At 43.1% G+C, this 230686-nt stretch carries 189 protein-coding genes, 4 tRNA genes, 1 other RNA gene and 3 pseudogenes (2 of these 197 running past the window's edge); 80 read left to right on the top strand and 117 right to left on the bottom strand.

The annotated features are described in order from the left end of the window. On the top strand, positions 1-574 hold the 3' end of the coding sequence (locus tag NKI27_RS04295; protein WP_265048459.1) for a hypothetical protein. It extends 1229 nt beyond the left edge of the window; only the last 574 of its 1803 coding nucleotides appear in the window; its start codon lies off the left edge, out of view; its stop codon occupies positions 572-574. A gap of 106 nt (positions 575-680) precedes the next feature. After that, complete coding sequence (locus NKI27_RS04290; RefSeq protein WP_265048458.1) at positions 681-2765, top strand: EAL domain-containing response regulator; 2085 nt, start codon at positions 681-683, stop codon at positions 2763-2765. Positions 2766-2844: 79 nt separating this feature from the next. Here NKI27_RS04290 and serB read toward each other — a convergent pair whose 3' ends face one another. The 3 genes from serB to dinB all read right to left on the bottom strand — a co-directional run bounded on the left by serB (position 2845) and on the right by dinB (position 7643). Then, positions 2845-4056: a phosphoserine phosphatase SerB gene (gene serB / locus NKI27_RS04285; RefSeq protein WP_265048457.1), complete on the bottom strand. Its 1212-nt coding sequence runs from the start codon at positions 4054-4056 to the stop codon at positions 2845-2847. 47 nt (positions 4057-4103) lie between these two features. Then, on the bottom strand, positions 4104-6395 hold the full coding sequence (gene parC, locus NKI27_RS04280; RefSeq protein WP_265048456.1) for a DNA topoisomerase IV subunit A: 2292 nt from the start codon (positions 6393-6395) through the stop codon (positions 4104-4106). A 171-nt stretch (positions 6396-6566) separates the two neighbouring features. Beyond that, the gene (gene dinB, locus NKI27_RS04275) at positions 6567-7643 is read right to left on the bottom strand and encodes a DNA polymerase IV (protein ID WP_265048455.1); all 1077 of its coding nucleotides are present in this window, start codon (positions 7641-7643) and stop codon (positions 6567-6569) included. Positions 7644-7916: 273 nt separating this feature from the next. Between dinB and minC the strand changes: the two genes are divergently transcribed. From minC to minE, 3 genes are all read left to right on the top strand, one after another. Beyond that, positions 7917-8765, top strand: coding sequence for a septum site-determining protein MinC (gene minC, locus NKI27_RS04270; protein WP_265048454.1), 849 nt, complete (start codon positions 7917-7919; stop codon positions 8763-8765). Positions 8766-8930: 165 nt separating this feature from the next. Next, on the top strand, positions 8931-9740 hold the full coding sequence (minD, locus tag NKI27_RS04265; RefSeq protein WP_265048453.1) for a septum site-determining protein MinD: 810 nt from the start codon (positions 8931-8933) through the stop codon (positions 9738-9740). 2 nt (positions 9741-9742) lie between these two features. Beyond that, positions 9743-9991, top strand: a complete 249-nt coding sequence (gene minE, locus NKI27_RS04260; RefSeq protein WP_265048452.1) for a cell division topological specificity factor MinE — start codon at positions 9743-9745, stop codon at positions 9989-9991. A gap of 140 nt (positions 9992-10131) precedes the next feature. On the opposite strand, the gene NKI27_RS04255 is transcribed toward minE, so the two are convergent. Beyond that, positions 10132-11160 (bottom strand): DUF2804 domain-containing protein, encoded by a 1029-nt coding sequence (locus tag NKI27_RS04255; protein WP_265048451.1) that lies wholly within the window; start codon positions 11158-11160, stop codon positions 10132-10134. Between the two features lie 325 nt (positions 11161-11485). Between NKI27_RS04255 and NKI27_RS04250 the strand changes: the two genes are divergently transcribed. The 3 genes from NKI27_RS04250 to NKI27_RS04240 all read left to right on the top strand — a co-directional run bounded on the left by NKI27_RS04250 (position 11486) and on the right by NKI27_RS04240 (position 14247). Further along, on the top strand, positions 11486-12220 hold the full coding sequence (locus NKI27_RS04250; protein ID WP_265048450.1) for an START domain-containing protein: 735 nt from the start codon (positions 11486-11488) through the stop codon (positions 12218-12220). A gap of 72 nt (positions 12221-12292) precedes the next feature. Beyond that, positions 12293-12757 carry a CBS domain-containing protein gene (locus tag NKI27_RS04245; protein ID WP_265048449.1) on the top strand — a complete coding sequence of 155 codons (465 nt, stop codon included), beginning with the start codon at positions 12293-12295 and terminating at the stop codon, positions 12755-12757. 107 nt (positions 12758-12864) lie between these two features. Beyond that, positions 12865-14247, top strand: coding sequence for a PhoH family protein (locus NKI27_RS04240; protein ID WP_265048448.1), 1383 nt, complete (start codon positions 12865-12867; stop codon positions 14245-14247). A 54-nt stretch (positions 14248-14301) separates the two neighbouring features. On the opposite strand, the gene NKI27_RS04235 is transcribed toward NKI27_RS04240, so the two are convergent. Continuing rightward, entirely contained in the window at positions 14302-15147 is an 846-nt protein-coding gene (locus tag NKI27_RS04235) for a LysR family transcriptional regulator (RefSeq protein ID WP_265048447.1), read from the bottom strand. A gap of 233 nt (positions 15148-15380) precedes the next feature. Between NKI27_RS04235 and NKI27_RS04230 the strand changes: the two genes are divergently transcribed. Further along, the gene (locus NKI27_RS04230; protein WP_265048446.1) at positions 15381-16352 is read left to right on the top strand and encodes an HPP family protein; all 972 of its coding nucleotides are present in this window, start codon (positions 15381-15383) and stop codon (positions 16350-16352) included. Beyond that, complete coding sequence (locus tag NKI27_RS04225) at positions 16346-17143, top strand: Crp/Fnr family transcriptional regulator (protein ID WP_265048445.1); 798 nt, start codon at positions 16346-16348, stop codon at positions 17141-17143. The genes NKI27_RS04230 and NKI27_RS04225 overlap by 7 nt, the downstream gene beginning before the upstream one ends. 23 nt (positions 17144-17166) lie before the next feature. Here the strand turns inward: NKI27_RS04225 and NKI27_RS04220 are convergent, their stop codons facing one another. The 4 genes from NKI27_RS04220 to hemA all read right to left on the bottom strand — a co-directional run bounded on the left by NKI27_RS04220 (position 17167) and on the right by hemA (position 21275). Continuing rightward, positions 17167-17931, bottom strand: a complete 765-nt coding sequence (locus NKI27_RS04220) for a HesA/MoeB/ThiF family protein (RefSeq protein ID WP_265048444.1) — start codon at positions 17929-17931, stop codon at positions 17167-17169. A 13-nt stretch (positions 17932-17944) separates the two neighbouring features. Further along, positions 17945-18778 carry a peptide chain release factor N(5)-glutamine methyltransferase gene (prmC, locus tag NKI27_RS04215; RefSeq protein ID WP_265048443.1) on the bottom strand — a complete coding sequence of 278 codons (834 nt, stop codon included), beginning with the start codon at positions 18776-18778 and terminating at the stop codon, positions 17945-17947. Further along, entirely contained in the window at positions 18778-19863 is a 1086-nt protein-coding gene (gene prfA, locus NKI27_RS04210; RefSeq protein WP_265048442.1) for a peptide chain release factor 1, read from the bottom strand. Before prfA ends, prmC begins: the two co-directional genes overlap by 1 nt. 125 nt (positions 19864-19988) lie before the next feature. Then, positions 19989-21275: a glutamyl-tRNA reductase gene (gene hemA / locus NKI27_RS04205; RefSeq protein ID WP_265048441.1), complete on the bottom strand. Its 1287-nt coding sequence runs from the start codon at positions 21273-21275 to the stop codon at positions 19989-19991. Between the two features lie 360 nt (positions 21276-21635). On the opposite strand from hemA, the gene NKI27_RS04200 reads away from it, so the two are divergent. The 9 genes from NKI27_RS04200 to NKI27_RS04160 all read left to right on the top strand — a co-directional run bounded on the left by NKI27_RS04200 (position 21636) and on the right by NKI27_RS04160 (position 28878). Further along, the gene (locus tag NKI27_RS04200) at positions 21636-23417 is read left to right on the top strand and encodes a tetratricopeptide repeat protein (protein ID WP_265048440.1); all 1782 of its coding nucleotides are present in this window, start codon (positions 21636-21638) and stop codon (positions 23415-23417) included. Continuing rightward, positions 23392-24081 carry a lipoprotein insertase outer membrane protein LolB gene (lolB, locus tag NKI27_RS04195; RefSeq protein ID WP_265048439.1) on the top strand — a complete coding sequence of 230 codons (690 nt, stop codon included), beginning with the start codon at positions 23392-23394 and terminating at the stop codon, positions 24079-24081. Before NKI27_RS04200 ends, lolB begins: the two co-directional genes overlap by 26 nt. Positions 24082-24088: 7 nt before the next feature. Continuing rightward, positions 24089-24931 carry a 4-(cytidine 5'-diphospho)-2-C-methyl-D-erythritol kinase gene (gene ispE, locus NKI27_RS04190; protein ID WP_265048438.1) on the top strand — a complete coding sequence of 281 codons (843 nt, stop codon included), beginning with the start codon at positions 24089-24091 and terminating at the stop codon, positions 24929-24931. A gap of 48 nt (positions 24932-24979) precedes the next feature. Continuing rightward, positions 24980-25054: transfer RNA gene (locus tag NKI27_RS04185), tRNA-Gln, on the top strand. A gap of 66 nt (positions 25055-25120) precedes the next feature. Continuing rightward, positions 25121-26053 (top strand): ribose-phosphate pyrophosphokinase, encoded by a 933-nt coding sequence (locus tag NKI27_RS04180; RefSeq protein ID WP_455168459.1) that lies wholly within the window; start codon positions 25121-25123, stop codon positions 26051-26053. Positions 26054-26230: 177 nt separating this feature from the next. Then, positions 26231-26866 carry a 50S ribosomal protein L25/general stress protein Ctc gene (locus tag NKI27_RS04175; protein ID WP_265048436.1) on the top strand — a complete coding sequence of 212 codons (636 nt, stop codon included), beginning with the start codon at positions 26231-26233 and terminating at the stop codon, positions 26864-26866. Between the two features lie 35 nt (positions 26867-26901). Further along, positions 26902-27489 (top strand): aminoacyl-tRNA hydrolase, encoded by a 588-nt coding sequence (pth, locus tag NKI27_RS04170; RefSeq protein ID WP_265048435.1) that lies wholly within the window; start codon positions 26902-26904, stop codon positions 27487-27489. A gap of 125 nt (positions 27490-27614) precedes the next feature. After that, on the top strand, positions 27615-28706 hold the full coding sequence (gene ychF, locus NKI27_RS04165; RefSeq protein WP_265048434.1) for a redox-regulated ATPase YchF: 1092 nt from the start codon (positions 27615-27617) through the stop codon (positions 28704-28706). 95 nt (positions 28707-28801) lie between these two features. Continuing rightward, positions 28802-28878: transfer RNA gene (locus NKI27_RS04160), tRNA-Met, on the top strand. A gap of 41 nt (positions 28879-28919) precedes the next feature. On the opposite strand, the gene NKI27_RS04155 is transcribed toward NKI27_RS04160, so the two are convergent. From NKI27_RS04155 to NKI27_RS04125, 7 genes are all read right to left on the bottom strand, one after another. Continuing rightward, positions 28920-30041 carry a tyrosine-type recombinase/integrase gene (locus NKI27_RS04155; RefSeq protein WP_265048433.1) on the bottom strand — a complete coding sequence of 374 codons (1122 nt, stop codon included), beginning with the start codon at positions 30039-30041 and terminating at the stop codon, positions 28920-28922. Between the two features lie 594 nt (positions 30042-30635). Next, positions 30636-31487 carry a hypothetical protein gene (locus NKI27_RS04150; protein WP_265048432.1) on the bottom strand — a complete coding sequence of 284 codons (852 nt, stop codon included), beginning with the start codon at positions 31485-31487 and terminating at the stop codon, positions 30636-30638. Positions 31488-31687: 200 nt separating this feature from the next. Next, a complete protein-coding gene (locus NKI27_RS04145; RefSeq protein WP_265048431.1) occupies positions 31688-31987 on the bottom strand; it encodes a hypothetical protein in 300 nt (99 codons plus the stop codon). Positions 31988-32225: 238 nt separating this feature from the next. Beyond that, a complete protein-coding gene (locus NKI27_RS04140) occupies positions 32226-32612 on the bottom strand; it encodes a hypothetical protein (RefSeq protein WP_265048430.1) in 387 nt (128 codons plus the stop codon). Then, positions 32612-34492: a DUF927 domain-containing protein gene (locus tag NKI27_RS04135; RefSeq protein ID WP_265048429.1), complete on the bottom strand. Its 1881-nt coding sequence runs from the start codon at positions 34490-34492 to the stop codon at positions 32612-32614. Before NKI27_RS04135 ends, NKI27_RS04140 begins: the two co-directional genes overlap by 1 nt. Further along, positions 34489-35517: a toprim domain-containing protein gene (locus NKI27_RS04130; protein ID WP_265048428.1), complete on the bottom strand. Its 1029-nt coding sequence runs from the start codon at positions 35515-35517 to the stop codon at positions 34489-34491. Before NKI27_RS04130 ends, NKI27_RS04135 begins: the two co-directional genes overlap by 4 nt. Beyond that, the gene (locus tag NKI27_RS04125; protein WP_265048427.1) at positions 35517-36020 is read right to left on the bottom strand and encodes a helix-turn-helix domain-containing protein; all 504 of its coding nucleotides are present in this window, start codon (positions 36018-36020) and stop codon (positions 35517-35519) included. Before NKI27_RS04125 ends, NKI27_RS04130 begins: the two co-directional genes overlap by 1 nt. Positions 36021-36301: 281 nt before the next feature. On the opposite strand from NKI27_RS04125, the gene NKI27_RS04120 reads away from it, so the two are divergent. Further along, positions 36302-36607: a hypothetical protein gene (locus NKI27_RS04120; RefSeq protein ID WP_265048426.1), complete on the top strand. Its 306-nt coding sequence runs from the start codon at positions 36302-36304 to the stop codon at positions 36605-36607. A 408-nt stretch (positions 36608-37015) separates the two neighbouring features. Here the strand turns inward: NKI27_RS04120 and NKI27_RS04115 are convergent, their stop codons facing one another. From NKI27_RS04115 to NKI27_RS04080, 8 genes are all read right to left on the bottom strand, one after another. Continuing rightward, positions 37016-37333, bottom strand: coding sequence for a hypothetical protein (locus NKI27_RS04115; RefSeq protein WP_265048425.1), 318 nt, complete (start codon positions 37331-37333; stop codon positions 37016-37018). 168 nt (positions 37334-37501) lie between these two features. Continuing rightward, positions 37502-39604 carry a DEAD/DEAH box helicase gene (locus NKI27_RS04110; protein WP_265048424.1) on the bottom strand — a complete coding sequence of 701 codons (2103 nt, stop codon included), beginning with the start codon at positions 39602-39604 and terminating at the stop codon, positions 37502-37504. Beyond that, positions 39601-40920, bottom strand: a complete 1320-nt coding sequence (gene brxD / locus NKI27_RS04105; protein ID WP_265048423.1) for a BREX system ATP-binding protein BrxD — start codon at positions 40918-40920, stop codon at positions 39601-39603. The genes NKI27_RS04110 and brxD overlap by 4 nt, the downstream gene beginning before the upstream one ends. Before the next feature lie 17 nt (positions 40921-40937). Further along, the gene (gene pglZ, locus NKI27_RS04100) at positions 40938-43712 is read right to left on the bottom strand and encodes a BREX-2 system phosphatase PglZ (protein ID WP_265048422.1); all 2775 of its coding nucleotides are present in this window, start codon (positions 43710-43712) and stop codon (positions 40938-40940) included. 5 nt (positions 43713-43717) lie between these two features. Continuing rightward, positions 43718-47389 (bottom strand): hypothetical protein, encoded by a 3672-nt coding sequence (locus NKI27_RS04095; RefSeq protein WP_265048421.1) that lies wholly within the window; start codon positions 47387-47389, stop codon positions 43718-43720. Between the two features lie 24 nt (positions 47390-47413). Beyond that, a complete protein-coding gene (gene pglX / locus NKI27_RS04090) occupies positions 47414-51139 on the bottom strand; it encodes a BREX-2 system adenine-specific DNA-methyltransferase PglX (protein WP_265048420.1) in 3726 nt (1241 codons plus the stop codon). 134 nt (positions 51140-51273) lie between these two features. After that, positions 51274-55443 (bottom strand): BREX system serine/threonine kinase PglW, encoded by a 4170-nt coding sequence (gene pglW, locus NKI27_RS04085; protein ID WP_265048419.1) that lies wholly within the window; start codon positions 55441-55443, stop codon positions 51274-51276. Continuing rightward, the gene (locus NKI27_RS04080) at positions 55444-55656 is read right to left on the bottom strand and encodes a helix-turn-helix domain-containing protein (protein ID WP_265048418.1); all 213 of its coding nucleotides are present in this window, start codon (positions 55654-55656) and stop codon (positions 55444-55446) included. Positions 55657-56069: 413 nt separating this feature from the next. On the opposite strand from NKI27_RS04080, the gene NKI27_RS04075 reads away from it, so the two are divergent. The 3 genes from NKI27_RS04075 (at position 56070) to NKI27_RS04065 (ending at position 61606) form a co-directional block, all read left to right on the top strand. Beyond that, complete coding sequence (locus tag NKI27_RS04075) at positions 56070-56795, top strand: hypothetical protein (protein ID WP_265048417.1); 726 nt, start codon at positions 56070-56072, stop codon at positions 56793-56795. A gap of 630 nt (positions 56796-57425) precedes the next feature. Further along, positions 57426-59915, top strand: coding sequence for a DEAD/DEAH box helicase (locus NKI27_RS04070; RefSeq protein WP_265048416.1), 2490 nt, complete (start codon positions 57426-57428; stop codon positions 59913-59915). Positions 59916-60136: 221 nt separating this feature from the next. After that, a complete protein-coding gene (locus tag NKI27_RS04065) occupies positions 60137-61606 on the top strand; it encodes an SMP-30/gluconolactonase/LRE family protein (RefSeq protein ID WP_265048415.1) in 1470 nt (489 codons plus the stop codon). An 806-nt stretch (positions 61607-62412) separates the two neighbouring features. Here NKI27_RS04065 and NKI27_RS04060 read toward each other — a convergent pair. Together NKI27_RS04060 and NKI27_RS04055 are read right to left on the bottom strand one after the other, a co-directional pair. Beyond that, a complete protein-coding gene (locus tag NKI27_RS04060) occupies positions 62413-63348 on the bottom strand; it encodes a nucleotidyl transferase AbiEii/AbiGii toxin family protein (protein WP_265048414.1) in 936 nt (311 codons plus the stop codon). After that, positions 63314-63727 (bottom strand): DUF6088 family protein, encoded by a 414-nt coding sequence (locus tag NKI27_RS04055; protein WP_265048413.1) that lies wholly within the window; start codon positions 63725-63727, stop codon positions 63314-63316. The genes NKI27_RS04060 and NKI27_RS04055 overlap by 35 nt, the downstream gene beginning before the upstream one ends. A 356-nt stretch (positions 63728-64083) precedes the next feature. Between NKI27_RS04055 and NKI27_RS04050 the strand changes: the two genes are divergently transcribed. The 3 genes from NKI27_RS04050 to NKI27_RS04040 all read left to right on the top strand — a co-directional run bounded on the left by NKI27_RS04050 (position 64084) and on the right by NKI27_RS04040 (position 66577). Beyond that, on the top strand, positions 64084-64359 hold the full coding sequence (locus tag NKI27_RS04050) for a hypothetical protein (protein WP_265048412.1): 276 nt from the start codon (positions 64084-64086) through the stop codon (positions 64357-64359). A 653-nt stretch (positions 64360-65012) separates the two neighbouring features. Further along, positions 65013-65315 (top strand): hypothetical protein, encoded by a 303-nt coding sequence (locus NKI27_RS04045; protein WP_265048411.1) that lies wholly within the window; start codon positions 65013-65015, stop codon positions 65313-65315. A gap of 155 nt (positions 65316-65470) precedes the next feature. Next, entirely contained in the window at positions 65471-66577 is a 1107-nt protein-coding gene (locus NKI27_RS04040) for a hypothetical protein (protein WP_265048410.1), read from the top strand. Positions 66578-66792: 215 nt separating this feature from the next. Here NKI27_RS04040 and NKI27_RS04035 read toward each other — a convergent pair whose 3' ends face one another. From NKI27_RS04035 to NKI27_RS04020, 4 genes are all read right to left on the bottom strand, one after another. Continuing rightward, positions 66793-67311 (bottom strand): hypothetical protein, encoded by a 519-nt coding sequence (locus NKI27_RS04035; RefSeq protein WP_265048409.1) that lies wholly within the window; start codon positions 67309-67311, stop codon positions 66793-66795. 459 nt (positions 67312-67770) lie between these two features. Continuing rightward, positions 67771-68004, bottom strand: coding sequence for a hypothetical protein (locus NKI27_RS04030; protein ID WP_265048408.1), 234 nt, complete (start codon positions 68002-68004; stop codon positions 67771-67773). A 19-nt stretch (positions 68005-68023) separates the two neighbouring features. Next, complete coding sequence (locus NKI27_RS04025) at positions 68024-68539, bottom strand: helicase-related protein (protein ID WP_265048407.1); 516 nt, start codon at positions 68537-68539, stop codon at positions 68024-68026. A gap of 313 nt (positions 68540-68852) precedes the next feature. Next, on the bottom strand, positions 68853-69839 hold the full coding sequence (locus tag NKI27_RS04020; RefSeq protein ID WP_265048406.1) for a transposase: 987 nt from the start codon (positions 69837-69839) through the stop codon (positions 68853-68855). A 39-nt stretch (positions 69840-69878) separates the two neighbouring features. Here NKI27_RS04020 and NKI27_RS04015 point away from each other — a divergent pair, with 39 nt between their 5' ends. Then, positions 69879-70127, top strand: coding sequence for a cold-shock protein (locus tag NKI27_RS04015; RefSeq protein WP_265048405.1), 249 nt, complete (start codon positions 69879-69881; stop codon positions 70125-70127). Positions 70128-70211: 84 nt separating this feature from the next. Here the strand turns inward: NKI27_RS04015 and NKI27_RS04010 are convergent, their stop codons facing one another. Continuing rightward, a complete protein-coding gene (locus NKI27_RS04010) occupies positions 70212-71216 on the bottom strand; it encodes an AraC family transcriptional regulator (RefSeq protein ID WP_251813088.1) in 1005 nt (334 codons plus the stop codon). Between the two features lie 171 nt (positions 71217-71387). Here NKI27_RS04010 and NKI27_RS04005 point away from each other — a divergent pair, with 171 nt between their 5' ends. The 3 genes from NKI27_RS04005 (at position 71388) to NKI27_RS03995 (ending at position 74284) form a co-directional block, all read left to right on the top strand. Continuing rightward, the gene (locus NKI27_RS04005; RefSeq protein WP_265048404.1) at positions 71388-72428 is read left to right on the top strand and encodes an NADH:ubiquinone reductase (Na(+)-transporting) subunit F; all 1041 of its coding nucleotides are present in this window, start codon (positions 71388-71390) and stop codon (positions 72426-72428) included. A gap of 16 nt (positions 72429-72444) precedes the next feature. After that, positions 72445-73629 (top strand): alkane 1-monooxygenase, encoded by a 1185-nt coding sequence (locus NKI27_RS04000; protein WP_251813086.1) that lies wholly within the window; start codon positions 72445-72447, stop codon positions 73627-73629. Between the two features lie 94 nt (positions 73630-73723). Further along, positions 73724-74284: a hypothetical protein gene (locus NKI27_RS03995; RefSeq protein WP_251813085.1), complete on the top strand. Its 561-nt coding sequence runs from the start codon at positions 73724-73726 to the stop codon at positions 74282-74284. Here NKI27_RS03995 and NKI27_RS03990 read toward each other — a convergent pair. Both NKI27_RS03990 and NKI27_RS03985 read right to left on the bottom strand, forming a co-directional pair. Next, positions 74279-74806 (bottom strand): lysophospholipid acyltransferase family protein, encoded by a 528-nt coding sequence (locus tag NKI27_RS03990; RefSeq protein WP_265048403.1) that lies wholly within the window; start codon positions 74804-74806, stop codon positions 74279-74281. The two genes, NKI27_RS03995 and NKI27_RS03990, sit on opposite strands and share 6 nt — an antisense overlap. A gap of 317 nt (positions 74807-75123) precedes the next feature. Next, a complete protein-coding gene (locus tag NKI27_RS03985; RefSeq protein ID WP_265048402.1) occupies positions 75124-76110 on the bottom strand; it encodes a transposase in 987 nt (328 codons plus the stop codon). Positions 76111-76237: 127 nt separating this feature from the next. Between NKI27_RS03985 and NKI27_RS03980 the strand changes: the two are divergent. After that, a pseudogene (locus tag NKI27_RS03980) lies at positions 76238-76462 on the top strand (DEAD/DEAH box helicase); the annotation flags it as partial. 95 nt (positions 76463-76557) lie between these two features. Continuing rightward, positions 76558-76716, top strand: coding sequence for a hypothetical protein (locus NKI27_RS03975; protein WP_265048401.1), 159 nt, complete (start codon positions 76558-76560; stop codon positions 76714-76716). Between the two features lie 616 nt (positions 76717-77332). Here NKI27_RS03975 and NKI27_RS03970 read toward each other — a convergent pair. Continuing rightward, positions 77333-78142 (bottom strand): hypothetical protein, encoded by an 810-nt coding sequence (locus tag NKI27_RS03970; RefSeq protein WP_265048400.1) that lies wholly within the window; start codon positions 78140-78142, stop codon positions 77333-77335. A gap of 1012 nt (positions 78143-79154) precedes the next feature. Here NKI27_RS03970 and NKI27_RS03965 point away from each other — a divergent pair. From NKI27_RS03965 to NKI27_RS03935, 7 genes are all read left to right on the top strand, one after another. Next, a tRNA-Met gene (locus tag NKI27_RS03965) sits at positions 79155-79230 on the top strand. Positions 79231-79500: 270 nt separating this feature from the next. Then, positions 79501-80241, top strand: a complete 741-nt coding sequence (locus NKI27_RS03960; RefSeq protein WP_265048399.1) for a hypothetical protein — start codon at positions 79501-79503, stop codon at positions 80239-80241. A gap of 28 nt (positions 80242-80269) precedes the next feature. Then, on the top strand, positions 80270-81337 hold the full coding sequence (locus NKI27_RS03955; RefSeq protein WP_265048398.1) for a lysozyme family protein: 1068 nt from the start codon (positions 80270-80272) through the stop codon (positions 81335-81337). An 81-nt stretch (positions 81338-81418) separates the two neighbouring features. Next, positions 81419-83170 (top strand): gamma-glutamyltransferase, encoded by a 1752-nt coding sequence (gene ggt / locus NKI27_RS03950; protein WP_265048397.1) that lies wholly within the window; start codon positions 81419-81421, stop codon positions 83168-83170. A 372-nt stretch (positions 83171-83542) separates the two neighbouring features. Next, on the top strand, positions 83543-83878 hold the full coding sequence (locus tag NKI27_RS03945) for a hypothetical protein (protein WP_265048396.1): 336 nt from the start codon (positions 83543-83545) through the stop codon (positions 83876-83878). Positions 83879-84048: 170 nt separating this feature from the next. Then, on the top strand, positions 84049-84933 hold the full coding sequence (locus NKI27_RS03940) for a cytochrome c3 family protein (protein ID WP_265048395.1): 885 nt from the start codon (positions 84049-84051) through the stop codon (positions 84931-84933). A 47-nt stretch (positions 84934-84980) separates the two neighbouring features. Next, positions 84981-85151: a hypothetical protein gene (locus NKI27_RS03935; RefSeq protein ID WP_265048394.1), complete on the top strand. Its 171-nt coding sequence runs from the start codon at positions 84981-84983 to the stop codon at positions 85149-85151. 33 nt (positions 85152-85184) lie between these two features. Here the strand turns inward: NKI27_RS03935 and NKI27_RS03930 are convergent, their stop codons facing one another. The 4 genes from NKI27_RS03930 to NKI27_RS03915 are packed head-to-tail and all read right to left on the bottom strand — an operon-like array spanning position 85185 to position 90204. Further along, positions 85185-87368: a sensor domain-containing protein gene (locus tag NKI27_RS03930; protein WP_265048393.1), complete on the bottom strand. Its 2184-nt coding sequence runs from the start codon at positions 87366-87368 to the stop codon at positions 85185-85187. Further along, a complete protein-coding gene (locus NKI27_RS03925; RefSeq protein WP_265048392.1) occupies positions 87365-87892 on the bottom strand; it encodes a Rab family GTPase in 528 nt (175 codons plus the stop codon). The genes NKI27_RS03930 and NKI27_RS03925 overlap by 4 nt, the downstream gene beginning before the upstream one ends. Further along, positions 87885-89648, bottom strand: a complete 1764-nt coding sequence (locus tag NKI27_RS03920) for an OmpA family protein (protein WP_265048391.1) — start codon at positions 89646-89648, stop codon at positions 87885-87887. Before NKI27_RS03920 ends, NKI27_RS03925 begins: the two co-directional genes overlap by 8 nt. A gap of 1 nt (position 89649) precedes the next feature. Further along, positions 89650-90204, bottom strand: coding sequence for a hypothetical protein (locus NKI27_RS03915; RefSeq protein ID WP_265048390.1), 555 nt, complete (start codon positions 90202-90204; stop codon positions 89650-89652). A 279-nt stretch (positions 90205-90483) separates the two neighbouring features. Here NKI27_RS03915 and NKI27_RS03910 point away from each other — a divergent pair, with 279 nt between their 5' ends. From NKI27_RS03910 to fnr, 3 genes are all read left to right on the top strand, one after another. Then, the gene (locus NKI27_RS03910) at positions 90484-90963 is read left to right on the top strand and encodes a DUF302 domain-containing protein (RefSeq protein ID WP_265048389.1); all 480 of its coding nucleotides are present in this window, start codon (positions 90484-90486) and stop codon (positions 90961-90963) included. Positions 90964-91237: 274 nt separating this feature from the next. After that, positions 91238-92347: a hypothetical protein gene (locus tag NKI27_RS03905; protein WP_265048388.1), complete on the top strand. Its 1110-nt coding sequence runs from the start codon at positions 91238-91240 to the stop codon at positions 92345-92347. 133 nt (positions 92348-92480) lie between these two features. Beyond that, on the top strand, positions 92481-93242 hold the full coding sequence (fnr, locus tag NKI27_RS03900; RefSeq protein ID WP_265048387.1) for a fumarate/nitrate reduction transcriptional regulator Fnr: 762 nt from the start codon (positions 92481-92483) through the stop codon (positions 93240-93242). A 256-nt stretch (positions 93243-93498) separates the two neighbouring features. Here fnr and NKI27_RS03895 read toward each other — a convergent pair whose 3' ends face one another. The 14 genes from NKI27_RS03895 to NKI27_RS03830 form a co-directional block, all read right to left on the bottom strand. Continuing rightward, the gene (locus NKI27_RS03895; protein ID WP_265048386.1) at positions 93499-93912 is read right to left on the bottom strand and encodes a hypothetical protein; all 414 of its coding nucleotides are present in this window, start codon (positions 93910-93912) and stop codon (positions 93499-93501) included. 119 nt (positions 93913-94031) lie between these two features. Continuing rightward, positions 94032-95123: an alanine racemase gene (gene alr, locus NKI27_RS03890; protein WP_265048385.1), complete on the bottom strand. Its 1092-nt coding sequence runs from the start codon at positions 95121-95123 to the stop codon at positions 94032-94034. Further along, a complete protein-coding gene (gene dnaB, locus NKI27_RS03885; RefSeq protein ID WP_265048384.1) occupies positions 95123-96502 on the bottom strand; it encodes a replicative DNA helicase in 1380 nt (459 codons plus the stop codon). Before dnaB ends, alr begins: the two co-directional genes overlap by 1 nt. A 243-nt stretch (positions 96503-96745) precedes the next feature. After that, positions 96746-97192, bottom strand: coding sequence for a 50S ribosomal protein L9 (gene rplI / locus NKI27_RS03880; RefSeq protein WP_265048383.1), 447 nt, complete (start codon positions 97190-97192; stop codon positions 96746-96748). A gap of 42 nt (positions 97193-97234) precedes the next feature. Continuing rightward, entirely contained in the window at positions 97235-98098 is an 864-nt protein-coding gene (locus NKI27_RS03875; RefSeq protein ID WP_265048382.1) for a hypothetical protein, read from the bottom strand. Between the two features lie 24 nt (positions 98099-98122). Further along, positions 98123-98353 carry a 30S ribosomal protein S18 gene (gene rpsR, locus NKI27_RS03870; RefSeq protein WP_250655092.1) on the bottom strand — a complete coding sequence of 77 codons (231 nt, stop codon included), beginning with the start codon at positions 98351-98353 and terminating at the stop codon, positions 98123-98125. Between the two features lie 60 nt (positions 98354-98413). Beyond that, entirely contained in the window at positions 98414-98854 is a 441-nt protein-coding gene (gene rpsF, locus NKI27_RS03865) for a 30S ribosomal protein S6 (RefSeq protein ID WP_265048381.1), read from the bottom strand. 193 nt (positions 98855-99047) lie between these two features. Continuing rightward, positions 99048-99788, bottom strand: coding sequence for a 23S rRNA (guanosine(2251)-2'-O)-methyltransferase RlmB (gene rlmB, locus NKI27_RS03860; RefSeq protein WP_265048380.1), 741 nt, complete (start codon positions 99786-99788; stop codon positions 99048-99050). Positions 99789-99825: 37 nt separating this feature from the next. Continuing rightward, positions 99826-102309 carry a ribonuclease R gene (gene rnr, locus NKI27_RS03855; protein ID WP_265048379.1) on the bottom strand — a complete coding sequence of 828 codons (2484 nt, stop codon included), beginning with the start codon at positions 102307-102309 and terminating at the stop codon, positions 99826-99828. Between the two features lie 174 nt (positions 102310-102483). Further along, entirely contained in the window at positions 102484-103413 is a 930-nt protein-coding gene (locus NKI27_RS03850) for a 2-hydroxyacid dehydrogenase (RefSeq protein WP_265048378.1), read from the bottom strand. A gap of 37 nt (positions 103414-103450) precedes the next feature. Then, positions 103451-105550 (bottom strand): EAL domain-containing response regulator, encoded by a 2100-nt coding sequence (locus NKI27_RS03845; protein WP_265048377.1) that lies wholly within the window; start codon positions 105548-105550, stop codon positions 103451-103453. Between the two features lie 20 nt (positions 105551-105570). Next, the gene (locus NKI27_RS03840) at positions 105571-106011 is read right to left on the bottom strand and encodes a response regulator (RefSeq protein WP_265048376.1); all 441 of its coding nucleotides are present in this window, start codon (positions 106009-106011) and stop codon (positions 105571-105573) included. After that, positions 105996-108191, bottom strand: a complete 2196-nt coding sequence (locus tag NKI27_RS03835; protein ID WP_265048375.1) for a sensor histidine kinase — start codon at positions 108189-108191, stop codon at positions 105996-105998. The genes NKI27_RS03840 and NKI27_RS03835 overlap by 16 nt, the downstream gene beginning before the upstream one ends. A gap of 122 nt (positions 108192-108313) precedes the next feature. Beyond that, on the bottom strand, positions 108314-109354 hold the full coding sequence (locus tag NKI27_RS03830; protein ID WP_265048374.1) for an endonuclease/exonuclease/phosphatase family protein: 1041 nt from the start codon (positions 109352-109354) through the stop codon (positions 108314-108316). 164 nt (positions 109355-109518) lie between these two features. On the opposite strand from NKI27_RS03830, the gene NKI27_RS03825 reads away from it, so the two are divergent. After that, positions 109519-110094, top strand: coding sequence for a nucleotidyltransferase family protein (locus NKI27_RS03825; protein ID WP_265048373.1), 576 nt, complete (start codon positions 109519-109521; stop codon positions 110092-110094). A 290-nt stretch (positions 110095-110384) separates the two neighbouring features. On the opposite strand, the gene NKI27_RS03820 is transcribed toward NKI27_RS03825, so the two are convergent. From NKI27_RS03820 to NKI27_RS03805, 4 genes are all read right to left on the bottom strand, one after another. Beyond that, positions 110385-110558, bottom strand: coding sequence for a type II toxin-antitoxin system Phd/YefM family antitoxin (locus NKI27_RS03820; RefSeq protein ID WP_265048372.1), 174 nt, complete (start codon positions 110556-110558; stop codon positions 110385-110387). A 224-nt stretch (positions 110559-110782) separates the two neighbouring features. Further along, positions 110783-111775 (bottom strand): XdhC family protein, encoded by a 993-nt coding sequence (locus NKI27_RS03815; RefSeq protein WP_265048371.1) that lies wholly within the window; start codon positions 111773-111775, stop codon positions 110783-110785. 30 nt (positions 111776-111805) lie between these two features. Beyond that, positions 111806-114031, bottom strand: coding sequence for a xanthine dehydrogenase family protein molybdopterin-binding subunit (locus NKI27_RS03810; RefSeq protein WP_265048370.1), 2226 nt, complete (start codon positions 114029-114031; stop codon positions 111806-111808). A gap of 14 nt (positions 114032-114045) precedes the next feature. Further along, positions 114046-114510 carry a (2Fe-2S)-binding protein gene (locus NKI27_RS03805; protein WP_265049469.1) on the bottom strand — a complete coding sequence of 155 codons (465 nt, stop codon included), beginning with the start codon at positions 114508-114510 and terminating at the stop codon, positions 114046-114048. Between the two features lie 219 nt (positions 114511-114729). On the opposite strand from NKI27_RS03805, the gene NKI27_RS03800 reads away from it, so the two are divergent. Beyond that, positions 114730-115218 (top strand): hypothetical protein, encoded by a 489-nt coding sequence (locus NKI27_RS03800; protein ID WP_265048369.1) that lies wholly within the window; start codon positions 114730-114732, stop codon positions 115216-115218. Positions 115219-115236: 18 nt separating this feature from the next. Here NKI27_RS03800 and NKI27_RS03795 read toward each other — a convergent pair whose 3' ends face one another. From NKI27_RS03795 to NKI27_RS03785, 3 genes are all read right to left on the bottom strand, one after another. Continuing rightward, positions 115237-117870 carry an EAL domain-containing protein gene (locus NKI27_RS03795; protein WP_265048368.1) on the bottom strand — a complete coding sequence of 878 codons (2634 nt, stop codon included), beginning with the start codon at positions 117868-117870 and terminating at the stop codon, positions 115237-115239. A gap of 197 nt (positions 117871-118067) precedes the next feature. Next, positions 118068-119492, bottom strand: a complete 1425-nt coding sequence (locus tag NKI27_RS03790; RefSeq protein ID WP_265048367.1) for an exonuclease domain-containing protein — start codon at positions 119490-119492, stop codon at positions 118068-118070. 21 nt (positions 119493-119513) lie between these two features. Then, positions 119514-119969 carry a hypothetical protein gene (locus tag NKI27_RS03785; protein ID WP_265048366.1) on the bottom strand — a complete coding sequence of 152 codons (456 nt, stop codon included), beginning with the start codon at positions 119967-119969 and terminating at the stop codon, positions 119514-119516. Between the two features lie 240 nt (positions 119970-120209). On the opposite strand from NKI27_RS03785, the gene NKI27_RS03780 reads away from it, so the two are divergent. Both NKI27_RS03780 and NKI27_RS03775 read left to right on the top strand, forming a co-directional pair. Further along, entirely contained in the window at positions 120210-120980 is a 771-nt protein-coding gene (locus NKI27_RS03780; RefSeq protein WP_265048365.1) for an SGNH/GDSL hydrolase family protein, read from the top strand. Between the two features lie 152 nt (positions 120981-121132). After that, positions 121133-122185: a hypothetical protein gene (locus NKI27_RS03775; protein ID WP_265048364.1), complete on the top strand. Its 1053-nt coding sequence runs from the start codon at positions 121133-121135 to the stop codon at positions 122183-122185. A 150-nt stretch (positions 122186-122335) separates the two neighbouring features. Here NKI27_RS03775 and NKI27_RS03770 read toward each other — a convergent pair whose 3' ends face one another. Further along, positions 122336-123775: a WS/DGAT/MGAT family O-acyltransferase gene (locus NKI27_RS03770; protein ID WP_265048363.1), complete on the bottom strand. Its 1440-nt coding sequence runs from the start codon at positions 123773-123775 to the stop codon at positions 122336-122338. Positions 123776-124177: 402 nt separating this feature from the next. Between NKI27_RS03770 and NKI27_RS03765 the strand changes: the two genes are divergently transcribed. From NKI27_RS03765 to NKI27_RS03755, 3 genes are all read left to right on the top strand, one after another. Further along, complete coding sequence (locus NKI27_RS03765) at positions 124178-124387, top strand: cold-shock protein (RefSeq protein WP_265048362.1); 210 nt, start codon at positions 124178-124180, stop codon at positions 124385-124387. 263 nt (positions 124388-124650) lie between these two features. Beyond that, complete coding sequence (locus NKI27_RS03760; RefSeq protein WP_265048361.1) at positions 124651-125304, top strand: CDP-alcohol phosphatidyltransferase family protein; 654 nt, start codon at positions 124651-124653, stop codon at positions 125302-125304. Between the two features lie 62 nt (positions 125305-125366). Continuing rightward, the gene (locus tag NKI27_RS03755; protein ID WP_265048360.1) at positions 125367-125810 is read left to right on the top strand and encodes an adenylyltransferase/cytidyltransferase family protein; all 444 of its coding nucleotides are present in this window, start codon (positions 125367-125369) and stop codon (positions 125808-125810) included. An 18-nt stretch (positions 125811-125828) separates the two neighbouring features. On the opposite strand, the gene NKI27_RS03750 is transcribed toward NKI27_RS03755, so the two are convergent. Genes NKI27_RS03750 through aceE form a run of 3 tightly spaced genes read right to left on the bottom strand, consistent with a single transcriptional unit; the run spans position 125829 to position 130764 of the window. Further along, positions 125829-126407, bottom strand: a complete 579-nt coding sequence (locus NKI27_RS03750) for a dehydroquinate synthase/iron-containing alcohol dehydrogenase family protein (protein WP_265048359.1) — start codon at positions 126405-126407, stop codon at positions 125829-125831. A gap of 33 nt (positions 126408-126440) precedes the next feature. Continuing rightward, positions 126441-128072 (bottom strand): dihydrolipoyllysine-residue acetyltransferase, encoded by a 1632-nt coding sequence (aceF, locus tag NKI27_RS03745; protein ID WP_265048358.1) that lies wholly within the window; start codon positions 128070-128072, stop codon positions 126441-126443. A 31-nt stretch (positions 128073-128103) separates the two neighbouring features. Continuing rightward, complete coding sequence (gene aceE / locus NKI27_RS03740; RefSeq protein ID WP_265048357.1) at positions 128104-130764, bottom strand: pyruvate dehydrogenase (acetyl-transferring), homodimeric type; 2661 nt, start codon at positions 130762-130764, stop codon at positions 128104-128106. A gap of 501 nt (positions 130765-131265) precedes the next feature. Between aceE and NKI27_RS03735 the strand changes: the two genes are divergently transcribed. Continuing rightward, on the top strand, positions 131266-131826 hold the full coding sequence (locus NKI27_RS03735; protein ID WP_265048356.1) for a hypothetical protein: 561 nt from the start codon (positions 131266-131268) through the stop codon (positions 131824-131826). On the opposite strand, the gene NKI27_RS03730 is transcribed toward NKI27_RS03735, so the two are convergent. The 3 genes from NKI27_RS03730 to NKI27_RS03720 are packed head-to-tail and all read right to left on the bottom strand — an operon-like array spanning position 131813 to position 133885. After that, on the bottom strand, positions 131813-133150 hold the full coding sequence (locus NKI27_RS03730) for a hypothetical protein (protein WP_265048355.1): 1338 nt from the start codon (positions 133148-133150) through the stop codon (positions 131813-131815). The genes NKI27_RS03735 and NKI27_RS03730 overlap by 14 nt on opposite strands. A 6-nt stretch (positions 133151-133156) precedes the next feature. Then, positions 133157-133417: a DUF2249 domain-containing protein gene (locus NKI27_RS03725; protein ID WP_265048354.1), complete on the bottom strand. Its 261-nt coding sequence runs from the start codon at positions 133415-133417 to the stop codon at positions 133157-133159. A gap of 9 nt (positions 133418-133426) precedes the next feature. Next, a complete protein-coding gene (locus NKI27_RS03720) occupies positions 133427-133885 on the bottom strand; it encodes a hemerythrin domain-containing protein (RefSeq protein ID WP_265048353.1) in 459 nt (152 codons plus the stop codon). 384 nt (positions 133886-134269) lie between these two features. Here NKI27_RS03720 and NKI27_RS03715 point away from each other — a divergent pair, with 384 nt between their 5' ends. From NKI27_RS03715 to NKI27_RS03690, 6 genes are all read left to right on the top strand, one after another. Further along, positions 134270-134797 carry a hypothetical protein gene (locus tag NKI27_RS03715; RefSeq protein ID WP_265048352.1) on the top strand — a complete coding sequence of 176 codons (528 nt, stop codon included), beginning with the start codon at positions 134270-134272 and terminating at the stop codon, positions 134795-134797. A 373-nt stretch (positions 134798-135170) separates the two neighbouring features. After that, on the top strand, positions 135171-136289 hold the full coding sequence (locus NKI27_RS03710; protein ID WP_265048351.1) for a branched-chain amino acid ABC transporter substrate-binding protein: 1119 nt from the start codon (positions 135171-135173) through the stop codon (positions 136287-136289). Positions 136290-136435: 146 nt separating this feature from the next. Beyond that, positions 136436-137365 carry a high-affinity branched-chain amino acid ABC transporter permease LivH gene (gene livH, locus NKI27_RS03705; protein WP_265048350.1) on the top strand — a complete coding sequence of 310 codons (930 nt, stop codon included), beginning with the start codon at positions 136436-136438 and terminating at the stop codon, positions 137363-137365. Further along, the gene (locus tag NKI27_RS03700; protein ID WP_265048349.1) at positions 137365-138633 is read left to right on the top strand and encodes a high-affinity branched-chain amino acid ABC transporter permease LivM; all 1269 of its coding nucleotides are present in this window, start codon (positions 137365-137367) and stop codon (positions 138631-138633) included. The genes livH and NKI27_RS03700 overlap by 1 nt, the downstream gene beginning before the upstream one ends. Continuing rightward, entirely contained in the window at positions 138626-139393 is a 768-nt protein-coding gene (gene livG / locus NKI27_RS03695) for a high-affinity branched-chain amino acid ABC transporter ATP-binding protein LivG (protein WP_265048348.1), read from the top strand. Before NKI27_RS03700 ends, livG begins: the two co-directional genes overlap by 8 nt. Next, positions 139394-140095 (top strand): ABC transporter ATP-binding protein, encoded by a 702-nt coding sequence (locus NKI27_RS03690; RefSeq protein WP_265048347.1) that lies wholly within the window; start codon positions 139394-139396, stop codon positions 140093-140095. It abuts the gene before it with no gap. Positions 140096-140214: 119 nt separating this feature from the next. Here the strand turns inward: NKI27_RS03690 and NKI27_RS03685 are convergent, their stop codons facing one another. The 3 genes from NKI27_RS03685 to NKI27_RS03675 form a co-directional block, all read right to left on the bottom strand. Then, positions 140215-140526, bottom strand: a complete 312-nt coding sequence (locus NKI27_RS03685; protein WP_265048346.1) for a TRL-like family protein — start codon at positions 140524-140526, stop codon at positions 140215-140217. A 195-nt stretch (positions 140527-140721) separates the two neighbouring features. Then, positions 140722-142620, bottom strand: coding sequence for an Lnb N-terminal periplasmic domain-containing protein (locus tag NKI27_RS03680; protein ID WP_265048345.1), 1899 nt, complete (start codon positions 142618-142620; stop codon positions 140722-140724). A gap of 179 nt (positions 142621-142799) precedes the next feature. Next, on the bottom strand, positions 142800-143282 hold the full coding sequence (locus NKI27_RS03675; protein ID WP_265048344.1) for a DUF3015 domain-containing protein: 483 nt from the start codon (positions 143280-143282) through the stop codon (positions 142800-142802). A gap of 377 nt (positions 143283-143659) precedes the next feature. Here NKI27_RS03675 and NKI27_RS03670 point away from each other — a divergent pair, with 377 nt between their 5' ends. Beyond that, the gene (locus NKI27_RS03670) at positions 143660-144544 is read left to right on the top strand and encodes an alpha/beta hydrolase (protein WP_265048343.1); all 885 of its coding nucleotides are present in this window, start codon (positions 143660-143662) and stop codon (positions 144542-144544) included. Between the two features lie 40 nt (positions 144545-144584). Here the strand turns inward: NKI27_RS03670 and pnp are convergent, their stop codons facing one another. From pnp to rlmE, 14 genes are all read right to left on the bottom strand, one after another. After that, positions 144585-146684: a polyribonucleotide nucleotidyltransferase gene (pnp, locus tag NKI27_RS03665; RefSeq protein ID WP_265048342.1), complete on the bottom strand. Its 2100-nt coding sequence runs from the start codon at positions 146682-146684 to the stop codon at positions 144585-144587. 297 nt (positions 146685-146981) lie between these two features. Further along, entirely contained in the window at positions 146982-147251 is a 270-nt protein-coding gene (gene rpsO, locus NKI27_RS03660; RefSeq protein WP_265048341.1) for a 30S ribosomal protein S15, read from the bottom strand. 73 nt (positions 147252-147324) lie between these two features. Further along, on the bottom strand, positions 147325-148263 hold the full coding sequence (gene truB, locus NKI27_RS03655; RefSeq protein ID WP_265048340.1) for a tRNA pseudouridine(55) synthase TruB: 939 nt from the start codon (positions 148261-148263) through the stop codon (positions 147325-147327). 5 nt (positions 148264-148268) lie between these two features. After that, positions 148269-148691 carry a 30S ribosome-binding factor RbfA gene (rbfA, locus tag NKI27_RS03650; RefSeq protein WP_265048339.1) on the bottom strand — a complete coding sequence of 141 codons (423 nt, stop codon included), beginning with the start codon at positions 148689-148691 and terminating at the stop codon, positions 148269-148271. A gap of 95 nt (positions 148692-148786) precedes the next feature. Next, the gene (gene infB, locus NKI27_RS03645) at positions 148787-151294 is read right to left on the bottom strand and encodes a translation initiation factor IF-2 (RefSeq protein ID WP_265048338.1); all 2508 of its coding nucleotides are present in this window, start codon (positions 151292-151294) and stop codon (positions 148787-148789) included. A gap of 27 nt (positions 151295-151321) precedes the next feature. Beyond that, positions 151322-152815 (bottom strand): transcription termination factor NusA, encoded by a 1494-nt coding sequence (nusA, locus tag NKI27_RS03640; protein ID WP_265048337.1) that lies wholly within the window; start codon positions 152813-152815, stop codon positions 151322-151324. 20 nt (positions 152816-152835) lie between these two features. Beyond that, positions 152836-153294, bottom strand: a complete 459-nt coding sequence (gene rimP, locus NKI27_RS03635; protein WP_406802846.1) for a ribosome maturation factor RimP — start codon at positions 153292-153294, stop codon at positions 152836-152838. A gap of 322 nt (positions 153295-153616) precedes the next feature. Beyond that, positions 153617-153702: transfer RNA gene (locus tag NKI27_RS03630), tRNA-Leu, on the bottom strand. A gap of 100 nt (positions 153703-153802) precedes the next feature. Continuing rightward, positions 153803-154189, bottom strand: a complete 387-nt coding sequence (gene secG / locus NKI27_RS03625; protein ID WP_265048336.1) for a preprotein translocase subunit SecG — start codon at positions 154187-154189, stop codon at positions 153803-153805. Positions 154190-154193: 4 nt separating this feature from the next. Then, positions 154194-154946 (bottom strand): triose-phosphate isomerase, encoded by a 753-nt coding sequence (tpiA, locus tag NKI27_RS03620; RefSeq protein WP_265048335.1) that lies wholly within the window; start codon positions 154944-154946, stop codon positions 154194-154196. Positions 154947-155086: 140 nt separating this feature from the next. After that, entirely contained in the window at positions 155087-156430 is a 1344-nt protein-coding gene (gene glmM / locus NKI27_RS03615) for a phosphoglucosamine mutase (protein WP_265048334.1), read from the bottom strand. Between the two features lie 3 nt (positions 156431-156433). Then, positions 156434-157255 carry a dihydropteroate synthase gene (gene folP, locus NKI27_RS03610; RefSeq protein ID WP_265048333.1) on the bottom strand — a complete coding sequence of 274 codons (822 nt, stop codon included), beginning with the start codon at positions 157253-157255 and terminating at the stop codon, positions 156434-156436. A gap of 88 nt (positions 157256-157343) precedes the next feature. Next, positions 157344-159287 carry an ATP-dependent zinc metalloprotease FtsH gene (gene ftsH, locus NKI27_RS03605; RefSeq protein ID WP_406802844.1) on the bottom strand — a complete coding sequence of 648 codons (1944 nt, stop codon included), beginning with the start codon at positions 159285-159287 and terminating at the stop codon, positions 157344-157346. Positions 159288-159396: 109 nt separating this feature from the next. Beyond that, positions 159397-160017: a 23S rRNA (uridine(2552)-2'-O)-methyltransferase RlmE gene (gene rlmE, locus NKI27_RS03600; RefSeq protein ID WP_265048332.1), complete on the bottom strand. Its 621-nt coding sequence runs from the start codon at positions 160015-160017 to the stop codon at positions 159397-159399. 175 nt (positions 160018-160192) lie between these two features. On the opposite strand from rlmE, the gene yhbY reads away from it, so the two are divergent. Then, positions 160193-160495 carry a ribosome assembly RNA-binding protein YhbY gene (yhbY, locus tag NKI27_RS03595; protein ID WP_265048331.1) on the top strand — a complete coding sequence of 101 codons (303 nt, stop codon included), beginning with the start codon at positions 160193-160195 and terminating at the stop codon, positions 160493-160495. A 179-nt stretch (positions 160496-160674) separates the two neighbouring features. Here the strand turns inward: yhbY and greA are convergent, their stop codons facing one another. From greA to grpE, 7 genes are all read right to left on the bottom strand, one after another. Beyond that, positions 160675-161151, bottom strand: coding sequence for a transcription elongation factor GreA (gene greA, locus NKI27_RS03590; RefSeq protein ID WP_265048330.1), 477 nt, complete (start codon positions 161149-161151; stop codon positions 160675-160677). Between the two features lie 160 nt (positions 161152-161311). After that, positions 161312-164518, bottom strand: coding sequence for a carbamoyl-phosphate synthase large subunit (carB, locus tag NKI27_RS03585; RefSeq protein WP_265048329.1), 3207 nt, complete (start codon positions 164516-164518; stop codon positions 161312-161314). A 112-nt stretch (positions 164519-164630) separates the two neighbouring features. Beyond that, the gene (gene carA / locus NKI27_RS03580) at positions 164631-165761 is read right to left on the bottom strand and encodes a glutamine-hydrolyzing carbamoyl-phosphate synthase small subunit (RefSeq protein WP_265048328.1); all 1131 of its coding nucleotides are present in this window, start codon (positions 165759-165761) and stop codon (positions 164631-164633) included. Between the two features lie 285 nt (positions 165762-166046). Beyond that, positions 166047-166847 (bottom strand): 4-hydroxy-tetrahydrodipicolinate reductase, encoded by an 801-nt coding sequence (gene dapB / locus NKI27_RS03575; protein WP_265048327.1) that lies wholly within the window; start codon positions 166845-166847, stop codon positions 166047-166049. A gap of 122 nt (positions 166848-166969) precedes the next feature. Beyond that, positions 166970-168103, bottom strand: coding sequence for a molecular chaperone DnaJ (gene dnaJ, locus NKI27_RS03570; protein WP_265048326.1), 1134 nt, complete (start codon positions 168101-168103; stop codon positions 166970-166972). A gap of 200 nt (positions 168104-168303) precedes the next feature. Then, a complete protein-coding gene (dnaK, locus tag NKI27_RS03565; RefSeq protein WP_265048325.1) occupies positions 168304-170223 on the bottom strand; it encodes a molecular chaperone DnaK in 1920 nt (639 codons plus the stop codon). 120 nt (positions 170224-170343) lie between these two features. Continuing rightward, positions 170344-170967, bottom strand: coding sequence for a nucleotide exchange factor GrpE (gene grpE, locus NKI27_RS03560; protein WP_265048324.1), 624 nt, complete (start codon positions 170965-170967; stop codon positions 170344-170346). A gap of 222 nt (positions 170968-171189) precedes the next feature. On the opposite strand from grpE, the gene recN reads away from it, so the two are divergent. Then, positions 171190-172884 (top strand): DNA repair protein RecN, encoded by a 1695-nt coding sequence (recN, locus tag NKI27_RS03555; RefSeq protein ID WP_265048323.1) that lies wholly within the window; start codon positions 171190-171192, stop codon positions 172882-172884. 77 nt (positions 172885-172961) lie between these two features. Here recN and fur read toward each other — a convergent pair whose 3' ends face one another. Next, positions 172962-173369 carry a ferric iron uptake transcriptional regulator gene (gene fur / locus NKI27_RS03550; protein WP_265048322.1) on the bottom strand — a complete coding sequence of 136 codons (408 nt, stop codon included), beginning with the start codon at positions 173367-173369 and terminating at the stop codon, positions 172962-172964. A 132-nt stretch (positions 173370-173501) separates the two neighbouring features. Here fur and NKI27_RS03545 point away from each other — a divergent pair, with 132 nt between their 5' ends. Continuing rightward, positions 173502-173846 (top strand): outer membrane protein assembly factor BamE, encoded by a 345-nt coding sequence (locus NKI27_RS03545; RefSeq protein WP_265048321.1) that lies wholly within the window; start codon positions 173502-173504, stop codon positions 173844-173846. A gap of 42 nt (positions 173847-173888) precedes the next feature. Here NKI27_RS03545 and NKI27_RS03540 read toward each other — a convergent pair whose 3' ends face one another. The 3 genes from NKI27_RS03540 to NKI27_RS03530 form a co-directional block, all read right to left on the bottom strand. Then, entirely contained in the window at positions 173889-174179 is a 291-nt protein-coding gene (locus tag NKI27_RS03540; protein WP_265048320.1) for an RnfH family protein, read from the bottom strand. Then, positions 174169-174606, bottom strand: a complete 438-nt coding sequence (locus NKI27_RS03535; protein WP_265048319.1) for a type II toxin-antitoxin system RatA family toxin — start codon at positions 174604-174606, stop codon at positions 174169-174171. The genes NKI27_RS03540 and NKI27_RS03535 overlap by 11 nt, the downstream gene beginning before the upstream one ends. Positions 174607-174736: 130 nt before the next feature. After that, on the bottom strand, positions 174737-176200 hold the full coding sequence (locus tag NKI27_RS03530) for a sodium-dependent transporter (protein WP_265048318.1): 1464 nt from the start codon (positions 176198-176200) through the stop codon (positions 174737-174739). 243 nt (positions 176201-176443) lie between these two features. Here NKI27_RS03530 and smpB point away from each other — a divergent pair, with 243 nt between their 5' ends. The 8 genes and pseudogenes from smpB to NKI27_RS03490 all read left to right on the top strand — a co-directional run. Then, on the top strand, positions 176444-176923 hold the full coding sequence (smpB, locus tag NKI27_RS03525; RefSeq protein ID WP_265048317.1) for an SsrA-binding protein SmpB: 480 nt from the start codon (positions 176444-176446) through the stop codon (positions 176921-176923). Positions 176924-177051: 128 nt separating this feature from the next. Next, positions 177052-177438: a transfer-messenger RNA gene (gene ssrA / locus NKI27_RS03520) on the top strand. Positions 177439-177965: 527 nt separating this feature from the next. Further along, entirely contained in the window at positions 177966-180053 is a 2088-nt protein-coding gene (locus NKI27_RS03515) for a neutral/alkaline ceramidase (RefSeq protein ID WP_265048316.1), read from the top strand. A gap of 295 nt (positions 180054-180348) precedes the next feature. Continuing rightward, the gene (locus tag NKI27_RS03510) at positions 180349-181980 is read left to right on the top strand and encodes an FAD-dependent oxidoreductase (protein ID WP_265048315.1); all 1632 of its coding nucleotides are present in this window, start codon (positions 180349-180351) and stop codon (positions 181978-181980) included. A gap of 10 nt (positions 181981-181990) precedes the next feature. Beyond that, positions 181991-183649, top strand: a complete 1659-nt coding sequence (locus NKI27_RS03505) for an acetolactate synthase large subunit (RefSeq protein WP_265048314.1) — start codon at positions 181991-181993, stop codon at positions 183647-183649. Positions 183650-183868: 219 nt separating this feature from the next. Further along, a complete protein-coding gene (locus tag NKI27_RS03500; protein WP_265048313.1) occupies positions 183869-185152 on the top strand; it encodes a DUF6160 family protein in 1284 nt (427 codons plus the stop codon). A gap of 243 nt (positions 185153-185395) precedes the next feature. After that, positions 185396-185704: pseudogene (locus tag NKI27_RS19475) on the top strand (endonuclease/exonuclease/phosphatase family protein); the annotation flags it as partial. Positions 185705-185767: 63 nt separating this feature from the next. Next, a pseudogene (locus NKI27_RS03490) lies at positions 185768-186139 on the top strand (DUF4112 domain-containing protein); the annotation flags it as partial. Positions 186140-186259: 120 nt separating this feature from the next. Here NKI27_RS03490 and NKI27_RS03485 read toward each other — a convergent pair. From NKI27_RS03485 to NKI27_RS03470, 4 genes are all read right to left on the bottom strand, one after another. After that, positions 186260-186874 carry a hypothetical protein gene (locus tag NKI27_RS03485; protein WP_265048312.1) on the bottom strand — a complete coding sequence of 205 codons (615 nt, stop codon included), beginning with the start codon at positions 186872-186874 and terminating at the stop codon, positions 186260-186262. 90 nt (positions 186875-186964) lie between these two features. Next, on the bottom strand, positions 186965-187543 hold the full coding sequence (locus NKI27_RS03480) for a DUF2780 domain-containing protein (protein WP_265048311.1): 579 nt from the start codon (positions 187541-187543) through the stop codon (positions 186965-186967). A 201-nt stretch (positions 187544-187744) separates the two neighbouring features. Continuing rightward, positions 187745-188002 carry a hypothetical protein gene (locus NKI27_RS03475; RefSeq protein ID WP_265048310.1) on the bottom strand — a complete coding sequence of 86 codons (258 nt, stop codon included), beginning with the start codon at positions 188000-188002 and terminating at the stop codon, positions 187745-187747. Positions 188003-188450: 448 nt separating this feature from the next. Beyond that, a complete protein-coding gene (locus tag NKI27_RS03470; RefSeq protein WP_265048309.1) occupies positions 188451-190718 on the bottom strand; it encodes a DUF262 domain-containing protein in 2268 nt (755 codons plus the stop codon). A 545-nt stretch (positions 190719-191263) separates the two neighbouring features. Between NKI27_RS03470 and NKI27_RS03465 the strand changes: the two genes are divergently transcribed. Continuing rightward, positions 191264-193132 (top strand): DNA phosphorothioation-associated putative methyltransferase, encoded by a 1869-nt coding sequence (locus NKI27_RS03465; RefSeq protein ID WP_265048308.1) that lies wholly within the window; start codon positions 191264-191266, stop codon positions 193130-193132. Between the two features lie 200 nt (positions 193133-193332). Here NKI27_RS03465 and NKI27_RS03460 read toward each other — a convergent pair whose 3' ends face one another. From NKI27_RS03460 to NKI27_RS03445, 4 genes are read right to left on the bottom strand one after another with little or no spacing between them, the layout of a single operon-like run. Then, positions 193333-193833, bottom strand: coding sequence for a DNA phosphorothioation-associated protein 4 (locus NKI27_RS03460; protein WP_265048307.1), 501 nt, complete (start codon positions 193831-193833; stop codon positions 193333-193335). After that, on the bottom strand, positions 193826-195862 hold the full coding sequence (locus NKI27_RS03455; protein WP_265048306.1) for an AAA family ATPase: 2037 nt from the start codon (positions 195860-195862) through the stop codon (positions 193826-193828). Before NKI27_RS03455 ends, NKI27_RS03460 begins: the two co-directional genes overlap by 8 nt. Further along, a complete protein-coding gene (locus NKI27_RS03450; protein ID WP_265048305.1) occupies positions 195852-196058 on the bottom strand; it encodes a hypothetical protein in 207 nt (68 codons plus the stop codon). Before NKI27_RS03450 ends, NKI27_RS03455 begins: the two co-directional genes overlap by 11 nt. Positions 196059-196074: 16 nt before the next feature. After that, a complete protein-coding gene (locus NKI27_RS03445) occupies positions 196075-198243 on the bottom strand; it encodes a helicase-related protein (protein WP_265048304.1) in 2169 nt (722 codons plus the stop codon). A 180-nt stretch (positions 198244-198423) separates the two neighbouring features. On the opposite strand from NKI27_RS03445, the gene NKI27_RS03440 reads away from it, so the two are divergent. Genes NKI27_RS03440 through NKI27_RS03430 form a run of 3 tightly spaced genes read left to right on the top strand, consistent with a single transcriptional unit; the run spans position 198424 to position 203643 of the window. Next, complete coding sequence (locus NKI27_RS03440; RefSeq protein WP_265048303.1) at positions 198424-199362, top strand: DUF4007 family protein; 939 nt, start codon at positions 198424-198426, stop codon at positions 199360-199362. A gap of 2 nt (positions 199363-199364) precedes the next feature. Beyond that, entirely contained in the window at positions 199365-202760 is a 3396-nt protein-coding gene (locus NKI27_RS03435; protein ID WP_265048302.1) for a hypothetical protein, read from the top strand. Continuing rightward, complete coding sequence (locus NKI27_RS03430) at positions 202750-203643, top strand: phosphoadenosine phosphosulfate reductase family protein (RefSeq protein ID WP_265048301.1); 894 nt, start codon at positions 202750-202752, stop codon at positions 203641-203643. The genes NKI27_RS03435 and NKI27_RS03430 overlap by 11 nt, the downstream gene beginning before the upstream one ends. Before the next feature lie 15 nt (positions 203644-203658). Here NKI27_RS03430 and NKI27_RS03425 read toward each other — a convergent pair whose 3' ends face one another. Together NKI27_RS03425 and NKI27_RS03420 are read right to left on the bottom strand one after the other, a co-directional pair. After that, positions 203659-204777 carry a cysteine desulfurase family protein gene (locus NKI27_RS03425; protein ID WP_265048300.1) on the bottom strand — a complete coding sequence of 373 codons (1119 nt, stop codon included), beginning with the start codon at positions 204775-204777 and terminating at the stop codon, positions 203659-203661. 274 nt (positions 204778-205051) lie between these two features. Next, complete coding sequence (locus NKI27_RS03420; RefSeq protein WP_265048299.1) at positions 205052-206017, bottom strand: hypothetical protein; 966 nt, start codon at positions 206015-206017, stop codon at positions 205052-205054. An 80-nt stretch (positions 206018-206097) separates the two neighbouring features. On the opposite strand from NKI27_RS03420, the gene NKI27_RS03415 reads away from it, so the two are divergent. Then, the gene (locus NKI27_RS03415; RefSeq protein WP_265048298.1) at positions 206098-206817 is read left to right on the top strand and encodes a hypothetical protein; all 720 of its coding nucleotides are present in this window, start codon (positions 206098-206100) and stop codon (positions 206815-206817) included. A 40-nt stretch (positions 206818-206857) separates the two neighbouring features. Then, the gene (locus NKI27_RS03410) at positions 206858-207601 is read left to right on the top strand and encodes an N-formylglutamate amidohydrolase (RefSeq protein ID WP_265048297.1); all 744 of its coding nucleotides are present in this window, start codon (positions 206858-206860) and stop codon (positions 207599-207601) included. A gap of 62 nt (positions 207602-207663) precedes the next feature. Here the strand turns inward: NKI27_RS03410 and NKI27_RS03405 are convergent, their stop codons facing one another. Beyond that, complete coding sequence (locus tag NKI27_RS03405) at positions 207664-207861, bottom strand: hypothetical protein (protein WP_265048296.1); 198 nt, start codon at positions 207859-207861, stop codon at positions 207664-207666. A 751-nt stretch (positions 207862-208612) separates the two neighbouring features. Between NKI27_RS03405 and NKI27_RS03400 the strand changes: the two genes are divergently transcribed. Continuing rightward, positions 208613-209725, top strand: coding sequence for a hypothetical protein (locus NKI27_RS03400; protein ID WP_265048295.1), 1113 nt, complete (start codon positions 208613-208615; stop codon positions 209723-209725). Positions 209726-209924: 199 nt separating this feature from the next. Here the strand turns inward: NKI27_RS03400 and NKI27_RS03395 are convergent, their stop codons facing one another. From NKI27_RS03395 to NKI27_RS03380, 4 genes are all read right to left on the bottom strand, one after another. After that, a complete protein-coding gene (locus NKI27_RS03395) occupies positions 209925-211325 on the bottom strand; it encodes a sensor domain-containing diguanylate cyclase (RefSeq protein ID WP_265048294.1) in 1401 nt (466 codons plus the stop codon). A gap of 154 nt (positions 211326-211479) precedes the next feature. Then, positions 211480-211842, bottom strand: a complete 363-nt coding sequence (locus NKI27_RS03390) for a sirohydrochlorin chelatase (RefSeq protein ID WP_265048293.1) — start codon at positions 211840-211842, stop codon at positions 211480-211482. A gap of 59 nt (positions 211843-211901) precedes the next feature. Beyond that, complete coding sequence (locus NKI27_RS03385) at positions 211902-212807, bottom strand: TIGR01777 family oxidoreductase (RefSeq protein ID WP_265048292.1); 906 nt, start codon at positions 212805-212807, stop codon at positions 211902-211904. 26 nt (positions 212808-212833) lie between these two features. Further along, positions 212834-213706 carry a MerR family transcriptional regulator gene (locus NKI27_RS03380; RefSeq protein ID WP_265048291.1) on the bottom strand — a complete coding sequence of 291 codons (873 nt, stop codon included), beginning with the start codon at positions 213704-213706 and terminating at the stop codon, positions 212834-212836. A 149-nt stretch (positions 213707-213855) separates the two neighbouring features. Between NKI27_RS03380 and NKI27_RS03375 the strand changes: the two genes are divergently transcribed. The 3 genes from NKI27_RS03375 to NKI27_RS03365 all read left to right on the top strand — a co-directional run bounded on the left by NKI27_RS03375 (position 213856) and on the right by NKI27_RS03365 (position 216869). Further along, positions 213856-214947, top strand: a complete 1092-nt coding sequence (locus tag NKI27_RS03375; RefSeq protein WP_265048290.1) for an NAD(P)/FAD-dependent oxidoreductase — start codon at positions 213856-213858, stop codon at positions 214945-214947. Between the two features lie 3 nt (positions 214948-214950). Continuing rightward, positions 214951-215940 (top strand): YbgA family protein, encoded by a 990-nt coding sequence (locus NKI27_RS03370; protein WP_265048289.1) that lies wholly within the window; start codon positions 214951-214953, stop codon positions 215938-215940. Between the two features lie 161 nt (positions 215941-216101). Beyond that, the gene (locus NKI27_RS03365; RefSeq protein WP_265048288.1) at positions 216102-216869 is read left to right on the top strand and encodes an AsmA family protein; all 768 of its coding nucleotides are present in this window, start codon (positions 216102-216104) and stop codon (positions 216867-216869) included. Between the two features lie 74 nt (positions 216870-216943). Here the strand turns inward: NKI27_RS03365 and NKI27_RS03360 are convergent, their stop codons facing one another. From NKI27_RS03360 to NKI27_RS03350, 3 genes are read right to left on the bottom strand one after another with little or no spacing between them, the layout of a single operon-like run. Further along, on the bottom strand, positions 216944-218275 hold the full coding sequence (locus NKI27_RS03360) for a sigma 54-interacting transcriptional regulator (RefSeq protein WP_265048287.1): 1332 nt from the start codon (positions 218273-218275) through the stop codon (positions 216944-216946). Further along, the gene (locus NKI27_RS03355; RefSeq protein ID WP_265048286.1) at positions 218272-218838 is read right to left on the bottom strand and encodes a hypothetical protein; all 567 of its coding nucleotides are present in this window, start codon (positions 218836-218838) and stop codon (positions 218272-218274) included. Before NKI27_RS03355 ends, NKI27_RS03360 begins: the two co-directional genes overlap by 4 nt. A 7-nt stretch (positions 218839-218845) precedes the next feature. Continuing rightward, positions 218846-220426, bottom strand: a complete 1581-nt coding sequence (locus NKI27_RS03350; RefSeq protein ID WP_265048285.1) for a sensor histidine kinase — start codon at positions 220424-220426, stop codon at positions 218846-218848. Positions 220427-220873: 447 nt separating this feature from the next. Here NKI27_RS03350 and NKI27_RS03345 point away from each other — a divergent pair, with 447 nt between their 5' ends. Beyond that, a complete protein-coding gene (locus NKI27_RS03345; protein WP_265048284.1) occupies positions 220874-221191 on the top strand; it encodes an EF-hand domain-containing protein in 318 nt (105 codons plus the stop codon). Positions 221192-221389: 198 nt separating this feature from the next. On the opposite strand, the gene NKI27_RS03340 is transcribed toward NKI27_RS03345, so the two are convergent. After that, complete coding sequence (locus NKI27_RS03340; RefSeq protein WP_265048283.1) at positions 221390-222616, bottom strand: GAF domain-containing sensor histidine kinase; 1227 nt, start codon at positions 222614-222616, stop codon at positions 221390-221392. A gap of 235 nt (positions 222617-222851) precedes the next feature. On the opposite strand from NKI27_RS03340, the gene NKI27_RS03335 reads away from it, so the two are divergent. Then, positions 222852-224147, top strand: coding sequence for a sensor domain-containing diguanylate cyclase (locus NKI27_RS03335; protein WP_265048282.1), 1296 nt, complete (start codon positions 222852-222854; stop codon positions 224145-224147). Between the two features lie 33 nt (positions 224148-224180). Here the strand turns inward: NKI27_RS03335 and NKI27_RS03330 are convergent, their stop codons facing one another. The 4 genes from NKI27_RS03330 to NKI27_RS03315 all read right to left on the bottom strand — a co-directional run. Beyond that, positions 224181-226127 carry a RecQ family ATP-dependent DNA helicase gene (locus NKI27_RS03330; RefSeq protein WP_265048281.1) on the bottom strand — a complete coding sequence of 649 codons (1947 nt, stop codon included), beginning with the start codon at positions 226125-226127 and terminating at the stop codon, positions 224181-224183. 4 nt (positions 226128-226131) lie between these two features. Beyond that, entirely contained in the window at positions 226132-226470 is a 339-nt protein-coding gene (locus NKI27_RS03325; RefSeq protein WP_265048280.1) for a DUF2956 domain-containing protein, read from the bottom strand. A gap of 124 nt (positions 226471-226594) precedes the next feature. Beyond that, positions 226595-227503 carry a response regulator transcription factor gene (locus NKI27_RS03320; protein WP_265048279.1) on the bottom strand — a complete coding sequence of 303 codons (909 nt, stop codon included), beginning with the start codon at positions 227501-227503 and terminating at the stop codon, positions 226595-226597. Further along, positions 227503-230686 carry the 3' portion of a hybrid sensor histidine kinase/response regulator gene (locus tag NKI27_RS03315; RefSeq protein WP_265048278.1) on the bottom strand. It continues 212 nt past the right edge of the window, so only the last 3184 of its 3396 coding nucleotides appear in the window; its start codon lies off the right edge, out of view; the stop codon is at positions 227503-227505. Before NKI27_RS03315 ends, NKI27_RS03320 begins: the two co-directional genes overlap by 1 nt.

The following is a 230686-nucleotide window of genomic DNA, read 5'->3' as shown; positions in this document are numbered from 1 at the left end:
TCGCTCTATTTACGATGAAGAAAAAACGAAAAAGCCCAACTTCAAGCATTATGACACACCACTCATTAATACCAGCCCTGGTGGTTACTGCTTGCAGTGGCTAGGCGAAATCCCTGGAAATATTCAAGCGGGTGAAATCCTAGGCATTCGAGAAAATGAGTCACACCCTTGGAGTGTCGCCGTTATACGCTGGATTCGACAGGTTAAACAGCACGGTACTCAAATTGGTATTGAGTTATTAGCACCCTCAGCACAACCCTGCGGCGTGCAACTCATTCAAAAAACAGGTGACAATAGCGAATACCTACGAGGGTTGCTGTTACCAGAGCTTTCAGCCATCAGTCAAGCGGCAACACTTATTACACCCAGGTTGCCTTTTCAGACTGGTCAAAGGATACTACTCAACCAACAGGGTGAAGAAACCAAGTGCCAACTTAACAGGCGCGTTGCTGCCACAGGTAGCTTTAGTCAGTTCGAATTAAAGATATTTTCAGGCACAGCCATTACCGAACTACCCAAAGCGACCAAAACCGGTGGGGAGGATGATTTTGATTCCTTATGGCCATCGCTATAACCTCAATAAAGCAGAAATATAAAACCGAGGGGTCGCGCCCCTCTTTCAAGTTCACGAATCATATTTCTAATAAATAACACCCTATAATCTTATAGAAGTAGAGTTGATGCGAAAGAAAAACGAAACAGTCCACCTTCTAATCTTAGATCAATCACAAAATGATGCGGAAGAGATGGTCAGCCTACTAAGAAACTCAGGACGAGCAACCCGAGCACACCGTATTACCTCAGAAGAAGACCTATTAGAGTCACTCAAAGAACACTCATGGGACCTTTTCCTCGCTCGAGAAGAAGAAACGGAATTTACGGCTTTAGCTTCGCTTTCCCACATTAAACGCCTCGATAAAGATATTCCATTTATTGTATTAAACAAGCAATTAGACGACGATCAAATTGTCAACTACATGAAAGCCGGCGCTCAAGACGTTATCCCCTTCGAAGACCGTAAGCACCTGGTACTGGCAATCAATAGAGAGCTCAACAACCTCTATGAGCGTAGAAACCGCCGCTCCATTGAAGTACATCTTAGAGAAGCTGAAAAACGTTGCCAGTTACTACTAGACAGTTCAAAAGACGCCATAGCCTATATTAATGATGGCATGCACATATATGCCAACAGCTCATATATGGACTTCCTTGGGTACGACGATATAGACGAGCTCATCTGTATTCCCGTGTTAGATACCTTAACGCAAGAAAGCCAAGATGAATTTAAAGAAATAACCAAACTATATAACGAAGGCGAAGAAGAGCAAAAACAAATCACTTGCGTCTCGCGACGAAGCGATGACTCAGAAGTTAAAGTCAACATGTCTTTCTCGGTAGCCACCTATGACAGCGAGCCCTGTACACAAATTGTTGTTAGACCCGAACAAGATAGCGCTGAACTAGAAGAAAGATTAAAAGAGATTAGCAGCCAAGACCTGTTAACGGGCCTTTATAACCGTCAATACCTGATGGACAAGATTAATGACGCAATAGAGTTGGCCGTTGATAAAGAGCAAACAGGCGCCCTTTACTATATCGCACTCGACAGTTTTATTCAGATCAAGTCAAACGTCGGTATTGCTGGCGCAGACTTAGTACTCAGCGATATTGCCAATGTGCTACGTGAGCAGACTGAAGAAGGCTGGACATTAGCACGTATCAGCGATGACGCTTACGGTCTACTGGCTATGAATCAGGATGACCAAGAAGCTCAAGCAACAGCCGAAAAAGTGCGTGCTGCAGTAGAGAACCACATGTCCGACGTATCTGGGCGCACGATTCAGGTTACCACTAGCATCGGCGTAGCGTTAATCAATGACGCATCACCTAAAGCACAAGATCTACTCGGGCGTTCTCACAGCGCCTCCGATAGCGTAAGAGACGTAGAAGGGCACGAAAGTGGTAATGGCGTTGTTATTTTCACCCAAAAGATCATCGCCGGAGATGAAAATGAAACAACGGTTTCGAGCCTGCAAAAAGCACTAGACGACAACCGCTTCAAGCTATTATTTCAGCCAATTATCAGCTTAAGAGGTGAAAGTGATGAGCACTACGAAGCATACCTAAGAATGTACGATAACGGTGGCAACGAAGTATCGCCTTATGACTTTTTACCCCCCTCTGGTCCTTCAGAAATGGCCAACAAAATTGACCGTTGGGTTATCTTGCAGACGATCAAACACCTCAGCAGCCACCGTTCTAAAGGCCACCAAACAAAGTTGGTTCTGAATTTAACCGCAGAAACAATCCAAGATCAGACCTTTATGCCTTGGTTAAGTGTCGCACTCAAAGCCGCAAGGCTACCCGGTGATTCATTAATATTCCAAATCAGCGAATCTGATGCGGTTACCTATATGAAGCAAGCAAAAGATTTTTCAAAAGGGCTAAAAGAGCTGCATTGTAAGATGTCGATTAGTCGTTTTGGTTGCGCATTAAACCCGTTCAATACGCTAAAGCACGTCGACACTGACTACGTTAAACTTGATGGATCATTTACCGATGAAATTCAAAAAGATGAAGAAACCCGCGAGCAAATAAAAGAGATGATTAAGTCTCTGCAAGCTCAGGGCAAACTCACTATCGTACCGTTAGTAGAAAATGCATCTATTCTTTCTACCTTATGGCAAGCAGGTGTTAACTATATTCAAGGTTACTATCTGCAAGCCCCTACTACTGAAATGAACTATGACTTTAGTGAAGAGTAAATAACGAGTTAAAAAAATCGCGCCAACGTGGCGCGATTGTGTTTATAGTCTTATGCAACCTGAATGCTTTTCAATAACGTTATTCAGTCTCACTATCTCTGAAGCCAATCAAGTAAAGAATCCCATCCAACCCCAAGGTTGAAATTGAATGCTTTGCACTCTCTTTGACTAATGGCTTCGCTCTAAACGCAACCCCAAGACCGGCCTGACTCAGCATAGGTAAATCATTCGCGCCATCGCCAACGGCAATCACCTGCTGCTGCTGAATATTTTCTTTCTCCGCTATTTTTAACAACAACTCAGCCTTGCGTGCACCATCAACAACCTGCCCTGTCACCCTGCCTGTTACTTTGCCGTTTTCTATTTCAAGCTCATTAGCATAAACATAATCTATACCCAGTTTCTGCTTGAGATTGTTAGCAAAATAAGTAAATCCGCCTGATAGTATTGCAGTCTTATACCCCAAGCCCTTGAGCGTCCCAATAAGTCGTTCCGCGCCCTCTGTTAGCTTTAAGCGGGCAGCGACTTTAGCCAGTACCGTTTCATCTAGCCCTTTTAATAACGCCACTCTGCGTGCAAAACTCTCAGTAAACTCAATTTCACCTCGCATTGCCTGCTCAGTGATTTCAATAACCTGATCACCAACACCGGCCTCTTTTGCCAGCTCATCAATAACTTCAGCATCAATAAGGGTTGAGTCCATATCAAACACGACTAATCGACGATTACGACGAAAAACCGAGTCTTCTTGAAAGGCAATATCAACATTCATTTTGCTGGCAATTTGAAGGAACTCGGCACGGAGTCGATCAAGGTCTGGGGGCGTGCCCCGCACTGAAAACTCAATACATGCCTGGCTCTGGTTCTCATCTATCTCAACCGGCGGACGGCTAGATAAACGAGTAATATTATCAATATTCAAACCGTTATTAGCCGTGACTTTTGAAACCTGAGCAATCTGATCAGCAGTAATAGAGCGAGCAAGCAACGTCACAATATATCGCGCCTTACCTTTACCCTTTACCCAGTTTTCATATTCTTCTTTAGATACCGGTTCAAAACGAACAGGCAGTCCTAATTCATGCATTTTAAATAAAAGATCTTTAAGCAGCGGGGATGAAGACTGTTCTTTTGGCAGCTCAATCAAAATCCCCCACGTTAAGTGGTCATGTATGACCGCTTGCCCGATATCCAGGATTCTGATCTGATACTGAGCCATTATTTCAGTAATTTCAGAGGTCAGCCCTGGCTTATCTTGGCCCGATACATTAATTAATACTATTTCGTTCACACGTTGACCCTTATCAGTTAGTGCTTAGCTAAATACGGTTATTCAGCTCAGTCCGCATCATTTTCGTCTTCAGCATCGTCTGGTCGATTTGAAATCACTTCAATTCGATCAACTTTTTGCAAGCCTCTTGGCAGCTTATGACCTCGCCGTCCTCGCTCACCAAGGTAGTGCTCTAAATCACTAAAACGTAATTTTAAGTGGCGTTTGCCTGAGTGAATAACCAAGCGATCTTCCTCGCGGAAAACCGTCACTAATGTCATTAACTCCTCACGACTTTGTACTCGCGCAGAAGGGATGCTAATGATTTTATTACCTTTACCTTTTGACAGCTCTGGTAGATCTCGAACAGGAAATACCAACATCCGCCCTTCATTACTCACAGCAACCAAATATTGGCTGGCAGCATCGTCAATCGGTACCGGCATCATCACTTCTGCACCTTTAGGTAAGCTTATAGCGGCTTTACCGGCTTTGTTTTTGCTCTGAAGGTCTGCCACGCTGGTTACAAAACCGTAGCCACCATCACTCATCATCAACAGCTTACTATCTTGATTGCCCATCACAACCCCTTTAAAGGTTGCACCTGACGGGGGATTAATTCGCCCCGTCAGCGGCTCACCCTGACCTCTCGCTGACGGCAGGCTATGGGCAGGCAGTGTATAAGCTCGACCAGTAGAGTCAAGAAACACGACCCCTTCATTACTTCGCCCTTTAGCCGATAGCGCATAGCTGTCGCCCGCCTTGTAGCTTAAACCTGTAGGGTCTATATCGTGCCCTTTTGCTGATCGCACCCACCCTTTATCGGATAAAACAACCGTTACAGGTTCAGATGAAACTAAATCTGCCTCTGAAAATGCTTTTGCTTCAGCTCTTTCAACAATGGGTGAACGACGATCGTCACCAAACGTTTCAGCATCAGCAATCAATTCTTTTTTGACCAATGTTTTTAAGCGTTGCGCTGAGCCCAGTATCTTCTCTAGGTAAATTCTTTCTTTTTCGAGTTCGTCTTGCTCGCCTCTAATCTTCATCTCTTCCAAACGCGCTAACTGGCGCAATTTGGTATCAAGAATATAATCCGCCTGAACATCCGTAAGATCAAAATGCTGCATCAGCACAGATTTAGGTTCATCTTCGGTACGAATAATATGAATAACTTCATCAATATTAAGAAAGGCTGTCAACAAACCTTCTAATAAGTGCAACCGCTTAAGAACTTTATCAAGTCGATACTGTAGTCGCCTTCTGACAGTGTCAGTTCGATAGCGAAGCCATTCTGTTAAGAGGGTCAACAACCCTTTAACGGCTGGCCGACCATCAATACCAATAACGTTCATGTTCACACGGTAGGTTCTTTCAAGATCGGTGCTTGAGAATAAGTGCGCCATGAGTGCATCAATATCAATGCGGTTCGACTTGGGAACAATCACTAAGCGTGTAGGGTTCTCATGGTCAGATTCATCTCGTAAATCTGCCACCACTGGTAACTTTTTAGCCTGCATTTGTGCGGCTATTTGCTCAAGTACTTTGGCTCCCGACACCTGATGCGGAAGCTCTGTGACGACAACATCACCACTTTCTTGATTAAATACCGCCCGCATGCGTAATGAACCACGACCGGTTTCATATATCTTTTGCAGCTCTGCTTGAGGTGTAATAAGCTCTGCGCCCGTTGGAAAATCGGGGCCTTTTACGTGCTCTAATAGTTGCTCCGTAGTTGCAGAAGGCTCATCAAGTAGACGCACACAAGCAGATGCCATCTCTCTCAGGTTATGAGGTGGGATGTCAGTCGCCATCCCGACAGCAATACCTGTAGTACCATTTAATAACAAGTTGGGGAGTCGTGCAGGTAATGTTAACGGCTCTTCCATTGTGCCATCAAAGTTAGGCCCCCATTCAACAGTCCCCTGGCCTAATTCACTTAGCAAGGTATCGGCATAATGCGCCAATCTAGATTCGGTATAACGCATGGCAGCAAATGATTTCGGGTCATCTGGTGCGCCCCAGTTACCTTGACCGTCAACTAATGGATAACGATATGAAAACGGCTGCGCCATTAAAACCATGGCTTCATAGCAGGCACTATCACCATGAGGGTGAAACTTACCCAATACATCACCGACCGTTCTTGCTGATTTTTTATACTTAGCGGTTGATTTTAACCCGAGTTCTGACATCGCATACACAATACGACGCTGAACCGGTTTTAGCCCATCACCAATATGAGGCAAGGCACGATCGAGAATGACATACATCGAATAATCGAGATACGCTTTCTCGGTATATTCTTTAAGCGATACCCGCTCAACACCTTCATCCAGTTGATCAATAATCGTTGTCATGAATTACCCTTAGAAACCTGCTTTCATTATTATGGTTGGTCACTACTCTTATATATGGAAGATCAAAACATTACCGAGCGACATCAAAATGCCGTGAACTGCACTCATTATAGGCATCAGAACACATCAATAAAACAGCAACCAAAAGAATTTTATAATTATCGATATTCTTTACAGTAAAGATAGCTGCCGACCCGCCACATTTTCTCTAACACTCAACCTAACCCCCACACCTAAAAGCCTGACGGGCTTACCTTCCCTCGCCCAAGCGGCTTCTAACAGTGTGCGATAGATATCATTAGAGTCCCACTCTTCATGAGCGGTTTCTATTTTGTGTTCGAGTGTTGTTTGTGTGAAATCAAAAAATTTTACTTTCACAAACCGCTTTGCGATGACGCGATCTTGTCCTAGCTTACGCTCACACCTAGCCCTTAGCTCATCTATTAATACTGGCAACCGATCAATAATTGACACAATATCTTTCAAGTCTTCTGAGAAAGTATGCTCTACAGATATCGATTTTCTCACTCGAGACGTTTGTACCGGCCGATCATCTTTTCCTTGAGCAACAGAAAATAGGCGAGTTCCATACTGCCCAAACGACTGTATTAACTCCGCCTCACCTACGTTTTGCAAGTCGCCACACGTCTCTATTCCCATTTGGTTAAGCTTTGCTTTAGTCACTTTGCCAACACCATTAATTTTTGAAACATCTAACGCAACAACAAATGAAGCGACATCTTCAGGGCGAATCACGAAAAGACCGTCGGGTTTATTCCAGTCACTGGCAACCTTGGCGAGAAATTTATTGGGGGCCACACCAGCAGAAATAGTAATGCCTAATTGCTGACTCACTTTTGCACGTATGTCTTCAGCGATGAGTGTTGCACTGCCAGCGAAAAATGGAGAATCAGTTACATCAAGGTACGCTTCATCAAGGGACAACGGCTCGATAAGATCGGTATATTGTTTGAATACCTCATGAATACCTTTAGAGACCACCTGATATTTTGCAATATCAGGTTTTATAAATACTAAATCTGGGCATAGCTGGGCTGCCCTTGCAGACGACATTGCTGAATGAATACCAAACGCTCTTGCCTCATAACTGCACGTTGCGATAACCCCCCTAGAATTGGGAGAACCACCTACTGCTAATGGCCGACCACGCAACAAGGGATTGTCTCTGACCTCAACAGCGGCATAAAAACAGTCACAGTCGCAGTGAATTATCTTTCGTTTACCCATTAATCACGATCTCTAAGGTAATACTACATTAACCCACAATATATACTGTTTTTTTATACAGTCAACTAGGCCACTTTTAAGCATTAAGTGCCCCATCAATAAGCTTACAATCACAGCCAGAAGAAAAAATCATTGCCGTTAAAAGAAGCCTCATATTTTTTTATGTTCGTGTTAACATAAGCGTCATATTACACATAATAACGTTCAGCCAAACACTCTCGGAAATATCCGTTAAGGTATTGGCGTATCAGGGACGAATGCTAGGACTAATCCATGAATTCAACCGCACTATCATCTCAAGCAAGCTGCCTACAGTTAAAAGGCTCCCTGCTTCCGCTAACCGTATTAGAACTCAGCTATTTCGAGCCGTCTCAGTTTTCAGCTGAGCTAGCCGCAAAAACAGAGCAAGCCCCCGATTTCTTTAAAAACTTGCCTGTCGTTATTGGCTTGGCAAAATTTGACGGTTCCAAGGGACCCGCAGATTTTGAGAAGATAATTCGAATTTGTAGCACCTTCTCAGTTAAACCTATTGCAGTGCGAGGGGGGAGTGAAACTCAGCAGATAGCGGCTAAACTTGCAGGCTTAGCAACATTGCCAGCACAGAAAGAAAAAACCTCGCCCGTAGAGGCTGAGCAAGCCGCCGTACACGCAATTGAAGACATTGTTGCGGCAACCGAAACAGCGGAGATAAAAGATGCCACATCCGCTAACTCAGAAACGCAAGACACTCAACCAACTGAAAAGACGGCTCAGCCAGCAGAAGACGCTGAAGTCGTAGAAGTGAAATCACACGAAACGCGTATTATCTATCAACCTGTCCGTTCAGGCCAGCAAGTCTATGCCCAAAATGGCGATTTAATCGTACTTGCTCAAGTTAGCGCCGGAGCAGAAATACTGGCTGACGGTAATATTCACGTGTATGGCCCTCTGAGAGGTCGAGCATTGGCAGGCGTTAAAGGAAACACCAAAGCACGCATTTTTTGCCACAGTCTAGAAGCAGAGCTTGTTTCCATTGCAGGACAGTATAAAATCAGCGAAGATTTACAAAATGGGAGTTGGAAGAAACCAGCTCAAATTCATCTTTCCGATGAAACATTAACAGTAAAAGCATTAGTAGAATAAGATCGAGTCGGCACTCTGTTGTAAGTGCTGCACTCATAGGATGATAGCATTAAGCACAATAGGCTCGCCTTATAATCAGATCCAAGTATAAAACCTGATTAGTGTGCGAAAAAGAATGATAGGGACAATCAGCAACGATTAACCATGACAAACGGGAAATAAACATTGGCTAAGATAATAGTTATTACATCAGGCAAAGGAGGTGTTGGTAAAACAACATCTAGTGCATCCATTGCAACGGGGCTGGCAAAACGCGGGCACAAAACTGTCGTTATTGACTTTGATGTGGGCCTACGAAACCTTGACCTCATCATGAACTGTGAGCGTCGCGTTGTGTATGATTTCGTTAACGTAATTAACGGTGAAGCAACGCTCAACCAAGCGCTTATCAAAGATAAGCACATTGACGACCTATTTATTTTGCCTGCGTCTCAAACACGCGACAAAGATGCGCTAACACAACAAGGGGTTGAGCGCGTTCTCAATGAATTGGCTGAGCGTTTTGAGTTTATCATTTGTGACTCACCAGCGGGTATTGAGCATGGCGCACAAATGGCGCTTTATTATGCAGACGAAGCCATCATCGTGACGAACCCAGAAGTTTCTTCGGTTCGAGATTCAGACCGCATTTTGGGCATTTTACAAAGCAAGTCCAAACGAGCTGAAATGGGTTCAGAGCCAGTAAAAGAGCATTTACTGCTAACACGCTACAACCCCGCTCGTGCAGAAACGGGTGAAATGCTTTGCGTTGAAGATGTGAAAGACATCTTAGCCATCAAATTATTAGGTGTTATTCCTGAATCTCCAACTGTTTTGAGTGCCTCAAACCAAGGTGTTCCAGTTATATTGGATGAAACCAGTGATGCCGGCCAAGCATACTTAGATGCTGTAGACCGACTATTAGGGGAAGAGCGCGAACATCGTTTCCTTGAAGTCGAGAAAAAAGGGTTCTTTAAAAGGATGTTTAGGGGGTAATAATGAGTTTTTTCGACTACTTCAAAACAAAGAAAACAAACACTGCGTCGATCGCCAAAGAGCGGTTACAGATCATTGTCGCCCATGAACGTACAAAGCGTGACCAACCTGACTACCTGCCAGAGCTTCAGCAGGAAATCTTAGCCGTTATTCGCAAGTATGTAGCCATCGACCAAGATCAAGTCCAAGTTCAACTGGATAACAACGGTAACTGTTCAGTGCTAGAGCTCAATGTAACTTTGCCCGATTGATAGTCATTACTTTTTGATTGTCCTTTACATCGCTTGGTAGGAGCGTCACTTTGGCGCAATAGTGTTAACATCCACACTATCGCATCGCAGCTCTCTCCTACCAAAGATCGTACTTCAAAAGATCGTACTTCACAGCTGAATCACCACTTAGCATAATGATCTTCCATAAAGCCTGGAATGCGCTCAAGCGCTATTTTTTCGCCTGATGAATCAATCATCCATCCACTAAAATAGCCAAATACTTGCTTGAAGTTTGAAGCAATAACTAATGCATTAATCTTTTCTTCTCGCTTTCCCATCGGCTGAAACGTAAGCGCTAAAAGACCATCTGTTGTTCTCACCTGCCATGAATTTTCGGGTTGGTAGCGGTCAAACTCAAAAATCGCCATATTAAGTTTAGTTAAAGTGCCATCGACCCACAGACAGTTTTCAGTTACGCCCGTTTCATTAACACCTGCCGCCAAGTTAAGCCCAACGCGCCGCCCATCAGCCAACATCCCAGAAAAACTTGCCCAATTCCAGGCGGTTTCTCTGCGCATAAACCCACAGCTCCAGTCCGAACTCGCTGAAGACGTTTCGGGTGACAAAATGTACTCTTTTCCGCTACAGCGAATCACCCCTTTAACCGCCAACCCCGCGGTTTTTTGAGTGTAAACCCAACCGTTATAGCCCGCTTTTGAGCAAACTCTTAGTGGGGCATACTCTTGAGGCTGAAACATCGTCGCATTTATCGATATATTTCGTCCAAGACTAACCGCTATATAGCGCTCACTACCACTCTCGTTTGTTGTGATTTCAACCTTACTTCCTAGCTGTTTAAACACGCTTTTTCCCGTATCAGGCCTGGTTTCAATAATTGTTCCGATAGACAGCGGCTGCAATAAACTTTTCTCAACAAGAACGCCTGTTTTCAAATCATACACATAGACAAACACATTACTGACCAACTTCAAATCAACAATCGCAATACCCGCAATAATGTCTTCACTCATCACGCCAATAAACTGAAACTGATTAAACGCCATTCGCTTACGAACACCTTCAATAGGTTTGTCCATCGGGGTTCTTAGATCGTACTTTAGGTAGTTAACCTCAGAAACCGGCAGATGTATTTCACCGAATATAGGACTGCCATTATCTTGAATTAACGTTGTCGTAGGCTTTTTCACTAGACCCCCTTTATAGTCAGTGCTCAATATATCTGATCATTATTATTTAATTGGACACGTTCTCCAACTAACGGCCAAGGTAAACTCGAACATTTTTACCAAAATGTATATGAATTATCATTTATAACCTTCAGTCAGTGATAAAATCCACCTGCTATCTATATGTTAATTAGCTGATTTTGTCCGATTTAGACTCGACTGCCTTTATTTATCAGGTGCTAATAACTCATAGGTTGCAGTCGGTCGCTGATATAACTCGAGCTTTTGCACTTAAGCTAGTTATACAATGCTGAACCTAATTTTTAACCCTCAATAAAGTTTAATTATGACTCGTTCTTTTTTATCTGCTATTTCAATAATACTTGCACTAACAACGACCATTGCCTCTTCTTTCGCTATTTCTAGCGAGGTGCCTATGGATGCCCCAGACTGGGAAGAGCAAACAACAGAGGGTAGTATTACTATATACACTCGCCCACACCCCAACTCCAACTTCAAAGCGTTTAAAGCCGTTACCATTATTGATGCTCCAATAAACAACCTGATGGCGGTTATGGCTAACCCTAAATCGTGTATGGAATGGGTATTAGGCTGCACCGTTGCGAGCGCCTTCGATGAAAAAAGCTTTAACGATCGCTATGCTTATTCTGTCAACGATATGCCCTGGCCATTCAAAGATAGAGACTACGTACTTCATATCAAGACAAGCAATGACCCTAAAAGCGGCATAATTTATATGCATATGAATGCAACAGACCATAAAAAAGCGATTAGTGACGAATATGAAAGAGTACATGTTGCTCAAACCATTTATTCGTTTGAGCCACTCGAAGACAACAAGACTAAAATGACTTGGCTACAGCACACAGAACCAGGCGGCATGCTTCCTGGCTGGTTAGTAAATGCACTGATTGTAGATATTCCAGTTCAATCACTTCAGGCACTAGAGCGTGCTGCTCAGTCACCTAAATACCAAGATGCGAACATCTTATTTGATTCACAAGGGATGATTATCGGCGTAGATTCAACGTTATCTCGCCAACAAACAGCAACACCTTAAACTTGCTGCTTTTCAAAGTTTCACCCTAGGGTTAGAATGCAGATAATAGGCATAAATGAAAAGGAACTCGCAATGACCCCTGTCGCACGCGACATCATGACTCCGCATGTTAAATCGGTCCCTCAATCGTGGACCATGCAAAAATTTGCAAAATTCTTATCTGACAACGAAATCAGCGGAAGCCCTGTTATTGACGAAGCGGGTGATGTCATTGGCATTGCGACCCTAAAAGATATTGCCGACTTTCATTTGAATAATGTATCAAGTGAACATGAAAAGAGGATGACTGAAGAAGACCAAAAAGAGGCTCGCCGCCTCAAACAGTTTATCTTCGAAGAGATGATCAATGTCCCTGTTGAAGTAAGAGACATAATGACGCCCATTGTTTTTTCTGTAGAAGAAGACGCCCCCGTAAAAGAAATTGCTGAGCTAATGATGGATGAACATCTTCATCGGGTTTTCGTCATTCATGCAGGTGAAGTCACAGGCATTATAACAACCTACGACCTATTAAAAGTCATCGCGGATGCACAATAAAACCTTAACACTGCAGCAACCGCATACTCTCAATAATGGCATAACATACGTTGTTCACATAACCCACTAGCTTAATCCAACATTGTGCTCATAGAGGTATTTATTGTATGGCTGTAAGCAGAAATAAGAAAAAAGCATACGTACTCGACACCAACGTCCTCATTCACGACCCGAGCGCTCTTTTAAGCTTCGAAGAGCATCAGGTCATCATCCCTATGACCGTCCTAGAGGAGCTCGACAAGCTCAAATCTGTAAAGCAATCGATTGCCGCTGATTGCCGACAAGCAATACGCATGATTGACCAACTGCTGGGTAACGCCACCCCCAACCAAATTGAAAAAGGCGTACCGATTAAACGTACCGAAAAATCCGACCCACTGGGGACCATTTCAATATTAATGCACCCCATAGATGGCAAAGGCCCCCACCTACCAGATCACCTCAACGACAATAAAATTATTAATAGCCTTGCAGACCTTCAATCACTTCATAAGAATCTTGAAATAATTCTCGTCAGCAAAGACATCAACATGCGCTTGAAAGCGAGAGGGTTTGGCGTTGAAGCACAAGATTATCATAACGACCAATTAGTAGACGACGTAGAGCTTCTTCCCTCTGGCTACACTGAATTTAAAAACTCATTCTGGGATAACATCGACAAGGTTGAGACCATACAGCGTGAAGGTGTCACCGAGCATATTCTTAAACGCGACGGAGTACTTTCAAATTTACATATCAATGAGTTTGTTATTGACGAGCAAGGTTTTGTAGGCAAGGTTATTGAACTTGATGATGAAAAAATTGTATTAGAAGATATTCGCCAAGATGAGCTCATGCAACAAGAAGCATGGGGACTAACCCCAAGAGACATCTACCAAGCAGTGGCGCTTCATTTATTACTCTCCCCCGATATTCACTTAGTAAATCTCACCGGAGCAGCCGGCTCAGGAAAAACAATTCTAGCACTGGCCGCAGCCATAGAAATGACAGTGGCCAGCAAACTATACAAACGCATTATTGCTACACGAAGCGTTCAAGGTTTGGATGAAGATATTGGCTTCCTTCCCGGCACAGAGACCGAGAAAATGGAACCTTGGCTTGGTGCTATTACAGACAACCTCGAAGCACTTCACCAAGACGATGAAAACACTCATGGTAGCGTCGAGTACATACTCGACAAGGTTCCGCTTCAATTTAAGTCTTTAAACTATATACGAGGGCGAAGCTTTCAATACAGCTTAATACTGATTGACGAGTCTCAAAATTTAACCCCCCATCAAATTAAAACCATTATTACCCGTGCAGGCACTGGCAGCAAGGTCATCTGTCTAGGCAACCTTGCACAAATTGATACCCCCTACCTCAGCCCACTAAGCTCTGGCTTAACCTATATGACGGAACGTTTTAAACGGTTCAAACATGGCGGACACGTTCACCTAAAGGGTGTACCTCGTTCGATATTAGCGGAATTTGCGGAAGCTAACCTTTAATTACACCACTGCAAGCGAACAACCTCGCTTGCAGTGGTGTCCTTTAACCTAGCATTAAAGAAACCAGCGCGAATCTTCGCTTGCCAACAGCCTTAACCCCATTAGTGCTTTTTGTAAGCTCTCCGTCATTTCTCCTTGCCTATAGAGTAAGTATACAGGGTGAGTAAACTCAGGCGCGCCAGGCACCCGCTCTAGCATACCCCGCTCAATATACTGCTTAACTACCCGTGTACGAAAATAACCATTCCCCCCCTTCTGCAGCAATACTTGTAGCGCGAGAGGTCCAAAGTTAAACGAGTAAGTAGTCTGTCTTGGTTGGGGCAGTGCTGCATCAAATTGATCGCGGAACGCTGGGCCCCAATCGACAAAAAGGTCAGGCGTTGGATTTTTTACAGACCTCACATGTATTAATTTTTCTTCCATTAACTGTTCAACAACAAAACCAGAGTAATAATTAGGGCGATGAACAATAACGGCATCAAGACTATTCTTACCGAGCTTTTCAATCAAATTCTCAGGGTCGGCAACTTCAGTGTGCAAGGCGATATTTTCTATATTCTTTTGAGCCCATAACACCCAATTGACCATTAGTGGTGTCCACAGGCTCGTTTCCCCACCAATACAGAGCCGAGTATCTACACCAGAGGGTAGTTTCATTTCTATTTGGGCTCTATCCCACAACTGCACCAGCGACGTAGCATAATCAACAAAACGCTCACCATCGGGCGTGAGTTTGGCGCCCGACCGGTTTCTTACGAACAGCTTACAGTCTAGCTTTGCCTCCAAACTACTTATTCGTGCAGTAACAGCCGTTTGCGTAACGTGCAAACGGTCAGCAGCTTCAAGAAAACTACCAGCACTCATTATTTCAAGAAACGTTCGAGCTAATTCGACATCCATGATTTCTACCGTATTTTAATATCAATAATATTGAATTGTTTATTTAAATATATTCATTATACAACTATTAACATCAACTATAGACTGCTGCCTTTCTGTTAGACACGCTGTATTTTGGTGCGAGCGCTCCATAATAGTGCCGCTCAAAGCCAATCCTCACGAGCAACTGCTAAAGCTAACACCCCAATTTAACCTAACTTAATCAGAGACTTTAGATAAGGCACCTGTTTTACATGACAAATTATTGGTTACGAGAAATAGCCCTAGTGTTAGGGGTTGAGCAAAACACCACGTCCCATTTGGAAAAACTAATCTCATCTTTAGGCGGCTTAGTGGGTATTGCGATAGTCTATCTCTTATCGTTAAGAATTGAAGGCGCTACACCTTCCGCCCTTATTGTGGCATCAACCGGCGCGTCTGCAGTACTTGTATTTGCGGTACCTCACGGCGCGCTATCACAACCTTGGCCGGTACTGGGTGGGCATATTATCTCGGCCATTATAGGCGTCGCCTGCTTCCAGTCTTTTGACAATGTCATTGTAGCAAGTGCTACCGCTGTTGGGCTCTCTATTCTCGCTATGTATTATCTAAGATGCCTTCACCCACCAGGAGGGGCGACCGCACTATTGGCAGTTATCGGTGGCGAGCCTATCCATAACATGGGGTTTGGGTTTGTCATCGACCCAATTCTAACCAATGTATCTATACTGTTACTTACCGCTGTAGCGTTCAATTATCTATTTAAGAGAAGACGTTACCCTGCGCATGGACTCACAAAGTCTCAGCGCATTAGCGCCCATAAGCGCACCAAACCAGCTCATGGATTAACCCAGGAAGACTTTACTGCAGCACTTCAGCAACTCGATTCATTTATTGATGTTTCAGCTGAAGACCTCAGTGATATTTTTGAGCGCGCTCTACAACACACCCAGTCATATGACTTTACTATCTCACCAAAGTCTATTTCAGCGGGCGTTTGCTACAGTAATGGTAAGCTAGGGCTAAATTGGTCAATTCGACAAGTGACCAAAGTTTCGGGTCAACACGTCTATTATGAAGTGGTAAGCGGAATGGGAAAAGGCGAAATAGCAAGCTGCTCGCGAGGCCGCTTTGCTATTTGGGCCCGGTATACTGTGATCCTTCAAGACAAAAACTGGGTCAGAGAATTACATATGTTGTCAGCTGAGGAGACTCAATCATGCTAGATTTAATATGCCCTTATGATACAGGCATATCATTAAAAATTAATAGTGCCCGTACTCAATCAATTGACTCAATCGCCTGGCCCCACCCTCTTTCTAAAGAGCTTAAACAGAGCCTTCATCAGAACGGTTCGTTTAAGGTTTTTCAAAAGGGTGAATCTATTACTGAACTCATGGATCACCCTGGCGCCATCTGCATTGTTGTGAGTGGCGTGTTAAAAACACAGGTGTCAGATATTAATGGCAGAGTCATGATTCTTGGTTTCTATCTTCAGGGCGACCTACTAGGGTTTGATGGCCCCGCCATGCGCAAGTCAACATATGAAGCCGTTGCCTTGTGCACGACCTACCTTTTCATTTTACCAATGGACAAATATTGGCAACTGCCCGAATCACCGCTATCACTGGCAAAGTGCCATGCTTCACTCATGGGGCAAGCGCTGCTAGAAGCCAACCGCAGAACCGCGTTAATTGGCAATTTAGACTCAGACCAAAAACTCGCTTATTTTTTGCTCAATATTGCGGCAAGAATGCACCATCAAAACTATGCAAGAGATCATTTCAACCTCCCCATGTCTCGCATAGAAATTAGTCATTACCTATTTGTAACAGCCGAGACCATTAGCCGTACTCTCACTCGCTTCCAAGAGAGTGGCTTTTTAACAGTTAAAAGAAGTGATATTCAGATAATTGAAAGCCAGTCATTGCTAGCATTACTCCACAAGCGCAATACCGAAACAACCTTAGCAAGTGACTATTGTTATTATGAGGACTGTCATTACAACGCTGTTTAGCGCATAAATTCATCTTTGCCTGACTAGGAACAGGTCTTACATTGCGGGTCTTTTTTCAGCTTCATTGTACGCCATTCCATCGTCATAGCGTCCAGTATTAATAATTTACCGGCAAGAGGCTGCCCTATGCCTGAAATAACCTTAACAGCCTCCATCGCCTGAACAGAACCAATAATCCCAACAAGAGGCGCCATTACGCCAGCCTCAGAGCACGTGAGTTGCTCTTCTGAAATATCAGAATATAAGCATTGATAACAAGGCGCATCCTGCGTGCGGCTATCAAACACCGACACCTGCCCTTCCATTCGAATAGCAGCGCCTGACACCAAGGGTGTTTTATGTTTAACGCACGCCTGATTAATAGCAAACCGTGTTGAAAAGTTATCTGTCGCATCGATCACAACATCTGCCTCAGATACCGCATCTAACAATGCGACACCGTCTAACCGCTCAGCCTGCACAATCACGTTAACTTTGGGGTTTATTTGAGCGACAGCTCTTTGCGCTGACACCACTTTCTTACTGCCTAAGTCTTCCATGGTATGCGCAACTTGCCTTTGCAGGTTTGATAATTCAACCTCATCAAAGTCAGCTAAGTGCAGCGTACCCACACCCGCAGCCGCCAAATAAAGTGCAATAGGTGACCCCAGCCCACCCAATCCGATAATAAGCACTCGACTCGAAGCCAGCCGAGACTGACCAACAATATCAAAAGCTGGTAGCATTATTTGACGACTATAACGCAATAATTCCTCGTCGTTAAAATCGTAATCATCACGCAATGTCATTACTACCTTCCTATCATCCTAACCAGCACCCAACAGTGACGCGGTCATTACCCGATAAATCTTGGTAACTTGTTACATCCCTATAGTCGCAATCTTTAAATATCTGCCGCACATCACTCGCTTGCTCAAAGCCATGTTCCACAATCAACCAACCTTGCAACCTTAAACAAACACGGGATTGCTGCGCGATATCAACAATATCCGACAAGCCATTTTGCGCAGCAACCAATGCAGATAAGGGTTCAAAGCGAACATCTCCTTGGCTTAAATGTGGGTCAGTTTCAGCAATATATGGTGGATTACTCACCATCAAGTCAACGCTATCGGGGTTTAACCCTTCACACCACGAGCCCACCTTAAAGGCCACTCGGTCTAGATCGTTAATCCGTGCATTGTCTTTCGCTAACTCAACAGCTTCCTCAGACTGATCTATTCCCATAACCGACCACAACGGCCTTTCTGAAGCCAACGCTAACGCGATTGCCCCTGTACCGGTACCGAGATCAACAACATTTGTAGGTTTATTAGGCAATAATTCAAGCGCGACCTCTACTAAGCGCTCGGTATCAGGGCGAGGAATAAGTGTAGACGGGTGAACCTTAAGTGGCAGTGACCAGAACTCTCTAACGCCTGTTAAATAAGCAATAGGTTCGCCGTTATTCCGGCGTTCAAGCAAGATCGAAAAGGCATCATATTGAGATTGTTCTAAGATTCTTTCTGGCCAAGTAAAAAGATAAGCTCTGTCTTTGTTTAACACATGACAGAGCAATACTTCTTTATCTAGTTCAGGCGTGTCTGAGTCAGGTACTTCTGCCTGACGAATCGCATCCGCAATACTGAGAGACATTAATCTTCGCTTAATGAAGCAAGAAGATCAGCCTGATACTCCTGCAGCAACGGTTCGATGATAGGGTTTAAATCACCTTCCGTCACTTCTGCCAATTTATACAGCGTAAGGTTGATGCGGTGGTCAGTAATACGCCCCTGAGGGTAGTTATATGTGCGGATTCGCTCCGAACGATCACCACTACCGACCAAACTCTTACGGGCATCAGCCTGCTCTTTATCCGCGGCATCTTTCTGAGAAGAATTTAACTTAGCCTGCAGCAGAGACATCGCTCGAGCTTTGTTTTTATGCTGTGAACGCTCATCCTGACACTCCACCACAATACCACTCGGCAAGTGAGTAATTCGAATAGCTGAGTCAGTTTTGTTTACGTGCTGACCACCAGCTCCAGACGCCCTAAAGGTATCAATTCTGAGATCACCTTTATTAATATCGATCTCTTCTAATGAATCAGCCTCAGGCATTACCGCCACCGTGCAAGCTGAAGTGTGTATTCGCCCTTGTGATTCTGTTTCAGGCACTCGCTGTACACGATGCGCACCCGACTCAAATTTCAACTGACCATAAACACCATCACCTACCAACCGTGTAATGATTTCACGATAACCACCATGCTCGCCTAGGCTTTCGCTCACCACTTCTACTTTCCAACGTTGCGTTTCGGCATAGCGGGAGTACATTCGAAATAAATCACCAGCAAAAATAGCCGCCTCATCACCACCGGTACCCGCACGTATTTCAAGAAATACGTTGTGCGTATCATTCGGGTCTTTAGGTAATAGAAGCTTTTGTAGCTCAAGCGCTAAAACTTCTTTACGAGACTCTGCATCAGTCAGCTCTTCCTGAGCCATTTCACGCATATCTGCATCGCCATCTTGAAGCAGCATATTCGCTTCTTCAATATCATTATCTACTTGCTTATAATCAGCAAAACACTTAACAACGGGTTCTAGTTCAGCATATTCTTTAGACAGGTCCCGAAATTTATTCTGATCTGAGATAACACCTGGATCGCTAAGTAGAGCGGCTATTTCTTCGTAGCGCTCACTAATGTTATCCAGCTTTGCAACTATTGATGCTTTCATCTTAGTGTTTTTACCATTATTCTGTGAAATCAAGTTACCGTATTCTATATGATTAAAGCCGAAATAATCATATTTTAGTAAGAAAATCTAATACTCAGAAAAGAAAGAGGGTGGCACAGCCTGCTTTAATGCTTATCTTCAGCGGTAGAATCTTGCTTGGAGGTCGGCAATTCAAACAACTCTCTTAGCCAGTCAGTGACCTCTATTCGCCCTTCTGCAGAGGCTTTACGCACTTGAACAGTTGGGCTATGAATAATTTTATTTGTCAAACCTCGAGCCAACCCTTTAAGTACCGCCTCAGGGTCGCCGCCGTTTCGAATCACTCTTAGTGCTTTCTCTACTTCAAGATCTCTAATATCTTCTACCTGACCGCGAAACTGCTTAAGCGTGCTAGTGGCCGATAACGCTCGGGTTTGAAACATAAAGTCAGCAGCACCACTTTCAACCAAGTGCTCTGCTTCTCGTGCAGCACCTTCTCGAGATTTTACGTTCTCATCAATGACCTGTTTTAAATCATCAACGGTATAAAGATATACGTCTTGTAGTTCGCCAACCTGAGGTTCTATATCACGGGGAACAGCAATATCTACCATAAATATCGGCCGATGCTTTCTCATCTTCAAGGCACGCTCAACAGCGCCTTTGCCCAAAATAGGTAACTGACTAGCCGTTGAGGCAATAACAATATCGGCATACGGAAGACGATCAGGGATATCCGACAAAAGAATCGCATCACCCTGAATTTCATTAGCAAGCTCTTGCGCTCTAGATAAGGTTCTATTGGCAACGGTGATATCACGTACGCCGGCTTCTTTTAAATGTCGCGCCACCAGCTCAACGGTCTTACCCGCACCAATTAAAAGCGCCCTATTTTTGCTCATATCGGTGAATATATTACTCGCTAAGTGTACTGCAGCATACGCAACTGAAACGGGGTTTTCGCCAATGGCGGTATCGGTTCTAACACGCTTGGCAACTGAAAAGGTTTGTTCGAAAAGCCGCCCTAACTCTCCACCGATGGTTTGAGCATCACGCGCAGTGGCATAAGCAGACTTTAACTGCCCTAAAATTTGAGGTTCGCCTAAAACTAATGAATCGAGACCACTAGCAACTTTCATCATATGCCTAGCAGCGTCTTCATCCCAGTGCGCATAACTACATGACTCGAGCTCGCCCAATTGCAAATCATGATAATTCCCTAACCACTCAAGCAAGGCTCGGCTACCTTCAAGTTCAGTCGCGCAATAAAGCTCTGTGCGGTTACAGGTCGATAAGATAGCCACTTCGTTCACCACAGAAACCTGTTGAGCTTCCTGAAGCGCAGCGACTATTTTTTCTGGCGAAAAGGCAACCTTCTCGCGTACTGCAACCGAGGCAGTTTTATGATTAATACCTAACGCCAGCAACGCCATATAATCTGTAAAACCTTTACTGAATTTCGAATAATTCGCATTTTACAGGGCCCCTAGCAATAAGACCACAGAACCCTGCATTACAGTTGTTAATAATTGTCACGAGAGACAGATAATAGTCAGAATGGGGTTATTATTCCTTGATTAAAGCCAATAAATGCTACGAATAGAAATAACGACATGCTAATTTAAAAATATTAATGGCAAACTTAAAAGATTGCGCCCTAACCGCATAAGCAAATGATATTTAGTAAAATTACCGTCATTTAATTTTTACTTGTGATAGTAGGCTTATTTTTTTTCTTGTGTCATCATAAAGCATAATAATTGCTGCGACTAAATAACAATATGAAATTCAGTATGAATAACACCTCTAAAGCGCTATCCACTATCGTACTTTCTGCTTTGATTACAGGCTGTTCAATGCAGTCACTCAATAAGCAGCCAACCTCAGATAATTTAGTAGATAACACACCCAAGCAAACAGACGACCAATTCCCCCTCGCTGACCCAGAAATCGAGTATGCAGAGTTTGATGCAGAAACCATGTATGCGCTGTTAACCGCAGAAATTGCAGCTCAACGCGGACGCTACGACATCACCCTTCTAAACTATGTCCAGCAAGCCCGCGACACTAAAGACCTGGCCATTATTCAGCGTGCATTTCGAATTGCTCAATTTCTAAAAGCAAGCAACGCTCAACTCCAGCTTTCAAAAACCTGGGCAGAAGTAGAGCCTAACGACATAGAAGCCAACCAACTGGCAGCCTTCCATCATGCTCGCAACAAGAAGTATGAAGAAGCAATGGTTTATATGGAGAGAATCATCGAGTTAGGTGGCGACGCCGACTTAGATAGATTAGCCGCACACTCAAAAACACTTACACACGAAGAACAGCAAACATTACTCAACCTTTATACGGCTTTATACCAACGACACCCCGAAAATAAAGAAGTTATCTATAGCCTTGCCGTAATGCAAAAAAACACCGAGCATACCGGTGAGGCCATTACCACCTTAGCCCCGCTACTAAAAAAAGACCCTGAATTTCAACCCGCTGTGCTATTACAAGCAGGGCTACTTTATGACCAAGGAAAGTTAGACGAAGCCACCCAATACCTAAAAGAGCAGACCGTTATTTTTCCTGAAAACCGAAAAATGGGCACACTGTACGGCCGACTACTTATCGACAGCAAACAACTCGATGAGGCTCAGTCAGTATTCAAAGATCTAATGGAACGATTCCCAGAGGCTGCAGGCTTAAGGCTATCTTATGCTCTAGTCTCATTAGAAAATAAAGATGAAGATGAAGCCATTGAACAATTCAACCTACTTTTAGACGCTCAGCAGCACACCAATGAGTCTCATTTTTATCTCGGTAGAATCGCAGACAGCAAAAAAGACACAGGTAATGCAATCCACCATTATTTAAATGTAGAAAGCGGCACACATTTTTACTCCTCCATCTCTAGAGCTAGTTTTTTATTGGCTCAAGAAGGACGTCTTAATGATGCATTAATGGGCCTAGAAAAATTACGCCAAGCCGCACCCGACCAAGCAGAAAACTTTTGGCTAATAGAAGTTAACCTACTGCTCGACATTAACGAAGATGACCTCGCATTAGGCTCTATCAACATAGCACTAATGGACTTCCCAAAGAACTCCAAACTCCTCTATTCAAGGTCTATGCTACTAGACAAAGCAAACAGACTTGAAGAGATGGAAGCAGACCTACGCACTATTTTAGCGGCTGAACCCAATAATGCCGTTGCACTTAACGCGCTGGGCTATACCCTTGCAGATAAAACATCAAGACTAATGGAAGCCTTTGACCTTATCTCAAAAGCGCATGAACTAAACCCAAACAACCCTGCAATCCTTGATAGTATGGGTTGGGTTTACTACAAAATGGGCAACCTTGAAAAATCACTTGAGTACCTAACATTAGCCTACTCGCAATTCCCTGACCCTGAAGTAGCCGCCCATTTAGGTGAAGTTTTATGGCAAAAAGGGAATAAAGATGAAGCGCTTAAGCTTTGGCAAGAATCCCTTAAAGGAAAGAGCACCAACACCATTGTCCAAGACACCATGCAGAAACTAGGCGTAACATTTACTGATGAGCCAACCACCCAGCAACCATAACTCGACAACCAAGATGAGACACTCAGCACTCACATCAAAGCCACCTTTCTGGGCTTTTAGCTTCCTGCTGGTACTACTGATACAAGGGTGTGCAAGCACCCCAGAGACACCCTTAACCTTAACGCTCACCCAACCCCATAACTGGCAGACGACGATTGCTCAAATATCAGCAATTGACCACTGGGCATTCTCAGGAAAGATAGGCGTGAGGGTGCCTGAGCGAATCGATAGCGCCGTCATCAATCGCTGGCAACAAGACGACAACCAGTTTACTATCGACCTATCATCAGCCATCTTCGGTCTTGGCGCCACCCGCATAGAAGGCAACCCTGATTTTATTACCATGACAGAATCAGGAGAAGAACCTATAACGTCTTACAACCCCAGAGGACTCATCCAGCAGCATATCGGATGGCCACTTCCTATCGCACAACTAAGATACTGGGTTAAAGGTATTCCTGCACCCGAACGAACACAAACAGACCAAGTAACCGCACTCAAGTTTGACGACAAGGGTCAACTATCTCAGCTCAATCAAAATGGCTGGCAGATCAACCTCTCTAAATACGCCCTTTTCGGCCAAGTTAACCTGCCCCGAAAAGTCGTTTTGCGGCAACATCAAGCCAAAATAACCGTTATTATCAATGAATGGCAACTACATTAAGAGCAGTATGAAGCAAACAACACTCACCCTACCCGCACCTGCTAAGCTCAACCTATTTCTTCACATTAACGGTAGACGGAAAGATGGCTACCATGAGCTCCAAACGCTATTTCAGTTTATTGATCGCTGCGACACCCTGTGCTTCACAACAACATCTGACGATAACATACAGGTAAGCCCTCCCATAAAGGGCGTCCGTCTTGAGGACAACCTCATCTACAAGGCCGCAAAACTTCTGACCCCCTATAAAACGGCCACGTCTGGAGTATTGATTAATATCGACAAAAAATTACCCATGGGAGGAGGTCTTGGCGGCGGCAGCTCAGATGCCGCCACAACACTGGTTGCCCTTAACACGCTTTGGCAGTGTAACCGAAGCACCGAGCAACTCATGGCGCTAGGTCTATCCCTCGGCGCAGACGTCCCTATATTTGTTAGAGGTCAAGCATCTTGGGCTGAAGGTGTAGGCGAAATATTAACGCCCGCCAACCCCATTGAGTCTTGGTACGTAATCCTTACACCTGACTGTCACGTAGACACCGGTGAAATTTTTTCTCACCAACGCTTGACAAGAGACACGCCAAAGATGAAAATAGCGCCCGCTCTTGAGGGAGACGTCAAGAACTACCGCAATGACTGTGAGAACATTGTTAGCGAACTCTATCCAGAGGTAAAGCTTGCAATTGAAACACTTAACAAGCACGGTAGATCAAGACTAACAGGAACAGGCGCATGCGTATTCGCAGCATTTGATTCTAAAGAAAAAGCTGAATTAGCCTTTTCTAAACTTCCCAAAAGCATTAAAGGTTTCATAAGTAAAGGACTCAACTCCTCCCCCTTATTGCGTTGAGACCAAACCTAACTGAAGAAACTGAAAGAGTATCATAAATGATATTACTGGGGTGTCGCCAAGCGGTAAGGCAACGGGTTTTGATCCCGTCATGCGTTGGTTCGAATCCAGCCACCCCAGCCATTATTCTATCTCCTCCTCATACTAAATCCGATAACTATCCAGAAGGTATTCGTCGTGTCTAAGTTAATGGTATTTACTGGTAACGCTAATCCAAAACTGGCTGCTCAAGTCGTTGAGGCTCTCCACATTCCTATGGGAAACGCAGTCGTTGAAAAGTTTAGCGATGGGGAAATCTCAGTAGAAATCAATGAAAATGTACGAGGAAGAGACGTTTTCATCATTCAGCCGACCTGCCACCCCACCAACGACAACATCATGGAACTTATCGTAATGGCTGACGCCTTACGTAGAGCTTCAGCTACTCGAATCACGGCCGTTGTACCTTATTTTGGTTACGCACGACAAGATCGTCGTGTTCGCTCAAAGCGAGTCGCTATTAGCGCGAAAGTAGTTGCAGACATGATGACAGGTGTAGGCATAGACCGCCTTTTAACCGTAGACCTTCATGCCGATCAAATACAAGGGTTCTTTGATATCCCCGTTGATAACATTTACGCAACGCCGGTTCTAGTTGACGATATCGAACGCGCCAATTACGAAAACTTCATGGTTGTATCACCAGACGTAGGTGGTGTTGTTCGCGCAAGAGCCATGGCAAAACGCCTAAACGATGTCGATTTAGCAATCATTGATAAGCGTCGCCCAAAAGCAAACGTATCTCAAGTAATGCATATCATCGGCGATGTAAAAGGAAAGACCTGTATTCTTATCGATGACATCGTTGATACTGCAGGCACACTTTGTAAAGCTGCTGAAGCACTTAAAGAACACGGCGCTGAAAAAGTAATTGCATATATTACTCACCCAGTACTCTCAGGGCCTGCAATTGAAAATATTACAAATTCAACTCTCGACGAGTTGATCGTGGCTGACACCATACCACTTAGTGACAAAGCACAAAAATGTGGTAAAATCCGCCCCCTTTCGATGGCCAGCCTACTTGCAGAGTCCATTAGAAGGATTTGCAACGAAGAATCAATCAGCGCCATGTTTGACTAATAATTGATCACTCTGACAACTAAACACTGTCGAGAATACGTATTTTGATAGCGGGCTTCCACATGGAAGCTCGTTGTCGTATTAGCCGGCGGCCTTAGCCGTCATTTGAAATAGCCATACTGCTGATCTGGTCGCAAGATTACAGTAACGGTTTATATATTTATTGAGGAATAACAAATGACTGATGCATTTGTAGTTAACGCAGTAGTTCGTACAGACAAGGGGAAAGGTGCGAGCCGCCGCCTTCGTCGTTTAGAGAACTTGGTTCCAGCTATCATTTACGGTGGCGATAAAGAGCCTGTATCTTTAACACTTAAGCACAATGAGATCATCAAGTCTTTAGAAAGTGAAGCTTTTTACTCTCACATTCTGACCATCAGCATTGACGGCACAGAAGAAAGCGCAATCTTGAAAGACCTTCAGCGCCACCCTGCACGTGAAGAAATCATGCACGTTGACTTTTTGCGTGTAAGCAAAAACCAACCTATCACTGTAAACGTTCCTCTTCACTTCAACAACGAAGAGCAGTGTGTTGGTGTTCGATTAGAAGGCGGTGCAATCTCTCACCAAGCTTCAGATGTTGAAATCAGCTGCCTACCTGCTGATCTTCCTGAGTACATCGTAGTTGACATGACTGATGTTCACGTAGACACCATTATTCACCTGTCAGACCTTACTCTTCCTAAAGGCGTTACCATTACTGCACTACAGCACGGCGAAGACCACAACATGCCTGTTGCAGCAGTACAAAAGCCTAAAGGCGAAAAAGTAGAAGAAGGTGAAGAAGCTTCAGAGGAAGCAGGCGAAGAATAAGCCTCCCCCCTCACGTCAAAAGAGAGCCCCACATAATGTCGAACAGTATTCGCTTAATCGTTGGTTTGGGAAATCCAGGCAAAGAATATGAGAATACCCGCCATAATGCTGGGGCTCTTTTTGTTGAAGCGCTTGCAAAAAGTGCAGGCAGCAACCTCAGACCCGAAAGAAAATACCACGGACTTTATGCCAAAGTTAATGTTCACGGTAACGACCTACACCTTTTAAACCCTACCACCTTTATGAATCGTAGCGGACTTTCCGTTAACGCTCTCTGCCAATTCTTTAAAATCCAACCTGAAGAAGTTTTAGTCGCGCATGACGAACTCGATATACCCTGTGGCACCCTTAAGCTAAAGCAAGGCGGCGGCCATGGCGGTCATAACGGGCTACGAGATATCATTAGTCACTTTGGCGGCAACAAGCAATTTTATAGACTGCGCCTAGGAATCGATCACCCTGGCAGCAGCGAGCGCGTAACTGGCCATGTATTAGGCAAAATCGGAAAACAAGAAAGCGAGCAACTCACCGCTGTGTTTGACGAAATAGACAGAGTGCTCCCTGAGATTATTAATGGCGATTGGCAAAAAGCCATGAACCGCCTTCACGCCTTTAAAGCCTAACAGCACCGTTTCACACCTAAACCAATACAGAATCCCCTTTAAGCAACCCGACACCATTTATTTGCATCCTGTCTGCAGGTATAATGCTGCATCTTTTTTATACACTCTTGTTAGAGATTATGTCTATGGGTTTCAAATGTGGCATTGTCGGCCTACCAAACGTAGGTAAATCGACTCTATTTAACGCGCTTACCAAAGCAGGTATAGGTGCTGAGAACTTTCCGTTCTGCACCATCGAGCCAAATGCTGGTGTTGTCCCTATGCCCGACCCACGCCTAGATAAGCTTGCAGCCATCGTCAAGCCTGAGCGCGTACTTCCAACCACCATGGAGTTTGTCGATATTGCAGGCCTTGTTGCAGGCGCTTCAAAAGGTGAAGGTCTAGGCAACCAATTCTTAGCCAACATTCGAGAAACAGATGCAATCGCACATGTTGTTCGCTGTTTTGAAGATGACAACGTTATTCACGTTGCATCAAAAATAGATCCCGCTGCCGATATTGATGTAATCAATACCGAATTAGCGTTATCAGACCTTGATAGCGTTGAGAAAGGGGTCAAACGCTTAGGCCGAATCGCCAAAGGCGGCGATAAAACAGCCAAAGCACAAATAGATATTTTAGAAAGACTACTACCTCACCTAAATGAAGCCAAACCCGTTCGCACCGCCGGCCTCACAGATGAAGAGCTAGCCCTTCTACAAGAGCTTCACTTGCTGACCATTAAGCCAACAATGTATATCGCAAACGTTGACGAAGACGGATTCGAAAACAACCCGCACTTAGACACCGTTAGAGCGATTGCAGCAGAAGAAAACGCACTTGTAGTGCCTATCTGCAACAAACTTGAAGCAGAGATTGCCGAGCTAGATGATGAAGAAAAAGAAGAGTTCCTTGCAGACCTAGGCATGGAAGAAGCAGGCTTAGATCGTGTAATCCGTGCGGGGTACTCTCTTTTAGGCCTTCAAACCTACTTCACTGCCGGCGTAAAAGAAGTTCGCGCATGGACAGTTCGCATTGGAGCCACAGCCCCTCAAGCAGCTGCCGTTATTCATACCGACTTTGAAAAAGGCTTTATTCGTGCAGAAGTAACCGCCTATGATGACTTTATCGAGTTCAATGGCGAGCAAGGCGCTAAAGAAGCTGGGAAGTGGGGCTTAGAAGGAAAAGAGTACATCGTAAAAGATGGCGATATTATGCACTTCCGCTTCAACGTCTAATTAATTACGATTTTTAGCAACTTGTTATAGTTTCCTGAGATAAGGGGGTTGACAACCCCCTGCAAAAACAACAAAATACGCGCCTCAAATGTTGCGGCTACATAGCTCAGTTGGTTAGAGCACATCACTCATAATGATGGGGTCCCAAGTTCGAATCTCGGTGTAGCCACCATTTTTATTCTTATAAAAAAAGAGCTTACAGAGGTAACAACCTCATATTGTAAGCTCTTTTTTTATGTCTTCGTGATTTTTTCGTGATTGATCATTTCTAAGTGAGTTTAAAGTCGGTGTTGCTGAAGTACTTTCATCCGCAATTTTTTCAACTGCTTCTATCAATTCATCAATTTCAGCAATCGAATAATGACTAGTCATATCACCATTATCATGCCCCAAAATATCACTTCTTGTTTCCTTGGGAACTCCAGCAGCTCTTAAACGCCTGCCAGTGGTATGTCGTAAATCGTGAATTCTGACATCAGACAGTCCAACTTTTTTTCTATGGCGCTGCCAAGCCCCTTCATTTAACCCCGCCAATGGTTTACCCTGATAGGTGAACACCCTCTCTTCGTGCTTACCTCTTTGACGATTAATCACTGCCATAGCAGTAGAGTTTAAAACTACTACCCTTTCCTTCCCATTCTTCGTAACCCATTCTGGAAGAATAAACACGGAAGTCTTTAGCTCAGGTATTTGTACCTCCCAGTCCCATTGCAACTGACATACTTCCTGCTCTCTGCATCCTGTATTTACCTTATATAAACAAGCCTCTCTTAAATGCTCAGGCAATTTAGAAAATAACTTGTTCTGTTCACTCCATGAAATCGGTCGTGGCTTACGTTTATCCTTCCAGTCAACATTTGAGATCTTAGGAATCGTTTCTAGCCAGGTAAGCCCTTGTTGATCCCGCCATTCGTTCACACACAGATTTAGAATAATTTTCAGCACAGCAAGGCTTCTGTTAACCGTCCCAGACTTAACGCCATCCTTCTTACGAGCTTTGATAAACTTTTCTAGAGTACCGTTATGAATATCCTTTAAATACACGTCACCGATAAACTCATCAAGCTTTATGAGATCATTTGCATCACAACCTATGCTTTTCTTATGGCAATAGTCTTCGAGGTATTTAGTCGCAGCAACCCTAAAAATTCTATCAGGCCGCTCGCCAAAGAGCCTCGCTTTTCTCTGTTGATCTATCAACCTTGCTAGCATCTCTTCGGCTTCTTGTTTTTCGCTCGTGCCGCAGCTTTGGCAAAATCTTTGACCGTTGATGGTTTTGTCGATATGCCAAATGCCTTTGATTTGCCTGAGGCCTGTGGTTCTTCTTTTTTGCATTGGTTATACTCCCATTTCATTTCTGGAGCGCGTCCATACCGCGCTACATAATCATCCAGAACCTTGTCTAATTCAAACCGATCAAATGCTTTACCCTGAACGCCTACCGGGATTTCAGTTAGAAATGGGCGTATATCAGAATTAAAAACACGATCACTCATGCCGCAATATGCGGGTGCATGACCTACCCTAATAATTCGTGGTTGTAACGATAGATTGCTCACAACCCGACCCTCTTCCTAACCTTATAATTTGACATTTCATTGCCTTACTCTTGTTTAACTAACTCTATTTCAACAGATTCGGCAAATGTAAAAGCAGTAAAAGATTGCGTGTTTCGTTATGTTTCAATTAATCGACAAAGAAATATAAAAATATTGAGTGATGATATAGATCGGTGAGTTTATGCAAGAAAAGCGATTACGAATGGAGTGAAAAAAGTAACGATTGTTTACCTAACAGATAATCTGAATTGTTTATATAACTGCCAGCCCAGCTTTCTATCTGCTTGATGACACAGAAAAATACGTATAGCTGAGACCTCTTTATCGGGAGGGGTCTCCAGATAGATTGTTTAAATGGAATTTGACTTATCTAATCAACTGATAGCTTTGGTTTGTATGTAATGATATAGCCAATCAGTTTTATGCCAAACCACAAGAAAGCAATCGGCATTAGGAGCGTCAGCAGAACGAATGAAATTATTAGATCTGTCATGCTGTCAATTGTCTTGTTGGCTTTATTTTTAAGTTTTTCGAGATCAAGTGCATTACTCATACTCTCTTTAAGGTTTTCCAGTTTATTTTTTAATTCATCGTACAAAGAACCTTCCGAGTTGTTTGAATAGTCCTGCGGTGATGTGACTGTTTTTATCTCTCCTGCTGAGATTTTCAGCGATGCTAGAGATTCTGTTTGTTCGTTTTCAATAATGTTTACATATACAGCTTGGTTAAGTAGAAGACTTAACGAGATAAAGAATCTAAAAACTATCAGAAGTAAACAGGCTTTAAATGCAACTATTCGAAAACCCTGTGATGCTAATTTTGGCTTTATACAAATAGCTAAGCAGCTGATTGTAGAAATCACTACTAATAAATTGCTGAGTTTTGTTGATGCAATACTAATCAATATTTGTTGTATGCCCAGTGATGTTATCGCAGCGAGCACGACCAACGAGAAGCGCTCAACCATATCATTAACAGGGTCAAGTAACTCCCCAACGCTTAAAGATGTACCAACACCTGCGGGTGATAATGTTATTTCAGTCCCTTGAGCAACAGATATACCTGCATTTAACGACCTAGCTACACCGTAGGTTATAGCCGCGACTTTTATTTGTTCGGACGCATATTCACTGCCTTTATTATCAATCCAACCTGTCAATGACAACACCACAACTAAAAGAGCAGCAACGGATACTGAAACTTTAAATTTTATAGATCTCATATATTTACCTTAGTAAAACTATGTTTATCACCTATGTCTTAAAAATGCCGAAATAGAAAATTTCTTTCTAGTACCGCTCCGCATGAATATCGACATTAACCCCATTGTGATAAGTCATAAACTTTCCAGCATCATCAAAACGTTCTTAACCTCAAATATTGTTACCACCATAAAGGATAGCTGAGTGTCATCACAACCACCTAATCGGTAAACACTCTCTGCAATAGCCCCTCCTTCCTGGCCATTATCGTTGCCTCTAGTAACAACATTCCTGAGACCATATATGCATCATGTTCACAGCAGTGCAAATCTTTCATTCGCTCGAGAATCATAGTGCTGAGTAATTTACTATCTAGACACCCAGTATATTTGCATCGCGGGCTTCTCTCTTTCCAGATCGCATAAACTTGGCCCATCTCAAGAATATCTGCATCATGAGTAGGCCAGCCGGTATTGTCTATCCAGCTTTCAATTTCTACTTCCCAGCATTCTTTAGTCATTAGTTTTTCCTCCTAACTCTATCTATTAGACGAGCCAGGGTAACAACCTGTTTAATTATGCAACCGTCAATTTCACGAAAAACAAACGCTACAATATTTATTTGTAGGGAATGTAGGCTAAGGCCTAGTCCTTTTGATAGTCGGATTAGCTGGTTCTTGTGCAGGATTACACGCGAGCAGAAGCTTCGAAGAACTGAGGCATCAACCCCAATGTATTTGACAGCAGGTATTGTGAAGTCTACTTTTTGAATGCACACTTGCTGGCACCTCTTTTTAGTTCCAAGTACATTTCGTTTTTTTGGACAATCCAAAGCGCCAGATAATCTCTAACGTTATCCAAGGTAATAATTCCCTGCTTGATATCCTGCAGGTCTTCTTCATCAAATGGCTGTTTCCATAATGACAATCCGCGCATTATTGAGTCTTTAGTTAATCCATACCCGCCTAATATGTTTATCAAATCTTTCTCGTTACTATCGTTTTTAACGTTACCTTCGTTACCGCCCACGGTTGGCGCGGGTTTTAATGGTAACAATTGCGTTTTTGGTAACGTTACCGGTGTTACCTTTCGGTGGTTTCGGGGGGTAAAATCTTTTAAAAATTCTTTTAGAGCGACGACAGACATTATTTACCCCCTCTAATTTTCAATGGTTGGTAAAGGCGTTTATTGCCATCAGTGGTTTTTACTTGATCTGCAGTGTCCTTGCTCCACCAACCTGCAGACACAAGTGCCTGCTTAACTCGCCTCATATCATGGCTTTTTGTGGCTTCCTTCAAACCAGCTACTAAAAATCGGTATTGCCTTTCGCCTCCGGTTTCCTCCCAATATCCCGCCCTTTCTGCGCCGCTTAGCCGGTTATCAGGTGAAGTATCAAAGCTGTTTGCTTTCGGATTAAGGTTTGTAAAACGGGAATCACCATACTTATCGAGATAATCCAAAATCATTTCTTTTATCTGGGTGTCTTCTGCATTGCCAGTGCCCCGCAGCTCTCGCCAAGCATCGAACAAGCTTAAAGCAGCTTCTATTGCGTCACCCTCTTCCCAAGGCAATAGGCCATATTTAATAGCCAATTCACCAGCCAAAGCGACTACAGCAAATCGGTCAGCCCCTCGCCCTTCCTGATTGCTGGTTTCTGCTTCAAAGTATGGTTTAACGGCTTCCAGACCTTCGCCTAGGTCACTTTTTTCTCCCAGTAAGTCGCGAATGAATGCTTTACCAACATGCCCATAGTGGCGGTTACAGGAGGTTTTTAGATAATCAGAAAGTTCGCGCCCATCTTTTGCATCGTGCAGTTCATCAAAAGCGCCATGAGTACCAGTAACAGGGATGTCCAAAAGTCTCACTTGCTGTCCTGCAGTGGATCGTTTACCTGCTTCCCCCATAATGGCATTTAAAGTACGTTCGCCACTCGAGAGCAGAAACAAGCGCCACTTATTCACCTTTCTGGCGTTTCCCTTAACGTTGGCTCTTTGTTTTCCGGTACCATTACCAAGGGAATAAACAATGCCGCCAACTTCCTTGGGGTCTGCCTCTCCGATCTCATCCAACACAAGAATGGTGTCATTCCTAAGTGCGGCTATCCCTTCCAACCCATTACCGGTAGCGCGCCATGTTTTCATAAACTGGTCAGGCTGGCCCCAAACGGAACAAGCCACATTTAGCGCCGTGGTTTTGCCGCATGATGAATCACCAACAAAGTGAACCCCGCCGTTAGTTTTATGCAGTAGGTGGAGTAATGGCCCCGCCAGGGACGCACAAACGGCAAATTGTAAGATAGGATTTTCTCTGCATCGTTTGCCTATTTCATTTTGCCAACCGTCAAAGCTGCCATTGTTGGCATAGTCGCCTAGTGCGGCTTGTTCTGATTGAAACACCACATCAACATCACCAAACAAGCAATCAGGCATCACAAAAACGCGGCCCTTCTCGGTTTCCTTCCATCCTGTCTGGTTGACTGCTAATACCCGTCTTTTGGGGTGTTCGCTGAATAGGTAATCCATTAAGCGGTTTCTGTTTCGCTGGCAATACTCCACGCCCATATTAAGCAATTCCCCTCGGCCTTCTTCAAAGCTTCCGCTTAACATACGCATAGGCATTGCCCATTCCTTTAGTTGGCCGTAGGGGTCTTTAATCACCAGCAAGCGCCCAAACTCTGCGCCGGTGCCATCTGAGGTAATGGCCTCCACTGATAGGTAAGTACACAGCCAGGTATCAATTAATATTTGGTTGTCCCCTTCACCCTCAACACTGTGATACCAAACACCGCTCTTTCTAGCATCGCCGTTTAAGTCTTTTACCCACTCAGGATAACAACGCCAGCAAGGGCGATCCTCTAAAGTCGGCCATTCAGTAACATTGGTATCGTTACTGTTATGGCTTTCGTTACCACCGGAAAACCCGTCTTTGCTGGCTGGTAACGTAGGTAACGTTGGTAACGCCGTTTTAGAGCAATCTGACTCTGTTACTGCAGATGTTAGGGCTCTCAATACGCTTTCTTTGCTCATACCGCTACCCCCTGATTTAGCATGTCCAACCAATCAATACCTTTTGCCCCTTCTGGTATAGCGCCATCTGGAAGGCATACAACTGCTTTTCGTCCTTCCCTTTGTAATCGCTTTTGCAGCTCAATAGCGGCCTTCTCGCCGGTCTCGGTAGCGTCCAGATCAGCCATGATAAACACCTCTGCTACCATGCCCGGTAATTTAACGGTTTTCATGCCATAAGCGGTGACGGTCGCCCATACGGGTAGATCAGGTTTAGCCACTCTTACCGCCAAGGCTGTTTCTATTCCTTCGGCAATCGCTAACCGAGATCCTGCAGGATAGAGTTTTATTGCTGCGCCTTTCATAGCGCCGGGGTAGATGGAAGGCATTAGTTTTTTTGCATGTTCAACCGGTGCCTTTTGTCCATTGTTGGCAATGTAGGTACGGTGAACATTCACCAATTCACCACTAGAAACAACGGGAGCAACTAACGCCGGGTAAATCGCCTTCTTTGATTCCTCGTTATATTCGAGGCTTTCTACTGCTCCCCAAACCTCCGGCAAATCATCACTCGCTATCAATTCTCCAAGGCCGCGATTGCATAAATAGTCTAACGCTGCGTTTACCTCGGTTATCGGTCTGACCTTAGCAAGCAATGTATTAAGCTGGTGTTTCTTGTAAGGGATTAGCGCCTTTATTCTGGTTTGTTCTTTTGCCTCCTGCTTTTGCCGTTGTTTCTTTAGGTTAATGACCACATCATCAAAACTATTCTGATTGTCGCGGTTAATACCTAAAATACTTTCTATCTGCCTGCTGGCTTCCTTGAAATTACAACCAAGGGCGCGCATTACCCAAGTAATCCCGTTGCCCGCTCCACACTGGTTACAGATAGCCCCGCCGGTTTCTTGATAGTCAGAGAAGAATCTAAACCGGTCTTTACCCCCGCAAATAATGCAAGGCTGGTGCTTAGTGTTGTATTTCAAATCAGGAAACAAAGCCGCGTAAATTGCTTGATAGTTGCCTTTTGCCAGTTCTATGGTGTTCATTACTGGCCCCCTTTGTGTTGACCGGGTAACAACACATAACGCGCGTTTCTGTGTTTATGGCCTTGGGCGTTTTCGCTGGTGTGCCAATGGGTAACTACTCTGTAGTTGACGTCGTGCCGCAATTCCCAAACCCTAGCCGCTGGCAGCATAACGCTATAGTCTTCCCTTAACTGAATAGTGATTGAACCATCGTGGTTAGTAATCAGAGCGTTAATGGTGACTTTTTGTTGTGCTAAAATAACGGTGTTGTAAACACTTTCTTCTGGTGGTGGAGTGGTGCCGCTGCAGTTTCTTTTGGTTTTCATGTTAGGCCACTCCCACCGTTTCAGGAGTGGTAACCCAATTGATACAAAATACGAGAAGTCAGGCTGGCAACCTATACGCTCTGCACCGTCAAATACGATCCCAGAAATAGCATCCGGCAACATAGCGGGAACGAGGCTAGGGACTGGTCGAAGAGCGTCACGAATGGGCTGTGGTGAGTTAATATTAGAATTTGTCATATGTATGGCCTTTATTACGTTATTCGGAAACATACATTCTGAAGATTCGCAACAGCCAAAAAGCTCCATATTTTTGCGAAACTCGCAACCGTAACAACCTTTTGACCGAACAAGCCAGTAATGCCTCCTGTTACCCCTCCCTACAACCCCTACAATGCCTACATATTTAGATGAGCTGCCATGAAAAATTACTCACATTTTTGTTCAGTCAAATGAAATTTTTTCTTGCATTATCTCTCCCACGAATATCATGGACGGGAAATCCATGTGGAGAAAATGAGATGATAAAAATCAATGTTGATGTGGGAGAATGGCTAGAGGAAACTGGATGGCCAACATACGACAGTGATATGGAACAATTGCTGTTTCTATATCATGACTGGATTATGACATCACCCAGAAAGCACAACCCTTTTTATAGTCTTGATGCCGACATTTTAATAGATAAAACCATACGTAGAATGAAACATATTCACCCAAACCCACGAGACGCCGATGTAATATCCTCATTACTAATACTACGAATGGCACAATTGGCTAGATTCGAGGGTGTCATTGCGCCAGAGTTAACGAATTTGATTCATTAGAAATCAAGTTCCTAATCCCAGAAAACGTAATATGCAGCTATGACAAGTGAGACCAGAATCAACATCGGCACGGTATCAATGTCCTCCTCGTCAACCCGCGCTTTGCAGAATGGGCACCATGAACGATATGGCTCCCCGTATCGGAATGAAATTCTCGGAACTATGCGCCGCCCGCAATGACAGCAGATTATTTTATCGTCGGTTTTAGACATCTGAACTCTCCAAAAATTCAGATGATATAGAATTCTGAGGTAATGCAAGACCAGCAAAAGTGTCGCCCGGACAACAGCCTATTGATCAAATAGACTCCGGGCGGACTAGGAGTACCAACCATGAATAGTTAGTGGTGTGCATTCTAACACTCCCAATTCAAATGCAACCCCTATACCAAACTACGTATAACCAGATTCAGTTCGACAAATTTTCTAGCTCCTCAATAATTTCTGCCTGTGCGTTCTCTATTTGTATCATCATCCACAGTACCGCTGCCTCGCGTTCTGCATGACTATTGAGCGTCTCTACACGCTGAAGAAACCCAGCAAAATCGAATGATCCATCCAGAACTGACTCGACACTCCAATCCATTGTAATTTTGAGCAGTTTCGGTGATAGTCCATTTTTGTCAGACAAGGGGTGATTATGAACCTGGGTCATTTTATCTACAATTTTAACTGTAGATGGGAAAACCCGAACGGAAGACGATGATAGTTTTTTTGATTGAAACATTTTATTGATCCTTTTATCTATTTGATTGAATTTCAGGATCAGTTTGCAACAAAATACTAGGGGTTTTTGGTCCTAAAGATTGCGAAAAACGTCATGTTAAAACTTTTAGATAAAATAGATGAGAGATTTAGCCAAATTAATTACTGCTCAAACAATAAAAGCGGCCACCTATACGACTCTCAACACACTCAATCTGAGACACCGTAAACGTTCAAGATTCTTATCAACTGAATAACGAGCGAGAATTTCTCTATCAATTTCAGACTGTGGAAGGCATTCAGAAAATTTCAGCTCCTGGATAAAATCCTCTTCTAAAGAAAGGAGAACACGAATCTCGTCATCTTCCATAATCTCTTTGATTTTACTCACCAATGACTCAACATCATAAACATGAGAAAATGAGATGCATAGATTGTCTGACGAAACATTATCCGCTTCGCCTATTAAAGATTCCGATAACGCCGCATTAAGCAGTTTTCCTGAAAATGTCCACCAATGGACATTACGATCTGAATCAATGAGTAACGTGGAATTACTTGCGTCAACCCAATCAAACTCTTCCTTCAATTCTTCCAATAGCGTTTTTGAGCGTTGCGAAAGGCCTTCAGGGATGTTTTCAGAGGATAAAATCTCAGAAATCGCTTGGCACATTTCATAATGCATGGGTTGACCCGCACTAATCCATTGAGACCTTCCTCGCTGATCGGTAGGTTCAACATAGGCCTTTCTTCGTGGCCAATCAATGTACTTGGTCTGCCAACTACGACCGCCCAAAGTCAGTAATGCAGGCCCTTCTTCCTTCACAGCAAATGTTAACTGGTGAACCTCCCCTAGCTCTTGTTTACCATGAAAAACTTTAACCATTGGCGGACTGGTAAAAACAGAAAACAGCTCCATAAAGTTCTTCTGGCCAAACGATTTTTCCCCGGCACGCCCTATCCCAAGTATTCCTGAGTCAGAATGCAATATGCCCGTCGAAAGCATATAACTAACCAGATACTCCTTCTCTTCTTCTGGGATACCGGAAAACCCAGGCATATTGCCAATCCATTTGCCCACATCCTGTTGAATGATCCCATCTTCCTGCAGCGTCAACGCCAAGACCTGTTGAGCAAAAATATGCATGGGTCTCGGCGGTGGTACGATAGGTTCAACAAACTCTTTTTTCCACAAATGGAGAAGCGCTAAGGCTCTAAGAAATGCATCTTCTTTAGTGGCTAAAAATAAGCAGTTACGTGAACTGCCAGCTCTTCTTCCCGTCCTACCGATACGCTGCAAGAACGATGCGACCGTGAACGGTGAATCTATTTGAATCACCCTATCTAAATCGCCGACATCGATACCCAGCTCTAAAGTCGAGGTTGCTACGATGACACAGTCAGAGCCTTGGGAAAATGCTTCCTCTGCAGAGCGACGTTCTTCCAAGCTTAAACAGCTATGAGAAACATAGGTGGCAACTCCGAGCGCCCGCAACTCCATGGAAAGCTCTTCTACTCGTGAACGACTATCTACAAAAACCAGTCGTTTCTCACCTCGATGCAACCGTGATATGACAAGCGCAGCATTTCTAATTGATCCCACCCAATCGACTTGTATATCAGGGATAACGTTGTTTTCAGCGGGAGGGTTTATAACGCTTCTTCGAGCTTGGCAAGCGCTTGCGAGCCAGTCACATAAAAGATCAGGGTTACCCACGGTTGCAGATAAACCTAGCCGCTGTAACTCTCGACCCGCAATCACACTTATACGTTCTAACACTGAAAGTAAGTGCCACCCTCTATCATCGCCTGCGAAAGCATGCACCTCATCTATAATAACGCTGTTGACGTTGGCAAAAAGGCTTCGTTGATCAATTCTTCCGGAAACCAACATCACTTCAAGTGACTCAGGAGTAGTGAGCAATATGTCAGGAGGCTCTGAAGTGATTTTTGCTTTTCTTGAAGCGCTAATGTCCCCGTGCCACACTTCAACGCGCCGACCAAGCAAATGACCATAATAGCTTAAGCGCTCTTCCAGATTATTAAGTAGTGCTTTGATTGGGCAGATATACAGAACACTTAGACCATTCCAGTTTTCAGATAACATTCTAGAAAATACGGGAAAACTCGCTGCTTCAGTCTTACCGCCTGCTGTAGGTGCCAGCAAAATTGCATGTTCGCCATTTAATACCGGCTGAATGGTAGATTCTTGAAGAGGCCTCAGGCCTGGCCAACCTAGGCTATTAACGATATGGTGCTGTATCGCCGGATGGAGTTTATCAAACTCACTCATAGGTCTAGCTCAATATCATCGACACTACCAGCAGATTTAGAGGCACGTTCCACATCCGTTAATTCTGTATCAGAAATTGTCAGCGCATAATGTTCTCTTGGAAAAAAATCATCAAACTGATCGATACGATCTAACACCTCACCAACAAGCTTTTTCAGAAATATCCTTGGTGCAATACCGACTTTGCCGCCTAAATTACCCGTCACTGCATTTGCTAAATCAGCAATATAGTTGTTATCTGCCAATGTTTCGATTCGCTCTGTTGCTGCAGTATTTTTTGCGTACAAATCCCTAACCTTTGCTCCCACTTCTTCAAGCGATTCACGATTGAATCCTTTCAGTCGGATTTGTACAGCACGAGGATTATCAAACCTCACATCAGTCGCAAAGTCGACCGCCAGCCTCTGGGCCAGTGGCGCTAACCGTTGAACACCCATAGGCCCATCAAAAAACGCAGGTGTCCCGGTAATTACCAAATACAGCCCAGGAAATCGACCGCTATCTACCTCATCCATTAGCTGTCTTAATGCGTTTAAGCTTTTATCTCTAACATCCCCCCGCATACGTTGAAGAGTTTCTACCTCATCAAGTACAAGCAACAAACCGGGATGGCCAGAGTCTTTTAGTATGGTTAAGACGCCCTGTAAAAAACTTAGTGCGCCAAAATGGTCAATATCGCCTTTTATTTTTGCATAGCGTTTTATTGCGGCAGAAATATTGGGTTGTCCTGCCATCCAGGCAAGCAAGCCATCTGCAATTTCATCTTCACCCTCAACCAATGCTTTTCTATAGGCCCTAAGTGTAAGTGCAAATGCAGGGGCTGATCTCACCACTTCACCTAATCGTTTCTCCATTAGTGCATCTGTTGCAGCGACTAAAGAATCAACATCATCAGGATCTATCTCCTCTTGAGATAACACATCTTCTTCTAACGTATAAAACCAGGATTCAACGATATTGCGAAACGCACCGGATGGTGTATCTGGTGTGGTTAACCTCTCCATCAATCGTCTATAAACCGTTTCTAGTCGATGCAAAGGTGTTTCAGTTTCCGAGATTTGCACTTCAGCACAAGCAAAACCCAACTTATGAGCTCGCTCCCGTAGCCAACGTGACGCGAAGGTCTTACCGCTACCGTACTCTCCCCTAATTGCCTTAAATACTGCACCGCCGCGAGCGACTTTACTGAGCTCTTCATCAAAAGCATGTTCAAAAGACTGCAGACCAACCGCCAATGCATCTAGACCATATTGTGGTACCGTGCCACGTCGCAATGCATCGAGAATATCTTGTCGTCGTTGCTGGCTAATACCCATTGCTAGTTATCTCTCAATTATAATTCGAATTGTTTTTTCAGATCAGTCAGATTCAATTTGATGGTTTGTGAGTCTCGCTCTACAGACAGTATAGGGTAACCATCTACATTCAATAGTTTTTGTGCGCCTGCCAAAAATCCTCTCAAACGTATTTTCGGTAAGGATAAATGTCTGAGCACGGCCGCTTCCATTGCCTGTCCATTCTGCTGACTCAGCAATTCTATCAACGCCATTAGTTGCTCATCCTTGACCGCATTGCGTCCTACACGTTGTTTAGCTTGTTGGTAAACAGCTGAAGTAAAAATATCACTAATCCATGGGCTCGTATTAATTTCAGTCGAGACCTTGTCTTGTTCTGGCGGGATACCAAACATATCATCCATGACTTCTGCCGCTGCTTCTGCGTTCTTGATCTTCTTACTTTTTCGAGTATTCTCCGAAGGTTTACTCATTACTGTCGGAGGGTTTTCTTCAACAGCCAGCTCTTCGTACCACCACTCAGGCAGGTTTCTAGCCACAGGAGACCAACCCTCAATAACATCGCTATCAGTGGCACTCACATACACACCAAGCGGGATGACGACTTCTTGGAGACTTCCACCACCGTGATAACCCATATTTTTCGATTTGGTATAGCGAAGACGTTCTGACCAAGGCAGAACGACAGAGTTAGTCTCAGTAACCACTCGTTTGCCTGAAATAGCGACTTCATACTCACTGGGCTGACCGGTCGACAACTGATAACGTTCACCGTTTTCTGTTTGAGCTTGCTGATACACAGAGTCATGATCTAGAACATGACCATGATCACTAGTAAAAATCACGACTCGACCAGCCTCTCTCGCCGCTTCAAGAACCTGCCTTAATAATGGGATGGCGTCCAAGGTCCAAGCAACGGATACCTGAGAACCGCTGGATAAATGGTCATCTACAGCGTTAATCACGGCAGCTAATACCCTGTGCTCTGTACTCGCCAGTTTTGCTCTCACCTCGTTATTCAAAGCCACACTGCGCGTTTGTTGTAAATCTTGTTTATGGAAGAGTGTGGGAGGAAACTTTGTCGATGCGATTTTTTTCAAAGAAGGATGTTCTTTAAACGCGAGTTTTTCATCAACTGCGACGCCTGACGCTAATCGACCAGACAATAAAGAACAACGACTCACTTTGGTAATAGTAGGGAAAGCAGACACCAAGCAACACTCATCCTGGCGACTTTTTTCTCGTATTTCCAGCCAGTGATGCTTTAGAAGATCCTCCGTTAGCTCCCGATATACGGCCTCACTCATGCCATCTAATACCAGCAGTAATACCGGGCTTTGGTCAGCAACGGGGATAACTAATCGGTCAATAGCTTGTTCAACAGGTATAAACCGATCATCTATCGTGTCCCCTCGCGAAAGAGGTGTTAATTGCGAAGAAAACGTTTTATTTTGCTGCTCTCTTCGTTTACCTGCCTCTTCAGAAATCCTTTGATAGACTTGGTTCAGTTTTTCATGCACATCACCGGACCACAGCAGTGACCTACCCCAATCAGAATAGCAGCCCTCACGCATATAGTGATTTATTGAACTTGCCGCATCAATCAACGCATCCTCAGCCGAACTTAACCAACGAACCAATCGCAAAGCCATGCTCGCTCGCCGCAATAGTTCTTTCTTAGCATCTAACTTGGTAAAGCTGTGGTCTTTTATATAAGAAAAGCTGCAATCCGCCTTATGAGTTTCACCGTCATTAAGCGCATCCTCCAGTGATAAAGCAAAACGGTCTAGTCGTTTATTAAGACTCCCGGGTAATACAGGCGATAGCTCAATGGCGTCGATTATGTCTATGCTGGCTAATATCTGTTCCGCTTCACCTAAAGCAATATTTACCGGTTTATAACCTGTCGATGTAACCACTTTGTTAGCAAATAAGCTGGCTTCTAATCCAAGCGTTTGTAACAAACTTTCATTAAAATTACTTCCACCTAAAAATTGGGATTTAAACATTCCTCTGGCAGTATGAAGTGCGGTCAAATCTATTAAAGACGTTTTTTGAATATCTTCGTGATACAACACCGAACAAGCTAGCGCAATTGATAACAAACTTTCATTTTGCTTGCCTAAAAGAATGGTATGAACAAGTTCACTTAATTTGGGTAATCCGAAATTCAACCACACACCAAGATTAAGCTTGATATCCTCTGGCAACGCATTAACAAGAGCTCGCTCGTCATTTTGAATAGACCATTGAAAAAGTGACTGCAAATCCATAACCGGCTCACAGTAGTTTAGGTAGCCTAGCGCTAGTGCTTGCCAAGCACTTTCAGTATCGAGCACCTCACCGAAAGTCATTTGCTGATGGTATTTATCAAACCGATTTAGTAACGCTTCCGCCATCCACCGGCCGTTTTTCTTGGTTAGCCGGGGGTCAACATCTCTAACCTTAATTAACTGCTGCAGGGTTTTCCAGGGACTAATACGCTGAGGCTCATTTTTCCAAATACGGGCTAATACATCTTTAGCAAGATGCACTTCATCAAACTTTGATAACAGTACCAATCGTTCTTTGTTTTTATCTGATTCACGCTGTTTCGTATGCTCAACTAAAGCTTCTCTTATTGCCAGTTCAGATGGGCAGTAAACAAACCGAGTTGCTCTACCATCAATGGTGGCAACCATTTCACGATTGGTTAATTCTTCGGGCCACACAATAGCCACACAGTCGGCTTGTTGATCTTTCAGAAAAATTGCCTGTAGCTGCGTCGTGATTGGCATTGGCGCATGCACAGCAGATGCTTGAGCACTTTGCATTTATTTTAGCTCCCACTGCCGTCTGTTTTAGTAATGGTATAACTTACATCAAGCCTGCAATCTTCCCCTAGGTCCTGTTCTATTTTCGCAAACAAGCTTTTAGCTTGAGCAACATTGAGACCAGACTTTTGCTGTTGAGACACAACTCTACTCCGAGGAGTTCCCTGTATCGGGTTAGGTGCAGCGGGGGGTTCTGTTTTTGGTACTTGAGCTGTAATGATGTTAGTGGCGTCAGTTTGTGCTTGCCTCAGCGCCGGGGCTAACGAAGTGACGAGTTCATCAGCAGCCAAAGCATCGCAAACCTGTTTCTTGATAACTTTGCCATCGTTACCAGAAGATGACCAAACACTCTCTAACAATTGCCAGTTATTGTCTTGAATAGACTGAGTCACACTCGCTGAAGACGACAGACTTTTTGCCAGGGCTGACAAGCTAGTGACTGGCTTAATTTCTGCCAACGCTTTTACTAACTCTGCGCCTTCCTTATCCTTTAATTCCTTAACAAGAGAATGAGCATACTCTGCATTCTGCAAACGTTTACATTGCAAACCTTGACCCAGTCTATTCAGCGCTGTTTTTATTTCAGCGACCAGCTGCTCTGCGTCATGTATTTCACGATTAACTGTATCCAACACATCCTTTTGTAGCGCATTTTGGTGGTTAGCTGTTCTCAGGGCATTTACCGTAATACCAAATACAGCCGCTGCATTATCGATCCCCTGCTTCCAGACTGTGGGCTCTGCTAAATCCTGCTTGATTAATACCAGGTCATCTCGAATATCTTTGATAACGACATCACCGTAATCGCCACCATGATAAGTAAATGCGTATTGTCCATGCTCTGCAAACACCATTATTAGCAGGTTTTGCAGCATATCAGGTAGCCCCTTGGGTGTGGGTTGGTCAATCGCTGCACGAAGCCGCTTAACCGTAACTGGGTCACCAGCAAATTCATCCTTGGCTAATTCTCTAGTGAGGTGCTGAGGCCAGTCTGGCTTAAAGATAAAGTGACGCTCGTGCATCTCTCCCAAATTTAGTGGCTGTGCAATAGAGCGCATTAACGACCTAAGTGGCCCATCAACATCTATGCGGCCGTTGGTTGCATGCATAGCTCTGCGCAACTGCTCAAAGACCTTGCCCAAATCATTCAACCTTACTTCGCTATCAAATTCCGGGTGGTCTGGGTACTGAAAATTCAATGCCTGGCCAAGTAAATTATCAAATGCTTTTCCTAAATTACTGCCAATAGGCAAACGAGGACTAAACCCTGCCTCCAAAGAGTAAATTTGATTTTCCAGGGAACCACTGTCATCTAGCGAACCTGGAATTGGCTCGGCAGCACCATAGGCCCCTGCCAAATAATCTTTAATACGCTGGCGTAATTGACTGCGTTGATTTTCAAGGAGTGTTCTCGCTTGCGCACGATCCACAGGGCTTAGGTGTTTGCTGAAGGAATTAAACCGATCCTCATTTTTTAGCACATATTCCAGGGTGACCAGATTACCTAGATCTCGTTGCGCATTTTGACTCAAGAAATAGGGCAACCAGCATAGGGTTCTGGCAGAATTTCCTGCGGCCTCATAATCCTGGATTCGGGCCTTATCGTCCGCTGGCGAGTGGTTTTCCATATCAAATGGAAAATCAATGATGACCTTCCAATCGTCTCCTCGTGCCTCAAAAGTCGTATTGTCAGAAATCTCACGAATGTTTTGAAACAAAACTTCCACACGCCTGTGTGTGCCATTCCATTGAAATTTGTGCTCAAGGAATAACTGGTTATCATCTTGAATACCAAACGACTCAAACACCATGTCTTTGACGAGTTTTCGTCGTGCCCCTGTATTGTCGTTAATTCTAGCAGGCTCCAAAATACTCTCAGTGTCGACACCAGACAGCTGAATAGCAATGGTCGGGTTTGCATCGTCACTGATCTTAATTTCGCCGACCCTACCTGCCCACTTGCGACATTTTTGTAATACAGTTTGGGTTTCTCGCCCAGGAATGGGTGATTTAATGGTACCGTGATTAAGCGCCGCCAATTTATTTGCGGTAAGCTGTTTAAAACACTCAACCTCGGGTACCAACGCTGACAACAAAAGCGTTTTAATTAAACGCATATCATTACTAAACGCACGTTTAGACGTATCCGTGTCTGACAAATCATTTAAGTTGGCGAAGATGATGTGATGCTCTTCTTCGAGTAAGGGGATTAGCTTACGCTCAAAAAGGTTTTTGGCATTATCGAAATGGATGCGCATCGCTTCAGAGAACGGCTCAGCTTCGGACCCGATCACATCATACAAATCCCCCACGGGGATACAACTGCCTAGTTCCAGGGTTTCGCGCTGATCAACCAACAACATCAGCATCACTTTTAATGCAGTACGCTCACGTTGCAATGCCGATGAAAGCGCAACCAACGCTTGCACCAGTGCCGGACTAAAAGGATACAAAGACCGGAACATTTCACGGTCTCCTTGATTTGTAAGCAGGATGTTATGCACCTCCTCTCGCATCTTGGTATCCATCGAACTGAATGCCGCGTTTATTTGGTTCTTCGCAGACTCATCGATAGGCTTTAACAAACGTTTCTCTGCGATCACTGGCAGGTTACGATCTTCCAGGGTAATGGTATGGAAGCGTCCTTCCCAATACTTCAAGGAGTCACTTAGAATCTGCTGCTCGGTACCAGTGTATTGGTCCCCTACAAATTCTCTTAAATCACGCTGTCGGGCAATAAAGCTGGCAATGGGCAAGGCTCTTGGCTCACTGGCTTCAACCAGCTTCACCACCTTTTGTATATTACCGGCAATAAACTTTTGATCAGACAAGTGACTTGCCAGCCATAGGATTAATTCATCCAGGAACAACACCACGGCATCGTAACCCAGCGCTTTCGCGTGGTTAGTCATCACCCGCAGGCCTTCATCAAAATCGACATAACCACCGTATTCGGTGTTCGCCATATCCGCCATCGAGCTAAAGAGTGTACCCACTAAATCACTCACCAGGCGAGTTTTGTCTTCATCACCTGATTGGTCGTTTAATACGGCATCAAAACTTATGGCATCCCATCCACTGGCCAGGTCGCCCCACCCATCATCTTCAGCTACTGCGCCAGCGCCTTTATTCAAGGTATTAAAGAAAACCTCATCGCCCATACTTTCTCTGAGCTGCTTGGCATTCTCAAATAAGCGGTGACTCATGTAAAAACCAGGAATGGGCGCTTCAGGGTGCAGTTTTTTGATATGTTTGGCGTATCCACCCAAAATGCCTGACTCAATACTGGCCGCACCGATCATATGGTAAGGCACCAGTAAGATGTTGCTTTTCTGCAGCCAATGGTCGTGTTTGGCAACGGCTGGGGCTAGTTCATTTATTTCTCTGGCTTGGGTATTCCCCTGCAACAATAAATGCAGTACCGCCATAAAGTGCGATTTACCGCTACCAAAGCTGCCGTGTAAATAAGCGCCCTTTTGTCGATTCTGGTTTCCGACAACGGTACTCTTAATAAAGCTCAAGGCATCTTCAAATGACTTCTCAAGTTGGGGCGTCACTACATATTGAGCAAGGGTCTGGGCAATGGCCTCTTCCGCCAAACCGCTGGATAGGTTCAATACAAAATCCCCTCGCTGAACTTTCTCCGGGATATCAATCAGGTCTTTAATCAGTGTCATGTTTTCTTATCCTTATCCCTTGACTTAGTTTTCAGCTTTCGGTTTGGCTTTTCTTGCTTTCGTGGCACGTTTCTTTTTAGGGGCCGCTGGCGGTTCCCAGGTAAGCAACTCCTCCCGGCTAATATCGAGCATACGCAGTTCTTCTAATAAAAAACCTTCGTAATGGTCACCCATACGTTCGCCGAATTCCGGGTCAATGTCGTTGTGCCATTGTTTTAGCCAGGGTATTAATTCATCTAAGGCGACGAGCATGGGTTTTAGCCTTTCAACCTCCCAGCCATCCGTTTCTTTTCGATCGAGATACCAAGAGGCAATGGCCTGAGCTCGTTGCAGGTGATTCATACCTGCCCAACCAATTACCAGCGTGGAGTCGCCGTCTTTTTCGCAGCCCGGCAAACTAAAGAAACGCTCTTTTGGTACGTCTAATTTCCCGCGCAGTGGCCAGTAACTGGCTTTGCGAAAGTCGCCTGCGGCATATTTTGGTGGGAGTGGAATATCGCCAACGACTTCCGCCTTTTTCTGGTTGGCTTGTTTTCTGGCAGTTTCGTAGGCGGCTACTTTTTCTGGATATTCAGCGTCTTGCTCAGACAACGGATTATCAACGCCAAATTCTGCATCTATTGCATCTTCTTGGCGCTGTTTGTCCCAGGTTTCTTGCCAGGCCCTGAATTTTGGCATTGCCTTTGCTTTGTATCTGCCAGCAGAAAATTGAGGAATGCTATCCTCATGAACCAACTTATTAACTAGCAACTGACTATCAAAATCAGACTCACCCGAGTAATGACCTGCGATTTTTATAAAATCACTATCTTTGTTTAATCGGTCAGACAAGGACGCACATGTGCACAGCCGCTCTTCGTTATTTAGACTTTGGTGCTCGATTCGTTCTAGCAACCATTTTTTACAGGCCCTCTGGATATTATCTGGCTTCGCAGATTTATTGAATAGCCCCTGGCGACCTATCCAACGACGTTTATAATTAGGGTCTTCAACTATTCGAACGTCTCTATTACTTTTGATGCAGTCAATTCGCTGTTTCCACTTTTCCTGCATATCCTCAGGCCAGTGAGATGGGACGCCCATCGGCACATCAAAACCATCTTGATTTTGCTGCTCAACAATCTCAAACGGGCGCTGACCAACTTCAACATCTACTTTTTCCCATTTTTCTGGATCACCAATAAGTAACGTTTCACAAAGACCAAAAGCAGAGTAAGTTATCCAATCAATTTCTTCTTGAAGTAAAATCATCTTCGATAATAGAGCCTTCTTCTTTGTAAGAAATCGATTCAAATTCTCTTCAATATCACCATCATTCAGCAGAGCTTGCTCCAATGATTTAGCGGCAAAGTTCACGCTAATATATCTTGCACATGACTCCATCTCTTCTGCATACTTCACTACTAATTTCTCAAATTTCCCACTAAACAGTGCATTTGCAACAGGTAACTTTTTTAATGCAGTTCCAGCAAATTGATACGGGACCTTTGAAACGAACTCTATACGAACACCATCACCTCCCGTGAGCTGCTTTTGGTGGCTTACCTGTTTCATATAAAAACATGCAATTGAGCTATTCAAATATGCGAGCAACCGTAAGCATTTAACTAACTCGCTATCTTCGAGTCGAATAATGGGAGCTGTTTGACGAAAAACTTTGTCCCCTCCTTTTGCCAGCGTGAAATGATTGTGACTGGCAACCTCAGGAAACACAATCAAATATGACGCCCTATACCTGCGACTAAAAAACATTGAATACTCATACCAGGATTTGCCATGTTCCAGTTGGGTCTTCCCATATGCAACACGAGAAGAAAGCCTGGATTTTAGCGGCCACAATGACTTTTTCACATTGATATCATTAGTCACAGAGAGAGTTTCTTCATCATAAGGCCAAATACCATATTCAGGATCTACAACAGACCAATCCCTAACAGCCTCCCCTTCTACAATAGGCTTAATGAATTTTGGGTTGAGTCCATATCTACGACATACGGATTCAGATATACAAAACGCATCATCTTCTCTGGTAACAACTCCAAATCCGATTTCAGCGACTATGTCTCCAAGGTTTAGATTCTCGCAGAGATCAATTTTTTGCTTTAACTCACTTGCACCACCGCCCGTTAAACTCCATGGGTGCTTTTTATAGTCGCTGCGGTCTTTATCAACTACAGTTGTATATTCCTCCCCCCCACCATCTGATTGAAGATGGGTTATTATTGACTGCCAGACTTTTCCGTCTTCAGGTCTGGTTGGAGTTATGGGTTCTGCTTTGACTCCCATTACAACCCTCAACTTAACAATATCATCAACAGTTTGATTTCTTCCGAACAAAATTACCGTGGGAGTCCCGTGCCCTGGTATAAAGGCTCCGGATGTATCAATAATATGCGTAACTAATATTTTGGATAAAAATGATTCAATTAGTTTCTTTCCGAACTCCCTCTTCATAAAGCCATTTGCAGTGATCATACCTACATATCCAGCTCTATTATCAAACGATGAATCAATAGCTAAGTCAAAAAACCTTTCAGTAAAAGGTACGCCTAATGAGTACTGCCTATGGCATGTTGAATATCTATCCCGGTAGGCTTGATTAAGCGCTTTATCACGAACAACTATATAAGGTGGATTACCTACAACGACATGGTATTGCTGACCTAAAATTTTCTGCAGCTTGTCTTTGTCCTCGACCTCAAGGACATGCTTGATCGGGTCTTCATCAATCAAATCTGTTTGTGTTCCCCATGTCTGCCATCGACGACCATGCAGCAAAGAGTCACCACAAGCCAAGTTGAAATGAAAATTTGGCGCATCTATTACCTTGCTTGACCCTGCCGCTTTCATGGCTGCAATAAACAATCGAAATCGGCATATCGCAATAGCATAGGGGTTAATATCGACACCATGTACAACGTCTAATGCCCTTTGTGCGAGCTCTCGACTATTGGTGCCTGGCTCTCGCTTTAACCAGTCATCAAAAACTCTTTCAAAGCTGGTTAGCAAAAAATGCCCCGACCCACAAGTTGGATCGATGAGCCGCAAACCGGGTAGACCAAATGTGTCCTTGGCTTTTTCGAGGGTGTAATCAAGAATAAAACTCTCTACAAATTCCGGTGTTTGCAGCAATGCATAGCGCTTACGCACTGACTCTGATAAGTCCTGGTATAAGTCGCCCAGGAATCGGGTATCCCATTCTGGGTCAGTAAAGTCATGAATTGTATTACCAGAGTCTGCATCGATCTTTTGAAAAAAGTCGATCAACAATTTAGCACCATCAGCAGAGACAGGTATTTGCCATAAGGGGTTGTGACGATGATCTAACAGCTCAGCGATCACTGGGTACTTTTCTAATTGATCGAAGAGACTTAACAGATAATCACGCTCTTCATGGGTTGGGTTTTCATTGAAGTAGGCAACCATGCGTTCTTTTGCATGATCAAGTGGCTTAGCGCCATGGTCATTATTAGCTGGGCCAGATAAAACGGGCTCAGTCAGCAATTCATTGTCTTCCAAGAAACGAACGAATACGCAGGTAAGTACCCAGGCGACCGCCGCTTGTGTTATTTGTGCTTCACGCCAGGCAACAAAATGGTCTGCTGTTCTGCCAGCATTCTTGGCCTTCTCGTACTCCTCTTTGAGATGACTGGTAATCTCATCTCTGGATTCGCTATAAGCTAAGATATCTTTTTCAATTTTTGGCAGTTCTTTTTGTAAGTCTTTTAGCAGCTCGCTGCGGTTAATCATGCTTAAATTCCATTTTGCCGAATGCCTATCATTGCGTTTTTATTCTCAATAACAGCCAGGCGAAGTATTTAATTTTTGGGATACCTGCAGGGCAAATACCTGCGCTACCCTTCTTGTATTTACAATTCTCGTGTTTAGGCTTGTTCTACTTGGGCATTCTCTTTATCTCTTTCTTCTAACCACACGCTAGGGATTCTTGCAAATTCACTACTCCCAGCCCCTGCAGGCACGGTTACTCCATCAATCACCGCAGAAGCACTTTGTGCATCAGCAGCGATAAGCAAAATTAACCCGTGTACATTACCAGCGCTCATTAAGTGTCGGCGGATATCACTCAACCAAGTATTCACTAAATCATAACGGGCGATTAATCCTGGCTCCGTGAGCAATACAGGCTGACCGGCTCCTTTAATTTCCTCTGCCATCGCAGGTAGTACACGCTGAACGAGCCTCTGCAAGTTTTGCCAATCTCTGGAGTTAGACTTTGCAACGTCAGCTTTTAACACCACATTCCAATCTGGCGGTTTTGGCATACTTTTGCATTGTTGGTGTAGATGTCGTAGCAGCAACTCATCAAAACTCAGGTGTTTTAATCGGTACCGACTAATTAACTTGTCTTTCGCTTGCGCCCATTGACGCGGTCTTACGGTCAGTGCGAGAAACCTTGCTGTGTTAACCGCATTTGATATTTGATGATTAAGACTTTTTATTTCTTGTAAAGAAGATACGTCCGTTTCACCAATACTTGAAAAATGAAGTTGCGTTTGTGTCCGTGTTGCTAAGGTCGTTAACCCAGCGATGGGTAAGCAATAAGCCCCTTTCGTTCCATTCGAGAATTCATAGTTACCATCCCAGTGAAATCCAATATCTAAATCTTGGATCATCGCATCCAGTTGTGGCCTGCCAGGCAATGGTTCCGCTGCAGGGTACCTTCCCGCCACACGTGACATAACTTCGGCAACACCTAACGCTTTGCTACCCAATAACGCGCCTTGCGCTAACTCAAGTGCTAGCGCTGCCCTCATGCTACGAGGGTAAAATTCCGCTCGACTTGAGAGTGCCGCACTCTGTGAAGCGGCTGCTGCCAGGCGTAATAAACGGTGATTGCTCAAATCAATAAACGAGCTAGGTGCAGGAACCGCGCGAATTTTCTCTAGCGCTCTTACAGGTGAAAGCAACGGCTGATGCTCTGCACATTCATCGGCAAGTTCCCCTAGGTCATTGGCGTAATCGGCCAACTCCTCTCCTGTGTCGTTTCGATCATCCGCGATTAAAAACCTGTTACCAGAGCGACGAAGCATCCATCGAGGTTCTTGCTTGCTTAGTTCAGTTTCGACGGCCACTCTCACAACCGCATGCGCCCAGCGTTCACGCAAAGGCGAATCTTGCACTGATCCTCGGCGCAGCAAGATGGCATCGGCCAGCTCGATTGCTGTCATCACACCACCGTTTTCGTCGAGTAAACTAATTATTTCATCTCGAAGCTCAGTAATGACTTTTGACTTTCCCCAATGCGTGAGCACTTTTGTGGTGAGCTCTCGCACCTCAGAAGATTCCAGACTTATATGGGCGCTGATTTTGCCAGCGGTTGGCCAATGTACGTTATGAATACCCTTTGGTGCTGTCTCATCAAGACGGCCCAGGTATTCATTGAGAAAACATAACCGTGTTTGGTCGGTCGCTTTTGTGACTTTGGGCATGACCTGGGTAAAAATGCGATCCACACTAATCACTGTGGTGTCTTTGCTTTCTAGCGTTCTCGCTTGATGCTCTTCTAGCAAATTAGCTTGTAGCTGCCCTATCACGTCTGAAAGTTCAGTTCGTGTTTTTACACCCACCCCCATCCAGACACGCACACGACTTCTATTAAGTTTTACGAGGTCTGCGACTGTGTTTATATTCTTACGGCTCAGGGTATCAAGCGCTTGAGGGCTCAATTCTAGCAAGCCAATCTGAGTATCGAGTTTAGCCTCTGTTATTGGACAAGTTTTGTCATCGTCATGAATGGTTGGGTGCTGTGAGCCTTTTCTCGCTTCATTAAATATTTCTCGCCATGCCCGCAGCATGTCTTCAGCATTGGAAAATCTTTCCTTCACGTCGCGAACCAATGCTTTCTTAAAAAATGCCACCATACGATCACGTATAGTGGGATCAAACACAGTGCGGTCTACTTCCAGCTCACCTTCGAATTGCAACGGCATCCCTTCACTAGAGGCCCATCCAGGTAATGCTCCCGCAGACATTTCATACAACGTCAATGCGGCAGAAAAGCGCTCCGCAAAGTCATCCCAACGGCGTCTACCTACATCGCGAATAAAAGGATCCATATAGGCCAGCGTACCAGCGGTTATATTGTCAGGCCCTACATTAGAGAGTGAAAAATCAAACATCACTAAGTGAAGTTGGCTACCTTGTTTGGTTAAGCCAATATTCTCGGGTTTCAGGTCGCGATGAACGATAGCTTTATCTTCTAAATGCGCCAGAGCACTTAGAAGATCATCGCCGAATCGCTCCAATAACTCTAATTGCACCGCGCCGAAGCTTCTTATGCGCTGTGCTAATGTTCCTTCGCTGGTGTAATCAATCAATAACGCGATATGGCCAGCGATTTCGACAGTTTTGTGATAGGCAACAATAGACTGGTGCCGAAGTTTAGATAAAGCTTCCCCTTCTTGCATGATTCGTCGATTATGTTCTGGCGTAAGCGCCAATTTAAGAACCCGCTCATGCCCTTGGTAATCAACAAGAAACGCAACAGAGCACGCGCCCTTGCCTAGTCGTTTCTTGACAGTTATTCCGCCATCGAAGGTGTCCCCTTTGATAGCCTCTGTAGGGTTGGCCGTACGTTGCGTGTCTGGTCGGGTAATTTCTTCTTCAATATCATCCAAGCAATCGATTAACTCATCCACCGACTCTAAACGACTGCTAAGATCAGGGTGTGTTGCATATTGAACCAGGAATTGAACTGATTCACTTGCACCGTTAACTTCATCAGTCACTTGCAAGCCATTACCGCGGCTAAGCTTGTCTTGAAGCTCTAGGTCATTCTCAGCAGGTTTCTTGCCAGTAAATAGATGGTAAGCAATGGCACCCAACGAAAAAACATCCATATGGACACCGTCGGCACTGCCCCCCCCGTAGGCTTCCAAAGCCATATATGGCCCAGCCTCTTCTTGCACTATTTGGCTCAAATGACTGAGCGCACTGATTTGCCGTGTTTCTGTTTCGTAAACACGTTCCGCTGTCGACCAATTCGAAATCTTAATTTTATAGTCGTCACCATCCTGCTTAACCCAAATGCTTTGTGGGCTTAACGCACGGTGATATAGCTTTTGTCCATGAGCATATTGAACCGCTTCAGTAATTAGACGCATTAAGTGCACGGCCTGCATGGTTTCTAATCGCTTACCATTGGTCAGGTGTAGCAGTAAATGGTCTAGTCTGAATGCCTCTGAATCGTATTCATAAACTAACGCAGGGCCATGATCATGCTGCTGGTAGTCTTTGGCCTTGAGAATACCTGGGTGCTCGATACCTTCAAGCAATCGAAATTCAAGTTGGGCAGCTTTTTGCAGTCTTTTTGCTTCTTGTTCATTCTTGCCATAGGTGAGATAGATTCGTACTTTACGTTGAATTCCTAACTCAGAATGAATCGCTAACCACTCCTGAAAATGGTCAGACTCATCCAAGACTTCCTTCAATTCATAGTGACCAACTCGGCGCATTCGTACCGACTCTTTGATACCTGCCTCTTCAACAGCACGAGAAAGCATCTTGGCAATTGGCGTATTCATCCTCTTGTGCCGCCAACCTTCATCCATTCGTGTAATTTCATGTACGAAATTCTTTCTAGTGCAGACATTTAAGCGTGCGGGACCTTCAAGTTTATTGACTAAGTTCTCCGCTGATAGAAAGACATACGCATTTATAAATGGAACACGCTCCTTACTTCGTTTTGCTGATGGCTGAGCTTGCAACAATGAAGCAAGCTTCTTCGCTTTTCGATCCGTAAGAATGCGAGGGTTATCAAAAAGTTTCTGGCCACCCTGAGGTTTTTCCCATATCCAAGTACCCGCATCACCTTTAATAACACCAGGATGAGATTTAATTTCAACGAGGAATAATCCTTTGGGTGTGAGCACCATAAGGTCTATTTCGTTTATTGACCCGTCATGGGCGATAAACTCAAAATTTGCCCAGGCACGATATGGATCGTGATCAGGTAATGCCTGTTTGGCAAATTCCAGCGCTTCTCTTTCCCATGCGAAATCTGAGGGAGTTATTTGCTTCCAGAGTTTATCCATCTACCCTTCAACCTTATCGTTGATTTCCAGCATATCACCAACACTACATCCAAATACTTTGCAGATTTTCTCAATGGTTTCCAATTCTATTCGGGTAGCCTTTTCATGATATAGCGAAGAAATGGTACTCCGATTTAAACCACTTTCCCGAGCTACATCAGAGATGTTCATTTTGTGTTCGCCCATTAGTTTTGAGAGATGACACCTAATCATTTTTGTTATACCGAAGGTGATATGAAGAGCTGAAAAGTATGGCATGCAAGTACGCTTTTTGCTATGCAGAATAGCAAAAATAGATAAAATAATTCTTGTAGTTCATACCTGAGTTTTCTGGAAGCTTTCCCCAATTAACAGGGAAATTCTGTTCGCATGTCTTTTTCTAAAAAAATGCTTGAAACCAAAGCTAGAGAATAGAACTTGTTTCCCCTACTTCTTTGGGGAAAGCTGCCGAAAAATCACGGCACGCTCGAAAAACACGGAAACCGTTTTCCCCATAAGATAGGAATATGGGAAATTGATTTAATTATACAAACTTATAAAACGCCAAAAAACTGCATTATTTAACCCCTGCTCACTAACTGGATGCGTCACGATTAAAACAACCAGCTAATACAGGAAACCAAATAATGAGCTCATACAAATACGAACCAAAAATTCTGACAGATATTGTCAATAGTGACGAAATAAAACTGTTTGCAAAAGACCTGAAAAATAACAAAAATGATCTTCTAAACATAGCAAATAGCATTCACGAAAATATCATTGACATTGCTGATAAAGCAGCAAAATCCTATAAGCAACTATGTGAGAAATACAACGGCGAGGTTAGTCAACGGGACCGCATTTTTATATTTCCCTCAGTTAGACAAAAAATGGGTTCTGACCGGAAATATTCGACATTTAGGTGGCTACAGTATATCAACAGCTCATACGACAGTCGGGTTTCCAATAAAAGCTGGACTGTGCGGGAGGTAAAAAAAACCGGTAAAAACTATTCTGCAACGGATTTCAAACGAACATTCACCAACAAAAACAATCCGTTCATCCAGTCGGTTCTAGAAATGGAGCATATTTTTCGATTCTGTCGCCAGCAATACCAAACAGTGAATGCGATACATAAAATACTGAACTCAAATACCCTGTCTGAATACAACCTATCAGACCTATTATTGGATGGATTCGTGGCAACATTTTATCAGGACCCTCTGTGCGTTAGCAGAGGCCTCTCTCTATTTAACGATTTCTATGAGCGACCAACTACAGAAACTGAGGATGCCCCAGAAGGATTAAGCGAATCTCAGCAGGACACGCTTGATGAAATATTCTCTGATAGCGAGAAAGTTTACTTTTGACTGGGTTGAGTGACGTCAGCGTCCCTGCTCGTAAAATTTCAGTACCTGCATCCGGAAAAAGGGACGTCAGCGGCATAAAAGTGACGCTGACGTCCCTAATCTCGATAAATTGGGCAATTTCTATTAGTGAAAGTAAGTTTTATTGTCCATGTGGGACGTGGGCGTCACTTCAATACTGAAAAGTATTTTTGCTAAACACATTAATAACCGTCTATATTTCGATCATTTCTTGTTGCATTTAGCCATTTTCTGACGTAACGTACTGAGCGTTAAGTAGCGGTTATGGACACTGTCTATCTCCGAAATAGTTGACGGGCTATGTCTACGTTTTTCCACAATCGTGGAATTATCACCGTCAAGACTCATAATATTGAGTTATTTTCCCTGAATTATGAGGGATGACATGAGTATATATTCACACCATTTCTTTACTGGTTCTGGGATTTTGCTGTCCGTAAAAAAGTTTTAGGATTGGTCTTAACCGCCTATCACTTATGTAGATCCATTCATACAGGATGGAGCTAGCACGGCGGGTGTTTAGAGCCTAAACACGCATAAAACCCATGTTCGAATATATGCCCTTGGTAATCCTCGGGTCTTACGACCCTTATTATTCGACAAGGGAAAAATATGACTAATTCGAAACAACCCTCTATTCAAAGCGAAACCATCTATAAATCTGCTATCGACGCAGAACGAAGCTTTCCAGCTCCCAGAGGAAAGTTTGTCATTTACAACAAAACAGGAATCAAATGGGATCTCAGTGATCCTGAACACTCATATCTGTATCGCAGGGTGAAAAAATCATCAAAATGGAATGGCCGATATTGGGAGTCAAACTCTGAAGAAAAAATCAGAGAGTTTCTAGATTTTCCACCTTCAAAAAAGCTGCTTCGAGATTACGATGTACTAGACGAAAATAAAATTCACGATGGAATAAAACTCAGGATCATACGATTCTCAAATGAAATGGGCTGTGTTTACTCTAATGACTCTGAGTTCGCGAGAGCACGACTGGAAAGCATGTGGTCAACTGAAGACCAGTATAATAACGAAAGGTTTTGGGAAAATGCTCCAATCCTCTACCTCCATGATTTCAATCACAATATAGAAAGTTATCAAGCCCAAGGCGCATCAATTGAGGAAATCAATCACCCTCCCCACCCCGTCAAAATTCAACTTGATAAAAGAGTGACATCTATTGAATGTCAGCCGCATATAGACCCACGTCATTATCTACTCCGGCTCAAGCTGGGACAGAGTTGGCAATGGGCAAACTACGGAGGTGAATTCCCGAAAAGATCTATACCTTGGAACGGCGCTATAACATTGCGAACGAGCGAGTGGCCAAACTGGAAAAATTTTATAGAGGAGGCAGGTATTCCGGTTGTTATTCAACAACAGGAAACCCCTGACTCAAATAAAATCCTTCTCAACCATAAAAACATCCCTGGTTGGAGCTCTCCAGCAGTTAATGGGAAAGTCCTTTATAAATACCAACGAGACGGTATTCAGTTTGCGGCGGATAACGGTGGTAGAATCCTAAATGCTGACGAGATGGGTACAGGAAAAACCGCGCAGGCAATTGGTTTTGCATCAGGTATAGATGCTCAAAAAATCCTTATCCTAACTCCAGCTGTGGCCCAGTACGTTTGGTTGTCAGAAATCATAAGTTGGTTGGGCCAGGAAGAGAAAATCCAATGTATTTCATCTAGCGATACAGAAATTTGCCCCGATTCGAAATGGGTAATCATTTCGTATGACATGCTGTCAGAAAATCCATCGACAATCAAAGTCGATGACAAACCAGATCAGGTTATAATCAAAAGAGCAGCCAAAATTGACAGCTCAATTAAGATAACTATTAACCGTTTTGGCGCACTCAACGTTACTATTGCACGACCTCTGCATATCGATGGGCTATCTGATCAAACCTCGAGAAAAATCAACAAAATAAACCAGAGAATGGAAAATTCTCGAATTAATCGACTAAAACAATTTGATTTCGATCTCGCTATAGCGGATGAGGCTCACTACCTAAAAAATGGGAGAGCCAAACGCACTATCGCGGCCAATTCTCTACTACAGCACATTGATAAAATCGCCTTGCTTACAGGCACTCCAATTCGAAACAACGTTAAAGAGGCAGAGACATTATTATCTATTCTGTGCGAGAGGGCTCTCAGTGACGCTACATTGCTGGCATATAATGACAAACGAGCTTGCCGTAATACCGTAAAAGAGTTCCTCCAGGACTTTATGATTCGACGAATAAAAAAAGAGGTGCTGACTCAGTTACCACCGAAAATCAGGCAATGGATTAATGTCATACCGGATGTAACGCACGATGAGGACAACCTGATTGAGATATATAGACACTGGATTTCACTGGCAAAACAGAACTACATGGATTCATTCAGGCAAAAAACACAGGAAGAACGTAGTGCCTTAAAGGACATCGCATTTAACTGTATAGAGCTCGCGAGAACTTTGGTAGGAAAAATAAAATTACTAGATGGCCAACTAACCGATTATATTTGCAACGCAGTAGCAGAGAATGGTTGTTGTATTGTCTTCTGCGCGCACCGAGAGGTAAGTGACGAACTATCTCGTCAGCTAAACTCCCGAGACATTACCAACAAGGTTGTAGATGGCAGGACATCCCCAGTAAATAGAAAAAAAGCTGAAACCGATTTCCAAACCGGGGCAATAAACGTGTTTATCGGGGGAATTCGTTCCGCAGGAGAGTCATTGACGCTCACACGGGCAAGCCTGTGTATTTTCGTCGAATCCGACTGGGTACCGGCCGCTATGATTCAGGCAGAGGACAGAGGCCACAGAATAGGACAACAAGGCAACGGATACCAGATCGTTCACTGGGTAATTGATCCTCAATCTGGTATTTCTCTGGATTATCACATCACCAAAATTCTTGATAGGAAACTGTCGCTAATTAATGACATATTGGGTGAAGAATCTCAATTACAAGTCCCCAAAGAATTGAATGAAAATAATAGGGCCCAACTATTTTCGAGTCTATTTGGCCCATCTCCAATGCCCACGAACCAAAATGGCATAATACGCTCCGTACCCGCCAATGAAACCCTTCATCTCACCTAAAAACGTTCACATACATTTATAGACCGAACCGAAGGCGCCTAGACGCGCCTTCGCCATAAATTAATGCTGACACGGCAAATCGATACCAATTATAGAATTGGTGATTTACTATTTTTTCATTAAATTAGTGCTTCTTTGCCTTTATTTTGTCGACAAAATTTGTATTATTTTTCATAATGTTACGATACGGATGTCATTATAAAGAAAAAGGATCGCATCAAATGCAATATATAAAACCACTCACTCTATCGATAATTTCCTCTCTATTAATCGCCTGCGGTGGCGACTCGAACAAACCTGCTGAGGGAGGTGATGGCCCTAAGATTCCTCCCCCAACCAACAGCAACCAAGAATTTCTGCTTTTTACTGACCGCCCCACGTCTGGCAGCTCATTAAAAAACTTATACCAACTCAACCCTGTTGCGGCCAGCCCAGCACCAAAAAAGCTAAACTCATCCCCTGTGACGAATTATGTAAGCCACCCTGCTCTTCCACTGGGCAATAATGAGTGGATACATTCGATAGTTTGGGTTGAAGGTGAAAAGATTTGGGGAACAGACTCAGCTACTGAAAATAAATATGCTCTAGCGAGCTCTCCCATTGTGACCGATCTTTGCGAACTACAGCATAAAACTCCATCACAGGATGGGACCAAAAACTTGTTACTCATTCGAGACAATGGGGCTGACAGCACCTGCTCATCCGACGACCAATATTACACGCTAAATTACAACAATGCCTCACCCCAAGCACTAACCCCTATTTCAGGAGAAATAATAAAAGGCTTTGATGGTGGAATAATAGTGAATGATATTGCGGATAACACTTATAGCTATTTCACCGACACAGACGGCAAAACTGCTATTTTTGACCAATCCATCATGCAGGTCACCGCTAGGTATGACATTTCTAATAATATCCTGTGGGGGCCCACTCTAAACGAGAGTATTTTTATTGTTGTCAATGACGAACTATTTCTCGCTCCTTTCTCGTCTCTGGTGGACGGTAGTTTTACGTTTACGGGAGGAGTTGATCTAGAACAAAGTAACATAGACATGAAGACTGCTAACGGTATGCTTTATATTTCTTCACATGAAAAGTTACTGCAATACGATCCAACAACTGGATCACTGAGCACGGTCGCAACCCTCGGTTTGAACTCTACAGCCGTAATTGTAATCGACGAAAGTCATGCCTATTTAGTAGACAGGTCTGCTACAGGGGCGATAGTTTACGAAATATCTTTAGCCACCGGTACAATAACACCGTTGATTGAATCTTCAGACCAAACCTTTAGTGTTTTTCACATGCAAGACAAACTATGGACCTCAGACCAAGCTGAAGCCAAAATCTACGACACAACAACCGGCAACACAACAACAATCGATGATGCGACGTTCAACATTATTGGCTGGTCGGACTCAGTAGAAATCGTTCTAACCAAAGACCGCACTTTTGATGGGGTAGCAACTACTAACGGCTACATAGCTAAATATGAGCCAGAGAGTGGAAGTGAAGTACTGAATTACGGTGAGTATGAAGTGCCATACGTTTATTTGGGATGGCATGGTAGCCGTTATCGTTTGGGTGTAGATCACGACTATTACAAACTGTTTTTGATCGATTTTGAATCGTCGAATTCATTGAAAGAGGTATGGGAGTCTACTGGGGTTATTTCGTTGCCGTTTTGACAGGGTGAATTAGAAAATAAATACCTGCTAAACCTTCAAACACGATTCAAGATGTGAGGTGGTCAATTCTTTCAATCCACCTCACCTCAAATCCCAGCGTTTCGAGATAGTTTAGAACACATGGTGTATCTGTTGTTAGCGCCGCACCAAACTCGCAGTTATTTACCGCTATTTTTTTACCAAAAATAGGAAATAGGATTACATTTTGTTTGATGTCGTGGGCTTGTCGCTTTAGAAGAAAACAGGACATTTTTTCCACGCTCATTTTATCGACATACTGAAGAATTTTAGATTGGTAGGTTTGGACCGTAATCGGTGATTTTTCTGGTCAATTAATTTGATCGATTTAGATCGAAGAGCCGACAAGTTGATTTTTACATATTACATATAATGGCAGCTTTCAAAAAAGCAGACATTGCCAATAAATGCGAAATGTCTCAGTCTCACTGCAAATCCGCTATCCGAGAATCGTATTTCATAACGAGATTTTCAAGTGTTATTGTTTTAGATTGCATCTTATTCTAGCTGGATCAAAAACCAGGTTACTTCAACTTTGTCAATCTAGGTGACTGGATTCGACGCAGGGTGTTGCACTAGCGTCGAGAACCCTGAGCATAGCCTCTCAGTCCTCTCTAGACCGCATTGTTTCGTTCTATACGGGATTCAAAATGGACTATAAAGGTCTTGTTTGGACTGGGATATGTCCCAAATTTGTCCCAGGATCAGATCTTTTTCTACAGGAATCTTATGCTCCTTTAACACAAGAAATGCGCTAACTCATTAGAGAGAAATGTGAGAGCATATTCTCACTTAAACAGGGCAATTAGTTCTGCAAAGTTATCTTTCGCTTCTGAAAAGTCAATTCTTTCACCATCATCAGCGTAAGACATTGCATCCACAAACTGAGAATACTCTGTTTTATAAAGCGAATCACTACTCAGGGCATCTAAAGCCATTTCCATTGATTTATAAAAGCCTGCGTCTGTTTCTCGCCTTCCGCTTTGCTGATCTTGTTCAAATGACTCTAAAGCCGTTCCAGCGAACATATCCTGATTCCCAATCAGAAGCGGTTTAAGCGCGGCGAGATCATGTAAATGCCTAATCATAGTAGGATCATCACCTTCTAGTGCCCTATCGCGCCTTAATACTCGCCATGTCAATGCGCTTATTTTGTCGGCACCAGTTTCGATGGGTGACAAACATAGAATGCGGGCTTCAGGTTTACCATTGGTAAATGTAGAAACTAATGATTGAACCGGCTTCAACTCTGGAACAAGCCTCGGCTGGGTGAAACTAAACTCAACTTCTAGATGAGGTCGCAATGACGCATGGCTGGAATGGTTTTGTGGGTACGCTAGTGGAAATTTTATATAGTTACTTGCCGCTAGAACGTTATCATTTTCGAGTGTAATAGAATCAACGCCCTTTACCGACGTAAGGATACTGGCCCGATAATCTCTTCTAATAGACTTACGTTTATTTCCCGAGCTTTCATTTATGTAGAGACATCTAAAATCCAAGTCTTCGGAAAACCTCTGAATAAGCCCATGAGCTTTAGATAGACTCGTACCACCCGAAAATATCGTCGTAATTTCATCACTTTGATGTGTCGCTAAGCTTTTTAGAACTTGTACCGCATACCAGTCTTTTTCGACAAATGCCGGATCTACACCAAGCTCGATTGCAATGTCGTTAATAATTTCAGGGTCAAGAGACATATTGATATTTAATAGACTTCCCACCGAAAGCCATCTTCCTTGATACACGCCCTTTCACTGCAATCACTCGACCAGTAGGTACTTGAGTCGTTTTTCCACTGTTATAGTTCATCATTTCTGCAGAACTGACAACTTTAACATTAAGCTTCTGGGTTAGCGCTTCTTCTGCGATTTCTGGAAGAGGTTTAATAGGCACAATCTTACCTGTCAATTTAGAGCGTTTAGCTTTCGCATATAGCCCCTGACCAAACTTAACAACCAATCCTTCAGACACGAGCTGCCTAAAGACCCGGCTAACCTGGTCCCGATCAGAAAGATCAAAAAAGTCTTTAGGAGTAAAAACAGTATTTTTACTTCGACTAATTCGATATTTAATTTTGCTCTTTAACGACGTAAGCGCCATTGATATTTCCTACAAAAATAAGACATCTCGAGATACATAAATAAGACATATAGATTAGTAGAATATACGCCCAAAGTGGCTTTTTATCAAGATTCCTGCCATTTAGCGATGAATCACGAATCTTAATTAATGAAATCTCGAAATTAGACAATCGAATAATCGTTAAAGTTCTTATTCTCACGAACTTCACAAGTATTTCGAACTTTTCCGCATTCCCAGTTCGTTAACATCTATTTGAACCGTTAGATACGGTTCAATATTTCTAATGCGCACACCCTACTAATACAGCAGAACAAACATTTTGGTAGGAATAGTGGCGAATCAATCAGTAAATAAACGAAAAAGGAAACTAGAAAATGTTCTTTACTCAAGACGTGCTTGGTAACAAAATTATGGTGAACAATCTGATTTGTTGGGGGCTTATAGAAGTTTTTAAGGCTCAATACCCAAATGACCCGGCATATGTTAACGAAAAAATCGAGAAGATAAGAGACTTGCCAACATTTGAGAGTATCTTAGAATGGTTCAACCTGGACCATGGAAATAAAGCCGCACTGGCAAATAAAATCAATATGCCCTTCGACTTGTTAGATCGCACTGCGCAAGGCTGCAAGTGGATCTACAATCACTAGTATCTGCGAAGAACAAGGCCGCTGATTTTCAAAGCGGCCTTTCACCTGAAGGCCGGTTGATAATTTCATACAATCTGCATTTTCTCGAAACCAAACACCGATCAACACGTAATACTGTACAAAGAAATTATAACTTGCATTATTCCGCTACCTGATAAGTTAGCTAATCTATCAGTTAGGAGAATAGAAGTGGAAGATAAATTATATGATGTGCAAGATTATGAAGTGAATAGTAAACAAAACGAATCTATTGACTGCCTGCTGGTCTTAGGGGCCCAAACTGACACTTAAGACATTGCCCACCGGTGTATTCTCATAAAAAATACAATACCGCTAATATTGCGGATAGCACAATAAAAAATATCGCGGGATCAGAGTCATCATCAACTCGCTTTTTACAATATGGGCACCAGGAATGATGCGGTTCTCCATATCTAAATGAAAGGCGCGGAGTAATGCGTTTTCCGCAATGGTGGCAAATTATTCTCTCGTCGGTATTGGACATATCAAACCCTCAAAATTCTGATGCTACCTCATATCAGAATTATGCAAGCTTGATAAACGAATCCAATCAAACACATCTATTACGACTATCACCAAAACTTGCATATCTCGCGCCTTTGATACATTTAGGTTTTTATAGGAGAAGCACAATGCAAGAAGAAAATTATGAAGTGACTCAATGGCTAACCGAAACATCATGGCCAACCAGGCAGCAAGATGTCAATGAAATGGTGTATATCTATGATGAGTGGAAAAGGACTTCTCCTAGGTGCCCGGATACAGGAGAATTAGACGAGGAATTACTAATTCAAATGACGTTGTCGAGAATGCGTCATATTCACCCCTCACAGCGAGATGCCTGCGTCATTACCGCCCTGTTGGTTATGCAAACCGCATTTGTAGCTAAATTTGAAGGCGTCTTCGCGCCAAATCTAACTGGTCGTTTGCACTAACATGAGAAAAAGCTTTCGCCAAATAGACATATTATTCATTAATTACAACAAATTAGGTGAACTCGCACATTGAGTTCACTTCGAGAAACACAGTAATATCCGTCTTGCCTAACAAGCAATTATCAACGGACGAATCATATAAAAAGGAAGGAAAAATGTTATCAAAATTTTCAGTTATTTTCGTATTTATTATGCTATCTGCGTGCGCTTCCACGCCCGCTAAAACCCCTCCTAATATTTCTACGGTTACAAGCATTGACGACTATTTAATCAAGCTCATTGGTTACTATGAGACCGATAAAAAACGAGATGGTAACGTAGAAAGTTATAGATTTTCCGATGCAGCTTATGCATCAGACATCAAACGTTTAGCCTCTGATATACGTCATATTTGTACACTTCAACACAAAGGCGATTTATTTACTTATCCGTCAAATAAGCCCTATTATCTTACTGCTGATTATGCTGTGAAAAGCTTGGGGCTTGACTTTGTTGAGCATCAATTAATGGCAAGCCAGGGTAAGGTTGTTAGTACATCGCCTTTAAGCATTGGCTCAGGAAGAATACCAGGTTTAAACCTTCAAGGTTCGATGGCCTACAATAAAAAATCAGTCACCTTTCCTAGCGCAGCGGATCATGGCATCTGCGCTACGCACGATCAGAGCACAGGGCTCTTTCAATACCATTTTATTTATTCCTTCTTTGGTACAGTTAGCGAAACAAATAGCTCACACCCAAAACCACCTTTGTATCTGGCAATCGACAAATCTAACTACATGCAAACTCAGCAAGACATCGCGATTGACGAATATGCTAAAAAAGCACGAGAAAATGCTAAGGCGCTTAGTAATGTCGTGTCTAAATACATTTCAGACACTAAGCAACAACCTTCGTTTGATCTCAGATATATCGACAAGGCCATTGGAGGTGTAGTACTCAATATCTCAATTAACAACACTGATAAGAAGCCAGTCGAATATACAGCACTAAATAAATATGGAATTACAACAGGAAATGGAGCGAGCTATCAAATTGCAATTAATCCACTGGGACAGCCTGCGGTACTTGATGGTTGCGTATTCACATCACATGACAATTGGACTGTATTAGTAAACCCGAACACTCAATGCAAAATCAGCATCCCAGGAGTTGTCATGGGGTTTCCTTTTGAGTTCGAGAACATAACGTTAGGAATTAATGATGAGACACATAAACTAATTCCAGTAAGTGAGTTCGCCGTTTTTGCTGAAAGATATCGTTAGGCTAGGTATCAGAAATAAGGCTTGAGACCACTACCTGATGATCAGTCAGGCACTCAAGCCAGATTCCCCTATTGGAGGAGTACCAACCATGAATAATCATCGCTGATTTAGACATTTTACCATTGCTCATTTATATGCAAGAAAATTAGCGAGTGTCTAAATCCTTAAATAGCCATGAAAAGCTGAGTTGGTGAATATTCAATCGAAGCTCCTATTTAACAGCACATTTTAGCAGCTTCACTTTCATCGATAGTTTCATCAGAACAGGAATGCTCTTTAATTTGTCCGTTTACAGCTGGCCAAGTAATTGACTCCAAACCCTTAATAGCTTTGGCAAGTCTTTTATCCCACGTTTTAAACGCTCTAGATTCATCACAATACACACATTTTAATTCGCCCTCACGGACTTGATAGAGATTGAGATATATCGTCGACCTTGGTGCGCACGCTCTGCGATCGCGCATATAAAACCTAGCGTTAATGCAGAGATTATCGCACTGCGCTATTACTGCGCCTTCTTTTAAGTCGATTTCCTGATTCGATTTGATGGTTTGCCCAACAAACTTATCCTGGCCTGTTTTTTCATCATCAACACCCTCTATAATCATGCACCAACTAGTCAACTTTGCATACGATTTAGATTTTCTGTTGTAAGACAATTCAGATATCAGCTCTAAGGCCTCTTTGTAATCACTGAGCGCACTATAATCAGTATCTGGAACTTTAATAAGCATATCTATTACCTGTGTTAAAAATTTGAATAAAATTGAGCGCTCAGTAATAGAATACGGTGGAAGAGTTCGAGTGTATATTCCGTTTCCTTCCGATGTCGATTCGGTTTCCGTCCGAATTATATGTTTTCCCATTTATTTTCAATAGCATACCTCTCCACCTAGTCATCAAATAAACTTATATTTTGTAGATATTTCTATAGCAAGGTGTGTTTGCGGAAAAGGTATTGCTTGATAAAACAACTAGGGTAGTAGGTTTATGACTCTTTTTTGACCGAGGGAGAAAGATAAGCTTGGAGTAGCACGATCAATTCGACCACGAGAAGAAAGTCCACACAGGTTTAAAACTAAATATCTAAAAACTCGCTAGACGCAGTAGTTATATGATCGGTCAAACACTCTAGCGAGCCTCATACTCATTTAAGAAAAACGACGGATGATTAACAAATGCCTGTTAAACGTTCACCCTCGATATGCAAACGACTTCTGGCCGAGCAGTTGATAAAGATCTGCTAGACTTTCGACTGCCTTGTCGTAAAGCGCTTTGGTTTCCCTGTCATTTTGAATAACGGAGTTTTCGCCTAGAGCCCTCTCCAGTTGATCGAGTACCAGGTTCGACCTATCCAACGCTTCATGTATTAGAAAAGGGTCTAACTTTTGATCTTCGATACACTCCTCACTTGTACCATCAGACATACCAACCTCCTTTTAAAAACTAACTAAAACAGCTCATAAGATCATCCGCTTCTACTGTAGCATTTGAAACAACAGCATCGCTTAAGTCGATCTTATTACTCAACAGGCTGTTAAGCTGAAGATCAAAAGATTTAAGAGTAGGATGAAGAGCCATGGGTATGTAAACGTTAACGTCTTTCTTTTGGCCTATCCTATATACCCTATCAGTAGCCTGCGCTTCTTTGGCCGGATTCCAATGACGTTCTAAATGTATGACGTTATTGGCACCGGTAACCGTTAATCCAACACCTGCAGCGACCGGTGACATAACGATAACTGCGAAGCCGTCTTGTTCCTGGAATTTATCTATGATGGCTTTGCGTGTTGCCGTGTCCTTTTTCGTCGCAACAGCTTTCGTTTCACCGTTAATGATTTCTACCGGGATCTTGAACAATACCCCTACAATTGCGGCCACGTATGCTTGGACGCTTTTAGTCGACGCAAATATAAGAACCTTTTCATTCTTACGCTTAATTTCTTTTAGTAAGTCGAGCATTGCTGAGAATTTTGACGATAACTCAGCCTGCCTTAAGAATTCTTTCGCTTTATGAGGTATCGGCGCCCTCTTCTCTATATCCTGATGGGTGCTACTAACAAGACACCCACCGAAAAGAAATACAAAAACCTAAACGACGCTTCAAGAAAGAGGCAATAGACACTTAACGTTGACAATAAATATAGGATTTGAGCAGTTTGACTAATAATATTCGCTTCAGAGAGTGCCTCTGCCAGTATTTAGGTCGTTAAAACTAATTCGCAGGCAGGGGAGCTCCTTAGGTCTCCCTGATGTTTATATATGTGGTGTTAGACTAGGGTGAAAGTAGCGCCAAACAGCTACTTAGTCCTGGGCTCCGTGTATAACCTTGCCTTTGATAAACCACTTTAATTGAGTTAGCGCTGCCAACAAAATAAGAGAAGTGCTTTTCGAAGTCTCGGGTGAGCGCTTTCCATTGATCTTGAGTTAATGATAGACGTTCCAATAGTGGCGGAAGGTGTTGATTAATGCTGCCTCGTTTATCATTTCGGTATACCTTACCCGTCTGATCTAGCAGTGCTAGATAATCGTTAAGTTCAAAGGGTAGGCCATCAGGCATATTTTGTCGTGGGTTGCCCACAAACGCTAACAGATGCTTAGGTTGGTGAATCCGTTTGGCGTTCTGAGTACATCTAATCCGTTCTTTGACCGAGGTGTGGTCTGAGGTTTCTGGGGTATCAGCCATGCAAGCCCTTACAGGGTTTAGGTCAACATAGGCCATGCAGGCGGCTAATGCTTTATCATCGAGTAGTGCTTGAGATTTGAAGCGTCCTTCCCAAAATCGGCCAGTACAATTATCTTCACGGTTTGCTTGCCGAGCAATGTGCTCGTTTAAGTTTCGCATAAACCAACTGATGCTGAAGAGGCGCTCACGCCAAGCTTGAACGAAAGTGTCGAGTTGCTTTTTTTCAGCTACTCCTAGTGTTTGTCCAGCCATAAAGCGTTGAGATAGATAGTTACCCGCGTATAGTTGGTGCCAGTGTTCAATGACTTGGTGGTTTGTCCATGATTCAGCTCTAGATTTGTTTACCCTTAAGACAATATGAGTATGGTTAGACATTACCGCGTAAGCACAGAGATCAATGGCAAATACGCCAGATAGGCTAATAAGTCTTTTTTCTACCCATTGGCGGCGATGTTCATAATTGGCCCCTGTTAGCTTGTCTTCACCACATAGAAAGCTACGGCGAACACAGCGGGAAACGCAATGGTAATAGGGGGTATCCTCAAGAGATATGAGCGTTTTTCTGGCTTTAGGCATGAGGTAAAGTCCTTTTACTTCAAACTTATTTTAGTTTTAGTGTGCTGGTTAAATATCCAGTATTTTGGTTGGGCTGTCAACTGTTATGATGGGTGTCTAGGTAATTCACTCTATGCAGATAAAGGTTTCGGTTTCATTACGCCAGAAGAGGGCGGTAAAGACCTTTTTGTTCACCACTCAGAAATAAAAACATCGGGTTATGCAACACTAAATGATGGTCAGCAAGTAGAGTATGAAGAAGGGCAAGGGCAGAAAGGGCCTTGTGCGACTAATGTTATACCATTATAGGTTGCTAGTAGCGTAACGTTACGAGTAAACCGAACAAGAAGCCAAGGTCATGTTTAATGCCTTGGCTTCTTGTTGTCACCACGCCTATAAATTGAGTGAGCGGTATTTGGAAGGAGACAGGCCTTTCCAACGCTTAAATGCACGACTAAAGTTTCTATCATCTTCATAGCCAAGAAAGTAAGCTATTTCTTTAATGGTCATTTTGCTGTTGGCTAGATAAGTGATTGCCAGCGCTTGTTTTACTTCTTCGAGAATTTCTCGATAAGATGTCCCTTCTGCTATTAATCGTCTATGTAATGTTCTAGAAGTCATATTGAACCAAGATGCCATAACAGTTTGAGTGGGAAACTCCGTGTTTTCTAAAAGTTTCTGTTTGATCTTACTTTTATACGTTGTCTCGTGTTCTAGTGATTTAAGCTCTTTAGAGCAAAGCATTTCAGCCTCTAAATACCCCGCTAGATTGGCAAAAGGAATCGGCTCACTCAGGTAGTGTTGCGAGAATTGAATTGAGGCAGCCGGTTCGTTAAATTGCAGAGTACATTCACTTAAATTTCCGTACGGCACATTTTTATGGCGAGCGTAGGGAAAGCATAAGGTCAGGTCTTTCTTCAAACTGGGCATTAATTGGTCAAGCGCGGCTTTAATGGTGACTAATATGGCATCAAAAATAATAATCCGTAGATCATTAAGAGGAATGTTCTCTTCTAATAAAGCGATAAATAGACCATTTTGATAATTTACCGTTAGTTTTACCAATGGCATACGAATAGAAATATATTGCTCAACCAACTTGATCGCTGATAGCAAGTTATCGCAATTCATTAATGCAAAACCGAGAACACCGTGAGATTGTAGTGATAGACGGTGCCCCACCGATATACCTAATGCCTGATTTTTTGAGCATCTAACGGCCCTTAGAACGAGCGTTCTGAAAACAGGGAAGTCAATAGAAGATTCGATAAACGAAGAGTCAATTTTTGTGAATCCACTTCCCTTAAGCCATCGAAAAGGTTCTATACCGAAGTCGTCCATACATTCAGAAAGGGCAAAAAGATAGACGCCAGGGATTTTTATATCATTAAGATTCACTGCAGAACCCCCTTTTTGTGTTTGTGAGCAAGCGTTTGATGTTTTAAAAAGAGAGAAATATGTTATTTGTCAATTAATGACCCTATTTTGTCATAAAAAGACTGTTAAGTGTCAAAAAAAGCCACCTATGAGGCGAGGCGGTTCTATTAAACTGGTTGTCAGGTAACAATAATGGAGCCTATAACCATGCTTTCTTTTTTTTCAAGTGGCCCAAAGGCCATGCAAATCAATCAAATAGATGTGGCGGTTAAGTCAAAAGAAACAATACTTACGGCCGCATTGCGTAATGGAATTAACTTCCCCTATAGCTGCAAAGTGGGTGGCTGTGCGGTTTGTAAATGCAAGTTGACCAGCGGGAAGGTAAAAGCATTTTCAGATGCGAGCTATTTACTCTCTGCTGAAGAAGTGCAAGAGGGCTATATCTTAGCCTGTCAGAGCATACCTAAATCATCAGATGTCACCATTGAAGTTGATCTCAGTAAAGCCGCGAATAGACAAATCAGGGGCAAGGTCATTGATCAAAAGCGACTAACGCATGATATTACGATGCTAGAGATTCAGCTGGATCAGGTGGTGATCTATAAGGCGGGCCAGTATGCCATGTTATCACTGGACTGTTTGCCGGGCGTTTCACGCGCTTATTCTTTTGCCTCAAAACCAGACGTAGAAAATAATATTGTTCGCTTTTTTATCCGTCATGTACCCGGAGGGGTTCTTTCTACGTTTATTAACACCCATCGTGTTGTCGATGAATCCGTAGAGATCGATAGCCCCATGGGAGAGTTTTTTCTAAGGCCTGCTGACAAGCATATGCTGATGGTTGCCGGAGGGAGTGGCTTAGGCCCTATTTTGTCTATTTTACAAAAAGCTAAAGATGAGCAGTGCAACCGCCCCGTCACTGTTCTGTTGGGGGCTCGAACACAAGCCGATCTTTATTGTTTGGATGATATGGCCGAAATAGCAAGCTCATGGCCTAACACCTTTAACTTTGTACCCGTGTTGTCTTCAGAACCTGAAGAAAGTACATGGCAAGGCGCGAGAGGTTTTGTCGGCGAATATCTTGAAAGATATGGCACCGAAAGCACCCAAGCTTATCTATGTGGGCCTCCAGTGATGGTCGATGACTGCGTTGAAAAACTAGCGTCAATGGGGATCGATCACAGTGAAATTTATACAGACCGGTTTGTCTCCGTATATGCCGATGCTAATTAAGGGAAGGGTAACGTATATGATTTTTCAATATTTAAAATACTTCTTGTTTCATGCCATCGGTTTGGCTGCTCTTTGCGCTATTTTAATGGGGGGGCACTATGTGACCGCGGGGCTACTGATTATATTAATAGCCTATATGTTGGGAGATGCCGTATGTGGCGACGACACTTCAACACCTACCTTTAAGCACCCCGCAATCCTGACTGTTCAGTTATGGGCTGCATTGCCATTGCTTTCGTTAATCGTCTTCTCTGCCGTCTGGAGTGTTTGCTCGGGAGACCCCTTAGGGTTTGGTGCATTGATAAGCCATTTGACCGGTTATGATGTGATTGCCGCAAGAGAGGGCAGCCAATGGTATCACTCTATATTAACCTTTATCGTGACGGGATTGATGATTGGCATGGTTGGTACGATCACCGCCCATGAGTTAACACATAGAACTTGGGACCCTATTTCGATGCTGGTAGGGCGCTGGTTATTATCGTTTAGTTTTGACACGATTTTTTCTATTGAGCATGTTTACGGTCATCATCGTTATGTTTCAACCATTAATGACCCTGCGACAGCCCCTCGAGGTCGTAATGTCTATTTTCATATTATTGCATCAACGATTAAAGGCAATGTAAGCGCTTGGGCGCTAGAAAAAGAACGGCTCGGTAAGCACGGTAAAGGACCTTTTTCTCTGAGTAATGGCGTGATAAGAGGGCATTTAATGAGCTTGGTACTTGTTGTCGTGGCATTTTTAATGGGTGGCCTTGAGGCTTGTTTGTTTTTTATCGCTTGCGGGTTATGGGGTAAGTCTCTATTGGAAATTGTTAACTATATGGAGCATTACGGGATGGTGAGAAATCCCGATGTAGCGGTTCAACCAAGACATTCCTGGAATACTAACAAGCGTATTAGTTCTTGGGCGATGTTTAATCTTACTCGGCATTCTCACCACCATGCAGATGGAAATGTACCTTATCAAGACCTAAGGCCCTATTCAGATGCGCCTATGATGGTGAATGGCTACTTAACGACCATTATCGTGGCACTTATACCGCCGCTTTGGCATCACTTAATGACACCCAAGGTGCTCGCTTGGGATAGAAAATACGCATCAAAAGAAGAGCTGGAATTGGCAAAATCGGCGAATGAGAGAAGCGGCATTCCAGCCTTTATGAATGCGGTAAATGACCCGCTGTATCCAGTTAATTAGAGGTATCTCCCCCTTACGATAAACGTCTCAATTGGCACTGTAAGGGGTCACTAAAATAATAAAGTGTTAACGTATTTAAAGGAGTTTCATTGTCATGCAGCATCAACGCAATTTAGAGTATTTTGTTGAGATTTCACTTGGGGAGTCGCCAGAGTTTTTAGATGAACTGACTCCAGCCCAAGTGAATCACCTCCGTGAGTTTATGGAGCACGTGCTGAGGCGTGAAGAAGAAGCTCTTGTGAATATGTTTAAATCCCTCGCGATGTTAATGAAATATATTCCTAACATGATTTTATGTCCGATGATCCCCCGGTATTTTTCTCCTTCCATTGCGGCAATGATTACTCAGGAGCTCAGTATGAAGCAAATCATGGGGGTTATATCTGGTTTGCCTGTGTCATATGTGGGAGATATCTCGGTCTATCTAGATAAAGAGCTGGCCGCAGATATCCTTAAAAACTTAAAGAAGAAAATGGCCATTGATGTGCTGAGTTATTGTTTTGAAACGTACCCGCTAAAATTACTGGATGTTCTGGCGTTGGCGCCTGAAACACTCCAAAAAATGGTGGCTAAGGATTTTAAGCAGTTTGATGTTGATCGTCATGATTTATCACCAGATAGACAGAACACTTATGACCGTATAGTGAGGTTATAATCTTCTTTTTCGAGATTGTACGTCTTCATCAAAATGAACATTTTTGATATTGGGTAATGCCGCAATCGTTCGCATTACATTCAGGCCTTCAGTCTCGTAATTTTCGATCATTTGAGCGGTGACCTTATAAGGTTTTGCCACCGATACACCGAGCGTTGCAGGGCTTAGTTTCCAACCATTGGTGATATCTGAGCCACCGACAATATTGATAGGCAAAATGACATCGCCGGGGCGGAGGTAAGCCTGCATAAAGCGAGGGTTAACGTATTTCATGGTGATATCACCATTTTCCTCGTTATATGATCGAGAGCCTTCTGGAAAGATCAAAAAGGGCTCATGCATCAGACTTTTAAATAGGTAATAGTCTGCGGCATCAAGTTCATCAAGGGCTTTATTCTGCTTAATGGTATTCAGGTATTGATCCAGCTCTTTCCACTCGTTTTCATTAAGTCGATTGGTCACAGCTGTAAAGTTATCGGCTCGATTGTGAATGATGTTATTCATAAATTCAGAGTAATTCATTCTCTCAACCAGTTTTAGCACCGCATCGGGCATCTTGATTAACAAATTAACCAGACACCCATCGTATAAACAAATTAACCAAAACTAACCACAAATTAACCAGACACCCATCGTATAAAAATACAAATACCTAAACGACGCTTTAAGAAAGAGGCAATAAACAATTAATGCTGACTGAAAATAATAGAATTTGAGCCGTTTGACGAATAATGCTAGCGTCAAAGAGAGCCTCTGCCGATATTTAGGTGGTTACAGCTAATTAACGAGTAGGGGAACGCCTTAGGTCTCCCTAATGTTTATATATATGTGAGAGGTAACTAGGGTGAAAGTAGCGCTAAACAGCTACGTAGTCCTGGGCTCCGTGTATAACCTTGCCTTTGATAAGCCACTTTAATTGAGTTAGCGCTGCCTACAAAATAAGAGAAGTGCTTTTCGAAGTCTCGGGTGAGCGCTTCCCATTGATTTTGCGTTAATGACAAACGTTCCAATAGTGGCGGAAGGTGTTGATTAATACTGCCTCGTTTATCATTTCTGTATACCTTGCCTGTCAGATCGACCAGCGCTAAATAGTCGTTAAGTTCAAAGGGTAGGCCATCAGGCATATTTTGTCGTGGGTTGCCCACAAACGCTAACAGATGCTTAGGTTGGTGAATTCGTTCGGCGTTCTGAGTACATCTAATCCGTTCTTTGACTGAGGTGTGGTCTGAGGTTTCTGGGGTATCAGCCATGCAAGCTCTGACAGGGTTTAGGTCAACATAGGCCATGCAGGCGGCTAATGCTTTATCATCAAGTAGTGCTTGAGATTTGAAGCGACCTTCCCAAAACCGACCAGTACACTTATCTTCACGGTTTGCTTGCCGAGCAATGTGCTCGTTTAAATTCCGCATAAACCAGCTGATGCTGAAGAGGCGCTCACGCCAAGCTTGAACGAAAGTATCGAGTTGCTTTTTTTCAGCTACTCCTAGTGATTGTCGCGCCATAAAACGTTGAGAGAGATAGTTACCGGCGTATAGTTGGTGCCAACGTTCAATGACTTGGCGGTTTGTCCATGATTCCGCTTTAGATTTGTTTACCCTTAAGACAACATGGGTATGGTTAGACATTACCGCGTAAGCACAGAGATCAATCGCAAATACGCCAGATAGGATAATAAGTTTTTTTTCTACCCATTGGCGGCGATGTTCATAATTGGCCCCTGTTAGCTTGTCTTCACCACATAGAAAGCTACGGCGAACACAGCGGGAAACGCAATGGTAATAGGGGGTATCCTCAAGAGATATGAGCGTTTTTCTGGCTTTAGGCATGAGGTAAAGTCCTTTTACTTCAAACTTATTTTAGTTTTAGTGTGCTGGTTAAATATCCAGTATTTTGGTTGGGCTGTCAACTGTTATGATGGGTGTCTAGGTAATCTGGGAGATATTGACAGACATTAGAGAAATGAAAGCATTAGCTTTCTGCGTGAGCAAAGAGCATGCGCAATACATGGCAAAACAATTATTGCTGAAAGGGATCAATGCTGATGTACTGACCAGTGATAATAGTCACGAGCGTCAGCAAAAGCAGCAGGCTATTCGCTCAGGAAACATTAATGTTCTCTGCGTTGTCGATATTTTTAATGAAGGCGTCGATATCCCAGAAGTAGATACTTTGTTGTTTTAACTAATTAGGGTCAGAGTCGAATGGCACTTACTTAAGAGGTTATCCAACTCTTACGAAAAGACAAAAACGCGAGCACACAGGAAATTGCAGATGTGTATCTAGCACACTCTCGAACCAAGAGTGATATTGAAAAAGTCACTCCTCTTATCAAAGCAAAGCTCACTCAGGCTCACATTCGAAAAGAAGATCAACCGGATGTCATGCAACGTGTAAGACAAGCTAAGACGCTGACAACACGATTCAAGATGTGAGGTGGTCAATTCTTTCAATCCACCTCACCTCAAATCCCAGCGTTTCGAGATAGTTTAGAACACATGGTGTATCTGTTGTTAGCGCCGCACCAAACTCGCAGTTATTTGCCGCTATTTTTTTACCAAAAATAGGAAATAGGATTACATTTTGTTTGATGTCGTGGGCTTGTCGCTTTAGAAGAAAACAGGACATTTTTTCCACGCTCATTTTATCGACATACTGAAGAATTTTAAATTGGTAGGTTTGGACCGTAATCGGTGATTTTTCTGGTCAATTAATTTGATCGAAGAGCCGACAAGTTGATTTTTACATATTACATATAATGGCAGCTTTCAAAAAAGCAGACATTGCCAATAAATGCGAAATGTCTCAGTCTCACTGCAAATCCGCTATCCGAGAATCGTATTTCATAACGAGATTTTCAAGTGTTATTGTTTTAGATTGCATCTTATTCTAGCTGGATCAAAAACCAGGTTACTTCAACTTTGTCAATCTAGGTGACTGGATTCGACGCAGGGTGTTGCACTAGCGTCGAGAACCCAAGCCTCGTTTAACGCCGCGCTCTGCAGAAATTTAGGAGCGTTAGCGAGTAAATTTTCCACGGCAGCGTTTTTTTTAGTGCACAGCTTTTTTTGGAGAACCTAGCTCATTGTTTAAAATATACTTTTCCCCCAAGACATACTGAAAAAGCGCCAGTGGTGATGCGTTTGGTAAATCGATTAGCATAAGGCCCACCAAATTCCAAATAACCTTAACGTCAATTACATTTGGTAGGGTTATCTCACTTAAGTCGAATTTTTTGGAAAAAAGATAGTAGCTTCGATCCAGAGATTTTGGATAATCGTGGGAGTTGATGATTGTTTTTGCTTGTTCCCTTGATGCGTCACTAACTCGACCTGTTTCTAAGACTTCTGTTTGTGCCTGGATAACAACGTGAGTTAATTTCTGACCCAAAGCTGTGTAACTTTCTTTCGTTAATATGCCTGGCACCTTATAACCTGTTGCAGTATTTGGGTGATAAATGAGGTTATCTCTTTGGTCTTTGATGTATGGTGATGACAAAACGCCGTTCTGCCAAAATATATATAAATATACAGATGAGTCTTCACTCGGGACAATGGGGAAAAACGAGCCAATCTTCCTAGCAACCTCAAAAAGAGAGTTTTCTGGTAGTTTAATATTCTTGTCGTTTTCGAAATAATCCTGAAATTTTATGTACGCAACTTCTGTGTCTATAACAAATGCATATTGAGCTTCCATTTCAGAGACACTCCTGAATCCGGCAGCTTTAGCAAATCCTTCTTCAAACGTCTTTTTTGGAATTTCGCACGTCTGGTTAGAAAACTCATGCGCTATATCGATGAATGTTTTGCGTTCTTCAGTCGATTTAATTAAATGTAAATTGTTCATAATAGGTTGTGTCATAATTACCGCTCCAGTTGATGTTTTTGAGACCGGTTCTTATTTAATACATGATTTTTCTTTTTGGGAATACCGTTTCCATCCGTTGTTGATTCCGTTTTCATCCGTTTCGTATTTTTTGTTAATTACTATCCGAATTCCAAGTGCAAAATATTATCGAAGTAAGGCATATATCACGTTGATATTAATAGCTTATTTGCTCATCTTGATTGATATATAAAACAAAGCCTATGATGTTTCTAGTGGTGGACGTAGTGGGAAGTTGATTTTTTAATTGATGGTTATATGTGTGCGCTATGTCACATAATGTTTTTTAGGAATGTTGTTTTTATTAAAAGTGACTAGAGGCAACTGAGTATTAAGTCGCCTCTAGTTGTATGCTTAGTCATGTTAACGCCGAATAACAGTGACCTCCAATTCGTAATGATGGTAATCTGCCTCATGCCCTGTGCTTGATCTAGAGTATCAATGCAGTAACGAGCAATTTAGGCGGGAAAACCGGTATTGCATCAAGGTTACCTGTTTCCTCTTTAATTTAAAGAAACCTACAAGAGTAAAACGAGTGATCGGGTTAGTGGAACGAGGGTGATCGAGTGTGCTGGAATATGCATCGGTCGACTAGAGCAGCGCAAATACACCCATTTTGCACGTAAACGTGATATTAGATTCGTTAGTCATAGAAGCGGACTTATTACTTCAGTGAAGGTTTACTTTTGATCAAACCCTTGCTTCAGAATTGGAGTATTCAAGGTCAACGGAATTCACAAACGGATGTGAACTATAAAGGAATCACTGTACAGACATATGTCAAACTAAGACACAAGGAAGAACAAGCTCTAGCTATTTGTGACTTAGTGAGACTTGTTGTCAAATCGTAACCAATCAATCTGCATTAATCCCCCAGAGTTGTTAAGAATAAAACTCCATTTTAAGTTCGCAAAATCTTCGTAATACCGTTGCCGTTAGTTGCGTTTGGTTGCAGAAAATGGGTACGATCGACGCAACCAGAGCACTTATAAATCAAACAGTTACAAAGTCATCTATCACTCATAATGATGGGGTCCCAGGTTCGAATCCCGGTGTAGCCACCACTTTTTCTCTAGCAAGATCCTCTCTTAAAAATCCTTATTAGAATCCCCCCCTTAATACTTGCCAATCACTGCTAAGCTTGAGATAGTCTACTCACGATCAATAAACACATACCAAAATGCTCACATTGAGAGAAGCTCAAGTCGCTGATTAGTTCTATGAAAGCAAGATATACTTTTTTTACCTTACTAATATTATTTAATGGCTCACTGTTAGCAGAGACAAATTGCACACTCACTTTGGCATACAAGAATGTGGGAAAGTTTGGCTATATGGCCCCCTCCCCCGACAATAGCGGTCTATATCAAGCACTCTACACCGAGGCGGCCAAAAGGATTGACTGCACACTTATCATTAAACGATTCCCCAAAAAGAGAGCGCTTAGAGAGTTGGAGGCAGGCAAGGTCGATATTTATCCCAGCACAGGCTTTGATGAGTACCGCTCCCAATATATGTTTTACATACCAAACGGACTGCACCGAAAAGAGCATTACTACGGCCTCACACCCGCTAATATACAAGACATTAATAGTCTAAGTGATATAAAGTCAACAAACTTAAACTGGATTATTGAGGCAGGTAGAACCACGGCGAATGAAGCTAAAAACAAAGGGATCACATACCAAGAGCTAGTCGGGTTGACCGCATCCAAAGCCATTAAAATGATTAGTTGGAATCGCAAAGTTTTTTACCAAATAGACACCTTAGAGTACAATAACTACCTTAAAAAACATAGCATCAGCGACTTAACTCACCTCAATATTAAAACTCATACTCAATGCTGCCCTGGAAAATCCCAAAAGCTTTACGCGGGAATTTCTCGACAATCCCCTCTCTATAAAGAAGAACCAAACCCTTACTACAATCCTGCGGTAGAAATATCACCAGACAACTTTCCCACGCAACAATTAGCAGGCTCGATCGGCTATAAACTGTCTTTAGCGCTACAGGATATTTATAGCAGCGGAACATTAAACCTTCTATTAAATCAACATAACGTAACCCCACCCTAATTTAGTCATACTGTACGAGCATATATTCATGAAACACAGCGCCGGCATCAACAGACGCAACTTCCTTCTTGCTAGCACTGGTCTTGCCCTTTCAGCCCAAAGTGTAAGTACATTTAGCCAAGAATCAGCGCAGCATTCAAAACAAGACGCGTCATTAAATTTTCTTATCAATCGAGGCACCTCATTCGAACTTTCTGACAACGATAGAGTTAAGCTTGAACGTGCAGTTTTTGACTTCCTAAAAACCCATTACGCAGGCATGTCGCTCCAGTTTTGGGGTCAACCGTTTGAACAAATAGACTTTGAAAACCGTTTAACCAATATTATCTATTGGGTCAATAAAGCAACCAAGCACCATGCGTCACTTTACCCTGTAGACCCTATTTGGGTACTGTCTCAAATTAAGGCCGAGTCTCTATTCTGTGAGTTTGCATTGTCTCGCTCACTAGCAGCAGGCATTTGTCAATTTATGCCTTATACAGCTAGAGTTGGGCATCAAATGATTGTGGCAGGCGACCTTCCCAAACATCATCTAGCCCCATATAAAAAGCCTGAGCTTGCTGGCTCATTAGAGCAGTATAATGCACTGATTAAAGAACGAAGCGCATTTATCAATAGCAATAAAAGCGCAAAATCGTTTAACCTTGAAAAAGCCCTGAGCTATATGGCGCAAGGACAAAGTGCCTCCGAAGAAGCTCAAGCGCAGTTGAACTACATGGCTAAAATAAGTGAGATCAACATCGCGATTAGCCAAGCTAAAGAAAATTATATTGATTACCTAGAAACCAACATCACTGAACTAGGTCAACGGGATTTATTTGGCCAAACTGCATTTTTTAACCAGTTTGACGAACGATTCACTTACCAAAAACCTATTTTTGCCATGGTTAAAATGCTCGCAAACGCATTAAGGGTTAGAAGCGGAAATATTCTTTCAGCTTCTGCTGCCTACAATGCAGGACTTTCTAGGACTTGGACCAACCAACCCATATACACCCAGTATGGGTTACTGCCAGCATACGAAGAGACAAGTACCTATATCAGTAAAATTATTGCAAACTATGAAGAAATTGCTCAGCGCTATCATTCAGCTTAAAGCAATGTATTGTTATTAGCCTACACTAGAGGCGACCGTATAATAAAGTAACCTTAACACCTAACGGATATTGAGTTACACATGCCTAATCGACAGCAAATATGTATTGTTATATTGATGACGCTAGTATCTACGTTTGCCATGGCGAAAACGCCCCTTGGCGAAGCGCGTGACCCTGAAGCCGCCACAGGTACCCAGTTAAAGTCTTCTGTAAAGTCAGAAAAATTTATGGTCGCCGCAGCAAATCCTTATGCGGTCGAAGCCGGTTACCGAGTCCTTAGCGAAGGCGGAAGCGCAGTAGACGCAGCTATAGCCGTACAAATGGTACTAACCCTAGTAGAGCCACAATCATCAGGTATTGGAGGTGGCGCATTTCTTCTCCACTGGGATAACAACACCCATCAACTCACTAGCTGGGATGGCCGCGAAACGGCCCCTTCAGCGGCGACAAGTGCGCTATTTATCGATTCAAAAGGGCAACCTATGAACTGGTGGGATGCCCTGGCAGGTGGCCGTTCTGTGGGCGCCCCTGGTGTCCTCGCAGTACTCGCTAAAGCCCATCAGAAATACGGGAAACGCCCTTGGCAATCCCTTTTCAAAGAAGCCATTGCATTATCAGAAAACGGGTTTATAGTATCAGAACGCTTACACCTGCTTGTCGCCAAAAAAACCAACCCTGCTCTGGGCCGCTACGACACTGCCAGAGATTACTTTTACCCCGACGGAGAGCCGTTAAAGTCCGGCGCACTTCTTCGCAACCCTCAGCTGGCCGCCACGTTAAAAACAATTGCAGCACAAGGCTCAAAAGCATTTTATAGCGGCGCAATTGCCAAAGATATTATCGCTTCTGTGCAAGGCGCTAACGATAACCCAGGACTACTCACAGAAGCAGACCTTGCCTCATACCAAGCAAAAGAGCGCCCCCCAATATGCGCCCCCTACCACCATTACAAAGTCTGCGGCATGGGCCCGCCAACATCAGGAGGCATTGCAGTTTTACAAATATTAGCATTACTTGAGCCCTTTAACTTAAGCGCCTATGAACCCATGAGTCCCGATGCTATCCACTTATTCAGCCAAGCTTCACGCCTCGCTTATGCTGACAGAGATAACTACATTGCCGACAGCGACTTTGTTAACGTCCCTGTAGAAGGCCTACTAGACTCAGATTATTTAAAGCAACGATCAAGTCTGATTAATATAAAAAAGGATATGGGCATAGCACCAGCAGGCAACATCCCCAGCAGCACTCGTCATTCAAAAGGCCAAACACTCGCACAGCCTTCAACCTCTCATATTTCAATTGTCGACCCGTTTGGAAGTGCGGTTTCAATGACCTCCAGTATTGAAATGGCGTTTGGATCAACACTCATGACCCGAGGCTTTTTGCTCAACAACCAGCTCACGGATTTTTCTTTCCGCAGCAAAAAAGAAGCGCTCCCAATAGCCAATCGTGTCGAGGGTAACAAACGCCCACGCAGTTCGATGTCCCCAATTATGGTGTTTGATCAGAACAATCAGCTATTACTGGTAATTGGCTCTCCAGGTGGTAGCAGAATTATCAACTATGTTGCTAAATCCATCATAGGCATTTTAGACTGGAAACTAGATATTCAACGCGCTATTGACCTACCCAACATAACCAACCGTAACGGTACCACAGACATAGAGTTAGACACCTCAGCCACCAACCTAAAACAGGTATTAGAAAATAGAGGGCACACGGTAAAAATACGTGAACTTAATAGTGGACTGCATGGCATATTAGTGACACCCCAAAGCTTAATCGGTGGCGCTGATTCACGAAGAGAAGGTATTGCAAAAGGGCTATAACAACCCAGCCTGATTAATGGTACAAACGAACAATTATTGTAAAATAAATGCAATATCAACTATTTTTGAAAAAATTGACATTTACTGCCTGTAATTAATCACAAAGCATCTTACTGCACGCTAAATCTAACCATAATGAATTATCCGATCGTCGAACAATCCATTATTTCACTTATATTTCAACAAGATACAACTAAAAACAAGTTAAAACAAAGGGCTTAATGATACTATTTAGGCCTACCTCCTTAGTCGCGAGTTAACATTAAGTCAACAGAAAAACTTCTCAGATACAAATTCTAGGTTGAACATACTAGCATTCTTAACTATATTGCTCACTTTATAAACTTAATCAACCCCAGAGTCACAATATCTATGCCTGAAAACATCACAATTGACCTAATTGAAAAGCTCGAAGAGATCACTAAAGACGACGAAATTAAAAAGTTAAAAAAGTTGCTACAAGTGGCTGACCAAAAAGCCGGTGCTGCTGAGAAAAAAGCAGATAAAGCGACTCGCTCTACAGCAGAATCAAACAAACTTCTTGAGCGTGCAAAAAGCCAAGTTGCAGAGCAACGAAAGAAAAACAAAACGCTTCAGTCTGCTTACAATCAATTAAAACAGACAAGTGATCAAAACAAGCAAAAGCTCGATGCTGCACTAAAAACTATTGAAGAGTTTGAAGCTGCAGAAAAGAGTGACGACGAATAATTTGATGTAGGCCATCAAGTAAACTACGTTTAATTGTTTCGTATTAAGTTGCTATACCTTTCTTACTCTCTATGAATAAGAGGGGCTTGGGTTTATGGATATCTAAAGCAGCTAAATTGAAAAGATGTATTCTGATCTAACATAAATTTAACAAAAGACAGACCTCCTTCATGCGATGGCCCCACTTTCTTATCATTCAATGCCTTCTTATTTTAGCTGTTGGCGCTGTTGTCTATGCGCACAAAGATAACGTAATTGTCTTCAAAGCCCCGCCCGAGTCTCTCGCTCAATGGTACAAACCTGAAAACAAACGCCAAGTATGGCTGCACACTATGTTTAGTCTGCGCCGTGAAATGCAGGCAGTAAAGTACTATATAGAAACCGGCGATGTAGAACGCCTCGATAAGTGGGTTAACAAGCTAAGCGAACATTACTTTAAAATAGGTGACATGGTTCCTGAATGGTCTTCATCACTCGAGCCTGAAGCGATGCTTTCTCTCGTAGCCAATAGTAAAAACCGGCAGTTCGACGAAGCAACCTATATGCTGGAGAAAGTAAGCAACAGTTGCGATTCATGCCACCAAGATTTCAGAGTCACGACAGCCATGCGATTCCGCGCTCCGGACTTTTCGTCTATTGACATCACGCCGGCTAGCACAGCCCCCACCATAACGCCTGCTCCGGTTCTGTTTCGCGCTCACATGAACGAACTTACTGAGCAAGTTAACCAGATCAAGATATTTTCTGAAGACGGCCTCAACACACAGGCGCTCTCGGCTTACGCAGAGCTTAGCGATGGGTTAACCATGCTCGGCAACACTTGTTCAGATTGCCATAAAGAAGGCTCTCAGGTGTTTCCTAGCGATGCTATTAAGCAAACAATGGCAAAACTAGAAGAAAGCTTGCACGGCGGAACACTTAAAGATCAAGGAAGGTTTTTAGGAACATTAGCAGTACAGGCATGCGCAACCTGCCATGGAACTCATAGACTAGCCTTCGACATGAGAAATCAAATGGCTAGCGAGCAAAAATGGTTGGAGCTAATAAAGCATTAACGTTATTACGCCGGTGCACTATCGAATAGCGACGACAAGGAGACCACATGCCAAAAGTAACAGTAAAATTTGAATACGAAAAAGAGACCAAGAATAGTGTTCGCTACAAAGAAGCACCCGCTGAAGGCAGTGCGCCTATAGTCGGCTCGCTTTATGTGCAGAAGTGGTTTGCTGGAAGCACTAAGAATTTAGAAATCACTATTGATAAGAAAGATTAAGACACGATTATCTTTCTTATCAATAATCGCCTGCTAGTTTAGCTTATTTTGATCATTAAATACTTTAATCTGACCAAAAGAGTTAAGCAGTATGTTCATGGGAAGCGGGCGATAAAACAAAAAACCTTGTACATACTCAACCTTACGACAGCGCAAGAAATCAAACTGCGCGGTTGTTTCTACGCCTTCTGCAATAACATGAATATTCAGTTCACTCGCCAAACTAATGACTGACGATGTTATGGCTTGGCTTTCACGGTCTATTTCTAACCCCTGTATAAATGATCGATCTATCTTTAAGTAATCTACAGGTAGTTTTCTCAAATAGTTGAGAGACGAAAACCCCGTACCAAAATCATCCAACGCGATAGTAACGCCCAATTTACGAATTTTTTGGATCAGCAATATAACCGCATCTAAATCTTCTAAGAAACAGCTCTCTGTAATTTCTAATTCCAAAAGATGGGGAGGAAAGCTCTCTTCAGTAAGAATATCCGTTAATGTTTTGTAAAAATCTGGATGCCTTAACTGTTTGGTTGAAATATTAACTGCGATGTTTATTTTCTTGCCATCATTCAACAATTGAGCCGCAAATCGACAAGCACGCCTTAACACCCATGTACCAATAGGTATAATCAAGCCTGAATCTTCTGCGATAATGATAAAATCAGCTGGAGGTAACAACCCAAGCGTGGGATGCTTCCAGCGAATCAAGGCCTCCACCCTCAAACAATCATCACCTGAGATACTAATTTGAGGCTGAAGGTGTAGCACAAACTCTTCCCGCTCAATCGCATCAACCAACTCACGTTCACGCTGTAACTTATGCGGGATCTCACACTCCATTGCAGGGTCATAAAAACGCGCCTGCCCTTTGCCTAACTCTTTAGCCGCATACATAGCCAAGTCAGCTTGCCTGACCAACAATGTAGGGTCAAAGTTAGACTCAAAGCTTGTGGTTATACCTATACTGGCGGTCATAGAAATAGACTGCCCATTAACAAATAACAGTTCATGAATAGATACAAGCAAACGATCTGCGATAATGCTAAGTTGATCGAGCTCTTCAATATAACGAACCAGTACAACAAACTCATCTCCACCGAGATGAGCAACAAAATCATGGTGTTTAACACCGCGCGAAATTCTTGACGCGATAGCACTTAACAAAAAGTCCCCCGCTTGATGCCCTAGATCATCATTCACCCGTTTAAAATAGTCGAGATCAATATACATCAAGCCAATTCCGAGACCGTCTGTAAGCCCCATCTCAGCTACATTATAAATGTGCCGCCAGAAATGCCGACGATTAGGTAAGTGAGTAGTAAAGTCATATCCACCATCCCCATCTACTATAGCGCCTGTATTACGAAATTCAGTAATATCATTTGCCACACAAACATAGTGCGTAATCTGACCATCTGCTTCTTTTATAGGCCCTATGGTCAAGCGAACCCAGCGATCAGCACCGCTGCCGCTCTTACTTTCAAATTCACCTTCCCAATATGAGCCATTCTCGATGACTCGCTTTAATTCAGGGTATTGTTTCTCTGCCTCAGAAACCCACTGATCAAGTAGTGATATTCTTTTTAGATCGACTTCATTATCCACCTGATAGATATCAATAAGTGCTTTATTGATCATTTCTATCTGGCCGTCTGGCTGGCAGATCATCACCGCTGAAGTATGTTCTTTGACGCTATCAGCAACTCCCTTAATCGAGGCGTCCTGCAAAATATGCCGCTCGATGTCACTCTGCAGCTCACGTTGCCGCTGATTGAGTTCAGATACCAGTTTTTCATTCAATAACGCGATATCACGCGCCTTTTGATAAACATCATGATGCTCGGTAAATGAAGAGGTGTGATTTTCTATCAATAAAATAGGGGCGCCATTCACTGAGCACGCTTTAGCTTCTAGTCGATATTCAAAACCAGACGTGTCTGTTTCTGTCCATATGCCTGACCGTGCTGTTTTGGCCCCCAAATCTTCCCAAGCTAAAGCGGCATCAACCAAAAAATTTTCAATAAACGGGAAGGCATAACACAAGCTCTCAGACTCAATCAAAGCACTATCTTCTGAAAGCGGATACGACAGCGACCCTAACAGCGCTTTAAACCAAGTGCATTGAGTATTAACCAATTTAAAGGCAGCATCACTCTCTCTTAGAAGAACTACGACCCCCATCTCCTCAATAACCCCTTCGAGTATGCTCATGGTGCCTCAGGTACTCCTGAGCCTAGGCCCATTTTGTGAATCATCATCTCAAATGCTAGCTCAACGTTGTACCCTGTTTTGGCACTTGATTTTATGATGGTAATGCCTAGCTGCTCTAAGCCTTCAATATCTGATTCGCTGATTTTCCATTCGTATGTCATATCGCTTTTATTTAACAACCCAAGAATAGGCACACCAGGAAGCTGCTCCCACAACGTCTTTGTCAGTTCCGCTGCCATATCAACACTTTTTGGTCTTGTGCCATCAAGCACTAAAAAAATACCCGCCGCACCTCTAAGGTAACTAGGCTTAAGCTCAGTAAATACATCAACCCCTTCGATATCCCATATCATTAATTGGATTTGATCGTCATTTACCTGCATCTTCTTTTTAGATATTTTGACACCAATCGTTGTGAGGTAAGTATCGCTAAAGATACTCTCTACAAAACGGCGTACTAGACTTGTTTTACCTACAGCAAAAGGGCCTACCATACATACTTTTTTGGTGATTAGTTTACTCACCGGTGTCACCTGAATTGATATCCATATCACTCTCCTCTTCTGCTGCGGACTCTAAACGGGGTTCCTGAGCTTCTTCAAGCGCCTCGTCTAAGCCCTCTAAGTGATGCGCGCCCTGCTCCTTATGGGAGTATAGTACTTGAAGCGTCACTCTGCGCTGAGCCTTATCAGAAATGCGATCAAGATCAACATTCCCAGCGCCCCATGCCACAGTTATGTCGGCTGATACTGCATTTTCAGTGAGCATAGACCTAACACCATCTGCTCGTTGTTGACTCACAGTATTACTCCCAAAAGACGACCCGATACTATCCGCAAACCCCATCACTAGAATTTGTAAGTCCGGTACACCCATGTCAGCCGCTTTTGTCTCTAAACTGTTAATGGTTTTCACAACCTTGGGAATTTTTAGCAACTCATCGCCCGACAATATTGATTGATTGGGCTCAAAATAAAAAACAGTATTACGGACCTGCTCTACTAACAATTTAAACTCATCCAAATCACTTAGACTCTCTTGGACCACGTCCAATTTTACCGGCTCTATAACGGGCATAGGCCCCATATGCACAACAGTATCACTCACCTGAAGGTCGACCATTTTGCTACTTAACCAATCAGCCCGACTCTCTTTTTCGAGCTGATTTAATAGATCAACAGTAACAATACCGGCCTGCCGAGAATCTGGGCTGCGTATAACTTTAACATGAAGAACACTTTCTTTTGGTTCGGCTGATAGCACGATATAGCCGGGTTCATTGTTAATTAGATGCTCTAGCACTGAATATTGTCGTTCAATCTGCCAGAGTTTAACGCTAGAAATAACACCATAAACAATCGCACAACCTATCAAGATGATGGCCATCCAAGGTTTACGCTTTTCCCTTGCTTGAACCTTTTGTGACAGTAGGCATTCAGATAAAGCCGGGGTTGTTTCATCAAATGGTGCTCTATCACCCTCAAAATGACTCAATTGATGACTAAACTGAGCATGAATGGTTTCGATGGTCGTATTGGCTTTTAACGTTAGTTCATCGGATGCAGAACCCCTTACCGCCAGTGCTAAAATAGCATGCGGCCCTACATTAAGGTGTATCTCAAAATCGCCTAAACGAACCCGTTCCAGGGTCTCGTCGCCTGCAGAAAAGGAGTCAGAAACAAAGTCTCCAATAGCCGTCAACATACTAGAAACCAGTTCAGGATCTTGAATCTCTACTTCTGGAGCTGCCACTGAATTTAACAATAACCCCGTTTCTCGGTGAACTAATAACACCTGCTCAACACGATACTGCGTTGTCTGTAATAAAACATACTGAGCATATGGCATACCCGCACGCCATGCCCGCACACGCCAATTTAACGATCCAAGCGTTAAACTTTTTTCAAGCAAGTTATTGAGAGACTGAACCATTTCAGCTAACGCTGATGCTACCGCTTTCCTAATCGAAGGCCCCATAATGGGGAATAGAACATGTGTAATACGGGTCGGATTTTGCTCTATCGACTTTTCAATAGCCTGATCGACAACCGGCGACAAAGCATCACACAATTCAGCCTGCGTCGTGAGTTTAATCGCCTCAGGCAATACTTCAGATACACGCTGTAATTCTTCTTCTTTCGAAACATAGCGCTGCAGTGCTGATGAGTAATCATCACCTAATAACAATTTTCGAAGTCTTAGATAATCATTGTCGGACTCAATATGCCCATTACCTTTATCTATCTCTTCAATAGAGCTGTTTCCTTCACGTTGTGACATATTAGCTGGATTCACTTTCCAGACTATTTGCCATATTTACGAGCAGTTCAGCTAAAGTCTTTCTATCTGTTTTACGATCAGATAAATCGCCCGATGCATTACCTAACTTTTCAAGAACGTCTTTATATTTGCCTTCCATATCCGCAGCTAACTTTTCAGCTTCAGCAAACAGTTGTGACTCTAATGAATCTTGAGCCGCTAACGTTTGCTTTTGGAATGAATCAAGCTCTTGCTGTAGCGAAGTAACCTCACCCTCAAGCAATGCATCTCGGCTTTGAGCGTCTTCATTTAACTGAGTAACATGTGAAGACAAGTCGTCCAGTTTATTGCTCAAGTAAGTTTTAAGCTCTTTAATTGACTGGCTTATCTGCCGATCCATTTCTGTAAACCGCTGATCATTATGACGACTCAATGTCTCAATGGTTTGTCGAACTTCTGCCACTTGCTGCCCAAACAGCAACTGCTGAATCTCTCTTAATTGAGCTTGAGGATCCATCATATCTGGGTTTTTTTCGGTGTCTTTCTTATTGCTTTTTTTAGTGGTCGAGGCACTCATTTATTACCCTACTCCTTTATATTTAAGCAAAACGCTTAGGCGATTCATCCCCATCAACCCTTAGCTAAACACACTTAAGAATGAATAACCGCCTAGCAATAAACCGCTAACGTTTTTAATAAGTGCTAATGGATAAGAATAATGATCAAAGCCGCACGCTCTGAAACTATAAATAAGTATAGACAATACTCAGAAAAGTGAAGATTCTTTGACGAAACAGCTAAATAGAACTATAAAAACACTCTTATTCATCACCCAAACCACCTTCAAGGGCTCCCTATGCGATCTATTGTGCTTTGTTTAGCAACAACAGTAGTGATTTCATCATCAGTATTAGCAGATGTGTCACCAAGCACTACCGTCTCCCAGAACGGCCTTATAAGCATCAAAAGCAACCATGACGCTAAAACCACAACGGATAGGCTTATTAGCACGCTAGACAAAAAGGGCATGAACATCTTTGCTAGAATTAACCATGCAGAAGGCGCAGCAAAGGTAGGCGAGGCATTACGCCCTACTGAGTTAGTTATTTTTGGCAACCCAAAGGTTGGCACACCGCTGATGCAGTGCGGACAGAGTATCGCTATCGATATGCCACAGAAGGCATTGATATGGGAAGATGAACAAGGGGTAGTTTGGTTTTCTTATAACGATCCTATTTATATCGCTCAGCGCCACAGCATTAAAAATTGCGAAAAAGTCATCGATAAAATCAGTCAGGCGCTTTCGAACTTTTCATTGGCGGCCACTAAGCCTTAACGCCTGACTTTTTGAATACTATCAAAAAGGTTAAGCTGAACCTCTTGTGCGACGCAATATGCTGCTTAGCGCAGAAAGGCTCTTATATCCCCCCCTCCTCATTATTAAGCCCCCAACATATAGCTAAAAAAACTTTGTCATAAATTTTCATCAACACCTAGGTCTATTGATACAAATCAACACCCCCAATCACTCATTGAGTAGACTAATCACTCTATAATAACGGTTTGTGAGTCAGGCTTGTCTCAGACCATGATTTAATTTAGGAAACGTAATGGGCTCTCCGTTTGAGAAAATCACTCCCATAAAGGCAAATCATAGAACAATACAGGATGTTATTGGGGTTAACTCATACCCAACAAGTCGAACTATGGAACAAATTCTCTCTCACAAAGACTGGCTATTTTGCACTAACAGCTTCCGATATGACTCGCCGGATAAGCCTGGCTTGTTTGTAGAAGATAGAGAGTTTAGTTTAAAGAATTACACCGACATCATAACCAACAGCAACAAAACCAATTCTGAACTTGCGTTGTGCATATCAATGCCGCTACAAAACACCTTATGTAGCTATCCAACCCCAAAAGCAGGCCATTTAAGTAGTACAGCCGTCAGAAATTATATTGACTACCTTCTTAAAGAGATCCATCTCGTTAGTGCTCTGATCCCAAAAGATCGCAGCATTAACTATATTCATTGGCAGGGCGACATAGCACAATTATTAACGCCGGCTGAAATGACAGAGATTATGTACTCCCTCAACAAAGCCTTCAACCTACAAGACGAAAGCAGAGGGACCTTTGTTATAGAGCTCGATAAAGTCCCTGCTGATGATGCCATTATTGCCCTTATAAAAGGCCTTGGATTTAATCATATTTGCCTTGGCACACAAAATAGAGATCAAGACCCAATTGATTTTGAGTTTTTGGCAGAGCAGGTAAAGATATTCAAACAATATGACTTTAAAACTGTCAACGTTCGTTTCCTGACCAAAAAACACGAGTCATGCGCCAAGCTGAGCGAAAAGCTTGAAGGCCTAATCGCTATTAATCCTGACACTATTTATGTAATAGACGAAGATGAGCGCCTTTCTGTTCTATCTGGCGTAGAAGTAGATGAGTCTACTCAATGTAATTGTCATCAAAGATTTGAAGAAAGACTGATTCAAAGTAACTTCAACAAACTTAATCATGTTAAGTTTTCAAAGGACACGTCTGTCTCTAAAGGTATATCAGGCGACTTAATCGGTATTGGTTTAGGTGCTACTAGCTTGATAGAAAACGCATTTATACACAACGTAGACCAACTCGACCAATATTATCAACGCATAATAAATAATCAACTGCCCTTTAGTTACGGAGGCTACATTAGACCAAAGTATTGAATGATTATATTACTACCTACTTTTACCCCCTTCTCCCTACCCCTATTTTTTTATATGTTAGAATCATATAAACTAAGTAATAAATAACATAAATATTCTGCTGATATACAAGCTATTAACTGAGTAGAGCGAGATGAGCGAAAAAATCGCAGCAATAGACCCACAGCCCACTACAGGAATTAATCAATCCTGCTTACAGTGCAGTCTGAGCAATTTGTGCATCCCAATTGCTGTCAACAAAGATGAAATTGATCGCCTTGAAGACCTGATAAAGCAAGGAAAGACCATCAATCGTGGTGATCATATATTTAAAGAACACTCCCCCTTTAAGTCTTTATTCGCTGTCCGTAGCGGCGCAATTAAAACTTATTCAGTCACAGAAGACGGTGAAGAACAAGTCACAGGCTTTTATTTACCAGGGGAAATTATTGGCCTCGATAGCACCAACACAGATTCATACAGCTGCTCTGCTAAAGCGCTTGAAAGGGCCAGTGTGTGCGAGATTCCGTTTAGTCAACTTGAAACATTGGCCTCAAAAATACCAACCCTTCAACATCACTTTTTCTCATTAATGAGCAAAGAAATTCAAGGCAGCCGACAGCTTACAATGTTACTTAGTAAAAATACCGCAGAAGAGCGAATTGCATCATTACTGCTAAGCCTTTCTAGCCGATTTAAATTACGTAAACTTTCAGGCACAAGCTTTAGACTTCCCATGCCAAGAAACGACATTGGTAACTACTTAGGCCTTGCTGTTGAAACCGTTAGCCGTGTTTTTACTCGCTTTCAAAAAAGCGGCCTGATATCTGTTCAGGGTCGTGAAGTGGTGCTAGAAGATATTGACGCTTTAGTCGATATCGTAAAAAACCACAGTAAATGCATAAACCCAAAATAATACAATCATGCTAAAAAAAGAGGCTTTATGCCTCTTTTTTTATGTTTAGACGTTAATTAACTACAAGAATAATACCTACTTATTAGTATAAAATCAAATATTGATTTATATCACTTTATGGTAGTTTTTCACCCCTAAAATCACCCACTTTAAGCAATAAATTATGAAATATCATTTTACTGGCTTAATGAGTACTGATTTCATTTCAGATATACTCCATAATAATAAGTGAACCTAAGCCTAGCTAGTTATACCTTTAATTCTCTACATCTTCTTCATACTGCTCAGATACTCGACGGGCAAACACTCCGCCAAAACAGGCAAATAAGCACCCAAGAAAAACCATCACAACAGCCATGAAGGTAATATCACCCCGTTCTGCAGAAGACATGATGGAGGCTATTCCGGCAAGAAAACCAACAACGGAAGCATGCGTTACCTTATAATGAGAGGCCATCGTACCCGTCAATAGACCACCAAACGCCATCGTTAAGCAATAAACTAATACGGCAAATACAAACCAAATTTCTTGCTTATAGGTTGAAAAAAAGACGTAATCACTCGCGGCCATGCCAATATATGATGCGAGCAAGACATAAAGAGCCTGACCAAATAGACCGACCAAAATCGTCACTATCAGCCCGACAATAAGCGCTTTCCAACTAATCATTAGGTTATCCAAGTAATCGAAATAAATTAGAAGGTATCAGTGTATATGAAAATATAAGGAGGATAATTGACTTACTGCAACTGTCTTTCGTTGAAGCGCCACTTTACTTACAGCAGCGCTTAAGAAACGTATCTTCGAGGTACCCTAGCGGTTACCCCTGTTAACAGCTCATAACTAATCGTTCCAGCAGATTTGGCAACTTCATCGACTGAGATATTTTTTCCCCATAACTCAACTTCATCACCTACGTTTACTTCTGGATGGTAACTAAGATCAACACTCAACATATCCATCGAGACACGGCCAATTAATGGCACTACCCTGTCGCCTATCCAAACAGGTGTACCTGTCTCAGCGTGACGAGGATATCCATCGCCGTAGCCAGCTGCAATTGTACCGATTTTGGTTGTACGGCTTGCTCGCCACGTGCCGGCATAACCGACACAATCACCAGCCTCGATCTCATGTATCGCCATAATACGCGACTGCAGCGACATAACAGCCTTTAAGCCCATTGCCTCTGATGATAAGTGATCTAAAGGGGAAGACCCATACAACATCACACCAGGCCTCACGCAGTCGAGGCGGGTTGCTTTATGCTCTATCAACGCGGCTGAATTTGCAGCCGTTAACAGTAACCCATCTGCTGCAACCCCCATTTCATGAACGGCTGAGCGGAACAGCGCTAATTGCTGTTCCGTCACTGCCTTATCAATTTCGTCAGCAGATGAAAAATGAGTCATCACACCCACTACGTGAACCGAAGTAAGCGCTTTAAGTTTAGTTAATACATCAACTGAAATAGCCGGAGAAAACCCCAAGCGATTCATGCCAGTATTAAGTTTAAGCCAAACATCAATCACAGCATCTTTATGTTGGAATTGAGCTAATTGCTCAATTTGATAATCAGCATGAACAATTAACTGCAACTTATGTGCAGCAGCAAACGCTAGTTCTTCACCCGTGAAAGCCCCTTCAAGAACCACTACAGGGTTATCAATGCCTTCGTTGCGTAACAGCATAGCTTCATCGACACAGGCGACGGCGAGCGTCGAGTCAGGTAACGCTTTTGCAACTTCACAAATACCATGCCCATAGCCATTCGCCTTAATAACCGCTACGCACAAGGCATCACCTGCAAATTTTTTTGCTAACGCATAATTTGCCTTAAATGCTTGCAAATCTATAGTTGCAACGATCGGTCTGGTCATTAAAACTCATCACCGTAATCAACGTGAGCCAAATCTTCAAACTTGGTAAATTGTCCCTGAAAGCCTAGCTTAATCGTGCCAGTAGGCCCGTTTCGCTGCTTACCAATAATAATCTCTGCTATCCCCTTATCAGGGCTATCTTCGTTATAGTAATCATCTCGATAGATAAACATGATGATATCGGCATCCTGCTCGATCGCACCCGACTCACGCAAGTCTGAGTTGATCGGGCGCTTATTCGGCCGCTGCTCCAAACTTCGGTTAAGCTGAGATAGCGCAACAACAGGGCATTTAAGTTCTTTTGCTAAGGCTTTTAAAGACCGAGATATTTCAGATATTTCAGAGGTACGGCCTTCACTATTACCCGGCACCTGCATTAACTGCAGGTAATCGATCATAATTAAGCCAAACTCTTGTTTTGTTTCACGCGCAATTCTACGCGCTCTCGAACGAACCTCAGTTGGGCTTAACCCTGCTGTATCATCGATATACAACGGCTTATCTTTTAATAAACTCACTGCCGAGGTTAAACGAGGCCAATCATCTTCTTCCAGCTTACCACTTCTTACACGTCCTTGATGGATACGCCCCATAGACGACAACATACGCATAACGATGGCGTCGGACGGCATCTCCATGCTAAATACCAGTACAGGCTTACCGGCCCCTAATAGGGCATTTTCAACCAAGTTCATGGCAAATGCAGTTTTACCCATCGACGGCCTGGCGGCGACAATCACCAAGTCTGACGGCTGCAGCCCTCCAGTATTTGCGTCTAGATCCCTAAAGCCAGTCGTTGTGCCTGTTAGCGGGTCATCGGTGTTAAATAACTCATCAATCCGCTCAAGTGTCTGAGTAAGGATTGGGTTAACGTTCTGCGGCCCACCTTCTGATGCTCTAGACTCCGAAATCTGAAATACTTTACGCTCAGCTTCGTCCAGTAATTCCGCACTTGTTCGGCCTTGGGTGTTAAAGGCCGAATCGGTAATTTCACCTGAGGCAGTGATGAGTTTTCTAATAATAGAACGCTCACTGACAATTTCAGCATACGCTCTGATGTTAGACGCACTGGGCGTATTCTTGGCTAAGTCTCCTAAATATGATAGACCACCGGCATTCTGTAATTCGCCAAGTTTTTCTAACTCTTCAGACAGAGTAACCACGTCAAGTGGCTTTGCTTCTCCCGCCAGCCGAGCAATAACGCGATAAATTAGCTTATGCTCATGGCGATAGAAATCTTCTTCAACAACCTTGTCAGCTACCACATCCCATTTGCTGTTATCGAGCATTAAGCCACCCAATACAGACTGCTCAGCCTCTATCGAGTGCGGTGGAACCTTAAGCTGGCTCAATTCTTTATCAGTACTCATATTATTCATGATCTACCGTGACAACTTTTGTAGTAAGAGTGGGAAACATATAAGGATAACGCAATACATTAGGCTATATTAATGCGCGAGTACAAGAATTAAAAATAAAAACATACACTAGAAACAAATACGGCCCAAGGGTTAACTAAAGTAATTACTTTAGCCACCCTCGGGCCGCACTTACAACTCATTAAGCTCCAACTCGTATCAGCTATGAAACAGCTACGAGTGGCAGACTGTATCTAAGTAATATTACTCAGAAACAACGGTCAACTTAACGATTGCATCCACATCGCTGTGAAGGTGAACAGTAATTTCATACTCACCAATCGCGCGAAGTGGTCCTTCTGGAAGACGAACTTCACTTTTGTTCACTTCAACACCAGCAGCCGTGATTGCATCAGCAACATCACGAACACCAATTGAACCAAACAATTTGCCTTCATCACCCGCTTTAGAAGCGATTGTGACTTCAAGTGCATTTACTTGCTCAGCACGCGCTTGTGCTGCTGCAAGTTTTTCGGCTGCCGCTTTTTCAAGCTCAGCACGACGAACATCAAACTCAGCAACGTTAGTTGCAGTAGCAGGAACAGCCTTACCATAAGGGATAAGGTAGTTACGACCGTAACCTGATTTTACGCCAACCTTGTCACCAAGGCCGCCGAGTTTACCGACTTTCTCGAGCAGGATAACTTCCATCTCGCAAACCTCTTTAAACCGTCTGTGATAGCTGTATTTTTTCTAGTCGATTGGGGTCGTTTTAATTCGAGCTCTAAAGTCGAACCAACTATCCAATATCGCCATAAAAATAATCAGCAAAAACAAGCTAGGCCCTAATATTAATGTGCTCATATAAAACACAAACAACCAGTGCCCGCCCAAATTCCGTTTAGCCACACTACCATGTACCAATGCAATGCCGGCTAGTGCAAGCGGTACCAACATAATTAGTACCAAAGGAACAATATGTAAACTTATCGCAGGGCCAAATAGTGTTAAGCCTACTGCGCTCAGTGCGAACACTGGCGACAACTTAAAACTATGAAACTCCTCACGGAAGCCCCCAGGATTATAAAGCGTAGACTGCCAGCTTCTAGCTAACATCACCGCTCCGAGTGCTATTGCAAGATATGTCGTTGCCAAGCTGCCGACCATTAGAGAGGTGAACGCAGGTTCTAACTCTCCACTGAGCTGTTTAACCATCTCAGGGTCGATCTGACTATATACTTCTTTGGCCATATCAATTAATTGCTGTATTACATCTGGCAATAACACGGGCAATAAAAGCCCTGTTATAAACGCAGCCATAACACCTGCAATTAACGCTTTCTCCCAAGATATCGCCTGTCGCAATGCAACAGCCATAACCCAAGAGAATACTAACACTAACACTATTCCCGGATCGCCGAGCTTAACCCACCATGCTACAGCCGGTAGTAAAGCCCAAGCCAAAACGTTTATTCCTTGTCCAACTCCTTTACGTAACGTAACCAGAGTTAGAACAGCCGCACTTAACCAAAACATTAAAGGCAGTGCTGCGGCAATCACCGCCACGACTACGGCCTGCTTAGGGCCTCGCATCAAAAATTCCGCTAATGCACGCATACAGGGTAATCGCTACTTTTTAACTTACTCGTGGTGGTTATCTGTAAAAGGTAACAGAGCCACGTAACGTGCACGTTTAATCGCTGTTGCCAACTGACGCTGGTAACGAGCTTTAGTACCAGTAATACGGCTAGGAACGATTTTACCGGTTTCAGATACGTAACCTTTTAAAGTTTCGATATCTTTGTAATCTATTTCTTTAACCCCTTCAGCAGTGAAGCGGCAAAACTTACGACGACGAAAAAAACGAGCCATTGTAATTTCTCCAAATTTAATTTTTTAACTAATAATTAACCAATTAGTACAAGAGGAAGATTACTCTTCGCCTTCTGCCTGGTCGTCAGTATCAGCAGCATCAGTAGTTTCAGCTGTACTCTCTTCAGCAGCTTCAGGAGCAGGACGACGATCTTCACGATCATATCTACGCTCTTCACGGCCTTCAGATGCTTTAATTAGAGAAACTTCAGTGATCGCTTCTTTGCGACGAATGATCATGTCACGAATGATCGCGTCGTTGAAACGGAAGTTGTGAGATAGCTCATCCAACGCTTCACCAGTACATTCAATGTTCATAAGAACATAATGTGCTTTGTGAATTTTGTTGATAGGATAAGCCATGTGGCGGCGGCCCCAATCTTCTAAGCGATGAACTTCACCACCAGCATCAGCGATGATGCCTGTGTAACGCTCAACCATTGCTGGAACTTGCTCGCTTTGATCCGGGTGCACCAGAATTACGATTTCGTAATGACGCATTGTATCTCCCTACGGGTTATAAGCCTCCCACTAGCAGTAAATCGCTTTGAGAAGCAAGGAGTTGAATTGATGTGTTTTAAGAACCGCGCATTTTAGTGTTTAAGCTATGGGGTTGCAAGAAGAATCTGAACAAAAAACAAACGATGGCGTACAAAGGCGCTCAATGGGTAGCTAACCACTTGCCATTGATGTGTTATAGACGTCTCTGCCTGACAGCCTCAAACAAACAAATACCTGTCGCTACCGAGACGTTCAAACTACTCACCGAGCCTGCCATGGGTATTTTAACAAGGCCATCGCAGTGTTCTTTGGTCAAGCGGCGAAGCCCCTTACCCTCTGCACCCATAATCAATGCAATTGCACCGTTAAAGTCGTTTTCATAGATGGTTTGCTCGGTTTCTCCCGCTGCACCGACCAGCCAAATGCCATATTGCTTCAACCATTTAAGGGTTCTGGCTAGGTTAGTTACTTTGATATACGGCACATGCTCTGCCGCGCCACACGCCACTTTTCGGGCAACGCCATTCAGCGGGGCAGACTTATCTTTTGGTGCAATGACAGCATGTACACCTGCAGCATCAGCCGATCGTAAGCAGGCGCCAAGGTTATGGGGGTCCGTGACACCGTCCAGTACTAGCAAAAAAGGTTTTTCTGTAAGCGCTTGCAGTAACGTCTCTAAGTCGCCTTCATCCATCTCTGCAATCGAATCACACTCTGCAATTACGCCTTGGTGATTACCTGCCACGATTTTATCTAATTGATGACGTTCTATATTTTCGATACTCACGCCTGCCTTTCTGGCCGCAACAAGTAGACTTTCTAGTCGTTTATCTTTACGTCCTCGAAGCACTAATAGACGTTTTATTTTTTCAGGGTCTTTTTCTAGCAATGCAGATACTGCATGTAAGCCGAAAACAGTTTGAAGCTCAGTCATTATTAAGCATTACCATTTACAATTATATTGACGTTCATTACTTCTGAACCTTCCTCTTACGAGGTGTAGCACTTCCCGCTTTTGCAGTTCTAGGTGCCGATGACTTAGTGGCTGTTTTTTTCTTAGCTACTTTCTTCGCAGGTTTTTTCTTTTTACCTTTTTCAGGCATTTTATCTAACAATGCTTTTCGACTACCCTTTCCTTTAGGCTTGCTCGCCCCTTTAGGCCGCCCCTTTCCTTTGTCTGCTTTTCGCCTTGAAGCACCTTCGCCCTTTTCAGTTCTTCGACTTGGTTGGCCGAGTATTTCAAAGTCGATCTTGCGATCATCAAGGTCTATTCTGACCACTTGAACACTGACGGTGTCACCTAAGCGATAACTAGCACCCGTTCGCTCACCCACTAATCGGTGCTTAGCCTGATCATACTGATAATAGTCACTTTTCAGCGAGGTCACGTGCACTAAGCCATCAATATATAGATCTTTGAGCTCAACAAAGAATCCAAATGACGTGACCCCGGAAATAAGGCCTTCGAAGGTTTCACCCAAATGCTGCTGCAAGAACTCACACTTAAGCCAACTCACTACGTCGCGAGTCGCTTCATCTGCGCGGCGCTCTGTCATTGAACAATGCTCACCTAACTGCAACATTTGTGGCAAGTCATAGTGATACGGGTTCTCTTTTGGTTTGATGACATCAGTACGCTGCACTTCAGCACATTCTTTTTCGCTATGGATCACTGACTTAATAGCGCGATGCACAGTAAGGTCTGGGTAACGTCTAATGGGCGATGTAAAGTGTGCATAATGAGGGTATCCCAAGCCAAAGTGCCCTTCTTCTTCTGGGCTATATACCGCTTGACTGAGTGAACGCAGCATAACCGTCTGTATCACACTAAAATCTGGTCGATCTTTAATTTGAGACAGTAGCACCTGATAATCAGAAGGTTTTGGCTTCTCCCTATCACCTGGTAGCTGAAGCCCTAGCTCACCTAAAAACTCTCTTAGGTTTTCAAGCTTTTCTGGGCCAGGACCTTCATGCACACGATACAATGTATGCATTTTATTTTTCTTTAAGAAGAGCGCTGTGGCTACGTTGGCTGACAGCATGCACTCTTCGATAATTTTATGCGCTTCGTTTCGTTGAGTTGGCACAATCTGCTCGATTTTTCGTCCTTCGCCGAACAGTATTCGGGTCTCAACGGTTTCAAAATCAATCGCACCGCGCTGGTCGCGCGCATGCCTTAATGCATGATAAAGATCGAACAGATTATGCAAATGAGGCAAGGTGCTCGCATATCGTTCACACAACAACTGACCTTCTTCACTCTCAGGGTGCTCCAGCATCGAGCTGACTTTGGTGTACGTTAGTCGAGCATGAGAATACATGACCCCTTCATAAAACGTGTAGTCTTGTAGCACACCCTGTTTGTCAATGTTCATTTCACAGACCATACAGAGCCGATCTGTCTCAGGGTTTAATGAGCACAAACCGTTTGAAAGTACTTCGGGTAACATCGGTACAACATGGTCGGGAAAGTAAACAGAATTCCCTCTGTTAAACGCTTCAAGATCTAACGGCTGCCCCATTTTTACATAATGAGCAACATCAGCGATCGCAACAATTAGCCTCCAACCACCCTTTTTATTCGGTTCACAGTAAACCGCGTCATCAAAATCGCGTGCGTCTTCACCATCAATCGTGACCAAAGGTAGGTGACGAATATCAATTCGGTGCTGCTTATCACTCTCAACCACTTCACTTGAAAAACCTTTTACAGCCTCGTTAACTTCAGCCGGCCAAATAAACGGGATGCTGTGTGAACGAATAGCAACATCGATTTCCATGCCCGGCGCCATGTGGTCGCCCATTACTTCAAGTACTTTACCAATAGCGCTGGTTCGAACCGTCGGGTGCTGAGTAATTTCAACCACCACATACTGCCCATGCTCAGCACCCATACAGGCATCAAGCGGAATCATGACATCATTCGCTATTTTGGTGTTTTCTGGCGTCACAAACGCAATACCACCTTCAAGACAAAGGCGACCTACGACTTGTTCAGTATTTCGCTCTAATACTTCAACCACAATAGCCATTCTGCGCCCACGCGAATCGACATCATCGACTCGCACCAACGCACGATCGCCATGAATTACCGATCGCATCTGTCGCGCTGTCAGGAACAAATCAGGCGAGCCGTCTTCAGGGATAACAAACCCAAACCCGTCTTTGTGGCCCTGAACTCGCCCTTTAATTAAGCTGATACTACTGGTCGGCACATACTGGCCTCGGCGATTACAAATAAGCTGCCCATCTCGGCTCATTGCAATCAGTCTGCGTCTAATCGCTTCTATAGAATCTTCATCTTTTAAATTAAGCGTCTCACACAACTCAGGATGAGTGGCGGGCTCTTTAGTTTTTTCTAAATGCTCAAGTATAAACTCTCTACTAGGCACTGGATTATCGTACTTCTCCGCCTCTCTCTGGGCATAAGGATCACGTACTTTCTTCTTTGACATTCACTTTCCTGCAGCTCTGCTGCGTCGTTAATAACTTAAATTTGAATAATAATCTTAAGATTTCAAATAACAATTGCATTCATTATAGCGTCAAAGCCCTATACAAGCTCAACTATTGATATTGACGCGCTAGAATGTACGTTTGCAATATAATGATCAGTGTAAGTAGTATGGCTAATATCCACGCATCAAATTAACCTGATTCAATAAGGGCTTACCATCTTGCATAAGCCGATAATTGTTAAGGATTTGTGGCGCTACCGAGATAGGGTCTGTAATGCTGGCGCAATGAGGTGTTACAAATATTTTATCGTGCTGCCAAAATAGATGGTTTTTAATGAGTGGTTCTTCTCTAAACACATCAAGGCATGCACCTCGAAGTTGACCTTCATTCAATGCTGTTATCAAATCTTCTTCAACCAGATGCTCGCCTCTTGCCACATTAACTAAATAAGCACCTGTTGGTAACTTATTAAAGTTTTTTAGGTTAAGTATGTCACGCGTTTCGTTGGTCAGCGGCAGCAGGCATATCAATATATTGGCGTGCGAGAGAAACTCATCAAGCTGTACCTCCCCCGTGTAAGACCTTACGCCTTTAATATTTTTTTGAGTTCGCGACCAACCGATCACATTAAACCCGAATTCCGAAAACCGGTTAGCAGTATATTCACCAATATGACCTAACCCCATCATCCCGATGGTGGTTTGAGATATTGATTTAGGCGGCTGCGGAAACCAATTTGATTCACCTTGCTGAGCGTTATACAAATCAAACCCTCGATAGTGACACATCACTGCAGCACAAATATATTCAAACATAGACTGCGCTAATAACGGGTCTACGATTCTTAATATGGGCAGATCTTTTGGTAAATAGACATCATTCAATAAATGATCTATACCTGCGCCCATCGAACAAATACATCTCAAATTTGGGTAATTTGCAAGTACACCCTCTGGATGATTCCAGCACAACACAAACTCAACATCCGCCTTATTACGCTCGCTTGGCCAAACTTGAATATCGAGCGTAGGATCCAGCTCTTCTAAGGCCTCCACCCAAGGTTTGGGGTCTTTGTTGGTGCAAATTATAGATATAGTCATGTGCCTGCTATTTGTTTATCCACTAAGGTTCAACATTTCATTGTGTGGCATTCTTGACAAGGAAGTCAGTCATATCAGCCTCCGTTAATGGTCGGTTAATATAATACCCCTGAATTAAATCACACCCAATGGATCTCAGAAACTCATATTGTTCAACACGTTCAACACCCTCTGCAACCACTTGAAGACCAAGCTTGTGAGCCAGCGAAATACTGGCTTCTACAATCGTAGAGTCACCGCCTACTTCACCGATGTCATCGACAAATGACTTGTCTATTTTCAACACACTCAGTGGAAAGCGCTTTAGATATGCCAGGGATGAGTAGCCTGTACCAAAATCATCTATGGCGATTCGTACACCTTCTGAACGAAGTGCATTTAAGGTTTCAATAACCGCTACAGGGTCTTGCATCACCGTGTTCTCAGTGATTTCCAGCTCCAATAAATGCGGAATCATTTGTTCTTCTTTTATTGCTCGTTGGATTTTGTCCATCAAGTGTCGGTCGTTAAATTGGGTTGCAGAAACATTAACGGAAATTCGAAGGTCATTAAAGCCTGCCTCACGCCAAATACGGTGTTGCATACAAGCTTGCCGAAGCACCCATTCACCTACCGAAATAATTAACCCAGAGCCCTCTAATAAAGGAATAAAGTCAGCCGGTGAGACAATGCCTCGCTTAGGGTGTTGCCAACGAATTAGCCCTTCCATGCCCACTACTTTACCGCTTTGTGCATCAACTTGAGGTTGGTAGTACAAACGGAATTCATTCTGCTCTAGCGCTTGCTGCAAGTCGCCTTCTAATGACAGAAACTCATGGCCTCTGGCGTTCATAGATGGTGCATAAAACCGGTATTGACTGGGCCCTAATGCTTTAGCACGATACATGGCCGTATCGGCATTGCGCAATAAATCCTCGACATTTTGTCCGTCAGTCGGGTAAAGCGCTATACCCGTGCTAAAGGTGACATAAATATCTTGTGAGCCCACTTTAATGGGTTGCAAAAAGGCTTCCCGAAGCTTTCTGATCACCGAAATCGCTTTATCGGGATGCTTGAGGTTTTCTAGCAATATGGTGAATTCATCCCCTCCGTGTCGAGCGATCGTATCTCCTGGTCTAAGGCTGTTGCGCAGTCGCTGACTTACTTGCTTTAGCAGTGAGTCGCCGTGTCCATGGCCCATGCTGTCATTGACGCGTTTGAAGTTATCTAAATCAAGAAACATCACGGCGACACAATGATCATGCCTTCGGGCAAGCTCAAGCGCAGTTGCAAAACGATTTATAAGAAAGTAACGATTGGGCAAGCCAGTTAACGCATCATGCGTTGCCTGGTGATGCAGCACAGATTCAAAGTGCTTTCGCTCAGATATATCTCTAACCGTAACCGATAGATACTCAATTTCGCCATGCCTATCGTTATGGGCCAATAGCGACATAGATACAGGTATTATTTTACCCGCAATGGTCAATATTTCTGTTTCGCCATGCCAGGCTTTATTTTGTTGCAAGCCAGGCAAAATTTCTACCCACAGCTGTTGCGCAAAAGGCTCGGACACTAAATCAACTAAGTTTAGTTTTTCAACGTGCTCTTTTTCAACACCCTCTAGCCCAAGCAGCTTAAGCCCGGAACTGTTTAGATATTCCAGTCTAGCATCAGGCTGAAGGATGGCTACCATATCAGGAGAGGCTTCCAATATGGCTACTAAACGAGCACGAGAACGATCCGTTTTTTGTCGATCTTTTCGGGATTGTGTTTCTCGCAGTTCACGCTCTACCGCAGACCTCATGCGAACCAGGTTATCCTTCATGAGGTAATCCTGTGCACCTGACTTAAGGGCTTCGACCGCGATATCTTCTCCGATAGTCCCAGACACAAAAATAAAAGGGATCTCTGAGTTGTGCTCTCGAAGCACACCTAATGCTCGATGTCCGCTAAAGTGTGGCATCGAGAAGTCTGAGAAAACGATATCCCAAGGCTCTTTAAGCTTAGATATCATGCCCTCTTCAGTATCAACACGACACCATTTAACAGAGAAATCATTCGTTTCTAAATAGTCCACCAATAGCAAGGCGTCATCTTCCACATCCTCGATAATTAGCGCGTTTAATGGTTTCTTCGCCCTATCTGGTGCCTGCATAATTTCCCCCATATCGTCTTTCATCTTGCAGGAGGTGCCTCGTTCAACCCTAACCAATACGACCCAAGTTGGCCAGCCGTATTAACAAACTCTTCAAAATCAACTGGTTTACGCACATAACTGTTAGCACCAAAGCTATAACCTTTCAGCCGATCTTCATCTTCAATAGATGATGTTAATATGACCACTGGCATTAACTTGGTTCGCTCATGAGCGCGCAAACGGCGTAACACTTCTAATCCATTTATTTTGGGTAAATTTAAGTCTAGCAATACTAATGACGGTAGAAGTGAAGACTCCTTGCCTGAGTACCGTCCAGTACCCAAAAGGTATTCTAAAGCCTCTTCACCATCGCGCACCACGATGATCTCGCTACCAATAGCGTTCGCATTCATGGCTTCAATTGTTAACAGCTCGTCATCTGGATTGTCTTCAACGAGAAGAATCATTTTTCCGTCCATTCATCCACCTCTGTTTGCAACGTAAAATAGAATGCCGTCCCTTTCCCTACTTCACTGTCAGCCCAAATACGCCCACCATGTTTATGAACCGCGCGCTGCACTGTTGCCAGACCAATGCCCGTCCCTGGAAACTCAGAAGCTGTATGTAGCCGCTGAAAAGCGCCAAACAGTTTGTCTACAAATTCCATTTCAAAACCTACCCCATTATCTTTCACACAATAAACAATCTCGGTCGCCTCGGAAGAGCTACTTACGTCTATCACTGCATCACGTCGTTTGCTCGTGAACTTCCAAGCATTACCCAGCAGATTGTCGAGAATAACTCTCAATAACTGAGGGTCTCCATCTACCCTTAAATTTGGCTGTACTATCAATTTCACTTGTCGGTTAGGGTCACCTAAGCTGAGCTCTTCTATCACGGTCTCAGCAAGACGAGTCAAATCTACTGACTCATGCTTAAGTTCTAAACGGCTCACTCGTGACAAACTTAGAAGGCTATCTATCAATACCCCCATCCTTTGTGCTGCCGCACGTATTCTGTTTAGACGGTCTTGACCTCGTTCGTCCAGCTGGTCGGCATAATCGCTCAACAAGGTGCTACTAAAGCCATCCAAAGCACGTAGTGGGGCTCTAAGGTCATGGGAGACAGAGTAACTAAAGGCCTCGAGTTCTTTATTGATCACATCGAGCTCTCGGTTCTGCTTTTTGAGGTGCCTATTCAGCTCTTCAATTGCTTGCTCGGTTTGTTTGCGCGTGGTGATATCCCGAATGTTACTCAACACCAACATACCCTGTTCAGTGTTAACAGGGCTTAAACTAATTTCCACCGGGAACTCACTACCATCTTTGCGCACCGCAAATAACTCTAAGCCCTCTCCCATAGCACGTAGCACTGTTTTTTTTGAATACCCTGAGCGATCAATGACATGTTGGTGACGATATTTCTCTGGCACCAAGACCTCTACCTTTTTTCCTCGCAGTTCGTCACGCGTGTAACCAAATGACTTTTCAGCTTGGTTGTTTATCAGCGTGATCACCCCTTGATGGTCCACAATCACAATCGGGTCAGGCGCATGATCAAAAAGCCCCCTAAAGCGAGCTTCATTCTCTCTAATGCGCAGCTCGGCCTGCCAGCGTTGAACACCAAAAAAGGCAATAATTCCACTCACAACAGCCAACAACAAAACCAAGGCAACAAATGCAATAACAGTGTTATTTAAAGACTTGGCTGAATGAGCATTAAGTTGCTGAGGAGACACATAAGAAAGTATAGTCCAGCTGCCGACATTGCCACTAAATAAGAACGTTTTTGGCACTATTTTCTGATAAATAAACCAACCCTCGTCAAGCAACAATTTATCTTGCTCTGGGCCTTTTATAATAGTGTTCCATATACCGTTAAAATCACTCCCAAAACGTTCGCCCTGGCGATCTGGATACATAAAGCCCCATTCTTTATTTTCTGCCGGCCCTAACAACCAATACCCACTATCGTTTAATAGCCAAACGCCGCTTTCACTAAAGCTATGGAGCGCACTGATACGCTTAAGTAATTCCCCTCCCTTATAATTCACGACCATCAACCCTCTTTTTTGGCCTTTACGGTCAAACACTGGAGTACCTACTCTGATCATAGGTTTAAGGGGAGTTTCAATAACGCGGTTCTCGACATTCAAGTCAAACGGTGACATATAAACCTCACCCTCACCCAAAGCAAGAACCTCCGTCACATAATAGCGGCCAGATTTATCTTGCAACTGAGTCGATAAAACCGATTGATATTGCCCCGCAATTTCATGAACCCGAACAACCTCTTTACCCTGGTTATCCAAAAAACGAATCTGATCATAGGCCTTGTGATGGCGCGCAAAGGCCAACATGTCGTCGGTGAGATACTTCAAATCCTGAGGTGACTGGGTATCAAGCCATGCCTTTAAGAGTGATTTTTCGGCTAAATAGAGGGCATCTTTTCTCAATACTTCAATTTCATTAATGATCAATTGGCTGGCAAGCTGAATAACATGCTCTTCAGCAACCTGAGAGATGGTTTGTTGATGACTTAACTGGGTGTTATAGAACTTCCACATAACCGCTGACAGCACTGCAACCGCCAGTACAAAAACGCTGAAAAAAAACTTTAAATAGCGCAATCCCTGCATGACATTTATTGGAGAAAACACTAAATCCACCCTGATCTTATCAGCCCATTATCCCTACACTTGAGTCTAGTAGTAGGTTATAAATTAGCAATGTCTATACGTCAGGTAGAGCAGTAAGTATATGTACCTATACAGTGAATAGGCTAAACCCTTATTTCAATATCCACCTGCACAGGCGCATGATCCGAGCACTCGGCATCATTGTCTGGGTGAGGGTTAATTAAATGTGCGTTATTTACTTGGTAAGTATTAACGCTGGCAAGACTGTGATCATAATCTGACTTAAAATCTTTCGAGAGCAAAATGTAATCCAGTACATTGCCTCGATTGGCAAAGTAATGCGTGGGCTTTCGGTCGTTAGGTTTTATTTTTTCTTGTAGATCAAACGCATCATACAAAGAAAAGCGCTGTATCGCTCGTTGATGAGCTATCGCCATACCCGATACATTTTTACCATCTAGCCTGTCGATATTCTGACCTCCCACCAACGACTGCAAGACAGGCGATTCCATAGAGTCATTTAAATCGCCCAACACCATCACCGGCCGCTCTTTCACTCTCATTTGCTCAATGATATCTTGGTAAATTAATGTCGCCTCTGTACCACGTTGAATTGTTGAGGCCCAACTTCCGTGTACCTGAGCTGTCACGCTCTCACTCATACTATCGAACGCGCCCTCTTCGCCCGTTAACTGTGGTTCTATTTGCGATCGTTTGGATTTTAAGTGTGCTACATATACCAACACGCTTCCAAACCCTTCTATTTGAACCTCTGCTCGAATAGGAGGACGACTGAAATTAAAATCAGACTGTAACTTCAGTGCATCAATCAAGGAAGACGAAACCTCTACCGCCTCTGCAGTCAAAATTGGAAAGCGTGAAGCCAATGCTACTACAGGCTTTTCATAAACGTGATGTGTTCTGACTTGAGGCTCAGATACCGTGACAAAATAAGGCAGGTTATGCTGTGCTACGAGTGTTTTAAGCGCATCAGGACTAAACACCTCTTGAAAGCCAATAATATCGGGCGATAAACTCGATAACTGCTGAGCAATCCAACGCTGCTTTTTCTCCCATTTGGGCAGCGTATAAATATTTTCAGTTTCGTAATAAGCGTTAGGAGGGAGAACGTAATTAAAGAGGTTAAATGTGCAGACGTTAAAGTGTGTGTTATAAGTGTTCAAAATAATTCAAATGCTTCCGTTTTTATTAAGATAATCATTGAACCAAAAGCTGTTATGAAAGTCTATTCGATTCAATTTTGACTGACGCTAGCGTTCCCGCTACATCGTACGTATAACATAATAAGGACAGGGTAAAACATGAACATGCGCTGTATTATGACAAAATGAAACATCAATCAGGGTTATACATTCTCTTAGCCGCAGGCTTTTCACGCCGTTTTGGTAGCCCTAAACTGCTACACCCACTTCCATCAGGTAACAGTGTTATTAGAACCACTATTGATACGTTAAAGGCGTCAGACTATGAGTTTGTAGTGGTTATACGAGACGATGATATGGTTCTTTATAATCACCTTACTTCCCTCAATGTTGACGTCATTACAGTCAAAAACGCCGAACAAGGACTTTCAAGTGTTATAGCAGAAGCCGCAGAAACGTTAAGCACAAAAACCGTGGATTGGATTGGCATTTGTTTGGCTGACATGCCTTATATACAGCCGCAGACACTAACCAAGTTAACATCTTACGCTACACCCAATGCCATTATTCGCCCCTATTACCTAGGGAAACCCGGTCACCCAGTTCTATTTGGTCGGGACTTTTTTGATGAACTAACAAAACTAACGGGTGATGATGGAGCAAAATCGATTATTAAACGGTTCCCCGATGCGTTACGTGCAATTGATATAGATGACTCGATGGTTTTGTATGATATCGATAAGCCTAGAAATATTCGTTAAGGCGTAAAAGTGTTCGCTTTTCGGGTTGTGATAAACCGCTGGGAGTCGACCTAAAGCCGACATATAAGCTAGATCATAATATTTACGTCACCAAGTAGTTTTTCCTCAATACCTTTCTGTATAGCTTTTTTAGTTTTAGACGCTAAGTCTTGGGAGTACTTTCTGGTGAGGAAATTACAAACTCTTTTCAGTGTGATTTTAAATACGGGACTAAGTGTGAGTCTATATGGCATGACAACTTAATCTATATCGAAAGCGTCGGAGGTAGTTAGCTCTTTTTCAGAAACGCGCTAATCCGCTAAGTTCACTCGCTTTAGCAAGGCAATTGACTCTTGTTGATACTGACAATCTTCAAAACTTTGGATTATATATTTTGCTTTCCCGTTTTGAGTAACCATAAGCGGTTCATCTACGCTTAGCTTACTGGCACTTTCTTTTAAGAAGGTAACGGTTTCAGTATGCATAAAAAACGATCTTATTCAGTCCTAATATGGCCTGATTGTAGCGCAGCGGATCAAAACTGAAATAAGCGTACAGCTCAAATAAAAATACGGCGGTTACTCTGAATCCAAAATTATTAAGACATCCTCTAAGGTGCGCTTTCTGTAAAAGCGCTTTTGATTTTTCTTTTAACCAATAAGTATCGATTTAGGTCGTTAGCTAGCGGCTTTCTAGTTTCAACAAGGGGCTAACCAGTCAAAAACCTATGCCGCTCAGAGACGACTTCGGCCATAATTGAGATAGCAATTTCTGCCGGTTTTTTACTACCAATATCGAGCCCAATAGGCGCATGTAATTGACTAATTTCAGCTGGAGTACAATCTAATTGAACCAAACGTTTACAGCGCGCTTCGGTAGTTTTTAAAGACCCCATCGCGCCGATATAAAACGCCTCTGTTTTGAGTGCCTCCATCAACGCCATATCATCTACTCTGGGGTCGTGAGCCAACGCTAAAATGGCACAATATGGATCATGAAAACGAGCCCTTACTAAGTCATCGGGTAAGCATTGAATGACCTCGACCCCTTCTTGCTGCCACCCTTGCAAAAACGATTCTCGTGGGTCGCAGAGTGTGACGGCAAAGCCAACAGAATTAGCCATTTGAGCTACATAGTGGGAGACTTCCCCAGCACCCAATAGCAGCATTTTAAACACAGGCCCGAACAGCACGCTGACTGAGTTAGGTGAAACAGTAACCGTTTGACCTGCCACATCGCTCACCTCAGTTGATAAGCGAACGGGGGCATTCGTTAATGGCACGACTCGACGGATTCGCTGTCGATTATTAAGTGTATCAAGAATAATCTTAACATGTTGAAGGGTGTCAGGTGTTGCGACTAAGCGCTCAACTAACAGTGTTATTTGACCACCACAAGGTAGCGAATAACGCGCTTGATCTTCTTCAGAAATCGCATACTCATAAAGGTAAGGCGTAGGGTTGATATCAGTGTCTTCAGAGGCCACTGAAAGTTTACGTATTAGCGCTTCTTCTATGCAACCACCCGATAACGACCCCACAATGCCATGCTCTGGGTGAAAGGCCAACACCGAACCCGCTGGCCTTGGCGACGAGCCCCAAGTGCTTACAATCGTGCATAGCCATGCAGACTGACCGGCACTGAGCCATTGATATAACGATTCAATGACTCGATGCTCGGTACTGTGGGCACTAAACGACATAAAGCACTAATCCAGGCTCAACATTAAACACTAGGCCAAACGCAACGGTAATGACCGCAACCGCTGACCTGTTGCAGCAAAAACAGCATTAGCAACTGCAGGGGCTAATGGCGGCACACCTGGCTCACCAACACCGGTTGGGCTTTCATTGCTATCAACAATGTGCACGTCAATATCAGGTGTTTCATTCATCCTCAGCAACTGATAGTCATCGAAGTTAGACTGCTCTACACGACCATCTTTCAACGTTATTTCACCATACAGCGCTGCAGTCAATGCAAAAATAATCCCGCCTTCCATTTGGGCTTTTACTATATCGGGGTTAACCACAATGCCGCAATCAATCGCACAAACGACACGGTGTATATTGATGCGTCCATGTTCAACCGAAAGCTCCACCACTTGAGCGGCATAACTCTTGAAGCTTTTGTGGACCGAAATCCCTCTAAAGCGCCCTTTAGGGAGTGGTTTACCCCAGCCTGATTGCTTGGCAGCCAACTCAAGCACCTGTCGTTGGCGCGGTTGGTTTTTTAGCAAAGATTGTCTGAACAAGAATGGGTCAGTGGCTGTTTCATGAGCCAGTTCATCAATAAAGCTTTCAACATAAAATGCGTTTTGAGAATGCCCTACAGAGCGCCAGAACGACACAGGTACGCCAATATCGGCATGAGTATGACGCACTTGCAGGTTAGCTATTTCGTAAGGCACATCAATGGCCCCTTCAATAGCGGTTGTATCATTCGGTACTGCTATACCCTGCATGGCTAACCCGATCGACCCGAGCATGCCATACATAAACTTAGGTGCCCAAGGGTACTGTGCAGGCGCTGCATCTCGGATATACCAGTCCAGTAGCTTAGGGGCCACTATTTGATGATCCCACCCCGTTACTGCGCCAGCTCCGTCAAATGTTGCTTTTAGTTTGTGATAGGTGGCTGGGCGATACCAATCATGCTGTGTATCTTCTTCTCGTGACCACATAAGCTTTATAGGTCGCTTAGCTTGCACCGCAACAGCAGCCGCTTCTTCAATGAAATCTTGCGTCAATCGACGACCAAAACCACCCCCAATAGCGGTAACATTCACATCGACATCAGACGGAGAAAGTTCTGTCACTCGTGCAACAGCAATTCGCGCAAGATCAGGTGCTTGGGTCGGAGCCCAAACGGTTGCACGATTGTCAGTAACCTCAACCACACAGTTCATCGGTTCTAACGTCGCATGAGCTAACAAAGGCGTTTGATATTCTGCTTCAAAAACACGAGAGGCGCTTTCTACCGCATCACCAAAGTCACCTTCATCGCGAACGCACTTCCCTTCATCGTCTAATGCCCTTTGCTTAAACGTCTGAAACATATCATCCGACGACAGTTTAGCGAGCGAACCTTCATCCCATTCAATATCAAGCTTGCTTTGAGCTTTACGGGCTTGCCAGTATTGTTCAGCTACAACCGCGACGCCGTTATAGACTTCAAAAACTGAAATGACACCCTTGGATTCTAGCGCCTTTGTTGCATCAAACTGTTTTACCTTGCCACCGACGACAGGGCACCGGCTAATAACCGCATAGGCCATTCCCTCAACTTCAGTGTCTATGCCATAGGCCGTAGTCCCATTAACTTTGCCTGCAATGTCTAGGCGTTTATTCTGTTTACCAATAAAACGGAAGTCAGATGCGGGCTTTAAACGTGGGTTTGAAGGTATGGATTGTGATGCCGCCAACGCGGCTAACTCACCATAACTTAATCGCTTGTTAGTACCCAGCAATGTGACATAACCATCATGGGCCTGGCACGCCTCAACAGATACGCCATACACTTCGGCTGCGGCAGCCACTAGCATCTCTCTAGCAGTAGCGCCGGCCTCTCTAATTTGCCCCCAGCTAGTGGATAAGCTGTTACTACCGCCTGTCATCTGCAAACCGTATTCAGGGTTTCGGTATTCATTAGCGACAGACGCATATATAACGGTAATGGTGTCAGGCTCTATATCTAATTCTTCAGCTAACAGTGTGGTTAGCCCAGTCGTTGTGCCCTGCCCCATCTCGACTCGATCAAGGGTAAATATAAGCTTGGAGTCAGGTGTAATCTCAAGCCATGCATTCGCTACCCAGCTATTGTCATCAGATAGTCCTTTATTACTAACCGCGGCACAACCAGGCAAAAAAGCACTGAGTGATAAGCCACCAGTCGCCGTAACGGAGGCTTTTAAAAACTGACGACGAGAGATATTAACGTTGTTGGTTTGATTACTCATAATATGCCCCCCGGTTAGCTATTTTTAAGATTATCAGCAGCATGATGTATCGCCGCTTTTATTCTTGGGTAAGTGCCACAGCGACAAGCGTTTCCGGACATAGCTGCATCGATATCTGCATCGGTTGGGCTCGCATTATTCGCTAGCAGCGCGCTAGCTGACATCAGTTGACCCGATTGGCAGTAACCACACTGAGGCACATTAAACTCAACCCAGCTGGCTTGTAATGGATGAGGGGTTTCTTCAGAACCAATCCCCTCTATTGTGGTTATATTTTGATTTTCAACAGCACTAACAGGGGTAATACACGCGCGAATAGGGTTTCCATTTAAGTGTACGGTACAGGCACCACATAAGCCTTTGCCGCAGCCAAACTTAGTACCTTTAAGCTTTAGCTCATCTCTTATGACCCATAAAAGAGGCGTATCCGGTTCAAAATCAATCACCTGCTCTTTGCCGTTGATCGCAATCTTCATTATTCGCCTCTTATCTATTTATATTGTTGTTTTTATTTACTGTCATCCCGAACTGACAATCATAAATGACCATTCGCCACATACACAAGCCATAACAAGTGATAATTCATGCCAACCATTTAGCATTTTTTTGCATCACCGGGATTTTTTAAACGCCAAGTATTCTGGAATTCTAAACAGTACCTGAACTCTAACCATCATACACCTAATTGCGAGATTGTTATGTTAATAAAAGAGTTTATAGCCTTACCCCTGATGCTCACGACACTGCTATCAGCAAATAGTTTAGCCGACTTAACATTGCTTTCAGACAGCGAGCTCGCCCAATCTACCGCTCAAAATGGGCTAATATCAAGCAGCTTTGGCAGTACGCCTTTTTCTCAATCTGTTATAGAACGGGACAGTAGATATATTGAAAGTAAAAAGGTAGAAAGCTTGTATTTATCAAGCAAAGTTTTGGCAGAACGAGGACTATATTTTAGTGAACTGAATCACCCAACGATTGCAGATAACGCACAATTAGCAGAGCAGCTAGAAAGGTCGCTGCTAACACTCTCTACGCTAATTTCATCTAGCGTTACGATGTCTGGTCTACTGCCTGTGCTTGGGTTTCCGATCAGTGTTGGTGTTTCTGTTGCGCCCGAGGCATTTGATGTTCAGGTGAATGGGGTCAATATTGATATAAGTATGGATGTGACCATTAATAAATGAACAAAGGTCGGCGTTAGATCAGCCACTAACCAACCTATATCCTTCAGGATGTTGTTTGTGCAACCAGACTAAAAGTTCACTCATTGGCAGTGGTCGCGCGAGGTAATACCCCTGCAAATAATCACAGCCCATCGCTTTCAATGTATCGAGGCTGGTTAATGTTTCAACCCCTTCTGCTACGACTTCATAACCTAAGTCATGGCACATATTAACCGTTGTTTTAACAATGATAGCGTCATCTTTATCACTATCCATCTCCATCACAAAAGAGCGGTCAATTTTGATCTCATGCACAGGCAGCTGCTTAATGTAAGATAACGACGAGTGACCAGTGCCAAAATCGTCAATCGATAATTTAACACCAATCTGATTAAGCGCCGTTAATACCAATAAGGCATTTTCAGGGTCTTCCATCATTGCAGTCTCGGTTATCTCTAATATTAATAACTGAGGTGAAACCTGATATTTGTTCAGTAAGGTTTGTACTAATAATAAAAACTGTTTTTGCTTTAAGTTCACGGCCGATATGTTAACCGAGACAGTCATTTGATGGTGCGAGTTATTTAATGCCGCAATGCTTGATAACGCCTTATCTAGCACCCACTCAGTTACGACATTAATCGTACCCGTTTTTTCCGCAATAGGAATAAACTCATCAGGCGGAATAAAACCATACAACGGATGATTCCAACGCAATAACGCCTCAAAGCCAGCCACTTTGTTTTGTTTACAATTGACTTGGGGCTGAAAATACAATTCCAGTAGGTCATTATTTACCGCGTTTTGAAGATCCCCCATTAACGTCAAGCGACGTGAGTTATAAGGGTTAATATCATCAGAGTATTCAGTAACACGCTCACCACGATGAACCCCAACATCTACCGCGATCATACTATGACTGAGCAATGCATCAACATCTGCGCCATGCTGAGGGTAATGCGAAATGCCGATAGAGGCGCCCACATCAATCGCCATGCCTTCATATTCGATAGGTGTAGACAGCACGTCTAATAATGCTTCAGCCGTATCCGTAATATCTTTATTTTTCTGTTTATCGATCAGCACGGCGATAGAAACACCTTCAATAAAGGCCACACCTAAGCTCTGCTGTCCATTATTTTCAACGTCTACTATTCCAGTTAATTCCTGAGCTCTAGCGCTTATTTTTAAACAAACGGACTTTAATAATTGGTCTGCTCTCAAGTGGCCGAGTGTTTTGTTGACCTCATGAAATCGATCAAAATGCACTAAAATAAGCGCAAGACCTTCTTGCTCAAACCCCTCACCTGCCATTAATTCACTAAACCGATTTTCTATGAATACCCTGTTGGGCAAACCGGTTAACTGGTTATGGGTGGCGTCATAGAGAATACTCTCTTCAATATCATGCCGCTGACGAATCTCAGCAAGCATTTGTCGCTGAGCGTCCCAGCGTTCTTCACGCTCTCGATTTAAGCGATCGGCAAGCGCAAAAGATAGCAATACAGCCTCTAGTGAAGAGCCCAGCAACAAGCCATTCTCCGTCAGGTAGTTATAGGGAATAATGCCAAATTTGTTCAGCGCCAATAGCGTGGTCGTTACGACCATACACATCCAAGCGATGGTAAAGAACCGCGCGATTTTGTGGCCTTTAAACCACAGATAAGGGCCCACAAAAATACAGGCGATGCAGACCAATGCAACCAAAAACACCGCAGTGGTTGTCAGCAACCGGTATGGAAGGAAAAATGCAGACAGGATATTTAACAAACCTAGAAAGGCGGTGATTTTAAAGAATAAATCAAATCGTGGTGCATATTTAGCCAACGATAAAAAGCTACGGCTAAATAAAGATGTAAATAGCACACAACCTGGAACGGCCAACAGTATGGCCATTTCTTGCACCACGGGGTAAGAGGGCCAAAGGTATTGATACGTAACCCCGTGCATTGCCACCTGCGTTACCAAAAAAGAAAACACAAACATGACGTAATAAAAATACGGCGCCTCTCTGAGCGAAAAGAATATAAATAAGTTAAATAACACCATGACAGATAGCACGCCATAAAAAACACTTTTACGAACAAGTTCTGTTTGGTCATTAATAAAGTAATGCTGAGGTTCCCAGATGGTGAGCGGCACCTGCACCGCTCCACCGCTATTCACACGAAAATAAATATCAGATTGTTCATTCGCACTAAAGTTTAAAGGAAAAATAAAACTACGATGTTCAATCAGGCGTTGGTTAAAAGGGAGTTTATCGCCTGTTAGATATTGATCAATCACTTGCCCATTTTTAACTCGAAAATACTCTAGGCGGTCAAGCAGAGGGTAATCAACCACTAAAAAACGCGATAGTGTTTCATTTTGGGAGATATTATGAAGTGAAATACGAAACCAGTAGGTACTGCTTGAGTAGCCAAAATTGGGCGTACCTTGTTTATTTTCAGACCAAGTTTGAGGTGTTTGTTGTAAAATATCAGCTATCGTCAACTCACCTTGAGGGTCTTCAATATATTCAATGTAAGGCCCTAAGGCTTGCTCAAGCATGGCTTGATCAAAGCTTAATACCTTTTTATGCTCAGTCGAATTTTCAGCATAAGCATGTGAGACAAACACACTGAAAAATAACAACACTATCGCAAGCATTTTAAAACGAATAAACGCTACCACGCGCCTACACTTTTTTTCTAATTGACTCACGTCAGTGATACTCAGTCTAAAGAGTTTATGAGAGAACAAAAACCATACCATTTATTCATTAAAACGGGTTGCTCGTTGGATTACCATTTATTATTGTTACGTCAAGTATCCGTATAGTCACAAATCCCAGTAAGGTCATAAATTAATTCAATAAAATACCCTAGGTATTAATCAAGCATTATAACATTCAAACGGTTTTTAGGTGCCGTTAAGTAGTTACTGATCACTCTATAGTTGTCTGGATCAAATGAGGACTCGCCGTCTAAACATGCTTGTACATATTGCCCCACATCAAAATCTTCCAACGCCTCTTCGCTCTCAACGGTTCCGAGATGAATCCAACCATATATAATATGAATGTGTGTTTTATCGATAAATGATACGTGCTCTTTAATGGCAACAGCCCCGTTGTAGGGCCATCTTTTGAGTTGCAGCGAATGGAATGCAATCTTCATTCTTAGGTTATACCGAGCAACATCTTCCTCACCAAGACAAGCGCCTTTACAGTGCCCCAGCTTATACTGAAAACAAGGGCCTAGCCCTATGTCCACCCCCAACAACGTTGCACAGAGCTCGTTGGCCGCGTTAATACCTTGAAGTGCCTTTTCAGCAATTTTCTTGGATTTAAAAAGTCCAAAAGCGCTATCTAACCGAGTGATATCGACGTCTTGCACAAGCTTAAGTGATAAGTAGCCTTGTTTATTAGGTATCAACGTATAGGTGTAAAAGCTATCAACTGCCCTAGAGCGCTTATTATATATCGGCTTTAACCCCTTTATTTGTTCGAGTTCTAGCAACAGCGCGCCGAGCTCGCCTGCCGTTTCAGTCCACTCAATTCGTCTTATACTTTGTGTCATTACAACACCTTTAGCGGTGCTATGATCAGACGAGAAATGCGCCATTACCCGCTGATATATATTGTTTGCCTTCCCCACATAGAGCAGCACATCATTCTCACCATAAAACCGGTAAACACCGAATGTTTGAGGTAGTTCATCCAACACGTCAGCAGGAAGGTTTGAAGGTAGGCTCGGGCGCTTAAGTATTTTGCTTATGGCGCTTTCGACGGCGTCGTTTCCGCACTCAGATAAGGCATGAACGTAAAACGCTAGCATCGAATCGACATCGCCCATGGCACGATGTCTGGGTGCCGCAGGCAGATCATGTCTAGCGATCAGCGCATCCATACCGTGCTTAATATACTGCGGGTAAAGCTGCCGAGACAGCTTAACTGTACAAAGTACTTTGGCAGAAAAAGGCTCGTTAACTCTACGAAACTCGCTCTTTATAAAGCTGTAATCAAATCGAGCATTGTGAGCCACAAAAACAGCGCCCTCAAGCTTTCTTTTAAGGGTATCAGCAACAGCGGAAAACAACGGCGCATCTTGCACCATCTCATTAGTAATTCCAGTATAGTTTTCGATAAACGGAGGGATGGTTACTTCGGGATTAACAAGCGTCTGCCACTCATCAACCACCTGCCCATTAACCACCTTTTTAAGGCCTATTTCTGTAATTCTGTCCCCAGGAGGTCGCCCCCCTGTGGTTTCAAGGTCGATAAAAACAAACGCTTGATTTAATACATCACTCATCAGTTACCGTGGCCTCAAGCATTAATTGCTTTTAGGCTTATTATCTTCGTAGAATTTTTTCCAGCAGGCTTTTTTGTCACCACATTTTTCACGCGCTTCTTTCATTTTTAGGCTGTATTTTTCACGCAGTTGATCCCGACATGCTTCATCATCACCGCAGTGTTCAGCAATACGCTCTTCTCGCTTGGCCCTACGCTGCATGTATTTAGCCTTCATCTCTTGTCTGCAGGCTTTATCATCACCGCAGGCATCTTGAACATGCTGCTTATACTTTGCCATTCGATCAATATATTCCGCTCGTTTCTTTTCTGCACAGGCAACATCATCACCACAAGTCTTTTGTACAAACTGCTCTATGCGACTATCAAGTTGTTGGCCTTTTTTCCCTGCTGAGGCTTCAGAGGTCGAGCCAGAAAAAACACTGCTTGAAAAAAACATAGTCGCCAACAACACGAACCCAATATTTACTATTTTCATAGAATAACCCTTATTTATGATTAGAAATTTTTAATAGCTCATGCCTATAGGATATTACGTTCAACTTATTTTATCTATCAACAACGCCTGCTAAAACTGCAACTAACGTATAAGCTGACAGCCAACTATTTTTAGATCAAAAATAATACAAAATTATGTGACTAAGGTAGCACTATTCGTGCGACATCTTTGGTACTGTTGTACTGCATCTAACTATAAAAACAAAAAGAGGAATTATAAGTGAAAAAAATAATAAATCGCATGACAACTAATACCATCAAAACCCCCGCCAAAATTGCTTCTACGTTACTTATCGCTGCCAGCTTAACCGCTTGTGGTGGAGCAGGAAGCCTTCTTAGTAACGACCGAGTAGCGGATGCAGACAACGACCAAGTCGTCTTTTTAGGCGATTCAATCTTCGCGCTATCTGGCGATCTGCAAGACTACCTTGAAGCAAACGCAGGCGAGACCTTTCGACGATACACATTATCTGGCGCCGAGCTAACAGGCGGCTCTATTGCAACGGCAATTGACCAGCAATACCTTGAAGCAAGAAGCGATAACAGCAATATCAACACCATCGTTATGGATGGTGGCGGTAATGATATTCTAATACCCGCTATTTTCTTTGACCCACACAACTGTAAAACGGACTGGTGGCAGTGGGGCCGTCTAAGCTCTACTTGTAAGAACTTTATTGATGATCTCTATGTCGAAGGCGTTAATCTACTTAACGCGATGAGTGATGATGGCGTCGAGAATATCGTTTATTTGGGATACTACTACACTAAAAATGCAGCACTCCGTTTAGATAGTTTAGAAGAAGCAGTCGATTATGGTGACATGAGACTCTCTCAAGCTTGCAGTAACTCAACAGCCAACTGCACATTTGTAGACCCTCGCGCAGCTATTCGCGACAGTGATATATTGATCGATGGTATTCACCCAACGAGCAGCGGCTCACAAAAGCTTGCTAATTTGATATGGCCCGTTCTGCAGCCTTTGTTGTAGTAAAGTCGTCATATAAATCAAATTGAACAGGCTGACTCAAATCAACGAGCACACTAATATCCACTCATAAAAATAATAGTTAAGATGCCCACCCTGCCCGATAATCGGGCAGGTTTTGGATTACCCCATTACGAGTACAGATTAGACATACCATGATTAAACGACCCACCCTGACCATTGCTATAACCGTTATCTTTCTAATAGGCTTTGCTCCTTGGTATTTAAACAGCAACAAAGCACCGAGTGAAAGTATTCGTTTACCCTCTGGCCCGCAGACTGAATCAGCCGAAACACTGTCAGCTAAGCTAGTCGATACGATTGAGGCTAATGCTGAAAATTCATCAACCACCGACACATTTAACGCTAAACTAGCAAAAGAACTGATCGCTAAATATGGCGACAAGATAGACCACCTCGCGGTTCAGGCTAACCTATTTAAAGTCCGTGATTATGTTATAAACAAACACCCCGAAGACGGCCACATTCGTTTCAATGAGATAATTCATTTAGCCTTTCCCGATCAAGCCCAATCCATTATTAACATCATTGAATTAATGAGCCAATACACTCAATGGTTAGCCGAGAATTACAGACAACTAAATGATATGCCGCCACTTGAACGTGATGGTCAGCTCTGGAAAAAACGGAGAGATATTTTTGGTGATGCGGCTGATGTTATTTGGGCAGAAGAGCGCGAACTTCTAGTTCAAAAACAACGTAAAGTTCAGCAAGAGATTCACCGCCTAGGTCTCGCCAATGATTTAAGCACTGACGAAAAGTTATACCAACTTACCACTACATTATCAGACACCTATGGTGATACTGCACAGAGCATGGTGATAGCGCCTAACTTAATAGCAAAGGTGTTTTTTGGTTTTGACTCTGTACAGCAAACACTTGAAAGCCTTTCACCGCAAGAACGACAAGACGAAATTAACAGGGTCCGGCAAAAACTCGGTTATAGTGAAGAACAAATAGCGCAAGCGCAAAAGAAAGATGAATACCGTAACCAGCGCTGGGAAAAAGGCCTGCTATATATGGCAGAGCGACAAGCATTAGTTGACCAATTTGAAGGCAAGGCGCTAGATTCTGCACTTGCTAACTTAAGAGAGACTCACTTCAAAAAAGAAGCCTACACAATAGAAAAAGAAGAGGTATCGGGTTTCTATCGTTATGCGAGACCTAGAATATATGGGCGCAATTAACCAATAGAATGCTTTGCACAACGGCAACTAGCTGTAAGAAGATACCCTCCTAGTTTTGAATAGTATACATGAACTGAGGGCCTGCACCGTAAACGATCAAGTTACGTGTGCGGGAACGATCCCCGCACGCTAAAAGCCCTCGTATTGGCTTTATTTCTTAGCCTTTCTAGTTTTTGCCTTTCCGGTTTTTGCTTTTTTAGATATTAACGCATCCAATTCTTCTAGAGCTTCACCCGAATAAACAGCCAAATTCTGCATACTCGGCAATGTATCGCGACAGCCGGTATAACCGAAGTTCAAAGACTCACCGTAACTCAAACAAGTTATATTCAAAGCACCGCCATGCGCTATCAGTGAAATCGGATACATGGCTTCTAGTTTAGCGCCGTTATAATACAGCGTTTCTTTGGGCCCAGGAACATTCGAAATGGTGACGTTAAACGCGGGTCTCATCCGCCCCCCTAACCCCGTCAGCAATTGAAGAATATAAGGCGACATCATCAACATGGTGTATTGGTTTAAGGTGTTTCTTGGGAGGCTTTGCAAGTGCTCCTTAGCGATATGGGTCGACTCTTTAATTGTTTCCAATCGCTTTATCGGATCCGCTACATTTGTAGCCAAACTCGAGATCATAAAGCTGATAGCTGTACCCGTACCATCATCGTCAGCAGGTCTTATATTGACAGGAATACCCGCCGTCAACGCTTGCTGTGGCAGACAGTCTCGCTCCAACAAAAAGCGTCTTAACGCACTTCCACTAAGGTATAGCACTATATCGTTTAATGACGCATCGGCGTCTTTAGCCAACTTTTTTAGCCTATCTAACGAATATTGCTGTGTCGCGATTCGTCTTTGTGCTTTTACTCGCATATTTAGTACAGACTGAGGGCCCACAAAGGGAGCCGCAAGTTCATCACGCCCTTTAATTCCCGACAGCACTAAACGCGAAAGCGCTGAAACCAGCTGAGGGGTATTATTTGCTTGTTCCTTTATCGCATCAATCGCATGATAAAACACATCTTGTATGGTCGGGGTATGACCTGTCGCAACACCTTTTGGCTTCTTTTTTGGGCCAACAGACCAAGGCGCTAACATCTCTCTTTCATTAGGGTCTGTCGATAAAATTCGCTGTAAAAGCCTCACCCCGCTAATCCCATCAATCAGGGAGTGGTGCATCTTTGTGTAAATCGCATACCGGTTGTTTTCAAGCCCTTCAATGATATGAAACTCCCAGAGTGGTCGCTTAAAATCAACATGGTTCGAATGTAATCGAGAAACCAGAATACCTAGCTCTCGCTCTCCTCCCGGTTTTGGCAGTGCCGAGTGGCGCACATGGTAATCAAGATCGATATCTTTATCCTCGACCCAAGTAGGTGCCAACAGTTTACCCAGAAAACTCGGGTAAGCGAGTTTTTGATTCCAAGGTTTAACAACATCAAACGCTGTTTTTAACCGCTGTATTTCATCTCTTAAATACGTTTTGGAGGCATTTGGGGGTAAAGAAAGTATTTGTAAGTTCCCTACGTGCATGGACGTTTCTTCAGACTCCACTGCCAACCATGACGCATCAAGAATATTAATCCTTCCCATTTCTATCCCCTAAATAGATACATTTTGACATGTATTTTTATTTTAAAATTAGTCTTAATTATGTCAATCATACCATTACGAACGCTTCGCAACGTTGATGCAGTACTGCATTTTTCCATGAAAAGCATTTGACAAATGACACGTATGATTTCAGTAAATTATAGCGATACTCCATGGCTAACAAGTTTACTGTAAGAAGGATATAAGTTAAATAAAGATAGACAGCCAACAACAATCACTGTAGCCTAATCACCAGCTAGAAAAGAAGTCTGTTATTTACATCCTACATTTCGCTGTTTTATTCGTAATTCCTCGTCCTGCAGTTTTTAAGTTCAAGCCTACATTTTTATGCAATTCAAGCCTTTTAAAGGCGCTACTCTATATAAATTTCAGGATATTATTATGTCTAATACAACTAAAGGAACCGTTAAGTGGTTCAACGAATCTAAAGGTTTTGGTTTTATCGAGCAAGAGTCTGGTCCAGATGTATTTGCTCACTTTAGCGCTATTGCTAGCTCAGGATTCAAAACACTTGCAGAAGGCCAGCAAGTTGAGTTCACAGTCACTGACGGTCAAAAAGGCCCTCAGGCTGAAAACATTGTTGCTATCTAATTTTTAGATAGCATCTTAAAAGGGTGAACCTACAGGCTCACCCTTTTTTATTGCTCATTACATAGCATTAACACCAACAGTTAACGCTTCAAATATTACCTCAAAAAATAATAACAACGCTCAGTAGTGCTCCGCACTGCCTATGCGGACCGCTCGGTTTCCTCTATCCCCTCTGGACGTTTAGTCCCTACAACATTCTCGCATCACCACCATTTCGACACTGATTTCACACCACAGGATCTTTCACGCACCATAGGATCGCCATGACGATACACAACGCAGAACCTCTAGACGTTCAGCCGACTATTATTTCTTATGTAAAAGACCTTCCAAACCTGTGCTCACTGGCAGGTCTAGCCTGTACCACATTAGCCATTTATTTCAGTATCGTAGGTCACTTTCACGCCGCCATGATTGGCATGATTTGGGCTGTTGCATTTGACTGGGCAGACGGCCTTGTGGCACGCAGAATGGAAGGACGAACAGGTACAGACAGCGCCTTTGGCGGGCAGCTCGACGTGTTAATTGACATTGTAAGCTATGGCGTTACACCCGCCATACTTCTTTTAAGCTATGGGAAATTCGACCCTCTATTTATAATCGGCGCATTTATAGTATTAGCCGCTAGTGCGATACGGTTAAGTTATTTCAGCACATACGGACTTTCTGGCGGCACAAAATACACTGGGCTAGCGCTAGATAACAACAGTCTTATTTTGGTCTTTATTTTCTTATTTGAAGGTCTTTTTAGTCACACTGTTTTCTCTGTTATTCTTTATATTAGCGCTATAACACTTGCCATCTTAAATGTCTCTCAGATCAAAACACCCAAGCTTTCAGGCAACCCCATCAACGTTTATATCCTTTCTATTTATACACTTGGGCTCTCAGCCTTTTATGGCTGGAATCTTTTTTAGTCTGTCACAAAATAGGCATGAATCGATAACAACATCACTTTAATTCAGGAACTAATAACGAAATGATTGTATATACGGTAGGTACGTTTGATTTACTACATGTAGGCCACCTGGCTTTATTAGAGTACTGCAGTACACTCGGTGGCGTTGTTGCTGTGGGTGTTGCATCTGATGAAGTAGTAAACTCTTACAAGCCTAACGTTCCAGTCATTCCTCTTGATCAAAGAACAGAAATGCTTCAAGCGTTAAGTTGTGTCAATATCGTGCGCCCCTACCACGCGCTTGAATATGTTTCTGCTTGCAAAGAATTGAATGTCGATATTTTCGTCGTCGGCGAGGACTGGGGACGCAAGCCTCACAACCTCGCAGTAGAGGCTTATTTAAAAGCTGAAGGAAAACAGGTTATTCAAGTGCTTTATAACCCACGGACATCCTCTACTCGAATTAAGCAGAATGTCCTTGCCCAACCTAATAGAGCTAGGCTTATGGAACAGGCTATTGCTTAGCATTTTTGGGTTTAGCGCTTAGTTAGCTAACATTTGCGTTAATAATGCCTCACAACCTTTATGATCCAAATACCTCGGCACGGGGTAATTGTAATGCGCTTCTTTGAGGGCTCTCTTTGCGATTGAAGGGATATCCTCAACTCTACGCGCATCTAATTGCGACGGAATATCAAACGATCCCAGCATTGATTTAATTCGATATATAAACGCCTCAGCTAACGCTTCATCTGACTCATTCGCAAGTTTTAACCCGCTCACCTCTGCGAGTTCAGTCAATCGAAGCGTAGCAGCCCCTTTAGAATATTCCAGCACGTAAGGCAGCACAATAGCATTCCCTATCCCATGTAGTGTGCCGTAATATCCACCCAAATTATGCGATATAGCATGCACATACCCCAAACTAGCTTTGGTGATGGCCAAACCTGCATAATCAGAGGCTTGAGCCATGCTTTGTCTTGCCACAAGGTCAGCGCCATCTACCATAACTTTAGGCAGATTTTGCATGATCAAGCGAGTAGCCGCCAACGCATAGGCATCGGTTTCTTGGGATGCATTGATCGATATATAAGCCTCTATCGCGTGGGTTAATGCATCCACTCCTTTTTATTATTGCTATAGATATACCATTAATTACAGCAAAAGCTGCCTCAAGTCGCCTAGCAACACTCCCAGTAACGCAGTGAACCTTGCAGCATCGGCACCATTAACGGCTCGGTGATCATAAGATAAAGACAGCGGGAGCATTAACCGAGGCAAAAATTCGCTCCCATCCCAAACAGGCTTAATAGATGCTTTTGATAAACCAAGAATAGCCACTTCTGGCGTATTGACGATCGGGGTAAATGCCGTACCGCCAACACTCCCTAAACTCGATATCGTAAAACAACCTCCCTGCATTTCGGCCGGTTTAAGTTTCTTATCTTTGGCTTTTCCCGCTAAATCAATGCACTCTTCGGCTAACTGCCATAAACTTTTTTTATCAACATCTCTAATGACAGGCACCACTAAACCTGCCGGTGTATCAACGGCTACACCAATGTTGATGTAACGTTTTTGAATCAACTCATGAGAGTCCATATCAATAGAGACATTAAACTGAGGATAACGGTTCATTGCATAGGCGCAGGCTTTCAATATAAAAGGCAAAGGCGTTAACTTAGTACCTTTGGCTTCTGCTACTGCCTTTTGCGACTTCCTAAAGGCTTCCATATCGGTAATGTCAGCTTCATCAAACTGAGTAACATGCGGTACATTCAGCCAACTTTTATGCATATTTTCAGCGGTTAGCTTATGAATACGACTTAATGGCGTGTGCTCTACTACTCCAAACTGGCTAAAATCAGGCAGCGTGATAGAAGGTATGCCTTGCCCAACAGCGCCTGCAGAAACGGAGCCCTGCTTTAAGCCAGCCTTAACAAATGCCTGAACATCTTCTTTTAGAATTCGGTTCTTTGGGCCACTCCCCACGACATGAACCAAATCTACACCAAACTCTCGTGCGAGCTTACGAACAGCGGGCCCTGCATGCACTTTTTGGTCAATGCCATGCGTTGTAACGGAGGCTTCTGCAGTAGAGTGAGCAACGGTTGGCGCTCCTTTTTGAGCAATAGTTTCCGCTTTAGGTGCAGGTTCAGAATCAACTGTTTTTTCTTTAGTTGGCGCTCCTCTCTTACCCTTGACCATTAGTTCAACAATGGGATCATCGGTGCCTACAGTATCACCTTCTTTCACTAAGAGTTTTTCAACCGTCCCGCTATGAGGTGACGGTATCTCCATCGTCGCCTTATCAGACTCCACTACAATCAGCGTTTCGTCTTCTTCAACCGCATCTCCTACCTTTATTGTCACCTCAATCACGGTCACTTTATCTGAGCTTCCGGTATCTGGCACTGAGACAGTTTTTATGTCTGAGCCTGATACCGCTTCAGGTTCACGTTCTGCTTTGACAGGCGCTTGCTCAATAGCGTCCTCTTCATTCTCTGCTTTAGCAGCAGCGGAGACGGACTCCTGCTCACTTATGGCATCTGCAGGCTCTATCAACACAATAACATCACCTTCAGAGACTTTATCGCCCACGGCTAGCTTCATCTCTAGCACATCGCCCGCTGCTGATGCAGGAATTTCCATAGTCGCCTTATCTGATTCAAGTACCACTAAAACATCATCAACTGCAATCGTGTCACCAGCGGCAACACATAACTCAATTACCTCGACATCGGTACTACCACCAATGTCGGGAACTTTGATATCACTCGTACTCATCTCAAGCTCCTCAATATAGGGTCAGTACTCATTAGCGGGTGGCCGGGTTAGGTAAGTTTCGATCAATGTTGTATTTCCTAATCGCTTCGAGTACATGCTTTTGATCAATCTCACCACGCTTCGAGAGTGATTCTAGTGCTGCTACAACCACGAAGTACCGGTCAACTTCAAAAAAGTGACGTAGCTTTTCTCGCGTATCGCTTCGGCCAAACCCATCGGTACCCAATACCGTATAATCAGTCGGCACCATTGCCCTAATTTGTTCTCCATATAGCTTGATATAGTCGCTAGAAGCAATCACTGGTCCTTTTCTATCTTTAAGGCACGCTGCTACGTAACTCTCTTTATCTTTCTCTTCTGGGTGCAGCATATTCCACCGGCGCACATGCTCGCCATCTCTTGCAAGCTCATTAAAGCTCGTGACACTCCAAACATCAGATGACACACCAAAGTCTTCTGCCAATAATTGAGCGCCTGCTCGTACTTCATTTAAAATAGCCCCACTGCCTAGCAACTGAACATGTGGTTTTTTGCCTTTTCCTTTAGCTTTAATTTCTTCAAGCAAATACATGCCTTTAATAATGCCTTGCTCTGTTCCTTCTAGCATCTCCGGCTGTACATAGTTCTCATTCATGATGGTGATGTAGTAATAAACACACTCATTTTCAACATACATCCGCCTCATTCCATCCTGAATAATCACGGCTAACTCATGTGCATAAGCAGGGTCATAAGCGACACAGTTTGGCACCGTACCCGCCAAAATATGACTATGGCCATCTTGGTGTTGCAAGCCCTCACCATTAAGTGTCGTGCGTCCTGCAGTCCCCCCCATCAAGAACCCTCTGGCACGCATATCTCCTGCAGCCCAACAAAGATCCCCTACCCGCTGAAAACCAAACATAGAGTAGAATGTATAGAATGGAATAAGCGGATAATCGCTTGTACTATAAGCCGTTGCGCACGCCATCCATGCTGCCATTGAACCCGCTTCGTTAATCCCTTCTTCCAATATTTGACCGTCAGACGCTTCGCGGTAAAACATCATCTGATCACTATCATGGGGCACATACTTTTGCCCTTCTGACGTGTAAATACCTAATTGCCGGAACATACCCTCCATTCCAAATGTTCGCGCTTCATCTGGCACAATAGGGACAATACGTTTACCAATGCGTTTATCTTTTGTCAGGGTTGATAGCATCCTTACAAATGCCATAGTGGTAGAAATTTCTCGGCCATTAGAGCCTTTTAACTGGGCAGCAAACACATCTAAACCTGGAATCGTCAATGGCCGACTGTCTTTTCGCCTTTTTGGATAAAAGCCCCCTAATTTCTCACGCTGCTTTCGCATATAGAGCATTTCGGGGCTGTCGGCGGCAGGGCGATAATAAGGCGTGTCTTTTAGCTCTTCATCGCTCAACGGAATGCCAAAACGATCTCGGAAAGACTTCAACGTATCCAAATCTAGCTTTTTAAGCGAGTGCGTCGAGTTCTGAGCTTCTCCTGCTTTACCAAAGCCGTACCCTTTTATGGTATGCGTCAGGATGACAGTAGGCTGACCTTTTGTATTAACGGCTTCTTGATAGGCCGCATAGACCTTATAAGGATCATGCCCGCCTCTATTTAACTGATTAATATCTTCATCAGTTAAACCCTCTGCTAATTTAGCTAGCTCAGGGGATCGCCCAAAAAAGTGTTTGCGGGTATAAGCGGCACCATGACCTCTAAAGTTCTGCAAATCACCATCAACACATTCATCCATGGCTTTTTGCATCGCGCCATCAGTATCATTATCAAATAACGCATCCCAATGTCGCCCCCAAACCACTTTAATGACGTTCCAACCCGCACCTCGGAAGTTGCCTTCGAGTTCTTGTATGATTTTACCGTTCCCGCGTACCGGGCCATCTAAGCGTTGCAAATTACAGTTAACCACAAAAATAAGATTGTCGAGGTTTTCTCTACCCGCCAGTGATATTGCGCCCAGTGATTCCGGCTCGTCCGTCTCTCCATCCCCGATAAAGCACCATACTTTACGCTCTGAGTTATCCACTAACTCGCGATTATGCATGTATTTCATCGTATGTGCTTGATAAATAGCCTGCAGCGGACCAAGCCCCATAGACACCGTCGGGAACTGCCAGTATTCAGGCATTAACCAAGGGTGTGGATAGGAAGACAGACCATTACCATCGACTTCGTTTCGATAATTGTCCATCTGCTCAGTTGAAATTCGCCCCTCTAAAAAAGACCGAGCGTAAATACCGGGTGATGAGTGGCCCTGTATATAAATTAAATCAGAGTCACGTTTCTCATCACCGGCATGAAAGAAATAATTAAAGCCAACATCATACATAGTGGCAATCGATGAAAAGGTAGAAATATGTCCGCCTAAATCTCCTGGGCGTTGATTTGCTCTCAGTACCATGGCCAATGCGTTCCAGCGAATCAATGAGCGAATTCGTCGCTCCATAAACAGATCGCCAGGCATTCGCGCTTCTTTGTGAGCAGGAATAGTGTTCCGAAAAGGCGTATATATTGAATAAGGTAATTGAGTGCCGTCTCTTGTTGCTCTTTCTGCTAGTCGAGTTAATAAGTACTGGGCTCGATCAACCCCCTCGTTATCAATCACCGACTCTAGTGATTCCAACCATTCTCGGGTTTCAATCGGATCTAAATCCTCGTGCATCAGTTACTCCTACTGGATCTCATAACGTAAATACGTAAGTGCCGAGCCTGTATTTGTTCCACACAAATACCCATTAACACGCCTGACACGCTTAAATTTGATGAGTAGTCGAAACGACTTAAAATCCGGCCCACATTCGTGCATAGCCTTCACAACCAATAGAAGTGTTATCCGCCTACTATCACGCTTTAATCTTTAGCAACTGAAAACCAATCGCTCATAAGCTTTAGTTATTTATATTAAATTTTCACTATTTATATAGTGTAGGTCGATTCCAATATTTTGCTTAACGAAATAGAAAAGCGGTGTGAAGTTTGTTATTTATCAATTACCACACCTAAAAGTGCACATTTGTTCACATTTAACAAAAATGCTCATTTTGTACATACCTACAAACTGATAATATAGCCTCTCAACTAACACATTTCCTACGCTTATTATAGGCTTGGCCTTTTTACATGGTCATTCGCCTAGTCAGTAGGATAAAAACGCGTGAGCAGTATGAGTAAACTAAAAACCAACACAATAATGTTCTGTGCAACTTTACTAGGTGTACTGCAAACTAATGCCGTCTATAGCGTTGAGCCGATGTCCGAGTCAGATATGGGTAACGTGTTAGCAGTAAGTGGTGACGTGCTTAATATTATGGGAGCAACGGCTTCAGGCAACGCAGCAGGAACGTCAGTTAGCGAACGTCAACTTGAGGCAAGAAACAAACAGGCATCATCTGCTGCCAGTTACATCGAAACTGACTCGTCATTAGAGCCCCGTGCTAACGCATCTTTAACACCTTCTAACATCAACCCACAAGATAGCGTGTCGACATACAAGGTTAGTGAGCGCAGTAATGGAGCACTCGGTAACACGACACTTTTCTATGATGAAAAAGCCAACCTAAATAACTCGTCATATAAAGATAACACTCTCACCATCAACCAGAATGTTCAGGTTCAGCGGGTACAAATAGAACAGGCTAGACATTCAACAGGGGCAGCTGCACGCGGGGATTACACATTTGGTGGAATTCAAATTAACGGTGCGGTTTCTATCATGCAGCGCTAGCCGGTAAACAGTTACGCTCCGCCTTCCAAACCATGACCGCAACTCTTGCGGTCATAAAAAATAACAGTGAGAACTCAATAGAAACTGACAACCCTGCAAGCAGTGTAATCTCTGGTATTACAATCATCAATAACAATAGTGCCAAGCTGCTAAGGTGGAGTCGATAAAAGTATCGAGAGTGTTTAATCTTTAAAATAGCCCTCATATGCGGTAACGATTTAATCGCTTCAAAATCTCCCGCGCAAAACCGCTGCATATGCAGATAAGATAAAAATGGAATTATTTTCTGCAACATACCAACAATCACAGAAACAATCACACCGAAGACCAACAGTACACCGCTCAATAGCCATGTTTGATCACCCTTTCCCCACACATCAAATTTAAAAACAAAGTGCAGGATACTAAACACAGCTAACGATATGGCTGCGGTCTTCCAGAAGAGAACCGTTATATCCTCGATTTTCCGTTTTCGCTTGCTCAACAGCACCCAAACATAGGCAGCATAAATACCAAAACACCCTAATAAAACACCCATTATAATTGAAGTACCCCATGCGCCCGAGTAAAAGAACTCGACAACACTGGCAGTTATTAGGCTTAAGAACGTAACCACTGGCATCCAGCGCTGAAACGTCACATTAAATGAAGGCGTCACATGAAACATAGGGATAACTTGGAAACTTACGCCCATAATTAAAAGCCCAATCCAACCCGCCAGTGCCCAGAGCAAATGAAAATCAGTCCAGCGACGGTCAAACCCTACTGACTCAGGATAACCGTGCATCAACAGCAGCGCAGCACCTACGCTAATCATTATCAATAAAGATAAAAGTGACAACCTCATAGACATTAATGTTGGGGAGTATCGTTGTGCACGCGCTATTGCGATTAATCCACAGACAACTAGCACTAACAACCCTAACACAAGCAAGCAAGCTGCTGCAGCATACCACTCAGCCACACCGTTCAGCATTGCGATAAAAAATAACCCGCCACCCGATGCCAGACAACCATAAACGACTGCAGCTACAAGCCGCCCACCAGGCAAAAGACGCCCCCCGACAACCGACGTAATTTGAAATAACGCGCCGACCATCACCATCGTAATAGTCCCGATCGTTATCAGGTGGAGTGTGAATATGACATCTTTAATCCATCGGCTCTGCCATAATGCGATATCTTCACTTAAAAGTAGTTGAATGCCTAACAAACTTAGAACAATACCTGCAAGCACGGCAAACAAAGGGGCGGTTAAAAAAAATCGATAAGGGATTGTCCAGTAAGGAACAAAATCAAAGTTTAATGTTGCGTCTGCTTTCATCTGGCGTTAATCCGGCGTTGAGTCAGTCAAAAAACGCGCTGCCGCTTCTATGTTATCTTTGTGCCAAAACTGAATTTTCACGACATTTTCAGCAGGGTAAGTCGTATAATGGTCAAAGCCCATTTCAGCTGCTGTCTGATACAGAGGAAAAGGCTCTTGCCGGTGAGTCATTTTGAAAATCGCGTCACTTGGCAAAGCCATTAAAATATCTACAGCAAGACTATAAGGCTCTGGCGGCTCAAGATCGCTTACATCTAAATGAATCACACTCACTCTTTACCCACTTGTTACGTTTTGAACAGCCACTAGAGCGCTGCTAATTTTCTGTTCAGTCTCTTCTTTCGGTAATGCGTCATTCAGCATTGGGTAGAGAACCTGCTCTTCTTTCATATTATGCTGCTGCATAAATATCATTAAAGATTCACACTGCCCTAAAGCATCATCCGCGTCTTTACCTTCTATCGCAGCAGTAATCGATTTCAGCATCTCGCGCATTTGAAGGTGCTCACCACGCATAACCATTGTCGGCCCTGCACGCATTCCCGTCGCCTCTTCAAACCCGGGGAATAGCGTTTGTTCTTCAAGTGTAAAGTGTTGCTCAACTCTATTACTAAACTCCATCCAGAGTGCTAGCCCTGAATCGAACTTGCCTGCGGCGATCGCCTCTTCAGCATTAGCATAAATTTCATCACAGCTACGATGGTCATCGGTCATTAATTCTGATATTGAAGACATATACATTGAGTCTCATTTTTGTTTTTGACAGTTCTGATTGTTGAGCGTAAGTATCAAAAACTACAGGGAAAATCTAAATGATTTACATCAAATAGGTTCAGAAAGAACACATGCCCAGTGTAAGGGCTCGCTTTGATGATTGACGGGATATAGGGGTAATCACCTATTTCGCTCAGTCTATATTTTATTAAAATGGCCTCACGTTATTTAATTCATTTCTTCCCTGTCATCTGAGAAGAGCTTTGGGCACTAGGTTATCGCAACCTAAGTGCCCTTTTTTTTGTTCTTTATATTCATATAAGTTTCGCTTTTCATTTGTTACCTTATAGATTCTTGCTTATTCCAATGACCTAGACGCCAGATGACCAATAGAAGGATGTAACGATGAAGTTCATACTAGGAGCGCTGCTTAGCCTCATTACCCTATACGGATGTTCAACAGTCAAAATAATTGACGCTAATCCTGATAACCCTGCCAAAATTTTAAAATCAGAAATGTCGGGTTTGAGCCCATCACAAACCAACACTCAGGGCAGCTGGCAATCGACCTTGGATTACGTCAATAAGAAATTAAAGTACGGTGAGAAGGTGTTTTACAGCACAACCTTCAAAAAATTTGTGCATGCTAAATTTTCGAACGAATATACGCTTTTTGAAATGAGTGCTTTAGATATCGACAATGCATACCTTCGCCGACAAGGTATAGGCTCGAAAAAAGGAAATGCAAACAATAGCATTAGCATTCCTGCAAAAAACCAATCTAAAGGCTTTGAGCATATTCTCGCTTCAGGCGAACGTTCAACTTCGCACCAATTAGTCCTTAAAGTGGATTCAGCCAGTGACAGCATAAAAGTAAAACAGGCGTTCAAGTTGATGTCCCCCCCCGCCAAACAAGGCAATGAGCAGGAGTAACCGCTTACCACTCTCATACTTTCTAATAATTATGCAAACTTATTGAACTTTATTATTTTGCACTTTAGACCTAAAGTGCATAAATTTTTTTAAGTTAGACCGAAGATAACCCACTGAAAATTAAACTATCTTCAGCGTACAGAGGTAATCTTACTTGCATTATGCCGAGCCTGTCATAAGCTTGCTTAAATAACCGTTACAATTTTCGGGCTTTTCATCAATCTGCAATCTTTGTAGTATTGATGCCCAATGACCTCCTAGAGCATAAAACACGCTCATAGTTTGTCGGAGCCGGACATTTAATCAACGGGAATACCGATCAAGGTAGTCCATACCTGTAAATACAATCATTTGAAATATCAGGATCATAATAATGAAAAAAGTGAACAAGAAAATTCTGGGTTTTAGTGCATCTTTAGTGATGATGGGTGCAGCCGCACTATCACAGGCAGAAACATTAAAGATAGGTCTTGCTGGCCCAGTAACAGGTCCCGTAGCACAGTACGGTGATATGCAAATGATCGGTGCTCAAATGGCCATCGCCAAGATCAATGAGGCTGGTGGTGTTAATGGCATGCAGCTAGAAGGCGTAATCTACGATGACGCTTGCGACCCAAAGCAAGCGGTTCAAGTAGCAAACAAAATCGTCAATGATGGCGTTAGCTATGTAGTCGGTCACTTATGTTCAAGTTCGACTCAACCTGCGTCAGACATTTATGAAGACGAAGGCATCATGATGGTAACTGCGGCATCTACTAGCCCTGAAATCACTTCTCGCGGTTACAAAATGGTGTTCCGTACCATCGGCCTAGATAGCCACCAAGGCCCTACCGCTGGTAACTATATCGCAGATAAAGTGAAGCCAACCAAAATGGCTATCATCCACGACAAGCAGCAATATGGTGAAGGTATTGCCAGCGCAGTAAAAGAGACCGTAGAAAGCAAAGGCATTAATGTTGTCATGTTCGAAGGTGTTACCGCGGGTGATAAGGACTTTTCATCATTGATTGCTAAGCTACAAAAAGAAGGCGTTGATTTTGTTTACTACGGCGGCTACCACCCAGAGCTAGGCCTAATTCTTCGCCAGTCTGCTGAAAAGCAATTCAAAGCTAAGTTTATGGGGCCAGAAGGTGTTGGTAATAAAGATTTAAGTGCCATTGCAGGGCCAGCATCAGAGCAACTCCTTGTAACGCTACCACCAAGCTTTGACCAGCGTCCTGAGAATGCTGACCTCGTCGCTTCGTTTAAAGCAAAAGAGCAAGACGCGAGCGGCGCATTTGTTTTAACCGCCTACTCTGCCGTTCAAGTTATGGCAGACGCAATGAAGAAAACAAACTCTACTGACACTGATAAAGTTCAGAAAGCAATGCGCGAAATGACTTTTAAAACGCCAACTGGAGATATTCAGTTTGACGAAAAAGGTGATTTGAAGAGCTTTGATTTTGTCGTTTACCAATGGCATGCAGATGGCAGCAAAACACTCGCCAAATAAGCCACTTAAGCACTAAAAACAAAACACCCTCTTTTATAAAAAGAGGGTGTTTTTTTGTATCATTGGCATCTTAAAACAAGGTTGTTTTGGGTGACAATCATCCAGTGTACAGCACCAACTAGTTAAACAGAGCCTGGAGCCCATTGATGTTAGAAGCAACCCTCTATTTCATTCAGCAATTACTGAATGGCCTGACTATCGGTAGTACCTATGCGTTAATCGCCATAGGCTATACCATGGTATATGGCATTATCGGCATGATAAATTTTGCCCACGGTGAAATTTACATGATCGGCATGTATGTTTCGTTTATCGCCATTAGCGGATTAATCCCCTTACTGGGTATCGAATATTTACCCCTTATTCTTATTATTACCCTTGCGATTTCAATGTTCATCTCAAGTACTTATGGTTGGGCTATTGAACGCGTAGCCTACCGGCCAGTAAGAGGTGGAAATAGGCTCATTGCACTGATCTCAGCAATCGGCATGTCAATATTCTTGCAAAACTATGTACGTATCGCTCAAGGCTCAAGAGATATTGCTATGCCTTCGTTGATACAGGGGGGGTGGAGCTTTGGCCCACCTGAAGGTTTTCAGGCGTCACTATCTTATATGCAACTCTTTATATTTATAGCAACCTTCATCACCATGGGCGGACTCACATTCTTTATTGCCAAATCTCGTATGGGTCGCGCTTGCCGAGCCGTATCTGAAGATATGAAAATGGCTGGATTACTCGGTATCAATACCAACAGAATCATTTCGCTTACATTCGTTATTGGTGCAGCACTTGCCGCCGTTGCGGGTCTTCTTCTGGGTTTGTATTACGGTGTCACTAACCCCTATATTGGTTTTATAGCGGGTCTTAAAGCATTTACCGCCGCGGTATTGGGTGGCATAGGTAGTATTCCTGGGGCAATGCTCGGAGGTCTATTACTTGGCGTTACTGAAAGTATGACATCCGCTTACTTCAGCTCTGAATATAAAGACGTTGTTTCGTTCGGTTTATTAATACTTATTTTGTTATTCCGTCCGACTGGCTTGCTCGGAAAACCAGAGGTGGAGAAGATTTGATGAATGATAAATTTATTCCTGCATTAATCGCAGGTGTTGTTACGTTTGTTCTGGCCTTTCCGCTATTAGGGTTAAATATTGTCTCTGATGGCCTAACACCAAGACTTGAAGGTGCAGAATCAACCACTCTCATCTATATTGCACTGGCGTCCTTAGCGGTATTTTTCTTCCAACTATGGAAAGAAAGCATTATCAGCATCGCCAAAAACATTCCCCTTCCTAGAAAGGCGTATGCATCATCCGTAGCAACCTCTCAAGCTCAAAGAGACAAGCGTGAAAGAATATTCACATTTGTTGTCCTTGCACTGGCCTTAGCTTGGCCTTTCTTTGCGTCTAGAGGCAATGTAGACCTTGCAACACTAGTATTAATCTACGTTATGCTAGGTCTAGGGCTAAATATTGTTGTTGGGTTAGCAGGACTATTAGATCTTGGCTACGTTGCTTTCTATGCCGTAGGCGCCTATAGCTATGCACTGCTTTATCAATACTTTGGGCTATCCTTTTGGGTTTGCCTTCCTCTTGCAGGGTTATTCGCTGCAACATTTGGATTTATCCTTGGCTTCCCTGTACTCAGGTTAAGAGGCGATTACCTCGCTATCGTAACGCTAGGGTTCGGTGAGATTATCCGCATACTCCTTAACAACTGGACCCACCTTACCGGTGGACCTAACGGTATTGGTAGCATTCCTAAGCCATCGCTATTTGGTTTAGAGTTTGGGCGAAGAGCAAAAGAAGAAGGCAACATCCCCTTCCATGAATTTTTCGGTATAGATTACAACAGCGGCTATAAAGTTATATTCCTTTACTTATTGGCGCTAGTACTCGTAATGCTCACAATTTATGTCATCCGACGACTTATGCGCATGCCAGTAGGTAGAGCATGGGAAGCACTACGCGAAGATGAGATTGCTTGTCGCTCACTAGGGTTAAATAGAACTGTTATCAAGCTCTCAGCCTTTACTATTGGCGCTTCGTTTGCTGGGTTTGCAGGTGCTTTCTTTTCGGCAAGACAGGGATTTATAAGCCCTGAATCGTTCACCTTTATTGAATCTGCCATCATCCTAGCAATTGTTGTGCTCGGAGGCATGGGCTCGCAACTTGGTATCATTTTAGCCGCTGTGGCTATGACCGTACTGCCAGAACTGGCTCGCGAATTCCAAGAATACCGCATGCTAATGTTTGGTTTAATGATGGTACTAATGATGATCTGGCGACCACAGGGTTTGCTCCCGATGAAACGTAAACATATGGAGCTGACCAATGTCTGAACCGATGTTAAAAGTTAGAGACTTATCAATGCGCTTTGGTGGCCTACTGGCTGTTAATGGCGTATCTCTCGACGTGAACGAGCGAGAAATTATTTCTGTCATTGGCCCTAACGGTGCAGGTAAAACCACCGTATTTAACTGTATAAGTGGTTTTTACAAGCCCACGGGCGGCAATATTAACTATAAGGGAAAAGAAATTCATACCCTTGCAGACTTTAAAATTAGCCGCTTGGGAATGGTCAGAACGTTCCAACATGTTCGACTCTTTAGTCAAATGACTGTTATTGAGAACTTGCTAGTTGCGCAGCACAGGCACGTCAACACCAACTTGTTCTCAGGGCTCTTAAAGACTCCGTCTTACCGCAAAAAAGAGCAAGAGTCGATTGACCGAGCAGTTTACTGGCTTAAGAAAGTAAACCTATTCGAGTTCGCTAACCGCGAAGCAGGCAACCTCGCTTATGGACAGCAAAGAAGACTCGAAATAGCACGCTGTATGGTAACTGAGCCAGGTCTACTGATGCTCGATGAACCCGCAGCAGGCCTAAACCCTAATGAAACAAAAGAGCTTGATGAGCTCATTGTTAGCCTTAAAGAAGATTATAACGTCTCTATTTTGCTGATCGAGCATGATATGAACTTGGTCATGGGTATCTCTGATCGAATCTACGTTATCAATCAAGGCCAACCACTCGCCTCTGGAACCCCTGATGAAATCAGAGCTAACCCAGACGTCATCAAAGCTTATTTGGGAGAGGTGTAAATGCTCAAGCTACAAAACGTTCATACCCATTACGGTAAGATTGAAGCTTTAAAAGGTGTATCGCTAGAGGTCAACGAAGGAGAAATAGTCTCTTTAATTGGGGCCAATGGTGCAGGAAAATCCACACTACTCATGACGGTATGTGGCGATCCTAGAGCCAGCTCTGGCCAGATTCTCTTTGAAGGTAAAGACATAACCCAGGCTAACACCGCCGATATTATGCGAAGCGGTCTAGCCATCGTACCAGAAGGACGTCGAGTATTTTCAGGATTAACGGTGCTCGAGAACCTACATATGGGTGGTTTCTTTACTAACAAGCGAGAATTCGACTCAACTTTGGAATACGTTTTTAAGTTATTTCCTCGGTTAAAAGAACGCCAAAGCCAACGCAGCGGTACCATGTCTGGTGGCGAGCAGCAGATGCTTGCCATAGGTCGTGCGCTGATGACTAAACCACGCATGATATTTCTCGATGAGCCATCACTGGGTCTAGCACCTATTATCATTAATCAGATATTCGAAATTATTGAACAACTGAGAGATGAAGGCATGACGGTATTTTTGGTTGAACAGAATGCGAATCAGGCATTACGGCTCGCCGACAGAGGTTATGTACTAGAAAACGGAGAGGTGGTACTTCAGGATACGGGCGATAACTTGCTTGTGAACGAAGATGTCCGGAAGGCTTACTTAGGCGGCTAAAGCCAGAGATAAACTAAACTGCAGAAGCGCCAATTTGGCGCGATAGGTCTACTGAACAAGATCTTCGCGCCAAAGAGGCACCCCTACAAGTTGTTTAGATACAACTTAACCCGTTACGATTAGTTACCGTGTACAACAACTTTATAGTTACCAATAATACCTAGGATATTATTCGCTTTCCAATCGATATGGTTGACGGAAGTAATTCCACCCGCCTTCTTAGCGGCCTCAATACTACAGTCACCTGTAGCAACAAGTACCAAAATACTAGTACAAGAAGCTTCACCAACTTTGGTTGACTTACCTGTATTTGCCGTTGCTGCAACAGGTAAATTTACACTCGTTAATAATGAACCAACAGGCATAGAGGTTGCGCAACCACCAAGCATTAGGCTTGCTGAAACTAAACCAGTCATCAGTACTTTTTTCATTTAGAAGTTCCCTTGATAATAAATAAATTCATTCCATTTGGAGGGGGCACTATACTGAATTTAATCTCAGGTTTCTAGAGGCAACAAGACCTATTTAAAATAGGTCAAGCCAAAGCAAGTATATGTTTAAATTGTAGGAACGCCAATTTGGCGCGAACGTCTTATGTTATAGATCTATCACGCCAAACAGTTGGCTTAAAAATAATACCGATAACCGATCGATATATCGTAGAAGTCATCATCGTTATGCCATTCCTGCGCTAATGACACTCTTACCGCATGATTAACACCTAGATTAAAGTTCTGAGTAAACCCAGCCCTCATCCGATAATCGTCATTTAAAAACTGCGAGCCAGAAAAGTCCACTTTTTGAGTCCCTATAGGTGAATAATAAAGTAGGCCCGTCTCGACACCAATAGCTGGCTCAAGAATCGAATTAAACTGTTTATTGTGCTCAATTCTCCCAGTTAACAGGCCAAATAACTCGACGTTATCTGACAACTCATAACTGTGACCTGCCCCACCGTTTAACTGTACAACACCCACTTCCTCATTGCGGCTATAGACCCTTTCGTAGCCCACCTGAACTTTCCATGATAGAGGTGTTAGGAATAAGTTCCTTTTTGATAACGAGGTAATATCCACTAGATCAAATCGATTGAGCTTTAAACCATCATTGTTATAGTGTCTTAATTCGGTATTAAACAAAATAATTTGAGCGCCACGTAAATAGCCTTTCTGATTATCTAGCAAGTCATGATAAGTCACACGGTAATTAATCTGCTGAAACACCTCATCATTCCGCTCACCAACCGAAACACCTGCAGTAATGGTTTTATGACCGGTTTCAGGGGCATCTGGTCTATCTACAACCACCTTTTTAGACGATAGTTTATTAAGTGCTAATAATAACTGATAGCTTCGTTTAGCCATCGCTTCATCACGTTGGGTTTGAAGTTGTATATAACGTAGGTAGCTATATGCAATTTGCACCACTTCACCTTTTTGAGCCTGATTCAGAGCCTCAAACTCTGGCGTATTCATAACATCAATATCATTAGATAGTGCTTTACCCAAACGTTGAATATCCTTCGGTAAAGACTCAATGCGAGCATGAAGTTCGGCTAATTCCGAAGGCCTAAAATACGTACTTTCAACTAACCCTTCGTCTACTACTGCCCTCACCGTATTAGTAGGGATAGCATCAAGTTTAAAGCGCTCGGTAAGATTCACTTCTGGCCTTACCAGCTCTAACAATTCAAGAAGTCTAAAGGCACAGTTTTCATCAAAGAAATAATAGTCAAAGTTAATGTTTTTTAACTCCCACACATGAGTCAAAATCAAGTCAACTTCTTCAGGTGTATAGTTGAGCTTATACTCCCATATATCGCGGTTCTCCATTCGGTTATATTCTTTGATTTTCTCAAAATAGCGCATCATGTTATAAACGCCAGGATAACCACCCGCCAACCCTCTAAACGCAAAAGAGATGGAATTATCATCATTGTTAATATTGGCGCCGAAATTGAGCGCATACGATAGCCAGTCAGAGCCACCTTCAATGTCTTTAGGATCAAACCTTAGTAGCGTGTGCCCGAACATCGAAGATGGGCTATTCAAGGCAGTTGCAGGAAATATAAGAGAGACTGAATGCGCATTCACCTGCTCTCTCCATTCGATATATTCAGTACAACGAACAGCAGGCAGTTTTTCTGAGTCCAGTGCGAGTTGTTCTGAAATCCATTTAAAGCGATAAACAAAACGGCATTGAGCATGCTGCCCATCTAAGTCTTCACTGATAAAAAACGCATCAATAGTACTTTGTAACTCGTTCTCAGCATTAAAATGACCATCAGGCGCATAAAAGAACGTGGCATCATCAACATAACTACTAACACCCGTACCTGAAAAATAGTCGCGTCGATAGTGCAGTAATTTTCGCCAAGTATCATCTTCGGATAGCTTAAGCATGGCTGCTTTTTGCTTAACTGAGTGAGCATAACCGGCGCGATCATCGGCTTGAGTTTCTGCTAGCGCATAACCTGACAATCCCCCTATCAGAGAGAGAGAGAACAACAAACGAAAAAAGTGCATATTAGAAAACTTAGAAGAGTATAAGAAAGAATGAGTGCCTTAGAGAGTCGTGCACTGCTCCAATAAAACGATGTCTGAACGATACAAGGTGTGATTAGCGGATTAGAAGCGTTCAACATTCATCGAAACGTACAAAAAATAAAGAACACCTACCTAAATAGGTGTTCTTTAGAGGATGATTAAGCTGCGTACTTGCTTAAACGGCTATCAGCCTTCATCACTTTCAATACTGATGCCATTGCATCTTCAGCCGTTACATTTTCACTTGGGAAAATGACAGCGAAGTTTTCGTGCATAACCGCATCAAAAACCTGACGATCTTCAGCTTGAACATTAAGTGCAACTGCAACAGTAGTCAGTGCATCACCGTGTCCGCGCGCAACATCTTCTGAAAACTCACCCATGATGCTAGACAAGTCAATCATTGACTTACCGCCATAAGTAAGTGTTCCGTTAGCAGAACAACCGTTAGTGCCACTGGTCATACCGAATGTAGCGTTTCCTGAAGTACCGTTAGTAGTAGATGCTACAACGTGCATAGGAAGACCTGATTGACCTTCAAACAACATGTTACCCCAACCACAGCTATCGCCACCTGGAACAACTGCTGAAGCTGATAAAGAAGCTGCCATTAAACCTGTTGCCAATAAAACTCTTTTCATTGTAATTCCTCTACTTTTCATTCGTTGCATATCATCGAATCGATGCATTACATTTGAAATTCTTGATTAGCTAACTACACCCATTTAACTCAACAGAGTAAAACGCAGTAAGCCCATCTTATCTATGTCTTGATCGCTGTTGCCAGCAGACCTTTCAATAGCCGTTCCTTCGAAAGTGATCGTCCCAAAAAAACATCATCTTTTCAAGTGGCTACCTTGAATTAAAGTAGAAGAGGTTAAATAAAGCAAACATATTCATCACAAAAAAGTCTGATTTCAAACTCTTTGCAAGTTACTGTTATGTTAATAGCTAGATACTGTTATGCTAATCGATATTTTTTGATTTTTTTCCTACCTAAATAACCTGTAAATTAACCATGCACCCACAACAATCTCTACTGAAGCACACTCATCGTTCGCATCGTGCAGTTACTTTTTATATCTATTTAATCGTCGCTTGTTTAAATATTAGTGGCTGCAGCGGTCTATTCTTTTACCCAGATAAAACCCATTACTTTACACCTAAGCAAGCCAATATTGAGTTCAATGATATTTTTTTGACAACGGTCGATGGAGAAACACTGCATGGCTGGCATCTTAAACCTAACCAACAAAGCAAAGGCATTGTCTACTTCTTACATGGTAATGCTGAAAACATCAGTACACATACAGGAAGCGTGGTATGGATGGTCGAGGAAGGCTATGAAATATTCGCCCTAGATTATCGAGGCTTTGGTAAATCAACAGGGACACCCGATATAGCTGGCGCACTCACCGATATAAACACAGGTTATGAATGGGTAATATCCCAAACGTCAGATAAGCAGAGAGATGTCTTTATCTTAGGGCAAAGTTTAGGGGCAGCATTAACCCTTAGTTTTACAAGCCATAACAGCGGGCTAGAAAAACATGTTAACGGCATTATCATTGATGCAGGCTTCCCTAGCTTTAGAGGAATTGCCAAAGAGAAACTAAGCGATGTGTGGTTAACCTGGCCTTTACAGTATCCGTTGTCTTGGTTAATACCATCAACGTATGACTCTGATAATCACCTCTCCAATATTGCGCCGATACCATTATTGGTGATTCACAGTACAAATGATGTCGTCATTCCTTTTCATCATGGCCAGTCGATTTTTCAACAAGCCTCTGAACCTAAAGAGTTTCTTATTACCGGCACACCTCATACAGCAACATTCAGCTCAGCGGGGTATATCGATTACACGCTTAGATTCTTAGAATATTATTCGCGTCAACAATAATAAAGGGAGCATAAGCTCCCTTTATTAAATAGCGACAGAATTAACCTTCTGCGCCTTCTTCAAGGCCTTTCATGGTCAGTTTAATACGGCCGCGTGCATCAACATCCAGCACTTTAACCTTAACCATCTGACCTTCAGACAGTACATCTTTCACGTTCTCAATACGCTCTTGAGAAATCTGAGAGATGTGTACTAGTCCGTCTTTACCAGGCAAGATATTTACAAAGGCACCGAAATCAACGATACGCTCAACCTTACCTTCGTAGACTGCTCCCACTTCTGCTTCAGCTGTGATTTCGTTAATACGATTAATCGCCGCTTCTGCACCTTCTAAAGTATCAGCGTAAACTCGAACTGAACCGTCGTCTTCAATATCAATCGAAGCGCCCGTTTCTTCACAGATAGAACGAATAGTTGCACCGCCCTTACCAATGATGTCACGAATCTTATCAGGGTGAACCTTAAGGTTGTGCATTGAAGGTGCTTTATCAGAAACCTTGTCACGTGAAGATTCGATAACCTTGTTCATTTCGCCCAAGATTTCGATACGTGCATTTTGAGCCTGCTCTAGAGCAATCTCCATGATCTCTTCAGTGATACCTTCGATCTTGATATCCATCTGAAGTGCCGTTACACCTTCTGCAGTACCGGCTACTTTAAAGTCCATGTCGCCCAAGTGATCTTCATCACCCAAGATGTCGGTTAATACCGCAAACTCACTGCCTTCTTTAACCAAGCCCATTGCAATACCAGCAACGGGTGCTTTAAGAGGAACACCGGCATCCATAAGTGCCAAGCTACAACCACAAACACTGGCCATAGAGCTTGAACCGTTAGACTCAGTAATCTCTGACACTACACGGATTGCGTAAGGGAAGTCTTCTTGAGTCGGAAGAACCGCCTGCATACCACGGCTAGCCAATTTACCGTGACCAATCTCACGACGACCAGGCGCACCCATACGGCCACACTCACCAACAGAATATGAAGGGAAGTTATAGTGAAGCATAAAGGCTTCTTTCTTCTCGCCCTGTAGCGTTTCTACCAGTTGAGAATCACGAGCAGTACCTAAAGTAGTGGTCACAATCGCTTGTGTTTCACCACGCGTAAAGAGTGCTGAACCGTGTGTATTTTGTAATACACCCACTTCTACATTTACACCACGAACAGTTTTCGTGTCACGGCCATCTATACGAGGCTCGCCTTTGATGATACGGCTACGAACAACATCTTTTTCAAGCTTACTGAAGAAACCTTTAACGTCATCGGCACTTGCCTGACCTTCTTCGTCACCGGCTAATTTTTCTACTGCTTCAGTACGAATCTCACCTAAACGGCTATAACGCGCCATTTTGTCACTAATAGTATAGGCTTCGTTAATTTGATCTGCATAACCCGCTTTAACGGCTTCAAGTACAGATTGATTAACGTCTTCTGGAGTCCACTCCCACTTTTCTTTACCCGCTTCAGCAGCGAATTCAGAAACAGCATCAACCACCACTTGCATTTCTTGGTGTGCAAATAATACAGCACCTAACATTTCGTCTTCAGTTAGCTCTTTAGCTTCAGACTCAACCATGAGTACCGCATCTTTAGTACCCGCAACAACCATGTCTAGTAATGATGTTTCTAGCTGCTCGTAAGATGGGTTTAACACATAACCGTCTTCATCAGAAAACGCAACACGTGCTGCACCGATAGGGCCTTTAAAAGGAACGCCTGAAATACTTAAAGCTGCAGAAACACCAATCATCGCGGCGATATCAGCATCTTGAGTTTTGTTTGCCGACATAACCTGACAAACAACCTGCACTTCGTTCATGAAGCCTTTAGGGAAAAGAGGACGAATAGGACGGTCAATCAAACGTGAAGTCAGAGTCTCTTTTTCGCTTGGACGGTTTTCACGCTTAATGAAACCACCCGGTATTTTACCTACTGAATATTTTCTTTCCTGATAATGAACAGACAATGGAAAGAAGTCTTGTCCTGGTCTAGTGCTCTTTGCAGCAGTAACTGCTACTAAAACAGAGGTGTCATCGACTGACACAAGTACAGCGCCTGTTGCTTGACGCGCGATGCGACCTGTTTCCAAGGTCACTGTAGAATTACCGTATTTAAAAGTTTTTGTTACCGTAGTCACGACGGCTCCTGTCAATTGTTTTATATATCCCAGTTCCAACCTGCTATAACGGCTTACATCATCCGAAATAACACCAATAAGTTCTTTCTAGTAAGACTTCTGCTCTAGTAAAACGCTTTATAAAAAAATCATCTTATATAGATACAGTGTAACCATAACACCATAGCACAAAAAAAAAATACCGGATTACCCCTATAAGAGAATAACCCGGTACTCATACAACGCGTCTATAAAACGACACCTACGAAACATAGTTTCTTATAGGCCGCTTCTGACAAGAAGTATTGCGCCTGAATCTTAACGACGTAGACCAAGTCGAGCAATTAGATCAACATAACGGCTAGCATCTTTCTTCTTCAGGTAGTCAAGCAGCTTACGACGCTGGTTAACCATGCGAATAAGACCGCGACGTGAATGGTGGTCCTGCTTGTTCTCTTTGAAGTGACCCTGCAATTTGTTGATGTTTACTGTCAACAATGCAACTTGAACTTCAGGAGAACCAGTATCGCCTGCTTCACGCTGGTACTCACTTACAACTTTTGATTTTTCTTCGGCATTTAACGCCATGTTAGTCTCCTAAATATGCATTAATTTAAAGTTTTCAGTAACCGCGCATATTTACAGCTACCGAACTTTCGATCTAATCACTAGATTCGAAATTTACTAATCGACGCGGTGCTATTTCACCATCGTCCATTATCTCGGCCATGCCAAGAAATCGTTCACCTTGCTCTTCGTCGTTAGAATAAAGACGAATTAAGCCAGATTTTAAAGAATGCGCTATTCTAACCGCTTGCCCTTGTAATATCGAGCCAGATTGCTCACTATTTAGACAAATCTGATCAAATCCATCTAACATTATATCAATCGGCAACAAAAAAGGATCTAACGCGGCTGCTCCGTCACGTTCTTGAAGCGCTTCCAATTGGCTAATCGTAACCGTACGATCAAGCGGAAATGGCCCCGCTTCTATTCGCCGAAGCATTGAAACATGAGCCCCACAACCTAGTATCTCACCTATATCTTCAACTAGCGTTCGAATATAAGTGCCTTTACTACAGTAAACCTCTAGATCAAACTCGCCATCTCTTACATCAAGTAATTCAATTTTGAAGATTTTGATCGTTCGGATTTTACGTTCGATTTCGACACCCGCACGCGCATACTCATATAATGGTTTACCATTATGCTTGAGAGCAGAATACATGGGGGGGACTTGTTCAACATCACCTATAAAGCGATTGATGACTTTCAGCAATTCTTCACGCTGAAACTCACTCACGGGTCTGGTTTCGAGAACGTTGCCGTCACTATCGCCGCTATCAGTGATAACGCCTAGCTTAGCAGTGGTGCGATACGCTTTGTCTGCATCGAGCAGATAACGAGAAAATTTAGTGGCTTCGCCAAAGCAGATCGGCAGAACGCCGGTGGCTAGCGGATCAAGATTTCCGGTATGGCCTGCTTTGTTAGCATCAAACAGCCAGCGGACTTTCTGAAGCGCTTTATTAGAAGTAATACCAGTGGGTTTATCTAAAAGAAGAACGCCACTGATCTTACGGCCTTTTTTCCTACGACCCAAAAGAATTAATCCTCAGATTCATCAGTTGAAGTATCTGAACGATTACCAGCAAGTTGCTGATCTTTAGAACGGGCCTGATCGATAAGCGTAGACATTCTACGACCTTCACCAACCGTTTTATCAAAATAAAACCTTAAATGAGGAACCATTCTGATTTGAATCGAACGCCCTAATTCATTTCTTAAGAAACCTGCCGCTTTATTAAGAACATCTAGCGTCATTTTGATTTCATCTGAATGCTCGTTCAATTCTTCTGCTGTCAGAACAGTGATGTACACATCAGCATACCCCATATCACGACTAACTCTTACATCATTGATCGTGACCATACCAATACGGGGGTCTTTCAAACCAGTTTGAACCAGTTGAGCTAGCTCTCGCTGAATTTGATCTGCGATTCTTTGGGTACGACTAAATTCTTTAGGCATATATTCTCTATTTAACTATTTTGATCTATGAATAGATCAACTAAAAAACCAGCAAATAAGGCGCCTCATTCTCATGAGACGCCAAACTATGTTGCTTAGAGGCTTCTTTCAACTCTCACAGAGTCAAATACTTCTATCTTATCGCCAACTTTAACGTCGTAGTTCTTAACACCGATACCACACTCAGTACCTGAACGAACTTCATTAACGTCATCTTTAAAGCGACGAAGTGACTCTAACTCACCTTCGAAGATTACCACGTTATCACGAAGAACGCGGATCTGCTTGTTACGATAAATCGTACCTTCAGTCACCATACAACCAGCGACCTGACCAAACTTAGGTGAGCGGAACGTATCACGCACTTCTGCAAGACCGACAATATCTTCTCTAAACTCAGGCGCCAACATACCCGTAAGCGCTTGTTTAATGTGGTCAATAATGTCATAGATAACACTATAGTAACGAAGATCCAGACCTTCAGCATCAATCACTTTCTTCGCTGTTGCATCTGCACGCACATTAAAGCCAATGATAACCGCGTTAGTCGCCAATGCTAAGTTAGCGTCAGTTTCAGCAATTCCACCAACACCGCTCGATACAATCTTAACCTGAACTTCTTCGTTACCGATATCAGCAAGTGCTGTTGTTAGTGCTTCAAGTGAACCACGAACATCAGTCTTAAGAACGATATTAAGGTTCTTAACTTCGTCTTTACCCATGCCTTGGAACATATTCTCAAGCTTGGCAGACTGCTGACGCTGGAATCTAACATCACGGTACTTACCTTGACGGAAGTTAGCCACTTCACGAGCGCGCTTTTCGTCAGGTACAACAATAAAGTCATCACCTGCGTCTGGCGTTCCGTTTAAGCCTAAGATCTCAACCGGAATAGAAGGTCCACCTTCGGTGACTTTCTTTCCGTTTTCATCAAGCATGGCTCTCACTTTACCGAAGTACATGCCGGCAATAACCACATCACCTTGATGTAACGTTCCGTTTTGTACCAATACCGTTGAAACAGCACCACGCCCTTTATCAAGGCTCGCTTCAATAACAACACCTTTTGCAGGTGCAGACGGTACTGCTTTAAGCTCAAGAACTTCTGACTGAAGCAATACGGCATCAAGAAGCTCATCGATACCTTGACCAGTATGAGCTGAAACCTCTACAAACTGAACATCACCACCCCAATCTTCTGGAATAACTTCTTTTGCAGCAAGCTCATTCTTAACACGATCAGGATCAGCTGATTCTTTATCTATTTTGTTGATCGCAACGATAATAGGTACGCCTGCTGAACGAGCATGCTGAACAGCTTCTTCAGTCTGAGGCATAACACCATCATCTGCAGCAACAACCAAAATAACAATATCGGTACTATTCGCACCACGTGCTCGCATTGCAGTAAACGCTGCGTGTCCAGGTGTATCTAAGAACGATATCATTCCATGACCTGTTTCGACATGGTATGCACCGATATGCTGGGTAATACCACCTGATTCGCCTGATGCAACTTTAGCCCGACGAATATAATCAAGCAGTGATGTTTTACCATGATCAACGTGACCCATAACACTAACAACAGGCGCTCGAGTAATCTCTTCACCTTTATAGTCAATAGAGTCAATGATGTTAGTTTCAACAGCATCATCTTGGATCGGTTTCGCAGTATGACCCATCTCTTCAACCACCAAGGTGGCTGTTTCTTGATCTATCGTCTGGTTAATGGTGGCCATTACGCCTAAACCAAACAGCACCTTAACAACCTGAGTACCTTTAACATTCATTCTTGAAGCAAGCTCTGAGACCGTAATGCTCTCTGGCACTTCTACTTCATGAATTTGCGCGGCTGTCGGCTTCTCAAACTGATGATCTCTGTCAGCTTTAGACTTTTTCTTGTTGCGTAGCTTGCGGTGACGAGACTCTTCATCGCCAGTCAACGAAACTAACGTACCTTTACGTCCGCCTTTACCTGCAGATTTTGCTTTTTCTCTACGACGAGTTTCATTATCGTCATCACCACGTCCCTTTTTCTTATGACCTTTCTTAGCATCATCTTTAGCAGGTGCGTGTGCTTTTTTAGGTGCAGCTTCTGGGCTTCTATGCTTACGCTCATTAGCCGGTGCTGCTTGATCTTTATTGCCTTCTTTAGCTAGCTTGGCTTGCTCTTCTGCTAACTTTTTAGCCGCTGCGTCATTACGCTCTTTTTCAGCTTGAATTTTTGCTTCTTCAGCTTTTTTAAGAGCTAACGCTTCTTCTTGCTGCTTTTGCTTCTCAGCTTCAAGGTCAACCGTTGATTCGCTGCGCTTAACATAAGTACGCTTTTTACGAACTTCTACATTAACTGTTTTGGTTTTACCCTGCATACCGGCAATTTTTAATGTGCTGGTCGTTTTACGCTTTAGCGTAATTTTCTTTGCTTCCGCATCAGATTCGCCGTGACTTCTTTTCAGAAATGACAACAGCGTCTGTTTCTCATCAGCAGACATTACATCTGATTCTGAAGTATGCTTAAGACCCGCGGCCTGTATTTGATTTAACAAACGGTCGACGGGAGCGCCTACATCTTCGGCGAGTTTTTTTACTGTAACTTCTGACATTATTTGTCCTCCTACTTCTCGCCACTACTACTGGTTTTCAAACCAGGGTGCTCGAGCCGTCATAATTAATTGGCCGGCACGTTCTTCGTCGATGCCTTCAATATCTATAAGATCATCAACCGATTGCTCAGCAAGATCTTCCATTGTAACGATACCTTTACTGGCGAGAACAAATGCTAGGTGTCGTTCCATTCCATCCATGTTCAAAAGATCTTCTGCAGGCTCACTACCTTCAAGTGCTTCTTCAGAAGCAATAGCCTGATTCAACAATTTATCTTTCGCTCTTTTTCTAAGCTCTTCTACTAAATCTTCATCAAAGCCTTCGATTGCAACCATTTCTTCTAATGGCACATATGCAATCTCTTCTAATGAAGTAAACCCTTCATCTACAAGCTCTGTAGCCAAGCCTTCATCAACATCAAGCGCTTCGATAAAGTTTTGAACAAAGCGGCCTACTTCTTCTTCTTTCTGTCTGCCCGCCTCATCTTCGGTCATCACGTTAAGTACCCAACCCGTCAACTCACTTGCGAGCCGTACGTTTTGGCCTCCACGACCGATAGCCATTGCCAAATTCTCTTCAGCAACCGCGACACTCATTGAATGAGTATCTTCATCAACAACAATAGATGCGACTTCTGCAGGTGACATCGCATTAACGACAAGCTGAGCAGGGTTGTCATCCCACAGGATAATATCAACTCTCTCGTTACCAAACTCGCCTGAAACGGCCTGTACGCGCGCGCCACGCATGCCAACACAAGCACCAACGGGGTCAATGCGACCATCATTAGTTTTAACCGCAATTTTAGACCTTAAGCCTGGGTCTCTTGCTGCGGCTCTAATCTCAATCACTTCTTCAGCGATTTCTGGCACTTCAATTTTAAACAGTTCTATCAACATATCAGCGCTAGTACGGCTAAGGATCAGCTGTGGACCCCGCCCTTCAGTGCTAATTTCTGCAAGAAGCGCTCTAACGCGATCACCCATTCTAAAGATTTCTTTAGGAATAAGATTGTCTCTTGGGAGCAATGCTTCTGCGTTGTTACCCAGATCAACAATCACGTTATCTCGAGTAACTTTCTTCACCGTACCAGAAACCAATTCACCTACCTTTTCACGGTAGCTGTCTACGATTCTAGCTCTTTCGGCTTCTCTTACTTTCTGAACAATAATTTGTTTTGCTGCCTGAGCACCAATCCGTCCGAAAGCTGCTGGCTCAACCTGCTCTTCATGAATATCACCTGGCTGTAACGCAGCGTTGATTTCATGTGCTTCTTCAAGTGTTAAGTCATCGCCTAACCCAGGAACGGTATCATTATCTACCACAGTCCAACGACGGAACGCTTCATATTCGCCTGTTTTACGATCAATATTAACGTAGATATCTACAGTTTCTTCTTCGTCGTAACGTTTCTTTGTTGCCATAGCAAGCGCTAACTCGATAGCTTCAAATATTACATCTTTATCGACATTTTTTTCGTTAGAAACCGCTTCTACAACTAGCAATATTTCTTTATTCATTGCGTTGCCCTCAAAACCATTTAATCAAACTGTGGTACAACGTTAGCTTTGTCAATGCTGTCAACGGGAAAAAGATATTCATTATCCTCTACCACTATAACAACATCACTGCCTTCAATACCTTTCAGCACACCTTCAAACTTTCTTCTTCCATCAAAGGGCATTCGGAGTTTTAGACTCACTTTATGCCCTGCATAGCGCTCATACTGGTTAAGCGTATACAGTGGACGATCCATACCCGGAGAAGAGACTTCTAATGCGTATTCACCCGCAATAGGGTCTTCTACATCCATCACACCACTCACTTGTCGACTGACAACTTCGCAGTTTTCGAGTGTGATGCCGTTTTCACTATCGATAAACACCCTTAACACTGAGTGCTTACCTTGAGATACAAATTCCATCCCCCAAAATTCAAAGCCTAAGCCTTCAACCACTGGGCGGATCATTTCATCAAGCAACCGTTGTTTTCCGGACAATATAATACTCCGAGACCACTAATTTTCAGCACAAATAAAAAATGGGCCTTAATTGCCCACTTTAAACTAGCAAAAAGCCCCTGCATGAGGGGCTTTTTGCAAGATTTCTACAACCATTACTGTAGATATCTGTAACCATTAATGTAGAAGCATGTAATAACTACGACAAACCTCTACTTCACGAGCCATTAAACCCGTATTCGATCGCTGCATTATATTCCCACTAGCCTATATGGTCAAGAAAACAGCACTTTATCTTTGGGTGCTAACCACCCCCTTTAAACCGAAAAAAGCGACTTGATCATCTCAAGTCGCTTTTATTTGGTGCCGAAGGCCGGACTTGAACCGGCACGCCCATAGAGCACTACCCCCTCAAGGTAGCGTGTCTACCAATTTCACCACTTCGGCTAAAACGCTTACTACTTACTTTCTAAACCTATTTCGCTATACCTGTTCGGTAACAATATCCACTCAACAATGTTAACTATTTGTAATTAACCGTCAGATATCATTCTAGCTCAGGTGCAACTGACCCTTCTTCTTGAGTCTCTAACTGAGGTGACTCAAGACCATCTATTGCATTACCGTTGACATCCAAAGAAACATTCTCTTTAACACTAGGAACAGCAATACCCTGATCAACCACCACTTTAGCGTGCTGCTTAGCAAATATCGCCAAAGAAAAACTTGTTATAAAAAACACCAACGCCAATAGCGAGGTTGTTTTAGTCAAGAAGTTACCTGTTCCCTGACTTCCAAATACTGTTTGTGAAGCACCCCCGCCAAAGGAAGCGCCTGCATCAGCACCTTTGCCCTGCTGAAGAAGAACTAATCCGATCAGGCCAACAGAGACCAGCACATGGACCACAAGAACTACCGTCTCTAACCATTCCATACTATTAACCTATCGCCTTACAAATAACTTCAAATTCTTCAAGTTTTAACGAGGCACCACCAATCAGCCCCCCATCAATATCAGCCATAGCGAAAAGACTCTTCGCATTCTCGGCATTAACGCTACCACCATAAATAATCGGTGTTTTCAGAGAAACCACCTCATTAATAACGGCTATCTCACCCCGAATAAACTCATGCACTTCCTGAGCCTGTTCTGGTGTCGCTGTTTTACCTGTACCTATCGCCCAAACTGGTTCATAAGCTACGATAACTTTCTCTAATCCAGCTTCATCTAAATTTTGCAGCGCCCTTCGTAATTGATCTCCAACTACCTCAAGGGTTTTTCCAGACTCACGCTCTTCGAGCGTCTCACCTACACATACTATAGGGTGGATATTTTTTTCAATACACTTAGCAACTTTCGCTGCTACAACGTCATCTGTATCACCAAACATCGCTCTTCGCTCTGAATGACCTACAATACTGTAAGTACATCCAAATTCAGCCAGCATATCAGCTGAAATCTCACCAGTGAACGCACCATTATCATTGCTTGAGACATCTTGTGATGAAACATTAACACTAGAAGCAATATGACTAATAACGTCAGCCATAAATATATAAGGAGGCGATACTATCACCTCAACGGAACTTTCTAGGCTATCTGCTATATTAGAAACACCTACAGCCAAATCTTGAGCGACTTGACGATTTCCGTTCATTTTCCAGTTGCCAGCAACAATCTTACGGCGCATTATTTTTACCACCATTTAAGAAGGCGCAAATACTAACCGAGTTATTTACAACTTACAAGTACTCGCTACTGCGTTTTTTCTGTGAAACATAGCAAATATCGATAGTTATTAAATAACTATCGATTTGTCGTTATTAACGGTTAAATTTTTGCACTTTCAACTACTTTTGCAAGGGTAGATACAATATCTAACACCAACGCTTCATCACGCCCTTCTGCCATGACCCTGATAACAGGCTCAGTACCTGAAGCTCGTAACAAGATTCGACCCTCACCAGCAAAACGTTCTTCTGCTTCTGTAATCGCCTTAGCGATATCTGGATGAGCCGCAGGGTTAAATTTCTTGGCGACTTTAACATTGACCATGGTTTGTGGAAGCTTTTCCATCCCACCTTTCATTTCATTAAGCGTTTTCCCTTCTTCCCACATTGCAATTAGCACCTGCAAAGCAGAAATAATGGCATCACCCGTCGTAGAGTTATCTAGGCAAAGAATATGACCAGAACCCTCACCACCTAACAACCAATCATTGGCGACCAATTTTTCCATCACATACCGATCACCAACATTAGCCCTAATAAACGGAACCCCCATCTTTTGATAAGCTAGCTCGGCGCCAAAATTGGTCATCAAGGTTCCAACTACTCCCCCCCCTAAGCGCTCACCACGATGGCGATTGCTGGCAATCACGTAGATCAACTCATCACCATCAACCACTTCACCCTTATGGTCAACCATAACAACACGATCACCATCACCATCAAAAGCAATACCCAAATCGGCCCCTTGCTCTAACACAGCTTTCACTAGCTGCTCCGGACTGGTTGAACCCACATCCTTGTTAATATTCAAGCCATTCGGCTCAACACCTAACGTCGTGATGTTGGCACCCAACTCTTTGAACACTGACGGTGCAACATGGTAAGTCGCACCATGCGCGCAATCCAACACAATATTCAACCCTTCAAGCGACATATTGTATGGCACGGTACTTTTGCAAAACTCAACATAACGCCCTGCAGCATCTTCTATGCGTGAGGCCTTACCTAAATGAGCAGATTCTACAACCTCAATATCTTGCTCGAGCAAATCTTCTATTTTGCGCTCAAGGGTGTCATCCAACTTAAACCCCTGCTGAGAGAAAAACTTAATACCGTTATCATAGTGAGGGTTATGGGAAGCACTAATAACAATACCCGCTGACGCTCTAAAGGTGCGTGTTAAGTAAGCAATGGCAGGTGTCGGCATCGGCCCGAGCAACCCCACATCAACACCAGCCGCCGAAAGCCCAGCTTCTAGAGCTGACTCAAACATATAACCCGATAACCGCGTATCTTTGCCAATTAATACTTTACCGCGCTGGCCTTGCTGCTTAAATGCCTGACCGACAGCCCAACCTAACTTAAGAACAAACTCTGGGGTAATCGCACCTTCACCCACTTTGCCTCGAATACCGTCTGTTCCAAAATATTTTCTCGCACCCATCACTCACTCCTTAAGCAAAGCCTGCACCACAGCCATTGCTTCAACCGTTTCTTTAACATCGTGCACCCTTAAAATAGAGGCACCTTTGTATGCTGCAACAGTGGCCGCAGCTACACTTCCAATCATTCTTTCATCTACTGGCTTATCAAGAATAGCCCCTATCATTGATTTTCTAGAGACCCCAACCAATACGGGATAACCCTTAAGAACCAATCGATCAATCGCATTTAACAACTGAAGATTATGCGAGAGCGTCTTACCAAAACCAAACCCAGGATCAACGATAATTTTCTCGCGATCAAAGCCCGATGCAATCAACTGATCAGCACAACCCGCTAAATAATCTTCTACTACACCCACAACTGAATGATACTCAGGGTTATCTTGCATTGTTTCAGGAATACCCTGCATGTGCATCAAGCAAACCGGCACACCTAACTTAATAGCGGCATCTACCGCACCCTCTCGCTGCAAAGCCCTCACATCATTAATAAGCCCTGCACCCAACCCCACCGACTCAGTCATTACCTTAGGCGAGCTTGTATCAACTGAAATAACGACATCTAAGTTTTGTTTAATCAGCTCAACAATCGGGCAAACGCGCTCTAATTCTTCAGCTAACGAGACTGGAATAGCACCAGGCCGAGTCGACTCACCACCTACATCAATAAAACTGGCACCGGCTTTAACCATGCTTTCAGCCTGAAAAAGCGCCGAATCCAATGTATTAAAACGCCCCCCATCTGAAAAAGAGTCGGGCGTAACATTTAGAATCCCCATAACCCTAGGACTAGATAAATCTAAATCCTGACCTGAAAAATTCATTAATAATACCAATTGAGGAGATTTTGAATCGTTAGAAATGGTAAAGGCGCGATAATTTCGCGCCTTTACATATCACAAGCAAATTAGCTTAGTGCTCACCAGCGGCATCACCAAGATCATCTTTTGAAGCGTCCTGAGTATCTTGGCTTGCACTATCGCTTTCAGCGCCACCCTTAGGAGTAGGTCCTTTAGGTTCTTTATCGCCCCAGCCCTTTGGCGGGCGAGGCTCTTTACCATCCATGATGTCGTCTATCTGCCCTGCATCTATGGTCTCATACTTCATTAGCGCATCGGCCATCATATGAAGTTTATCCATATTATCTACAAGCACTTTCTCTGCAGTAGCATAGCAATCATCAATTATTTTTCTGATCTCTTCATCAATTCGCTGCGCAGTTTCAGGTGCAAAAACCTTCGCTGCCGAACCCGATGAACGCCCAAGGAAAACCTCTTCGCTATCTTCATCATACATAAGGGGGCCCAACTTAGCCGACAAACCCCACTTAGTAACCATACTGCGAGACAGTTCAGTCGCCCGCTTAATATCATTAGATGCACCAGTGGTAACACCGTCAACGCCCAATGTAAGCTCTTCAGCAATTCGGCCACCAAATAAACTACAGATTTGGCTAATCAAAAAACGACGACTATGACTGTAGCGATCTTCCTCAGGCAAGAACATTGTTACACCTAACGCTCGTCCACGAGGAATAATACTCACCTTATAAACAGGGTCATGCTCAGGCATCAAACGACCAACAATCGCGTGCCCTGCTTCATGATAAGCCGTATTACGCTTTTCATCTTCAGACATCACCATTGATTTGCGCTCAGCACCCATCATGATTTTGTCTTTAGCCAATTCGAATTCAGACATTGAAACAGTGCGTCGATTTGACCTTGCGGCAAACAAAGCAGCTTCGTTTACAAGGTTTGCAAGATCAGCACCTGAAAACCCTGGCGTACCTCTAGCGATAAATACCGGCTCGACATCATCATCTAATGGCACTTTACGCATATGAACTTTAAGTATTTGTTCCCGACCTAAAATATCAGGCAAACCAACAACAACCTGTCGATCAAATCGACCAGGTCTCAACAATGCAGGGTCAAGCACGTCCGGGCGGTTAGTAGCTGCAATGACAATGACGCCTTCATTGCCTTCAAAACCATCCATTTCAACCAGTAATTGGTTAAGTGTCTGTTCACGCTCATCGTGTCCACCACCCACACCCGCACCACGGTGACGACCTACAGCATCAATCTCATCAATAAAGATAATGCAAGGTGACTGCTTCTTAGCTTGGTCAAACATATCTCTTACACGAGAAGCACCTACACCGACAAACATCTCTACAAAGTCTGAACCCGAGATAGAGAAAAAGGGAACCTTTGCTTCGCCAGCAATAGCTTTTGCCAAAAGCGTCTTACCTGTACCCGGCTGACCTACCATTAGAACACCGCGAGGAATCTTTCCACCCAAGCGTTGAAACTTACTTGGGTCTCGAAGAAATTCAACAAGCTCTTTAACATCCTCTTTCGCTTCATCAACGCCTGCCACATCTGCAAATGTTGTTTTAATCTGATCTTCGCTCATTAAGCGAGCTTTACTCTTACCAAACGACATCGGCCCTTTGCCGCCGCCACCGCCTTGCATTTGACGCATAAAAAACATAAACACAGCGATAATGACAAGAATAGGGAAAGACGCTACAAGCAATTGAGTCCAAATACTTTGAGTCTCAGGCTCTTTACCTTCGATGGCTACTTTGTACTTAAGCAGGTCATCAATTAGATTGAGATCAGGCGCGCTTGGGCGCACCGTTTCAAATTTAGTCCCATCAGGGCGATATCCCTCTATACGAAGACCATCAATAACCACCTTACGAACCTGTCCAGTTTCATACATTGATACAAACTGGGAGTACTCCATCGGTTCAGTAGCCCGATTCATACTAAAGTTATTAAAGACGGTTAGTAGTACTGCAGCTATGATCAACCAGAGAATTAAATTCTTTGCCATATCGTTCAAGAGAGACCCCTCTCAACCTTTTTAAAATTCATTACGTTTAGAGCTTCCAAACATACTACATGTTGGTCAGCCAAGCCAGTTCACAAAACATTAAATTAGATAATTTTTATTATCCTTTGAAACCTGCGCCAATTTGATAAACCTCTCTTGATCGCGCCCGAGAAGCATCTGGCTTTCTACTATAGACTTTTGAGTATCGCGCTCTCATCTGCTTAATTAAATCATCAAACCCTTCACCCTGAAATACTTTCGCGACAAAAGTCCCTCCTGGCTTTAACACTTGCTCTGCCATATCCAAGGCCAACTCTATTAAATACATGGCACGAGGAATATCAACAGACGCTGATCCACTCATATTGGGGGCCATATCTGAAATTACAAGGTCTGCTTTTTGATCGCCCAACAATTCAAGGATTTGATCGAACGGTTCCTGCTCAGTAAAATCACCCTGAACAAAGTCTACCCCCGCAATGGAGTCCATAGGCAGAATATCACTTGCCACAACACGCCCATGATCGCCCACATACTTAATGGCCACTTGAGACCACCCCCCTGGCGCAGCACCTAAATCAACAACCGTCATACCCGGTTTAAACAGGCGATCCTTTTCATGTAGCTCGATCAACTTATAGCTAGCACGCGTGCGATAACCTTCTTTTTGAGACAATTTCACATAAGGGTCATCAAAATGCTCTTTGAGCCACTGAGGACTTGATTTAGATCGAGCCATATTTTTTATCCTCGTTCAAACAATCTAACACTGAATTCATTTAACCCTTTGCCCGCAACTGATAGAATATCAAGCATTATGACAGACAACCAAACGTTTGAATGCGAGCCTAGCCATTAAAACGAATTCAGACTTATCGATAGACATTGACCGCTTAATTTTAAGAGAGACAAAGATGACCTTAACCGCCGCACAAAAAAAGCAATATCGTGCAATTGCACACTCACTTAACCCCGTCATCATTGTTGGCGACAAAGGGCTTGGAGAAGGCTTAATCCAAGAACTCAACAGAGCACTTGAAGACCATGAACTAATTAAGGTTAAGATTGCATTAACTGACCGAGATGACAGAGCTGCGATAATCGATGAGCTTTGCCAGAAGACCAAAGCAACACTGGTTCAAACAATCGGTAAGATTGCCATCATTCTACGCAACGCCGATAAGCCAAACCCGAAACTCTCTAACTTACTCAGATAAAAGCGCCAACTAAATAAATCATCTCATCAAGCGAATACTATTTCACACACAGTGAATCGTTAAATAACTATTCGCGGCATTAAAAAGAAGCTCAACAAGTATCGAGACTTCTTTTTAATGCTCGGGTTACCTCACACTAAAAGATAACCCACTTACTTCAGCTTTTATAGCAGAAGTACTTACACATGAAGAACTTCGTCAATTTCATACTCAACGGTGCCACTCGGAATCTGAACAGCAACAATCTCACCCTCTTCTTTACCGATTAAAGCACGAGCAATTGGTGATGATATAGATATCTTGCCACCTTTAATGTCAGCCTCATCTTCGCCCACTATCTGATAGCTCACTTGCTCATCAGTATCGACATTAATTAGATTAACGGTAGTACCAAAAATAACCTTTCCGCTTTTATCGATCTTAGTAACGTCAATCACCTGTGACTGAGATAACTTTGACTCCACCTCCAAAATTCTACCTTCGATAAAGCTCTGCTGCTCACGCGCGGCATGGTATTCAGCGTTCTCTTTTAAGTCGCCATGCGCTCTAGCTTCTGCTATCGCCTCTATAACGCGAGGACGATCTTCACCCTTTAGCTTTTGGATTTCTTCACGTAGGGCTTTTTCGCCCTGAACAGTCATTGGAATTCTTTTCATTTTTCATTCAACCTTGAATAGCTCGCTCTCTTTTAACAACAACCCTACCCAGAAAGCAATCTTATAAAATAGTAAGACATAAAATACAAAAGCCCCACTTGATAGTATCAAGTGAGGCTCCGAGACACTGTTCGAAAACAGCGCTCAGCGTAACAACACCTTAGTGCAGATCTTGAAGGCGTCTAACCATCTTCTCTGGACCAAACTTTATTGCACGACAAAATGCCTCCCCACCAGCCAACGTGGTGGTATAAGCAACCTTGCGCTGCAATGCAGACTGACGAATCTGAGAAGAGTCCGCAATTGCTCGACGCCCTTCAGTCGTATTGATAATCAAATCAATTTCATCATTCTTTATTGCGTCAACAATGTGCGGTCGACCTTCGTTAACCTTGTTGATTGACTTAACTTCAAGGCCTGCTTCTTTTAATACTTTTGCAGTTCCACTCGTAGCCACTAACTTAAAGCCAGCTTCGACTAGATCTTTACTCAGCACTGCAGCAGCAGCCTTATCAACATCACGAACACTAATAAATACAGAACCACCTGTTGGTAAAATCTCACCTGCAGCTAAAGCACCTTTAGCAAACGCCTCATCAAAGCTATCGCCAATCCCCATTACTTCGCCAGTAGACTTCATTTCTGGACCAAGTATCGGGTCTACACCTTGGAACTTGTTGAAAGGGAAAACCGACTCTTTCACGCTATAGTGTGCTGGGATAATTTCTTTAGTAAACGCCTGCGCTTCAAGCGAAGTACCCGCCATGCAGCGAGCTGCAATTTTAGCAAGCGAAACACCAATAGCCTTAGAAACAAACGGTACCGTTCTCGATGCACGAGGATTTACCTCGATTACGTAGATTTCACCGTCTTGATAAGCCAACTGAACATTCATTAAGCCCACAACACCTAATTCAAGCGCCATGCGTTTAACAATATCTCTCATTTCGTCTTGTACATCTGCTGCCAACGTATAAGGTGGCAATGAACATGCAGAATCACCAGAGTGAACACCCGCCTGCTCGATATGCTGCATAATGGCACCAATAACCACCTGCTTTCCATCACTTACTGCATCAATATCAACTTCTATTGCCGCATTCAAAAAGTGATCAAGCAGTACAGGGCTATCATTAGAAACACTCACTGCTTCTCGCATATACTTGGTTAGCTCAGCTTCGCTATAGACAATCTCCATAGCACGACCACCTAATACATAAGACGGCCTAACCACTAACGGATAACCAATCTCTTTTGCAGCAACAATACCTTCTTCAAGACTTCTAACTGTCGCGTTAGGTGGCTGAAGAATATTCAAACGTTGCAGCATTCGCTGAAAACGCTCACGGTCTTCTGCTCTATCAATCGCATCAGGAGACGTCCCTATAATCGGCACACCCGCTTCCTCTAAACCACGCGCCAACTTAAGAGGTGTTTGACCACCGTAATGGACGATAACGCCTTTTGGTTTTTCGAGGTTGATGATTTCCAACACATCTTCAAGCGTAATAGACTCAAAATAAAGTCGATCTGATGTATCGTAATCTGTAGAAACCGTCTCAGGGTTACAGTTGATCATGATCGCTTCATAACCATCTTCTTTCATCGCTAGTGCAGCATGCACACAGCAATAATCAAACTCTATACCCTGACCTATACGGTTTGGTCCACCACCAATAACAACGATTTTTTCGCGATCAGTGACATTTGCTTCACACTCTTCTTCATACGTTGAATACATATAAGCGGTTGAAGAAGCAAATTCAGCGGCACAGGTATCGACACGCTTATAAACCGGTCTAATATTAAAATCATGACGAAGCTTACGGAATTCTTTTTCCGACACATCCATCAGCTCGGCTAGACGGCTATCAGAGAACCCCTTACGCTTGAGTTTATAAACCAACTCTTTAGTCATGTCAGCCTTACCTAACTGAGCGACATTAGCTTCTTCCTTAATCAAGTCTTCTATTTGAGCCAAATACCAAGGATCAATACCGGAATACTCGTAAATTTCTTCAATGCTCATGCCTGCTCGGAATGCATCACCCACATACCACACACGCTCAGCACTTGGGGTTTTCATTTCACGAATCAAACTTTCACGCGCATCATCTGCGGTTAAATCCTGCATTGGATCAAAACCAGACGCGCCTACTTCAAGCCCTCTTAGCGCCTTTTGAATAGACTCTTGGAAGGTTCGGCCAATCGCCATTACTTCACCAACAGACTTCATTTGAGTCGTTAGACGTTTGTCGGCCTGAGGGAACTTCTCGAACGTAAAGCGTGGAATCTTTGTTACAACGTAATCAATTGAAGGCTCAAACGACGCAGGCGTAGCACCACCTGTAATGTCATTCTGCAATTCATCCAGCGTGTAACCAACCGCCAGTTTGGCTGCAATTTTTGCAATAGGGAAACCTGTTGCCTTAGAAGCCAACGCAGATGAACGTGAAACTCGCGGGTTCATCTCGATGATAACCATACGGCCATCTTTTGGATTGATACCGAACTGAACGTTAGACCCGCCCGTTTCGATACCGATTTCTCGCAATACAGCCAACGAAGCATTACGCATAATCTGATATTCTTTATCAGTCAGCGTTTGCGCCGGTGCAACTGTAATGGAGTCTCCAGTGTGAACCCCCATTGCGTCAAAGTTTTCGATAGCACAAACGATAATACAGTTATCATTTTTGTCACGAACAACTTCCATTTCGTATTCTTTCCAACCGATAAGCGACTCATCGATCAATAGCTCACTGGTAGGTGATAAATCTAAGCCCCGTGCACAAATCTCTTCAAATTCGTCACGGTTATAAGCGATACCACCGCCCGTTCCACCCATGGTGAAAGAAGGACGGATAATGCAAGGAAAGCCCAAGTTATCCAACACTTGAAGCGACTCTTCCATGCTATGCGCAATAGCAGAACGAGGAGTCTCAAGGCCAATCGCCTTCATTGCATTATCGAAGCGCTCGCGATCTTCCGCCTTATCTATAGCATCTGCATCGGCACCGATCATTTCAACATTATACTTTTCAAGAACGCCGTGACGCTCTAGATCAAGCGCACAATTTAACGCCGTTTGACCACCCATTGTCGGCAGCACAGCATCAGGGCGCTCTTTCTCAATGATTTTTTCAACTGTCTTCCATGTGATGGGCTCTATGTAAGTAGAGTCAGCCATCGAAGGGTCAGTCATTATGGTCGCAGGATTCGAGTTAACCAGAATGACTCGAAAACCCTCTTCTCTAAGAGCTTTACAGGCCTGCGCTCCAGAATAATCAAATTCACAAGCCTGACCAATAACAATAGGGCCAGCACCCAAAATCAAAATACTCTTAAGGTCGGTACGCTTTGGCATAGAATTCAGTCCATCTATATCTGTTTTAATCCAGAGACCGCTTTTAAAGCGCCTCCAGTCAATAAACGTTGCTATCAAACCTCATGATAAACATGAGTAGACGGCGTAAAACTTATGAGCGATACGTTCTAATCGACTCAATAAACTGGTCAAACAATGGCGCAACATCATGAGGGCCAGGGCTTGCTTCTGGGTGTCCCTGAAAACTAAATGCAGGCGTATCCGTTCTACGAATCCCTTGCAGCGAGCCATCAAACAAAGATTTGTGCGTTGCTTCGATGTTATCAGGCAACGAAGCCTCATCAACCGCAAAGCCATGATTCTGACTTGTTATCATCACGGTCCCATCAGCTAAGCACTGAACAGGATGGTTTGCACCATGATGTCCAAACTTCATTTTTAACGTCTGTGCACCACTTGCCAATGCCAGTAACTGATGCCCTAAGCAAATACCAAAAACAGGCACTTTTGCAGACAAAAATTCTTTGATCGCAGCAATAGCATAATCACATGGTTCTGGGTCACCAGGCCCATTAGACAAAAAGATTCCGTCTGGGTTCATTGCCAACACATCTGCCGCCGGTGTTTGGGCTGGCACTACAGTTAAGCGGCAACCACGATCTGCCAACATTCTTAAAATGTTATGTTTACAACCAAAGTCATAAGCCACTACATGGAACGAATCATCTTCATTTTTGCCGTAACCTGTCGCCAAGTCCCAGCTCGATTCATCCCAAGATGAAACCTCAGATCGAGTTACTTCTTTCGCTAAATCCATGCCTTTCAGGCCAGGAAATTGCTTAGCAGCTTCAAGCGCCGCACTTTCAGACACATCATCACCCGCAATAATACAACCATTCAACGCACCTTTTTCACGAAGAAGGCGAGTTAAACGACGAGTATCGATATCTGCAATAGCGACAATGTTATTTTCAGCAAGATACGCATCCAGCGTCTTTTCGGAACGCCAGTTGCTAGCTAATAAAGGTAAATCACGAATTACGAGACCTGCAGCCGAAACAGAATCCGACTCAACATCTTCAGAATTAACCCCTGTGTTACCGATATGTGGATAGGTTAGGGTTACAATCTGGCGGGCATAGGATGGGTCAGTCAGGATTTCCTGATAGCCGGTCATGGATGTATTAAAAACCACTTCTCCGCTAGATTGCCCATTTGCACCGATAGAAACCCCCTTAAAGATACTTCCATCTTCAAGGGCAAGAATTGCAGGTTTAGTCAACGCCATTTCCTCTTTAAATCGATTGGCCAGGGCTTATAAAACACCGATTCAATTTGTAAAAAAGCGAGATGAGAGAAAATTCTCCGACCTCGCTTTTTATTATGAATTCCAGTATTAGTTCAATACGACTTACACTCTGCGTATTTATCGAACCTGAGCGCACTTTTGATCCCAGCCAAAAGGATCTTAACCACACTCAAACTCTATCATTTTACTTTTTTCACATGAAAATGTCTACGAAACAATTAACTCTTTTAAAATCGCAACACCCGAAAAGCGCTCTAGTTAATGCAAATCAAGAACATCCTGCATATCAAACAAGCCTTTATCATGGGATGCCAACCAAGAAGAGGCTCTAACAGCCCCCTTTGCAAACGTCATCCGACTACTGGCCTTATGAGTAATTTCAACCCGCTCACCCAAGCCTGCAAACATAACCGTATGCTCACCCACAATATCGCCCGCGCGAATCGTTTCAAACCCTATCGTCTTTCTTTCACGCTCGCCAGTGATGCCTTCACGACCATAAACAGCACACGCCTTTAAGTCACGACCCAACGTATCAGCAACTACCTCACCCATTCGTAGCGCTGTTCCAGAGGGGGCGTCCTTCTTGTGCCTGTGATGCGCCTCCACGATCTCAATATCAACATCATCACCCAAAACCTTGGCAGCCAACTCCAACAACTTAAACGTTAAGTTAACCCCAACACTCATATTAGGCGCAAAAACAATCGCAATTTCATTAGCTGCAGCATCTAATTGCGCCTTTTGCTCATCACTCAACCCTGTTGTACCAATAACAATTTTTTTACCCAATCGCTTACAAGTCTCAACATTCTGCATGGTGAGCTCTGGCGACGTAAAATCAATCAACACATCAAATTGATCCGCCACAGATTCAATATTATCTACAGCCAATACACCCTGTTTTCCGACACCCGCCAATTCACCAACATCTACACCAACAAGAGAGCTTCCAGGGCTCACAATTGCAGCAGAAAAAACCACATCCTCTGCCAAAACTGAAGCTTCAATTAGAATCTTCCCCATTCGACCCGCTGCACCAATCACCGCTACACGCATAAGCTTTTAACTCTCTTTTAACTAATCACTAATTAACTATGTTTTTAGCTCAAAAAAAACGGGGCTAATAAGCCCCGAATTTAATTGCTGGATATGCAAACCCGAGAACTAAACAATAGGACTTAGAATTTCATATCTTCAAAAAAGTTTTTAACACCCTCAAACCAAGAGTGCTTATGAGGAGCGTGCTGACTATCCCCTCCAGACTCCATCGTGGCATGCAACTCTTTAAGCATATCTTTTTGTTTCTTGCTCAAATTTACTGGCGTCTCTACCGTCACACGGCAAAGTAGATCACCCGCTCCACCGCCGCGAACAGGCGCTACACCCTTTCCACGCAAACGGAATAACTTACCGGTCTGAGTTTCCGCAGGGATTTTTAGTTTAACACGACCATTTAAAGTAGGAACCTCAAGCTCACCGCCCAACGCCGCATCAACAAATGTAATAGGCACATCGCAGTAAAGATTTTTACCATCCCTAACAAAAATAGGATGCTCTCTTACTGCAATTTGCACATATAGATCACCAGAAGGCCCGCCTTGCGCCCCAGCCTCACCTTCTCCTGCAAGTCTAATTCTATCGCCAGTATCAACACCTGCCGGCACTTTAACTGAAAGTGTTTTCTGCTCTTCTTTTAAGCCTGCACCATGACAACTCTTACACGGCTTCTTAATGACCTTTCCGCGACCCCGGCAATGAGGGCAGGTTTGCTGCACAGAGAAGAAGCCCTGCTGCATACGCACTTGCCCAGCACCGTGACAGGTACCACAAGTTTCTGGCTTAGACCCTTTCTCTGCACCACTGCCGTCACACTCTGTACAATTAACCTGAGTGGGTACTCGAATTTTTACTGTCGTACCTTTTACTGCATCTTCTAAATCAAGATCTAGCGTATACCTTAAATCAGCACCTCGCGTGGTTCGACTGCGTCCACCGCCGCCTCCACCACCGAAGATATCACCAAAAACGTCACCAAAAATATCACTGAAATTACCGTTTCCGCCGCCAAAGCCACCACCAGCACTCCCATCAACACCTGCATGACCGTACTGATCATAGGCTGCTCGCTTTTCTGAATCAGAGAGAATTTCGTAAGCCTCTGTGGCCTCTTTAAACTTATTCTCTGCTTCCGCATCATCAGAATTACGGTCAGGATGGAACTTCATCGCCAGTCGTCGATAGGCTTTTTTAACTTCTTTTTCGTCCGCGGATTTTGACACTCCGAGGATCTCGTAATAATCTCGCTTTGACATAGATGCTCTACTGCGCTTCGGTTCTGGTAGCTAAAGATCGCTAGCCTTGTGCTTAACTTTACACAACACCACGAACCCTAATCTACATTAAAATCTCTATTTGCTTTACAGCATAACGCGGGAGTAAACCCCCGCGTTATTTGTACAGTATACCTCAGACCTTAACCGCCTGATATATCCAAGCGGTTAAGTCATCATTATTACTGCTTATCGTCTTTAACTTCCTCAAACTCTGCATCAACCACATCGTCTTGTGATTGCGCACTTTCGCCTTCAGGTGCAGTAGCACCTTCAGCAGATTGAGCTTGTTCAGCGTACAACTTTTCAGCCAACTTAGAAGACGCTTCAGTCAACTTTTGAGTCTTAGCTTCGATATCATCCTTATCATCACCCTTTATAGCTTCTTCAAGCTCAGTGATAGCGGTCTCAATCTGCTCTTTCTCTTCAGCGGTCGCTTTGTCGCCCGCTTCTGTTAACGTCTTTCTAACTGCGTGAATCATGCCGTCAGCCTGGTTGCGAACAGTAATAAGCTCTTCAAACTTACGATCTTCTTCAGCATGACTTTCTGCATCCTGAACCATGCTTTCAACTTCATCGTCAGACAAGCCAGAAGACGCCTTGATAACAATTGACTGTTCTTTTCCTGTCGCTTTATCTTTTGCTGAAACGTTCAAAATACCGTTTGCATCAATATCAAAGGTAACTTCAATCTGAGGCATTCCGCGTGGCGCCGGAGGAATGTCCGCCAAGTCAAAACGACCCAATGATTTGTTCTGGGCAGCCTGCTTACGCTCACCTTGTACAACATGAATCGTTACAGCTGACTGATTATCGTCTGCAGTCGAGAACACCTGTGATTTCTTAGAAGGTATCGTTGTGTTTTTGTCGATCAAGGCAGTAGCAACACCACCCATTGTTTCAATACCTAATGTCAAAGGCGTCACGTCAAGCAACAATACGTCAGTTACATCACCAGACAACACACCTGCCTGAATTGCCGCGCCAATTGCTACAGCCTCATCAGGGTTAACATCTTTACGTGGCTCTTTACCAAAGAATGCTTCAACTTCTTTCTGAACAAGTGGCATACGAGACTGACCACCCACCAAGATAACATCATCGATTTCTGACATGCTTAAACCAGAATCTTTAAGTGCCATCTTACAAGGCTCTAAGCTACGCTTAACCAACTCTTCAACCAAAGACTCTAACTTAGAACGTGTCACTTTAACGTTAAGGTGCTTAGGTCCACTCGCATCTGCAGTAATGTAAGGAAGGTTTACATCAGTCTGCTGAGAGCTTGATAGCTCAACTTTTGCTTTCTCTGCCGCTTCTTTTAGACGCTGCATCGCTAACGGATCACCCGTTAAGTCAATTCCGCTGTCTTTCTTAAATTCTGCAGACAAATATTCAATCAAACGTGAGTCAAAGTCTTCACCGCCCAAGAACGTATCACCGTTAGTCGCTAATACTTCAAACTGCATTTCGCCATCAACGTCTGCGATTTCGATAATAGATACGTCAAACGTACCACCACCCAAGTCATAAACAGCAATAGTTGAATCGCCACCACGCTTATCTAGGCCGTAAGCAAGTGCTGCAGCTGTTGGCTCGTTGATAATACGTTTAACTTCCAAGCCCGCTATACGGCCCGCATCTTTAGTTGCCTGACGCTGAGAGTCGTTAAAGTAAGCTGGTACAGTGATAACCGCTTCAGTCACCGCTTCACCTAAGTAATCTTCAGCTGTCTTCTTCATCTTCTTAAGAATTTCAGCAGAAATCTGAGGTGGCGCTTTCTTATCACCTTTAATGTCTACCCATGCATCACCGTTGTCTGCTTTAGTGATTTTATAAGGCACCATTTTGATGTCTTTTTGAACAACGTCATCTTCAAAACGACGACCAATCAGACGCTTGATAGCAAACAGCGTGTTGTTAGGGTTAGTTACTGACTGACGCTTTGCTGACTGACCTACTAATATTTCGTCATCGGTGTAAGCAACGATAGACGGAGTAGTACGATCGCCTTCAGCGTTTTCAATTACGCGTGCTTTTTCACCATCGAGGATAGCAACACATGAGTTAGTTGTTCCTAAATCGATACCTATGATCTTGCCCATATATATACTCCAAACCTAATTTCGTAATTTCTGTATTCAATTGAAATGTACGCTGTATTTAACCCGTACATTCGATTCTTAATTGAGTTACTGACTTATATTGGCCTCAATTATTTTTTTTCAAGCCTGCTCGTCGATTTTTGCTGAACCTTTTGCAACCATAACCATTGCAGGACGAATCAAACGCCCATTTAACGTATAACCTTTTTGGATCACAGCAATAACAGAATTTGGTTCTGCATCGGGCGCATCGACCAGCGACATCGCTTCATGCAACTCAGGGTCAAACGGTTCGCCCGCTGGATCAACCTGCTCAACATTGAACTTTTTCAACCCTGAAACCAGGATCGATAATGTCATTTCTACACCTTCAACCAACGCACTTTTTTCACCTTGCTCAGCTTGACTGCTTTCAATCGTCTTCTCGAGACTATCAACCACTGGCAGCAACTCTTTAGAAAACTTTTCTAGTGCAAACTTGTGGGCTTTCTCAACGTCTTTTTCAGATCGACGTCTAATATTTTGCGCATTTGCAGTCGCTCGCAACGCTTGATCTTTTAATGCTGAAACCTGCTCCTGAAGAAGTGCAGCTTCTTTTTGCCAATCTTTCTCACCGTCTGATGAAGCCTCTACCTCTTCAGCCTCTTCAGCCTGAGCGTTTTGCTCCAACTCAGCATCTAACACCTCATGATCGTGGGGTGTTTGTTCGGGGTTATTATCAACCTTCTCTTCTTCTACACTCACTCAGAATTCCTCCGCGCTCATAAACTATTAAACGATATTCTTTAATCTAACTGCCTATATGGGCGCAATAAACAGGGTTTCAAGGGTAATTTTTTGACTGTTTTACCTCCAGGTTAAATATTTTTCATTTTTTTAAAGTTTAAGATATTGACTCCATAGCGAATTAATACATACTACTGTATATCCAAACATATCATTATTAAATATTAAGTGGAGACGCTCATGCTTACGCAACTTACAGTGGACAACTTGGCCATAGCCGATCATGTTGAGCTGTTTTTTGAGCGAGGGATGAGCGTTATTACAGGTGAAACCGGCGCGGGTAAATCTATTATCCTCGATGCGCTAGGGCTAACCTTAGGCGATAGAGCAGATAGCGGCCTTGTTAGGCATGGCGCAGACCGAACAGACATTTCTGCCGTTTTTGATATCAGCAATATTCCTAATGCACAAGCATGGCTGAAAGCAAACGACCTACATAACGACAGTGACCTAGATGACCAATATGAGTGCATCCTGCGCCGAGTCATTACCAGCGAAGGTCGTTCTCGAGGCTACATCAATGGCCAACCTAGCGCATTAAGCAACCTACGAGAAGTAGGCGAAATGCTGATAGACATTCACAGCCAGCACGAGCATCAATCTTTACTCAAAAAAGAGACTCACCGACGATTAATTGATGAATACGGCAACTTAAAAAAGCAAGCGCAAGACGTAGCTACACACTACAAATCATGGTCAGATAAAGCGCAAAAACTTGAGCAATTAAAAAACAATCAAGATGAGCAGGACGCAAGGCTTCAGCTGCTAAAATATCAAGTAAAAGAACTTAACGAACTCGGCCTTACCGCAGAGGAGCTGCCAGAGCTAGAAAAAGAGCAACAGTCGCTCAGTCATGCCGAACAACTTTTAAGTAGCGGTCACGAAGTACTTCAAGCCTGTAGCGATGGCGAGTCTACTGTCCAGTCAATACTGTCTCACGCCTTACATACATTAGACGCTCTCCCAGTAAAACATGAAGCGCTCTTTGAAGCTCAAAACTTACTTTCAGAAGCCCTGATACAAGTTGATGAAGCAACCCACAGCATTCGAGGATTTGTTGATCACTTTGAAATCGACCCCACTCGACTACAAGAAGTAGACGAACGCCTCAGCGCCATTTACCAACTAGCACGCAAACACAAAACAACCCCCGAAGAACTACCTGCACTGCACCAGTCATTAGTTGATGAATTAAAGTCTTTTGAGGACGGTGATGGCAACATTGAAATACTAACAACGGAAACAGCCGAGCTCGCCGAAAAATATTTAACCACCGCGAGAAAACTCAGCCAAGCACGAATCAAAACAGCACTCACGCTAGATAAAAAGATCGCAGGCCAACTATCTGAACTAGGCATGCCATCAGTTAAATTTATTACTCAAATAAGCCCCCTCCCCGACAATATCTTTACACGCAACGGCCTAGAAGACATTGAATTTTTAGTCAGCGCCAACCCTGGGCAACCTCCCAAACCTTTAAATAAAGTGGCATCCGGTGGCGAGCTATCGCGTATTAGTCTTGCCATCCAAGTCGTCACCGCACAAACATCGGCCATCCCCACTCTGGTATTTGATGAAGTCGATGTCGGAATTGGCGGAGGCACAGCAGAGGTTGTGGGTCGATTACTACGGGCGCTAGGCGAAAAAGGCCAAGCACTCTGCATTACACACCAACCCCAAGTCGCCTCTCAAGGGCACCACCATCTGTTTGTCAGCAAACAAACCAATAAGAAAGAAACCCATTCCAAAATAACGAAACTCAATAAAGAAGGCAGAACAGAAGAAGTTGCACGAATGCTAGGGGGGATCAACATGACAGAGCAAACGCTCGCTCATGCACGTGAGATGCTGAGTGCGACAGCGTTAGAGATTTGACTTTTTAACTTTAACTTTAATTAAACTTAGTGAATATGACTAACGCCAGTCACTCGACAAGCGTTAGCCGTTAATCATCAACTCTTTGGCTTAACATATAATGTGAGACTGTGATCTATAATCTCATAACCATGTTCTTCGGCAATTTCGTGCTGCCTTTGCTCGATAATAGGGTCGCAGAACTCAATAACCTTACCTGTCGTAGAGCAAACCATATGATCGTGATGATCATCAGTGGCCATTTCAAAAACAGCATGCCCGCCTTCAAAATTATGGCGCAACACTAAACCCGCACTTTCAAACTGGGTCAGCACTCTATATACCGTCGCCAACCCCACATCCTCTCCAGCATCTAGCAACGCTTTATACACATCCTCAGCACTCATGTGATGGTTATCTGCGCTTTCGAGCATATTTAAAATCTTAACGCGCGGCAGAGTAACTTTTAAACCCGCTTTGCGTAACTCATTATTTTCTTGAACCATCTCATACACCAACGACATTTTAATTCAAAGAACGTTAAAATCTCTACCTGACACATCATATCCCTTCGCAGTTCACGATAACATCAGGTATCATTCAAAATATTGCCCAAAGATAGTGGAATTCGATTTCAGATGCAAAAAATCCGTTTTAAGTTACTTATCCCCGTGTTCACGTTATTACTCACTATAACAGGGTGCTCATTCCCCGGTGTGTACAAAATCAATATTCAACAGGGAAACATCATTACACAAGACATGCTAGACCAACTAAAGCCAGGCATGAATAAACGTCAGGTTCATTTTGTACTGGGTAACCCGTTAGTCGACAATGTATTTGATGAGACTCACGAGAACTACGCATACACTTATCAGTATGCAGGCGGAAAAACTAAGCAGCAGTTAATTACTGTGTATTTTGAAGATAACAAATATACTCACTTTACCGGTGAGCTATTAGACGACAACCCCGCTTACTAAACGTTAAAAACTTACCGATACAATACCGAGCCAAGGCTCGGTTTATTTTTTTGCCGCTCTATTTAATCTTGCCTGTTTCGGGTCAATAATCAGCGGCCGATAAATCTCAACTCTATCACCCTCTATCAACTGATGATCTTTAGAGTTCTTAACCGCTTTACCAAAAATTCCCATTTTATCAGTATCGATATTGATCTGCGGAAAAGCACCAACAATCCCCGATTGAACAACAGCGTCATACATAGTCGTCCCCTCGGGCACTTCGACGACAATAATTTTTTGCGCGTCTGGCGTTGCGTAAGCAACCTCCACTTTAATTTTTTTAGTTTCCATAAACCTCATTCGCTCGCTTACAAAATGCATCGACCATCGTATTCGCAGCCTGATTAAATATCGAAGCCAACGCCATCTTTGCCAACTGGCTATCGAAATCAAAATCTAGCTTTAACATTACTTTGCAAGCTGTCGTCTCAAGAGACTTAAACTGCCAGACCCCAGAAAGATAACGGAAGGGCCCCTCGACTAACTCCATTTTAATTTCATTATGCGCTATAAAACAGTTACGCGTCGTAAACTGCTGCCTCATAGAGCCTTTCGCCACGCCCAATGTCGCAATCATTTGCTGCTCATCATAAGAAACCACCCTCGCATCCGAACACCAGGGAAGAAAGTTAGGGTAAGACGCAATATCATTCACGATACTGTACATGCGCTCTGAAGAGTGAAACACAAGCGCACTTCGATCAATACTATGAGCCATTTATTAACCAACACCATAAACCATTAATAAGTCAGAAAAGAGACTGTTTAAAGCACTTTATCTAATCTGCATTTTGTTACACGCTATTCTAACTATTTTCTGCCAATATCTCATCTAAACAATCTGCCGACTATCCGGTGCTATCGGAACTCAGTTCACCGTCATTCACTTTAAGCGGCTCGGAAGGCACATCTAACGTAGAACAAAGCAAGCTATCACTTCCTTTTTCACAAAGGTCTTCGCCAAGCTCAAACAAGTTAGACACAAAAATAGTAACAATCGCAACCGGCGCAAACCACCTTAAAATTAAACGCCAAAGACTAAAAAACCAAGGTTGATAATTTTCGAATTGAGGACCAATAAACTCTTTTTGCAACACCCACCCTACATAAAGCGAGATTAACAAACCACCTAATGGCAGCAGCAGCCGAGACGTGGCAATATCGAGACCATTAAAAATACCAATGCCAGAAAATTGAACGCCCTGCCAACTACTAAACGACAAAATAGCAGCAACCCCCACTCCCCATGCACTCACCGCCACTAACAAAGTCGCAAACCGACGATTTACATTGAATTTTTCAACACACCAGGCCACTGCAGGCTCCATAACCGCAATCGCTGAACTCCACGCCGAAAAGGTGACCAACACAAAAAACATCACACTCATAAACTGCCCACCCTCAATAGTGCTATAGGCTAACGGCATCGAATGAAAAACCAGACCAAAACCTGCAACAGGCTCTAAAGAACTGACAAACAAGATAGGGAATATCACCAAACCAGCCGCAACAGCTACGACTAAATCTAAAACCGCAACAATAAGCATCAGCCGACCAATTTTGGCATGGCTTGGCATATAGGCACCATATACCATCATCGCCCCAGCCCCTACACCCAAGGTGAAAAACGCATGCCCCAAAGCATCTAACCATCCTTGAGGGGTGAGTTTTCTCATCGAGAATAGAAAGTTAACACCTTCTTTCATTGCCCCATTCTGAACAGAAAATAACAGCAGAATCAGCATTAAAACAGCGATCAATGGCAGTAGAATTCTAACAGCTCGCTCCAACCCACGGTTAACCCCGCGCGCTAGCACCACAACCACCAACAGTAAAAACAATGTATGCCATGAAGAAAAGTAACTAGGTGACGATTGTAATCGGCGTAAAACGTCCACTACTTGAGCAGGCTCTCCACCAACAAACTCACCGAAGGCTGAAGAAAACACATAAGCTAGCGCCATACCGCCAACAACAGAGTACAGCGTTAGAATCATAAAACCTGAAATAACCGACAACACACCAATGCTTTTCCACGCAGGTGCCGACCCGGCCTTTTTCACCAGCGCATTAATACTGGTAATCGGGCTTTTACGCCCTTGCCGGCCTAATGCCACCTCTGCCATTGCAATCGGGATACCCACCAACAACAAACAAAGTGCATAAGCGATAATAAATCCACCACCATGCAAACCTGCAAGGTAAGGAAACTTCCATAAATTTGCTAACCCAACAGCAGCGCCTGTAGCCGCTAAAACAAATGTTAGCTGGCTATTCCAAGAGCCGTGAATAGTTTCGTGTTTACCTAGCATACAACCTCGCTGTACATCCTTGTGAGATCATGTATAAATGCCTCATACCCGTCAACGATCGGCGCTGCAACCATTTAAAAGTAACAAGAGGCAAAAGAGGCAGTAATTCTATAAGATTATTCGCACTAAAGTCAGTAAAAGGGGTCACCTAACCTTGATATTTTACAAATATCACATGATTATTACTGGGGTTGCGTTACAATAGCCCTCCTTCATTAAGTATTTCCTAAATAAAAGACGATAATGGCTAAAAAGAAAAAGAGTAGTCTCGGCAGCGGAACCATCGCGCAAAACAAAAAAGCTCGCCACGATTACCACATAGAAGAAAAGTTTGAAGCAGGCCTCGTACTCACCGGCTGGGAAGTTAAAAGCCTTCGCGCGGGAAAGGCCCAACTAACTGACGCTTTCGTAATGATAAAAAACGGAGAAGCGTGGCTGCATGGTGCTCATTTTTCACCACTAACCACCGCCTCTACCCATGTCATTGCTGAGCCGACCAGAACACGCAAGCTGCTCTTAAATAAAAAACAAATCAGCAAGATAGCGTCCAAAATAGACCAAACAGGCCGTAGCTGTGTAGGGTTAGCGCTATACTGGAGCGGCAACAAAGTAAAGTGTGAAATAGCACTGGTTACGGGTAAGAAACAACACGACAAACGTGCCTCAGAGAAAGAAAAAGACTGGAATCGCGAAAAACAACGCACCATGCAAAAAGCCCTATAATTCCACCGCCTCAAATACAGCCAACTCTAATAGGCTTCACCTCACTGAAGCCTATGTCAAACTCTAACATTATTTTCATCACGCCCCTTGTACTTTGCCTCAACGCCCCTATATACTTAACTAACCTTGGGGACGACATGGCTTCGACGCTGGTAACAAAACCAAAGGTGCATGCCGAGATGGCAACCAATCTCGTAAAATCAAAGTTGTAAACTAATAGTTGCAAATGATGACAACTACGGTGCTCAACTAGCTGCGTAAGCAGTGAAAGAACACTTCTAGGGTTTCGACCCTAGCGGTCTTTAGCAAGGTGCCTGTATCGCGCTACTGACTGTCACTGAGAACAGGACCGCAACACGACACACTCAGGGTCGTTTTGTTAAATTTTACTGAGATCGCCAACCACGTCCTGCCCGTTGGGCTGTGGAAGGTTAAACTAATTAACGGAAACTAAGCATGTAGAGCCGATGGCAGAGTGCTGACGGACGCGGGTTCGATCCCCGCCGTCTCCACCAAATTTAAAGCCCTAACAGATTGAATTTGTTAGGGCTTTTTCATTTCTGCATCATCTAAATTTATTCCCACGCCCCCACGTCACCCCCAATTCGACTAAGTTGAGTAATTCACTTCATCCTCACTTCGATATAATCTGATTGAGAAGTTTTCTGGTTTCCTCTCAATTCTTTTTCACTAAGCCTAATTCCCCCCCACGAATGACTTATACGTCACACTTTTAACATCGTTCATTATTCATACAGCCATTTAAATAGGTGACATATTGTCATGTTTAAATTTATAAGCTATTTATATAGGTGATAAGTTGTCACGTTACTCGTTATCCAATACCGATAGCGTTTTCAATTTGTCTTTTAACCAAACCATTTCAGATAACAGAAGTACGCTTACGGTTAACCGTTAAGTGAGTTGTTGTAGTACTAAAATGCGTTTATTGAGCCCGATGAGTCTCTTTACGCAGTAGCGGTAGCGTCTAAATCACGCACACCCAAAAGGGATTCCTTGAAGTCTTACCAGGGAATTTATTATGTTATTTAGAATAAAAATAAAATTGAGACAAAACCTATACGTTACAGCAAAAAAAGCACTGCTCGTTTTGCTGCTTTGTAGCCCTACTCTTAACGCATGGAGTGTTGAAAACAACTATCTAGTGGGTAGAGGCATTCACGATGTTACCGGCCCTGCCGCTGAAGTGGGTTTGATGGGGTATGCTAACCCAGATCAGAAAAGCGCGGGTATTCACTTTAGGCAATGGTCTAGAGCTTATGTGATAGCAGAGCCCAATACCGATAAACGTGTGGTGTTTGTGAGCGTTGATGCAGGCGCGCTGTTTCAGTCTGTGTTTCAGGGCGTTATACAAAAGCTCACAGATAAATACGGCGATACCTACAATGAGCGTAATGTCATACTAAGCGCGACGCATACGCACGCAGCGGTGGGTGGACAATCGCACTATGCGCTTTATGACATCACCATTATGGGGTTTATTCAGCAAGCCTATGACGCACAGGTTGATGGCATTGTTGCTTCTATCGAAAAAGCCCATAACGACCTACAGCCTGGCCGTATTCTGATTAACCGCGGAGATCTGAATAATGCCAGCTATAACCGTTCTATTGAGGCTTACAATAACAATCCTAACGCAGAGCGCAGCCAGTATGATGGGTCGATTCAAAAACCTATGACGGTTCTTAAAATACTTCAGGGTAATGCCAGTGAAGTCGGTATGATCAGCTGGTTTGCGACTCACCCTAATGCCATGGGTGGAGATATAAACTTGCTCAGTGGCGATAACAAAGGGCATGCCTCTTACCTGTTTGAAAAAGAGCATAAGCACTCAACCTACCAAGGAAACAATAACTTTGTCGCTGCTTTTGCCATAAGCAATGCCGGTGATATGTCGCCTAACGTCAACCCAGATGCTGAAGGTCGTGGCCCTACATCAAATCGCTTCGAAAATGTTCGAATAATTGGTGAACGTCAATATGACAAAGCGCTTGAGTTATACGATAACGCGACGGAACAGTTAACAGGCAGCATTGAGTTTAACCATCGCTATGTAGACATGTCTGCAACCACGATCTCTGGAGACTTTACGGATGGCAGCCAAAAAACAACCTGCGTTGCGGCATTAGGTGAATCATTTGCAGCAGGCACAGAAGATGGCCGAGGTCCGGATCTATTTAGTGAAGGCTCAACTCAGGCAAACCCTTTTTACCAGTTTATAGGCAGCATGATTGTTGCGCCTAGCCAAGAAGATCTTGAATGTCATGCACCTAAAGCGGTATTGATCGCACAAGGTAAAACATCCCCCTACCCTTGGACGCCAGAGGTGCTTCCTTTATCCCTCCATAAAATCGGCCAACTAGGTATTTTGGCAGTGCCAGCTGAGTTTACTATTATGTCTGGCAGACGTTTGATGAACACAGTAGAAAGCGTACTGTCTGAGCAGTTGGATTACACCGTAGTAGCCGGTCTTTCCAACGCTTATAGCGGTTATGTGGCCACTAAAGAAGAGTATGATCTTCAGCACTATGAAGGCGGTTCTACGCATTTCGGCCCTTGGACATTGGCCGCGTACCAACAGTCTTTCTATCAATTGGCTGCGGATATGCTTCCACCGGGTCAGTCGCCTGCACCTAACCTTCAACCCGTTCCTTTTCCTACTATCGAACCGATTCCACGCGATTTAACGGGTGAGACCATTAACTTCCAGACCGGAGTGGTTCATGATCAAGCCCCAATTTTTAAACGCATTGGTGATGTCGTTCAAAATGCCAATAGACGCTACCAGAAATCAGATTCAGTAGTCGTTAAGTTTTGGTCAGGTCACCCTAAAAACAACCTGAGAACCCAGGGCACCTTTATGGAAGTTCAGCGTTGGAATGGCCGTCAGTGGGTAGTCGTGGCTAACGACAATGACTGGGAGACTCTATACGAGTGGAAACGTATTGATGGATTTTGGGGAACGTCTCACGCCATACTAACCTGGAACATACCCGCAGATGCAGCATCTGGCACTTACCGTATCAGGCATTATGGTGATCAAAAGAAACCTTGGTCAGGCAAAATCGTGGGATATACGGGGACTAGCCGGAGCTTCTCGGTAAATTAAAAGTCTATAAACCAAAACCGTTAAAACCAAAAGCGTCAGTCTCGATTGTTTTATAGTGAACTAAGCGCTATTTTCAATCGAGCCTGACCTTTTGTTATGTTGGGTAGCGAGCGTCTTTTCAACCCATTCGAGACAACCGACCAGCCATATAGCAATAATAATATTCAACTGCTACTGTATAACCTTGCTTGTTGGTCCCGCAGGGTCAATTTACTCGTCCCCTACGGCCAATTCTTTTTTTAAAAAAACCGTTTATGCTATCCCAATATAAAAATGATAAGAAAAGGCAGTCTTAATGGCTAAAAAAATAACAACAGATATATTGGTCGTAGGCGGCGGCATTAGCGGTATCGTCACCGCACTAGAGCTGTTACGTGCAGGAAAAACCGTTACGCTAGTTGACCGAGACACACCCGAACGGCTTGGGGGGCTAGCACTATGGGCCTTCGGCGGCATGATGTTAGTAGACACCCCACTGCAAGCGTCGATGAAAATACCCGACTCACCCAAGCGAGCGCTACGTGACTGGGTTCGCTTTGGTGAACTCGACACTCACGACACACACGCCTTCAACTGGGCAAAGTACTATGTTGAACACTCTCGTACTGAAGTATATGACTGGCTAACCCACGAAGGCATTAAATTTATGCCGGCGGTCAACTGGGTAGAGCGAGGACTGTATGGCGACGGCAATAGCGTACCTCGCTACCACGTCGTTTGGGGTACCTCTCGTGAACTCACCCGAACCATGATTGCCGCGATGCATGCCGCCAATAGCGAAAATCGACTTACGCTGTTACACCGGCACCGCATTTCTGAGCTGGTTAAACAAGGCGATCGCGTAGTCGGCGCAGTAGGCATCAATGATGAAACCCATGAGCATATAGAGTTTCATGCGTCTGTGGTCGTCATGGCGACCGGCGGCCTTAATGGCAGCCATCAAGAATGCCGCACTAACTGGCCAGAACACCGGGCAATACCCGACACCATGCTCAATGGTGCTCACCCCTATGCAGACGGCAAGCTGCATCATGAAGTAGAAAACAAACTGGGCGGTCGTATTGTTAATGCAGGTGAAATGTGGAATTACGCCGCTGGTTTTCCTCACCCTTACCCTCATTTTGAAGGTCATGGATTATCGACCATTCCATGCAAGTCGGCACTTTGGTTAAACCATAAAGGAGAACGCATAGGCCCGAAACCACTCGTCACAGGTTTTGATACCCACGCGTTATGCCAACGAGTTGCAGAACAAGAAAAACCTTGGACATGGCACCTTCTTAACTGGCGCATTGCCATCAAAGAATTTGCGATTTCTGGTGCAGAGCACAACCAGCGAATTCGTGATAAACAATTTATTCGTTTCGTAAAAGACCTACTACTAGGCAATCAAAACCTGATCAAACAAATGGCCAGTGAAAGTGCGGACTTTTTGGTCGATGACACCCTAGAAGGACTGTCAGGTAAAATGAATGCCCTGACCAGCTCTCTCGACATTGACCCAACGGTATTGCAAGCCACCGTCGACGAGTTTGATGCCAATTTTGACAAGGGTAACCAGCTGGAAAATGATGACCAAATTCGCAGTATTCTTCATGCCAGACAATGGGGGCCAGACAAGCTTCGTACCTGCAAACCCGCACCACTACAAAAGTCAGGAGCCGGCCCTTTTATCGCTATTCGTATGCAACTGATCACCCGAAAAAGCTTGGGTGGTTTATGTACCGACCTCGATTGCAAAGTGTTAGACAGAGAAGACCAACCAATCGCCGGATTATATTGTGTCGGCGAAGCAGCCGGCTTTGGTGGAGGTGGCTCAAATGGCAAGCGGTCATTAGAAGGGACTTTCTTACCAGGCTGTATTATGACAGCCCGTAGCGCCGCCCGTTCAATCATTAGCGACAGCGTTTCAGCGACGAATTTATAGGAGAATTATAATGTTAAATGGGGCTCAAGCTCTTATGAAAACCCTGGTCGACGCTGGCGTAGAAGTATGCTTCTCTAACCCAGGCACCAGTGAAATGCATTTCGTTGCAGCACTCGACAGCGAACCCAAAATGAAAGCCGTACTCGCCCTGTTTGAAGGGGTCGCTACAGGTGCAGCCGATGGTTACGCGCGCATGGCAGATAAGCCCGCCGCCACGTTGCTGCATTTAGGGTGTGGCCTAGGCAATGGCTTGGCCAATTTACATAATGCTCGCAAAGGCAAAGTACCTGTTATTAATATCGTAGGCGATCATGCCACTCATCATGTGAAATACGACGCCCAATTGCAGTCAGATATTGAAACCATTGCCCGCAACGTGTCCCCAGGGTTCGTTCGCACCTCACAAACCACCGAAGCACTCTGTAAAGATGCCATTGATGCCATCACGGTAGCTCGGGGTTTACCAGGCCAAGTCGCCACGCTCATTCTACCCGCTGATGTGTCTTGGGGAGAAGGCGCAGAGCCTTGCTCACTGCCTCCTAAACCGCCCGCTCCGGTAGCAGATGATGCAGTGGTCGAAGAAATAGCCGCCGCGATTCGTGCAGGTAAAAAATCGGCATTTTTATTAGGCGGGCGCGCCCTGCGTGAACCTAGTCTGCTAGCAGCCGCTAAAATAACGGCTAACAACGGCGTTAAAATGTTTGCTGAAACCTTCCCTGTCCGTATTGAACGGGGTGCAGGCATACCACCGGTTGAGCGGATTGCCTACTTAGCAGAACTCGCCAGCATCCAACTGGCAGATATCGACAACCTCATACTGCTCGACAGTAAAGCCCCCGTCTCTTTCTTTGCCTACCCAGGTAAAAAAAGTTATCTAGTGCCAGACAGCTGTACCGTACACACTCTTGCAAACGAGGAACAAGACACCACAGCCAGCCTCAATAAACTCGCCGAGGCGTTGGGCGCGACGCAAGCAACACCCGCTTTACAGAAACCTAAACGCCCCGATAGCCCGAGTGGCAAACTCACTGCAGATAAAGTCTGTAAAGCCGTAGGGCATTACTTGCCAGAAGACGCCATTATTGTCGACGAAGCCATCACCTCAGGCTTGATGTTAAACGTCATGACCGAAGGCGCGCCGCGTCACGACATGCTCACCCTGACAGGAGGCGCTATAGGCCAAGGCTTACCCAATGCTGTTGGTGCAGCCATTGCCTGTCCAGATCGCCCTGTACTAGCACTGATTGGCGACGGCACAGCGATGTATACCAACCAAGCATTGTGGACCATGGCGCGTGAAGGATTAAATGTCACCAGCATTATTTTTAACAATGCCTCTTATTCAGTTCTGAATATTGAGTTGGAGCGGGTCGGTGTCGACAATGTCGGTGAAAAAGCGAAGTCTCAGCTCGACTTGAAAGGCCCAGTGCTAAATTTCTCACAGATCGCACAAGGCATGGGCGTTCACGGTGTAAGAGTGTCAACCGGTGAAGAATTAAGCAAAGCATTGGAGTACGCCTTGAGTCATTCGGGCCCCCACCTCATTGAAGTAATGGTGCCTGAGTCTTTAAGCGGCGTGAAGCGTAAAGTCTTGCCTTGGTTATTAAAATCTCTACCCAAACTACCGCTGCCGTTAACTCGGTCACTCAAGAAAAAGATAGCACCTTAACCCTAGCTCTTCATAAATAGTCCTCGCTATATAAAAAAAGCCGGGGCGGCGTAGCGATAATCATCATCGCTCCGCCGCCCCTTTTTTTGTCTGCCTCCCCATTAATTGCACAATTGTACAGTTTTGAGATTTGCGTCTCAGACGGGCACCCTTAATCAAAATAATATTTGGCACAAATGTGCAGTTATTTATAAATGGATATTATTTAAGGAAGAAGGTATGGATACGTCTACGTTACTAGCCACATCATTTCTGGCGATATTTACAACAAGTGCCGTTGCAGAACTCAAAGCCATCTCTGATGAAGGTTTATCTGAAATATCAGGTCAGGCTTATGTATCGATAGATCAAACCAACCACCCTACTGAAACTAACGTTGAATACACCCGAGTTAACGTGGGAATGCAGGTCGAAACACTGACCCGCGCCGACAAACTAGAACTCGGCACCTATCATCGGTGGGAGCATCATCCCACCAATCCTAGTTTAAACGGTACCGCATGCCACACCTGCAACGGAACCGAAGTTGGGCTAGAAAAAGTAGGTTCAGATATCCTGGCTGAAGATTTCACCTTGGGCTACATACACAATGAAGAATACGCCAACCGCTATAAATCGGTGCCGATGGTGGCAAAATATAACCAATACGGTCAGCTGATAAAACATGATGAAGGCGAGATCGTTCCGTTTGAGATAAACGACCCCTTTATTGAATTTGCTCGTGATAAAGACACCAATGATGTGATTGGTGTAAGAATAGGCTTTGGCGACGCTAAAGGTATTTTATCGGGCAATATTCTCGGCTTAACAGGCGCGATTGATGTCAATATCCGAGATGGCGTTGAAGAATTATCAGAAGCTCGAAAAAAACAAGATGGCAACATCATTGAAAGTGCATTAACGCTGTTAACCCCTCTACTGGTAGCCGGTGGAGACTTAAGTGCACAAGCAGTACTCGTCGATGAAAATGGAAACCCTGACGCCATAAGGTCTTCAAATATTGGCATGGCAAACGGCACTGAATTCACAATAGCCGGCGCTGACTTTCTTGCAGCAACCGCCGTCCCTATCCTGTCTGATGTGGGTTTACTATCGAGCGACTCACGCGCAGAGCGTGTCAGCTGGGCCGGCTGCGGCCTGTTTAATTTATCCCCCTGCTATAAAATCTACGTTCAATCAGAAGACTGTGCAATGCTAGGTATCCCTACTTGCTTCCCGCTTAATAATTTCCAAAGTTTGCCCATCGGTAAAGTTAAAGAAATTAATGGGCGACAATATATAACGGATACCGTATCAGGCGTATTTATGTCTTTCCAAACACGAGATGTAGACTGGTCAACAGGCCCAGCCGGTAAGCAAGCCATGAATGAGTTTGTAAGGGCAACATCTGGCGCTTTTTTAAATCTGCCTACCGGTGCAGTAGAGGTGAATCTCAGCGAGGTTTATAACGGGGTGCAAGGCGTAAGGCGTGAGTATATTGATCGTGGAGTGGGCCTGTTTTAAACCAAGCAAACCTCACATAACAGGCAACCCCGCTAGGACATTCTCTCACCATCAAGCGAGTAGCGTTTCTCTGAAAATCTTACGTTTAACTTCAGGTCACTGGTTGTGGCATACAGCTCAGCTTTTAAGTATGCTCTAAAAATAACTATTAAACGTTGGGTTTAATTATATTTCTAGTGCTGAGTTGTTTAACCTTTTTAATTGTTTTAGCGACCTTACTGCCTTTATCTCGGCATCCACACTGAAATCAGTGGTTTATTAGACCCGCGAGTAAGCAGAGGAATGTACAATACCTTTCACGTTGACTATCCCTTGCTGCGCTGGCCTTTGGATCATTTGTTTCATAGCCAGCATTTTGTATTAATGTCCATACAACGCTTGCCCTCAATAGGTTCTGATCACTTTTCCCTGCTAACTAAGCTACAATTCGCTCCACAGAACGGTAACAATCAAGAAGGCTTGCAGGCTGATGTTGAAGACAAAAAATGGTCAAAAAAGATCGCTGAAGAGCAGAACGTCAATAAACACGATGTACCCGAACCGAGTGAATAAGCGCAACTAAAAGGCGCTAACAAGACTGCCTTTAGCTCACTATTTATAAGAAGTCGATTAGCAATGAACAACACTATAAAGAAGAATAAAGAAGCAGAACAGCGAAAGGTACTAGAACGATTGGAAAAGTTTAGTCGCTTTACGGACAGCAACATTGGCATACCCTTCACAAAATTTCGGTTTGGAGTAGAGGCTGTGATCGGTTTATTACCAATAGTGGGCGATGTAGCCGGACTGATCCTGTCTTCTTATGTGTTATTCGAAGCACACCGCATAGGTACATCGAAAAAGGTAAAAGTCCGAATGTTGCGTAATATGGGTATCGACTTTGTGGGAGGACTGCTACCAGTAGTAGGAGATGCCTTCGATGCCATCTTTAAGGCCAACACCCGTAACACACGTTTACTAAAAAACTATCTGGAAGCGCAAATTGCAACCGAGCCTCCTACCACTCCCTTTCCCTGGCGAACGTTAATTGGCTTGTCGATCCTTTTTGCACTCGTGGCGGGCGGGTTTATTTTAAGCCAAATAAACCTCACACCATAGACAATCCCGCTATGAAATTCTCTCACCATCAAGCGAGTAGCGTTTCTCTGTAAGCCTTATGTTTAGCCGCAGCTCACTGGTTGTAGCATACAGCTCACCGCCACACCCAGGGTGCTTTATTCCAATAGCTTCGGGAGTTCGTTCTTCACTATAAAAACTGTCAATACCTGCAGGAATTTGCGGAAATATAAACACCTCAGAAGAACCACACGACAAGCACTTTGCGCCCCTCTCCGACCTCAGATAACTCGCCAGTACTGAAGGGTTTGCAAGCTCTTCATTTAAACAAGCCAAGCTAGCGCGGATCAAACGAATCTCATCGTTGTCTGGCTTTTGTTTTGAGAATAAACGGCGGAGAAGAGGTCTCGACCTTTTGGCCTTTTCTATTTCCTCAGCCAAGTCCGATGCTAAACCTGAAATATCATCCTTAAGCGATTCATATCTAGCAGCCTGATCCGTATCTTCTATGGCCGCCACCGACTTACAGGTATTGCACCACCCTAGATCCCTTGGGAGGGTGATATTTCCACAGGGGGTTTGGTATTTGAATAGACCAAACGCCACGCCTGTTGAACCTGAGTAGTGACAAGCATTACACGTGATATTGGTTGCAGGTAAAGACATTTTGAATACCCTAAAACGCGTTGGAAAGTGGCCGCTTACAACGGTCAAAGGGCAGAGTGACGAAAAATGTTACTCTGCCCTCATTACTCGCTAACCCAGAATAGAAGCCAGGCCTTTTTCCAGTAAACCACCGGTAGCATTCCCGCCTTGGGAAAAATACTGAACGGCAATATTTGCAAATTGCGCAATCATATCGGAGCTGAGCCCCAATGCTTCAAATTGCTGGGTTAATTGAGCCATTCCACCCACAGATGATGCCAGACCTCCCGCGCCGGAGAGCATACTTCCCAGTCCACCGGCCTTGCTACCACCACTAAGTGCAGGAGCCGCCGCAAGCAGTGTATCCATCCCCGGAACACCAGCACCCAACTGTTCGAACTCACCCGAAGACAAAGATTGCTTTGCCATGCCCAACAATGAACCCATACCGCCCTGAGCTTGTGTTTCTGTCACACCCAGTTGCTGTGTTAGCGTGGGAATAAGACCGGCAGCCATATCCATCGCAGAATCAGTCATAGGGCTTGTAGCTGTACTCTTCTCGGTTGCTACTACCTGAGAGACCTTCTCCACTGCAGCCGATTGATCACTCAACACTGAATCAAAAAAACCGGCCTGCGCCGTACCGCTTATTCCTAAGATGAGGGCCGAAGCGACCACTAGTTTTTGCATAGTTCTCTCCCTGTAGATTTACGTCAACGTTACATCATGAGTTTATCAAATAAATTCGTTAGCAGCGCATCATTTCACTCCACTTTAGTGAAACCGATAGGGTCAAGTTCGATTGAACCTTCTATGACCCTAATTATCAGCAGGCATTTGCTGGAATATGGAGAACAATCGAGTCTGCCTCTATTGGTTTTACCCTTTTACTTATAGCGAGGCGATATATTCTTTGGCTTGTTTTAGCGAGACACCTTTGTTCAATTGCCTATAGCGTTTAATTGCCCAAACCGAATAGCCCATTTTTTTTAATCTTAGAATGTCTTGTTCGGTTGTTTCTTCAACGGCAAACAAAACCCCTTTTTTGATTAAATACCGTTCTCTGGCATAACTCGAAACCTCAGCTATCAACATAATGGCCAATCCGATACCAACTACTAAAAATAAACCAGTCCAATGCTCAAACATATAAGTCACCCAATAGGATTAATAAATTCTGGGTGGGATAGTAGCTCCGCCTCAAGCAACGCTTTTATATTTACATATACAGCGGCGGTCAAACCAAAAAAATCAGAAAAATCATTGCAGGTCATAATACCTCCTTGTTTATATATCCATTCCTTGGATAGTAGATAAATTTGAACAAGCACCCTTTAAGTATCGGTGTTTGTTCCCAGTATAGTAAATACAAAAAAATACAAGTTCAATACATTCAAGCAATAACGGGTCGGGTTACTTTCTAAATGCGAGAGAGTCGCCATTAAGACGTGGTTTATTTGAAGGTTGAGCTGGAGCTTAAATAGTCGATCAGGCAAAATTAAAAATGTTACTCTGCCCCTAATTATTCAAACGATAAGAGGCAAAGCGACAACTATAAATAACACTCAACCCCCTTTATTCCACTTTAGCCAATAAATTAATTAGTCTTTAGCTCTAATAATCGACTCCCCACTGCTTCAGTTATCATCGCAAACCTCTTCTCAATCACTTCTAACACCTTATCATCGTCACAGCTTTCAGTGTTGATTTCAGTAAAATTGTCTGGGATTTGATTACTGCTAAGAATGTTAGATTTATATGCTCCTGCCTCACCTAAATATTTAAAATACCTAATCGGATCGAGTGAGCCAATTTTTCCATTAGCATCAGCAGAAATATAAACACGGTTTAGCGGGCTATTTAATATATGACCAGGATCATTCCGTACTTTTTCAGAGGTTGCACCCAACCCCTTTCTAATATCAAGAGGTATCAAGTGATGATCATGTATCAAATTTGCTCCTATAAAGTGAACATCTTTTGTATTCTCATCAACGTCATAAGATCTTAAGCGCGCCACCCCTTCCGAAATCAAATCATAGGGATCTTTACTAAGCACAAACTGCAGGATTGCAAGTCGAATGCCTTCCCTAGGTGGCTCCCCCCCCTGCATCGTTAATAGTGCTTTAGAACTATAATCGCTGTCTTCAAAAACCTTAGCCTTCCTAGCTGCAATAACCTTATCACCACCACCCTCTAACCACCTGAACAAGCTATTTATATCTTGTATAACGACAGTACTTTGATCATAGAGATAAGCTCCGGAAAATAAACTAGACCAATACCAACACTCTATGCGGTCCAATGACTCTTTAGTATTCCAGTGCTCATCTTTAGTAAAAGCAAAAGCTATTGGCTGAACCATCAAAGTATAATGAAGCTTCTTCGCATTATAAATCCCGCATCGAATGGTTAGAAATGCTAAAGCCCTAAGAACTGCTTTTACTGCTATTTCAATATTGTCCCTTATTTGCATTGTAGACAAACTCAATAATGCTTTAGATTTTGCTTTATCTTTTGTAAGCTCAATTGGGCTATTTTCGAAAAACTGATTAGCTTTTCCATGTGCAAGCAATGAGCATACTGCCAAGATAGCGCTCTTAACATACGATGTGGGTAACCCGTCTTCTATAGAGTCGAAGTTTTTTAAGTCTAAAAAGCCAGAAGAGTTCGTTTCATACTTTAAAGGGTCAGATAGAGCGAGTTTGTCAACCATAATAGAACGCACAACTTCACTTAATGAATACGGTTCTGTATCCCCCTCTTCTTTTTTTGCCGCTCTAGCTGCTAATAAATCAAAATCATCAAGCTTCATTCCTCCCTCATTCAAATGGCAAAATATGGGTATAGCTCTCCTGATATCATTGGTTTTAATGCTCAAAAGCTCGTAGTCATTATAAAGATCGTTTAATAAGTAGTTATAGACGTCGCTTACCCACGTTTTTTCTAATGACTCAAATACTTTATCTAGGAGTACATTAAAATCAGCACCAGCTTCTTTGATTTGATTCATATTATCAAACTCGTCAAACACGCCATCAATGTCATACTTTTCAACTTTGCTAAAATCATCATTTATATGATCTTTAATAGCCTGGCTATTTTTGCTTGCGATTTTTTCTAAAACTCTAGTAATAATTCGGTTTTTTATATTATCCGTAGACTCGCCGATAAGAAATAACGGCAACAATCCCTCACTAGCACAATTTTCAACAAAATCTGTCGCAAACTGTTTCTGACTTTTCCCCCGATGAAGAAAGCTAATTTCGTAAAAAGGTGAATACCACTTAGTGACGCCGGTATTTTTTTCGTCAAACCTTTGCTCTTTAATAATTTCAGTTATATCTTCCGGCTCATACTCATCAATTGCCTTCGAGTCAAACTTTAATTTTTTAGCTCCAAAAAGGTCAGATATAGCATTAGTTGAGTCAGAACCATCAGGCAGTTTAAGAAACCATCGTACTTTTATTGAGTTTGCCTTCTTTGACAGCAGTGATTTAAGTTCTTTTTTACACTGCTCTTCAGTATCGGGTGTCAGCTCAGTAAATTTTAAAACAGTATCATTAATACAATAGGTATTATTTAAAGCGTTGTACAAAGTGGTTGTTCTTTGCTGCCCATCTAAAAGATACTCACACTCAAACTCTTCCTCTTGATTTGTCTGCTTTAGCTCACCTATCTTTCTTGCAGCAAAATCAGTCGACTTACCATTAAGCGTTAATGAACTTCCAATCGGAAACTTAAGTAAAAGTGACGACAATAAATTGCGCTGTTTTTCCATGCCCCACTTATAATCTCGCTGAAAATCAGGCAGCAGCAGAATTTCATCGTTAATTTTTTTGAATATATCTTTTAACTTACTCATTAATTAGTCCATTGGCACTTTTCAATCAATATTCACCACTATAAAGTTAAATTTTATAGCAGTATTTAACTTAATTATTCTTTATTTAATTTTAGCTTTTCTAACCAATTTACCCGATCACACCTTACAGAAAATTCGGACGTTAACTCTATGCAACCCTACTTTAAATCAATAGCACTCAAGCAATAAAAGCTTAGACAAGAAAACAGCAATGCGCTTTATACTCAACTAAATGGATATACACTTAAAAGTAACTCTAGATTCAATATCGCATATTTTGTAATAAACAATAAACTAACTATCCTCCATTTTCAGCTTCTTTTTATGTAACGCGATAACTAATATGCTTCGACCTAAAAGTAAATGAAAAATGCTACTTCAACGCAGCAGTTTACAACTTCATTCGGTTAAATTTTAATCAATTAAGTTCTAATTCATCGAACTTAACTTCACTATTTTGTAATCATTGTTCGCCACAAGAGCTTGACGCCCCCCCTCTACAGAGTAAACAATATAAACAGTCACTAACTACCAAAAAGAACAAAATGGATTTCCAAGATTATAAAAAACTTGTTGGTAAGCTTAAAATTGGTAAGAAGCTACCTGATGCAATTTATTTACATAAGTCCGCACTGACTGAAGTTGACTCAACTCTACTTAGCCTGACAACACGTATCGCTTCGGCTCTTAAAATAGAACCTGTCGACTGGAATATTGTTAAGTATTATCGTTCAGATTTTAAAATCGCGCTTCTTAATTACCCTAGCTTTGATGATTACGCCTACCCTGCTCTGTCAAAAAGCCATACGATCGACTTAAATAAGCTAAGTTTGCGTGCAGCCTCGTATATCGAGTCTAAAAACCCACCAATATTGCATCGAAAGGAAACGTTTTTAGCCCCAGGTGATGAACGTATTGAAAGGTTTAGCCAACACACTCTTGAAGGTGAGAAAATTGGTCTTTACGAAAACACTAAAACTATTGGGTTTAAACAACACTGGGAACGGTTAATAAAAAAGAAAAGCCACTACCTAGACGAAAAAGGTCACTTGCACCCACTAACCGAAAAGCCTATTCAGCAGAGTGAGTATGATGATAGCGTCGAAATAGAGCGGCATAAAACAGCTATTACTCGTGACCAACTGTCTCAACCAATGCAAATTTTAGCGAGGCATGAGTATCTTAATGGCGACTATTCAGTTTTTGATTATGGCTGCGGACAAGGCGATGATTTACGAGAATTAGAAGCTCACGGAATTGATGCTATAGGCTGGGATCCAGTCCATGCCCCTGAGGTTGACCCAACTCCCGCAAATATAGTCAACCTAGGCTTTGTTCTCAACGTAATAGAAGATCGCGCTGAACGAGATGACACACTAAGAAAAGCTCATAAACTTGCCGAACAAATGCTTATAGTGTCTGTAATGGTCGCAGGTGAAAGCGTGATCAGCCAGTTTCGTCCATATAAAGATGGCGTTATTACTAGCAGAAATACTTTTCAAAAATACTACGCACAGTCTGAAATTCGCTATTACATAGAGCACACGCTAGGACAAAACTCCGTACCTGTGGGTCAAGGTATATTTATTGTTTTTAAAGACAAAACTGAGGAGCAACGCTTCTTACTAGAGCGGCAATTTATTCACCGTTCATGGCAACAGAAAACCCAACGAATTGTTATTAAACAAGATAAGCCGATAGCAAAAGACCTCATACAAAATGACCAAGCGCTTTTTGATGATTTCTGGGAGACATGTTTAGATTTAGGTCGCGTACCTGCAAACGACGAGTTTGAATTTAGCGATCAAATTCGGAGAGTTGCAGGCTCTCATGCCAAAGCTCACAGCGCATTAATAGATCACTATGGTGATGAGCTTTTTCAAGAAGCTCAGTCTAAACGCAAAGACGACTTACTCGTTTATTTTGCTCTCAGCTTATTCGAAAAAAGGCAAACTCAAACTAAAATGCCTAATAGTTTGAAACGAGATATTAAGGCATTTTTCAGAAATCATGCTTCCGCTATTTGTGAGTCTAAAGAGCTTCTATTTTCTGTAGGCAATAATGAAGTTATAGAGCAGGCATGCATCTCAGCCTACGAACAGTTTAAGTGCGGAGAGTTTAATGATGGACACAGCTATATTTTTGTTAAAGAACTATTGAATGAGGCACCTAAAGAGTTACGAGTCTATGTTGGTTGTGCTGTACAGCTCTATGGTGATTTAGAAGGCATACAACTAATAAAAGCCCATATGAGGTCTGGAAAAGTAACTCTTTTAGGTTATAAAAACTGGGAGACTGACACCCCACTCCTTATTGAGCGCATCAAAATTAAAATGCGCGAGCAGGATGTCGACTTTTTTGATTATGTTGGAGAGTATAAACCAGTGCCACTGGAGAACAGGTCTATGTTCTAGCTGCCGAATACTGCTCATTTACTCGTTCCGACGCAACGCTTACTACATCATTATATTTTGATTGCGTGATGATGTGGTCTAAGTCAAACATTGAGGGTTCCTTCCAATGAGGAAAGGCAGTTAAATCAATCCCCTAACTTACTAATAGCAGACACATGAGTTAGCCTATAGCTCTAACATTAAAGCACACAAACAGTTTATCAAAACTCAACATCAACATCCTCCGGGGAAATTTGGTCTAAGGTCGACGATTCATTCTTAATTACTTTTTCCCAAATTTTATTTATTAGAGGTTCCACACCAGTAGGATCACCAGGATTTTCGTCTATCCACAAAGTAATTTTTTCCAAGCCAGCATTACAATATTCTTCAAATATTTTTATCGCTTCAGGAAGACGCTCATCTTTTAATATTGTACCGTCTCTTTCAGTCATTAAAGCAATAAGGTAGATAAACGCATCTTTTTGATCGCTTGAGTAAGTTTCTAAAATAATGCTAATGCCATCGCCAGAGATAGGCTTTCTTGATCCATGCGAGTAACCTACCATGGCCGCAAAAACCATAAGGTCCTTATTGTATGAAAACACACTTTTACCATTCGTTTTAGTTTGACAGAGCAATTCAACAATTCTCTCGTGCTTACGATCACGTCTCACGTTAAGCTTCAGCCAACCGTTATCTCCCATTTGACCGCTAAGCATAAGACCCTACCTCTTCAATTATTGTTCTATCAATTGGACAACCATACCTTACGGTTTCATAAGACTGACCTAGAATATTAATAGAGTCTTGCATCTTATTATTTAGATCGGATGACTCCTCTAGAACCATATTGTACTCCCTGCCTACTCTATCCCTAATTCCTTCTTCAACTGCACCTTCCCAGTGACTAGAAGAAAGAAGCAACACAACTTGGCCTACCGACTCAGGAATAGCGCTGGCAACATGCCCCTTATACTTATTATCTAGGACACCAAAAGGTGCATCGATTATAAAGGGCGCCACAGCACCAGGAGTTAAGATTTGTCCAGAAGCATTGCGCCGATCTCTCGAGTAATCAATTAAAGCAGAAATAAACGTCAAACTAAGAAGCAACGACTGGCCATCGCTAGTAGGTACTAAACGGCCTTCCCTATCGATTAACTTTATCTCAAACGTATTTGGGTTAAGCTTTGCCGTATAATCTTGTCTAACAAACCTAGTTAGTTGAGCGTTCACTTTTTCAATTATACGAAGTCCGACATCACTCCATGTAGAATCAAGTGTTTTTTTCAACACACTATCTATTGCTTCTGAGGCTTTTACTAGGTTTCCAAAACGAATAACATCTCCCGAACGCGATGTCATTTTGCTCATATCCAGTTTGTGCTTAACTAATTCTACTTCTTCACGCTTCAGAGAACTCTCTGCACTTCCTAAAGCTCTATTAGCTTCCGCACTCTTTTGTTTAAGAGCAGACCTTTCATTCTCGACTCGCCTAATATCTTCTAAAGAGCTTGTTCCTTTTAGCTTAACACTAAGGTCATCTAATTCTTTGGTCAGTTTAGCGATCTGTTCTTCACTATCATTCAACTGTTTTAGATTCTCCTCAAACTCTCTTTTAGCTTTTTTTGCATCATTCCTCATTTGCGTTAACTGAGAGCGCGCCTTGCTAACCCTGCTTTCTAATTTTGGATCACCCGCTTTTCTTAACATTGATTGAATCTTGTTAAACGCCGAGGACCCAGCATTTAAATTTGCGCCACAAATACATTCCTTTGCGCTGATAATGTCATTTATCAATTGCTCGTTGTAAGGCGATGGTATTGTGCCCTTGTACTCTGCCTCGTCAATAAAATCCATTGCCTGACCGGCTAATTCAAAACCAAATACAGTTGTGGCAAACTCGGAAATAAGCGTAATTCGTTTTCGCTTAGCATCGCTCCATAGGTTTTCTTCTCGTCTTTTTCTAGACTCAATTCGTGAACGCTGATCATGGAGAGTCCGAACCACGTTGCTGTCTGAGTTTTCCAAGATTGTATCGATATTTCTAAGCTTACCTTCATAAAGCTCAATAGCATTCTCTGCTTCTTCGCGATGCCGTTCTTTTAGGGTAATCGAATCCTCAAGACGCGTAATTTCTTTCTGCAGTTGACTGATTTCTCCAGTATTATCAGCATTAGCCAAGGCATTTTGGTATTCTTTTTTAATCTTAACTAAGTCCTCTCTTGCCTTTTCAGCTATCGTAAAGCCTAATATTTCTTTTACTGCATGCTTCACTACCGCACCACCTTTATCTCCCGCTACTTTTCCAATCCCTTCCCCTTGGAAAAAGAAATACTTAGAAATATCTTTAGGTATCACAGAGTTGATAAATGAATCGGGGTTAGGTATTTCGCTATAGCTATCTCCATCTAATTTAAAGACCTTAAACACATTAGTACCTAAAGATGAAGTTGAACGAGTAGCGGAATAAACTGCTAAATCCTCATCCTCAAACTCGATAGTCACACGATAAGAATGCTCTCCTGAACTTTTAGCAATTTTATTTAATAATGATTTAGGTTCAGAAAAGTTGTCTGTTGTAATATCAAAAAAACACCAAAGTATAGCATTCAAAAAAGCCGTTTTTCCGGTGCCATTTTCAGCATGAATCAAGGTTACGTTTTTATTAACATCAGTAGAAAATGAAATTTCCTGTTTGCCGTAAAATTGCCTAAAATTATTTAACTCAAGCGTTCTAAACTTCATTCTCACCTAACTCCTTAGACAAATCTGAAACCACTTCCCTTATTAAACTCAAGCGACGACTAGGCGACTGTCCACCATAAAAAGCCTGCCTCTCAACATTAACAACTTTTCGAGCAGCCTCATGGGCAGGATCAGCTAGATTATCAACTTCTTGTTCGGCTTGCCTAAGTGCTTCCTTAATATCTTCTATACTCATAATCTACATTGAACCTCTATAGGTAACTCTGTTGAACGGAAGGCGATAATCCATACTTATCTATGGCTTGTTCAAGTTCGTAACGGTTGCTAGCTAAATTAGCAAAATCGTTAACCCTTTCAGCTTCAGAGGATTTCAATCTTTCGGAATAAACTGAGTCACTTATTGGCAAAACAACAAAATCATATATCTTCGCCAAATTTTTACCTTCAAACCTCCTTAATATACGACCTCTTCTCTGAACATACTGCCTTGGGTTCTTAGTACTTGATAAAATGTATGCAGTTCGACAGGCCGGCACATCGACCCCCTCATCTAAAATTTTCATCGCAACTAAAGCATCTATTTCTTCTGATTTAAATGCCTGCATTGTTTGCCGTCGCTGAGTTGGTGAAATATCACTTACAAATTTTGACACCTTCCAACCTAAGTCAATCAAAATCCGAGAAACCTGATTAATAACGGGAATATCATTCTGCACATCTTCTGAACTAAACGGCTTGCCTTCTCCCGAATAAAATAACGAAAAACCTCGTTCTTCACTAGGAACCTTCTCACAAAGCGTTGCAAGTTCAACAAGCTTGTTCTCGGCAGAACCTAGTAAGCGGCTGCGCTGCCCACAAAGCAAAGTTAGACTCATTTTTTCGTCTTTAGAGAGTCCGCTTGTATGGTTTTTCTGAGTTAGTTTTGCGATTCGACCGCTTAATTCCTCATATTTTTCTTGTTCGATAAAGGTTAAATAAACTGGGACAATATAATACTCATAAGGTGTTAATACCTTGTCATTAATGGCGTCTGATAAAGAATAAGTCGCAACAATTTCACCGTAGTATTCTATTAGTCGTTGTTTCGCTCCGTCTGAAAAAGGAGAATCTATTTCATCATCATCAGCCCTAAAAGGTGTCGCAGATAGCCCTATTTTATAGCTGGCTGAAGGTAGCTTTTCACACAAACGAGAAGAGCAGTGATTATGACATTCATCACCAACAAATAAGATGTTATTGCTAGAAATACGACTAATTAAACTATTAAAACCATCAGACCCTAATGTTTTATTAACAACGACTATAGCCAAGAACTTTTTATGCCCAGCTGTAAAATACTGAATTTGTCGCTCCAAATCTTGATACCAAGAGTTTTTTGAACCAAAACATTGAATTGCTTCGATAGAAAAGTCTGATAAATTTTGAAGCCATTGCTTTGCTAACTCTATATAAGGAACTGCAACAATCAGGCAAGTCCCTTGATTCTTAGCAACCCGCGCTTCATAAACACGAACAGCACCATATATTGCTGTAATCGTTTTACCCGAGCCTGTTGCAAGATGGAATATCCCACTATAATGACTTGCTTTCCATGCACCTAAAGCAGCTAACTGATGATTTTTTAAGGTAAACTTTTTATCTCCTAGGTAATCAGGAACTCTAGGTACACAAAGTTCACGATTAATATTTTTCGTTTCCAAGCCATCTTCGAAATCTTTAACCGAATGCGAGTCGAAAATTAGAGGCGAGTCTTTAACATTTGCAGCAATTCTTTCATATATTTGAGATGGAACATCAACAGTAATAACATGCTCTTCTTGATTCAACCATAAGCGTTCAAAGCCTTCCGTATACTCAAGTCCATAGCGTTGAAAAACGTCCTGATCCCAGCTTTTGTATACACTTATTGACTCAGCATTTAAAGCAAAGCCCATACCATGAGGTGTCTCATTCGCTGACCCTTGAAATACCACTTTATTTCCAAACTCATCACTAAAAATGCCAATTTTTTCGTGATACATACCGACCCTTCGAAGAGCAAACTTGATCTCTAATGAATTTCTAGCGATTAGTAAAGCTAACAACTCGAGGGTTGAACTAGATTTTCCTTCAGATTCTAATAGCTCTATTAATCGTTCACTTAACTCTAAACATTGTTCTTTTAAACTTTCGCCATTTTTAATCGCAATAAACTCACTCTCATCTAAGGGGTGCCCGATAATTAATCTCATTTTGCCATTAGAATAAATTAAACGACTCAAGCCCTTAGCGCTATTCGATAAGAGCTGTGATGAGAAATAGCCTACTGCTCGATCATAGGAAGTTGACACTTCTAGCAAGGGCTTATAAAAGTCATTATAGAGATCGTCTTTCCCTGTCCTATACACATCTTTTATTTTAAGGTTTTCAAAGCTAGTCACTAATACTCCTTGACTTACAAAACAATAACTTCATTCATAATAATCAGAAAGAAATCTAAGAGAAAACCTCTTTAATTTTCATCAAGTGTAAACTATAAAAAATATATTTCCTTTTCACTTCAATATCACATAGAAAAGCGTTAACCTTCTTCTGGATAAACTCTCCAGGACCACTTATCAATGAAAGCAAAATTCTCAGGGCATGACACTTTTCCGCTACGTTATGGATGGCTTTTTAAAGCTACAAAACATTTAAGTATGGGCGGTTCTTTTCAAACTTCAAATGAAGACAAGACACGAGAGGCTATCGTTGAACTAGGCGTTGGAAAAAATATGGTTAACGCCATACGATATTGGGCTGAGTCTAGTTCTATCTTCGATACATCAGTCAAAGCAAATATTGTCACGCACAGCGTTAGCGAAGAAGCGAAGCTAATCTTCGGAGACAACACAAATGAAGGCCTAGACCCTTATCTCGAAAATGCTGCCTCTATCTGGCTTATTCACTTTTGGCTTAATTTTAATATAGAAAGCCTAACCGCCTATCGCTATTTTTTCAATTACTCAAACGTGCAATACTTTGAAAAAGCAACATTTTTAGATATTTGCATCACCGACACACAGCAACTTACTTCTTCAGAGTCTCCTAATGACAAGACAATCAAGAAAGACATTGATTGTTTTTTAAACACTTATTCAAAAAAAGCCGTAAAAGCAGGCGCAAGCGCAAAGACAAATGAAGATAGCTTTGCTTCACCTTTAGTAGAGCTAGGTCTTATTCAAGAGTTAGGAGGGGGCTACTTCTCAAGCCCTTTAGATTTACGTGCAGACTTGCCGATCAATATTTTCATATATTCTGTTTTGAGGTTTTCAGAGATGGAGCTAGCCCACTCAGGTGCAAGCTCAATGGATTTTGATACCCTTCTTACTAAGCCCTACTCGCCTGGTCGCATTTTTAGGCTCTCAGAAAAAGGGTTAGGACAAAAATTAGATGAAGCACAACGCCGAACTAATGGAGACATCAGCTGGGTTGACTCCCTAGGCTTAAGACAGGTGCAAGTCAAAAGCGCATTACAAGGTCAAGCGACAACATTTATTGAAGAACATTACAGGGCTTAGTTTTGAAACCACTAATTGAAATCACTCAAAAGTACAAAAGCTCAACACGTATTGATAGCACGAACATTGACTATAAAACATTTATTGATGACTTCATTGTTCATGGCACGGTGCAGCACACCTTAGAAACGCTTGGCAGAGAGTACTCTGCGAACTCTCAGCGTGCGTTTACTATTACAGGCACTTACGGCTCGGGCAAGTCAACATTTGCACTTTTTCTTAGTTCTCTTCTTTCAAGCGATAAATCTATATGCCGCCTTGCTGACGCTAAGCTTAAAGATAAAAATATTGAAACTACCGGAATCAAGCAAAATTTTGGTTACAAAAAAGGCTGGCAAACCATCAAGCATGTCTGTGGTATGGAGCCACCTGCACAAGCAATTCTAGCCTCTGTATCGGAAGCTTTCGGGGTAAAAGCATCTCAAGAGACTATAGATGAAGCTCAAGCACTAGAAGCACTTCGTTCTCTTTTGAGCTCAAATGGCGACAAGCAGGATGGCGTTATTATCCTTTTAGATGAAATGGGCAAAGCACTCGACTACTTGGCAAAAAATAACGGCGACCTTCACCTTTTTCAAACACTCGCAGACATAATTCAACAATCAGATAATCCTATTTTGCTTATTGGATTTTTACATCAATCATTCCAAGACTATGCGTTAAGTAAAGATATTGGGACTCAAAAAGAGTGGGCCAAAGTCCAAGGGCGGTACCGTGACCTAGGCTTTAACCCTACCATAGACGAGTCACTAGTGCTTATAGGCGACTCTATTGGTAAAGATAAAAAACTTTATAATGAACTAGTAAACAAGCGCAGCAGTTCAGTTAAAGCGGTTATTCAAACCTTTAAGTCCCAGGCAAAAAATAGTGGCCCGATAAGCTCAGCACTGCCACTCAGCCCACTAGTGAGTATATTGCTCGGCCCAATTTCACGAAGACGATTCTCACAAAATGAGCGTAGTTTATTTGGTTTTTTAGCTTCGCAAGAAAAGCATGGTTTTCGTGAGTTTCTGACTGAGCACTACCAAACACTGAACGACGAGTTGCCACTATATACGACTTCTAAACTATGGGATTACTTACATTACAATCTACATCATGTCATTACATCCTCGCAGGACAGTAAACCGTGGCTAGAAGGCTGCGACGCAGTTTATCGAGCCCAGCAAAAAGGTAGCGACCTGCACACAAGTATTGCAAAAACAATAGGCTTACTAACAATATTCGGGTTTCACCATCACCTGTACGCGAAAGAAGAGTTTATTGTTGAGTACTTTGCCGCTCTAGGTTACCCAGGAAAAGATGTCCGATCTGCTGTTGCTGACCTAAATGATTGGTCGATCATTATCTTCCGGCCTCAGCACGGAGCCTGGTTTATATTCCAAGGTAGCGACATAGATATACACCAGTTAACAGATAGCAAAATTGAGTCTCTACAGCATGGAGTCGACTGGACTACAGTATGTCATTCTAATCACGCTATTCTTGCTACAAGACACTACCACCAAACAGGCACTATGCGATGGGCTAAAACGCTCGTTGTAGGCAAGATAGACAAAACATTTGAAAGCGCGCTAAAAAGCAATATTACCCCAGTAACAGGTGAGGCCTTTATTACCCTATTACTCCCTGCTAATGAAAAAATATTTGACCAACTTAACAAAAAATATGCAAATTCATTACCCATCGCAATTGGTCGTACTGACAATATTGAAAAGCTGAAAAACGCAGCAATTGAAGTTATCGCCCTTCAATCAATAGAAAAAGATGAACGGCGCATTCAACACGACCCGATTGCCAAAAAAGAACTTGAAAACCGATCGCTTATTGCAAAGCACACGCTTGATAGCCTTTTAATAGAGCTATTCAACGACGCAAACTGGTTTTACAAGAATAATAAGCTGCCAAAAAATAGCCTATCTAGCACCGTATCCAACCTTGCAGACCAGGTATACACAAAAAAGATTATTGCTATTAATGAACTTGTAAATAGATCCAAGCCATCCGGTAATGCAAATAGTGCAATTCGCAAAGTCATGGATAGAATTCTTAAAGCATCCGACGCTGAAGATTTAGGCTTTGAGGGTGATTCATTCCCTCCTGAGAAAGGTGTCTATCTTTCCTGTATCAAAGGTAAAGGGTTCCACCAAAAAACAGAAGAGGGCTACCGTTTTCCATCTCAATGGGATGAAGAAGCAATTAAAGCTAACCCTGATACCTACACCCTACTACAAGACACTATTATTTATGTCAAAGAACATTCAAAGGTGGGCCACGTTACAATGGAAGACATCTACGCATTGTGGATGAGAGCTCCATATGGCTTAACCATTGGTCTGTGCCGGTTATTTGGTCTTGCGCTACTAAAATCACTTGAAGGGCATCTTGCTTACTACGATCAAGACTCGTCAGGTCAGTATATTTTCATTCCTGAGCTTGATGAAGAGTTAATAGATAAACTTTACAAACACCCCAAAGAGGCTGCGATAAGATACTACGAGCACTCTCAAATCGAAGGGCAACTAATTAAAACGCTTGCTAAGGCAACCTTAAATAACTCCAATGCAATTGACGATGCAGTTATTCTCAATATTGCTAAACACATTGTAAAAATAATCCACAAATTACCTGCTTGGGTAAAAAAAACCAGTGGAGATATTTTCTCATCACAGATTGGTAGTTTTGGACTTACAAGTAATGCCAGGGATCTTCGCAACAAGGTCATCTCTGCTCACGATCCTTATGAACTAATACTCAAAGAGCTCCCACAAGTTTTTGGTGTAAATGTTGAGCAAAAAAACTCTGACGAGCTTATCTCTAACAAATTAAATGCAGCTATAGAAGAACTTCTTTCTCAGCATGCTCAGCTACTAGATAGCTTTAAACTGCTCCTGGAAGAAGGCCTTGCTGGTGAACTTAACGAAGAACTTAAAGAACGCTGCCAGCTAGTACTGGAAAATGCGCAACGCCCTAAAGTTAAAGAACTCGCTGGTCGTATTATTCAGGTGATTGACGGGCATCAAAAGTTAGAGTTTGTCATAAGCTTAGCCGCTGGTGTGGTCGATAAAAACTGGACAGATAAACATTTACGATCAGCGTATGATGAATTACAAAACCTATGCCTTCAATTCAGAAGAGCTGAGGCTTTTGCCAATGCTGCAAAAGGTGGTTCAGTTAGACCTGTGGCAGTCATCACCTCAGATGAAAACGGGAACTACAAAGAGTATTCTGGTTTCATTGAGGCAAGTTTTGAAAAAGATAGCGAATACACAAAAACACTTCAGCAATTACAAAGTGGCGTTAAAAACTTATCGAAAGAAAAGCAGGTAGCGTTACTCTCACAACTAATGTCAGACATCGTAAATACAGGTGAGAAAGAGGTAAGCTATGAAGGATAAAGTAAAGCATGTCCTAGGCCTATCAGGGGGTAAAGACAGCAGCGCACTAGCTCTTTACATGAAGGAGACTCGACCTGATATAGACGTCGAGTATTTCTTTACCGATACAGGCTACGAACTCCCTGAAACAAATGAGTTTATAGATCAACTCGAAGAACGACTCGGTTATATCCATCGACTAAACGGCCGCTCAATGAACGATATTGAGGGCCGCGGTGAAAAAGACTTCGCAAAGCTTCTTAAAGACAACGGCAACTATCTTCCCTCTCAGCGTGATAGGTGGTGCACCATTCAACTAAAGCTTGTGCCATTTGAGCGCTGGGTTGATCTATTCATTAAAGATGGCTACAAGATTAAAAGCTATGTGGGTATTCGAGCTGATGAGCCACAACGAACAGGCTATATGACGATTGATAAGCCTATCGAGTCTATCATGCCATTCCGAGAAGACGGAATTGTCAAAAGTGATATCGAAAATATTCTCCAAAGAAATGGGCTTGAGCTACCCGCCTATTATAAGTGGCGCTCTCGATCAGGCTGCTCATTCTGTTTTTATCAAAAGAAAATTGAGTGGTTAAAGCTTCAAGAAAATCACCCTGAGCTATTTGAAGAAGCTAAAAAGTTTGAAAAGGGAGAGTCGAATAATGTTAAAGGTGAACGCTTCTACTGGATGGGGCAAGGCCAGCCACTAGAGATACTTGAAAGCGAAGAAGCTAAAAAAAGAATTCGAGAAAACCACGAAAAACAGGTTGAACGTTTTAAACGTAAAAAGCGACGAAATGCCCTCCTTGATGGAATTGAAGACTTAGACGAGTTTGCGAACTTAGATGAAATCTATGATGAGGTAGAAGGTGGCGGGGCTTGTATTACTTGCTATAAGTAATACAGCAGGCTAGTTTTACTCTATAAGCTCAGCCACACGCTGCACAAAGGCTTTTATATCATCAACCGTAGTCTCATGACTAAAGCTCAACCGATAGGTCTTAGACGCTAAGTCGCGACCTAAGCCTATCGATGATAAAACGTGCGAAGGTTCAATTTCTTTTGATGAGCAAGCTGAGCCTTGAGCTAAACAAAAATCACGTTCCGTGTTGCGCATAAATACAACAGGATTGGTATCAGGAAGCGTAACAGAAACAATGTGCTTAACACGTTCTGCGTTTGCGCCATTAATCTGACAACGAACTCCCTTAGCCTGTAAGCCTTTTAAGAGCGTTGCTTCTAACTCAGCGTTAATTTTCGAATAACTATTCTGAAATGATGATAAGGCTGCCCCAAATCCTAAGATAAGCGGAGCGGGTAACGTCCCTCCCCTTAACCCTTCTTCCTGACCTGCTCCATGGATCACAGGAACAATATTACTGGTTCGGAGAGCTTGTATATAGAGTGCACCGATCCCCTTAGGGCCGCCAATTTTATGAGCAGTTAAAGACATGAAGTCGACATAACTATCCATTACATCGATGTCAATTTTACCAAAACTTTGGGCAGCATCAGTATGTAACTTGATTTTCTTATCGAAACAAAACTCACCTATGTCTTGAATCGGATTTATTACGCCAAGCTCATTATTAACATGCATCAGCGAGACTAGAATCGTATTTTCGGTAACTACTTCTTCAAGGAGCTGAAGAGTAATAACTCCTTCTGCATTTGGCTTAATATAACTAACCTGACAACCTAAACCTTCTAAATAAGAAAATATATTTAGTACACACTTGTGCTCTGCTTGGCTAGTAACTAAGTGTATCTCAGAGAAAGGTTTTCCACTCCCGAAAACCGCTCCTTTTATTGCCAAGTTATTAGACTCTGTAGCTCCGCTTGTAAACACAACTTCACTTGGCAAAGCGCCTATCGAATCTGCGATCTGCAAACGAACGTCTTCAACCTTTTGTGATAAAGCAAGCCCCATAATATGAGAAGAAGATGGGTTAGCGTACGATTTAAAACCTTCTTCAATACTTGATAGCACCTCAGGAAGAATGGGATACGACGCTGCGGAATCAAAATATATCATATTAGCTAAATACGTTTTAGTAAGAATGAGAAAGGAACAGTCTTATATTTTTTATTTTCTAACAGAGAGTTAGTCACCCCAAACTAAGACGGTGCCTTTATTGTTTGAGGGGAGCCTTGGGGGACATGTTAATTTCTTTTTTAATCTTAAGCAACGCCCCCTTGAGCCTCCAACTAAAATCCAGCCACTTAAAGCAACTTAGGCCCTATATAACAAAAAGTTCAACAACAAGCTAACAGCCCCCACCCAACCTTAATATGAAACCCAAAAACAACTACCACACCTTACAAGGCTGTCGTATAACATTCCCCCAACTCTTAGCCTCTTTCAGCTCGTGCGTTAACTCAAACCTAATATCTTCACATATACGATTAAGGTACTCCTCCGCTAACCTAAGGATCTCCTCGGCATAAGCCATTCGATCAAAACCACTTTCATCATTTAAATATTGTTTAGTTACGTTAATCATATCCCAAAATAAGTTAAGGCTTACATAGTGGTGAGACACCCCACAAATACTATGACTTGTAGTAAACAACCAACTGATGAAGAGACCGTCGCGTTTATTTTTTACAAATACCACCCTGTCTTCTGGAAACCCGCAAGGTATTTGCTCCCCTGATGGACTAACAGGGGGAATGACGACTTCCGGCTTACAACACCCTATCTGCATGCCGCCAAAAAGATCATCTTCTGGAATATCCATAAACGGCACAACAGGTTCTACTGAAGGTCTTTTTGCTAAATCAGGGTCAACAGTAGTGACTATTGCCATTGGCCCTCTCCAGAACTGTTTTACATGATTAATCCGGTATTCTATAAATTCACTGTCCTGACACTTTTCTTTTGTGCTAGCTAGCCTGTGATACGCTCTTGTCACTTCTGGCTTCATAATTTGCAGGTCAATCTCAGCTTGTGGGATTATTTGGCGAATAAGTAATTTTCTAATTTCAGGTAGCATTAGTTTTTCCTGCTCCGGTATCAGCTGGTTTAACCCTCGCTTAATCAGTGCCCCAATAGCTGAACGTTGCCCGTTACGAGCACACTCTAAAGTGCTCTCTTTGATCGTAATAGAGCCAATTTTTATCGCACTTAAATCAGTCTCTAAATGCTCAAAAGTGACCTTTGACGCTTCCCTAATTAACCTATTATTAGACGAATAACTCAGCCAATAATCCTTGGCTCCCACTTTTACGCCAGTAAGATACCAATCGTCATTAAGTTCAATTTCAATTTCCATTTCACTAACCCTCTTTACCTTACCTAGTTGATAATATAATATTAATTACCCATCAACTAGGTTGTCAATATTATATTTCTATGAAAATTGAAATCACACTGATTGCACTGGGCTGCGCCCAAGAGCAGCTATACGTTGTAGCTGATGTAACAGATTTATCTGTTGAAAAGAGATTCCCGAGGGCAGAGTTACTGCCTGAGCAGAACCCTGATGAAGTGGCACGTTGCTTATTAAATGAACATGCATCGTTAGACGCTCAACCAATAAAATTCTCATTCCAGCAGGCTGAACATGGCTGCATAGAACTTATTTATTATTACTTAGCACCCGGCAGAAACACTTTACCTGAGCTCAACCTAATAGCCCTATCCGCCTCTGAGGGGGTTGATGCCGCAGTGCTGACTTCATCAGTCAATGACGCGGACGCTAAACACTTACAAGCCTTCGTAAAAGACTTACAACTTAAACTGTATGGCGCAATGAACCCCACTAAAACAGTGACAGGGTTTAAAGAACTAATAGACCTACTTCCTGAAGTTTTTAATATTAAAGATTTAACGGCAACCTACAAAGCCTTAATGGGTGAGCGGCCTAAGTTTGGCACCTCTCTCATCATGCGCTTACTACCTTCTTACGTTATAAAAACAGGTAAAGGAGAAAAAGTCTTTGAGGGTCGCGGGCTAATTGAAGAGTTCGAAGATCAGGTAGGTGAAGTGGCTAGCAACTTGGCCGAGGAACATAAGGATTATTATAAAAAAGGCGGGCGACGGGCAGTAAAAGTTTACAAAAAACATCAATAAAATGGGCTTTTATTAAAACAAGCCAAAGCCGGAAACAAAGATGATATTACATATCCCACATGCTTCAACGAAGATCCGAGATACGGATAAATTCGTTGAAGCAGTTAAGGACGAAGCGATTGAAGAACTAACAGACTGGTACACAGATCAGCTTTTTAGCTACCCGCACTCAGAAAGGGTGATACCTCAGTTTAGTAGAGTGTTCTGTGATGTTGAACGGTTTAGGAATAATGAAGATGAACCTATGTCTATAAAAGGGATGGGGGTTGTTTATACCAAAGGGATAGATGGTAAAGACCTTCTTAAACAGCCATTATCACCAGTAGATGAAGAGATAATCAAATCATCTTACTATGATAAGCACCATAGGGAGTTTGCTATCAAGCTTAACCGCTCTCTTACACTTTTCCCTGAAGTCTTTATTGTGGATTGTCACAGCTTCCCCGCGACACCTCTACCTTATGAAGATTCAAGTGAAAGACCTGATTTTTGCTTAGGTACTGATGACTTTCATACACCAGTTGAAGTTGTTAATGACATTAAATCATACCTAGAGGGACTAGGGTTTAGTGTTTTAATAAACACCCCTTTTGGTGGAACCATAGTCCCGCTACAACACCTTCATAAGAATGAAAATGTAAAATCTATCATGATTGAGGTGAATAGAAAACTCTATCTAGTAGCGCCTTATACAGGCGTGAAAAGTGATGATTTTGAGAAGGTAGAAGCAGTAATAACAGGTATATTAGAAATTATAAGTGAGTATGAAATATCTAAATATTAATAGAGATCCACAACAAATAATCCGCCCCCCCTGTATAAGCAAAGATAACCGATCAATAATTCTTATCGATCATCTTTATAGGTTACTTGAATGCCTTTGGCTGCATTATTATCTATCAGATAATAATATGCATTCCCAGATTTTTTAAATTCTAAATTACCTGCTAAACGCATATGCATTAGCTCACAGTCACTTATTTTTAATACTTTCTTTGTGTCCTTACTTGAACACCAGATTTTGTGCTCCGACTTGTTTGCCATTTTTCTCCCCTCCACTAATGACTAATACGTCACAGCTTTAAAATCATTCATTTTTCATACGGTCAATTGTATAAAAACAAACTATCACGTTATAAGTTACTTAACACCTGTCGTATTTTAAATCTGTACTTTAACCAAATTAATTCAGATAACAGCGAACACCAATAGGTTCAGGCTGAAGAGATAAGCTAATACTCAGGGTCAGAGTAAAATGGCACTTGCTTAAGCTAAGTTGTTCAATTTTTAGAGTGTGCTTGCGCAACACAGGCTCAGAGTTACCCGTAGCCGCAAAACACTGTGAAATTATTCACCTCTGAATTTTATAACCCAAAACCTGTACATAATTAGACCTTTTTCGCGCCAAAGTGGCGTTCCTACACGATATTCCGTATGTTTATTGAGCCTTTGTAGGGGCGGCTCTTAGCCGCGAAACACTGTTAACGAGCACTTTCACAGCCTCGTATCGGAACCAAGAAACCCGCCTCTGGAATATTAAATAACCCACCCCTGATTACAGTCGTACCTCCTTTCATCAAGGCTACAATTTATACGTCTTAAAAACCAAATAATGTTAAAACCAGCATCAGACACACTTAAGTAAGTGTCACTCTACACAGGCTCCAATTATTTTATATAGAAAATCTACAGAGGCCTAGATAAGACTTATCGATTCAATGTTATTATTTAAAGCCTGAACTGGGGAGTGTCTTGCAGGTTTTTAGAAACCTTGTTCAGCTTCTGTTCAGGTTAAATGGATACAATTTCAATTTTTATATCACTTGAGAGAACCAAAATGTTAAAAAGGATTTTATTTACAATTTTTGTCACCCTTCTGGTGGCTTGTTCCAAGCCTATACCAGAATTTGAGTCCTATGGGCTCTTTGTAAAAACCAGCAATGGCTATGAAGAAGTTAAACCCATATCCTCTAAACAAAATGATATTAAAGGTCTAATTAAACCCGAAATTAATAAAGAAACAGTAAAAATTTATGTACATGACCCTAAGTTCAATGCAGATAAAATTGTAATTTTACAAATGGATATGAGCTTGAAGAGAAGCAATAAAGTTGAATTTTTAATTAAACCTCAAGATAAAAAGGATCTTTATGAGCTTACATTAAGCATAAAAGAAAGTTCGATGCCATTATTATTGATTAGAAGTGGAGGACTATTTTCTGCGAAGAGCTACACTCTCGCAGTGGGTGACGTGGAAGCCGAAGCCATCGCTGCAATAAAAAACATGAAAAGCTCATCGCACAACAAGCTTAAAAAAGTAAAGGGGTTTTTAAAAAGCTTTCCTGACAACAAAGAACTGCTCTTAATGCTTAAAGAGTTAGAGGTAAAGGCCGCAGAAGAGAAGGCGACAGCAAGAGCAAGACAACAAAAAAAATATGAACAAATGGCATATGAAGAAGCCAAAAAAAGTGAGATGAGATATCGTGAAAAAACAAAGTGGATCGAATCTTATCAATCGTTCTTAGCACAGTACCCTACAAGCACTTATCAGGAAGCAGTTCAACAACGAATCGAAATAATCCGTAAAGAGATTAACGATGTTCAAAAAGAGTATGATAATCAGCTTTCAAAATTCCAAAAGATCGTAGGTCAGTTTGTGAATGCAGTGGAAAATAAAGATCAAGAAAAACTAAACGCTGTTACGGTAAATAAGAGCTCTGCTAGTCAGGCTTTAAAATCGAGTAGACTTCTTAAGGCCAATTTAGGTGATATCGAAGTAGAAAAGTTCCATTATTCAAACGATAAGACCCGCAACTTTGCTTATGTAGCTATCAAAGGAGCTGACCTAAAAAGAGTTGATCTAAAGCTTACTGAAGGTACATGGTTAATCTCTGGGTATTCAATATAGCCTAGCTATTCACCGGAATTGACGATTCATAGTAAAACACCGAGCGTACAAAGTTACCTCGGTGTTTTTTCAGCATAATCAGGGTCAGAGTAGAGTTTTGTGTAGTAATCATCGCGGCCCTTTACAACAAGTCTGGTTACCAAAACCTGTTTCATTATCGGCGGCATGAACTCTCTATGGTTGATTCAGGGCGCTGCGTCTAACTATACGATATGACATAGCCGTTTTTGCCCTTTTCTTTGGCTTGATATAATGCTGTATCGGCTGCTTTTAAGACGTCATCTTTATCAACGCTTTCTATGTCGTTCACAACAGCAATACCGACACTAACGGTATAATTCACCGTTGTAGGAGGTTGTGAGTCTGCATTAACTATTACCGATAACGTCACGCCCTGACTGGTTAGCCGCTGCCCTATAACCTCGACATCGTTTTTATCTTTTAAGCTTATTGAAAATGCAAACTCCTCCCCGCCATAGCGACAAAAAACATCGTCTGCTCTGAACAGGCTTTTCAGGTGCTTTGAATACTCAACCAGAATCTGGTCACCTACATTGTGACCATAGGTATCATTAATTTTTTTGAAATCATCTAAATCAATGATACCCATTGCGAATGATAGGTTTTGACGGTTGCAGACCCCAATAAGCAATTCACTTTGTTCAAAGAAGTTTCGTCGATTGGGAATGCTGGTTAAGGGGTCGATATAGGCGATGAGTTCCAGCTTTTGTTTAGCGATCTGCAGTTCATGTGAGCGTTCCTCTACTATTTTAATCAGGTCACGCTTGAGCATCTTTAAGTCATCATTCTTATTCTTCAGCTGCTCTATAAGATACTTTCGTTCAGAGACATCTCGCTCTATGGCTGCAAAATGAGTAATTTCACCAAACCTATTAGTTAGCGGAATAATATTCATCTCGACCCAATAAGGTCGGCCGGATTTATCGTAGTTTAATAATGTTTCTGTGATACTTTCTTGATGCGTCAGTGCACGACTTATTCTAGCTCTTGACTCAGCGTCGGTAAGCTCGCCCTGCAGCATTCTAGGGGTTTCACCGATGGCTTCATCTGCAGAGTACCCCGTCAATTGCTCAAACGCCTCATTGACATAAACAATCTTTGGGCCCAAGGGGTAGGCGAGCTCTGAGGCTTCTGTCACGATAACAACGTCTTGGGTATTTTCGAGGATATCCTGATAAGAAAATAGGCTCTTAGAATCCGAAATATCATTAAACGTCACGACTATAAATCTGCTTTCGCCCCCCTGCGCCCCCTCTTGGTAGGCGTTGACTTTAAACCATACTATAGTCTCGCTATCCGCCTTTTTTAAACCCAGTATCTGATCTTGAATCCCCTCACTCAATCGTTTTACGCGATTAACCGGGTAGTCTTCAATCAATAGTCGCTTGCCACATTCATCCACAAAAAACCATTTCGGGTCCCACGCATCATGCCCAATAACGGCGTCGTAGCTCATATTTAGCAAGCGAACGGCGGTTGAGTTCGCATAAACAATTTCAGTATCCCAACGATGGATAACCACGCCAATGTATGCGTGATCAAGTAGGCGTTGTAGGCTTAAACCACTAATATCCGACATCAATTCCCCATATTTTCAGTATGTAGAATAAATTTTAGTTCAACACCATTATATTACGAGTATTTTGCGGGCGGTTACATTTACAAAAGATACATTAAACACCTCGTGGAGGTTGTATTGATCAGACCAACATCTCTGCTTTTGTTTTAATATTTTAAGAAGGACAAACCGAAATAATCAAATCAACCATTGGATCTAATGACCCTATGTGCGGTGCAATTTCAATTTTCTTATCGGGCCATTTAGCCATCGTTTTTTCTACTTCATTAGGGACATCTGTGGCAACGTGAGTACCCGCTGATAAAAAATACGGTACTATCAAGACCTCTGAAGCGCCTTCTTCGTAGCAGTTGTCGATGGCCTCTTCAATTGAGGGTGAGGCCAGTTCTAAAAATGCGACTTTTACGGCGCTAAAATCTGTAGGTAGTTTTTTCGCTACTTTATCAGCAAGCACTTCGACTTCTTCATTTGATGCTTGTCGACGACTACCGTGTGCTACCACTATTAAGTATTTCATATGTTCTCTCGATATTGATTAGAACAGCGCCGATTAGTCTGTCGCGCATACATGTTCGTTTAGGCGTTAGGTTTGTGTTTTAGTAAGTCTGTTAATGCTGACGTTAAATCTGGAAAACGGTATTCAAAAGACGCATCGAGCAAACTCACGGGCTCGACTCGTTGGCTTGCGAGCAGCAATACAGACGATTCACCTAGCAGTAGTTTTAGCATAGCACTGGGTACGGGTATAAACGCAATGCGATTAAGTGCAGTGGCGAGTTCGTCGGTAAACTGCTGATTAGTGACCGGTGTGGGGGCGACCATGTTAAATGCGCCTGCGCTGTCTTTGCTATTTATCAAAAACGCGATCGCGGCCACCATGTCTTGAATATGAATCCACGACATATATTGGCGGCCATGCCCGAGCCGTCCTCCTAAGCATAATTTGAACGGCGTCAGCATTTTTGCAAGCGCGCCCGCTTTGGGATCAAGCACAATACCTGTGCGAATATTAACAACTCTAGTGTAAGGCTCCGCCTGTTTGGCTATCGACTCCCAGCGTTGACAAAGGGTTGCGGCAAAATCGAGTGGTGCGGAGGTATCACGCTCTGTCACGACGAGGTCGCCTTGGTCACCATATATACCTATCGCCGAACCACTGATAAAGACTGACGGTGGTTTTTTACTGACACGAAATAGATCAACAAGTTGCTGTGTCACATCCCACCGGCTATCACAAATAGCCTTCTTTTGCTGGTCTGTCCAACGTTTGTCGATGATGGGCTCGCCCGCTAAGTTGATCACGCTATCGAATAGGTCTAGGTTATCTAACTTCGATAAACAGTCTATCAATACAACTCTACTTGGCAATTTGGCTTTGGCTTTTTCAGGTGAACGAGTCAGTACGGTGTACTCATGGTCTGGATACGCTTGTATAAATCGATGACCAATGAAGCCTGTTCCGCCTGTTATCAAAATTCTCATATATCACCTTTACCTTTATCGTCTACCTAAACCTGCGGTTTTTCTAACAACACACGCGCACACTGGCCAAGGTCATTAAACACCTTTTGCTTATCTTCTAGACCTGCCAATATGGCTGCAGTTCCTACTAACATGAGGTTATTATTTGAAAGCAATAGTTGAGCCACGGTCTCGGCTTCATTTTTACGCCATAGGCCATCTTGATAGTAGATACTCACTGAACGTTGACTCTTTTCTGTTATTTCAACACATGCATCAACACTAAATGGGCGTGTAATCAGCTGTACCTTGAAGCCCGCATCTGCCAGTTCCATCGCCATTAAGGCTAAACGCCAAAGCGGTGTATGGTCTCCGCAAAATAGCATTAATAGCGGATGTTTATGCTGGGTTACTTTTGTGTTGAGCCGCAATACGGCGTAACGCACTAACTCACTCTCTGCAAACAGGTAAGTGGCTTTCTTATCGTCGCCATGCGCCAATAACTCGAGGGTTGGCTCAATCAATTGCTCACGACAAATGCTGGGTGGGTAGTTCAGAAAATATTCGTCTATAAGGTGTTCTATTCGGCTGGATGAAAAAGACTGGATAGCTGCAACTAGCTTAGCAATCGGCTCTGCCCATGTATCAGCGGTATCGTACTGTTCATCGGTCTGCTCTTCTGTCAGCAACGTTTTTACTTTGCCTAACGGTACACCTCGCGCGACCAATGCTAATATTTTTTCAATTGTCGCCACATCGGCATCCGAGTACAGGCGATGCCCTTTGTTGGTTCGTTCTGGGTTTAAAAGCCCATATCGTCGCTCCCAAGCCCGTATCGTCACCGTATTAACCTTAGTTCGAGCGCTTAGCTCTCGAATAGGAAACCGAATTGACGCTGCTTGATAATCTGGTTGAGACATACCTATGCACTCTTATTCATGTCGTTTTACTCAATCCAATTATTATACAGATTTAAATTTTGTACAAGATAATAGTTGTACAAATAATTTTATTGTATAAGATAAAGCTATACAAATATTAAAGATGTATAGGTATTTAAGGGTGCATTATGAATAAAACACTAAGAGGCGTCGCTATCATCGGCGCGGGAACAGCGGGCGCATTAGCTGCAAATCAACTAAGTGCAGCCGGTTTAGACTGCTGTATTGTTGAAAAAAGCCGTGGTTTAGGTGGTCGCTGTAGTCGAAGACGTGTGCTTGATTACATTAGTGTTGATATAGGGGCACCCCATTTTTCAATCCCCTTTGATGAGCACCCTATTCTTATCGCTAACATGAACCAATGGCTAAGATCAGGCTATTTAACTGAATGGCTATTCACAACTGGTGAGTTTGAGTCACAGTCTCTGCCGGTTAAAAAAATCGAGCTCTGTGGTACTCCTTCGATGAATGCCTTTCACCGACACCTTGCGGCAGGCGTAGACTGTTTAACCCAGCGTCATGTGCATAAATTAAGCCGTGTTAACAATTATTGGCAGCTACTCGACCAACAAGGCCAGCTCATCGTTGAGGCTAAGGCTGTTATTGTGACCGCACCGGCTGAGCAAACATATAACTTAGTTGCGCTTCACGATTTAATGAGCAAAGGCCATCAACCAGGGCAGCATGACCTGATTAACAACCCTGTACTCAGTGCGGCTGAAGCAAGCCTACCTCAATATATTTGTGCCGTTACATTCGACCAACCGCAAACGCAATTATTAGATCTCTATTGCGGCGAGCATCCGGTATTTTCAAAAGCGATTAGAGCCAATAGTAAATTTAATCACTCTAACTCAATGGACCATCAAACACCTGAGGTATGGATACTCCACAGTACTCACTCGTGGGCTCAACAACAGCAACATAAAGATGCGCAAAGCGTAGCGGAGGACATGGCAAGACTGTTTTGCCAGCATTTTAATACAAGCCAAGCTAAGGTGATTACTAGCCATTATTGGCGGCTAGCGAATCATGACCATAAAGCCATCAAGCGCAGCTTTGAGGGCCACAAACCTGAAAACCAGCCTTTTATATGGAACAACACCCTAAAACTTGGTTGTTGTGCCGATTGGTTAGCGGGTGGTGGTGTGGCCGGAGCACTGAGCAGCAGTCAACATTTATGTAACCACATTACTTCACAGCTCACGCAAGAGGTATAACAAATGAACACTCAATCTATTATTGCAACAGACCAACCATCGTCTAATGGAAACATTAATATTGGGCTTAGTGCCTGTCTTGCAGGTCAAGAGGTGCGTTTTAACGGCGGGCATACTCAGTCACGATTATGTCTTAATGTGTTGAGCCAGCATTTCAATTATAAAACCTTTTGCCCTGAAGTGGCCGCAGGGTTTAGTACACCCAGACCCGCTATGAGACTTACAGGTAACCCCGAACGCCCTAAGTTGTCATTTAGCAATGATGACACCGTCGATTTAACAGACCAACTGACCCGCGGTTTTAAAGATAAGTTGTCGCAGTTTGAAGCGCTAGATGGCTATATTTTAATGAAAAAGTCACCAAGTTGTGGCTTAGAGAGAATAAAGGTTTACCAAGAAAATGGTCATCCTCATGAAACAAGAGTAAAAGGGCTTTTTGCCGAAGCGCTACAAAAACGCTACCCATTAATGCCCATTGAAGAAGAAGGCCGTCTGCACGATGCCAAGCTATATGAAAACTTTGTGTTAAGAGTGTATGCCTATCATGATTTTCGTACTGAAATATTAGCCGCGCCTAGTGTGGGTAAGCTCATCACCTTTCATAGCCGATATAAGTACATGCTAATGGCACATAACCAAAGTGCTTATAAACAATTAGGGCGACTACTAGGCACGGCTAAGAAAGAACAGATTCAGCTGTTGGTTGACCAGTATTTTGCGTTATTTATGACGGCCTTGTCTGAGCCTGCGAGCACGAAGAATCATACGAATACGTTACTTCATATATTAGGTTACTTACGAAAGTCGATTCCTTCTCAGGCCAGACAAAGCATTGCAGATGTGATCCTTAAATATAACCAAGGGGTGCTGCCTTTGATTACGCCGTTAACCTTATTGAAGCATTATCTCGATCAATACGGATCAGAATATATTCAAAACCAACGGTATCTAGCGCCCTACCCTGAGTCATTAGGGTTGGCTAATCAGCTATAACCTTCCCTTGATTCCGGTCGTGCCTCCCTTCATCACGGCTACATGCGATTCGACCTTGTAGCCGTGATGGAGTGAAACGGAATCAAGGAAATGGCGACACGTGACTTTAAACGTTAATTAATTTATAACATGTCATCTTTTTAAACTTTCAAGGACTCATCATGAAAAAACTACTCGCCATATTTCTATTAGTAATCGTCGCGCTAGGCGGCGCAGCCTATTACTACTTAGGTTCCCTTAACTCGATCGTTAAAGAGCAAGTTGAAAAACATGGCTCTAGTGCGTTACAAACAACCGTTAAGGTGGGTGGTGTTAATATTAAGCTGCTAGATGGTCTGGGCGAAATCACGGGGTTTTCTATCGCCAACCCTAAAGGTTTCAGCTCTGCGACGGCGATTGGGTTTGATACGGTTAGACTCGATATTGGCACTGAAAATATTACTGAAATGCCGATCGTTATTGAAGAGATCTTAATTGACTCCGTAACAACACTTTACGAGCTGGACGCTCAAGGCAAAGGTAATTTGAACGTATTACTTGACCAGATAAAAGCCCAGAGCACTCATACAAAATCTGAATCTAAAGCGTCTGCTGATGAGTCTTCAAGCACATCTGATATTCGCATCGTCGTTAAAAAGCTAGTGGTTAAAGATACACAGCTTGCATTAGACCTAACGGCACTAGGACAAAAAAGATACGATGAAACCCTGCCCACCTTCAGTATTGCTAATATCGGCGGCAGCGAAGGTTTACCACCTGAGCAATTAGGGCAAGCGATGGGTCAACAAATTTTAGATCGTATTGTTAAGCAGGCTAAAGCCAAGCAAAAAGATAAGCTCATGGGTCAAGCTAAAGAGAAGCTATTAGAAAAACTGGACAGTAAAGACGGCGAGAAGTTAAAGGGCTTACTGAATAAATTTGGTAGTTAACCCGCACAAGGCAACACCAAGGGCTCTCGATTGAGGGCCCTTTTTTTGTCCAGTCTATTCTGCGGTGTTCTATTTTACCCTTTATGATTCGGTTTAAACTGAGTCGCTTCTATGCCATATTTTGCGAGCAGTTTATAAAAATCAGTACGGTTACGCTGTGCAATTTTGGCGGCATTTGCAACGTGGCCTTCTGTCATAGTCATGAGTTTATTCAAATAATTTCGTTCAAACTCAGCTCGTGCATCACTAAACGATGGCAAATAGTCGGATTGATGTTCTAGCGCTTGAGCCACTAACGAGACGGGTATAATCGGCGTTGTCGCCAAGGCGAGTGTTTGCTCAACGACATTAATGAGCTGTCGAATATTACCCGGCCAAGGGGCTGCAATCAGCATTTGCATCGACTCTGGTGAGTAACCTTTAATTTTTACGTTCTTTTTACGGTCGAGCAGATAGCGTACTAAGGCAGGTATATCTTCTGCACGTTCTGCCAGTGAGGGGATTTTCAGTTTGACTACTTTCAGACGATAGTAAAGATCTTCTCTAAACCGCTGATGCTCCATAGCCTCTTCGAGGTTAAAGTGGGTTGCAGAGAGTATTCTTACATCAACCGGTATCGAACGAACACTACCGACGGGGCGTACTTCTCTGTCTTGCAGTGCTCTGAGCAGCTTTACCTGCAAAGTGGTTGGCATATCGCCTATCTCATCAAGAAACAGCGTACCCCCATCTGCAGCCAAGAATAGACCTGTGTGCTCGCTAATCGCACCGGTGAATGCGCCTTTTACGTGGCCAAACAGTTCAGATTCCAATAAGTGCTCAGGCAATGCGCCGCAGTTTAGGGCGATAAACGGCTTGTTATGTCGAGGGCTAGCCTTATGAATGGCTCGAGCTAATAGTTCTTTACCGGTTCCACTGGGGCCCGTAATTAATACACTTACGTCACTTTGAGCCACTTGGTGCGCTTGCCCTAGCAGCGTCTCCATCGCCTCATTATTCGTTACGATCTCTGAGCGCCAATCTTCATTTATTTGTGACGTTTGCTGCAAAGCCTCTCGAATGGATGATAGAAACTCATCCCGATTAATCGGCTTGGTAATAAAGCTAAACACCCCTTGCTGGGTGGCCGTCACGGCCTCAGGAATAGACCCATGAGCCGTCATAATAATAACCTGCAACCCTGGCTGTAGTTGCTGAATTTTGCCAAACAACGCTAAGCCATCAATACCTTCCATTCTCAGGTCGGTTATCACCAAATCTACACGCTTTTTGGCAATCCATTGCAGCGCCGATTCACCGCTATCAACACAATCCACTTGATAGTTTTCGGTTTCAAGGCGCATCGATAAGAGCCTTAACAGACTGACGTCATCGTCCACTAATAGTATTTGAGGGACTCGTTTCATCGTAATACCTCAGGCTCAACATTGTTTGCTCGCGTCTTCATTCGGTGCTCTATATTAGTAAGCGCTTCTATTTTTTTATCTAGCTCTGCATTTTCCGCTTTTTGTGCCTCGATCGCTTTGTTTTGCTCGTTAATTTGGCGTTGCAATAGCACCACTTCTGACTTTTGTTTTTGCAGCATTTGATTAAGTTTGAGTATATAGTCGACGAGTTCATTGGTTTCGCAGCCACTCACCTCTTCTTGGTTTAACGGCAACTGATTTATGATTAAATCTTCGGCCTCTCTTAAGTCTCGATAACTGGCTTCGCTGTGTGTTAGCAGCATGGCCCGTAACAACACCTGCTGAGTGTCTTCTGGCGTTTCAACAACATTAAGTGCTTCCGCCCGTTTTTCAGGCGATAAAAGGAATGCACTTATCCAGTCATCTGAGTCTAAGTCTAGTTCACAAACAGCCTGAGTACGCTCAAACACCGTTGGCGTCGTTAGGCCTGTCACCTGTTGATAGGTACTGCAGGCGGTTAAGCCCAATACCATCAAACCAATATAAACCACGTTAAATCTCATGAATTAGTTACCTTTTATCTTGAGAGACTTTGTTTGCGAGATATGTTTCATCCGCGTTAGTCGCCACATAGCTGCTATCGGCATCATAAGGGCTATCCACTTCATAGGAGCTTTCCATCTGATAGGTGCAGTCTTTTGATACCAACGGCACCTGCAATTGAAAACAAACCTCTGCCTGAGGATGCTCGACTAACTGTAATGTACCGCCATGCATAAGCGCATACTCTTTTGCTACCGACAACCCTATACCAGACCCTTTAATCGTGCCTGATCTAGGCTGACGCCCCTGCTCAAAAGGCAGAAATATACGCGCTTGATCTTCTTCAGGTATGGCAATGCCATGGTTTGCGATTTGTAATATTAAGTCTTGCTCAGTGGCCCACCAGCTAAGCCACATTCTGGAAGGGGGTAAGCTGTAGTAAGTGGCGTTGGATATCAGATTACCTAATAACGTACGCAGCTTTACTTTATCGGCAGATACCATCAGTTCATGGCCATCTAAGCAGTAATGAAGATCTGCACGCTGAATATCCAAACGGTGTTCGCGAAGCACTTCATCGACGAGTTTTCGCAAATCAAACTGGCTCACAAGAATACTTCGCTGATGCTTCAAACCATTAAAATCTAATAAGTTCTCGATAATCCGTTGGAGTTGAAGCCCTTTGTCTTGCAATATCATTACGATCTCTCGCTGAGAGTCAGTTAAAGGGCCCAATATCTCCTCTTCCATAAGGTCAGCCCCTTCACGAAGACTGGCAAGCGGCGTTTTTAATTCGTGAGACATCTGCCTGATAAAGCGTAGCTTTTGTTCTTCAAGTGCTTGCAATCTTGATTGCAGCCACTGTAGTTTTTCGCCTAGGTTATTTAACTCTCGAGGCCCATAAACATCGAACTTTTTCGGTTCCTGACCCGAACCTAATTGTTGGATAATCTCTTCTAACCGCTGTATTGGACGTATGATCAAAAACGTAAACAGTATGCTCATAGCAATACTCAGAGGGACTAAACTCACCCCCTGCCAAAGCAAGGTTGATTTTACTGAGGCCGCATCAGTCGCCAACTGCTCTGATTGTTGCTGAATAAGTTGCTGTGTTTCTTGTACTAACTGCTGGGTATGTTTGGTCAGCAATTCAAAGTCTAACAGTGCCACTCCGTAAACGTCTGAATCATAAGGCGCTTCGCTTAATGTAGCGATTAGCTCATTCGCGCTGCTGGCCAGCGTTTTACAGAGTACCTGTAGCTTTTTAGCGTTTTGTTCTTTGCAGATTCCTTCGAGATCGGCCTTAAACCGTGACTCTGTTACCTGAAAGATCCCCTTTAGCTTGGGATCACCTAATACTTGGTACTGCCTTGCAGAGTGCTCCATATCGAGCACGGTACCGGGTAGGCTTTGGCTACTTTTGGCCAAAGAAACAATTTCAAGTGTTGCCAACCGCCCTTTCATAGACACATCTTCAAGTGCCTGCATCGCTTGTATCAATAGCGCAGCCAACGGCGTCAGTACCAAAACAAACGAAATGACGACCAATTGTAATAACGAACGTGGACGAAATAGCATGACAGGTTTCTGCATATATAGCTGAGTCATAGTGAGTTAGTATCCAGCCGAAACACCGTTATTGTAACTTTTGTCATCCTCGCGAAGGCGGGGATCTAGCGTTTTGGTGTAGCGTCAAGTCATCGATTCTTGCCTTCGCAGGACTGACAGTCGCTTCTGGATGGATACTCGTTAGTTTAAAGCGTGTTAATGCCGTCACCTAGCTATTAAGACAGTTTCTTGCCGAAAAATATACTGTCGCAATATCAAGACACGTAACTTATTGTTTTATAATAACTAACAACCCAGTCAGAACAAAAGCGTCGCGAATTTGCGACAACAAACAAAGAATATCGCCCATCAAAACAGTCACAAAATCACTAACATACTGAATAATAACAACTAATTATAGTTGGCACCTATTTCGCTATATATATCCACAATGAGTTGAGGTTTCTCAAACTCTTGGACGTTGTAACTATATTATGGAGAAAGATTATGGATATTCGTATAGCCGCTACTGCATTAGTTCTCGCATTTAGCACGGGCGCCGTTGCTGAAAATATGGCAAAAGAAGCGTTACCACAGGCATCTCAAATTGAAGAAGAGTTTTCTGTTCTTGATACAGATAACAACGGAAAGCTAACTCAGGAAGAAGTCAGCATCAGCCCAGAGCTTGCTAGTGCGTTTGTAGAGTTAGACGCAGACAGCAATGGCGATATTGATATGAGCGAGTATGTGCAATTTCAAAGCCCAGCAACTGCAGCAGGTGTTCCAACACCTCCTTCAGAAGTAAAAGCAACACCTGCACAGTAATACCGACTGAGTCATATCGACTTAGCCATATCAATTTAGTACCAGCGTTACCCCGTTAAGCTGTCGCTAGCAGCTTAACGACAGTTCTATTCTTTTTAGCACCCTTTTTCACTGCCTTGGCGATTTCCCCTTACAAGGCAGTTTTTTATTTCTCTTCAAGTACCCTCTTTAATTAGAAACAGTTAAACCAAAGTAACGTTAAGCTAAAGGAAAGTTAAAGGCGATCGTAAAGTGAGTCGGCGTTTGGTGCTTCGTCATAGTAACCCCATGCGCATTTAGCACTTCATTGACGATATCTAAGCCAAACCCCACAGAACCATAAACACTTTGAGACTCTAGGCTTTCGTTCTCTCCGTTTTTAACCACATTATTGGTGATTTTTATTTCGCAGCCTCCGTTTTCTTCTTCGGCACTCAATAAAATATAGCTATTTTCGGGCGAATACTTAACCGCGTTGATTAGCAAATTGGTTAACGTTTGATGCATTCGATTGGCATCACATTCGACCTTTAAAGATGCATCACAGCTATATTTTACGGCGACATTTGAATCTAAGATAAAGTGAGAAACTGAATTTACCGCTTCTTCAAGCATCGTTTGTGCACACACCACTTGCTTATCCAAGGTGATCTTGCCGGTGCCTAACGCTGCATACTCAAGTATTGATGAAACAAGCTCCAAAGCCTTTTCTGCAGGGTCAACTAACGCACGCACAATATCTTGTAGGCGTTCTTTACTTAGCCCTTCTCTCATGGCCAATTTAGAGAGGCTGATGATAGACCCCAGCGGGTTTCTCAAATCATGCGAAACGTAACCCACAAGGCGTTTCATGCGGTCATTCAATGCGACCAATTTATCATTATTATTTCTTAATAAAATGAATGCGCCAATTGAGTTAGCCATTAACTTAATTAGATTGTGCTCTTGAATCGAGAACCCTCTAACTCTTGGTTTTATTGATGTAAAGTTCAATGTACCAAACAGTTTTTCGCCCACAAAAATAGGGGCAGAAAGATAAGCTTCTAATTTAAGGTTCAGATAAACAGGATGGCAATTCATAAACGCTAGCGCACCCACTTCAGGAAACCCCAACACTTGATGACTACGAACAACTTCACGACAATAGGTATCATTGAGCTCAAATACCTGCCCTTTTTCTAGTTCCTCTAGCGGGCTCACCACATCACACACGTGGTAGCGTCCATCCTCATCAATTTCACTGACGATCCCCGTTTCTAAACCAAAAACATCGATACCTGCTATCAAATACTCTCGGATGAGGTCATCAAAGCTATCAAATTTGTTTGCTGTCAGTAAATGAATTCGCGTTAGGTTATTAAGCATCGCTCGCAGTTGATCAACTTCAGGCATGGTGGCATCCATGTCTATATAAGCCTGATCATCAACAAATGAGGGGTATTTCATACACGAACTCCGCAAAACCTTTATCAATCATGACATTATAGCAATAGTCAGGTATTCCACACTAATTCAGGTCATATTACGATAAATTATCTTAATCTCTTAGATAAAGCCTATTTTGCCCTAATCCTCGCCTAACAAAGCTATCAAGATAAATAGCTTTAAAAAAAAATAATGCTCTATACTTAATATTATATTAAACATCATTCTAGGTATGCAGAACTTCAAGGGTACACTTTTGGCACTTTCACCATTAGATTCAACGGCTTTATTGCACAACCTTCAAACGGGCGTTGTCGTTCATGCCGTTAACACTGAAATAATCTATGCAAACCCGCAGGCATTAAAACTATTAAACTTGAGTGAAGCGCAAGCTTGTGGTGTAACGGCGTTTGATGATCAATGGCACTTTATCGATAAGTTCAATCGTGCTATTCCCCCTGAACAGTTTCCCGTTAACCGAGTTATTCGCACCAAAAAAACACAATCTGGCATAGAAATAGGTATCTGCGATAGCGCTACCAAAGAGGTGACATGGGTTCTATGTAATGCATACCCTGAACTGACTAGCAATAACGAAATATCACAAGTCATTGTTACCTTCTTAGATATTACACAACAAAAGAAAGATATTTCATTTGAAGATATCGTTGGCTTAGCCAATGACATTATTATAGTGACGGAGGCTATGACAAGCCCAGACTCAGAAGAAACAATTGTCTATGTAAATGAAGCCTTTACAGCGTTAACGGGCTATACAAAAGAAGAGGTTATTGGTAAAACGCCCCGCATCCTCCAAGGTGACGAGACAAGCGTTAATACTAAGAGAGAAATCAGACAATCGCTCGATCAACACTTAGCAATACGGGCCCAGCTTATTAACTACTCCAAATCGGGAAAAAAGTATTGGCTGGATATGAATATATTCCCGTTAAAGAATAACGTTGGTGAAGTAACCCACTTTGCAGCCATTGAGCGAGATATTACAACACAAAAGAATAATGAAGATGCTTTAAAAGAACAAAGCATCCGGGACTCCTTAACCACATTATTCAATCGGCGTGGTTTTTTCGAAGTTGCGAACTCCCATATCATTCAATCTAAAAGAAAGCGCTCTCCGCTAACGGTTGTGATGATAGATATTGATCATTTTAAAAAAATTAACGATCAATATGGGCATGATACCGGCGATAAAGCCCTCCAGCACCTTAGCCTATTGATGAACGCATATTTCCGGAAAAGTGACATTATTGGGAGGGTGGGTGGAGAAGAGTTTGCTGTTTTAATGCCTGATTCAGATATAGATGCCGCCGTCAAAAGGACTCAAGAGTTCCTAGTATACTTGTCAAAACACCCGTTATATATCGACACTCATGGCACAATAGCATTCACCATAAGCGCGGGCGTTACAGAGTTAAATGAGTCTATTCAAGATGCATCAAATATACTCATAGAAGCAGACTTGGAACTTTACCAAGCCAAGCATGCAGGCCGAAACCGAGTGTCTTATTCAAAAAAATCTCTTAATAACTAAATCCACAGAGCGATCTTATATTCGTTTAACCTACTAACGTTGACGTTCAACCCAGTTAACCACATCGGCAAACCGATAAAATTCAAGCGCGCCAAAACCAGGTAATGATCGCGCTTTAAGACGCGTAAAAATAGGCGTTGTCAGGCCACATAGAAAACGGCTAATCAATACCGTTGAAGCGGCATCACCGAGTTTTATCACTATCTCTTGGCTTAAGCGCTCAAAGTCAAACTGCTCAAGAGGCTTTAAATTAGGCGCGGGAGGCAAAGAGGCCGAATAGCCGCGACATACCGAACAATGGCCACAATCAGACTGTAGTTGATGATCAGCAAAGTAAGCCGCCAACTGCCTGCTTAAACAAGTCTCACTGGTAAAAAACGCCACCAACTGATGAATACGGTTAATCTCACTCTGCTCTTTTGATCGAAAACGCTCAAACAGCGAGGCCGCCAATGACGATGGGTCAACGGTGGGGTTTAATACGTCATACACTTGTGTCATCTGCTTCGTCTGCAGTTCAATCATACCCTGCTCATCAAGATACCCTAACGCAGTTAACGCACGACTACGCTCGCTGGGGTAAGCCTGATTAAGGCGCTCAAAATTTACCGTTGCCCAAGTGCGGGCTTTATCAGATGATTCAACAATCGCCTTCACAAAGGCTTGCCGTTCACCCTTAAAGCGCGCGATCACCTCTTCTTGAGATTGCAAAAACTTGTACTTATATTCTGCGAAATAACTATAAACCGGTTTAATGATTTCAAATATTTCGAGATACACCAGCAGTGTTTTAAGGCTCAGTGGACGTATATTGGATTGATTCGATAGGCTATTGAGCACCATTTCCCATTGCGGTGTACCCTGCCCGGACGGTTGAGTTGAACTGCTGAGGATATCATTCAATGCATACTGAATAGCAGAAAGTTCTGGGGTGTCGCCATAGACAAAGTTTTCGAGCACATTGAGGTTATCCCCATTGGCCAACACTAAACAATCTGATGGCTGACCATCACGCCCTGCTCGACCGATTTCTTGTGCGTAGTTTTCGATCGATTTAGGTAAGTCGTAATGCGCCACAAAGCGGATATCACTTTTATCAATGCCCATGCCAAAGGCAATGGTCGCTACGATAATACCCAACTCCCCCGTCATAAACTGTTGTTGAATCGACTGGCGTCGCTCACTGTCCATGCCTGCATGATAAGCCTGAGCCGGTATATTCAACTGCCTAAGCTGTTCAGCCACGTGTTCAGCGGTTTGTTGCAAGGTGACGTAAATGATACCTGATTGATGCGTTCGCCCATTAAGCCACTGACTCAAACAGGTTATTTTATCTTCGGCTTTAACCCCTTGAACGTCTAAATTTAAATTAGCGCGATAAAAGCCTGTTAGGGTGATGTCGTTAGAATCAATACCAAACTTCTGCCCCATATCTTGGATCACTTGCGGGGTAGCGGTCGCGGTCAGCAATAAGGTTTGCTTGATATTAAATTCTTGTCGGTATTGCGGCAATTTAAGATAGTCGGGCCTGAAGTTATGCCCCCACTCAGAAATACAGTGAGCTTCATCAACCACCAATAAAGAAATCGGTATTTGTCTCAGAAAATGGCGAAAGCGTTCATTATTGAGTCGCTCGACCGAGATCATCAAAATCTTTATGTGCCCTGAACGAACGCCGTTCATCACCTCAACAGACTCTTCTCGACTCTGAGTTGAATCGATACTCGCCGCCTTAATGCCTTTTTGGGCGAGAAAGTCTAACTGATCGTGCATTAACGCTAATAAAGGCGAAACCACTAACGTGAGATGCGGTAAGTAAAGTGCTGATAGCTGATAACATAAAGACTTACCGGAGCCCGTCGGAAAGATGGCCGCCGCACTTCTACCCTCGGTAATGGCTTGAACCACCTCGGCCTGACCTGGGCGAAAAGACGAAAAACCAAAGTGTGTTTGTAATAGCGCGTGTAAGTCAGCAGTCATATTTCTAAAGCCTTGTTGAAACAAAATAGCTAATAAACAAGGCCCAAGAAGCCAGCAGTAAGATCCAAGGTAACGATTTAGCGCGAGCAGGAGGCTCATCCACTGATGTTAATTCTGCTACATCAGGTTTTGCATTAGCGGCTTTTTTGAGTTGTTTGTTAAGCTCACGAGATTTGGCTTTCTGCTGTTTTTTGTAGTGCTCAATGCCTTTTTGAATGCCCTGAGAGATCAATTTGCTCTGTTCTTTAGTTTGTCCCGGCTTTTGAGTAGCACGCGCGATTTGCATCGCTTCTTCTTGGGTTTTCTCAGAAACTGCGGGGTGTTTTTTTGAGTATTTAGCCATGAGGGGTAACGTATTCCACTAAAGAAACTAGATGAATTTTTATGATGGCATTCTAGCAGAAATTAGCGGCACTAGAGGCGAGTAATAACGGAATCCGGTCATTTAATCTAGGCTGAGTTAACAATCAACGGCTACTCAGGTGTTGCAAACAAACAGCGGCAGCCGTCGTTCGATTTTCTACCGACAGTTTACGATAGACGGGTTCAAGGTGTTTATTGACGGTGCGTGGGCTCATTGACAGAATCTGCCCTATTTCACGGTTGGTTTTTCCTCTGGATACCCAGAATAGAACCTCAGATTCACGCTCGGTAAGTTCAAACCGTTCTTTTAACGTCCCACGTGCTACTCGCTCATCGTCGTCTAACAAGCGCATAAGGTATTCCCCAGGAGAGGGTCTGCCCAACAAATTCACCTGCAAAGGTTTGTTGAGCCCCTTTAACTGCAAACTGCTATGTTTTTCTGGGCTATGACTTAGCCACGTTTTTACCTGATCAGGTAACTGCGACGTCATCCACGCCTGATCATCACTACTCGAAGCTAACAGTTGTCGCGCTTGAGCCGTAGACCAAACAACCCCGCCATGAATATCACACGCAAACGTCAACTGCCCCACTTCATCCAATGCAACCTTGGCACTTTTTGTCATGCGCGCATTATTCAAGTGCACCTTCACTCTCGCCAACAATTCGTCTAACTTTACCGGCTTATTTATATAATCAACACCCCCTGCTTCGAGTCCTTTAACAACGTCCTCACTTTCACTCAGTCCCGTCATAAAAACCACAGGTACATCACTCAATTCACTATTCTTTTTAAGCGCCTTACAGGCTTCAAAGCCATCCATATTAGGCATAATAGCATCCATCAAAATGATGTCTGGCGCCATACGACCTGCTATGGCTAACGCTTGTAAACCATCCATGGCGACAAAGACCGTATAACCCGCACCCACCAATGATTCATTAAGCATACCCAGTGCGTCAATTGAATCATCAACGACGAGAACAATACCTTTCGACTCGCTTCCGGTCATTACATCAACCCCTTTTTACTCATGCTAATAATGTCCGAAAATTGATAACTGTCTAGATGCTGTCTAACCAAATCAACAAACGGCATTGCACTACCCGACTGTTCAAGTCGCGCCAGTATCTTGCTAATCCCATCAACGAATCCTAACTCTGCCATCGCTATCAACTCTCTCAAGTCATCACCCGAGACACCTTGGTAATGTTCAAGATTGATACACTGTATATTCTTTTCAACAGCCTCTGGTTTTGTAGCCATAGCGCTCACAGCCTTATAAACCCAAGTAAGATCGAGCACTTTTGCAATTTTTTCGAGTAAAACGGTGTCGCGAATAGGCTTCGTTATATAATCATCATTTAATCTAACGGCGGTATCCTCCTGCATCGTCACATCAGGATTTTCATAGGCATCGGCCGAGACCATAATAATCGGCACCGTAACACCCTGCTCTCGTAAGGTTTCAACCAGTGACCACCCATTCATGTCTGGCATTGAGATGTCTAACAAGAACAGATCAATATCTGCGAGATTATCAGCACGAAGGCAACTCAGTGCGTCTGGAGACTCAAGCACATAAAACCCTAAAGGCGATAAAATTTCACTGATAAGTCCTCTATGAAAGGGCTCATCATCAACCACCATTACGGTCTTTTTCTTCCCTTCGTAGGACACGATAGGTTTAACGGTATCTAAACGAGCGTTAGGGTTGTCGACACTCGATAACATCAACGCTAGTTTGAAGGTGCTACCAACACCCAATTGACTAGTCAGCTCAATATCCCCACCCATCACCTCCGTTAATAACTTACTGATTGTTAAACCAAGTCCCGTTCCAGTAACCTGTGGATACTGGGTACTTCGTACACGCTCAAAAGGGTCAAAAACACGTTCTATATCATCTTCCGCTATGCCCATCCCGGAATCTGAGATAGTAAATTCAGCGACTTGATTTCTATATCGAACCTCCAAACGAACCCGCCCCTTTTGGGTGAACTTTACGGCATTTGACAGTAAATTAATTAATATCTGACGAAGATGCTTTTCATCAACCACCACCACATTCGGTAACCGACTTTTTGCGACATACTCGAACACAATGCCTTTCGCTTCTGCCTGTATTCGAAACATTTCAATCAGCTCATCAATCAAGCTTTTCAATAACACATGATCCCGTCGAAACTCTATTCGGCCCGCTTCTATCCGTGAGATATCCAGTAAGCCTTCGATTAAATCTGCAAGGTGATCACCACTGCGTCGAATAATATTAACTTTCTTGAGCTGCGTATCTGTCAGCGCGGTATCTTTTTCCAAGATTTGAGCGTATCCCAACAGTGAGTTAAGCGGACTCCTTAGCTCATGGCTAATGCCGGTCAGATAACGGCTTTTGGCCAGATTGGCCGCTTCGGCTATTTCTTTTGCTTGCTGTAACGCCTTGTCGGTCATTTTGTGTGCACTCACTTCTTTACTGAGTAACTCCATCTGCCGTTGTGATTCTTCTGACGCCAACTGCCGGCTTTCATTTGCCAATACAAATAACCATACCAGCACCCCGACAATGATCATCAAGATAAAAAACAACTGGAAAAGCGTTGAAGAAATGAGCCCCTTAAACGCTGCGCTACTATCGGGAATTTGTAGGTACACAAGAGAAAACACAGTACCAATAATGCCCGCAATCAGCAGCAGTAGCCCTGAAAACTGTAATAGTCTGGCATTCATCCTAGAAACCACCTGCCGAGGTAGGATTATTGATACGAAGTGAGCTAATTGATCACCCAAGCGAGCCTCTGTTTTACATTGGTCATGACAGCGTGCATCTAACGAGCAACAGAGAGAGCAGATCGCCCCTCCGTATGCTGGGCACAACGCCATGTCTTCCGTTTCAAAGTTGTTTTGGCACACCTTGCAAGCGACTACGCCATCTTGGCTGTTGAGTTCTGACGCCTTACGCGCAATGTAGTATCGCCCTTGGGTGGCATACGCAATAATAGGAGAGGCCAAAAAAGCGGTGAATAACGCGATATAAGGCGATAACGCCTGAGCCAACTCACCAAACTCACCCGAATACGCGGTAATGCCCAGTATTGACGCCAAGAGCATCGCGCCAACACCCACGGGGTTAATATCGTATAAATGCGCGCGTTTAAACTCTATATGTCGCGGGCTGAGCCCCAGAGGTTTGTTAATCACTAAATCAGCCACCAGCGCCCCCACCCAAGCAACGGCAATACTGGAGTAAATACCTAAAATATTTTCCAACGCTGAATAAACACCGAGCTCCATAACGAGCAACGCAATCATAACGTTAAACACCAACCAAACCACTCGCCCTGGGTGACTATGGGTCAAGCGAGAGAAAAAGTTAGACCAGGCAATTGAACCGGCATAGGCATTGGTGACATTAATCTTGATCTGGCAAATAACCACAAAGATACCGGCTAAGGCGAGTGTCACCATCGGTGATTGATTTAAATAACTAAAGGCGACCAAGTACATCTGTATAGGGTCATCAGCAACAGAGGCCGCTATCCCATTATTGATAGCCAGCACAGCCAAAAAAGAACCTGCCAAAATTTTAAGCGCCCCGACAATAATCCACCCTGGGCCTGCCGATATAAGCGCGACCCACCAGCGCCAGCGATATTTTTTATCGTCTTGAGGTAAGAACCGTAAAACATCAACCTGCTCACCTATTTGTGCCACCAATGAAAATAACACGCCCGATGCTGCACCAAAGAAAATCACATTAAAGGATTTGCCCTCTTCTGGTGCAATACCGTTAAACGACGCCCACTGCCCTACCGACGACCACTCATGCCATAAAATAAATACAAAAGGCGTTAACTGCAGCACTAGCCATATTGGCTGACTCCATAATTGAAAGCGGCTAATGAGGGTGATGCCATGAGTCGCCAAAGGGATCACCATTAGAGAACTCATTAGATAGCCAATACTCAGCGGCAAACCAAACAACAGCTCTAGGGCCGAGGCCATGATAGCGGCTTCAAGCGCAAAAAATATGAACGTAAAAGAGGCATAAATCAGTGATGTAATGGTCGAACCAATGTAACCAAACCCAGCACCACGGCTTAATAGATCAATATCAACGCCATAACGCGCCGCATAATAAGCAATCGGTAAACCTGTTAAAAAAATAATAAGCGAGACCACCAAAATCGCGGCTAAC

The organism is Alkalimarinus alittae, from assembly GCF_026016465.1.
Lineage (GTDB): Bacteria > Pseudomonadota > Gammaproteobacteria > Pseudomonadales > Oleiphilaceae > Alkalimarinus > Alkalimarinus alittae.
Note: the sequence above shows the minus strand (reverse complement) of the source record. Positions and strands in the feature narration are given on the sequence as shown.

Coding starts and splice junctions, on each gene's coding strand:
- NKI27_RS04290 (WP_265048458.1), top strand. CDS start 681: ATGCGAAAGAAAAACGAAACAGTCCACCTTCTAATCTTAGATCAATCA.
- parC (WP_265048456.1), bottom strand. CDS start 6,395: ATGACAACGATTATTGATCAACTGGATGAAGGTGTTGAGCGGGTATCG.
- dinB (WP_265048455.1), bottom strand. CDS start 7,643: ATGGGTAAACGAAAGATAATTCACTGCGACTGTGACTGTTTTTATGCC.
- minC (WP_265048454.1), top strand. CDS start 7,917: ATGAATTCAACCGCACTATCATCTCAAGCAAGCTGCCTACAGTTAAAA.
- minE (WP_265048452.1), top strand. CDS start 9,743: ATGAGTTTTTTCGACTACTTCAAAACAAAGAAAACAAACACTGCGTCG.
- NKI27_RS04250 (WP_265048450.1), top strand. CDS start 11,486: ATGACTCGTTCTTTTTTATCTGCTATTTCAATAATACTTGCACTAACA.
- NKI27_RS04245 (WP_265048449.1), top strand. CDS start 12,293: ATGACCCCTGTCGCACGCGACATCATGACTCCGCATGTTAAATCGGTC.
- NKI27_RS04240 (WP_265048448.1), top strand. CDS start 12,865: ATGGCTGTAAGCAGAAATAAGAAAAAAGCATACGTACTCGACACCAAC.
- NKI27_RS04235 (WP_265048447.1), bottom strand. CDS start 15,147: ATGGATGTCGAATTAGCTCGAACGTTTCTTGAAATAATGAGTGCTGGT.
- NKI27_RS04230 (WP_265048446.1), top strand. CDS start 15,381: ATGACAAATTATTGGTTACGAGAAATAGCCCTAGTGTTAGGGGTTGAG.
- NKI27_RS04225 (WP_265048445.1), top strand. CDS start 16,346: ATGCTAGATTTAATATGCCCTTATGATACAGGCATATCATTAAAAATT.
- NKI27_RS04220 (WP_265048444.1), bottom strand. CDS start 17,931: ATGACATTGCGTGATGATTACGATTTTAACGACGAGGAATTATTGCGT.
- prmC (WP_265048443.1), bottom strand. CDS start 18,778: ATGTCTCTCAGTATTGCGGATGCGATTCGTCAGGCAGAAGTACCTGAC.
- prfA (WP_265048442.1), bottom strand. CDS start 19,863: ATGAAAGCATCAATAGTTGCAAAGCTGGATAACATTAGTGAGCGCTAC.
- hemA (WP_265048441.1), bottom strand. CDS start 21,275: ATGGCGTTGCTGGCGTTAGGTATTAATCATAAAACTGCCTCGGTTGCA.
- NKI27_RS04200 (WP_265048440.1), top strand. CDS start 21,636: ATGAATAACACCTCTAAAGCGCTATCCACTATCGTACTTTCTGCTTTG.
- lolB (WP_265048439.1), top strand. CDS start 23,392: ATGAGCCAACCACCCAGCAACCATAACTCGACAACCAAGATGAGACAC.
- ispE (WP_265048438.1), top strand. CDS start 24,089: ATGAAGCAAACAACACTCACCCTACCCGCACCTGCTAAGCTCAACCTA.
- NKI27_RS04180 (WP_455168459.1), top strand. CDS start 25,121: ATGGTATTTACTGGTAACGCTAATCCAAAACTGGCTGCTCAAGTCGTT.
- NKI27_RS04175 (WP_265048436.1), top strand. CDS start 26,231: ATGACTGATGCATTTGTAGTTAACGCAGTAGTTCGTACAGACAAGGGG.
- pth (WP_265048435.1), top strand. CDS start 26,902: ATGTCGAACAGTATTCGCTTAATCGTTGGTTTGGGAAATCCAGGCAAA.
- ychF (WP_265048434.1), top strand. CDS start 27,615: ATGGGTTTCAAATGTGGCATTGTCGGCCTACCAAACGTAGGTAAATCG.
- NKI27_RS04155 (WP_265048433.1), bottom strand. CDS start 30,041: ATGCAAAAAAGAAGAACCACAGGCCTCAGGCAAATCAAAGGCATTTGG.
- NKI27_RS04150 (WP_265048432.1), bottom strand. CDS start 31,487: ATGAGATCTATAAAATTTAAAGTTTCAGTATCCGTTGCTGCTCTTTTA.
- NKI27_RS04145 (WP_265048431.1), bottom strand. CDS start 31,987: ATGACTAAAGAATGCTGGGAAGTAGAAATTGAAAGCTGGATAGACAAT.
- NKI27_RS04140 (WP_265048430.1), bottom strand. CDS start 32,612: ATGTCTGTCGTCGCTCTAAAAGAATTTTTAAAAGATTTTACCCCCCGA.
- NKI27_RS04135 (WP_265048429.1), bottom strand. CDS start 34,492: ATGAGCAAAGAAAGCGTATTGAGAGCCCTAACATCTGCAGTAACAGAG.
- NKI27_RS04130 (WP_265048428.1), bottom strand. CDS start 35,517: ATGAACACCATAGAACTGGCAAAAGGCAACTATCAAGCAATTTACGCG.
- NKI27_RS04125 (WP_265048427.1), bottom strand. CDS start 36,020: ATGACAAATTCTAATATTAACTCACCACAGCCCATTCGTGACGCTCTT.
- NKI27_RS04120 (WP_265048426.1), top strand. CDS start 36,302: ATGATAAAAATCAATGTTGATGTGGGAGAATGGCTAGAGGAAACTGGA.
- NKI27_RS04115 (WP_265048425.1), bottom strand. CDS start 37,333: ATGTTTCAATCAAAAAAACTATCATCGTCTTCCGTTCGGGTTTTCCCA.
- NKI27_RS04110 (WP_265048424.1), bottom strand. CDS start 39,604: ATGAGTGAGTTTGATAAACTCCATCCGGCGATACAGCACCATATCGTT.
- brxD (WP_265048423.1), bottom strand. CDS start 40,920: ATGGGTATTAGCCAGCAACGACGACAAGATATTCTCGATGCATTGCGA.
- pglZ (WP_265048422.1), bottom strand. CDS start 43,712: ATGCAAAGTGCTCAAGCATCTGCTGTGCATGCGCCAATGCCAATCACG.
- NKI27_RS04095 (WP_265048421.1), bottom strand. CDS start 47,389: ATGACACTGATTAAAGACCTGATTGATATCCCGGAGAAAGTTCAGCGA.
- pglX (WP_265048420.1), bottom strand. CDS start 51,139: ATGATTAACCGCAGCGAGCTGCTAAAAGACTTACAAAAAGAACTGCCA.
- pglW (WP_265048419.1), bottom strand. CDS start 55,443: ATGGATAAACTCTGGAAGCAAATAACTCCCTCAGATTTCGCATGGGAA.
- NKI27_RS04080 (WP_265048418.1), bottom strand. CDS start 55,656: ATGATTAGGTGTCATCTCTCAAAACTAATGGGCGAACACAAAATGAAC.
- NKI27_RS04075 (WP_265048417.1), top strand. CDS start 56,070: ATGAGCTCATACAAATACGAACCAAAAATTCTGACAGATATTGTCAAT.
- NKI27_RS04070 (WP_265048416.1), top strand. CDS start 57,426: ATGACTAATTCGAAACAACCCTCTATTCAAAGCGAAACCATCTATAAA.
- NKI27_RS04065 (WP_265048415.1), top strand. CDS start 60,137: ATGCAATATATAAAACCACTCACTCTATCGATAATTTCCTCTCTATTA.
- NKI27_RS04055 (WP_265048413.1), bottom strand. CDS start 63,727: ATGGCGCTTACGTCGTTAAAGAGCAAAATTAAATATCGAATTAGTCGA.
- NKI27_RS04050 (WP_265048412.1), top strand. CDS start 64,084: ATGTTCTTTACTCAAGACGTGCTTGGTAACAAAATTATGGTGAACAAT.
- NKI27_RS04045 (WP_265048411.1), top strand. CDS start 65,013: ATGCAAGAAGAAAATTATGAAGTGACTCAATGGCTAACCGAAACATCA.
- NKI27_RS04040 (WP_265048410.1), top strand. CDS start 65,471: ATGTTATCAAAATTTTCAGTTATTTTCGTATTTATTATGCTATCTGCG.
- NKI27_RS04035 (WP_265048409.1), bottom strand. CDS start 67,311: ATGCTTATTAAAGTTCCAGATACTGATTATAGTGCGCTCAGTGATTAC.
- NKI27_RS04030 (WP_265048408.1), bottom strand. CDS start 68,004: ATGTCTGATGGTACAAGTGAGGAGTGTATCGAAGATCAAAAGTTAGAC.
- NKI27_RS04025 (WP_265048407.1), bottom strand. CDS start 68,539: ATGCTCGACTTACTAAAAGAAATTAAGCGTAAGAATGAAAAGGTTCTT.
- NKI27_RS04020 (WP_265048406.1), bottom strand. CDS start 69,839: ATGCCTAAAGCCAGAAAAACGCTCATATCTCTTGAGGATACCCCCTAT.
- NKI27_RS04005 (WP_265048404.1), top strand. CDS start 71,388: ATGGAGCCTATAACCATGCTTTCTTTTTTTTCAAGTGGCCCAAAGGCC.
- NKI27_RS04000 (WP_251813086.1), top strand. CDS start 72,445: ATGATTTTTCAATATTTAAAATACTTCTTGTTTCATGCCATCGGTTTG.
- NKI27_RS03995 (WP_251813085.1), top strand. CDS start 73,724: ATGCAGCATCAACGCAATTTAGAGTATTTTGTTGAGATTTCACTTGGG.
- NKI27_RS03990 (WP_265048403.1), bottom strand. CDS start 74,806: ATGAATTACTCTGAATTTATGAATAACATCATTCACAATCGAGCCGAT.
- NKI27_RS03985 (WP_265048402.1), bottom strand. CDS start 76,110: ATGCCTAAAGCCAGAAAAACGCTCATATCTCTTGAGGATACCCCCTAT.
- NKI27_RS03970 (WP_265048400.1), bottom strand. CDS start 78,142: ATGACACAACCTATTATGAACAATTTACATTTAATTAAATCGACTGAA.
- NKI27_RS03960 (WP_265048399.1), top strand. CDS start 79,501: ATGGCCCCCTCCCCCGACAATAGCGGTCTATATCAAGCACTCTACACC.
- NKI27_RS03955 (WP_265048398.1), top strand. CDS start 80,270: ATGAAACACAGCGCCGGCATCAACAGACGCAACTTCCTTCTTGCTAGC.
- ggt (WP_265048397.1), top strand. CDS start 81,419: ATGCCTAATCGACAGCAAATATGTATTGTTATATTGATGACGCTAGTA.
- NKI27_RS03945 (WP_265048396.1), top strand. CDS start 83,543: ATGCCTGAAAACATCACAATTGACCTAATTGAAAAGCTCGAAGAGATC.
- NKI27_RS03940 (WP_265048395.1), top strand. CDS start 84,049: ATGCGATGGCCCCACTTTCTTATCATTCAATGCCTTCTTATTTTAGCT.
- NKI27_RS03935 (WP_265048394.1), top strand. CDS start 84,981: ATGCCAAAAGTAACAGTAAAATTTGAATACGAAAAAGAGACCAAGAAT.
- NKI27_RS03930 (WP_265048393.1), bottom strand. CDS start 87,368: ATGAGCATACTCGAAGGGGTTATTGAGGAGATGGGGGTCGTAGTTCTT.
- NKI27_RS03920 (WP_265048391.1), bottom strand. CDS start 89,648: ATGTCACAACGTGAAGGAAACAGCTCTATTGAAGAGATAGATAAAGGT.
- NKI27_RS03915 (WP_265048390.1), bottom strand. CDS start 90,204: ATGAGTGCCTCGACCACTAAAAAAAGCAATAAGAAAGACACCGAAAAA.
- NKI27_RS03910 (WP_265048389.1), top strand. CDS start 90,484: ATGCGATCTATTGTGCTTTGTTTAGCAACAACAGTAGTGATTTCATCA.
- NKI27_RS03905 (WP_265048388.1), top strand. CDS start 91,238: ATGGGCTCTCCGTTTGAGAAAATCACTCCCATAAAGGCAAATCATAGA.
- fnr (WP_265048387.1), top strand. CDS start 92,481: ATGAGCGAAAAAATCGCAGCAATAGACCCACAGCCCACTACAGGAATT.
- NKI27_RS03895 (WP_265048386.1), bottom strand. CDS start 93,912: ATGATTAGTTGGAAAGCGCTTATTGTCGGGCTGATAGTGACGATTTTG.
- alr (WP_265048385.1), bottom strand. CDS start 95,123: ATGACCAGACCGATCGTTGCAACTATAGATTTGCAAGCATTTAAGGCA.
- dnaB (WP_265048384.1), bottom strand. CDS start 96,502: ATGAATAATATGAGTACTGATAAAGAATTGAGCCAGCTTAAGGTTCCA.
- rplI (WP_265048383.1), bottom strand. CDS start 97,192: ATGGAAGTTATCCTGCTCGAGAAAGTCGGTAAACTCGGCGGCCTTGGT.
- NKI27_RS03875 (WP_265048382.1), bottom strand. CDS start 98,098: ATGCGTGCATTAGCGGAATTTTTGATGCGAGGCCCTAAGCAGGCCGTA.
- rpsR (WP_250655092.1), bottom strand. CDS start 98,353: ATGGCTCGTTTTTTTCGTCGTCGTAAGTTTTGCCGCTTCACTGCTGAA.
- rpsF (WP_265048381.1), bottom strand. CDS start 98,854: ATGCGTCATTACGAAATCGTAATTCTGGTGCACCCGGATCAAAGCGAG.
- rlmB (WP_265048380.1), bottom strand. CDS start 99,788: ATGACTGAGCTTCAAACTGTTTTCGGCTTACATGCAGTATCTGCATTG.
- rnr (WP_265048379.1), bottom strand. CDS start 102,309: ATGTCAAAGAAGAAAGTACGTGATCCTTATGCCCAGAGAGAGGCGGAG.
- NKI27_RS03850 (WP_265048378.1), bottom strand. CDS start 103,413: ATGACTATATCTATAATTTGCACCAACAAAGACCCCAAACCTTGGGTG.
- NKI27_RS03845 (WP_265048377.1), bottom strand. CDS start 105,550: ATGCAGGCACCAGATAGGGCGAAGAAACCATTAAACGCGCTAATTATC.
- NKI27_RS03840 (WP_265048376.1), bottom strand. CDS start 106,011: ATGGACGGAAAAATGATTCTTCTCGTTGAAGACAATCCAGATGACGAG.
- NKI27_RS03825 (WP_265048373.1), top strand. CDS start 109,519: ATGAAACATCAATCAGGGTTATACATTCTCTTAGCCGCAGGCTTTTCA.
- NKI27_RS03820 (WP_265048372.1), bottom strand. CDS start 110,558: ATGCATACTGAAACCGTTACCTTCTTAAAAGAAAGTGCCAGTAAGCTA.
- NKI27_RS03815 (WP_265048371.1), bottom strand. CDS start 111,775: ATGTCGTTTAGTGCCCACAGTACCGAGCATCGAGTCATTGAATCGTTA.
- NKI27_RS03810 (WP_265048370.1), bottom strand. CDS start 114,031: ATGAGTAATCAAACCAACAACGTTAATATCTCTCGTCGTCAGTTTTTA.
- NKI27_RS03800 (WP_265048369.1), top strand. CDS start 114,730: ATGTTAATAAAAGAGTTTATAGCCTTACCCCTGATGCTCACGACACTG.
- NKI27_RS03790 (WP_265048367.1), bottom strand. CDS start 119,492: ATGAGTGATGTATTAAATCAAGCGTTTGTTTTTATCGACCTTGAAACC.
- NKI27_RS03785 (WP_265048366.1), bottom strand. CDS start 119,969: ATGAAAATAGTAAATATTGGGTTCGTGTTGTTGGCGACTATGTTTTTT.
- NKI27_RS03775 (WP_265048364.1), top strand. CDS start 121,133: ATGATTAAACGACCCACCCTGACCATTGCTATAACCGTTATCTTTCTA.
- NKI27_RS03770 (WP_265048363.1), bottom strand. CDS start 123,775: ATGGGAAGGATTAATATTCTTGATGCGTCATGGTTGGCAGTGGAGTCT.
- NKI27_RS03765 (WP_265048362.1), top strand. CDS start 124,178: ATGTCTAATACAACTAAAGGAACCGTTAAGTGGTTCAACGAATCTAAA.
- NKI27_RS03760 (WP_265048361.1), top strand. CDS start 124,651: ATGACGATACACAACGCAGAACCTCTAGACGTTCAGCCGACTATTATT.
- NKI27_RS03755 (WP_265048360.1), top strand. CDS start 125,367: ATGATTGTATATACGGTAGGTACGTTTGATTTACTACATGTAGGCCAC.
- aceF (WP_265048358.1), bottom strand. CDS start 128,072: ATGAGTACGAGTGATATCAAAGTTCCCGACATTGGTGGTAGTACCGAT.
- aceE (WP_265048357.1), bottom strand. CDS start 130,764: ATGCACGAGGATTTAGATCCGATTGAAACCCGAGAATGGTTGGAATCA.
- NKI27_RS03735 (WP_265048356.1), top strand. CDS start 131,266: ATGAGTAAACTAAAAACCAACACAATAATGTTCTGTGCAACTTTACTA.
- NKI27_RS03730 (WP_265048355.1), bottom strand. CDS start 133,150: ATGAAAGCAGACGCAACATTAAACTTTGATTTTGTTCCTTACTGGACA.
- NKI27_RS03720 (WP_265048353.1), bottom strand. CDS start 133,885: ATGTCTTCAATATCAGAATTAATGACCGATGACCATCGTAGCTGTGAT.
- NKI27_RS03715 (WP_265048352.1), top strand. CDS start 134,270: ATGAAGTTCATACTAGGAGCGCTGCTTAGCCTCATTACCCTATACGGA.
- NKI27_RS03710 (WP_265048351.1), top strand. CDS start 135,171: ATGAAAAAAGTGAACAAGAAAATTCTGGGTTTTAGTGCATCTTTAGTG.
- livH (WP_265048350.1), top strand. CDS start 136,436: ATGTTAGAAGCAACCCTCTATTTCATTCAGCAATTACTGAATGGCCTG.
- NKI27_RS03700 (WP_265048349.1), top strand. CDS start 137,365: ATGAATGATAAATTTATTCCTGCATTAATCGCAGGTGTTGTTACGTTT.
- livG (WP_265048348.1), top strand. CDS start 138,626: ATGTCTGAACCGATGTTAAAAGTTAGAGACTTATCAATGCGCTTTGGT.
- NKI27_RS03690 (WP_265048347.1), top strand. CDS start 139,394: ATGCTCAAGCTACAAAACGTTCATACCCATTACGGTAAGATTGAAGCT.
- NKI27_RS03685 (WP_265048346.1), bottom strand. CDS start 140,526: ATGAAAAAAGTACTGATGACTGGTTTAGTTTCAGCAAGCCTAATGCTT.
- NKI27_RS03680 (WP_265048345.1), bottom strand. CDS start 142,620: ATGCACTTTTTTCGTTTGTTGTTCTCTCTCTCTCTGATAGGGGGATTG.
- NKI27_RS03675 (WP_265048344.1), bottom strand. CDS start 143,282: ATGAAAAGAGTTTTATTGGCAACAGGTTTAATGGCAGCTTCTTTATCA.
- NKI27_RS03670 (WP_265048343.1), top strand. CDS start 143,660: ATGCACCCACAACAATCTCTACTGAAGCACACTCATCGTTCGCATCGT.
- rpsO (WP_265048341.1), bottom strand. CDS start 147,251: ATGGCGTTAAATGCCGAAGAAAAATCAAAAGTTGTAAGTGAGTACCAG.
- rbfA (WP_265048339.1), bottom strand. CDS start 148,691: ATGCCTAAAGAATTTAGTCGTACCCAAAGAATCGCAGATCAAATTCAG.
- infB (WP_265048338.1), bottom strand. CDS start 151,294: ATGTCAGAAGTTACAGTAAAAAAACTCGCCGAAGATGTAGGCGCTCCC.
- nusA (WP_265048337.1), bottom strand. CDS start 152,815: ATGAATAAAGAAATATTGCTAGTTGTAGAAGCGGTTTCTAACGAAAAA.
- secG (WP_265048336.1), bottom strand. CDS start 154,189: ATGGAATGGTTAGAGACGGTAGTTCTTGTGGTCCATGTGCTGGTCTCT.
- tpiA (WP_265048335.1), bottom strand. CDS start 154,946: ATGCGCCGTAAGATTGTTGCTGGCAACTGGAAAATGAACGGAAATCGT.
- glmM (WP_265048334.1), bottom strand. CDS start 156,430: ATGGGTGCGAGAAAATATTTTGGAACAGACGGTATTCGAGGCAAAGTG.
- folP (WP_265048333.1), bottom strand. CDS start 157,255: ATGAATTTTTCAGGTCAGGATTTAGATTTATCTAGTCCTAGGGTTATG.
- rlmE (WP_265048332.1), bottom strand. CDS start 160,017: ATGGCTCGATCTAAATCAAGTCCTCAGTGGCTCAAAGAGCATTTTGAT.
- yhbY (WP_265048331.1), top strand. CDS start 160,193: ATGACCTTAACCGCCGCACAAAAAAAGCAATATCGTGCAATTGCACAC.
- greA (WP_265048330.1), bottom strand. CDS start 161,151: ATGAAAAGAATTCCAATGACTGTTCAGGGCGAAAAAGCCCTACGTGAA.
- carB (WP_265048329.1), bottom strand. CDS start 164,518: ATGCCAAAGCGTACCGACCTTAAGAGTATTTTGATTTTGGGTGCTGGC.
- dapB (WP_265048327.1), bottom strand. CDS start 166,847: ATGCGTGTAGCGGTGATTGGTGCAGCGGGTCGAATGGGGAAGATTCTA.
- dnaJ (WP_265048326.1), bottom strand. CDS start 168,103: ATGTCAAAGCGAGATTATTACGAGATCCTCGGAGTGTCAAAATCCGCG.
- dnaK (WP_265048325.1), bottom strand. CDS start 170,223: ATGGGCAAGATCATAGGTATCGATTTAGGAACAACTAACTCATGTGTT.
- recN (WP_265048323.1), top strand. CDS start 171,190: ATGCTTACGCAACTTACAGTGGACAACTTGGCCATAGCCGATCATGTT.
- fur (WP_265048322.1), bottom strand. CDS start 173,369: ATGGTTCAAGAAAATAATGAGTTACGCAAAGCGGGTTTAAAAGTTACT.
- NKI27_RS03545 (WP_265048321.1), top strand. CDS start 173,502: ATGCAAAAAATCCGTTTTAAGTTACTTATCCCCGTGTTCACGTTATTA.
- NKI27_RS03540 (WP_265048320.1), bottom strand. CDS start 174,179: ATGGAAACTAAAAAAATTAAAGTGGAGGTTGCTTACGCAACGCCAGAC.
- NKI27_RS03535 (WP_265048319.1), bottom strand. CDS start 174,606: ATGGCTCATAGTATTGATCGAAGTGCGCTTGTGTTTCACTCTTCAGAG.
- NKI27_RS03530 (WP_265048318.1), bottom strand. CDS start 176,200: ATGCTAGGTAAACACGAAACTATTCACGGCTCTTGGAATAGCCAGCTA.
- smpB (WP_265048317.1), top strand. CDS start 176,444: ATGGCTAAAAAGAAAAAGAGTAGTCTCGGCAGCGGAACCATCGCGCAA.
- NKI27_RS03515 (WP_265048316.1), top strand. CDS start 177,966: ATGTTATTTAGAATAAAAATAAAATTGAGACAAAACCTATACGTTACA.
- NKI27_RS03510 (WP_265048315.1), top strand. CDS start 180,349: ATGGCTAAAAAAATAACAACAGATATATTGGTCGTAGGCGGCGGCATT.
- NKI27_RS03505 (WP_265048314.1), top strand. CDS start 181,991: ATGTTAAATGGGGCTCAAGCTCTTATGAAAACCCTGGTCGACGCTGGC.
- NKI27_RS03500 (WP_265048313.1), top strand. CDS start 183,869: ATGGATACGTCTACGTTACTAGCCACATCATTTCTGGCGATATTTACA.
- NKI27_RS03485 (WP_265048312.1), bottom strand. CDS start 186,874: ATGTCTTTACCTGCAACCAATATCACGTGTAATGCTTGTCACTACTCA.
- NKI27_RS03480 (WP_265048311.1), bottom strand. CDS start 187,543: ATGCAAAAACTAGTGGTCGCTTCGGCCCTCATCTTAGGAATAAGCGGT.
- NKI27_RS03475 (WP_265048310.1), bottom strand. CDS start 188,002: ATGTTTGAGCATTGGACTGGTTTATTTTTAGTAGTTGGTATCGGATTG.
- NKI27_RS03470 (WP_265048309.1), bottom strand. CDS start 190,718: ATGAGTAAGTTAAAAGATATATTCAAAAAAATTAACGATGAAATTCTG.
- NKI27_RS03465 (WP_265048308.1), top strand. CDS start 191,264: ATGGATTTCCAAGATTATAAAAAACTTGTTGGTAAGCTTAAAATTGGT.
- NKI27_RS03460 (WP_265048307.1), bottom strand. CDS start 193,833: ATGCTTAGCGGTCAAATGGGAGATAACGGTTGGCTGAAGCTTAACGTG.
- NKI27_RS03455 (WP_265048306.1), bottom strand. CDS start 195,862: ATGAAGTTTAGAACGCTTGAGTTAAATAATTTTAGGCAATTTTACGGC.
- NKI27_RS03450 (WP_265048305.1), bottom strand. CDS start 196,058: ATGAGTATAGAAGATATTAAGGAAGCACTTAGGCAAGCCGAACAAGAA.
- NKI27_RS03440 (WP_265048303.1), top strand. CDS start 198,424: ATGAAAGCAAAATTCTCAGGGCATGACACTTTTCCGCTACGTTATGGA.
- NKI27_RS03430 (WP_265048301.1), top strand. CDS start 202,750: ATGAAGGATAAAGTAAAGCATGTCCTAGGCCTATCAGGGGGTAAAGAC.
- NKI27_RS03425 (WP_265048300.1), bottom strand. CDS start 204,777: ATGATATATTTTGATTCCGCAGCGTCGTATCCCATTCTTCCTGAGGTG.
- NKI27_RS03420 (WP_265048299.1), bottom strand. CDS start 206,017: ATGGAAATTGAAATTGAACTTAATGACGATTGGTATCTTACTGGCGTA.
- NKI27_RS03415 (WP_265048298.1), top strand. CDS start 206,098: ATGAAAATTGAAATCACACTGATTGCACTGGGCTGCGCCCAAGAGCAG.
- NKI27_RS03410 (WP_265048297.1), top strand. CDS start 206,858: ATGATATTACATATCCCACATGCTTCAACGAAGATCCGAGATACGGAT.
- NKI27_RS03405 (WP_265048296.1), bottom strand. CDS start 207,861: ATGGCAAACAAGTCGGAGCACAAAATCTGGTGTTCAAGTAAGGACACA.
- NKI27_RS03400 (WP_265048295.1), top strand. CDS start 208,613: ATGGATACAATTTCAATTTTTATATCACTTGAGAGAACCAAAATGTTA.
- NKI27_RS03395 (WP_265048294.1), bottom strand. CDS start 211,325: ATGTCGGATATTAGTGGTTTAAGCCTACAACGCCTACTTGATCACGCA.
- NKI27_RS03390 (WP_265048293.1), bottom strand. CDS start 211,842: ATGAAATACTTAATAGTGGTAGCACACGGTAGTCGTCGACAAGCATCA.
- NKI27_RS03385 (WP_265048292.1), bottom strand. CDS start 212,807: ATGAGAATTTTGATAACAGGCGGAACAGGCTTCATTGGTCATCGATTT.
- NKI27_RS03380 (WP_265048291.1), bottom strand. CDS start 213,706: ATGTCTCAACCAGATTATCAAGCAGCGTCAATTCGGTTTCCTATTCGA.
- NKI27_RS03375 (WP_265048290.1), top strand. CDS start 213,856: ATGAATAAAACACTAAGAGGCGTCGCTATCATCGGCGCGGGAACAGCG.
- NKI27_RS03370 (WP_265048289.1), top strand. CDS start 214,951: ATGAACACTCAATCTATTATTGCAACAGACCAACCATCGTCTAATGGA.
- NKI27_RS03365 (WP_265048288.1), top strand. CDS start 216,102: ATGAAAAAACTACTCGCCATATTTCTATTAGTAATCGTCGCGCTAGGC.
- NKI27_RS03360 (WP_265048287.1), bottom strand. CDS start 218,275: ATGAAACGAGTCCCTCAAATACTATTAGTGGACGATGACGTCAGTCTG.
- NKI27_RS03355 (WP_265048286.1), bottom strand. CDS start 218,838: ATGAGATTTAACGTGGTTTATATTGGTTTGATGGTATTGGGCTTAACC.
- NKI27_RS03350 (WP_265048285.1), bottom strand. CDS start 220,426: ATGACTCAGCTATATATGCAGAAACCTGTCATGCTATTTCGTCCACGT.
- NKI27_RS03345 (WP_265048284.1), top strand. CDS start 220,874: ATGGATATTCGTATAGCCGCTACTGCATTAGTTCTCGCATTTAGCACG.
- NKI27_RS03340 (WP_265048283.1), bottom strand. CDS start 222,616: ATGAAATACCCCTCATTTGTTGATGATCAGGCTTATATAGACATGGAT.
- NKI27_RS03330 (WP_265048281.1), bottom strand. CDS start 226,127: ATGACTGCTGACTTACACGCGCTATTACAAACACACTTTGGTTTTTCG.
- NKI27_RS03325 (WP_265048280.1), bottom strand. CDS start 226,470: ATGGCTAAATACTCAAAAAAACACCCCGCAGTTTCTGAGAAAACCCAA.
- NKI27_RS03320 (WP_265048279.1), bottom strand. CDS start 227,503: ATGACCGGAAGCGAGTCGAAAGGTATTGTTCTCGTCGTTGATGATTCA.